This window comes from Desertivirga xinjiangensis (genome assembly GCF_024436435.1).
Classification (GTDB): Bacteria; Bacteroidota; Bacteroidia; order Sphingobacteriales; family Sphingobacteriaceae; genus Desertivirga; species Desertivirga xinjiangensis.
Genome location: NZ_JAFMZP010000009.1, coordinates 1 through 186,652, shown reverse-complemented (window position 1 = coordinate 186,652; position 186,652 = coordinate 1). Strand labels below are relative to the sequence as shown.

170 protein-coding genes, 1 tRNA gene and 1 pseudogene are annotated in these 186,652 nt (G+C 41.5%); 71 read left to right on the top strand and 101 right to left on the bottom strand.

All coding sequences use genetic code 11. The features are described from left to right. The first annotated feature begins 351 nt into the window (after positions 1 to 351). The 6 genes from J3P37_RS19265 to J3P37_RS19240 all read left to right on the top strand — a co-directional run bounded on the left by J3P37_RS19265 (position 352) and on the right by J3P37_RS19240 (position 6,370). Positions 352 to 1,251, top strand: coding sequence for an outer membrane protein assembly factor BamD (locus J3P37_RS19265; RefSeq protein WP_256012992.1), 900 nt, complete (start codon positions 352 to 354; stop codon positions 1,249 to 1,251). Continuing rightward, a complete protein-coding gene (locus tag J3P37_RS19260) occupies positions 1,244 to 1,579 on the top strand; it encodes a DNA-directed RNA polymerase subunit omega (RefSeq protein WP_256012991.1) in 336 nt (111 codons plus the stop codon). The genes J3P37_RS19265 and J3P37_RS19260 overlap by 8 nt, the downstream gene beginning before the upstream one ends. Positions 1,580 to 1,680: 101 nt before the next feature. Then, positions 1,681 to 2,880, top strand: coding sequence for a bifunctional phosphopantothenoylcysteine decarboxylase/phosphopantothenate--cysteine ligase CoaBC (gene coaBC / locus J3P37_RS19255; protein WP_256012990.1), 1,200 nt, complete (start codon positions 1,681 to 1,683; stop codon positions 2,878 to 2,880). Next, entirely contained in the window at positions 2,877 to 3,773 is an 897-nt protein-coding gene (porD, locus tag J3P37_RS19250) for a type IX secretion system protein PorD (RefSeq protein WP_256012989.1), read from the top strand. Before coaBC ends, porD begins: the two co-directional genes overlap by 4 nt. Before the next feature lie 23 nt (positions 3,774 to 3,796). Continuing rightward, positions 3,797 to 5,464, top strand: coding sequence for a DNA repair protein RecN (recN, locus tag J3P37_RS19245; protein ID WP_256012988.1), 1,668 nt, complete (start codon positions 3,797 to 3,799; stop codon positions 5,462 to 5,464). Between the two features lie 87 nt (positions 5,465 to 5,551). After that, complete coding sequence (locus J3P37_RS19240; protein WP_256012987.1) at positions 5,552 to 6,370, top strand: enoyl-ACP reductase FabI; 819 nt, start codon at positions 5,552 to 5,554, stop codon at positions 6,368 to 6,370. A 140-nt stretch (positions 6,371 to 6,510) separates the two neighbouring features. On the opposite strand, the gene J3P37_RS19235 is transcribed toward J3P37_RS19240, so the two are convergent. The 7 genes from J3P37_RS19235 to J3P37_RS19205 form a co-directional block, all read right to left on the bottom strand. Continuing rightward, the gene (locus J3P37_RS19235; RefSeq protein WP_256012986.1) at positions 6,511 to 6,897 is read right to left on the bottom strand and encodes a hypothetical protein; all 387 of its coding nucleotides are present in this window, start codon (positions 6,895 to 6,897) and stop codon (positions 6,511 to 6,513) included. Between the two features lie 68 nt (positions 6,898 to 6,965). After that, complete coding sequence (locus tag J3P37_RS19230; protein ID WP_256012985.1) at positions 6,966 to 7,667, bottom strand: SDR family NAD(P)-dependent oxidoreductase; 702 nt, start codon at positions 7,665 to 7,667, stop codon at positions 6,966 to 6,968. 126 nt (positions 7,668 to 7,793) lie between these two features. Beyond that, complete coding sequence (locus J3P37_RS19225) at positions 7,794 to 8,714, bottom strand: lysylphosphatidylglycerol synthase transmembrane domain-containing protein (protein WP_256012984.1); 921 nt, start codon at positions 8,712 to 8,714, stop codon at positions 7,794 to 7,796. Further along, a complete protein-coding gene (locus tag J3P37_RS19220; protein ID WP_256012983.1) occupies positions 8,692 to 9,639 on the bottom strand; it encodes a glycosyltransferase family 2 protein in 948 nt (315 codons plus the stop codon). Before J3P37_RS19220 ends, J3P37_RS19225 begins: the two co-directional genes overlap by 23 nt. Next, positions 9,636 to 11,234, bottom strand: coding sequence for an ArnT family glycosyltransferase (locus J3P37_RS19215; RefSeq protein ID WP_256012982.1), 1,599 nt, complete (start codon positions 11,232 to 11,234; stop codon positions 9,636 to 9,638). The genes J3P37_RS19220 and J3P37_RS19215 overlap by 4 nt, the downstream gene beginning before the upstream one ends. A gap of 36 nt (positions 11,235 to 11,270) precedes the next feature. Beyond that, the gene (locus J3P37_RS19210; protein ID WP_256012981.1) at positions 11,271 to 13,547 is read right to left on the bottom strand and encodes a PAS domain-containing sensor histidine kinase; all 2,277 of its coding nucleotides are present in this window, start codon (positions 13,545 to 13,547) and stop codon (positions 11,271 to 11,273) included. A 122-nt stretch (positions 13,548 to 13,669) separates the two neighbouring features. After that, positions 13,670 to 15,778 carry a TonB-dependent receptor gene (locus tag J3P37_RS19205; protein WP_256012980.1) on the bottom strand — a complete coding sequence of 703 codons (2,109 nt, stop codon included), beginning with the start codon at positions 15,776 to 15,778 and terminating at the stop codon, positions 13,670 to 13,672. Positions 15,779 to 15,828: 50 nt separating this feature from the next. Here J3P37_RS19205 and J3P37_RS19200 point away from each other — a divergent pair, with 50 nt between their 5' ends. After that, positions 15,829 to 16,566 (top strand): SRPBCC family protein, encoded by a 738-nt coding sequence (locus J3P37_RS19200; protein WP_256012979.1) that lies wholly within the window; start codon positions 15,829 to 15,831, stop codon positions 16,564 to 16,566. Positions 16,567 to 16,801: 235 nt separating this feature from the next. Here J3P37_RS19200 and J3P37_RS19195 read toward each other — a convergent pair whose 3' ends face one another. Next, a complete protein-coding gene (locus tag J3P37_RS19195) occupies positions 16,802 to 17,362 on the bottom strand; it encodes a type 1 glutamine amidotransferase domain-containing protein (RefSeq protein ID WP_256012978.1) in 561 nt (186 codons plus the stop codon). Positions 17,363 to 17,501: 139 nt separating this feature from the next. Here J3P37_RS19195 and purN point away from each other — a divergent pair, with 139 nt between their 5' ends. From purN to rodA, 7 genes are all read left to right on the top strand, one after another. Further along, on the top strand, positions 17,502 to 18,089 hold the full coding sequence (purN, locus tag J3P37_RS19190) for a phosphoribosylglycinamide formyltransferase (protein WP_256012977.1): 588 nt from the start codon (positions 17,502 to 17,504) through the stop codon (positions 18,087 to 18,089). 374 nt (positions 18,090 to 18,463) lie between these two features. After that, the gene (purH, locus tag J3P37_RS19185) at positions 18,464 to 19,990 is read left to right on the top strand and encodes a bifunctional phosphoribosylaminoimidazolecarboxamide formyltransferase/IMP cyclohydrolase (RefSeq protein ID WP_256012976.1); all 1,527 of its coding nucleotides are present in this window, start codon (positions 18,464 to 18,466) and stop codon (positions 19,988 to 19,990) included. Between the two features lie 253 nt (positions 19,991 to 20,243). After that, the gene (locus J3P37_RS19180) at positions 20,244 to 21,266 is read left to right on the top strand and encodes a rod shape-determining protein (protein WP_256012975.1); all 1,023 of its coding nucleotides are present in this window, start codon (positions 20,244 to 20,246) and stop codon (positions 21,264 to 21,266) included. Between the two features lie 68 nt (positions 21,267 to 21,334). Next, a complete protein-coding gene (gene mreC / locus J3P37_RS19175; RefSeq protein ID WP_256012974.1) occupies positions 21,335 to 22,171 on the top strand; it encodes a rod shape-determining protein MreC in 837 nt (278 codons plus the stop codon). Next, positions 22,168 to 22,683 (top strand): rod shape-determining protein MreD, encoded by a 516-nt coding sequence (locus J3P37_RS19170; RefSeq protein ID WP_256012973.1) that lies wholly within the window; start codon positions 22,168 to 22,170, stop codon positions 22,681 to 22,683. Before mreC ends, J3P37_RS19170 begins: the two co-directional genes overlap by 4 nt. Further along, positions 22,683 to 24,629, top strand: coding sequence for a penicillin-binding protein 2 (mrdA, locus tag J3P37_RS19165; protein ID WP_256012972.1), 1,947 nt, complete (start codon positions 22,683 to 22,685; stop codon positions 24,627 to 24,629). The genes J3P37_RS19170 and mrdA overlap by 1 nt, the downstream gene beginning before the upstream one ends. Next, positions 24,622 to 25,881, top strand: coding sequence for a rod shape-determining protein RodA (gene rodA, locus J3P37_RS19160; protein ID WP_256012971.1), 1,260 nt, complete (start codon positions 24,622 to 24,624; stop codon positions 25,879 to 25,881). Before mrdA ends, rodA begins: the two co-directional genes overlap by 8 nt. Here rodA and J3P37_RS19155 read toward each other — a convergent pair. Then, on the bottom strand, positions 25,874 to 26,842 hold the full coding sequence (locus tag J3P37_RS19155) for a DUF8457 domain-containing protein (RefSeq protein ID WP_256012970.1): 969 nt from the start codon (positions 26,840 to 26,842) through the stop codon (positions 25,874 to 25,876). The genes rodA and J3P37_RS19155 overlap by 8 nt on opposite strands. Positions 26,843 to 26,968: 126 nt before the next feature. On the opposite strand from J3P37_RS19155, the gene J3P37_RS19150 reads away from it, so the two are divergent. Continuing rightward, entirely contained in the window at positions 26,969 to 27,550 is a 582-nt protein-coding gene (locus J3P37_RS19150) for a thymidine kinase (RefSeq protein WP_256012969.1), read from the top strand. 44 nt (positions 27,551 to 27,594) lie between these two features. Here J3P37_RS19150 and J3P37_RS19145 read toward each other — a convergent pair whose 3' ends face one another. From J3P37_RS19145 to J3P37_RS19135, 3 genes are all read right to left on the bottom strand, one after another. Next, entirely contained in the window at positions 27,595 to 30,438 is a 2,844-nt protein-coding gene (locus J3P37_RS19145) for a S8 family peptidase (protein ID WP_256012968.1), read from the bottom strand. A 20-nt stretch (positions 30,439 to 30,458) separates the two neighbouring features. Further along, entirely contained in the window at positions 30,459 to 31,868 is a 1,410-nt protein-coding gene (dacB, locus tag J3P37_RS19140) for a D-alanyl-D-alanine carboxypeptidase/D-alanyl-D-alanine endopeptidase (protein WP_256012967.1), read from the bottom strand. A gap of 172 nt (positions 31,869 to 32,040) precedes the next feature. Next, positions 32,041 to 33,033, bottom strand: coding sequence for an aspartate-semialdehyde dehydrogenase (locus J3P37_RS19135; RefSeq protein ID WP_256012966.1), 993 nt, complete (start codon positions 33,031 to 33,033; stop codon positions 32,041 to 32,043). Positions 33,034 to 33,082: 49 nt separating this feature from the next. Between J3P37_RS19135 and J3P37_RS19130 the strand changes: the two genes are divergently transcribed. The 5 genes from J3P37_RS19130 (at position 33,083) to J3P37_RS19110 (ending at position 39,581) form a co-directional block, all read left to right on the top strand. Beyond that, entirely contained in the window at positions 33,083 to 35,698 is a 2,616-nt protein-coding gene (locus J3P37_RS19130) for a lamin tail domain-containing protein (protein WP_256012965.1), read from the top strand. Positions 35,699 to 35,884: 186 nt separating this feature from the next. Further along, positions 35,885 to 36,793 carry a lysophospholipid acyltransferase family protein gene (locus J3P37_RS19125; protein WP_256012964.1) on the top strand — a complete coding sequence of 303 codons (909 nt, stop codon included), beginning with the start codon at positions 35,885 to 35,887 and terminating at the stop codon, positions 36,791 to 36,793. Between the two features lie 56 nt (positions 36,794 to 36,849). Next, positions 36,850 to 37,794, top strand: coding sequence for an NAD-dependent epimerase/dehydratase family protein (locus J3P37_RS19120; RefSeq protein WP_256012963.1), 945 nt, complete (start codon positions 36,850 to 36,852; stop codon positions 37,792 to 37,794). A gap of 94 nt (positions 37,795 to 37,888) precedes the next feature. Continuing rightward, the gene (locus J3P37_RS19115; RefSeq protein WP_256012962.1) at positions 37,889 to 38,614 is read left to right on the top strand and encodes a YebC/PmpR family DNA-binding transcriptional regulator; all 726 of its coding nucleotides are present in this window, start codon (positions 37,889 to 37,891) and stop codon (positions 38,612 to 38,614) included. Between the two features lie 19 nt (positions 38,615 to 38,633). Then, a complete protein-coding gene (locus tag J3P37_RS19110; protein WP_256012961.1) occupies positions 38,634 to 39,581 on the top strand; it encodes a hypothetical protein in 948 nt (315 codons plus the stop codon). Between the two features lie 4 nt (positions 39,582 to 39,585). On the opposite strand, the gene bglX is transcribed toward J3P37_RS19110, so the two are convergent. The 7 genes from bglX to J3P37_RS19075 all read right to left on the bottom strand — a co-directional run bounded on the left by bglX (position 39,586) and on the right by J3P37_RS19075 (position 52,332). Beyond that, positions 39,586 to 41,868 carry a beta-glucosidase BglX gene (bglX, locus tag J3P37_RS19105; RefSeq protein ID WP_256012960.1) on the bottom strand — a complete coding sequence of 761 codons (2,283 nt, stop codon included), beginning with the start codon at positions 41,866 to 41,868 and terminating at the stop codon, positions 39,586 to 39,588. 12 nt (positions 41,869 to 41,880) lie between these two features. Continuing rightward, positions 41,881 to 43,209 (bottom strand): glucoamylase family protein, encoded by a 1,329-nt coding sequence (locus J3P37_RS19100; RefSeq protein ID WP_256012959.1) that lies wholly within the window; start codon positions 43,207 to 43,209, stop codon positions 41,881 to 41,883. Between the two features lie 13 nt (positions 43,210 to 43,222). After that, a complete protein-coding gene (locus J3P37_RS19095) occupies positions 43,223 to 44,797 on the bottom strand; it encodes a RagB/SusD family nutrient uptake outer membrane protein (RefSeq protein ID WP_256012958.1) in 1,575 nt (524 codons plus the stop codon). Between the two features lie 12 nt (positions 44,798 to 44,809). Next, positions 44,810 to 47,809, bottom strand: a complete 3,000-nt coding sequence (locus J3P37_RS19090) for a SusC/RagA family TonB-linked outer membrane protein (protein WP_256012957.1) — start codon at positions 47,807 to 47,809, stop codon at positions 44,810 to 44,812. Between the two features lie 166 nt (positions 47,810 to 47,975). Beyond that, complete coding sequence (locus tag J3P37_RS19085; RefSeq protein WP_256012956.1) at positions 47,976 to 48,677, bottom strand: helix-turn-helix transcriptional regulator; 702 nt, start codon at positions 48,675 to 48,677, stop codon at positions 47,976 to 47,978. A 194-nt stretch (positions 48,678 to 48,871) separates the two neighbouring features. After that, positions 48,872 to 49,852: an oxygen-dependent tRNA uridine(34) hydroxylase TrhO gene (gene trhO, locus J3P37_RS19080; RefSeq protein ID WP_256012994.1), complete on the bottom strand. Its 981-nt coding sequence runs from the start codon at positions 49,850 to 49,852 to the stop codon at positions 48,872 to 48,874. Positions 49,853 to 49,920: 68 nt separating this feature from the next. After that, the gene (locus J3P37_RS19075) at positions 49,921 to 52,332 is read right to left on the bottom strand and encodes a DUF5686 and carboxypeptidase regulatory-like domain-containing protein (protein WP_256012955.1); all 2,412 of its coding nucleotides are present in this window, start codon (positions 52,330 to 52,332) and stop codon (positions 49,921 to 49,923) included. A 106-nt stretch (positions 52,333 to 52,438) separates the two neighbouring features. On the opposite strand from J3P37_RS19075, the gene kbl reads away from it, so the two are divergent. The 7 genes from kbl to J3P37_RS19040 all read left to right on the top strand — a co-directional run bounded on the left by kbl (position 52,439) and on the right by J3P37_RS19040 (position 58,430). Then, the gene (gene kbl / locus J3P37_RS19070) at positions 52,439 to 53,626 is read left to right on the top strand and encodes a glycine C-acetyltransferase (RefSeq protein WP_256012954.1); all 1,188 of its coding nucleotides are present in this window, start codon (positions 52,439 to 52,441) and stop codon (positions 53,624 to 53,626) included. A 44-nt stretch (positions 53,627 to 53,670) separates the two neighbouring features. Continuing rightward, positions 53,671 to 54,705, top strand: a complete 1,035-nt coding sequence (gene pheS, locus J3P37_RS19065) for a phenylalanine--tRNA ligase subunit alpha (protein ID WP_256012953.1) — start codon at positions 53,671 to 53,673, stop codon at positions 54,703 to 54,705. Positions 54,706 to 54,707: 2 nt separating this feature from the next. Next, positions 54,708 to 55,118, top strand: coding sequence for a Rieske (2Fe-2S) protein (locus tag J3P37_RS19060; protein WP_256012952.1), 411 nt, complete (start codon positions 54,708 to 54,710; stop codon positions 55,116 to 55,118). A gap of 1 nt (position 55,119) precedes the next feature. After that, complete coding sequence (locus tag J3P37_RS19055) at positions 55,120 to 55,695, top strand: TetR/AcrR family transcriptional regulator (protein ID WP_256012951.1); 576 nt, start codon at positions 55,120 to 55,122, stop codon at positions 55,693 to 55,695. A gap of 83 nt (positions 55,696 to 55,778) precedes the next feature. Beyond that, positions 55,779 to 57,188, top strand: coding sequence for a 23S rRNA (uracil(1939)-C(5))-methyltransferase RlmD (gene rlmD, locus J3P37_RS19050; protein ID WP_256012950.1), 1,410 nt, complete (start codon positions 55,779 to 55,781; stop codon positions 57,186 to 57,188). A gap of 274 nt (positions 57,189 to 57,462) precedes the next feature. Then, positions 57,463 to 57,864 carry a hypothetical protein gene (locus J3P37_RS19045; protein WP_256012949.1) on the top strand — a complete coding sequence of 134 codons (402 nt, stop codon included), beginning with the start codon at positions 57,463 to 57,465 and terminating at the stop codon, positions 57,862 to 57,864. Between the two features lie 56 nt (positions 57,865 to 57,920). Next, positions 57,921 to 58,430 (top strand): phosphoribosyltransferase family protein, encoded by a 510-nt coding sequence (locus J3P37_RS19040; RefSeq protein WP_256012948.1) that lies wholly within the window; start codon positions 57,921 to 57,923, stop codon positions 58,428 to 58,430. On the opposite strand, the gene J3P37_RS19035 is transcribed toward J3P37_RS19040, so the two are convergent. The 4 genes from J3P37_RS19035 to J3P37_RS19020 are packed head-to-tail and all read right to left on the bottom strand — an operon-like array spanning position 58,418 to position 61,124. Beyond that, on the bottom strand, positions 58,418 to 58,930 hold the full coding sequence (locus J3P37_RS19035) for a shikimate kinase (protein WP_256012947.1): 513 nt from the start codon (positions 58,928 to 58,930) through the stop codon (positions 58,418 to 58,420). The genes J3P37_RS19040 and J3P37_RS19035 overlap by 13 nt on opposite strands. Further along, on the bottom strand, positions 58,927 to 59,385 hold the full coding sequence (locus J3P37_RS19030; protein ID WP_256012946.1) for a DinB family protein: 459 nt from the start codon (positions 59,383 to 59,385) through the stop codon (positions 58,927 to 58,929). The genes J3P37_RS19035 and J3P37_RS19030 overlap by 4 nt, the downstream gene beginning before the upstream one ends. Beyond that, positions 59,372 to 60,565 (bottom strand): BT_3928 family protein, encoded by a 1,194-nt coding sequence (locus tag J3P37_RS19025; RefSeq protein ID WP_256012945.1) that lies wholly within the window; start codon positions 60,563 to 60,565, stop codon positions 59,372 to 59,374. The genes J3P37_RS19030 and J3P37_RS19025 overlap by 14 nt, the downstream gene beginning before the upstream one ends. A gap of 13 nt (positions 60,566 to 60,578) precedes the next feature. Further along, entirely contained in the window at positions 60,579 to 61,124 is a 546-nt protein-coding gene (locus tag J3P37_RS19020; RefSeq protein WP_256012944.1) for a DUF1599 domain-containing protein, read from the bottom strand. A 52-nt stretch (positions 61,125 to 61,176) separates the two neighbouring features. Between J3P37_RS19020 and folP the strand changes: the two genes are divergently transcribed. Both folP and cdaA read left to right on the top strand, forming a co-directional pair. Beyond that, on the top strand, positions 61,177 to 62,037 hold the full coding sequence (gene folP / locus J3P37_RS19015; protein WP_256012943.1) for a dihydropteroate synthase: 861 nt from the start codon (positions 61,177 to 61,179) through the stop codon (positions 62,035 to 62,037). 42 nt (positions 62,038 to 62,079) lie between these two features. Next, complete coding sequence (cdaA, locus tag J3P37_RS19010) at positions 62,080 to 62,871, top strand: diadenylate cyclase CdaA (protein ID WP_256012942.1); 792 nt, start codon at positions 62,080 to 62,082, stop codon at positions 62,869 to 62,871. 51 nt (positions 62,872 to 62,922) lie between these two features. Here the strand turns inward: cdaA and J3P37_RS19005 are convergent, their stop codons facing one another. Further along, complete coding sequence (locus J3P37_RS19005; RefSeq protein WP_256012941.1) at positions 62,923 to 63,333, bottom strand: BrxA/BrxB family bacilliredoxin; 411 nt, start codon at positions 63,331 to 63,333, stop codon at positions 62,923 to 62,925. Between the two features lie 179 nt (positions 63,334 to 63,512). Here J3P37_RS19005 and ahcY point away from each other — a divergent pair, with 179 nt between their 5' ends. From ahcY to gcvP, 3 genes are all read left to right on the top strand, one after another. Beyond that, on the top strand, positions 63,513 to 64,829 hold the full coding sequence (gene ahcY, locus J3P37_RS19000; RefSeq protein ID WP_256012940.1) for an adenosylhomocysteinase: 1,317 nt from the start codon (positions 63,513 to 63,515) through the stop codon (positions 64,827 to 64,829). A 49-nt stretch (positions 64,830 to 64,878) separates the two neighbouring features. Beyond that, a complete protein-coding gene (locus tag J3P37_RS18995; RefSeq protein ID WP_256012939.1) occupies positions 64,879 to 65,601 on the top strand; it encodes a pyridoxine 5'-phosphate synthase in 723 nt (240 codons plus the stop codon). Positions 65,602 to 65,703: 102 nt separating this feature from the next. Then, positions 65,704 to 68,580, top strand: coding sequence for an aminomethyl-transferring glycine dehydrogenase (gcvP, locus tag J3P37_RS18990; RefSeq protein WP_256012938.1), 2,877 nt, complete (start codon positions 65,704 to 65,706; stop codon positions 68,578 to 68,580). Between the two features lie 56 nt (positions 68,581 to 68,636). Here the strand turns inward: gcvP and J3P37_RS18985 are convergent, their stop codons facing one another. From J3P37_RS18985 to J3P37_RS18975, 3 genes are all read right to left on the bottom strand, one after another. Then, a complete protein-coding gene (locus tag J3P37_RS18985) occupies positions 68,637 to 69,305 on the bottom strand; it encodes a carbonic anhydrase (protein ID WP_256012937.1) in 669 nt (222 codons plus the stop codon). A 19-nt stretch (positions 69,306 to 69,324) separates the two neighbouring features. Beyond that, the gene (locus tag J3P37_RS18980) at positions 69,325 to 70,941 is read right to left on the bottom strand and encodes a SulP family inorganic anion transporter (protein ID WP_256012936.1); all 1,617 of its coding nucleotides are present in this window, start codon (positions 70,939 to 70,941) and stop codon (positions 69,325 to 69,327) included. A gap of 87 nt (positions 70,942 to 71,028) precedes the next feature. Further along, a complete protein-coding gene (locus J3P37_RS18975) occupies positions 71,029 to 71,358 on the bottom strand; it encodes a hypothetical protein (protein WP_256012935.1) in 330 nt (109 codons plus the stop codon). Between the two features lie 218 nt (positions 71,359 to 71,576). Here J3P37_RS18975 and J3P37_RS18970 point away from each other — a divergent pair, with 218 nt between their 5' ends. Together J3P37_RS18970 and sucD are read left to right on the top strand one after the other, a co-directional pair. Beyond that, entirely contained in the window at positions 71,577 to 73,349 is a 1,773-nt protein-coding gene (locus J3P37_RS18970) for an ABC transporter ATP-binding protein (RefSeq protein ID WP_256012934.1), read from the top strand. Positions 73,350 to 73,500: 151 nt separating this feature from the next. After that, positions 73,501 to 74,382: a succinate--CoA ligase subunit alpha gene (sucD, locus tag J3P37_RS18965; protein WP_256012933.1), complete on the top strand. Its 882-nt coding sequence runs from the start codon at positions 73,501 to 73,503 to the stop codon at positions 74,380 to 74,382. 118 nt (positions 74,383 to 74,500) lie between these two features. Here sucD and J3P37_RS18960 read toward each other — a convergent pair whose 3' ends face one another. Beyond that, positions 74,501 to 76,768, bottom strand: coding sequence for an aconitate hydratase (locus tag J3P37_RS18960; protein ID WP_256012932.1), 2,268 nt, complete (start codon positions 76,766 to 76,768; stop codon positions 74,501 to 74,503). Positions 76,769 to 76,895: 127 nt separating this feature from the next. Beyond that, positions 76,896 to 77,513 (bottom strand): polysaccharide deacetylase family protein, encoded by a 618-nt coding sequence (locus J3P37_RS18955; protein ID WP_256012931.1) that lies wholly within the window; start codon positions 77,511 to 77,513, stop codon positions 76,896 to 76,898. 137 nt (positions 77,514 to 77,650) lie between these two features. Here J3P37_RS18955 and J3P37_RS18950 point away from each other — a divergent pair, with 137 nt between their 5' ends. From J3P37_RS18950 to J3P37_RS18940, 3 genes are all read left to right on the top strand, one after another. Continuing rightward, positions 77,651 to 78,655, top strand: a complete 1,005-nt coding sequence (locus J3P37_RS18950) for an NAD(P)H-dependent glycerol-3-phosphate dehydrogenase (protein WP_256012930.1) — start codon at positions 77,651 to 77,653, stop codon at positions 78,653 to 78,655. Between the two features lie 73 nt (positions 78,656 to 78,728). After that, on the top strand, positions 78,729 to 79,013 hold the full coding sequence (locus tag J3P37_RS18945; protein WP_256012929.1) for a hypothetical protein: 285 nt from the start codon (positions 78,729 to 78,731) through the stop codon (positions 79,011 to 79,013). A 12-nt stretch (positions 79,014 to 79,025) separates the two neighbouring features. Further along, positions 79,026 to 79,331: a hypothetical protein gene (locus J3P37_RS18940; protein WP_256012928.1), complete on the top strand. Its 306-nt coding sequence runs from the start codon at positions 79,026 to 79,028 to the stop codon at positions 79,329 to 79,331. 39 nt (positions 79,332 to 79,370) lie between these two features. Here J3P37_RS18940 and J3P37_RS18935 read toward each other — a convergent pair whose 3' ends face one another. The 3 genes from J3P37_RS18935 to J3P37_RS18925 form a co-directional block, all read right to left on the bottom strand. Then, positions 79,371 to 81,149, bottom strand: a complete 1,779-nt coding sequence (locus J3P37_RS18935; protein ID WP_256012927.1) for a DEAD/DEAH box helicase — start codon at positions 81,147 to 81,149, stop codon at positions 79,371 to 79,373. 126 nt (positions 81,150 to 81,275) lie between these two features. Next, entirely contained in the window at positions 81,276 to 82,385 is a 1,110-nt protein-coding gene (locus J3P37_RS18930; protein ID WP_256012926.1) for a hypothetical protein, read from the bottom strand. A 62-nt stretch (positions 82,386 to 82,447) separates the two neighbouring features. Further along, positions 82,448 to 82,915: a DUF4293 domain-containing protein gene (locus J3P37_RS18925; protein ID WP_256012925.1), complete on the bottom strand. Its 468-nt coding sequence runs from the start codon at positions 82,913 to 82,915 to the stop codon at positions 82,448 to 82,450. An 81-nt stretch (positions 82,916 to 82,996) separates the two neighbouring features. Here J3P37_RS18925 and truA point away from each other — a divergent pair, with 81 nt between their 5' ends. The 4 genes from truA to J3P37_RS18905 all read left to right on the top strand — a co-directional run bounded on the left by truA (position 82,997) and on the right by J3P37_RS18905 (position 86,435). Beyond that, a complete protein-coding gene (gene truA / locus J3P37_RS18920; protein ID WP_256012924.1) occupies positions 82,997 to 83,755 on the top strand; it encodes a tRNA pseudouridine(38-40) synthase TruA in 759 nt (252 codons plus the stop codon). A 2-nt stretch (positions 83,756 to 83,757) separates the two neighbouring features. Further along, positions 83,758 to 84,171: a GNAT family N-acetyltransferase gene (locus J3P37_RS18915; RefSeq protein WP_256012923.1), complete on the top strand. Its 414-nt coding sequence runs from the start codon at positions 83,758 to 83,760 to the stop codon at positions 84,169 to 84,171. Between the two features lie 79 nt (positions 84,172 to 84,250). Beyond that, positions 84,251 to 85,357, top strand: coding sequence for a M42 family metallopeptidase (locus J3P37_RS18910; protein ID WP_256012922.1), 1,107 nt, complete (start codon positions 84,251 to 84,253; stop codon positions 85,355 to 85,357). 178 nt (positions 85,358 to 85,535) lie between these two features. Next, positions 85,536 to 86,435, top strand: a complete 900-nt coding sequence (locus J3P37_RS18905; protein WP_256012921.1) for a nucleotidyltransferase family protein — start codon at positions 85,536 to 85,538, stop codon at positions 86,433 to 86,435. A 65-nt stretch (positions 86,436 to 86,500) separates the two neighbouring features. On the opposite strand, the gene rplQ is transcribed toward J3P37_RS18905, so the two are convergent. The 29 genes from rplQ to rplC form a co-directional block, all read right to left on the bottom strand. Continuing rightward, the gene (rplQ, locus tag J3P37_RS18900) at positions 86,501 to 87,037 is read right to left on the bottom strand and encodes a 50S ribosomal protein L17 (RefSeq protein ID WP_256012920.1); all 537 of its coding nucleotides are present in this window, start codon (positions 87,035 to 87,037) and stop codon (positions 86,501 to 86,503) included. Positions 87,038 to 87,141: 104 nt separating this feature from the next. Then, positions 87,142 to 88,134 carry a DNA-directed RNA polymerase subunit alpha gene (locus tag J3P37_RS18895; protein WP_256012919.1) on the bottom strand — a complete coding sequence of 331 codons (993 nt, stop codon included), beginning with the start codon at positions 88,132 to 88,134 and terminating at the stop codon, positions 87,142 to 87,144. A 61-nt stretch (positions 88,135 to 88,195) separates the two neighbouring features. Then, positions 88,196 to 88,804 carry a 30S ribosomal protein S4 gene (gene rpsD, locus J3P37_RS18890; protein ID WP_256012918.1) on the bottom strand — a complete coding sequence of 203 codons (609 nt, stop codon included), beginning with the start codon at positions 88,802 to 88,804 and terminating at the stop codon, positions 88,196 to 88,198. 90 nt (positions 88,805 to 88,894) lie between these two features. After that, the gene (rpsK, locus tag J3P37_RS18885; protein ID WP_256012917.1) at positions 88,895 to 89,284 is read right to left on the bottom strand and encodes a 30S ribosomal protein S11; all 390 of its coding nucleotides are present in this window, start codon (positions 89,282 to 89,284) and stop codon (positions 88,895 to 88,897) included. 13 nt (positions 89,285 to 89,297) lie between these two features. Next, positions 89,298 to 89,675, bottom strand: coding sequence for a 30S ribosomal protein S13 (gene rpsM / locus J3P37_RS18880; protein ID WP_256012916.1), 378 nt, complete (start codon positions 89,673 to 89,675; stop codon positions 89,298 to 89,300). A 15-nt stretch (positions 89,676 to 89,690) separates the two neighbouring features. After that, on the bottom strand, positions 89,691 to 89,807 hold the full coding sequence (gene rpmJ, locus J3P37_RS18875; RefSeq protein ID WP_008506259.1) for a 50S ribosomal protein L36: 117 nt from the start codon (positions 89,805 to 89,807) through the stop codon (positions 89,691 to 89,693). Positions 89,808 to 89,889: 82 nt separating this feature from the next. Next, positions 89,890 to 90,108, bottom strand: coding sequence for a translation initiation factor IF-1 (infA, locus tag J3P37_RS18870; protein ID WP_021071231.1), 219 nt, complete (start codon positions 90,106 to 90,108; stop codon positions 89,890 to 89,892). A gap of 70 nt (positions 90,109 to 90,178) precedes the next feature. After that, positions 90,179 to 90,964, bottom strand: coding sequence for a type I methionyl aminopeptidase (gene map, locus J3P37_RS18865; RefSeq protein WP_256012915.1), 786 nt, complete (start codon positions 90,962 to 90,964; stop codon positions 90,179 to 90,181). A 4-nt stretch (positions 90,965 to 90,968) separates the two neighbouring features. Beyond that, entirely contained in the window at positions 90,969 to 92,300 is a 1,332-nt protein-coding gene (gene secY, locus J3P37_RS18860) for a preprotein translocase subunit SecY (RefSeq protein WP_256012914.1), read from the bottom strand. A 3-nt stretch (positions 92,301 to 92,303) separates the two neighbouring features. Beyond that, the gene (gene rplO / locus J3P37_RS18855; protein ID WP_256012913.1) at positions 92,304 to 92,750 is read right to left on the bottom strand and encodes a 50S ribosomal protein L15; all 447 of its coding nucleotides are present in this window, start codon (positions 92,748 to 92,750) and stop codon (positions 92,304 to 92,306) included. 2 nt (positions 92,751 to 92,752) lie between these two features. Further along, entirely contained in the window at positions 92,753 to 92,932 is a 180-nt protein-coding gene (gene rpmD / locus J3P37_RS18850; RefSeq protein WP_256012912.1) for a 50S ribosomal protein L30, read from the bottom strand. A gap of 5 nt (positions 92,933 to 92,937) precedes the next feature. Next, complete coding sequence (gene rpsE, locus J3P37_RS18845) at positions 92,938 to 93,456, bottom strand: 30S ribosomal protein S5 (RefSeq protein WP_256012911.1); 519 nt, start codon at positions 93,454 to 93,456, stop codon at positions 92,938 to 92,940. Between the two features lie 15 nt (positions 93,457 to 93,471). Continuing rightward, positions 93,472 to 93,825 carry a 50S ribosomal protein L18 gene (rplR, locus tag J3P37_RS18840; protein ID WP_256012910.1) on the bottom strand — a complete coding sequence of 118 codons (354 nt, stop codon included), beginning with the start codon at positions 93,823 to 93,825 and terminating at the stop codon, positions 93,472 to 93,474. Between the two features lie 5 nt (positions 93,826 to 93,830). After that, positions 93,831 to 94,388 (bottom strand): 50S ribosomal protein L6, encoded by a 558-nt coding sequence (gene rplF, locus J3P37_RS18835; RefSeq protein WP_256012909.1) that lies wholly within the window; start codon positions 94,386 to 94,388, stop codon positions 93,831 to 93,833. Positions 94,389 to 94,402: 14 nt separating this feature from the next. Then, on the bottom strand, positions 94,403 to 94,801 hold the full coding sequence (gene rpsH, locus J3P37_RS18830) for a 30S ribosomal protein S8 (RefSeq protein ID WP_305121192.1): 399 nt from the start codon (positions 94,799 to 94,801) through the stop codon (positions 94,403 to 94,405). Positions 94,802 to 94,996: 195 nt separating this feature from the next. Next, positions 94,997 to 95,266: a 30S ribosomal protein S14 gene (gene rpsN / locus J3P37_RS18825; RefSeq protein WP_256012908.1), complete on the bottom strand. Its 270-nt coding sequence runs from the start codon at positions 95,264 to 95,266 to the stop codon at positions 94,997 to 94,999. Beyond that, a complete protein-coding gene (gene rplE, locus J3P37_RS18820; RefSeq protein WP_256012907.1) occupies positions 95,259 to 95,825 on the bottom strand; it encodes a 50S ribosomal protein L5 in 567 nt (188 codons plus the stop codon). The genes rpsN and rplE overlap by 8 nt, the downstream gene beginning before the upstream one ends. After that, positions 95,825 to 96,166: a 50S ribosomal protein L24 gene (gene rplX / locus J3P37_RS18815; RefSeq protein WP_256012906.1), complete on the bottom strand. Its 342-nt coding sequence runs from the start codon at positions 96,164 to 96,166 to the stop codon at positions 95,825 to 95,827. Before rplX ends, rplE begins: the two co-directional genes overlap by 1 nt. Before the next feature lies 1 nt (position 96,167). Then, a complete protein-coding gene (rplN, locus tag J3P37_RS18810) occupies positions 96,168 to 96,536 on the bottom strand; it encodes a 50S ribosomal protein L14 (protein WP_158825046.1) in 369 nt (122 codons plus the stop codon). Between the two features lies 1 nt (position 96,537). After that, entirely contained in the window at positions 96,538 to 96,792 is a 255-nt protein-coding gene (gene rpsQ / locus J3P37_RS18805) for a 30S ribosomal protein S17 (RefSeq protein ID WP_256012905.1), read from the bottom strand. An 8-nt stretch (positions 96,793 to 96,800) separates the two neighbouring features. Next, positions 96,801 to 97,028, bottom strand: a complete 228-nt coding sequence (gene rpmC, locus J3P37_RS18800) for a 50S ribosomal protein L29 (protein ID WP_256012904.1) — start codon at positions 97,026 to 97,028, stop codon at positions 96,801 to 96,803. A gap of 92 nt (positions 97,029 to 97,120) precedes the next feature. Further along, complete coding sequence (gene rplP / locus J3P37_RS18795; protein WP_256012903.1) at positions 97,121 to 97,543, bottom strand: 50S ribosomal protein L16; 423 nt, start codon at positions 97,541 to 97,543, stop codon at positions 97,121 to 97,123. A gap of 41 nt (positions 97,544 to 97,584) precedes the next feature. Continuing rightward, positions 97,585 to 98,460, bottom strand: coding sequence for a 30S ribosomal protein S3 (rpsC, locus tag J3P37_RS18790; protein ID WP_256012902.1), 876 nt, complete (start codon positions 98,458 to 98,460; stop codon positions 97,585 to 97,587). A gap of 8 nt (positions 98,461 to 98,468) precedes the next feature. Beyond that, positions 98,469 to 98,822 carry a 50S ribosomal protein L22 gene (gene rplV, locus J3P37_RS18785; protein ID WP_256012901.1) on the bottom strand — a complete coding sequence of 118 codons (354 nt, stop codon included), beginning with the start codon at positions 98,820 to 98,822 and terminating at the stop codon, positions 98,469 to 98,471. Positions 98,823 to 98,825: 3 nt separating this feature from the next. Beyond that, the gene (gene rpsS, locus J3P37_RS18780) at positions 98,826 to 99,092 is read right to left on the bottom strand and encodes a 30S ribosomal protein S19 (protein WP_256012900.1); all 267 of its coding nucleotides are present in this window, start codon (positions 99,090 to 99,092) and stop codon (positions 98,826 to 98,828) included. Further along, complete coding sequence (gene rplB / locus J3P37_RS18775) at positions 99,092 to 99,916, bottom strand: 50S ribosomal protein L2 (protein WP_256012899.1); 825 nt, start codon at positions 99,914 to 99,916, stop codon at positions 99,092 to 99,094. The genes rpsS and rplB overlap by 1 nt, the downstream gene beginning before the upstream one ends. A gap of 6 nt (positions 99,917 to 99,922) precedes the next feature. Further along, entirely contained in the window at positions 99,923 to 100,213 is a 291-nt protein-coding gene (gene rplW / locus J3P37_RS18770; protein WP_256012898.1) for a 50S ribosomal protein L23, read from the bottom strand. Position 100,214: 1 nt separating this feature from the next. Then, positions 100,215 to 100,844 (bottom strand): 50S ribosomal protein L4, encoded by a 630-nt coding sequence (gene rplD, locus J3P37_RS18765; protein ID WP_256012897.1) that lies wholly within the window; start codon positions 100,842 to 100,844, stop codon positions 100,215 to 100,217. A 1-nt stretch (position 100,845) separates the two neighbouring features. Continuing rightward, positions 100,846 to 101,463 (bottom strand): 50S ribosomal protein L3, encoded by a 618-nt coding sequence (gene rplC, locus J3P37_RS18760; protein ID WP_256012896.1) that lies wholly within the window; start codon positions 101,461 to 101,463, stop codon positions 100,846 to 100,848. A gap of 455 nt (positions 101,464 to 101,918) precedes the next feature. Between rplC and J3P37_RS18755 the strand changes: the two genes are divergently transcribed. Further along, positions 101,919 to 102,452 carry a hypothetical protein gene (locus J3P37_RS18755; protein ID WP_256012895.1) on the top strand — a complete coding sequence of 178 codons (534 nt, stop codon included), beginning with the start codon at positions 101,919 to 101,921 and terminating at the stop codon, positions 102,450 to 102,452. Positions 102,453 to 102,521: 69 nt separating this feature from the next. On the opposite strand, the gene J3P37_RS18750 is transcribed toward J3P37_RS18755, so the two are convergent. The 11 genes from J3P37_RS18750 to J3P37_RS18700 all read right to left on the bottom strand — a co-directional run bounded on the left by J3P37_RS18750 (position 102,522) and on the right by J3P37_RS18700 (position 121,820). Beyond that, positions 102,522 to 103,928 (bottom strand): dicarboxylate/amino acid:cation symporter, encoded by a 1,407-nt coding sequence (locus tag J3P37_RS18750; RefSeq protein ID WP_256012894.1) that lies wholly within the window; start codon positions 103,926 to 103,928, stop codon positions 102,522 to 102,524. A 27-nt stretch (positions 103,929 to 103,955) separates the two neighbouring features. Further along, entirely contained in the window at positions 103,956 to 105,641 is a 1,686-nt protein-coding gene (gene ggt, locus J3P37_RS18745) for a gamma-glutamyltransferase (protein WP_256012893.1), read from the bottom strand. A gap of 53 nt (positions 105,642 to 105,694) precedes the next feature. Then, the gene (locus J3P37_RS18740; RefSeq protein ID WP_256012892.1) at positions 105,695 to 107,212 is read right to left on the bottom strand and encodes a M28 family metallopeptidase; all 1,518 of its coding nucleotides are present in this window, start codon (positions 107,210 to 107,212) and stop codon (positions 105,695 to 105,697) included. Positions 107,213 to 107,229: 17 nt separating this feature from the next. Then, positions 107,230 to 108,237, bottom strand: coding sequence for an N-formylglutamate amidohydrolase (locus J3P37_RS18735; RefSeq protein ID WP_256012891.1), 1,008 nt, complete (start codon positions 108,235 to 108,237; stop codon positions 107,230 to 107,232). Positions 108,238 to 108,293: 56 nt separating this feature from the next. Beyond that, entirely contained in the window at positions 108,294 to 109,799 is a 1,506-nt protein-coding gene (locus tag J3P37_RS18730) for a RagB/SusD family nutrient uptake outer membrane protein (RefSeq protein ID WP_256012890.1), read from the bottom strand. A gap of 4 nt (positions 109,800 to 109,803) precedes the next feature. Continuing rightward, positions 109,804 to 113,175, bottom strand: coding sequence for a SusC/RagA family TonB-linked outer membrane protein (locus tag J3P37_RS18725; protein ID WP_256012889.1), 3,372 nt, complete (start codon positions 113,173 to 113,175; stop codon positions 109,804 to 109,806). A gap of 242 nt (positions 113,176 to 113,417) precedes the next feature. Further along, the gene (locus J3P37_RS18720) at positions 113,418 to 114,602 is read right to left on the bottom strand and encodes a FecR family protein (protein WP_256012888.1); all 1,185 of its coding nucleotides are present in this window, start codon (positions 114,600 to 114,602) and stop codon (positions 113,418 to 113,420) included. 188 nt (positions 114,603 to 114,790) lie between these two features. Continuing rightward, positions 114,791 to 116,791 (bottom strand): T9SS type A sorting domain-containing protein, encoded by a 2,001-nt coding sequence (locus tag J3P37_RS18715; protein ID WP_256012887.1) that lies wholly within the window; start codon positions 116,789 to 116,791, stop codon positions 114,791 to 114,793. Positions 116,792 to 116,921: 130 nt separating this feature from the next. After that, a complete protein-coding gene (locus tag J3P37_RS18710; protein ID WP_256012886.1) occupies positions 116,922 to 117,515 on the bottom strand; it encodes an RNA polymerase sigma factor in 594 nt (197 codons plus the stop codon). Positions 117,516 to 117,826: 311 nt separating this feature from the next. After that, positions 117,827 to 118,750: a PorP/SprF family type IX secretion system membrane protein gene (locus tag J3P37_RS18705; protein WP_256012885.1), complete on the bottom strand. Its 924-nt coding sequence runs from the start codon at positions 118,748 to 118,750 to the stop codon at positions 117,827 to 117,829. Position 118,751: 1 nt separating this feature from the next. Next, a complete protein-coding gene (locus tag J3P37_RS18700; protein WP_256012884.1) occupies positions 118,752 to 121,820 on the bottom strand; it encodes a T9SS type B sorting domain-containing protein in 3,069 nt (1,022 codons plus the stop codon). A gap of 233 nt (positions 121,821 to 122,053) precedes the next feature. Here J3P37_RS18700 and J3P37_RS18695 point away from each other — a divergent pair, with 233 nt between their 5' ends. After that, positions 122,054 to 122,959: a hypothetical protein gene (locus J3P37_RS18695; protein ID WP_256012883.1), complete on the top strand. Its 906-nt coding sequence runs from the start codon at positions 122,054 to 122,056 to the stop codon at positions 122,957 to 122,959. Between the two features lie 101 nt (positions 122,960 to 123,060). Continuing rightward, complete coding sequence (pckA, locus tag J3P37_RS18690; RefSeq protein WP_256012882.1) at positions 123,061 to 124,659, top strand: phosphoenolpyruvate carboxykinase (ATP); 1,599 nt, start codon at positions 123,061 to 123,063, stop codon at positions 124,657 to 124,659. Between the two features lie 301 nt (positions 124,660 to 124,960). Here the strand turns inward: pckA and J3P37_RS18685 are convergent, their stop codons facing one another. Further along, entirely contained in the window at positions 124,961 to 126,217 is a 1,257-nt protein-coding gene (locus J3P37_RS18685) for a prephenate dehydrogenase (RefSeq protein WP_256012881.1), read from the bottom strand. A gap of 75 nt (positions 126,218 to 126,292) precedes the next feature. Next, the gene (locus J3P37_RS18680) at positions 126,293 to 127,384 is read right to left on the bottom strand and encodes an alkaline phosphatase family protein (protein WP_256012880.1); all 1,092 of its coding nucleotides are present in this window, start codon (positions 127,382 to 127,384) and stop codon (positions 126,293 to 126,295) included. Positions 127,385 to 127,493: 109 nt separating this feature from the next. On the opposite strand from J3P37_RS18680, the gene J3P37_RS18675 reads away from it, so the two are divergent. The 3 genes from J3P37_RS18675 to mgrA are packed head-to-tail and all read left to right on the top strand — an operon-like array spanning position 127,494 to position 130,814. Next, positions 127,494 to 128,111, top strand: a complete 618-nt coding sequence (locus tag J3P37_RS18675) for a hypothetical protein (RefSeq protein WP_256012879.1) — start codon at positions 127,494 to 127,496, stop codon at positions 128,109 to 128,111. 60 nt (positions 128,112 to 128,171) lie between these two features. Next, the gene (lnt, locus tag J3P37_RS18670; RefSeq protein WP_256012878.1) at positions 128,172 to 129,806 is read left to right on the top strand and encodes an apolipoprotein N-acyltransferase; all 1,635 of its coding nucleotides are present in this window, start codon (positions 128,172 to 128,174) and stop codon (positions 129,804 to 129,806) included. Between the two features lie 9 nt (positions 129,807 to 129,815). Next, the gene (gene mgrA / locus J3P37_RS18665; RefSeq protein WP_256012877.1) at positions 129,816 to 130,814 is read left to right on the top strand and encodes an L-glyceraldehyde 3-phosphate reductase; all 999 of its coding nucleotides are present in this window, start codon (positions 129,816 to 129,818) and stop codon (positions 130,812 to 130,814) included. Between the two features lie 42 nt (positions 130,815 to 130,856). On the opposite strand, the gene J3P37_RS18660 is transcribed toward mgrA, so the two are convergent. The 3 genes from J3P37_RS18660 to J3P37_RS18650 are packed head-to-tail and all read right to left on the bottom strand — an operon-like array spanning position 130,857 to position 135,033. Beyond that, positions 130,857 to 131,348 (bottom strand): RrF2 family transcriptional regulator, encoded by a 492-nt coding sequence (locus J3P37_RS18660; RefSeq protein ID WP_256012876.1) that lies wholly within the window; start codon positions 131,346 to 131,348, stop codon positions 130,857 to 130,859. A 44-nt stretch (positions 131,349 to 131,392) separates the two neighbouring features. Beyond that, positions 131,393 to 132,913: a TSUP family transporter gene (locus tag J3P37_RS18655; protein ID WP_256012875.1), complete on the bottom strand. Its 1,521-nt coding sequence runs from the start codon at positions 132,911 to 132,913 to the stop codon at positions 131,393 to 131,395. A gap of 8 nt (positions 132,914 to 132,921) precedes the next feature. After that, positions 132,922 to 135,033, bottom strand: coding sequence for a ferredoxin-like domain-containing protein (locus J3P37_RS18650; protein ID WP_256012874.1), 2,112 nt, complete (start codon positions 135,031 to 135,033; stop codon positions 132,922 to 132,924). Positions 135,034 to 135,291: 258 nt separating this feature from the next. Between J3P37_RS18650 and J3P37_RS18645 the strand changes: the two genes are divergently transcribed. Then, positions 135,292 to 136,254, top strand: a complete 963-nt coding sequence (locus J3P37_RS18645; protein ID WP_256012873.1) for an isopenicillin N synthase family dioxygenase — start codon at positions 135,292 to 135,294, stop codon at positions 136,252 to 136,254. A gap of 77 nt (positions 136,255 to 136,331) precedes the next feature. Here J3P37_RS18645 and J3P37_RS18640 read toward each other — a convergent pair whose 3' ends face one another. Together J3P37_RS18640 and J3P37_RS18635 are read right to left on the bottom strand one after the other, a co-directional pair. Continuing rightward, entirely contained in the window at positions 136,332 to 136,730 is a 399-nt protein-coding gene (locus tag J3P37_RS18640) for a DoxX family protein (RefSeq protein ID WP_256012872.1), read from the bottom strand. Between the two features lie 110 nt (positions 136,731 to 136,840). After that, positions 136,841 to 138,994 carry an HRDC domain-containing protein gene (locus J3P37_RS18635; RefSeq protein ID WP_256012871.1) on the bottom strand — a complete coding sequence of 718 codons (2,154 nt, stop codon included), beginning with the start codon at positions 138,992 to 138,994 and terminating at the stop codon, positions 136,841 to 136,843. Positions 138,995 to 139,149: 155 nt separating this feature from the next. Here J3P37_RS18635 and pelA point away from each other — a divergent pair, with 155 nt between their 5' ends. The 6 genes from pelA (at position 139,150) to rpsJ (ending at position 144,375) form a co-directional block, all read left to right on the top strand. Continuing rightward, positions 139,150 to 140,196: a pectate lyase gene (pelA, locus tag J3P37_RS18630; RefSeq protein ID WP_256012870.1), complete on the top strand. Its 1,047-nt coding sequence runs from the start codon at positions 139,150 to 139,152 to the stop codon at positions 140,194 to 140,196. 34 nt (positions 140,197 to 140,230) lie between these two features. Beyond that, on the top strand, positions 140,231 to 140,698 hold the full coding sequence (locus J3P37_RS18625; RefSeq protein ID WP_256012869.1) for a hypothetical protein: 468 nt from the start codon (positions 140,231 to 140,233) through the stop codon (positions 140,696 to 140,698). Positions 140,699 to 140,857: 159 nt separating this feature from the next. After that, positions 140,858 to 141,271: a 30S ribosomal protein S12 gene (rpsL, locus tag J3P37_RS18620; protein WP_079717716.1), complete on the top strand. Its 414-nt coding sequence runs from the start codon at positions 140,858 to 140,860 to the stop codon at positions 141,269 to 141,271. Positions 141,272 to 141,284: 13 nt separating this feature from the next. Then, positions 141,285 to 141,752, top strand: coding sequence for a 30S ribosomal protein S7 (gene rpsG, locus J3P37_RS18615; RefSeq protein WP_256012868.1), 468 nt, complete (start codon positions 141,285 to 141,287; stop codon positions 141,750 to 141,752). A gap of 96 nt (positions 141,753 to 141,848) precedes the next feature. Next, complete coding sequence (gene fusA, locus J3P37_RS18610; RefSeq protein WP_256012867.1) at positions 141,849 to 143,957, top strand: elongation factor G; 2,109 nt, start codon at positions 141,849 to 141,851, stop codon at positions 143,955 to 143,957. A gap of 112 nt (positions 143,958 to 144,069) precedes the next feature. Continuing rightward, positions 144,070 to 144,375 carry a 30S ribosomal protein S10 gene (gene rpsJ / locus J3P37_RS18605; RefSeq protein WP_040627320.1) on the top strand — a complete coding sequence of 102 codons (306 nt, stop codon included), beginning with the start codon at positions 144,070 to 144,072 and terminating at the stop codon, positions 144,373 to 144,375. A gap of 59 nt (positions 144,376 to 144,434) precedes the next feature. On the opposite strand, the gene rsmI is transcribed toward rpsJ, so the two are convergent. Next, a complete protein-coding gene (rsmI, locus tag J3P37_RS18600; protein ID WP_256012866.1) occupies positions 144,435 to 145,109 on the bottom strand; it encodes a 16S rRNA (cytidine(1402)-2'-O)-methyltransferase in 675 nt (224 codons plus the stop codon). A gap of 111 nt (positions 145,110 to 145,220) precedes the next feature. Here rsmI and serS point away from each other — a divergent pair, with 111 nt between their 5' ends. From serS to murA, 3 genes are all read left to right on the top strand, one after another. Then, a complete protein-coding gene (gene serS, locus J3P37_RS18595) occupies positions 145,221 to 146,489 on the top strand; it encodes a serine--tRNA ligase (protein ID WP_256012865.1) in 1,269 nt (422 codons plus the stop codon). A gap of 292 nt (positions 146,490 to 146,781) precedes the next feature. Next, the gene (locus J3P37_RS18590; RefSeq protein WP_256012864.1) at positions 146,782 to 147,465 is read left to right on the top strand and encodes a DUF4290 domain-containing protein; all 684 of its coding nucleotides are present in this window, start codon (positions 146,782 to 146,784) and stop codon (positions 147,463 to 147,465) included. Between the two features lie 31 nt (positions 147,466 to 147,496). Then, entirely contained in the window at positions 147,497 to 148,822 is a 1,326-nt protein-coding gene (gene murA, locus J3P37_RS18585) for a UDP-N-acetylglucosamine 1-carboxyvinyltransferase (RefSeq protein WP_256012863.1), read from the top strand. A gap of 94 nt (positions 148,823 to 148,916) precedes the next feature. Here the strand turns inward: murA and J3P37_RS18580 are convergent. The 10 genes and pseudogenes from J3P37_RS18580 to J3P37_RS18535 form a co-directional block, all read right to left on the bottom strand. Beyond that, positions 148,917 to 149,888: pseudogene (locus J3P37_RS18580) on the bottom strand (PLP-dependent cysteine synthase family protein); the annotation flags it as partial. 17 nt (positions 149,889 to 149,905) lie between these two features. Further along, complete coding sequence (locus J3P37_RS18575; RefSeq protein WP_256012862.1) at positions 149,906 to 150,769, bottom strand: AMP nucleosidase; 864 nt, start codon at positions 150,767 to 150,769, stop codon at positions 149,906 to 149,908. 51 nt (positions 150,770 to 150,820) lie between these two features. Next, positions 150,821 to 152,062, bottom strand: coding sequence for an ATP-dependent Clp protease ATP-binding subunit ClpX (gene clpX / locus J3P37_RS18570; protein WP_256012861.1), 1,242 nt, complete (start codon positions 152,060 to 152,062; stop codon positions 150,821 to 150,823). Next, entirely contained in the window at positions 152,055 to 152,762 is a 708-nt protein-coding gene (clpP, locus tag J3P37_RS18565) for an ATP-dependent Clp endopeptidase proteolytic subunit ClpP (RefSeq protein WP_256012860.1), read from the bottom strand. The genes clpX and clpP overlap by 8 nt, the downstream gene beginning before the upstream one ends. Before the next feature lie 101 nt (positions 152,763 to 152,863). Further along, positions 152,864 to 154,210, bottom strand: coding sequence for a trigger factor (gene tig / locus J3P37_RS18560; RefSeq protein WP_256012859.1), 1,347 nt, complete (start codon positions 154,208 to 154,210; stop codon positions 152,864 to 152,866). Between the two features lie 65 nt (positions 154,211 to 154,275). Continuing rightward, positions 154,276 to 154,360, bottom strand: a tRNA-Leu gene (locus J3P37_RS18555). A gap of 159 nt (positions 154,361 to 154,519) precedes the next feature. Beyond that, positions 154,520 to 156,127 carry a hybrid sensor histidine kinase/response regulator gene (locus tag J3P37_RS18550; RefSeq protein WP_256012858.1) on the bottom strand — a complete coding sequence of 536 codons (1,608 nt, stop codon included), beginning with the start codon at positions 156,125 to 156,127 and terminating at the stop codon, positions 154,520 to 154,522. 10 nt (positions 156,128 to 156,137) lie between these two features. Further along, positions 156,138 to 156,746, bottom strand: coding sequence for a chemotaxis protein CheB (locus J3P37_RS18545; protein ID WP_256012857.1), 609 nt, complete (start codon positions 156,744 to 156,746; stop codon positions 156,138 to 156,140). Beyond that, positions 156,739 to 157,584: a CheR family methyltransferase gene (locus tag J3P37_RS18540; RefSeq protein WP_256012856.1), complete on the bottom strand. Its 846-nt coding sequence runs from the start codon at positions 157,582 to 157,584 to the stop codon at positions 156,739 to 156,741. Before J3P37_RS18540 ends, J3P37_RS18545 begins: the two co-directional genes overlap by 8 nt. A gap of 5 nt (positions 157,585 to 157,589) precedes the next feature. After that, entirely contained in the window at positions 157,590 to 161,099 is a 3,510-nt protein-coding gene (locus J3P37_RS18535) for a response regulator (protein ID WP_256012855.1), read from the bottom strand. 195 nt (positions 161,100 to 161,294) lie between these two features. On the opposite strand from J3P37_RS18535, the gene J3P37_RS18530 reads away from it, so the two are divergent. Together J3P37_RS18530 and J3P37_RS18525 are read left to right on the top strand one after the other, a co-directional pair. Continuing rightward, a complete protein-coding gene (locus J3P37_RS18530) occupies positions 161,295 to 161,840 on the top strand; it encodes a YciE/YciF ferroxidase family protein (RefSeq protein WP_256012854.1) in 546 nt (181 codons plus the stop codon). Positions 161,841 to 161,851: 11 nt separating this feature from the next. Further along, entirely contained in the window at positions 161,852 to 162,310 is a 459-nt protein-coding gene (locus J3P37_RS18525; protein ID WP_256012853.1) for a ferritin-like domain-containing protein, read from the top strand. A gap of 140 nt (positions 162,311 to 162,450) precedes the next feature. Here the strand turns inward: J3P37_RS18525 and J3P37_RS18520 are convergent, their stop codons facing one another. After that, positions 162,451 to 162,804, bottom strand: coding sequence for a 4Fe-4S dicluster domain-containing protein (locus J3P37_RS18520; protein ID WP_256012852.1), 354 nt, complete (start codon positions 162,802 to 162,804; stop codon positions 162,451 to 162,453). A 93-nt stretch (positions 162,805 to 162,897) separates the two neighbouring features. On the opposite strand from J3P37_RS18520, the gene J3P37_RS18515 reads away from it, so the two are divergent. The 6 genes from J3P37_RS18515 (at position 162,898) to J3P37_RS18490 (ending at position 167,284) form a co-directional block, all read left to right on the top strand. Further along, positions 162,898 to 163,929, top strand: coding sequence for an acyl-CoA reductase (locus tag J3P37_RS18515; protein ID WP_256012851.1), 1,032 nt, complete (start codon positions 162,898 to 162,900; stop codon positions 163,927 to 163,929). A 28-nt stretch (positions 163,930 to 163,957) separates the two neighbouring features. Further along, positions 163,958 to 164,161, top strand: a complete 204-nt coding sequence (locus J3P37_RS18510; RefSeq protein WP_256012850.1) for a fructose-6-phosphate aldolase — start codon at positions 163,958 to 163,960, stop codon at positions 164,159 to 164,161. A gap of 1 nt (position 164,162) precedes the next feature. Next, positions 164,163 to 164,846 (top strand): cell division ATP-binding protein FtsE, encoded by a 684-nt coding sequence (locus tag J3P37_RS18505; RefSeq protein WP_256012849.1) that lies wholly within the window; start codon positions 164,163 to 164,165, stop codon positions 164,844 to 164,846. A 96-nt stretch (positions 164,847 to 164,942) separates the two neighbouring features. Beyond that, on the top strand, positions 164,943 to 165,548 hold the full coding sequence (locus J3P37_RS18500) for a nucleotide exchange factor GrpE (protein ID WP_256012848.1): 606 nt from the start codon (positions 164,943 to 164,945) through the stop codon (positions 165,546 to 165,548). A 4-nt stretch (positions 165,549 to 165,552) separates the two neighbouring features. Further along, entirely contained in the window at positions 165,553 to 166,713 is a 1,161-nt protein-coding gene (gene dnaJ / locus J3P37_RS18495) for a molecular chaperone DnaJ (protein WP_256012847.1), read from the top strand. Positions 166,714 to 166,906: 193 nt separating this feature from the next. Further along, positions 166,907 to 167,284, top strand: coding sequence for a response regulator (locus J3P37_RS18490; protein ID WP_256012846.1), 378 nt, complete (start codon positions 166,907 to 166,909; stop codon positions 167,282 to 167,284). Here J3P37_RS18490 and recO read toward each other — a convergent pair. Genes recO through J3P37_RS18475 form a run of 3 tightly spaced genes read right to left on the bottom strand, consistent with a single transcriptional unit; the run spans position 167,281 to position 168,687 of the window. After that, positions 167,281 to 168,006 carry a DNA repair protein RecO gene (gene recO / locus J3P37_RS18485; RefSeq protein ID WP_256012845.1) on the bottom strand — a complete coding sequence of 242 codons (726 nt, stop codon included), beginning with the start codon at positions 168,004 to 168,006 and terminating at the stop codon, positions 167,281 to 167,283. The genes J3P37_RS18490 and recO overlap by 4 nt on opposite strands. Positions 168,007 to 168,028: 22 nt before the next feature. Further along, positions 168,029 to 168,400 (bottom strand): diacylglycerol kinase family protein, encoded by a 372-nt coding sequence (locus J3P37_RS18480; RefSeq protein ID WP_256012844.1) that lies wholly within the window; start codon positions 168,398 to 168,400, stop codon positions 168,029 to 168,031. Positions 168,401 to 168,408: 8 nt separating this feature from the next. Next, positions 168,409 to 168,687 carry a signal peptidase gene (locus J3P37_RS18475; protein ID WP_256012843.1) on the bottom strand — a complete coding sequence of 93 codons (279 nt, stop codon included), beginning with the start codon at positions 168,685 to 168,687 and terminating at the stop codon, positions 168,409 to 168,411. A 233-nt stretch (positions 168,688 to 168,920) separates the two neighbouring features. On the opposite strand from J3P37_RS18475, the gene ileS reads away from it, so the two are divergent. The 4 genes from ileS to J3P37_RS18455 all read left to right on the top strand — a co-directional run bounded on the left by ileS (position 168,921) and on the right by J3P37_RS18455 (position 174,699). After that, positions 168,921 to 172,313: an isoleucine--tRNA ligase gene (ileS, locus tag J3P37_RS18470; RefSeq protein ID WP_256012842.1), complete on the top strand. Its 3,393-nt coding sequence runs from the start codon at positions 168,921 to 168,923 to the stop codon at positions 172,311 to 172,313. A 1-nt stretch (position 172,314) separates the two neighbouring features. Beyond that, positions 172,315 to 172,698, top strand: a complete 384-nt coding sequence (locus J3P37_RS18465) for a TraR/DksA family transcriptional regulator (protein ID WP_256012841.1) — start codon at positions 172,315 to 172,317, stop codon at positions 172,696 to 172,698. Next, positions 172,698 to 173,348: a lipoprotein signal peptidase gene (locus tag J3P37_RS18460; protein ID WP_256012840.1), complete on the top strand. Its 651-nt coding sequence runs from the start codon at positions 172,698 to 172,700 to the stop codon at positions 173,346 to 173,348. Before J3P37_RS18465 ends, J3P37_RS18460 begins: the two co-directional genes overlap by 1 nt. 139 nt (positions 173,349 to 173,487) lie before the next feature. Beyond that, on the top strand, positions 173,488 to 174,699 hold the full coding sequence (locus tag J3P37_RS18455; RefSeq protein ID WP_256012839.1) for a hypothetical protein: 1,212 nt from the start codon (positions 173,488 to 173,490) through the stop codon (positions 174,697 to 174,699). 25 nt (positions 174,700 to 174,724) lie between these two features. On the opposite strand, the gene J3P37_RS18450 is transcribed toward J3P37_RS18455, so the two are convergent. Further along, entirely contained in the window at positions 174,725 to 175,837 is a 1,113-nt protein-coding gene (locus J3P37_RS18450; RefSeq protein ID WP_256012838.1) for a Gfo/Idh/MocA family protein, read from the bottom strand. Between the two features lie 97 nt (positions 175,838 to 175,934). Here J3P37_RS18450 and J3P37_RS18445 point away from each other — a divergent pair, with 97 nt between their 5' ends. After that, entirely contained in the window at positions 175,935 to 176,636 is a 702-nt protein-coding gene (locus tag J3P37_RS18445) for an SIMPL domain-containing protein (protein WP_256012837.1), read from the top strand. 56 nt (positions 176,637 to 176,692) lie between these two features. On the opposite strand, the gene J3P37_RS18440 is transcribed toward J3P37_RS18445, so the two are convergent. The 3 genes from J3P37_RS18440 to J3P37_RS18430 form a co-directional block, all read right to left on the bottom strand. Then, positions 176,693 to 177,043: a response regulator gene (locus J3P37_RS18440; protein ID WP_256012836.1), complete on the bottom strand. Its 351-nt coding sequence runs from the start codon at positions 177,041 to 177,043 to the stop codon at positions 176,693 to 176,695. A 57-nt stretch (positions 177,044 to 177,100) separates the two neighbouring features. Continuing rightward, the gene (locus tag J3P37_RS18435; protein ID WP_256012835.1) at positions 177,101 to 182,713 is read right to left on the bottom strand and encodes a PAS domain S-box protein; all 5,613 of its coding nucleotides are present in this window, start codon (positions 182,711 to 182,713) and stop codon (positions 177,101 to 177,103) included. A gap of 349 nt (positions 182,714 to 183,062) precedes the next feature. Beyond that, complete coding sequence (locus J3P37_RS18430) at positions 183,063 to 183,290, bottom strand: hypothetical protein (RefSeq protein WP_256012834.1); 228 nt, start codon at positions 183,288 to 183,290, stop codon at positions 183,063 to 183,065. A 262-nt stretch (positions 183,291 to 183,552) separates the two neighbouring features. Here J3P37_RS18430 and J3P37_RS18425 point away from each other — a divergent pair, with 262 nt between their 5' ends. Continuing rightward, the gene (locus J3P37_RS18425; protein WP_256012833.1) at positions 183,553 to 184,338 is read left to right on the top strand and encodes a Rieske (2Fe-2S) protein; all 786 of its coding nucleotides are present in this window, start codon (positions 183,553 to 183,555) and stop codon (positions 184,336 to 184,338) included. Here J3P37_RS18425 and J3P37_RS18420 read toward each other — a convergent pair whose 3' ends face one another. The 3 genes from J3P37_RS18420 to J3P37_RS18410 all read right to left on the bottom strand — a co-directional run bounded on the left by J3P37_RS18420 (position 184,339) and on the right by J3P37_RS18410 (position 186,344). Further along, positions 184,339 to 184,821 (bottom strand): DUF4112 domain-containing protein, encoded by a 483-nt coding sequence (locus J3P37_RS18420; protein ID WP_256012832.1) that lies wholly within the window; start codon positions 184,819 to 184,821, stop codon positions 184,339 to 184,341. It abuts the gene before it with no gap. Between the two features lie 15 nt (positions 184,822 to 184,836). Continuing rightward, positions 184,837 to 185,781 carry a CvpA family protein gene (locus tag J3P37_RS18415; protein WP_256012831.1) on the bottom strand — a complete coding sequence of 315 codons (945 nt, stop codon included), beginning with the start codon at positions 185,779 to 185,781 and terminating at the stop codon, positions 184,837 to 184,839. 62 nt (positions 185,782 to 185,843) lie between these two features. Continuing rightward, positions 185,844 to 186,344 carry a 3'-5' exonuclease gene (locus tag J3P37_RS18410; protein WP_256012830.1) on the bottom strand — a complete coding sequence of 167 codons (501 nt, stop codon included), beginning with the start codon at positions 186,342 to 186,344 and terminating at the stop codon, positions 185,844 to 185,846. Positions 186,345 to 186,652 lie beyond the last annotated feature (308 nt).

Genomic DNA, 186,652 nt, shown 5'->3' with positions numbered 1-186,652 from the left:
GCCTAACCAGTAGCTTAAGATCTCATATAAACTCCAGAGCGTGGTCAGGAGATGGTATGAAGAAGATTAGAAGGTGGTAGGGCGAGTTTGGTTCAGGCGGTTCAGTGTTAAGCTTTTTCCGTATAAGGCCTCTAGGGGTGATCGCAGAAAGATCAGAGAGAGCTCTAAGGGAATGCGAACGCAGTCTGGGAGCGGGTAGGAAAATGGCGCTGGCCAAAGGGGCGGTACAGGCCTCACATGTTAAAGTTTGTTAAACACACGTTATGTATACATAAAATATCTCCTGAAACACCTTACATTCACGGTGAATTAATAGATTGACTAATAAACAGAATTACTTATCTTTGCAGAATGTTTAAAAACAAGCGTTTAATTACGTGGTGCCTATTTATAATAATAGCAGTAGCTGCTGGCTGTAAAAGCAAATTTGAAAAATTGCAGCAGAGCAATGATACTGCCAAAAAATACCAGGAAGCAATTCGTCTCTATAACAATAAAAGCTATAGCAAGGCATTGATCCTGTTTGATGATCTGATCCAACGTTATCGTGGCCGTGCCGAAGCCGAAGATCTTTCGTACTATTTCGCTTATACGAATTATAAACTGAGAGACTATACAACCGCAAGATACCAGTTCAAGGTATTTGCCGATACTTATCCAAACAGCCAGAAAGCGGAGGAGTGCCGATTTATGTCGGCTTATTGTTATTACCTGGAATCACCTAATTTTACATTAGACCAGGAAAATACTATCAGAGCGATAGAGTCTATGCAGTTGTTTATCAATTTATATCCAAAAAGCGAACGTGTTGCCGAGGCTAGTAAATTGATCCAGAATCTGCGTGATAAATTGGAGAGTAAAGCATTTGCCAATGCTAAGCTATACCTTACCACTGGTCCTTATGATGCACAAAACTACAGGGCAGCAGTAATAGCGTTTAGAAATGTGCTTCGGGATTACCCAGACACGAAGTACGCTGAGGAAATTGGGTATCTTACCATAAAAGCACAAAACCTTTTTTCAATAAATAGTCTTGAGACGAAACAGGAAGAGCGTTATAATGAGTCAATAGTTATGGCGAATGAATTCCTGGAAGATTTTCCGGCAAGCAAATACGTTAAGGATGTGCAAAACTTAAAAGAAGAAGCAGAACAAGGTATTGCCCGGGCACAAAAGGCGCTGGCACTTGCACAGCCTAAAGCTAAAACAACTGATACCAAACAAGAAGATAAAAAAACTGAAAATGAATAATACTAAAAATACACCTCAAACTATTCCATCGAGTACAGTAACAAGAGATGTTCGCCAATTGGATAAATCAACGGATAATCTTTATGAGTCGCTGGTTATTATAGCAAAGAGAGCTAATCAAATCTCCAACAACTTAAAAGAAGAGTTGCATAATAAACTTTCTGAGTTTGCCTCTTCTAATGACAATTTAGAGGAAGTATTTGAAAACCGGGAGCAGATCGAGATCTCCAAACATTATGAGCGTATGCCAAAACCAACGCTTATTGCTATTGATGAATTCCTGAACGATAAAGTATATCACAGAAACCCGTCTAAGGAGCAAGGTTAATACTACAATCAACCAAAAATTTATAAAAATTACGGGAGCAGCATGAACATGTTGCTCCCGTAATTTTTATGGCAGAATTTTTATGTAAGTTTGAGCATATTATGCTTCAAGGAAAAAACATTTTACTTGGTGTTTGTGGTAGTATAGCAAGTTACAAATCAGCCACCCTGGTACGATTGCTGGTAAAGGCTGGTGCCCACGTGAAAGTGGTAATGACCAAAGATGCTACACATTTTATTACACCTTTAACTCTTTCTACCTTATCTAAAAATCAGGTCTTATCCGAGTATTTTACCGCAAGCACCGGAGAATGGAACAACCACGTAGAACTGGGCCTATGGGCCGACTTGTTCATCATCGCTCCGGCAAGCGCTAACACCATCAGCAAAATGGCAAATGGACTTTGCGACAATCTGCTAACTGCCGTTTATCTTTCTGCCAGGTGTCCGGTATACTTTGCTCCTGCAATGGACTTAGATATGTGGAAGCATCCCTCCACTCAAAACAACATTCAGAAACTGATTTCCTTTGGTAACTTATTAATTAAACCGGCTTACGGCGAGCTAGCCAGCGGCCTGACGGGCGAAGGACGGATGGCAGAACCAGAGGAAATCCTGGAATATCTGGATTCTGAGCAGACACCTGCCCTGCCACTCCATGGTAAGAAAGCGCTGGTAACTGCGGGACCTACTTTTGAAGCAATTGACCCTGTCAGGTTTATCGGCAATCATTCTTCCGGAAAAATGGGCTTCGCTATCGCAGAGCAATTATTTAGCCTAGGGGCTGAAGTTACTTTAATAAGCGGTCCGTCTGCCTTGCAATTAAAAACTGCCCAAATTAAGCGTATTGATATTACCTCCGCACAGGAAATGCTTGACGCCATACATGAGCACTTTTCTGACACGGATATCACCGTCATGAGTGCGGCTGTGGCAGATTACAGGCCGAAAGAGGTGGCTTCTGAAAAAATCAAAAAAGACTCGTCAGAATTTGCTATTGAACTGGTAAAAACAACCGACATTTTATCAGAACTTGGCCGTCTTAAAAGAGATGGGCAGATCCTGGTTGGCTTCGCCCTCGAAACCAATAATGAGGAAGAAAATGCTGTTAAGAAATTAAAAAAGAAAAACCTCGATTTCATTGTTTTAAATTCATTAAAAGACGAAGGTGCAGGTTTTAAGAGCGATACCAACAAAATAACTATCATAGACAGGCATCTTCAAAAAGAAAGCTTCCTTTTGAAGAACAAAGATGAAGTTGCAAAAGATATATGTATAAAAATTATAGATTTGGTGAGATGAGATTTATAGCAGTAATTCTATTGTCTTTAATTTGTTTTTCTCTTAAAGCACAGGATCTGAATGCCAGGGTCCAGCTTTTGTCGCCACAGGTGCAGAACACAAACAAAAGAGCCCTCGATATCCTGGAAACCGCAATTCGCGATTTTCTTAACGGAAGAAAATGGTCGACGGACAACTTTCTTTCCCAGGAAAGGATCGATTGTAACTTTGTTTTAAACATTACAGAATGGGACGGCTCTTCCAATTTCAAAGCCGAAGCTCAGATCCAATCGAGCAGGCCGGTTTTTGGAACCGGCTACAACACCACACTCTTAAATATCAGCGACAAAGATTTTAACTTCACTTATACTGAGGGACAGGCACTTGATTATTCTGACCAGAATTACATCAACAACCTTAGTTCCCTCCTTGCTTACTATGCGTATATTATAATTGGAATAGATTACGATACCTTCTCTAAGATGGCAGGAGCTCCCTATTTCGCCAGGGCGCAAAACGTAGTGAACAACGCTCAAAATGCCGCTTTTGTTGGATGGAAAGCCTTTGAATCTATGAGAAACCGGTATTGGCTAGCCGAAAATCTTACCAACAAAGCGTATCTTCCAATTCGGGAGGTGTTGTATGAATATCACAGAAATGGCCTGGATGTGATGGCAGAAAACCAGTCTAAAGGCAGAAAGTATATATTCAACCTTCTACCACAGCTACAAAAGCTCGATAAACAAAAGCAAGGCTCTATGTTAAACCAGGTATTCTTCACAGCGAAAGCAGATGAGCTGGTTAACCTGATGAGTCAGATATCTCCACAGGAAAGGATACGTTCTTATAACATCCTGAGTGAGGTAGATCCTTCTAATATTACCAAATATGAGCAATTGAAAAAAACCAATTGATACCGTATTGCTTTAAATAAAAAATGCTGAGTCGATTAACAATTCGCAATTATGCCTTAATAGAGAACCTGGATATAAGTTTCTCTGACAATATGAATATTATTACCGGGGAGACTGGTGCTGGTAAATCTATTATACTTGGTGCTTTGTCGCTTATTCTTGGGCAGAGAATTGAAGGCAAGTACTTCTACAACCAACAGAAAAAATGTATCATTGAAGGACATTTTGAAATAGGGAGCTATGGACTGGAGGCAAAATTCCAGGAAAAGGATCTCGATTATGAGGCCGGCACCGTGCTTCGGAGGGAGATTTCTGCTGATGGAAAATCGCGTGCCTTTATTAATGATACACCGGTAAATTTAAGTACACTTAAGGAGCTTGGCGAGTTGCTTATTGATATTCACTCGCAGCATGCCACCCTGGAGATTAACGACGAGCGGTTTCAGCTTCTGGTTGTTGATACACTGGCCGCTAATGAGATATTGCTTAAAAATTACCAGTCCAATTTTCTTGCATACCGCAAAGCGGTATCCCGCCACAAGAAACTTGAAGAGGAATCACAGCAAGCCAGGGCCGACCAGGACTACTTCCAGTTCCAGTTTGAAGAACTGGAGCAAGCATCCTTAATTGCCGATGAGCAGGAGGTACTTGAACATGAGTTAAACAGCCTTACTCATGCTGAAGAAATCAAGAAAAACTTATTGTCTGCTTCTTTTTTATTGAATGAGGACGAGCGTTCGGCTATTCCTCAACTGAAGGAATCATTAAATCAGCTTCAACAGGTTGAGCGTTATTTTCCGGACATTCAATCCCTATCTGAAAGGCTCCAAAGCTGCCTGATAGAAGTTAAAGATATAGCAGCTGAAATTGAAGCTATTGAACAAGACACCAATGTCAATGAAGCCAGGTCGGCCGAAATCAGCGAAAGACTTGACCTTATTTATAAGCTGCAGAAGAAACATCGCGTAAGCTCGAATCAGGAATTACTGGCTATAAGGGAGAGTTTATCTGAGAAATTACATTCAATATCATCGTCAGATGAAGAGTTAAAAACGCTGGAATCTGAGATTGAAAGGCTTAGAGCTGAATTAATCGACCTCTCCGACACCCTGTCGGCAAGCAGGAATGAGATTATTCCGACGGTTGAAAATAAAGTAAAAGAACTTTTAGCCGATATGGAGATGCCGAACTCTGTGCTGAAGATCGAAAACGTTCTGTTAGACGAAGGATCACTAAACAGCTCCGGACGGAACCGCATTCAATTTCTCTTTTCAGCAAATAAGGGACAAGAGCCTGCTCCTATGAATAAGGTAGCGTCTGGCGGGGAGCTTTCGCGGCTCATGCTTGCTATCAAATCACTTATTTCGCGTCACATTTCCATGCCAACCATCATTTTTGATGAGATTGACACCGGTATCTCGGGCGAGGTTGCGTTAAAAGTGGGACGTATGATGGATAAGCTTTCGGAGAGCATGCAGGTTATTACCATCACTCACCTGCCACAGATTGCCAGTAAGGGTCAGTCGCATTATTGGGTTTATAAAGACGATCAAGAGGATACAACCCATACAAATATCCGGGAACTTAATTCTGATGAACGGATCACGGAGATCGCAAAGATGCTGAGCGGCGAAAATCCTGGTGAATTTGCATTACAGCATGCCCGGGAGCTGCTTTCTGGTAAAGATTAGTCTAAAAAGAACGGAAAGAATAGCTGTCAGAAATCTATCCCCCAAATCAATTAGTTTACTTATTTTAGCCGACCAAAATATTTGATAATGGCTTATAACTTATTAAAAGGAAAACGCGGCATCATTACAGGAGCCCTGGATGAAAACTCGATTGCCTGGAAAGTAGCTGAGAAAGCGCATGAAGAAGGCGCAACGTTTGTTCTTACAAATGCACCTATCGCTATGCGTATGGGTGAGATAAAGAAGCTTGCTGAAAAAACAAATTCGGAAATTATTCCGGCAGATGCTACCAATGTAGACGACCTGACAAACTTATTTACTCAGTCTCAGGAAGTGTTAGGTGGAAAGATCGACTTTGTGTTGCATTCCATTGGTATGAGTGTTAATATCCGGAAAAATATTCCATATACAGAGTCTAACTATGAGTACTTCCAGAAAGGAATAGATGTCTCTGCCTTATCTTTTCATAAGATGCTGAGCGTAGCTAAAAAGCTGGATGCTATTAATGAATGGGGAAGCGTTGTGGCGCTTACTTATATGGCTGCACAACGTACTTATCCTTTCTATACTGATATGGCTGACATTAAGGCGATGCTGGAGTCTATTGCCCGCAGCTTCGGTTACCATTACGGTCTGGACAAAAAGGTTCGTATAAATACGGTTTCACAATCGCCAACTAAAACAACGGCAGGAACAGGGATCAAAGGATTTGGCGATTTCTATGACTTTGCCAATTCAATAGCTCCTCTTGGAAATGCAGATGCGGAATCTTGTGCTGATTATTGCATTACCCTGTTCTCTGACCTGACCCGCATGGTTACTATGCAGAATTTATTCCATGATGGAGGATACTCTTCAACGGGAGTAAGTAATGAGGTAATGACTCGTTTGGGGCTGGAAGGATAATTTCTGTGCCTTGAGGGCTCTTGTTAGCACACGCGGCACGCGTGCGCTAACAAGAGCCGCGCGCTAGCGCGTTTGGGGCTGGAAGAATAAATTTAATAACATAAAACAAAAGGCGCTTTTTTTAGCGCCTTTCCTGTTATTTAGTAATCTGATTCTACCAGTATTATTTTTGCAGTTATCATTGCACTGGGTGGTATAACCGTTCCAAGGCCGTCCGAGTTTTCGATCTCAATGACTATCTCACCAGGGCGGCTGATCCAGGTGTAAGAAATACCGTTGTAGACTTGCGGTAATTGCTCATACGTTCGTGGTTCAAATGCAAGATAGGTCAATATACCGCCCCTCGCATTAAAGGTGTCCGAAATCTCGGGCATATCAATTATGGTATAGAGAGATTGACTGCCGTTGCTTGATCTCCAGCTACTGGGAGCGATATCGACAATGATGGTCTGGTTTGGATATATAATTTCCTGGCATCCTGATATGACAAACAGGATAGGTAATAATAGTATAGCTAGTCGTCTCATAATTGTGATAAATAAGTGTGTGTCATTAACAACTATATGACGACTAAAATCTTAAAAGGTTTAATCTCTCAGGGTGTGGTTACCGCAACGGGAATAACTTTTCCATTAAAGAACTTATGCCCTGTCAAAGCAAAATCTGCTATATATTTACCCATTTCAAAAGCAAGCACCGGTGATTCGTATCCGGGAAAGGCATGTTCAAGCATTTCCGTTTGTGCCGATCCCAAGGCCAGGCAGTTAAAACGGATCTTTTGCTCTGCATATTCGAAGGCAAGGCATTCTGTTAAGGTGTGTAGCGCAGCCTTACTGGCCGAATAAGCTGCCAGTCCGGGGAACTTCACACTTCCCTGAAAACCACCCATACTTCCGATATTCACCACATGCGCGTTTTCGTTTAACAATGGCAGCATATGATGGATCATTTTCGCATGCCCTAAAAGATTGCTTTGCAGCATTTCCGCAAAATCAAGCTGGGTAGTTTCTGCAAAAGGTTTATTAATTAACTGACCAGCATTATTGATCAGGATGTCTACATGTCCGATACGGTCCTTTACGAAGTTCAATAGTGAAGAATAGTCATCGTGGACAATATCGAATTTCGCAGGAAAAAGCCTCGCATCGGGATTTAAGCTGGTCCCTATCTCATACAGCTTTTTCAATTTGTCTTCTGAGCGGGCAAGTGCAACCACCTCATGCTCGCCGCTTAAAATAAGTTCAAGTGCAGCTTCAAAACCGACGCCGCTACTGGCACCTGTTATAATAATCTTCATATTAAACGCATTAAATATCCAGGTTTAGGATGGGCGAAAATATTAATAAATCCTATTCTATAACCTACCAGATCACTGAAAGTTTAAATAAGCTTTTTAAAGTGACGAATGCTTTTGTAGGTGCTGTCAGTCTATGGTGCTGTCAGCTTCCCTTTCGAAGGCCGCTGCCTCTTCTTCTTTAGGTGCATCGCCAAATTCTTTTGACTTGTACACAAACCACATACCGGGTAGGGCAGCTATTGTTGAGATAAACAAGAATGTTAACGTTACGAATACCGCCAGGTCTTCTTTCATATCGAAAACATCTGACGCGTGCGTCATTACATACTCGCGTAAGCCGAAGCCCCCGAAACTGATAGGAATAACTGTCGCTAATGAGGACACCAAGAAACTAAATAAGTAAGGAGAAAACTTCCCTTGAAAATCCTGCGAAAGCAATATACATATTACACTAACCAGCTGCATCGACTGAGCAACAGACGATTTAATGTGCGCAGGGATGAAGCATTTAGCGTAGTCGGGGAAAAACTTCTTTAGTACAATGTAATAAATAGCCGTGCCAAAAAACAGTGCTACAACAGGAAGCACCCAGTTGATCTCAATCTTAGGGATTAAGATAATTAAGGTTACGCAAAGCACACCAATAGCCCAGAGTCCGCTGACCCGGTCCAATAACATAGCTAAAAAAATCCGCTTGGTGGGTAGTTGAAATCTCTTACGGAGAATATAAAGCTTAAAGCCATCGCCACCAATGCCGCCTGGAAGAAATACATTATAAAAGAGCCCCAGCATGTAAAGCCTTAGATTATAACCATACGTTACATTTAGACCTATTGAATGCAAGAAGCTAAGCAGTCTCCAGGACGAGGCCAGTTGAGAGGTACAATAGGCAAGAAAGGCAAGGAAAATATAAAACGGATCGCTTTTTAAAAAAACATTCTTGACTTCCTGAAGGTCTATCTTCAGGGAAATTAGATAGACCAGCAGGATGGTGAATCCTATCTTAAGAAAAATTTTAAAGAGATTAATTAGTTTCTTCTTGTCCATTAAAAATGCGTCTTACCTGGTATGTTTTTCGGTTTGTACCTTCGAAATATGTCCTTATACTTATTTCTGCCAAAATTCCTATCGTTATTAATTGAATGCCGCCAAACAGGAATATAAGTCCCAGAATCAATATGGGCTTGCCCCAAATATCCTGACCAAGGATCTTAAGAACCAGCAAATAGAAATTAATCAAAATTCCAAAAGCCAGGGATATAAAACCCAGGGTTCCAAACAAATGCATAGGCTTCTGAATATACTTCCTGAAGAACACCATGGTGATCAGATCGGCCATAACTTTAAAGGTTCGGCTTAAGCCATATTTTGACTTCCCGAACATCCGCGCATGGTGTTTTACATCCACCTGAGTGATATTGGCGCCCTGCAGCTTTGCCAGTACGGGGATAAAGCGGTGTAATTCGCCATAGATCCCTAAATCTTCGGCTATTTCTCTTTTGAATACCTTTAACGTACAACCATAATCTTTAATATAAACTCCAGTCATGCGGCGAATCAAAGCGTTGGCAATTTTGGAAGGAACCTTTCTTAGAAACACCCCATCCTGCCGGTTCTTCCTGTTACCCGCAACTACATCCCAGTCTTCATCCTTTAGTTTCTGCAGCATAAAGGGGATATCGGAAGGATCATTTTGCAGGTCGCCATCCAGCAGTGCCAGGTAGGTGCCGCTCGTGTGATCGATCCCTGCAGTCATAGCTGTACTTTGACCATAGTTTTTCCTTAGCTCCACAAGAATGATACGCTCATCCGCATATTTACAAATCTCCTTTTGGGTACCATCGCCGGATCCGTCATCAACAAACACTACTTCAAAGTCAATTCCCACCAGGGCTTCACGAATTGCCGTTATCAGCGGTGCGATATTCTCGCGTTCGTTCAAAACCGTGATTACTACTGAAAGCTCTCTCATTCTACTTTAAATAATTTAAGATTTCCCTCGTATGCTTTTAACAAAACTGCTTTAGGGTTTTTAAGATCACGATCAAACGTTAAATAATATCCCGGGCTGACATCCTCCTCCACAAATTCCACTTTGCTCATCCTGGAACGTTCTATATAAAAAATGAGCCTGTCGTGAAAAGGAATAGAAGGTATTTCCGGATGGTATTGATAAAAATAGAAAGGCTGTCCGGCAGACTTCTCTCCCATCTCAATACTTATATTCTTAAACAACACCGACTCTGCCCGCTGGTAACGGTGCGGCAGCACGAACCAACTGAAACCTAAACGCACAGTTAACAATAGAACTATAAAGGGAATGAACTTATGCTCTTCTAACTTATATATACACCATGCAGCTAGTGCGCATAAGCAGAACACGAGTAAAACCTTAAAAGGAATAGCCGGCACAACCTGCCCCAGACCTGCAAATAATGCCAGCGGCACCGAAACGGTTATCAGTAAAGCTATGATGAGCAAAATTGCATGAAATATCCTGTTCACTTTCGGAAAATCATTCCTGTAGGCATAATACGCATGTACTAATACTATGATCAGCAAAGGATAAAGCATTAACAAATAACGGGGACGCGTTTCAGGTGAAAGCCAATAGATCCAGATATTTGCCAGAAAAGTAAGGCTCAGAAACTTCAGGAATTCATTCTGCCGGATTCCTTTTAGAAACCTCTTGTGGAAGCAGAAAAGGATGAACAAGGTAGCAGGAAAAATATGTCCAAGGTGTTCAAACGGAAATGCAGCGAGATGCCTGATGGTTTTTGCAAGGCTGGTATTTGCCGCAGTTCTCTGGCTGCTTTGATCCCATATTGTATTAAAATATCCTTCAAGGTTATTATTGTATAAGGAATAATTATAAAAATATGCCCCAATAATAGAAAGACAAAAGAGCCCGGACAAGATGTGCTGCCAGCTAAACAACCTTTTTATATTGCCAGAATAGATCAGTAGAGTGATAATTGTGAAGCCCTGGAAGACTATTGAAGGCATTCCCTTACACAGAAATGTGATAGCAGTGATCAGATATGACGTAAAGAATAGCATAAACCACTCCTGTTTCTTATAGAAGTAGAAGATGCTCATAAAAGAAATAAAGGTTAGCCAGGAATAAAATATATCAATATGCCCCAGCATAGAGTCATACAATAACATCCGGCCATTAATCATGAAGAACATTCCACTAACCAAAGCCACCCGCCTATCTTTTAAAAAATGGCTGACGGCATAATATATGGTGATTGCAAAGAGAAACATGGGTATTACTGCCGGCAGCCTGGTAATAAATTCGCTGTAGCTTCCTGAGAGCGAATACAGGCCTGCCAGTATCCAATTATAGAAAGGTGGCTTGTTATAATAATATTCGCCGCCAATGGTTGGTACCCAAAAGTTCTTGCTCAAAATCATCTCCAGGGCAACATTAGCCCTGGTGGACTCATCTGCAAACAGCGGTAAAAGTCCAAGATTTAGAAAAAACGCTGGAACTGCTGCTATTAAGAGAAAGAAAAATACTTTGCCGGGATTGTTCTGTATATAGGTATCAAGTTTTCGCATCTGCGGAGCAAAGATATAAAAGGGATTAGCTGCTTGCTAATTGCTTAGCATGATTTTAAAAGTTGTTCCTTTTCCCACTTCACTCTCTACTGTTATATTGCCACCGAGTGATTCCACCTGGGCTTTCGTCATGTGCAAACCCAGTCCTTTTCCTTCACTTTGATCAGAAAACCGCTTATATAAACCAAATATCTGGTCTTTATATACATTCAGATCAATGCCTATTCCATTATCTGAAAACTCTATCAATACACCTTCAGATCTTCTGACTGCCTTAATAGCTATTTTTAGCGGTCGCGTGTGATCTTTAAATTTAATTGCGTTTGAAAGCAAACTGTGTATGATACTTTGTATATAACTTTTTATACTGGTGAACTGATCTGCTTCTGAACTGATCTCTGTGGAGATCACCGCGTTTGAATTTTTAATCTGCTGTTCCAGATCGTAACAGACTATCTTGATCATATCAGACAATGTCAGATCTTCTTTAATCTCATTCAAGGGTGAGCGTGCTGAAAGCACATTGTTCAAATCCCTTATTAATTTGTCGATAGATTCTGCCGACTCCTTCAGATAAGAATACATGTTATTGGTTTCTTCTTCAGGCAGTCCCATGTTCAATAGATAGGTTGCTCCTAATATGTTAGCCACCGGCGCCCTCAAATTGTGCGACACCACATAGTTGAACTGCATAAGTTCATTATACCTGTGATTAATTTCTTTGATGAGCTTTTCGCGGAGTTCCTCATTTTGCTTCTTTTCGGTAATATTCTGGGATAAAAGCACCACCGATTGAACATTTCCATTATGGCTTCTAACCGGTCCCATGTTCACATCATACCATTCCCACCCTGCTACGCCTTTCCCTTGTATCTCTAATCGCTGCACATGACCCAGGTTAAAACAGTCTTCCAGTCTACTATTGAAAACATCCTGGTACTTATCAGCAACCAGATCTAACACCGATGCTCCTATGACGTCTTCACGCTTTCGCACCTTAAGAAAATTGATATAAGTGATCATTCTATCCCTGTCGACCTCCGTAATGAGCACAGGTGAACTTTCGGCAATAGCTTTAAAATGATTTTCGCGATTGGCCAGTGCTTCTTCGGATAATTTAAGGTCTGTAATATCCTGAACCACGCCAAAGATATATTCCTCCTCATTCGCCTGAGCGGCTGACGATTGTTCTTTTATGTACTTTATAGTCCCTTCGCTGGTAATAATCCGGTATTCAATGGAATAGGAAGACCGACTACGCTTCCCTTCTTCTAATATCTTCGACGCATATTCTCTGTCGGCAGGATGGATATATTTTCGATAATTATCATATGATAGAGGAGTGTCCGTTCTATTTATGCCCAGGATTTCAAATATTACATCGCTCCAGTCGAGCTTATCCACCTTAAAATACCATACCCAGTATCCTACCTTGGCCAGCTTATGACTAACGGACAGAAGATTCTCGCGCCGGAGAAGTTCGTTCTGCACGAGCTTCAGGGCGGTGATATTTAAGCCGTATACTATCTTATATCCTACTTCTTCAGTCGCCAGGGGTGATTTGAAAGGCTTAACTGTACGTACGTAGAAACGCTTATTTCCTTCTGTATCAACTAACTCCTCGATCCATTCAACCGGCTTCTTTAGCGTGTCAACAAGTTTGTACATGTTGTACCGTGCTGCAGCTATTTCTGATGAAACATTTTTTTTAATGCAATAGTCGTAATCATCTTTACCTATGATCCATTGCCGCAACTTCTCATCTTTAATTGCAGATTCGTTTACCAAACGGTACTTATTCTCCTGATCAAAAACGGCAATATCTACATTTACGTTATTAATAATATTTTCATAAAACCCTCTGGTTTCCCTGATATCATTTTCGTTTGATTCAGGCCATGGTGCTTGTTTATGGTGCTTCCTGGCTGATATGCCCGAGGATATATCAGTAATATGTCCATCAATGAATAGCAGGTTACCGTTGTCATCAAAAACGCCCTTCGCATTTTCGCTTACCCATTTCAGTTTGCCATTTTTATCTGTAATCCGGTATTCGTAATACCAAGGGGTATTCTGTGACAGATGAAAGGATATATGCTCCCAAACCGCCTGGCGGTCTTCGGGATGAGTGATTGAAGAAAGTGTTGCAATCTCTCCCCGGAAATCATGCTGAGTAAAACCGGTAAGATCGAGGCATCCGGGATTTACATAAAGTACTGCGCGCAGCTGATCAAACTTGCACCGGTATAGCATACCAGGAAGGTTGTCGAGCAGGTTTCGAAAATCAGAACTATCAAAAGCAACCTTATCCATACTTTAGGCCTGGCGGAGGCACGCAAACATCATTAATCCCCCTAATATAAAGTATAAACTCCTATGTAGTAAATAATCGGTTTAATTTTTCAAGATAGTTGTGATTGTGGCGTGTACGCTACTCAAAACTTGACGTTGATACCAGCAAAAAAGCTCCTTGTAGAAGCAGGATTGAAATACCGACCACCAAATGCATTGAGATCGTTGCCCAAGCTATATCTTTCGTTCAACACATTATCCACTCCTGCGAAAAGCACTGCCTTGTCGGCAGTTACTTTCAATTTCCATGATGCCCTGGCACTTACCAGGTGATATTCATCTGCATAAACAGCGTTGGCATCATTAAGTGGTAAGCGGGAAGTAAAGCTATGCTGAACAAATAAATTGAGCCTGTCGAGAGTCAAAGCCTCTAAGGACGTCACCACACTGCTTTTGGGAACGCCGGTTAAGTTGTTTCCTGAAAAGTCTGCGCCTCCGCTGGTATATTTTGAAAATTTAAAGGAGCTTAAAGTAAGGCTGTTTCGGAAAAGAAGGGTTTTTATAAAGCGTTTTTCTGAAGCTCTGATCAACCAGGCAATAAGCTCTGATTCAAACCCATGCTGATCTGTACCTCCGGCATTTATATAATAGTCGCGATCGTCAGTTGCGACACCGCGCACAATTGCATCCTTTAAATGGTAATAAAAGTAAACAGCATCCCAGTACACCCTGTTGTTGAAGGCGTTCAGCCTCAGGCCAATCTCGTGATTCCATCCTTTCTCAGCCTCTATACCGGTGTTGATCTCCATATTGGAAGGATTTACTTCTTCAAGAGTTGGCGGAGAATATCCCCGGCTAAGTGACGCTCTGACTGCAATAGATGGCTTTAGCAAATAGGATGCTGCGAACCTCGGCATTACCTGGTTTTTAAACTGTCTTTTATTTAAAGGTGCCACTGACGGATAAAAGCTTTCGTAGTTGTAGCTGAAAAAATTTACGCTAACAGCCGATTCTAGGTTTAATTTCGGTATCGGATTTACCGATAAATGGGCAAAACCAAAACCCTGGCTCGCCTTAAACTTATCTGAGGTTTGCATTAAGCCCATCTCTCCGGATTCGTTATCATATCTATCAACCTCTAATGAGGTTTGCTGTCCCTCAAAACCGGTTTGCAAATACCAATTCCGCTTTCCCCCTGTTGTTTCCAGATAAGTTCTCAGACCTGCAGAATTCTCATTTCTGAATTCATAGTTATTTATCGTTGGGTTCTTAAAATCCGTATGCGAAGCAGTTAAGGAAACCACATGTTTCAGGTTACTGCTTAATTGGATTTCGTGAGATAAACCTGCCAAAATCGTTTCATTAAATATTTCAGCTTGCTGGGCCAAAGATTGTGGCCGTGCAGCTCTCCGGTTTGCGTTCAACTGTTCGAGGGTTAATCCTCCCGGAGTTTCATATTGCAAATCAGAGAATAGAATTATAGCGTTTAGCTTCCCCGACTCAGAATAATTCCATCGTGGAAGTATGTGAACATACTTTCTCTCCAGGCTGCTATTCTCCCGGTAACCATCAGAGCGCTGATAGGCTTCGTTAACGTTGAGCTGGAAATCTTTCCACTTGTGTTTCAGGCTTAGGTTCTGATGAAGAAGCCCATATGAGCCTCCGGTAACACTGGCAGAAGCGTAGGAGCTATCCGATTGAATGTCGCCCGGATGAATTGCTAGAACGCCACCGGAATTTGCTCCGTAAATGCTCCCTTCAGGGCCCTTCAAAACTTCTATCTCATTTGTACTACCCGCATCAAGAATATTGAGATAAGTATTCCCCCCGGCATCAGTAAGCATAAAATCATCCATATAGATCTTCACATTCCTAATACCAAAAGGCGATCGCAATAAACTTCCGCGAATAGATAGACGATAACTGCCCGGAGAACGCTCTTCCATTCTTATCCCAGGGATCGAATTCAGTGCAGGCAGTAGTGAATAAGGGGGATGATTCTTAAATATCGAGGAATCTACGATACTGACACTGGCTGGCAGCGTTAACAGTGGCCTGTTGGAAAAATAAGACCTAACCACCACTTCCTTGAGCTGGGCAGAGTCTTTTAACTGCCTTGCTTTAACGCAATAGCACGAGAAAAATAAAACAATAATAATAAGGTACTTCTTCATGTATGCTTCCGTGGTGTAAGTATATAAAAATATCTGATGCTTTAACAGGCGATCACGCTTATTAGATTTAACCTGCATTTTTTAAAACTCAAGTACTTTTGAGACGTTGATATATTAAACTAAAAAATATGGCTATAGTTTATCCTGACATGTACAAGAATACGGAAGACATTGACCCTATTGTTAATGATTCTCATATAAACGTAAATACAACAGAACGCGTCATTTCGGTTCTTGCCGGATCCTTTCTGTTTTTCAGTGGCCTAAAAAACCTAAGGAACAGTCCTGTTACTGGCCTCGCCCGACTCGTTGCAGGAGGTGCTCTCTTTGCCCGTGGTGCCAGCGGTCACTGCCCTGTCTACGAAAGGCTGGGCACCGACAGCACCAAACCTGAAGCAATTAATATCAAACATTACTTTACCATCGATCGCCCCCGTGAAGAAGTCTATCAATTCTGGCGAAATCTTGAAAACTTGCCTTTGTTTATGCGGCATCTGGAGTCGGTAGAAAAAATAGATCATAAACATTCAAAATGGAAGGCTAGTTTTGGCCGTTACCTGCCATCTGTCAGCTGGACGGCGGAAATTGTGAAAGAACGCGAAAATGAGTTTATCGGATGGTCATCTATTAAAGATTCGGCGATTGTTAATATAGGTAAAGTCGAGTTCTATGATCTGCCGGACAGCACAGGTACAGAAGTAAGAGTTATATTCAGCTATCATGCGCCTGTTGGAGGTGTTGGTACTGGCCTGGCAAGGTTGTTTACTCCGGGGATAGAAAAGATCATACATGATGACATCAGTAACTTCAAACGTTATGTTGAAGGAGAAGATCTTTCTATGATAGATATACTTACGAAAGAATAGGATGTCCAAAAAGGTGCAGCTGTTGATTCATAGTCACCTCTGTTGGTTATGTCCGCGCTCTTAGTTAAGCACACGCGGCACAGGTACGCCGGCACTAGCAGCCATCCGTGTTTACCGGTCTTTTTAGGCACAGGCGGCACACGTGCTCCAGCGAAAGCAGCCATCCATTTATGCACTTGCTAACGCACGCGTGCCGCCTGTGCTAAATACAGACTTGTTAAAAAGCTCTATCTGACTATGAATGCTGTCCTGAATGCACACCCTCAGCAAATTCTTCGATCATTTTTTTGTTAAATGCAGGCAGATCGTCTGGCTTGCGGCTGGTGACCAGTCCTTGGTCTACAACAACTTCTGCGTCCGTCCATTGCGCGCCGGCATTGATGAGATCGATTGCAATAGAGGGATAAGAAGTAACGCGCCTTCCATCTATAACGCCTGCAGTGATCAATGTTTGTGGTCCATGACAAATAGCTGCAACTGGCTTCCCGGCGTCAAAGAAAGCTTTTACGAAATTAACCGCCGCCTCGTTAGTGCGAAGTTTATCTGGGTTAAACACCCCACCGGGCAATAGCAGTCCGTCATAGTCATTAGCATTTGCTTCGGCAATATGTTTATCCACCGACATTTCAATAGACCAATGGTCCTTATCCCAGGCCTTAACCTGGTCTTTCTGGGGAGATATGATGTGCACGCTGGCACCCTCCGCTTTTAACGCCTCCAGGGGGCTTGTCAATTCAACTTCTTCAAAGCCATTCTCCGTTAAAATAGCAATGTTTCGATTACTTAAGCTTGGCATAATTCTAATTTTAGTTCTTAGATAGACAGATCATTTCAAATGATATTATAATTACAGCCTTAAAATCTATTTGTTTAGATAGTTTTTAAATCACATATTAGTCTGCTTTAATAAAAAATCAGGGTTTAACCAGAAATATATGCACTTAAAAAAACGCATTGCCATTTTTGCATCGGGCTCCGGCTCAAATGCTCAAAAAATAATGGAGCATTTTAAAAATCATAACGAAGCGGAAGTTGCTATTGTACTTACTAATAATCCGGATGCGTATGTGCTCCAACGGGCTGATAATTTCGAGATCCCCAGCCATATCTTCGATAAATACGAGTTTACGAAAACCGACTCAGTGGTAAGTCTTTTAAAAAGTCTGGAGATTGATATTATCGTATTAGCAGGATTTCTATGGCTGATACCAGAAAACCTATTAAAAGCATTTCCTAATAAAATAATCAACATACATCCGGCACTTCTTCCTAAATATGGAGGGAAAGGTATGTATGGTGACCACGTTCATAAAGCGGTTATCGCTAACGGTGACGAGGAATCGGGCATAACGATTCATTTTGTAAATGAGAATTTCGACGAGGGTGAAGTGATACATCAATCACGTTTCAAGATTGAGAAAGGCGATGACCTGGAAATGATAAAATTCAAAGGACAACAGCTGGAGCACCTGCACTTTCCCAAAGTAGTAGAGAACCTGCTAAAAAAAATGAAGAGTATTTGAGGAGCACAGGTTGTTTAATGAGGTAGAAAGCTTGATCGCTGGTACACGCGGCATACGTGCACCAGCGATCAAGCGGGTTGTTGTTCTTTACAAACACGGAAAGTGAAATGACATTTAGAAGTCGTTTCTTCATCATCCTGAACTTGTTTCAGGACCTCTTGCTTAAGTGGGTTTGCTAAGTATAGCTCAAGAGGTGCCGAAATAAATTCGGCATGACGACCGACCTAGCACCAGCAAGCTAATGATGCTGGCGCACGCATGCCCCGTGTGCCGAGTGCTTGATATAACCTAAAAATCAACCCGACTTTCATGAAAAAATCCTCTTCCAAATCTGCGCCGAAACGCCTATCTTCGCACCTTCAAATTTTCACTCAATGAGCCAACCTGTTAAAATAAAAAACGCTTTAATTTCAGTCTATTACAAAGACAATCTGGAACCCTTAATCAAGAAACTAAATGAGCTGGGAGTTATTTTTTACTCCACAGGTGGCACTGAAAAGTTCATAAGGGATTTAGGATGTGATGTAATACCCGTTGAAGATTTAACAGGATATCCTTCGATATTGGGAGGCAGGGTTAAAACCCTCCATCCAAAAGTATTCGGAGGCATTCTTTCAAGAAGAGACCTGCGACAAGACATTGACCAGGCAAAGCAATATGAAATCCCTGAAATTGATCTGGTGATCGTAGATCTTTACCCATTTGAAGAGACGGTTAAAGCCGGGCTTCCTGAAGAAGACATTATTGAAAAAATTGATATCGGCGGAATTTCACTGATCAGAGCAGCTGCTAAGAATTTTAAAGATGTAGTTATCATCGCATCAAAAAGCGACTATGGAACTCTTCTGGACATGATAAGTGAAAACGAAGGAAATACTACTCTTGAACAACGCAAGGAGTTTGCTAAAAAAGCATTCAACACTTCATCCCATTACGATACAGCTATATTTAACTACTTCAACCAGGAGAATCCTATTACTGTATTTAAAAATAGTGAACAGCAGTCGAGTGTTCTTCGTTATGGAGAGAATCCACACCAAAAGGGATATTTCTACGGGGATTTAGATGCGATGTTTACCAAACTGAATGGCAAAGAGCTTTCTTATAACAACCTTGTGGATGTCGATGCAGCCGTTGCCCTGATCGATGAATTTGAAGAGCCTACGTTTGCTATCTTGAAACACACCAATGCATGTGGCGTTGCCAGCCGCAGCAACCTCACAGAAGCATGGAAAGTTGCACTGGCTTGCGACCCTGTGTCGGCATTTGGCGGCGTGATCATCACCAACGGAGAAGTAGATGCGGATACCGCAAAAGAAATAAACTCCCTGTTTTTTGAAGTATTAATTGCGCCTTCGTTCAGCGAGGATGCACTTAAAGTTCTTACGGAGAAGAAAAACCGGATTCTTTTACAAAGAAAAGAGGTTGAGCTGCCATCCAAACTGTTCAAAACACTTTTGAATGGCGTGATTGAGCAAGACAAGGACGCTACCATCGAAGGTCCGGAATTAATGAAGCCTGTAACAGAAAAACATCCGACAGATCAGCAGCTGAAAGATCTGTATTTCGCGAACAAGCTGGTTAAACATACTAAATCGAACACCATCGTACTGGCTAAAGATGGCCAGCTACTGGCAAGTGGCGTTGGACAGACGTCAAGGGTAGATGCGTTGCGTCAAGCACTTGAAAAGGCGAAGTCATTTGGATTTGATGTAACCGGAGCTGCCATGGCTTCTGATGCCTTCTTCCCTTTCCCTGACTGTGTAGAAATAGCAGCAGACGCAGGGATAAGTGCGGTTCTTCAACCCGGGGGTTCCATTAAAGACCAGCTTTCTATCGACAAAGCAAACGAAAAAGGGCTGGTAATGGTAACAACTGGTGTACGACACTTCAAACATTAATCGCAAATAACACTAACCCTCTTAAGTAAAAATCGTAAGAGGGTTAATTGTTTCATTCCATTCACAGGCTGGAGGGCTGTAAAATATGGAATTTGTAATAGGATTAAAAAAAAGACGTTTAATTTCAGTTACAACGACAAATTTTTAGGGACAATTGAAACAATCACATATTTTTATTTGCTGATTGTACAAAAATCAAAGGCAAAAAAAAATATGTAAGTTTGCATACTTTTAAAAATACATTTAACATCTAATGGGTTTATTTAACTGGTTTACACAGGAAATTGCTATCGACCTTGGTACTGCAAATACCCTCATCATACATAACGACAAAGTAGTAGTAGATGAACCATCTATTGTAGCTTTTGACCGGACTACTAATAAGGTCATCGCTATCGGCCGTCAGGCTATGCAAATGGAAGGTAAAACACACGAGAACATTCGCACTGTCCGTCCTTTGAAAGACGGAGTAATAGCTGACTTCAATGCCGCCGAACATATGATCCGTGGCATGATCAAAATGATTAACAATGGCAAGGGTTGGTTCTTTCCCTCTCTGCGTATGGTCATTTGTATTCCGTCTGGTATCACAGAAGTGGAAAAACGTGCCGTTCGGGATTCCGCAGAAATTGCAGGAGCAAAAGAGGTGTACCTTATCCACGAGCCAATGGCTGCTGCGGTAGGTATTGGCATTGACGTAGAAGAACCCATGGGGAATATGATCATTGATATTGGCGGAGGTACTACAGAGATCGCGGTTATCGCCTTATCAGGTATTGTGTGCGACCAGTCAATCAGGGTGGCCGGTGATAATTTTGACAGCGACATTGTTCAATATATTCGTCGTCAGCATAACATTATGATTGGCGAGCGTACAGCCGAAAAAATTAAAATTGAAGTTGGGGCAGCCTTGCCTGAGCTTTCTGATCCACCAGCAGATTTTGCGGTACAAGGTAGGGACCTGATGACGGGTGTACCAAAACAGATCACCGTTTCTTACACTGAGATTGCTCATTGTCTTGACAAGTCTATCTCTAAGATTGAAGAAGCTATTTTAAAAGCATTAGAGATCACTCCTCCTGAATTATCTGCCGACATTTATCAAACCGGTATTTATTTAACCGGAGGCGGAGCTCTCCTCCGGGGTCTGGACAAACGGGTTGCTGCCAAAACTAAGTTACCTGTTCACGTAGCTGAAGATCCGCTGCGTGCCGTAGTACGAGGGACAGGCACGGCTCTTAAAAACATTGGTGGTTTTAAATTTTTAATGCAATAAAGACGTTTTAAGCTGTAAGTCTGCTTGTAGCCGGCTTACAACTTAAAATTTACAACCTACAAACAATCATGCGTAATCTCTGGATCTTTATCAGTAAGTATAACGCATTTTTTTTCTTTATCATCTTTTTCACCTGCTCCTTAATTTTGTTTGTCAAAAACAACTCCTTTCAGCGGGCAAGTTTTATTAACTCTTCGAACCATGTTATTGGGCAGGCTTACGAAACCATGAGCTATGTAAAACGCTATCTCCGGCTTGCTGATGTTAATGACAGCCTTGCTTTGGAAAATGCAAGGTTAAGGAACCAGTTAAAAAGCTCGTTTTATAACGATTCCATTGAGGAAAAGACTATAAAGGACACCCTATTGAACCAACAATACTCTTTCGTAGTGGCTGAAGTGGTTAATAATTCAATACACCATAAAGATAATACCATCACAATAAACAGGGGTAAACGTCATGGTATAGAGAAAAGCATGGGCGTAATATGCCCTTCGGGCGTAGTGGGAATAGTCCTTAACGTCAGCGATAATTATGCTACTGTGCAGTCTTTATTACATAGCGACACCCGTATAAGTGCCAGTATTAAGGAAAATCATGCTTTTGGATCGCTTATGTGGGGCGATGAGAATTATGATCCCCGCATTGCCATTTTAAAGGATATTCCGAACCATATCGAAGTAAGACGCGGACAACACGTCGTTACTACCGGATTCTCGACCCGCTTCCCCACCGGGTTGCCCATTGGAAGAGTTACCAGGACAGGAGTAAAAGGCGGCGAGAGTTTTTTAAATATTGAAGTGCAGTTAAGTACCGATTTCTCAACTTTGCAATACGTTTATGTTATTAAAAACGTGTTAGCGACAGAAAAGGAACAGTTAGAAGCTATACAGCCGGCAAAATGATAAGAATCTTAATCAGCAACCTGATACGCTTTGCGGTACTAGTTTTCATACAGGTATTCCTGCTTAAAAACATTGGATACTATAACCTGGCGACCCCATTTCTATATATCCTGTTTATATTGTTGTTACCATTCGAAACGCCCAACTTTTTACTCTTTATACTCTCCTTCTTTCTAGGATTAACTGTGGACGCATTTTACGACACCTTAGGTATAAATGCAGCAGCATGTTCTGTACTTGCCCTGGTACGCATAATATTTATCAACCTGACAGTGCAAAGACAAGGGCTGGAGACTGAACCTGAGCCAAAACTTGGAATCATGGGCTTCCGGTGGTTCTTTTTTTATGCTACCATCCTGACGGTCTTCCACCATCTTACTATCTTTTTCTTAGAAACTTTCAGCTTTTCAGATATTAAGTACACACTAATTCGCATAGTTTTAAGTTCTGTATTTACAGTATTTTTAATTTTATTATCAGAGTTTATCTTTTTCCGTAAGAAAGAGCGCTAATGAATAGTTTTTTTCAGCGAAGGTTTGTTATTCAGGGGATTTTTATCGCAGTAGGTCTGGTGTTGCTCATGCGCCTTTTCTACATCCAGGTAATCGACAAAAGTTACTTCTTATCTGCCAATAATAACGTTTTAAGAAAGAAGATCATTTACCCTGCAAGAGGGGTTATCCTTGACAGGAATGGTCAGATCCTGGTACAAAATGAACCAGTGTACGATTTGATGGTCATTCCTCATGAAGTCAAGCCCTTCGATACCCTTGAATTTTGCCGGCTAATTGGCATTGATAAAGCTGGCTTTGACAAACGTTTTTTGAAAGCCAAAAACTATTCTCCGTACCGGGCTTCCGTGTTTGAAAAACAACTTTCTGCGATGACTTACGCCACCTTTCAGGAAACTCTTTTCCAATATCCGGGCTTTTATGTGCAGAACCGTTCGGTGAGACGATATCCGGATACTATAGCCGCCCAGTTTCTAGGTTATATATCCGAAGTCAACGATAAGGATATTGAAAACTCAAACGGATTTTATAAGCCTGGCGACTATATAGGCCGCTCAGGTGTAGAACGGTCTTATGAGGAGCTGTTAAGAGGTCAGCGTGGGGTTGAAAACCTAATGGTTGATGCCTTTAACCGACCTAAAGGGCATTTCTCAGATGGCCGCTATGATACACTGGCAGTTGCCGGGGATAAACTGATATCCTCGCTCGACAAAGACCTTCAAAAATTTGGAGAGCAACTGATGAAGAACAAATTGGGTAGTATTGTAGCTATCGAGCCGTCGACTGGTGAGATTCTGGCATTTGTAAGCAGTCCTACTTATGATCCCAATATGATGGTAGGAAGGCAGCGTTCCAAAAATTCGGTTGCACTTTATAAAGACCCTAACAAGCCTATGTTTATCAGGCCAATTCAGGCAGAGTACCCTCCGGGCTCGATTTTTAAAGTGATCAATGCACTGGTTTCGCAGCAATTCGGTCAGGCAAAGCCCGATACACGCTATTTCTGCGCGGGAGGGTATCGGTTTGGAAGGCGCGGATTAATGCGTTGCACACACGTTCACGGCTCGGTGGATCTGGCCCAGTCTATACAATATTCCTGTAACACCTATTATGGTTATGTTTACAACCGGATGATTGATCATTCTGGACTAAGACCAGTCAACGCATTTAAGAAATGGCGGGAAGCTGTCGCTAAGTTCAATATTGGCTCTAAATTAGACATTGATTTTCCCAATGAACGAAAGGGGCATTTACCTACCGATGAACTGTACACTAAACGGTGGAAAAGTGACAGATGGGGCTCCAGCTTCAACATCTCTCTCTCAATCGGACAAGGTGAGCTAGGGATAACACCCCTGCAAATGGCTAATGTTGCCGCATCTGTGGCCAACCGGGGATATTTTTATAAACCGCATTTAATCAAAGCTATTGGCGAGAAGCAGGTTATCAAACCAGAGTTTACCAAGAAAAACTATACCGGAATTGATGCTAAATATTACGACGTGGTTATCGAAGGGATGAGCCGGGTGATAAATCAACCTGGAGGAACAGCCTATAATTCGGTTACTATCATAAATGGCATCGAATTTTGCGGAAAAACCGGAACAGTGCAGAACCCTCATGGCAAGGACCACGCTGTATTCTTCGGTTTCGCTCCCCGAAACAACCCTAAGATCGCTATCGCCATAGTTGTTGAAAACGTAGGTTTCGGTGCCACCTGGGCTGCTCCAATAGCCAGTTTCATGGTCGAAAAATATTTGAAAGATTCGGTTGATAAACCTAAGGCAATAATAGATTATTATCTGCATAAAAACCTAATGCCCGGCCATGATAAACCGAAGGTAAAAGTCAAGCCGGCAACCAGTGACTCTACAGATAAAAAATCTGAGCCGGAGACTCCACCAATTTCAGAAGCCAACACAAAAGCAAAACTTCCAAATGAATAATCAGCGAGGCCTGTTCTTTAACGTCGACTGGATAATGATATTGATATATCTGGCTCTCTGCATTATAGGGTGGTTTAACATTCACGCGGCTGTATATGATGTTAATCACCCCAGTATTCTGGACCTGGAAACTAACTATGGCAAGCAGTTCCTTTTTATCATCGGGGCGCTCATTATTGGGGGATTGATCATGGTAATGGACGCTAAGTTTTTTAATTCCATAGCACCTGTGTTTTATGGAATTACCCTTATCCTCCTCATAATAGTATTGATTGTAGGCCGCAATGTTGGCGGTAATCAGGCCTGGATTCCCCTGGGCAGTTTCAGGTTGCAACCCTCGGAGTTTGCTAAGTTCTCTACTTGCTTGCTTCTTGCAAGATACCTAAGCGCTACCAACCTGAAATTGAACGACATCAAAACGCTGATCACAAGTGGCATTATTTTATTAATCCCTATGGGACTGATCATGCTTCAGCCTGATACCGGTTCAGCTTTAACCTTCACTTCTATCGTGTTTGTTCTATATAGAGAGGGGCTTTCAGGTTACGTCCTTGTAATTGGCGCTATTTGCATCGCCCTGTTTGTCCTGGCCCTTCTTTTTAATAAGTTCTTTTTGATCGGCGTATTGATTGCCATAACAATTGCCACTATATATCTGAATAAAAAGAACAGGAAACTTGTAACCGTTGTCTTTGCGGGTGCTATCATTTCCATCGCATTTATTTTTTGCGTCGATTTTGCTTACGAGAATGTCCTTCAATCTCACCAACGGAACCGCATCGACGTTATTCTGGGCAAGATAGACGACCCGCGTGGCCAGGGATATAACCTCAACCAATCTAAGATCGCCATCGGCTCGGGGGGGTTATGGGGAAAAGGATATCTTCAGGGCACACAAACCAAATACGATTTCGTACCAGAACAAAGCACCGACTTTATATTCTGTACCGTTGGGGAAGAGTGGGGATTCGTAGGCAGCCTGGTGGTCATAACTTTATACCTTACCTTACTTATCCGTATAGTTAATCTTGCGGAAAGGCAGCGATCCAGCTTTTCCAGGATATATGGCTATGGCGTAGCCTCCATACTTTTTTTCCATTTCTTCATTAATATCGGAATGACCATCGGACTGGTACCTGTAATTGGTATTCCGCTTCCGTTTCTAAGCTATGGAGGGTCTTCGCTATGGAGCTTTACTATCCTTTTATTCATCCTGCTAAAGTTAGACTCTAACAGGATGGGATTTATTTAGAATACCGGCGATTTAAAATATCGTAGAATTTGTCTACTGTACTTTGCTTGGAGGCCCAGTTGTTTTTAACCGCATAGTTTGCTTTGAGGAAAGTTTCTGCGACGCTGAAAGAGTCAAAGCGGTTCAGTAGCTCTATCGCTTCGCTATATGCCAGGCTGTAACCATTAAAAAGGTCTTTTATGAATAACAATTTATCATTAAGATTTATTGCTGATTTCAGATCGGTTATCGGTTGCTTGTTGTACTGAGGTTCAGGTGTGTTACCCTGCATTCTTTGTGCAAAAATAATATCGTTCAGTGTTGGTGCAGCTTGCTGAGCAGGCTCTGACTGAACAGGAACTTCTACACTGGCTACTTTCTCAGGAATGACCACCTCTCTGACCACGGGCTCAGGAGTTTCAATAACAGGATTTACAGGAGCTTCTGCATTGGCTGGCTTATTTTCAGAGATGGAATGAACTTCAGGCTGAGGTTTCTCCAGGGGACGAGTCGGTTGTTGCTGTTCTGACACAGGCTCTTCCTGAACAGGCTCCCGATGAACCGGATCTTGCACGACAGGACTTTCCTCGGCTGGTTGTTGCTGGGCAGGTTGCTGCTGAATAGACTGTTGCTGAACCGGCTCCGGAATACTTGCAGCTGAAAGTATCTCCGCTGGCTCCTCATTTACGTGCACACTGAGAGGCTCAGTTTGCTCAGCCAGACGCGAAACAGGTGCTGTCTTCGGCTGTTCAGCAATAGCTGGCGTAGGCTTCGGTTGATTATCTTCCTGTTTTGGTGCTGCACTTAAATTTATTTTCTTGAGCACCTTAACATGTTCAGCAAGAAAATCAGAATTAGCTGCAAATAATTCAAGCTCCAGATCATTAAGCTGATCGGGATTTTCAGACAGATATTGATATTGCTCAGTGAGCTCGGCAATTATAGCGCCGATCTTTTTAAAAATCTCTTTTTGATGCATCATTGAAATATAACAGCGTACTAGAGTGTATGTTGGTAAAGCTATTCAAACTTAGATAAAATTTTGCCTTTACCCTAAATAAACGGCTTATAAATTTTAGCGATATTCGCGCTGGAAGAAAAAGGGATTATGCTATTTAGCGAACTGCAATTCAGGTCAAAGACAGGGCCAAGAGGAAGTATTGAAGTAATCTGCGGATCTATGTTCTCTGGAAAAACAGAAGAACTGATCCGTCGTCTGCGCAGAGCTCAGATCGCAAAGCTGAATGTAGAAATATTTAAACCGAAAACAGACAAACGGTATGATGAAACCGCCGTTGTCTCGCATGACCTGAACTCTATTCATTCCACCCCCCTTGAAAATTCTTCTGCAATTCTGCTTCTTGGGGCAAACACCCAGGTTGTGGGTATTGATGAAGCTCAATTTTTTGATGATGAGCTTCCGAATGTATGCATCAAACTGGCAAACAAAGGGATAAGGGTTATCATAGCAGGTTTGGATATGGATTTCAAAGGAAAGCCTTTTGGCCCAATGCCCGCCCTGATGGCTATTGCCGAAGAAGTAACAAAGGTACATGCCATCTGTGTGCAGTGCGGCGCTCCTGCTAATTTCTCATATCGTACCGTTGCCAGTGAATCTAAGATATTACTAGGCGAAAAAGAAAGTTATGAACCTAGATGTAGAATATGCTTTTATCTGGACACGTGGTGAGGGGTAAGTTTTAAGTTTCAAGGTTTAAGTTCGGGTAGCTGACACTATTCAAGTTTTACTATTTTGAAGCTTTTGATATCACCATCAACGTTAAGGCGGTAGATATATACTCCGCTGCCAACATCAGAAAGGTCACACACCGAAGTATATTCCCCCTGCTGATATATTGAGCTTTTAATAAAGGTCTTTACTTTTTGGCCCATGGTATTATAAAGATCAAGAGAGATCCGTTTTGTTTCGGGCAGCGTAAAGCTCAATCTTTGGGAAGCACTACCTCCGGTCAAAGGGTTTGGATAAGCTTTGATAGTTACGGCGGCAACCTTCGAGGCCTCATAAATTACACTATACTTTTTCTGTGCTTTCCCTCCGGCGGCCTCTAACTCATCCTCGTTTTCTGCACCAATCAAGGCAAAAGCCACCTTGACAGAACCATTTGCAGGTATTATATACGGGCCATAGCCGGTAACAAAAGACACGTCCAGCCCATTGGCCACATTTAGTCCGAGACTTTGAGATCTTATGCCATTTGAAAGCGTCTTAAACTTCTCCTCTATGGTAAAGTCGTTGTTGGCCAGGATGTCGTTCGACAAGCTGTTGCTTAGCGGATAATAACAAGGACTTGCTTCACTTAATAGTTTTACCCCCGCCAGAGGCTGAGAACCGCCGCTCTTATCAAATACCCTGGCTGTCTTAGTTGCCGGATCATAGGCAGTAGCGTTAGTAGATCCGCCATCAATATCCCAATCCATAAACAATCCGACAAACACGTTTCTTAATTCTGTATTGCCGGGATTATGCACCTCATATTCCGCTATTAAAACATCACCAGTGTCGACATCTTTATAGATCCAGGACCTTTGCTTTACATAAACATTTAAGGGCGAAGGGCTTCCCTTATCATCAAACTCCGCACGGGCTGAAATAGCATCCGCAGTATTCGAGCTTTGAATTTTGACTCTTTTGACGAAGTGGTTATCCGATTCTTCTGCCGATGAACGGGCGTTATTGGAAACCTTCGATTCTGAGTTACCGATCATCAGGGCCGCTTCATACAAGAGCTGGTTTCCTTTATATTGAAAACCTAAAGTACCCGCATCGGTGCCTGCTTCCAAAAAGCCAATCTGCCCGGTACTTGTAAGCGTGGTTGCGATAATGTCATTGCTAATATTGAGATAGTCGCGGGCTACGGTAACTACAAATCCCTCAAAATCCTGATAAGTACCATTAGCGCTGTATTGCAATCTGAATTCAACCTGACTGTTATCAGGAGTTCCCGGCTTAATAAATATCTTAAATGGACCAACATTATTTTGAGTCATAAGGGTACCTATGGACGCGACCGTGTGCAGTCCTTCGGTGATCACAACATTGGGGTCGTCAGACAACAGGTTCACCTGTAAATTATTTACCGGAGAAAGAAAATTCTTCAGATCAATGGTTATTGTAAGGGTGTCCGCGGCCGGTATAATACCATTCGCTTTGTCGGACAAGGTGATATTCTGTATTTTGATGGAAGGAGGGCTTTCGGTTAATGCTCTGTAAACGTTTAACCTCCCACTACCTAATCGCTTACCGAACCCTGGATTAAATGCATCTATATTGTCGGCAGTTGCCCTCAGCTGTGCACCTATTTGCTGCATTGAAAAATGTGGTAAATAGGCACTTAGCAAAGCTGCTGCGCTTGCAACTACGGGCGATGCCATTGATGTCCCTGTTTTTGAACCGTAAGTATTATCAAAGGTGGTACTATAAATGTTAGCGCCCGGCGCTGCAAGCGACACATAGTATCCATAATTTGAGGTCGAATTCCTTACGTCGTCAACACCCACATTAGCTACTGCTAACACACCGTCAAATCCAGCAGGGTACTGAGGAATATCGTCAGAGCTGTTTCCTGCCGCGGCTACAATGAGACATCCTTTTTCAATAGCATAGTTAACCACATCCTGACCATAAAAGCTGGCTCCTACTCCGCCCCAGGAGCAGTTGATTATCTTAGCGCCATGGTCTGCGGCATATTTGATACCTTCGTACCCCCTTAAGATTTTCGTACCATTATCATCTGCCGCAGCCTTGATGATGAGCAACTGAGCAGTATTAAAAGCAATACTTGCTACACCTGTAGAATTATCGGTAACTGCGGATGCAATTCCGCTGACATGCACACCATGGTCACCACCCTGCTGAGTGATATTTGGATCATTATCCTCCGCCATGTTGGAAGCGGTTGCTCCTACAAAATCCCAGCCTCTGTAATTATCTATATAACCATCTCCATCATCATCCACACCGTTTACCGGGTCGTTTACATTATAGGAGATATTTCCTGCCAGATCGGGATGCTCCAGATCTGAACCTGAATCGACAATTGCAATAATCGTTTTCCGGATATTCCGTATCAGATCCCAGGCTTGAGGAGCCTTAACTTTCTCGAGATATGACTGGTTTATCAGAGCGGGGTCTGCAGGGATATAACTGGCCTGGTATATGTAAAGAGGTTCAGCATATTCCACCTCCTCACTTTGAAGTAATTCGTCAATCGCACTACTAATATCCTCCGAGTCTGGAATTGTAAGTTCGTAAATACGATCTAAACCGAAGTTTTCAGCCCTGTTAAACACTTTGTTTCTTTCCTTTTCACCGGTTGCAGCTTCGTGAAACTTCTTTTCTATTTTCATCACGGTTACCGATTGAAGATATACTACATTTTCGCTGAAAGTCCTTTTATTACTTTTTTGAGGGCTTTCTTTTAGTTTGAAAACTACTTTTCCTGGCACATAGTCAGGGCTGGTATGAGCAGCCGGGAAAGTAAATCCCTTTTTCTTTTCCTGGGCAAAGGAGGAAAGAGCACTAAAAGCAATAAAATAAGGAAGTAGAAGTCTCTTCATTTGAAAGGGTTACTGTCCGACTATTTAAGAGAATCAAGCACTTTAAACATCTTTTGTTTTATATCTGAGGTGCTACCGTTATAATTATTGGTAATAAATGTGAACACTAGAGGAGTGCCTTGTTTACTTTCCTCATAGCCTGTATAACACAATACGTTCCGAATGCTACCGCTTTTCATTTTCATATTATTATACAGGGGCAAACTTTCGTAAAAACTCCCAAACCATGGTTCAGATTTAACAAGTTGAAGGATTTTGGCCATCGTTTTTGTAGTGATCCTGTTTTCCGGGGACAATCCACTTCCATCCAAAACGTTTAGACTGTTATGATCAATTCCTTTTGACGCCCAATATTCTTTGATCACCTGAACCCCCTCTTCAAATCCTGCATCTTTACCCTGATTTAAAGCCAGCGTTTTCAGGAGGTTCTCAGCATACAGATTGAGGCTTTTCTGATTAAGCCAGTATACAACTTGCGACAAGGAAGGCGATTGATACAGACTGATGATCTTTAAGGCCTGCGGGCTCTTTTGTCCCTGGGCGTTTATCTGCCTTGCAGTTGAGGCCTTATTCTGTGATGGGATGCCTGACATTTGCAGGTAGCCTTGCAATTCTGATGCAAGCACCAAAGCAGGATCAGGAATGGATGCCTTAATGGTTTTTTGCAGGTCAAGACCGTAAGTCCCGCGAAGGTATACGATATCAGAATAGGGGGAAGAATAAGCATAAACATTATCTCCGCTACCGGCTTTACCTGTGGTCACCTCATTAATTATGGTAAGGTTAGCAATCGCTGGTTCAGTTCGGATGAGCTGTGTTTTGTCTCCCGGCTCGTTGCCTGCTTTAAAAACCAGTCCGAACTCATTCTCGCGCCAACTTGCAGATGTGGCCCCCGCCCCGTAATAGTTCCCTATATCCTGCCAGATCCAGCCTAAAGGAACAGTTTGAGTACCAAACAAGGAATCGTCGACGATCACCCTGCCGTCTATTTTTTTTATACCAGCAGTCTTCAGTGCATTTACCCACTTCGCTAGCAATACGTCCGGCTTTGACTGGCTGTACCGGTTACTACCGAGGGTAGGGTCTCCGCTTCCTTTTAATATCAGGTCTCCTCTGAGCACCCCGTTTGTAATGGAACCAGTGTATCCAAGTGCCGTTTCCCACCGGAACTCTTTCCCTAAAATTTGATATGCTGTAGCGGAAGTAATGGTCTTTAGCGTTGAAGCCGGTGCCAGCCCCATATCAGCGTTCTTTGAAAAAAGCACTTCTCCTGTTTTAGAATTTAAAACTGTCAGAGAACTGAGTCCGTACCGGAGCTGAGCGTCTTGTTCAAACACAGCGTAAGCCTTAGTTATTTTTTGAGTAAGAGACTGACTGAACAGCCCCGATGTTGATGCAAAAAAGAAGATATAGAGAAGATGAAATTTCATTATCCCAATTATAACTATAACATATCAATCAGCCAATTAATTCTTTGTATGCCAAAAATATAGCAGGGCGCACGCGTGGTGCCGCGTGTGCCAAAGTTAAACTTCGTCAAAGTACGGCACAAAAAAAAGCGGCTAACCTGAGGCCGCCGCTTTCAATTTATTTATGATAAGCTTACGCTAGTACTCCGTTTTTCTGCAGATATTCAGCAATCTGAACAGCATTGGTAGCAGCACCTTTACGAAGGTTATCTGCAACAACCCATAGATTCAGAGTTTTATCCTGAGATTCGTCACGGCGGATACGCCCAACAAATACCTCGTCTCTTTCGTGAGCATCTTTAGGCATAGGATATTTCGCGTTAGCAGGATCATCCACTACAATCACACCTTCCTGAGCTTCCAATAGGCTGCGAACTTCAGCCAGATCAAATTCGTTTTCAAATTCAATGTTTATAGCCTCAGAATGACCACCCATTACCGGGATACGAACTGTTGTTGCTGTAACACGGATTGAATCGTCTCCCATAATCTTTTTAGTCTCCAGGATCATTTTCATTTCCTCTTTGGTGTAACCATTATCCTGGAATACATCAATTTGTGGAATTACGTTAAGATCAATTGGATAAGCATAAGCCATTGGTCCTTCGATACCATTACGCTCGTTCATCAACTGATCCACAGCTTTTACGCCAGTACCTGTTACTGATTGATAAGTAGAAACTACTACGCGTTTGATCTTATACTTTTCATGAAGAGGTTTCAATACTACTACCATCTGTATTGTGGAACAATTTGGATTGGCAATAATTTTATCTTCAGCAGTTAAAACATGAGCATTTACCTCAGGTACAACCAATTTCTTGGTTGGATCCATACGCCATGCAGAAGAGTTATCAATAACTGTAATTCCTGCTTCCGCAAAACGCGGAGCATATTCAAGAGAGGTACCACCACCTGCAGAAAACAACGCTACATCTGGTTTCAGTGCAATTGCTTCGTCCACGGTAACCACCTTGTACTTCTTTCCCTTGAATTCAACTTCCTTACCAGCACTTTTTGCGGATGCTACCGGAATCAATTCACTAACAGGGAAATTGCGCTCTGCTAAAACTTTTAACATCACCGAACCTACAAGGCCCGTAGCGCCTACAACTGCGACTCTCATTTTTTTGTTTCTTAAATATTTGTAATTTAATTTTTTAAATCCCGCAAAGATGAATAAATGTTTAGTTTTTTTCTTTATATTTTTTGTAAAAATCGCGTTTTCACAAGTAAATGACAATTTTGATGACGGTGACTTCGCTAATGCACCCAAATGGACTGGTAGTAATTCAGGGGAGCACTTTATTGTTGACGGGAATCAACTTCGATCAAACTCCGAGTCGGCAAACAGCAACTTTTATTTAAGTACTCCCAGCTCTCTGGCGAATAACTGCGCCTGGGAATTTTATTGCAATCTTAAATTCGCAACCTCCAGTGCTAATTATACTGATATATACCTTATCTCGGACCAGGCCAACTTGCAAGCGGCTAATATCAATGGTTATTTTGTGAGGATCGGGAATACCAATGACGAAATCAGCCTGTATAAGAGAAGCGGGAGCATTTCGGTTAAATTAATAGATGGTGCTGATCTTTCTGTAAGCAGCTCGACGAACAATCGCATCAAGGTCAAAGTTACCCGTACATCCGGCAATCTCTTCAACCTGGAAAGAGACCTGACAGGAACAGGTGCCTCCTATGTTTCAGAAGGAGTGATTATGGATGGTAGTTTTAACAGCAGCGCCTACTTTGGGATCTACATTCAGCAATCAACTTCCAGCTTTTTTAAGAAACACTTTTTTGATAATATCAGTATTCGTCAACTATCCTTCGACCAGGATCCGCCAAAACTATTATCAGTCACAGTGCTTGACGAAAAACGGCTTACTGTTTCCTTTGACGAAGCAATCACCGGGGTTTCTGCCACAAATGTGCTGAACTATTCACTGAGTAACGGTTATGGCAATCCTCAGACCGTTGTTAGCACAGCGGAGCCAAATCGCTATATCCTCGGCTTTGCCAATAACTTTACACCAGGTTCTTACACTTTGACAGCCATGCATATTTTCGATGAAAGTGGCAACCAGATCTCGGGACATAATTCCGGGACTTTTTCTTACATTCCGCAATATATTCCAAGGGCCAAAGATGTGGTGATCAATGAAATCTTTGCCGATCCAACTCCGGTATTAGGTTTGCCAGGGGCCGAATTTATAGAGCTCTGGAACACTACTAGCCAGGTTATTTCTCTTGAAAACTGGAAATACAGTGATGCTGCATCTGCAGCAAGTCTGCCTGCATATGTTTTAGATCCCGGAGAACACCTCTTACTCTGCGCTAAAGCTGATACTTCAGAATTTAAGAAATATGGAGAGGTACTGGGAATATCGCCATGGCCATCCCTAAACAATTCTAATGACAGACTTAAACTTTTCAGTTCCCAAAATGTACTGATCGATTCTGTCTCGTACACAGATACCTGGTATAAAGACCCGGAAAAGCAGGCCGGTGGCTGGTCTATTGAACTGATTGATAAGCGTGAGACTTGCACCGGTATGCAGAACTGGACAGCAAGCATCGATGTGACAGGGGGAACTCCTGGCCGTCAAAATTCCGTTTTCCGGTCAGATGCCTCTACCCTGCCATTGTCGTTAACGGGAGCTTTCGTTAAAGATAGTATAACGATACAGCTAAGCTTCAATCGCCCGGTTGACAGCCTTTCAGCCGCCAGTTCAACTAATTATCAGGTTAACAACGGCCTGGGCTCTCCAGCATCAGTGAAGGTCTTATCTCCGGAACTTACTAAAGTAGAAATGACATATCACCAAGTCATAAGCAGAGGAAAACTGTACAGCGTCCTGGTATCGGGGCTCACAGACTGCTCCGGCATTCTGATCTCAGCGAACAACAATTCCGCACAATTTGACTACTCCAATGCAATCTCCCAAAATGACATCTTAATCAGTGAGATCTTATTTAATCCGAGGCCTGAATGTGCCGACTTTGTGGAGATCTATAATAATGGCGACGTGCCTTTCGATTTAAGAGAGCTTTCAATTGCTACTATCAAAGAGCAGGATAGTTTGGTTAGCATAAAAAAGGTCAGCAGTGCTCAACTGATGCTTCAGCCTAAACATTACCTGGTTTTAAGTTCAGACCCTGATAATATAAAAATGCAGTATCGTACAGATAATCCGGATGCTTTTCTAAAAATGGCCTCTATGCCAGCCCTAAATGACGATGCCGGAACGCTTGTATTACTTGCCGGGGAAAATAGAATCGACCAGTTCTCGTACACCGCCAAAATGCATTTTGCCCTGATCAAAGACCCGGAAGGGATTTCGCTTGAAAGGGTCAGCTACAAGCGACCATCAGATGAGCCTGGGAACTTCAGGTCGGCAGCTTCATCGGTTGGCTTCGCGACCCCGGGTTATAAAAATTCTCAAAGTGTGGAGCCCTTTCCCTCCGAAGATGCCGTCTTTTTGCTTTCTAAAACATTCTCACCAGATAATGACGGATTCGAAGATGCTTTACTGATCAACTACAAATTTCCAGAAGCGGGACTAGTAGCCAATGCAACAATCTATAATGATAAGGGCGTACTTATACGAAAGCTGGCGAAGAATACTACTCTGGCAAACGAGGGATCTATAACATGGGATGGACTCGACGAAAAAAGCAGATGCGCGGATATGGGGATCTATGTTCTCTGTTTCGACGTATTTGACTTAAAGGGGAATATTCGAAAATATCGTAAAAGCTGTGTTCTGGCAACAAAGCTCAACTAAAAAAACAGTATCAAGCTCTCTGGTCCGGAATTCCTTCCGGACCTCATTCACTGGCATCCGGCTCAAATATGTATCTATCAAAATAGTGTAAAACTTGAGACATTTAGTAATTAAAGGGGAACAATTCTAATTACTTAGAAGCTGTATTCAGCTAAAATCCGTTATTTTGTTGATTTTGGCGACAGCATGAAACAGCCTGTATTTTATATAGTCAAGGCCCTCTTTTATCTGATATCGTTTCTTCCGTTCCGAATCATATATGCGATCTCAGACTGCCTGTTTTTTCTCATTTATTACATCATAAGATACAGGAAGGACGTCGTATTCAAAAATCTTCGCTCCTCTTTCCCTGAAAAAAACGACCGGGAGATACAAAAGATAGCAAGAGAGTTTTATCATTTTTTATCTGACCAACTGCTGGAGTCGATCAAAATGCTCACCATTACAAGAGAATCGGTGAAGGCAAGATTCAGAATAAATAATCTTCAGGAGGTTACCAGGCATTTCGATAATAATAAAGCAGTAATTGCGATTACAGGACATTATGGGAATTGGGAATGGGGAGGTCTAATCATTTCTATCTTACTTGAGCAACCCGTGATAATTGTTTATAAACCGCTAACCGACAAGAAATTTGAACAACTGATCAATCGAATGCGAAGCAGGTTCAATGCCATTCTTGCTCCTATGAAGAATATTCTTCGGAAAGTGACTGAGTACAAAAACAAGTCCTATCTCGCTATATTGGTGGGAGATCAAACGCCAGCCCGAAGTGAGATCAGTTACTTTACACAGTTCATGAATCAACCGACAGCTGTTTTTACCGGTGCTGAAAAGCTAGCTAAGATGACAAGAAACCCGGTTGTATATTGTCACATCAACAGGTACAAGCGAGGATTTTACGAATGCACATTTCATACCCTTGCAGACATACCAGAATCTACCGCTGAGAAAGAAATTACAAACTTTTACCTTCAGAAATTAGAAGAAATAATCCGGGAAAAACCGGAACTATGGCTTTGGTCGCACCGACGGTGGAAATATAGTGCTAATGAAACCGTTCAGCCCAGGGAAGATGCCCCGCATCTGGTATAGACGGCCCCTTTAATTAAACAAGTATAGCCTTTTGCAGGTTACGTAATTACTTTAATATGCAAGAGAACATACTCGTATTCGGAGCAAACGGACAAATAGGCACAGAGCTGGTAGAACAGTTGCGGTCTGTATACCTTCCGCAAAACGTTATTGCCTGTGACATCAAACTTCCTGATTTCGAACACCGGAAAGACGGCCCTTTTGAAGAGTGTGATGTCCTTCAGAAACGATCACTTTCATCTGTTTTTAAGAAATACAAACCTAAGCAAGTATATCACCTTGCTGCCATACTATCGGCCACTGGTGAACTCCAGCCTGAACATGCCTGGCGCCTGAATATGGACGGCTTGCTTCATGTTTTGGAGCTGTCGGTAGGCTTCAATGTTAAAAAGCTGTTTTGGCCGAGTTCTATCGCTGTGTTTGGCCCACATTCTCCAAAACATCATACTCCGCAGTCCTGCGTGATGGACCCAACAACCATTTATGGCATCAGCAAACTTGCAGGAGAGAGGTGGTGTGAGTATTATAATATCAAACATAGATTAGATGTGAGATGCATCCGTTACCCCGGATTGATGGGATGGAAAGCAGAACCAGGTGGCGGCACTACAGATTTTGCCGTTCATATCTTTCACAGTGCTTTGGAAAGTGGATTGTATGAGTGTTTTTTACAGGCAGATACCGAAATACCAATGATGTATATGCCTGATGCTATACGGGCTGCTCTGGAACTAATGAATAGCCCGGCAGAAAACTTAAGCACACGTTCGGGATATAATATTTCAGGAATCAGTTTTACTCCGGCCATGCTGGCCAAAGAAATCAAAAAGCATGTTCCGCAATTCGAGGTCAGCTATACTAGTTCCGACCCGAGGCAAGCTATTGCCGATAGCTGGCCAAAATCAATCGATGACTCCCTTGCCCGCAAAGACTGGAATTGGGAGCCGCACTACGACTTGATAAGTATCACGGAAGATATGCTCCTAAATCTGAAGAAATAAATTATAATCCCTAAGTTTGGGCAAATTTTGGGAATAGGATACCGGGTATTCTTACCTATTATTTCTAATTTTGAATTTATATTTGACTTTATATATGGGAAGAGCATTCGAGTTCCGTAAAGAGAGAAAATTTAAGCGCTGGGCCAAAATGGCCGTTCAGTTCACCCGTCTGGGAAAAGAAATTGCCATGGCTGTAAAAGCCGGCGGACCAAACGTGGAATCGAACTCCAGACTCAGAACTGCAGTACAAAATGCTAAGGCAGTAAATATGCCTAAAGACCGCGTGGAAGCGGCAATAAAAAGAGCTTCGAATAAAGATGAATCTGGCTATGAAGAAATTGTTTATGAAGGCTATGCAGCGCATGGTGTAGCAATACTTATTGAAACGGCTACAGATAATACCAACAGAACCGTTGCCAATGTAAGAAGCTACTTCAATAAAACAGGGGGTACTTTGGGCAAAACGGGGTCGCTTGACTTTATCTTCAATAGAAAGTCAATCTTCCGCTTTGAACCTGGTGATATGGATCTTGAAGAAATGGAACTTGATTTTATTGATGCAGGCTTGGAAGAACTATACGTAGAAACCGATGAAGAGGGAAAAGAACTCGCTGTAATACAGACATCCTTTGAGGATTTTGGTAAAATGCAAAAGGCTTTAGAAGAAAAAGGGATTGAAGTGAAGAGCGCCAAACTTGAACGCATCGCCCTGTCACACACTGAGGTTACAGAAGAACAAGCTGCGGATGTTTTCAAGCTGATTGACAAACTTGAGGAAGATGACGATGTACAGGCAGTGTATCACAACATGGCTGAATAATTGATTGAATTGAAAGCGCATGACATTTGAAGAGTTTTTCGCAAAAAAGAAAATAGATCTGGGACAGCTGGAAAAAGCTGAACCCGGCCTATTCAGCGAGTTCAAAAGTCATTTTCACCTTATGGGTGAAAAAAGCTTCGATCATTCTAAGAAATTCTGGTTCAATAAGCTGCGCCGCTTGTATCATTTAGCGGCCCAGGAGAAAGAAGCTAAGCCGGTTCAAACAGCTATTGCTGCTCAGGCGGAGCCTTTAAGTTCCCCGACCATGGAACAGGTACCGTCCGCTCCATCGGAAATAAAAGAAACTTCAGCGGCATCTCCGATAGGCAAACCGGCCTTCAAACCAAGAAACATACCTGTCAAAAACACGGAAGAAGTTAAGCCGGATATGCCGGCAGAAGAAACTGTTCCGGTTAAAAAACCGGGGTTTAGACCGAGGAATCTACCTTCGGCAGATGCTCAGTCAGTCGATAGCAGGCCAGGTCAATCGGAAGTTTCAGAAAAACCTTCAGCGGAGGCTGCTTCTACAAGCGAGGTTAAACAGCCTTATAGGCCAAAGTTCAACGTCAGAAATCTTCCGAAAAATCCCTCGGGTGTGGAAGAGCAAACCGGTAGCAGTACAGAAGAAACAGCTTCGCCGGAACCTGAAAATAAATCGCCTGAAATACCTGGAGAACCTAAACCGGCCTACAAACCAAGGTTTAACCCAAAGAATGTTCCGGTTCAGAAACCTGCTGAAGAAGAAACTGACGCAGCTGAGAATGCCGCTGAGGAACCTTCTCCTGAAGCGCCTAAACCAGCTTACAAGCCAAGGTTCAATGCAAAGAACATTCCGGCTCATAAACCTGCTGAAGATGCACCTGCCGCAGCTGAGAATGCCGCTGAGGATCCTTCTCCTGAAGCGCCTAAACCAGCTTACAAGCCAAGGTTCAATGCAAAGAACATCAAACCAAAACCAGAAGAATAAGCTTCTATTTGGTTAAAGTAAACATAGCAGTCTTCACATCCCTCGAGTTCGATCCAATATCTACATTAAAGTCTCCCGGCTCTGCCCAATATTTCATTGCAGCATCGTAAAATTTGAGATCGTCTTCTGAAATGGTAAAAGTGATATTCTGCGTTTCTCCAGCTTTCAAAAACACCTTTTTAAAGTTGCGAAGTTCCTTTACCGGCCTTGTCACCGAGCCTACTTTATCCTGGATATATAGCTGAACAACCTCTTCCCCATCAAAGGTACTCACGTTACTTATGCTGACCGAAACATCGATACTGCCGCCAGGCTTCATGCTATTGCCGCTTATTTTTACATCACCGTAAGAGAAGGTGGAATAACTCAAACCATAGCCGAAGGGATACAATGGCTCATTCGTAACATCGAGGTAACGCGACCGATATTTATCAAGTACCCCCCCCAGAAACGGTCTGCCGGTTTTTTTGTAATTGTAGTAAATAGGAATTTGTCCGACAGATTGTGGAAAGGTGACGCTCAATTTGCCAGACGGGTTATAAATCCCAAAGAGCACATCCGCTATGGCATTTCCCGCTTCTGTGCCGGCATACCAGGTCTCCAGGATAGCATCTGCTTTCTCGTTCTCCCATTTTAAGGTGAGAGGACGACCATTCATTAGAACCAGGACCAAAGGCTTGCCAGTTTCCCGGAGAGCTTTCAGTAAGTCCAGTTGTCGTCCAGGGAGACCTATATCAGCCCTGCTTGCGGCTTCACCGCTCATTCCCTGAGACTCTCCAACAACAGCCACAATAACATCCGATCTGCGAGCTACCTGAACCGCTTCCCTGATCATCTCATCTGGACTACGGGAATCAATTGCAAGCTCTCCCCCATGTGCATTGAGGCGTTTTATCAGAAGAGTATCATCGGTGATATTTGCTCCTTTGGCATAATTCACGACAAGAGCATTACCAATCAGGTCTTTAATTCCCTGTTCCACACTAATTGCCTTCTTCCAGTCTCCTGCGCCGCTCCAGTTTCCTATCAGGTCGCGCTGGTTATTGGCTAAAGGCCCAATTAAGGCAATAGAGCCCGTTCTTTTCAATGGAAGCGTTTGCTTATGATTCTTTAATAATACCATACTTCTCCGGGCGATGTCGCGTGCAGCATCCCTAAACTCTTTCTTCATCATTACCTGCGGAGCCAACGATTCGGATACATACAAATAAGGGTCAGTAAATAAGCCCAGTTTGTACTTTGCTTCCAGTATCCGCCGACAGGCTGCGTTGATCAAAGCTACAGTAACCTTACCGTCCTTTACCAGTTTCTCGAGTTGACTTAAGTATACCTCTCCCACCATATCCATGTCCACACCCGCCTGCAAAGCGAGAGCTCCCGCCTCATGGAGATCCTTAGCGACACCATGTGCAACCATTTCGTTAATAGCCGTATAATCTGTTACAACAAAGCCATTAAAGCCCCATTGCTTTCTAAGCAGATCTGTCATCAGCCATTTGTTACCTGTTGCAGGAATACCGTCGATTTCATTAAAAGAGGTCATTACGCTGCCTGCACCCGCATCCAAAGCAGCCTTGTATGGAGGCATATACTCTTCGAACATTCTCCGGCGGCTCATATCAACGGTATTATAATCGCGGCCTGCTTCGGCCGCTCCATACAAGGCGAAATGCTTTACACATGCCATTACCGTGTTTTTTTGTCCAAGACCACTTCCCTGGTAGCCCTTTACCATAGCCTTTGCAATCTGGGATCCAAGCCAGGTATCTTCCCCGGAACTCTCCGAGATCCTTCCCCACCGCGGATCCCTGGCGATATCGACCATTGGTGAGTACACCCAGTTTAGTCCATCGGCTGCCGCCTCTTCCGCAGCAATGCGTGCACTTTTCCCGATACTAACCAGATCCCAGGAGGATGACAAGCCCAAGGGGATTGGGAAGATGGTGCGATGCCCATGTATTACATCGTAGCCGAACAGCAAAGGAATTTTTAATCGTGTTTGAGTTACAGCCATTTCCTGAAGTTTGCGAACAGCAACTGGAGTAAAGGTATTGAAAACGGCACCTACATTACCCTTTCGTATATTCTCATCCACATTTTTGCTAACCACCGGTCCTGTTACATCAAAACCGACAGATACCAGGTTTAACTGCCCTATTTTTTCCTGCAAGGTCATTTTTTTCATTAGAGTACTAATGAACGTATCCATTTTTTTATCAGGTTTTGTTTGTGAAAGCAGATTATTAAATGATGCAAGCACAATAAGAGCAACTAAACAAAGTTTCATAGCAGTTATCTTCTATTTGATTTGCGGACTTTCAAACCCCAGCTTTTTCAGCCCTTTCTGAAGGTCGGGGATTGTCATGAATAACTTCCATAAGAGCCCTGTCCGGTAGTTTTCAATCATAATAATAATTGGGCCCTGATCTATGGCCAAATGGGATTTTGCATACCAGTTATGATGTTCGCTAAAGGCATCTACAAACCCGTACTCACTCCATATTTTTTCGCCCAGATGATTATAAAAGTATTTCAATGCTCGCATGGACTCATCAGGAGTATAGGGAAATGCTGACAACGCCGCCGTAGGTGTGATCACACCAAGATCTTCAGTAGGAGAATGTGCTGCGTATCCCTTATGGTTATCACTGGCCGTAAGTCCCCAGCTTTTAGTGCCATAACCTTTATAATTCTTAGGATTGTCTACACAGTAAGCCCGGTTAATTAAGGTGTGGTTTCTGTTTTGCATCCAATAATCGGCGTAGCGATCTTTTAAGCCCCGCGGATCAAGACCAAGGAAGGAATAATGCGAAAAGAACAGCGGGCCGCCATACTCGCCTCCCAAAGGTAGTGTTGTATTATAATATTCCTTGCCATTTTTGAAGTTATAACCGTTTATCCAGCCCTGATGATATACCTCCGGACTGATCGGGTATTTTGGTGAAGCTGCCGCAAGGACGTAAGTAAGTAAACATTCGTTCCAGCCATGGATCTGATGATTCATACTCCATCCATTATTTGGACTCCAGTGCCAGTACAGAACATTCTGCCCCTGAGTATACCAGTTCCATTCTACGCCCTCCCACATCCATAAGATCTTATTCCTTATTTGTGATTCGGTGGGATTATCCGCATTAAAATATTGTCTTGCGGTTAATAAGCCCTGAAAGAGGAAAGATGTTTCGACTATGTCGCCTCCGTCGTCTTTGGGGCTAAAACGAATCACCTTACCTGTTTCTCCATTGATCCAATGAGGAAAGGCGCCATGAAAGATGTCTGCTTTCCATAAAAAATCAACGATTTTAAGTGTACGGACCGCAGCCTGCTGACGGGTGACCCATCCTCTCTCGGCAGCCACAATGATCGCCATCAATCCGAAACCGGTCCCACCGGTAGTGACGACTTCGCTGCCGTATTCAAAGGCGATATTGCTTCTCTCCCTCGCCATTCCGCTAATCGGGTGAGCGAAATCCCAGAAGTAGCGAAATGTTTGCTTCTGTACTGCCTCTAACAATTCATCGTCAGAAAGCCCCCTTTTTAAGGGTTCTGCTTTGATTTCCTGAGCAGGAAGAACCTGGTAGCACAGGTAGCAAAAGCTGAATATTGCTGCAAAGCGAAGTAGTCTCATTTTCAAAACCTGTTTATTGTGGATAGTTAGGGTTCTGTTCCAATCTTCCTCCACTCAAATCCCGTTGGGTTTGCGGGATTGGGAAAACCTCATGCTTGCCATCCACAAAGTTCTTTCCATGGGCTCGTAACACGGTTCCAGCCCTGCCCTGCCGCACCAGATCAAAGAACCGGTCCTGCTCCATTGCCAGTTCAAGACGGCGTTCATTCCAGATATTTTGGAGGGTTCCAGGCAGCGTTGATGAACTTAAATTAGCACGGTCTCTGACTAATTTTAACTTCGCTGTCGCTTCCGCTGGATTATTCAAATTAGCCGCTGCTTCGGCGTACATCAGCAATACTTCTGCATAACGCATCAACCGGATATTTTTAGGTTTATTGTCTTTATTTCCACTTAGCGGTGCAGACTCAGCTATGGAACTATGGTATGCTTTATAGTTATATCGCTCGTTCACCACCGAGTCCTGGGTAGGGATCCTGAACCCATCCCATAATATTGTGCCGCGGTTTAAGGGACTGCCTTCCGCTACAGTGGGCTGCACAAAAATAATGGATGCGTTTCTTCGCGTATCATTGAGCTCATAGGCTCTCGCCAAACTTTGGCTTGGCGTATTTAAACCAAATCCAAGATCGTTCCAGCCTCCGCTTGAACGGGGACCCTGACCATTGCTGTATAGCGGACTCACAGCATTCTCTCCAACATTAATACCTGTCTGTACTTCAAAGATGGATTCTATGTTGTTATTTCCGCCGTCATCATCCGTTCTGGTATTGCCATTGGGTCCGGGATTTTGCCGGAATATATGGTTATAATTTTCAACCAGGTCGTACCTCTGGGACATAATCACATCATTGGTTAATTCGAAAACCTTTGTCCAGTTATTCTGATACATGTAAACTTTAGCCAGGAAGCTTTGAGCGGCACCTTTTGTTGCTCTGCCTGCGGGAGTTTCGCCCTTTAAAGGAAGATTATCCACACCAAATTGAAAATCCTCAATTATCACCTGGTAAATTTCATCTCTGGTTGCGCGGGTTTGGAACTCGGCATTATTCGCTTCAGAGGGGTCGGGAACACGTATCAGCTTTGGAACTCCCCCAAAGTACCTTACCAGGTTAAAATAGTACAATCCCCTTAAAAAACGGGTTTCTGCCAGCAACCTGTTTTTCGTTCCTTCGTCAAAAGTACTTTCGTTTAAAATATCAATAGCCCTGTTAGCAGCAGTAATGCCTGAATAATATCCATTCCAGATGTTATCAAAGATGAAGTTGTTTGGAGTATGGGTAAAATTGTCTATTTCGCCAAGCTGGGCAAAGTCAGTGGGAGTGCTTCCTTTGTCTGTGTCATCTGAAGCTACATCAAGTGATAAGGCATATAAAAACCCGACAGTGGTTTTTCCAAAGCCACCATAATACAAGGAATTATAAACGCCTGCCACCAGATTTGTAGCAGCGTTAGGGTCGGACAAGGCCTCATCTTCCGTTAGTTTGCCCTGTGGCTCAACCTCTAAAAATTTATTACAGCCGGCTATTGTAAATAGAAAAACTATAAAGATCAGTAGGGTAGCGAAGTTCATATGTTTCTGTTTCATGACTGTAATCATTTAAAGTCCCACATTAATACCAAAAGAAAATGTACGCGTGGTAGGGTAAATATTGAGATCAACCCCGGAATTTAATGCATTTGAGGTTTGAAATTCGGGACCAAATCCGCTATAGCCGGTAATTGTTGCCAGGTTTTGAGCGCTTGCATAGATACGGACGCGCTCTAATTTCGCCCGTGTAAGTATGGAATTTGGCAATGTGTAGCCAATGGTCAGGTTATTAATACGCCAGAAACTTCCGTTTTCAAGGAAATAAGTTGAGGCTCGCATTTGTCCTAGTGTCGCCCTCGGCTCGGAATTACTGCGGTTCTCCGGCGTCCAGCGGTTTTCAACGACCTCAGCTTCCCGGTTATCTCTTGCTTCAGAACGACCGGCCTTTTTGCCATTGTAGATCATACCTCCGCCTGTACCATAGGTAGTCACACTAAGGTCGAAGTTTTTATAATTAGCAGACCCGTTGATGCCGTAGGTAACTTTAGGTATATAGGCACCTACGAACACCCTGTCAAGGTCGGTGATCTCTCCATCATTATTCTGATCCTTGTATCGCAGATCTCCCGGTCTGGCATCTTTTTGAGCAGATGCGGCCACTTCTTCTGCTGTTTGAAACACACCATCCGTTTCTACAAGATAAAAGCTCCCTATGGGTTGTCCGTTATCCGAAAAGGTGGTAAAACCCTGATTTCCACCGGGATTCCCATCCCTTAGTGCCTGCCCTCCATTAAGGTTAATGATTTCGTTTTTATTAGTCGCAATATTACCACCAATAGAATAAGTTAAATCATCACTGAGCCTGTGATTCCAGGCTATTGAAAACTCAAAGCCTTTATTTGTAAAACTGGCAGCATTAGTGGTGTATTCACTATTCGTATCGCCAAGAATGCCCGGAATTCTGATATTAATCAAAGCATCCTCGGTTGTTTTATTATAGTAATCTACTTCTCCTGTAAGCCTCCCATCGAAAAAACCATAGTCAAGTCCTAGATCAAACTCTTCTGTAGTTTCCCATTTAACATTCTTGTCAGGAAGCTGATCAAACCGTATCCCCTGTAATTCTGTTCCACCGAAGAAATACGGGATATTAGTAGCTGCAATAGGAAAATAAACGTCTGTAGAGATTTGATCGTTACCAACTTTGCCCCAGCTTCCCCGCAGCTTTAAAGTAGAAAAGATATTCTGCGATTTCATAAAGCTTTCGTTAACAATATTCCAACCTAGACCAATAGACGGAAAGTATCCCCAGCGGTTCTGCCTTGGAAAACGAGAGGTTCCATCGGCCCTGATGGTAGCAGTTAACAGGTAGCGATTATCATATGCATAGTTTAAGCGACTAAGAAAAGATGACCGGGTCCATTTATCTCCCGTGTTGTCATTTGTTGATCCGGCTGGTGTTCCAGCCCCTAAAAACCATTGATCTTTATCTGCCGGAACGTTAAAGCGACTACCTTTTAACTCATTTAAGTTATACTGCTCGGCAGTAAAACCCGCAAGAAAGGTAAAATCATGCAGGTCAAACTTTCTCGAAATGGTAGCTGTATTGTCCCATACCCATTTGTTAGCTTCCAGGTTGTTCACATTCAAGGTGCTTGTAGGCCGAACTTGAGCGCCTCCGGCTGTGTTGAACACATTATTCGGACCTTCATTGTCAAATTGGTAATTATAGGCAACGGTCTTGAAAAAATTTAAATCCACACCAAAACTTGAACGCAGGCTTAACCATTCAATTGGCCTGACGTCTGCAGCAAAGGTTCCCTGCAACCTCGTACCCCTTCCGGTATCATTTGTTTTATCAAGGCTTAACAAAGGGTTACTCACATTATTGGATAAAGAAGTATTACCGTATTTTCCATCGACCATTGCAGGAACATGTGGTGCAGCTCTGTAGGCCAGGTTAAATATGTCAAGATTTACATTTCTTACCCTGGAACGACTAAAAGATAAAAGATTTGAAAGCTTAAGCCAGCTTGCCAGATTGTAATCATTGTTAGAACGAATGGTAAAACGGTCAAGACCATTTGTTTGGATAATTCCGCGGTCAGTGATTGCGCCTGCGCTTAAAAAATAAGTCGCCTTCTCACTTCCTCCGGAAACGGAGACATTTTGATTTTGTCGGAAACCGCTCTTCAGCACCACGTCATACCAATCAGTATTACCTCCTGCCTGCAGTTGTTCGTCAGTAATAAGCGGATTTCCACCGTTACTGGTGCTTGCCTCGTTTAAATAAGAAGCGTATTGCTGGGCATCAGCCAAATCCACCAGATTCGCAGCTTGACGGACACCAAAATTCCCATCATAAGCGATGACCATTTTGCCTGCCTGACCTTTCTTGGTAGTTATTAACATTACACCATTTGCGGCTCTCATCCCGTAGATCGCTGTAGCTGAAGCGTCCTTCAGGATATCCATAGATACTATGTCGGCGTTGTTAATATTCCTGATATCATCAGTAATAACCCCATCCACTACAAATAAAGGGCTGGCCCCTCCCAGCATAGTACCAACACCGCGTATTCTTACTGTGGGGTTTGCATTGGGATCTCCCGAGCTGATCACCTGAACACCGGCCACTTTTCCCTGCACAGCCTGCGTCGGTGTAAGCACTTGTTCCCTGGCAAGATCCTCACCTTTAACCCTTGCTACTGAACCGGTAACATCCGATTTCCGCTGCGTACCGTAACCAACCACTACAACTTGTTCTAGTTCTTGTGATGAGGTTTGCAGTTGTATAGTTAATGAAGTTTGATTATTAACGGCTACTTCGCGTGTTTGGAATCCGATGTACGTAAAAACTAAGGTTGCGTTTGGAGAAGAATTAATCACGAAATTACCCGTCGCATCTGTTTGAGTACCCGTTTCTCCTCCTTTTACGCGCACGCTCACACCGGGGAGGGTCTCACCTTGTCCGTCGGTCACCGTTCCTCTTATTGTAATGTTTTGAGCTGAAAGCCTGCCTTCATACAAGCAGAAAAGGACCGCAAGAATAATATAGAGTTTTTTCATGGCGGTTAGTTTTTGTTGGTTCTTTATTGAATATAAACTCAATAAAGAAGGCTATTGTTAGCTCTAACAACTCTACATTACTACATCATAGTGAGTGTTTTATGTAGCTTTCAAAACCGGCTTTTGTGTAGAAAGAAATCTGTGAGAACGAGAGGTAATGATGTATTCAAAGTTCGAGTAAAAACTCTGTAAGGTTCTTATCGTGAAGTATCTTAAGTTTCTTTCGTAAGCGGTATCTTCTGATTTCTACTCCTCTTAAGGAGATACTAAGAAGGGAGGCGATTTCCTTACTGTTCATATTCATCCTAAGGAACGCGCATAACTTCAGATCATTAGGGGCAAGCCCATTATGCAGTCCTTTTAATTTTTTGAAGAAATTTTCATGAGCATCATTAAAGCTTTTTTCAAACAGGTTCCAATCGCCCTCACTATTAATGGCTTCACTTATCATTTTGTCGATCTTCCTCAACTGATCATAGCCCAGCTTATTCCCATTACTGTCTTTTAATTCAAAAACTTCTGTTCGAACCTTTTGAAAAAGCTCGTTTTTGAAAACAACACTCATAGCCGAGTTCGCCACTTCCCGACTTTTGTTTTGCAACTGCAAATGTAGAGCAGCAGTTTGCAACAATTGTGATCGCTGCTGTTCAACTAGCTGTTTTAATTTCGAGATCTCCTCGTTTTGATTGTGAAGCATTAAAGAGTTGTCAGCATTGCGGTTTTTTAATTTCAGAAGACGCCATAGAATAACAAAAATCGCAACTATCAGAAGTAAAGAGAGTGATAGCCAAAAGCTGCCTTTTTCAAAAAAAGCAATATTCACCAACAAGGGAAAAAAGAAGTTAACATACGTCCTTTTATTTTCCATTATTGACGGCTTGAAGTGTAATGCTGTAACAATAACATTAGCGTTGAAAGCAATGTTTTGTAAACAGGAGGGGCTGTAATAAAAATGGTAAGCCGGCATGTTAACCGGCTTACCATTTTATTACGATGTGATTGAAGGATTACAATACCTTCTCAATAGTTTCACCTCTGCTTGGCATCTGCTGGGCGCTCTGACTAACAGCTAACCGGTCTAAGCTCTTCAAGAAACTCTACCTTAGCTTTTTTATTAAGATTTACCTGCTGAGGAACCTTCACGTAATATCCCGTACCATCGTAGGGGCGTTTACGTGGATGTTCTTTACAAGCATCAGAACAACAGCCATCCATTACATCTCCGCAATCATCACACTGGGTAAAGTGCTCATTACATTCCGGGTTTGCACAGTTTATCATTTTCGCGGTTGTTTTACCGCAGTTGTAACATTTTGAGATAATAACGGGGTTCACAGAGTTGACCTCGACGGCAACCCGGTTATCAAAAACATAACATTGACCTTCGAAATCTTTTCCACCAGCTTCCTTGCCGTATTTTATAATGCCGCCATGCAGTTGATACACCTCAGGAAACCCTTCATGTAATAGCAAGGCCGATGCCTTTTCGCACTTAATTCCTCCGGTACAATAAGTTAAGATCTTCTTGTCTTTATACTGGGCAAGCTGATTGATCATTGCAGGGAAGTCTCGAAAGTTCTCAATGTCCAGTGTTATCGCGTTTTTAAACTTACCAAGAGAATGTTCGTAATTTGAGCGAACATCCAGGATGACAACGTCTTCCCTATCCTTCATTTCCATGAACTCTTTTGGTTCAAGATGAATTCCCGTTCTTTTTTTAGGATCTATAATATTAGGATCGCGCAAGCCCGAATGGACTATCTCGGATTTATACCGGCAATGCATCTTTATAAAGGATGGTTCGTCCACATCATCGATCTTGAATTCTGTGGAATTAAAACGACCGTCAGCATAAATAGCATCCATATACGCCTTGCATGCTTCCGCAGTACCCGAAACGGTGCCGTTTAAACCTTCGTCAGCAACAATGATCCGCCCCACAAGATTTAATGATTTACAAAATTTTAGATGATCTGCGGCAAATTGCTCCGCATTTGCTATAGTAGCATAGCAGTAATAAAGTAGTGTTTGATATTTAGCCATATTCATTAATACTGTTGCAAACAGCGTGAAACGTGCTGCAAAGATACGACTTTAGAAGGATCTGGCAATCAGAATCCGTAGAACAAACGGTAGGTATGATATACTTTCCGTCCTGGAACCCAGGAAAATCCGTAATCAAACCTAAAAATAAGCCTTTGTATGCCAATGTAGACCTCCTTGTAGTCGATCAATGGCTGGGTTAAGTAGGCTCCTCCAATAATCTCTTCCAGGTTAAGCTTTTGGATGAGTGGTATTTTTTTAAAAAATATCCCGGAGAAATTATGTTCATAATGCGCCTCATAATAGCGGTCATTAGTAGCATACGCATAATAGTCAAGGAAATGGAAGTTCGGAAATAAAGGATTGTAAACAGAGGTTTGATTACCGGTAAAATGTCTTAGATCCGGATAATAGAGCGACCTGGTGTTTAAAAATTTACCAGCGGACAAATAAAAAGAACTATACCCCCACAGACCTAACCTGACCTTTTCCTGGAATATATCGGCTGACACGAAATCGTAATTTACAGCCGAATTTAAAACACCCCGGATACCTTTTCTGTATGTAAGCTTTAGTGTAGGATACCGGGCTGACTCATAAATTTTCCCATCAGGACGTCTGGCATAGTGTTGCCCATAGGTATATGACAGCATTGTTTCAACGCTGAGCGCGTTATTTATTGGAAACAGGTTTTCGCCATCAAAATTAGCCCGGTTAACAAGTGAAAACGTTGAGTCATTTGAAGCATTTCTAACTGGATATCTTCTGGCCATTTCCACTCCGCCGCTCACCATCAATCCATCTGTCATTTCCCGCTGAGCACTGAACGACATGAAATTAGCCTTATACAATTTAAGGTAGTTTTTGCCTTCAAACAAGGAGGTCAAAGTGTTATAAAACAAATTTATAGTCCCACGATTGTTGAGATCGAGAAAATCACTTCCTCCTCTTAAAGTAAAGCTTTCATGCCTGAGGCTATCGGTACGGTAAGTTAGTGCCGCATTAAGGTTTAAAGACTTATTAGCGGAACTGTACCGGGCGTTAGGCTCAAATTCTATTGATCGTTTATAGTTCAATAGCCTATTGTACCGGACTGTTACATCGGCCCCCCAGCCTTCGACGTCGTTATAGAATATAGTATTTGTCAAAGGTTTAAGATGAATTGAACTATTATTTGAAAAATTGCTAAATGTATACCCTCTGTAGACGAATCTGATTGGTTTAAACTTATTCCGGACCCTTTGAACCGAATCGACGTATTCCGGTGAAGACTGAACAGTTTCAAGGCTATCCTTCTGAAAATAATTCCAGTCCTCCTCGTCAGAAAGTGGGACCGGCCGGTTATATTGCCACCAGAGATGATCTTTTTTATTTACATCGGCAGGCATACTTAGAATCTCATTGTCAAAAAAATCTCTGGGAAAGACCGGGTTTGTTTTATAGTTACTATATAAGCCCGTAAAATATCCGGCGAAAGCAAAGCCCAAAACTTTTCCCTGAAACTTAAAGGTAATATCAGATGGTAACCAGTATTCATCGTCCACTAAATTGAATTGCTGACTGATCTGCAGTGTGTCTACAAAGTTAATCTGTGCATCCTGTGTCAACATCAGGTCGACACTGTAGATCCTCCAGCTACCGCCCACCAAATAAATATAGCCCCTAAAAGCCGGCGAATATCTGTGTTTTGGTTCAATCTTTATTTTATGAATATCACGGCCATTTTCCTTGAGTGTACCCAGGAGCTGATACTTGTAATACCTGAAGGCATTATCCGCCACGGGAGACACAAAGCTTTGCGTACCCCAGGCTTTCCACTGGATAAGGTTTTCATATAGGTTCACCTGCATGTCCAAAGCCCTGTTGAAACTAAAGCTCGCTCTTGCGCCGGCAACTTTCGACGCTAACATCTCTTCTTTTACTTTTGGGTATTCAAAATGGAATTTAGATTTCGTTTCGGACTGGTATATTATTCCTCTTCTGTTGGAATCGAGGTTTAGCGCCTTTTCAACATTTTGTCCCAAAATTCTTTTGGGTGCCTTTATAAGTTTTTGCACTCCTTTGGTGTATACATCACAACTATAGGAAGGCGTTTGCATCAGGTACTTCCGGTTCAACATAACTTTCCTGATCATTGGGTATGCCGGGTCTTCCTTCTTTCCTATGGTAACTTCGCTTAACAGGTATATATCCGGATCCAATTTAATATCAAGGCTAGTTGCCTTTTGCAAATGCAGCTCCGTTCTTTTTTGCTTGAAGCCCACATACCGAAATACCAACATGTATTTTCCGGTGTCGAGCTTTAGCTTATACATCCCGGCATCATTGGCCATGGTACTTATACTGGTTCCCTCAACATAAATTGACGCAAAAGGCACGGCATTGCCCTTAGAGTCGGTGATCAGTCCGGAAACTTCCAGGTTTTCCTGTGAATAAGCGAATGAAATAGTCAATAAAAAAACAAACAGGTATTTTATCATTTACCCCCTAAATAATAGCCTTGAAACAAGTATCCCATCAAATATGCTTCGATTAATAGAACTATAATGCGATATACACAGTTTTGTTATAAAAAGCATAAAATTTATGTATAAAACGCTTCTACCTCAATTAAAATTACAGCTCGCCGAAATTGAAGAAGCGGGTTTGTATAAACGTGAAAGGATAATCACTTCAACCCAGGGCGTTGAGCTTGAGCTTTCGTCGGGACAAAAAGTATTGAATTTTTGTGCCAACAACTATCTTGGGCTTTCGTCTGATCCGGAAGTGATTGAAGCTGCCAAAAAAACTTTAGATAAGCGGGGGTACGGAATGTCCTCTGTACGCTTTATTTGCGGAACTCAGGACCTTCATAAAGAGCTGGAGAATAAATTATCGCAGTTCCTGGGAATGGAAGAGACCATACTGTACGCGGCGGCCTTTGATGCCAACGGTGGAATTTTTGAGCCACTTTTTGATGAAAGAGATGCCATCATTTCTGACGAACTGAATCATGCTTCAATTATTGATGGCATTCGCTTAAGTAAGGCGCAGCGACAAAGATTTAAGCACAACGACATGGATGATCTTCAAAACAAGCTTGAAGAATGCCAGAACCTGAGGCATAGGATTATTGTCACCGACGGGGTATTTTCCATGGATGGAACCCTCGCACAGCTCGACAAAATCTGTGATCTGGCTGACCGGTATGAAGCGCTGGTAATGATTGATGACAGCCATTGTTCAGGCTTTGTTGGTAGGACAGGCAGGGGTACACATGAATTTTACGACGTAATTGACCGCGTCGACATTATAACAGGAACCTTAGGTAAAGCGCTTGGTGGTGCTTCGGGCGGTTTTACTTCTGGCCGTAAGGAAATCATTGAACTGTTACGTCAGCGCTCCAGGCCATATTTGTTCTCGAACACACTTGCTCCAGTGATAGCGGGAGCTTCTATTGCTGTGCTGGACATTTTGAGCGAAACAAGCACTCTAAGAGACATGCTGGAAACAAACACAAAATACTTCCGGCAAAAGATGACGGAGGCCGGTTTTGACATTCCCGATGGCATTCACCCTATTGTGCCGGTAATGCTTTATGACGCTAAACTTTCACAGATATTTGCTGAAAAAATGCTCGAAGAAGGGATCTATGTAATTGGTTTTTATTTCCCTGTGGTTCCTGAGGGAAAAGCCAGGATCAGAGTGCAGCTATCAGCAGCCCATAACCAGGAACATTTGGATAAAGCCATAGCTGCATTTACTAAAATTGGCAGAGAATTAGCTGTAATTTAAATGCTTCTTCTTCATTGAATTTTTATAATTTATCTTTGCAGCGTATGCAGGACAAAATCAATCAATATATTTCAGAAATAAATGCATTTACACCCGCTAGTTCGGAAGAACTAGAAACTTACAGGATAAAGTTTTTGGGGACCAAAGGAATCATCAAAGACTTATTTGATGAATTCAAAACTGTGTCGGCCGAAGAGAAGCGTGTTTTAGGCAAGGTTTTAAACGAATTTAAAAAACTGGCTGAAGAAAAACATCAGTCATATAAGGAGCAGTTTGAATCAGGAGCAGAGCTCACGAGTTCCACATTTGATTTAACCTTGCCCGGTGAAGGATTTGAAATTGGTTCGCGCCATCCTCTGTCCCTGGTGCGGAAAGAAATTATTGAGATTTTTAAAAAGCTTGGCTTTAATGTTGCTGAAGGTCCGGAAATTGAAGATGACTGGCATAACTTTTCTGCACTTAATTTTCCGGAGGAACATCCTGCGAGAGATATGCAGGATACTTTTTTCATTAAAAAAGACGCTGAGAACGGCGATATCGCACTGCGTACGCACACCTCATCGGTTCAGGTACGTATGATGGAAAATGGCAAACCGCCTTTCCGCGCGATCATGCCCGGACGTGTTTACAGGAACGAAGCAATTTCTGCAAGGGCTCATTGCTTTTTTCATCAGGTTGAAGGCTTGTATGTTGATGAGAACGTATCTTTCGCTGATTTAAAGCAAACACTGTTCTACTTTGTTCAGGAATTATATGGAGAAGGCACCAAAGTCAGGTTCCGTCCGTCATACTTTCCATTTACTGAACCTTCGGCTGAAATGGACATTTCCTGCAGTATTTGTAAGGGTTCCGGATGCCAGATGTGTAAAGGAAGCGGCTGGGTAGAGATCCTGGGATGCGGAATGGTAGATCCAAACGTTTTAGAAAACTGCGGAATTGATAGCTCCAAATATACCGGCTTTGCTTTTGGTATGGGAATTGAACGTATTACCAATCTGAAATATCAGATTAAGGATTTACGTTTATTCTCTGAAAACGACATTCGCTTTTTGAAGCAATTTCAGAGTGAAATATTATAACAATGAGATTCGCAGCTGTCATTTTTACATTAGTGCTTTTTTATTCTTGTGGTAAAGACTCGTCAGATATACCTTATGTGCCAGTAGATTACAGGATCACGGTACAGGAATTTGGAATAAGAACTTCGGGTACAAACGGATTACTAACTGTGCAGGGTAAAGGAGTCGCAGGCTTATTAATTTACAAAAATGCAGGAACTTATGTTGCGTACGACCGATGCAGCACTGTTAATCCCGAAAAGAGATGTGCGGTTATTCAGGATCCCAAAAGTATATTTGAATTAGTTGATACATGTAGTGGAGCGAAGTTTTTGCTTTTAGACGGCAGCCCAGTAAAAGCGCCTGCAAAAAGGAGTCTGAGACAATACTCGGTTAGCGTAAGCAATAACTCATTAATACAGGTGAGCAATTAATATGGAAGTCGACAAGATAAAAGAAGGAATTATCAGGTCTGCCCAAGAGCTTTTCCGAAAATATGGCTACCATAAAACCAGCGTTAACGAAATTGCAAAAAAAGCAAAAATAGCTAAAGCAACCATCTATAAGTACTTTGACAGTAAGGAGGTACTACTTCGCACCATATTAATGGATTACCTGCGAATCAGTGTCAATGAGATCATAGAAAACACGAACGAAGAAACTGACCGGCAAGTTTACGTAAGCAATCTTATCCTCAAAACGAGCCGTTTATCCTACGCTGTTTGTAATGAGTTTATTGGCTGGGATTTCATCCGTGAAAACACAAACTCCCAGGAATTCCTTAAACTCCTTTCCGACGATCTTGAGCAGTTGTTAATTTCCTCCTTCCTTGAAACCCACATGTTTAAGCATGAGGAGAATAGCCTCGAGAAACTTAACTTCTTAATTAAAGCAAGTAAGAGCATCGTATTTTCGTTTGCCTTTACATCGGTAAGCGATGCAGACGTACGCAAAAATTTCGTCAGTTTTCACAAAGAAATACTTCCCTACCTGGTGAAAGCAGCTATATAATCCGTCCAGGCAACAACCTCTGGTAAGCCAATCAGCATGCCTGCTATGGCAAAACCTAAAACTTTAGACTAATTTTGCAGCAGATGAAAAGAGTTCAGGCAGAAAAAAGACAAATACAGAATATCAGTGTAACAGATATCGCTGAAGAAGGCAAGGGTGTAGGAAAAGCAGAAGAATTGGTTTTATTTATTGAGAAGGCGGTACCTGGCGACTTAATAGATGCAGAGATCATACGCAAAAAGAAGAACTTCGCTGAAGCCAGAATTGTCCAGTTAATCAGGCCATCAGAACACCGTACCGAGCCATTTTGCCCGCACTTTGGCGTTTGCGGAGGTTGTAAATGGCAGCATATGTCGTACGACGCTCAGCTCATCTATAAACAAAAGAGTGTTACAAACGCATTGGAACGTTTAGGAAAAGTCGACACCTCAATCACCGAGCCAATCCTTCCCTCATTTGAAACACGTTATTACCGGAATAAACTTGAGTTTACTTTTTCAAATAAACGCTGGCTGACCAACGAGGATATGCAAGCGGGCGAGAGCCAGGAGATGAATGCTTTAGGCTTTCATGTTCCTTTAAGGTTTGATAAAATCCTTGATATTGAAACCTGCTATCTGCAGAGTAATCCTTCAAACGAGATCAGAAACCGCATCCGCGAATTTGCTTTAGCAAACAATATTTCTTTCTATGATCTGAGAAACCATGAAGGGGCACTTCGCAATCTTATCATCAGATCGAGCAGCACCGGTGAATTGATGGTGATTGTTGTTTTCGCCTATGCCAGCGATGAAGAAGTGCAGAAGCTAATGAACTTTGTTCAGGAGCGGTTTCCTCAAATAACATCCTTGCTTTACATCCTGAATCAGAAAAAGAACGACACCATTTTTGACCAGGAAATAAAAACATTTGCCGGCAGGGATCACATCTTTGAAGAGATGGAAGGTTTGACCTTTAAGATCGGGGCGAAATCTTTTTATCAAACTAATTCAATGCAGGCACATGAGCTATATATGATCACCCGCCAATTCGCCGGATTTAGTGGAGATGAACTGGTTTATGATTTATATACCGGAGCAGGTACTATTGCAAATTTCATAGCCAAGGGTGTTAAGAAAGTTATTGGAATTGAATATGTGCCAACCGCAATTGAAGATGCAAAGATCAACTCCGATATTAATAACATAAACAATACCACTTTCTATGCCGGCGATATGAAAGATATTCTAACTGCCTCTTTTGTGGAGCTGCATGGCAAGCCAGATGTGATTATCACTGACCCTCCAAGAGCTGGGATGCACGCTGATGTGGTAGAAAGATTGCTTGAAATTGAATCTCCCAAAATTGTATACGTAAGTTGTAATGCGGCTACTCAGGCAAGGGATATCGCTTTGTTGAATCAAAAGTATTCAGTTACAAAGATTCGTCCGGTAGATATGTTTCCACACACACAACACGTAGAAAATGTTGTTTTGCTAGAGTTGAATAGCTAAAGCTATCATAGGTTTAGTAGAAAATGTTGTTGTATAAATAGCTAAAGCTATCATGGGTTTGTAGAAAATCTTGTTGTATTAAATAGCTAAGCTATCTTAGGTTTAGTAGAAAATGTTGTTGTTTAATAGCTAAAGCTATCATGGGTTTGTAGAAAATCTTGTTGTATTAAATAGCTAAGCTATCATAGGTTTAGTAGAAAATGTTGTTGTTTAATAGCTAAAGCTATCATGGACTTAGTTGAGAATGTCTTATTAGAAATATTTTAAGCAAAAGATGGAATTACAGGATCTTCTTAATCAGCCGGAGGAAGGCGGCGGAGAATCACAAAGAAAAGAAAGCCCTCTTAAGAGCCTTGAACAGGATCTAAAACTATATAAAGAATCTCTGAAAGAAGTGTCTACCGAAATAATGGTAGAAGGTCTCTCGGCCTTTCCAATCTTTGTAGCTCACCAGCACGAGGTGAGTCTTGGTGAACCGATTTTAAACAGAGAAGATCTTGGAACCGGCTGGTCTATCCATGCCTCCACTCTGGAAGAGTTCGTAGAGAAAGGAATTATTCACAGAGACAAAAAAGACAGGTTTATTAAACAGTTTAAAAATCCGGATGATTTTATGTGTCTGTTTGTGGTTGTTCCGGAAGGAGCAAATTTTGTGTTTTATCCCTATCAAAATTAAAAACTCCATTTCGTAATTCAGTTCATTTCTCTATTTTCAGAAAAAATTAGCAAAGGATGGCAGACAAAAAAATTCTTGTTCTTGATAATACCCAGATTGAGCAAAAGACTACCAGGATGGCCTACCAGATCTGGGAAGATAATCTGGAGGAAAGCAGTTTAGTTATTGCCGGCATTGCAGATTACGGATATATTCTTGCTGAGCGTTTGCAGAAAGAGCTTCAGCAGATCTCTGGCATCGAGGTTCAGCTGATGAAGATCGAGCTGGATAAAAGTAGTTCCCATCTGAAGGCGATAACAGACATGAAAATAGAACAGTGTGCCAATAAAGTTGTAATCCTTGTTGACGACGTTTTAAACAGCGGGCGCACCTTAGCGTATGGCCTGGGAGTATTTCTCGATATCCCCCTGAAGAAGCTGCGTACTGCCGTACTGGTAAACCGGAGTCACAGGATCTTCCCGGTAACACCAGATTTTACCGGCCTTGAGTTAGCAACGGTAACTAAAGAACATGTGGACGTATTCCTGACAAGTAATAAAGAGGAGGATACCGTTTATCTACGCTGATAATCTTCAAAGATTGGCATGAAACTTTCCGGGCTGATGTTTATACCCTCTACAATTAGAGCAGCTTTGCTATAGTAGGGGTCACGCTCGCTCAGTTTTGAAGCAATAAATTCCTCCAGTTGCAGACCTTTCAAGCCTCTCAGCACCGGGCGTTCTTCTGAAGCAGTTTCTAACCGTCTGGCAAGCCCTTTGGCACTTAGAGAAATATAAACTGTGAGTCCCTTGTTATTCATCCAGTCCATATTATCAAAGAAACAGGGAGCACCTCCACCCGTGGCAACAACTGCGTTGTCAGAGAATCTTGTATTTTTAAGTATTTCGCTTTCCTTGATCCGGAAAGATTCTTCTCCAAATTCTGCAAAGTACTGTGGGATGCTCATTCCAACCTCAGCTTCGATTACTTTGTCAAGATCCACAAATGCATAAGACAATTTATTTGCTAATCTTTTGCCAAAGGTTGTTTTTCCACAACCCATAAAACCTACTAAAAATATGATCAAAACAATCCCTCTCTCTTTAAAAAAACATAATCTGTAACCGGCGGTGTGATGCCACTTTGTTTGAACTGAGCTGCGATCTGAGCTCTATGATAAGTAGAGTGGTTAACTACATGCAACAAAATATCGGAGATCACACTCTTAAAAGGCTCCCCCGCAAAACTGCGGTATTCTATCTCCTGACTAAGATCTAAGGATTCTAGCAATTGGAGGAGAGCTGAAATATTTTGTTCCTGGAGCTGTTTAAACGAACTTTGATTTTGCAGTGTCCAACTTTCAAATTCCGGCTTTATACCCTTTATACGACTAACCCACACATGCTGGGCATTTAAAACATGTCCAAAAAGTCTTTCCGCTTCAGGTAAGGGCTTATCTGCTTCAATGAATGTATTGACGACCCTTTTATCTGCCAGGTCGGTATATATTAATAAATCCCGGATCATACTATTTGTTGTCATTGCTGAAATAAACGTCTTCAAGATGCTGATAGGACGGCAGAGTATGAAAATGCCATTTATTTATCACTACGCCATCCTTTAATAAAATAAGGCCAGGGTTTGAACGCACCATACTTTTAAGCGGAACTGCATCGGCATAAAAAACTTCCATTGCCAGTTTGTTTTGTTGTTGAAACGCGGTAGCACTTTCCACCGAATTTGAAGTCAGCAAAACCGTCCTTATGTTAAAAGCTTCACCGGCGTTCATTGCAATCGCATTAAGATCTCCCAAGGCCCTGAGATTAGATTTTTCAAGATCATAAGCCACGATAACTAAATTATAGTATGGATTTTCTATCAACTCTAACGTGTAGTCGGTTCCCTGACTATCGCTGATCTTCAAATCCTTTATCTTTGGCTCAAATCCTTTGCTTACCAATTTTTTCTCCGGTTCACCTTTAATCTCCCAATTGGAATCTTTCCAGATCTCCGTTTTCATATACTCTTTATCGGTCATTGTTTTTGATTCCCCAGTTCTCTTATTTTTAAGAGAATAGGTAATTTCGTAAACATCTGCAGGCGCACCTTCGGGTACTTTCATATTCTCCGGCAAATTGGCACCAATATGATACGGCAAAAAGTCCTTTATCGGGAGATAATTATACGTATAAAGTCCGTATCCAAAGGCAAGAACACAAATACCATAAAGCGCTGCCTTTTGAGTTTTTTCTGATTTAAAAAGGGGCTGTATTTTAATACGGTTAACATAAATAAAAATGATCAGCACCAGTAATATCACATCTTTGGAAAACGATTGCCAGGGAGTAAGCGGAATGGCATCACCAAAGCAGCCACAACTTCTAACTACATCGAAAGCCGCTGAATAGAAAGTAAGAAATGTAAAAAAAACGATGGTAAGAAGCAGGCCTAAAGCCACCTTCGATGATCTTATTCCAAGAATCAATGCGGCACCCAGAATAATTTCAAGGGCACACAGAACAATAGATATCGCGACAGCGAAATTATTAAGAAAGCTAATATGGAACACCTCAAAATACTCCTGAAGTTTATATCCAAAACCCAGTGGGTCATTAGCTTTTATTAATCCTGAAAAAATGAACAATAAGCCGACCAGCACTCTAACTAAGCTTAAAGCGATGTTACGATCTCTGTTATTTATATTTCCATAGTTGTCTGTCATACCCATTCGTTTGTTAACCAGCCAAAGGGCGTTTTATTAAGGCAAAAACCGCGTAATTGATCATATCCTGATAGTTTGCTTTGATGCCTTCGGAAACCAATGTCGCTCCATCGTTATCTTCAATTTGTTTTACACGAAGCACTTTCATTAAAATAAGATCAGTTAAAGAACTTATTCTCATATCACGCCAGGCTTCACCGTAATCGTGATTCTTTGCAAACATCAGTTCTTTGGTCTCCCGTATTCTTTCATCGTACCATACTTCCACTTGTTCTGCAGGAATTTCGAAAGGACTGTTCCCGTCTAACTCCAATTGTATCATCGCAATCACACAGTAATTGATGATACCAATATATTCAGAAGTGATACTCTCCCCTACTTTGGACACTTTCTTTTCTTCGAGCGTACGAATACGTTGCGCTTTAATAAATATCTGATCAGTAATGGAACTTGGACGAAGGATACGCCATGCTGTTCCGTAATCTTTTGTTTTTCTGATAAAAAGATCTCTGCAGACTTTTATCACTGCGTCGTATTCTTCTGAAGTATTATTTGTCAAAACGTATTAATTATTTGATTAAGCTCCAAATAAACCAGTATTTTGTTGGTTTATGAGCGATAAAAATACAGTTTTTAATCAAAAGAAAACTATCAATGCTGGTGGCAGGCTAATAGATTTTTCCGTACCGAAAGTAATGGGAATCATAAATATCACTCCGGATTCATTTTATTCAGGGAACAGGTTCGGCTCGGCTGAACTGGCAATGAAGGCGGCAGAGGAAATGCTGAATGAAGGCGCTGATTTTCTTGATCTGGGTGCATATTCTTCCAGGCCGGGAGCTGATGATATTACTGAACAAGAAGAAAAAACAAGATTGATACCTGCTATAACCTCAATCAGAAAAGAATTTCCCGACGCTGTTCTCTCGATTGATACTTTCAGGTCGGGGGTTGCGGCAGCTGCCATAAATGAAGGTGCAGATATTATCAACGACATTTCAGGCGGTGAATTGGATTCAAAGATGGCCAAGACCGCAGCACACTTTGATGTTCCTTACATTTTAATGCATATGAAGGGAACTCCGCAGAGCATGAATAAAATGGCCGTTTATGAGGATATCTTTGGAGAAATGATGCAGTATTTTTCATTAAAGATCAAACTTCTGACAGAAGCCGGTGTAAAAGATATCATTATTGACCCGGGTTTCGGTTTCGCCAAGACAATAGAGCAAAATTTCGAACTGTTAAAAAAGTTCGAGCTATTTCAAATGACAGGGCTACCCTTGCTGGCAGGATTATCGAGAAAGTCAACGATCTGGAAAACCTTGAACATAAAAAGTGAAGATGCATTAAATGGAACAACGGTATTAAACACTATTGCTTTAATGAAAGGAGTCGATATTTTAAGGGTGCATGATGTAAGAGCCGCCGTCGAGGCGGTGAAACTGGTAGAACGAGTAGCTAATAATTGAGCATTTAATTAGCTTTTTCAAAAAAATTCCTAAATTCAGCTCATGAAGGGATTTGACCTGAGTTTCCTGCACCTGCGTTTCTTGGATTTTGTAGATATCATTCTGGTAGCATTTATAATATACTATGTCTACAATCTCATCAGGGGAACGATTGCCCTTAATATCCTGCTCGGCCTTATCATCATTTATCTGGTATTTCTTGTAACTAAACAATTGGAGATGCACTTGCTGAGTCAGCTTCTTGGCGGCTTTGTCAGTGTAGGCGTCCTAGCTCTAATAATAGTTTTTCAGCAGGAGATCCGGCGATTTTTACTGCTGATAGGGAAAAATGCCTCACTGCATAGAAACCGGCTTTGGAAAACATTTTTTGCCAGCAAAAAGGAAGTGGAGCAAAATAGTGCAATATCGTTGAAGCCTATTATTGATGCATGTAAATACATGCAAGTTACCCGTACAGGCGCCTTGATAGTATTCGCAAAATATTTTGATGAACAATATTATCAAAACAGCGGCGAACCAATGGATGCCTTAATCTCAAAAAGACTTATTGAAAGTATTTTTCAGAAGAACAGCCCCCTTCATGATGGCGCTGTGGTTATTTCTGACGGTAAAATAAGGTGCGCCAGTTGTATCCTGCCTCTGACAGATAATGAAAAGCTTCCGCCGCATTTTGGACTGAGACACCGTGCAGGCATTGGAATTTCTGAAATGAGTGATGCAGTTGCAGTAATTGTTTCTGAAGAAACAGGGACCATTTCCTATGCCAAGCAAGGCAGGGTAAAGATGAATTTGAATGCAGAAGATCTGGAAAAGCTACTCATGGCTGACATCTAAGCCCGATGCAAAAAAAATCCGGCAGAAGCCGGATTTTTCGTGTATATCTTATTAGCAATACTGCTCAAAGGCACCAATTAAATTATCGGCAATCATCTGAGCCGGACGACCTTCGATCTGGTGACGTTCAATCATATGAACCAGTTTTCCATCTTTAAACAAAGCCATTGAAGGTGAAGATGGAGGGTAAGGAAGCATAAAATTCCTGGCTGCATCAACAGCAGGTTTTTCAACACCAGCAAAAACAGTTATAAATCTGTCAGGATGCTTATCATTTTGAACTGCTGCTTTTGCCGCAGGACGCGCATTAGCTGCCGCACAACCACATACCGAATTTACCACCACAAACACGGTGCCTTCAGCTTTTATCGCTGCTTCCACTTCTTCAGGAGTTTTTAAATCCTGAAAACCAACTTTTGTCAGCTCCTCCCTCATTGGGGCTACTAAATATTCTGGGTACATATCCTTTTAAAATTTTTTTCGTATAAACCGTCTTGCAAAATTAACGCTCTGTAAGCAAAGCTAAAAATATAGGGCATCAATGATTTGTCACATTTCAATTGTTACGTCATTCGTAAAGATAAGATATTGATATTCATCCGGCAATCCGGTACTTTTGTAAACATTAAAAAAAAACAACTATGTCATCAGTAGAGACAACTTACATTCCTTACAAAGTGAAAGACATTTCCCTTGCAGAGTGGGGACGCAAAGAAATTGAACTAGCAGAGGCTGAAATGCCTGGCTTAATGGCCTTACGGGCTGAATTTGGAGCGTCGAAACCTTTACAGGGAGCCCGCATTGCAGGATGCTTACATATGACCATCCAAACAGCGGTATTGATAGAAACATTAACTGCGCTTGGCGCCGAAGTTACATGGTCATCCTGTAATATCTTTTCTACGCAAGACCATGCAGCTGCAGCAATTGCCGCCGCTGGCATTTCGGTTTATGCATGGAAAGGCATGAATGAGCAGGAGTTTGACTGGTGTATTGAACAGACTTTACATTTTGGTGAAGAGCGTCAGCCACTAAATATGATCTTGGACGATGGAGGTGACCTAACCAATATGGTTTTTGATATATACCCTGAATTGATTGCAGGGATCAGAGGCTTATCGGAAGAAACTACCACCGGAGTTCACCGTCTGTACGAGCGCATGAAGAATGGAACTCTCCATCTCCCTGCAATTAATGTAAACGATTCGGTTACCAAATCGAAATTTGACAACAAATATGGCTGCCGCGAATCATTGGTAGACGCTATACGCCGTGCAACAGATGTCATGATGGCTGGTAAAGTAGCTGTGGTAGCAGGATTTGGCGATGTGGGAAAAGGATCTGCAGATTCGCTTCGTAATGCCGGTGTCCGCGTAATTGTTACGGAAATAGATCCGATCTGTGCACTACAGGCTGCTATGGAAGGATTCGAAGTGAAGAAATTTTCAAACGCGGTGAAGGAGGCAGATATTATCGTTACAGCTACAGGAAACTGCGACATCGTTCGCGGCGAACACTTCAGGTCGCTTAAAGATAAAGCCATTGTTTGTAACATTGGCCACTTCGACAATGAAATTGACATGGCCTGGTTAAACCAAAATTATGGCAATACCAAGATTGAGATCAAGCCACAAGTCGACAAATACACCATTGACGGCAAAGATGTAATCATTTTAGCTGAAGGCCGTTTGGTAAACTTAGGTTGCGCTACAGGACATCCTTCATTTGTAATGTCTAACTCGTTTACAAACCAAACGCTTGCGCAGCTGGAGCTTTGGACAAACACAGACAAATACGAGAATAAGGTTTACACCCTACCTAAACATCTGGATGAAAAAGTTGCCCGTCTGCACCTTGCTAAAATAGGTGTGGAATTAGACGTATTAGACGAGCACCAGGCAGAATATATCGGTGTTGCTGTTGAAGGGCCGTTTAAATCGGATAGCTACAGATACTAAATAATTCAGGCAAAACCCCGGCAAAAACGGGGTTTTCTTATTTTTGAACATGACTAAACTATCTGTAAACATAAATAAGATTGCAACCCTTAGGAATTCCCGGGGAGGAAACAATCCCGATTTGATTAAAGCAGCTTTATCTTGTGAACATTTCGGAGCCGAGGGAATAACGGTGCACCCGCGCCCGGATGAACGTCATATCCGATACCAGGATGTTTATGAGCTTAAAGCGGCAATTACTACAGAATTTAATATAGAAGGAAATTGTCAGGAGCATAAATTCGTAGACTTGGTTCTGGCAAATAAGCCAGCTCAGGTAACATTGGTTCCGGATGCTCTCGGACAGTTAACCTCGAATCATGGTTGGGACACTATAAAATACCAGGACTATTTGAAAGATGTTATTCCTCAATTCAAAGACGCCGGGATACGGGTATCTATTTTTGTCGATCCAGATCCCAAAATGGTAGAAGCTGCTGCTACAACAGGGACAGACCGTGTGGAGTTATACACAGAGGCCTATGCTCATCAATACTTACATAACAAAGAACTGGCTATCGCGCCTTATATTGAAGCTGCTGAAGTTGCACGCCAGGCAGGACTTGGTTTGAATGCCGGGCATGATCTGGATTTACATAACTTAAAATACTTTGCTGATAATATTCCGGGACTGCTGGAAGTCAGTATAGGGCATGCCCTTATTAGCGATGCATTATATAGTGGTTTAGCCAATACTATTCAGATGTATTTAAGACGGTTAGGAAATCTATAGACCTGTCTGAACTTTACATAAAATCTACCAATCGACTTCTATTTGAATTGATAATAGGCCGCAAAATCAGTACTTTTGCGGCTTCTTTTTATACTCATTTCAATGAACTTAAATATTGATTTCCAGGAGAAGTTTGAGTTAAGGCATATAGCGCCCGACCATCAAGAAACGGCGGCTATGCTTAAGACGATTGGTGTAAGCTCGTTGCAGCAATTAGTGGAGCAAACTATCCCGGAAAAAATTCGCCTGCAGAAGCCACTTAACCTCCCAAAACCTGAGAGTGAATATGATTACTTAAAGAGACTTAAACAAGTTTCACTTAAAAACAAAGTATTCAAGTCTCACATAGGAAAGGGATATTACGATACCATCACTCCTCCTGTTATTCTCAGGAATATTTTTGAGAATCCGGGATGGTATACTCAGTACACACCATATCAGGCTGAAATTTCCCAGGGCAGATTGCAGGCCTTGCTTAATTTCCAGACAATGGTAATTGACCTTACCGGGATGGAAATAGCTAATGCATCATTACTTGACGAAGGTACAGCCGCAGCAGAAGCCATGTTTATGCAGTTCAGCCTGCGAAAAAACCAGCAGGCCAGAACTTTTTTCGTTTCGGAAGAACTGTTCCCCCAAACCATTGATATCTTAAAGACCCGGTCGGCGCCTTATGGAATTCACCTGGAGATTGGGAATCATCAAACGGCTGTTCTTACAGAAGACATGTTCGGCGCAATTGTTCAATACCCTGCCGGAGATGGTGCTGTTTACGATTATAAAGAGTTTGCTGAGAAAGCACACGCAAAAGGGATAAAGCTTACTGTCGTTGCTGATATCTTGAGTCTTGCCATTCTTACTCCTCCGGGAGAATGGGGTGCAGATGTAGTTGTAGGCAATACGCAGCGATTCGGAATTCCAATGGGTTTCGGTGGGCCTCATGCTGCGTTCTTCGCCACCAAGGAAGAATATAAGCGCTCTATTCCCGGTAGGATCATAGGCGTTACAATAGATGCTGCCGGAAACTATGCCTTGCGGATGGCCTTGCAAACCCGTGAACAACATATACGCAGGGACAAAGCAACATCAAATATTTGCACGGCGCAGGCACTCCTGGCCATCATGGCCGGCATGTACGCTGCTTATCACGGACAGGAAGGATTAATTAAGATTGCTCAACGTGTACATGGATTGGCAGTTCTATTGTCCGACTCTTTGAAATCACTTGGATACAAACAGGAGAACGAGGCGTTCTTTGACACCTTAAAATTTGAGCTCGGTGACTTAGCAAAACCGCTGAATGGGCTGGCTATAAATGAAGAAATCAACCTATACTATAAGGGTTCAAGTGTTAGCATAGCGATCGATGAGACAACTAACCTTGAAGACATCAAAACTATCATCAGAGTTTTCGCCCGGCTTAAGGCTAAAACCTTAAATGATCTAAACATCGATGAGCTAAAGGCATCCATAAAAACAAGTATTCCCACAGAACTTATCCGTACTACAGATTTCTTAACACACCCCGTCTTTAACACACATCATTCAGAACATGAGATGCTGCGTTATATTAAATCACTGGAGGCAAAGGACTTGTCGCTTTGCCATTCTATGATTCCATTAGGGTCGTGTACGATGAAACTAAATGCGACTACTGAAATGATTCCGGTTACCTGGAACCATTACAGTAAGATCCATCCATTTGCTCCCTCCGATCAGGTTGGCGGCTATATGCAGGTGATTGATGAGTTAAATAAGTGGTTAAGCGAGATAACCGGCTTTTCAACAATGAGCTTCCAGCCTAATTCAGGCGCTCAGGGAGAGTATGCCGGATTGATGGTGATCAGAGCGTTTCACATGGACAGGAACGAGGGACACAGAAATATTGCGCTTATCCCCGCTTCCGCTCATGGCACTAACCCTGCTTCTGCAGCTATGGCGGGAATGAAAATTGTGGTAGTAAAATGTGACGAAAATGGAAACATTGACGTTGAGGACCTGAGAAACAAAGCTCAGGAGCATAAACATGACCTATCCTGCCTGATGGTTACTTACCCTTCTACACATGGAGTGTTTGAAGAATCCATCATTGAAATATGTCAGATCATTCACGAGAATGGCGGGCAGGTTTACATGGACGGGGCCAATATGAACGCTCAGGTTGGCTTAACCAGTCCGGCGTCTATCGGTGCTGATGTATGCCATTTGAACCTCCATAAAACATTCTGTATCCCACACGGTGGTGGAGGACCAGGTATGGGCCCTATTGGTGTAGCTAAGCATTTGGCACCATACCTCCCAGGACATCCGCTTGTAGATATTGAAAATGGCAAGTCTATCCATGCGGTTTCTTCAGCACCCTGGGGTTCTGCCTCTATATTGCTGATCTCTCATGCCTATATCGCAATGATGGGCAGCGAAGGTTTAACCAATGCTACCCGGTACGCTATTTTAAACGCAAACTATATAAAGTCACGCCTGGAGACTCATTATCCTGTACTTTATACTGGAAGTAATGGTCGCTGTGCTCATGAGATGATCCTTGATTGCCGTTCTTTCAAGAGTTCAGGTATAGAAGTTACAGACATTGCAAAACGTTTAATGGACTATGGTTTTCATGCGCCGACCGTATCATTCCCTGTTGCAGGGACATTAATGGTTGAGCCTACTGAATCAGAACCTAAACATGAATTAGACCGGTTTTGCGATGCCCTGATCGCTATACGTAAAGAAATTGCAGCGATCGAAAGCGGAGCTTCAGACAGAAATAATAATCCGCTGAAAAATGCGCCTCACACTGCTGCTGTAGTAACTGGATCAGAGTGGAATAAGCCTTATGGCAGAGAACAGGCTGCATTCCCGCTTACTTATGTTGCCGAAAATAAGTTCTGGCCATCTGTTGGCCGCGTGAACGACACTTATGGTGACCGAACATTTATATGCTCATGTCCTCCTATTGAGGACTACCAGGAGGCATAAAAGCAAAAAGCTCCGGAACAATATTCCGGAGCTTTTTTGTAACAGCTGTCTTTCAATTACTTTACTGAAGTATCTAAGGCAAACACTTTTCCCAGATTATCGGAATTGCTGCAGCTAACTTTAAGATCCTTTAACAGGCCTGTCCGGATATCAATAACCCATCCATGCACCTGAAGATCATCTCTCTCTTTCCATGCATTTTGTATGATAGTTGTTTTACACAAATTAAACACCTGTTCGATGGTGTTAAGCTCAACCAGCCTGTCAGTTCTCTTTTGATCATCTGTTATCAGATCCAGTTCGTGTGCATGTAAGCGATAAACGTCTTTTATGTGACGCAGCCAGTTGTCAATTAATCCATACTGTTTATTGCTCATAGCGGCAGCAACTCCTCCACAACCATAATGCCCTGCAACGATTACATGTTTCACCTTCAGAACATTCACAGAATAATCAAGCACGCTTAGCATATTCATGTCTGAATGCACACATACATTAGCGATATTACGATGCACAAATACCTCTCCGGGCTTAGTGTTGGTAACCTGGTTAGCCGGCACACGGCTATCAGAGCAACCGATCCATAATACTTCAGGCTTTTGTCCGGAAGCTAGCGTGGTAAAATAGTCAGGATCAGTTGACAACTGCTCTGCAACAAAGGTTCTGTTTCCTTCTAGTAATTGCTGGTATGTATGGTTAGTTTCGTTTTTTATATCTTCAGTCATTTGAGTCTACATTTTATTGTTAAGAAGTAACTTGTTCAACCTTTTCAGGTTTTAAAATCAGGTCCTTTAATTGGGGCACATCATATCTGTGCTTCACATTTACTAACTGAACGATTATGCCCTTACTATAGGCATTGTGTTTGAAATTATGGATAATTTCCAGAACATCCGAATCAATGTATCTTGAGTTTGTTCCGTCAATCACAATATTTGTTTCGTTTGGCAAATGGTTTAAGGTATACTGAATTGCGGCTTTATTAAGAAAAGAAACTTCCTCAGCAAGTTTAATTGTAATGAGCTTCTTATCGCCATTCCTCTCAATAGTGTAAAAGTATGGATTACGGAGATTATTTCTTAGTATATAGAATACACCGATCATCATACCGATAGCGACACCTTTTAACAAATCGGTAAACACCACCGCTAATATAGTGGCGGCAAATGGAATAAACTGACCTTTACCTTCTTTCCACATTTTTTTGAAAAGATCGATTTTAGCTAGTTTATATCCCGTCATTAAGAGGATTGCTGCCAGACAGGACAATGGAATACTATTGAGCAGTCCGGGAATCAGTAACAGAGAAAGCAATAACCAAAGACCGTGAAATATCGCACTTACTTTAGTCTTTCCACCTGAGTTCACATTCGCAGATGAACGTACAATCACAGCTGTCATTGGCAAGCCACCTAAAAGACCACTTGTCATATTTCCGACGCCTTGAGCTACCAATTCCCTGTTGGTAGGTGAAACCCTTTTATAAGGATCGATCTTATCTACAGCCTCAACACTCAATAAGGTTTCAAGACTGGCTACTACAGCTATAGTACCAGCTACCACCCATACGTCCGGATTGGCAATCTGTGAAAAGTCAGGAGAGATAAACAGATCTTTGAATTCAGAAAAAGAATTCACTACGGGAATCTGTACCAGATGTTCAGCCTTTATTTCGAAGCCAGTGCCTTTAAATACAAAAGCAAAAAGTATACCTATCGCAACCACGAGCAGGGGCGCAGGTACGGCACTCAGTTTTTTAAACTTTGGCCAGTAAATCAATACTAACAAAGATACAGAGCTAATAATTACAGCACCGTAACTAATCTTGCTTAAAGCAGTAGTGATCGCTGAAAAAGTATTCTCAGAGCCGCCAGAACTGAAGCTTTCGTCTCCCTCATAAGAGGCATCATAGCCTACTGCATGCGGTATCTGTTTTAGAATCAAAATGATACCAATTGCCGCCAGCATGCCCTCGATAACCGAAGACGGGAAATAACTAGCTATTGTTCCAGCTTTGATAATTCCAAGTAAGATCTGAAGCACCCCGGCCAATAATATTGCCAATAGAAACGTCTCGTACGCGCCTAATTTGGCTATAGCTCCAAAAACTATCACCGTAAGACCAGCTGCCGGCCCACTTACACTTAACTGCGAGCCACTTATTGATGCAGTTACTATGCCACCCAATATTCCGGTAAGAAGTCCAGCAAAAAGTGGAGCTCCGGATGCTAATGCGATACCCAAACACAGGGGTAAAGCCACAAGAAAAACCACAATACTAGATGGTAAATCTTTTTTTAAATTGGCTGGCGAAAAATATTTTTTGAAATCAGTTGATGCAGACACATTTTTAGCTGCCATATACAATACGTTTATTTTTGTCAATTACTCATAAAAATCCTCGTCCAGTCTAATATTTAGACGGATATAAGAGAAAAGGGAAATTGATTAAACGTTCGGAGGCGGAGTGGGGACAGAGGGATAGAAGGCTTGTATGTGTTTCGCGTGATCGTCATTACCAGCAGTAGTCTCTAAAAGAATCTCCGGACCTTGAATTGCCAGGGAATAGCTGGTAATGGTTAAATACTCTTTGACCGAGATCTCCTTCACATCGGTAGGCTTTGAATTATGCTCGATCTCCAGTTGCATGATCGCCGCATTAACAGACTCCGAGTTAAAATGGGCTACAATCAACGGGGCAATAGTAATAGCCATCTTGCCAAAGAAGACTATTAAAAATACAACGCTGAAGAGTTTATTAGCAACTGCCCTACTCATAATTTTTTTTTCTGCAAACAAAGATAACTGGCCTATGTAAAAATATACAAATCCTTTTACAAAAAAACCCTAGCCAGCTTTTTCTGCGACAAAGTTTAAAACGCTGAAGTTAAGTGAAAGTTGTTCTACCTGCAAAAAAAATTGTCGGCGAACCGTCAAAGAGTTACAAGGGTAGCTAGATAATAATATGTAATTTCGCAGTGCATTAAACTATCAGGATGGCTAAGGTTGCAGGCAAAGCGTATGATATAAACTTGTTAAAAAGAATCTTTCAGTATGTTAAACCGTACAGGCGGGTCTTTTTCTGGTCTCTTGTTCTGACTATCACTATTGCACCTCTGGCTCCTCTCAGGCCTTTTCTAATAGAATATGCTCTGGACAATTACATCCTGGGTGAAGATAAGAGCGGACTGATCATGATGACAGCTATCATGCTGGCGCTACTGTTTATCCAAACAGGGATGCAGTACTATCTCACCTTTTTCACAAATGTACTCGGCCAATCAACTATCAGGGATCTGCGGATCAACGTTTTTAACCATATTAGTAAATTAAAGCTCAAATATTTCGACAAAACGCCTATCGGACAACTAATTACACGCACAGTTTCTGACCTTGAAACAATTGCTGATATATTTTCGGAAGGCTTGATCGTGATAGTTGGAGATATTCTTCAACTCATTGCTATTATGGCTTTCATGTTTTATACGGACTGGCGGCTTTCGCTTGTTGTTCTAATACCTATGCCTCTTTTGATAGCTGCTACCTATATCTTCAAAGAATCAATTAAAGCTGCCTTCCAGGAAGTGAGAACCCAGGTTTCACAATTAAACACATTTCTGCAGGAACACATTACAGGCATGAATATCATCCAGTATTTTGCACGGGAGGACCAGGAAATGGAGAAGTTTACTAAAATAAATGCGCAGCACCGGGATGCACATATACGCTCCAATTGGTATTATTCTATCTTCTTTCCGGTGGTAGAGATAATTTCTGCTCTTTCCATCGGCTTACTTGTATGGTATGGATCGAAATCAGTCATCGAACATCATACTTCTCCCGGCGTAGTGGTTGCATTCATTATGTATATCAACATGATGTTTCGTCCAATCCGGGAGCTTGCCGATAAATTCAATACACTTCAGATGGGAATGGTTGGAGCAGACAGAATTTTCACAGTGCTTGACACGCCGGAAGTAGAGGAAGATCATGGAACATTAAGCTGTGACAAGGTTCACGGAAGAATCGAATTTGAGAATGTATGGTTTGCATACAATGAAGAAGACTGGGTGTTGAAAGGGATCAGCTTTAATGTAAATCCCGGGGAAACTCTCGCCTTGGTTGGCGCCACGGGAGCAGGAAAATCATCGGTCATAAATCTCCTAAATAGATTTTATCAGATCAATAAGGGCAGTATAAAGATTGACGGAAAAGATATCCGGGAGTACAAACTCGATTTTCTACGTTCCCAAATTGGGACGGTGATTCAGGATGTGTTTCTCTTTTCAGACTCCATCGCGAATAATATCAGCTTAAATAACCCGGCTATCAGTCTGGAAGCTATTAAGGCTGCCGCAAGAGATGCAGGCGCAGAAGATTTTATCAAAAGACTCCCTGGAGGGTATGATTATGATGTCATGGAACGTGGAGCAACGTTATCCTCCGGACAAGCCCAATTACTCTCATTTGTGCGGGCACTGGTTTACGATCCTAAAATACTGGTTTTAGACGAGGCAACGTCGTCAGTTGATACAGAAACAGAGCATTTAATTCAGCTGGCAATACAAAAGCTTATGCATGGCCGCACCTCTATTGTCATTGCCCACAGGCTGTCGACCATACAAAATGCAGATAAGATCATTGTTTTGGATCATGGTGAAATCAAAGAGTCGGGAAGCCATCAGGATCTGCTAAAACTTAATGGTTATTATAAACGACTATACGACCTGCAGTTTAATTCCTCAGGAATTGAAAAAAGTAATATCTGATACCTGTCAACTATCAAGGGTACCGGATTTCATTTGAATGTAAATTGTTCTCATTCGCTATTGAAACACTGATATTTTTTTCTTTTTCTCGGATTTCCTAAAATTGATTTGTAAAAATTATCTAAGTTTGCACAACTTTAAAAACCGATCAATGAGTGTATTAGTAAATAAAGATTCAAAAGTAATCGTTCAAGGTTTTACCGGCAACGAAGGTACTTATCATGCGTCGCAAATGATTGAGTACGGAACGCAAGTAGTGGGTGGGGTAACACCAGGAAAAGGTGGTCAATCTCACTTAGACAGACCTGTATTCAACACTGTGAAAGACGCTGTTGAACAAACCGGCGCTGATGTTTCTATCATTTTCGTACCTCCTGCATTCGCTGCAGATGCAATCCTGGAAGCAGCCGAAGCTGGCATCAAAGTTATTGTTTGTATTACTGAAGGTATCCCGACAAAGGATATGATCCTGGTTAAAGAATACATTAAAGACAGAGATTGCCGTTTAATTGGCCCTAACTGCCCTGGTATTATCACTGCAGACGAAGCGAAAATCGGCATCATGCCAGGCTTCATTTTCAAAAAAGGAAATGTTGGTGTTGTATCCAAATCAGGAACTTTAACATATGAAGCGGTTGATCAGGTAGTTAAAGCCGGCTTGGGTATTACTACAGCTATTGGAATTGGTGGTGACCCTATCATCGGAACACCAACTGTTGAAGCTGTTAAATTGCTAATGAACGATCCGGAGACCAAAGGTATCATTATGATTGGTGAAATCGGCGGAGGAATGGAAGCTGAAGCAGCTCATTGGATCAAAGAAAACGGAACAAAGCCAGTAGTTGGTTTCATCGCGGGTCAGACAGCTCCTCCCGGACGCCGTATGGGACACGCCGGAGCAATCGTGGGCGGAGCAGATGATACTGCTGCAGCTAAAATGCGGATCATGGCAGAATGCGGAATCCGCGTGGTTGAATCACCGGCTGAAATCGGTGCTGCAATGGCCGAAGAGCTCAGCAAAGTATTAGCATAAATCAAAAGATCTATATATGAAAAACCTGGCTTTGCGGTCAGGTTTTTTTTGCCCTAAAAAGAAAGGGCTCCGTTTCTTTAGAACAGAGCCCTTTCTTTTATTAGCGAAGCGACAAGCGTTACGCCTGTTGTTTCAATTTGATGATGTTTAAAGCAGCACCAGCTTTAAACCACTCAATTTGTTGCTCATTATAAGTGTGGTTCACAGGGAATGAATCCTGAGTACCATCCGCATGATGTAAAACAACTGTTAGTTGTTTACCAGGAGCGAATTCAGTCAGACCCAATACATCGATCACGTCATCTTCCTGAACCTTGTTATAATCGTTAACATCAGCAAAGGTAATTCCCAACATACCTTGCTTCTTAAGGTTTGTTTCATGGATACGGGCGAAAGATTTCACTAATATTACCCTAACACCTAAATGCCGCGGCTCCATAGCTGCATGTTCGCGGGATGAACCTTCACCGTAATTTTCGTCACCGACCACTATAGTTCCGATACCAGCTGCTTTATAGGCACGTTGAGTCGCAGGAACTGGTCCGTACTCCCCATTTAGCTGGTTTTTTACTGAGTCCGCAGTATCATTAAAGTAATTGATAGCACCAATCAACATGTTGTTGGAAATATTGTCAATGTGTCCGCGGAATTTCAACCATGGGCCAGCCATTGAAATATGGTCAGTTGTACACTTACCCTTAGCTTTGATAAGGAGACGAAGACCATGGAGATCTGTGCCTTCCCAAACAGGGAAAGACTCTAGCAACTGTAAACGGCTTGATTTTTCATCAACAATTACTTCAACTTTGCTCCCGTCGACAGCTGGTGCCTGATAACCTGCATCTTCCACAGCATATCCTTTTACTGGCATTTCGAGACCTTGTGGTTCGTCTAATTTCACGGCCTGACCACTTTCATTAATTAAAGTGTCAGTCATAGGGTTAAAGGTTAAATCTCCGGCAATAGCAAGTGCTGTTACGATTTCCGGAGAAGCAACGAAGGCGTGAGTATTAGGGTTTCCATCCTGACGCTTAGCGAAGTTTCTGTTAAAAGAAGTGATAATGGAGTTTTTACGGGTTGGATCGTCGGTATGACGAGCCCACTGACCGATACATGGACCACAGGCATTTGCCAAAACCACTCCACCGATCTGATCAAAAGTGTTCAAATAACCATCGCGCTCAACAGTGTAACGAACCAGTTCAGACCCTGGAGTTACGGTGTATTCCGATTTTGCTTTTAAGTTTTTATCAACAGCTTGCTGTGCAAGAGAAGCTGCACGTGTAATATCTTCATAAGAAGAGTTAGTACAAGAACCGATCAAGCCAACATCTAATTTCGCAGGCCAGTTGTTTTCTCTGACAGCAGCAGCGAATTTAGAAAGCGGCCATGCCAAGTCGGGTGTAAATGGACCGTTTATATGTGGTTCAAGTTCTGAAAGGTTAATTTCAATAACCTGGTCAAAATATTGCTCAGGATTTGCATACACTTCATCATCGCCAGTTAAATGCTGTTTAACCTGATTAGCGAGATCAGCAATATCAGCTCTTTCTGTACCACGCAAATAAGTTTCTGCTTTCTCATCATAACCGAATACTGAGGTAGTAGCTCCAATTTCAGCACCCATGTTACAGATGGTTGCCTTTCCTGTAGCTGAAAGAGAGCGGGCTCCTTCACCAAAGTACTCAACGATAGCTCCTGTACCACCTTTTACGGTTAAGATACCAGCCACCTTAAGGATAACATCCTTCGCAGATGCCCAACCTGAAAGCTTGCCGGTTAGTTTAACACCAATCAATTTTGGAAATTTAAGCTCCCAGGCAAAACCAGCCATTACATCACAAGCGTCAGCTCCACCCACACCAATGGCGATCATTCCTAACCCCCCGGCATTTGGAGTATGAGAATCCGTCCCAATCATCATACCTCCAGGAAATGCATAGTTCTCAAGAACAACCTGGTGGATGATACCTGCACCCGGTTTCCAGAATCCTATTCCATACTTATTAGAAACAGATGAAAGGAAGTCGTAAACTTCTTTATTTGTTGAGTTTGCTACACTTAAATCTTCAACCGCCCCAACTTTTGCCTGAATTAGGTGGTCACAGTGTACTGTTGAAGGTACAGCAACCTGAGGGCGACCCGCCTGCATAAATTGCAATAAAGCCATCTGCGCTGTTGCATCCTGCATGGCAACGCGGTCTGGGGCGAAATCTACATAAGAAGCGCCTCTTTGATAAGCTTCAGTAGCTTCTCCCGCCCATAAATGGGAATAAAGGATCTTCTCTGTTAAAGTTAAAGGTTTGCCTACAGTTTTTCTTGCAGCTTCTACGCGACCAGCCAGATTACTGTAGACCTTTTGGATCATTTCTATATCAAATGCCATTGGTAATTGATTTTTATTTGTTAAAACTTAGAAACCAACCTAATAAGGCTGATTCCCGCGAAATTACGAAAAATGACGAATAGATATTGCCTAAATCATGTCAATTTTTATTTAGAAAAGTTCTAATCTATAGTAACTCAAATTCATAACCTTCGAGATTCCATTTCTCCAGAGCACGGGGCAACACATATTCCAACCGATCGAAAGCTTTTAAACTATCATGAAACACAATTATTGAGCCGGGACGTGTATATTTTAAAACGTTACTAAGACATTTCTCAGGCGATAGATTGGGGTCAAAATCACCGCTTAACACATCCCACATAATGATTTGCAAGTCAGGACTCAACTCTTTCAGCTTTGAGATCTGATTCCTTTTAATTCGACCGTAAGGCGGCCGAAAGAGGTGTGAGTGCATTAACTTATCGCACTTAAGATAATTATCTATATAATGTGCGGTATCTGTTTTCCAACCTTTTAAATGATTGAAGGTATGATTACCTATTGCATGTCCCTCCGTCTTTATTTCCTCAAATATTCCGGGATGCTTCCTGATATTGTCTCCAATGCAGAAAAATGTCGCCTTAGCATTGTACCTTTTTAAGGTCTCCAGTACAAATGGCGTTACATGAGGTATAGGTCCATCATCAAAAGTGATATAAATATGCCAGGAGCGTTTATTCTTTCGCCAGGTAAGTGACGGATAAAGCCAGCGCAGAAAAAAAGGTGTTCTAACTAGATACATCAAATGCGGGATGAATTGCAATTTTACGCAAAAAGAACAGTATGTGACATTGCGAAAAGGAAATTGACATTTATTGTATTAAGAAGCTGTAATCACTTAATAAATTAGTAAACTTGCCTCCAAATAGTTTTTTCTGCATGGATAGAGTGGCTAAAATAGCAGTTATTGGAGGAGGAAGCTGGGCTACAGCAAATATTAAAATGCTGGCGGATAACCGCACCCCCAAAGAGATATACTGGTGGATGCGAAATACAGAAGCAATAGATCACATCCGAAAATATCGCCATAATCCGAACTACTTGAGCTCAGTTGAAATCAGTGTCTTGCCGCAGAATATTAGCCATGACCTCGCGGAAATTGTTTCCAAGGCTGAAATAATTTTATTGAACATTCCCGCTGCATTTTTGAAAGATGCTCTCGGGACTATTCATCCTGATGCTCTTAAAGGAAAAAAAATAATATCGGCCATCAAAGGTTTTGTTCCCGATGAAAACCTGATCATAGGGGAATTTATGCATTACAAGTATCATATTCCACTGGAAGATATCGTTGTAATGAGCGGGCCTTGCCATGCAGAAGAAGTGGCGCTTGAAAAACTTTCTTATCTTACTATTGCATCTCCGAGCAACGAGCTTGCATCTTGTTTCGCCGGACTTCTGAACACAAGATATATTAAGACCAATATATCAGATGATATCTATGGAACTGAATATGCTGCAGTACTTAAAAATATTTATGCGGTTGCGAGCGGCATATGCCATGGTGTTGGTTATGGAGACAACTTCCAATCAGTACTTATTTCGAATGCCATAAGAGAAATAAAACGTTTTGTTGACGCTGTTCATCCTATAGACAGAGATATAAAAGAATCTGCATATCTGGGCGATCTACTGGTTACGGCCTATTCGCAGTTCAGCAGAAACAGAATGTTTGGCAACATGATCGGCAAAGGCTATACTGTAAAATCAGCACAACTGGAAATGAACATGATCGCTGAGGGTTATTATGCAGCGAATGGCCTGCATCAGATTAATAAGACCTACAAAGTGAACATGCCTATTTGCAGGGCAGTATATGCAGTGTTATATGAAAAGCATTCTCCCCATATAGAGATGAAACTGCTTTCAGAACAATTATCTTAACCGTTCGTTAAACTTATTCGGCTTTCTTTTTTGGCACATTAATCGCTTGTCTATAATTGACAATAAATCAACTATGGAAATGAAAAATATGGCCATTTTAGGCATTGTTGCCGGAGCAGCTGCGGCAACAGCCATAATAACTACTTATAAAAGAAAAGACGGATCAAGATTAACTGATGGCGTCACAAACTCTGCAAGGAGACTTGGAAACCGCATAATGGATTATAGCCACCGGTTAAAAGCGCGAATTATGCACCATGTTGAGGGCCCCCATGGCGAGCCTGTCTATCTCGACATGTACGATCGTCAGTTTTATGAAAACGAAACAGGTAAAAGAGTTTATCTTGAAACAGTATAACATCTATCGTCGATGAGAAAAATAATAGGCACATTAATTGTTACTTTGCTGCTGGGAGTGGCAAACGAATCATATAGCCAGGAAAAGAAGGATACCACCACCTTTGGACAAGAGGTTAAACAAGCTGGCAAGGCTACAGGTAAAGCTGTAAAAAAAGCCGGTAAAAAGACTGGAGAAGTGGGTGCAAAAGCCGCGGCTAAGGTTAAAGATAAATCACTTAAAGATGTTAAGGGCCCGAACGGAGAAACGGTTTACATCGATAAACACCAACGCAAATATTACATTAACAAAGATGCTCGAAGGGTTTATCTTGATTAACAAAAAATGCCCGGAATTCCGGGCATTTTTTGTTAAATATTAGAAACGTCTTCTGCGTTCACCGCTTCTTTCGCCACTACGATCTTCTCTTTTTTTACCTGAGTAATCACGAAATCCGCCACCGCTACGACCGCCGCCATAGCCGCCTTCGCGTCTGCCGCCGCTTCTTTCCCGACCGCCGCGGCTTCCACCGCTATCACGATCACCAGCAACTTCAATGCGTACACTACGACCATTATATTCAGCGCCTTTAAAGTTTTGCTGTACAGTTTCGGCAACTGCATTTTCAACTTCAAAGAAGGTATAAACACCTTTTAAATCTATCTTCCCAATGGACTTTCCGCTGATTTTAGCTGTGTTACAGATAAATCCAAGCATATCTCCTCTTGTGAACTCATCAACAGATCCAAGATTTACAAACAAGCGAGTATAGTCACCTCTGCTTCCTCCCCGTCCAAAGCGATCTGAACGTTCGCCGCGATCTTCGTGTGCAGGAGCATTTAGGTCTGGTGCATTTTTGTAATACTCCAGGAAGCGGTTAAATTCAAGTGAAGCGAAGCGCTTGATTATATCTTCTTTGCTAAGATCTTTGAATTCGTCCATAATACGCGGAATATACTGCTCGATCTGTTCCTCGTTTACTTCAACGTTATGCACTTTATGAACCAGCGCAAATAACTGCTTCTCACATACATCAAACCCATTAGGGATTTCCGTTTTTACAAATTGCTTTCCGATTACACGTTCAATCTGCCTGATCTTTCCAAGTTCTTTTGAATTGATGATGGAAATGGAAACCCCGGTCTTGCCCGCACGAGCTGTACGACCACTCCGGTGCGTATAGTTCTCAATTTCGTCAGGCAATGAGTAGTTAATTACATGAGTAACATCATTAACATCGATACCCCTGGCTGCAACATCAGTAGCAATAAGTAGTTGCAAACTTCGCTCACGGTAACGTTTCATTACCTTGTCACGTTGCTGCTGAGAAAGGTCACCATGCAAAGAATCAGCATTGTACCCGTCCTTAATTAAGGACTCAGCAATTTCCTGAGTTTCTATTTTGGTCCGACAGAATACAATACCAAAAATTTCAGGGTTAAAATCAACAATACGTTTAAACGCAGCATACTTGTCCCGGGCACGAACTACGTAATACTCGTGATCGATGTTGGCGTTTCCCGTATTTTTGGAGCCCATGGTAAGTTCATGGGGATTGTCCATGTACTTTTTCGCAATTCTGCGCACCTCTGCAGGCATTGTTGCAGAAAACAACCATGTTTTTTTATCATCCGGCGTTGTTGATAAAATCTGGTCGATGTCTTCCTGAAAGCCCATATTAAGCATTTCATCCGCTTCATCTAAAACCACGTACTGTACCTGAGAAAAATCAATTGCTTTACGATTGATAATATCAAGCATACGTCCTGGAGTTGCCACTACAATCTGGACACCACGTTTTATCTGACGCAACTGGTCAGAAATACTGGCGCCTCCATAAACGGCAACTACATTTACATTTTTAACATTTTTTGAATAATTGTTCAGATCGTTAGTAATCTGTAAACAAAGTTCACGGGTTGGGCACAAAACCAGTGCCTGTGGATAATTTTCTTCAAAGTCCAGTAATTCTAATAAAGGCAGGCCAAATGCTGCCGTCTTACCGGTTCCTGTTTGAGCTAATCCGACAAAATCGTTGCTGCCTGAAAGTAATACCGGGATTGCTTGTTCCTGGATTGGCGTGGGATTGGAAAATCCCAGATCAGATATGGCATTAACAATATCATGACGGATACCCAGTTCACTAAATGGGTTCATGATAATAATAAATCACCCGGCTTTATTGCCGGGTCGGCGCAAAGATACAGTTTATTTCCGAAATTATGTCTTACCAGGAATTTCGGTAAATTTAAAACGCTAAGGTGACAAAAGTCAAGATTCAAATTAATTCTTGATGAACTTTTTACTAATCACACCTTCGGGACTTTCAAAACGTGCGATCAATAGCATTTTATTAGCTTTTAATGGCAACATTACCCGGTTACTGCCATTGAGTAATGACAGGGTGGCGCTCGCCAATTGACGTCCGTGTACGTCCGCAATTGTTAGTTCACCCCGTGATGCCGAATTTGATCTAATAAGAATCTCAACAGCATCTTGAGTCGATGAGACTAAACTCAAGGATGGGGAAAACTTAATTTTGGCAGCAATTATGCCGAAGTCATAGTTCTCGCCATTTTGATCGACCTCAACAAGCTTATAATAGTTAATTCCCGAAGCTGGGTCATAATCATTAAATGTATACTTTCTGGCAGAAGTTGAAGAGCCTGCAGCGTCTATCCGCCCTTTGAAAGCGAACGATCTTCCGTCGGCGGATTTGTAGATATTAAAATGGCTGGAGTTATGTTCCGATTCCGTTATCCAGTTTAGCTGAATATGTTCACTGAAAACATCAGAATGGAAAGATGAGATAACGACAGGAAGTGTACCCGAAGCACCGTTCACTATCAGATGATCACCTTCAGCAGCACCAAGTCCCCACGTACCACTTGCCCTCCCAGCTCGGTACCCATAGATCCTGAATGTAATTGCTGCTGATCGGTTTTGAAGACTGCTTTCAGCAGACAGATCGATCACGGTTGTTTGAACATTTTCGTTGTTTTCCGCCATGAAACTAGAAATATCCTTGCTATACGAGTCGACATTGGATCTAACAGAAAACGCGAGCGGGCCGCCTTCCGAACGCTGGTGCTTACAGGTTATTTCTGTAACAGTGACTTTTTTGCCAGCCAGAGGACTGACTGTAAACTCGATGTATCTACCGAGATCGGGAGTTATTTGCTCCGCCCATGCACTAGAATTAAAACTGTTGACACCAGGCTTTCTCATCATACTCGCGCTGCGCGTAATTTGGGAGGGGCTGAGGTTGGGGTCGTTCAGTCTTGAACTATAGGTTTTTTCATTTCCTGCAGCCCCTGTGAAATTAAATGAAATAAGCTGAGACTTTGCTGTAGACCAGGTAAACAGCAAAAGAATTAAAATTATTTTTTTCATTTTGCGATATATTTAATCGCAATTTGGAAAATACTTATTCCCTATTAAATGATCTTCGTCGTTTAACGCAATCTATCTGCAGATTTTACTAGTTTTTCGTCGCGACGAATACCCCGGATAGCCAACACCACGAATAAAATTGCTACTGACGGTAACATTACGCCAATTCCATAATTCTGAAACTCTAGCTGAATATCTTCGATTACCGACTTCGCAGTTTGTACCAGCCAAAAAGTATACACAAGAATAACCACGATTGTGAGATAGGAAAAAGTAAGTTGTTTTTTTCTATTCGCATAAAAAAAGACAATGATCAACGGCAATAACGCCACAAGCACTGTTGCGATCGTCAAAACAGTAAAAGAATCGTCAAGAACAACATCAGTACCTGTATAATGGTAAAGACCGGTAATTTTAATCGCCTTAGCGACACCAGTGGCATCCGTAAACTGGATGTAAGGAAATAAGAAAAGGGCTAATAATGCAGTAGTTGCAAGAAATAACCAGAGAGTTTGTATGCGCTGAATCATAGTTGTGATTTAAACACTGCAAATATAGAAAAGTGTTTGAGCCATGCTAAAATTACCGGGGTATAAGTATTTTTGCGCGTGATGCACAGACAACGTTATTTTCTTGAACTAGCTTACAAAGGGACAGTATATCATGGATGGCAAATTCAGCCCAATGCCGTTTCAGTACAGGAAATATTGGAAAAAGCCCTGTCTACACTGTTCAGGCAAAAGATAGAAACTGTCGGTTGCGGTCGGACCGATACAGGTGTCCATGCCAGTCAATTTTTTGCACATTTTGATTGTGTTGGACCTGATGTAGGTCGCGACAGTCTTGAAGCCCGGTATCTAACAAGCCTGAATGCACTTCTGCCTTACGACATTGCAGTAAAACGTATTATCAGAGTAAACGATGATGCACATGCACGCTTTGATGCTACCCAGCGATCGTATCAATACTTTATTCATCACCATAAAGACCCTTTCAAGCATAACTTTTCCTGGCTGGTAAAAGAATCATTAGATGTTGCGGAAATGACCAAGGCCGCATCATATTTATTAGATTATACTGATTTTAGCTGTTTTAGCAAGTCGAACACCCAGGTATTCACTAACAATTGTAAGATAGAAAATGCAGAATGGCAAAAAAACGAAGATGGATTAATTTTTGTTATTTCTGCGGACCGCTTTTTGCGAAATATGGTAAGAGCTATTGTTGGAACATTGGTAGAGATCGGCAGACATAAACTTCGGGCAGAGGCTATACATCAAATCATCCAAAGCAAAGATCGCTCAAACGCAGGAACCTCTGTTCCAGCTTGCGGACTATATTTAACTAAAATACAATATCCCTATATCTAACAATGGCGGTAATAGAGCAAATTCCTCCTTATATCGTATGGCCAATACGCCACCAGGTAATGTACCCCGAAATGGATTTCGATGCTATCAAGTTACCGGATGATGAAAACGGCATGCACCTTGGCTTGTACGAAAACGGAAAATTGATAAGCGTGGTTTCTTTATTTTCTGAAGGGGAAAATCTACAGTTCCGGAAATTTGCTACTCTGGATGAGTTTCAGGGAAAAGGGTACGGAAGCCAGTTGTTGAGGTTTGTTATTGATGAGGCGAAGCAACAAGGTTTCACAAGAGTATGGTGCAATGCAAGAACAAATGCTTCAAGCTTTTATCAAAAGTTTGGGTTTAATGAGACCTCAGTGCGTTTTTTTAAGGATGGGTATGATTTTGTAATCATGGAACTTCTATTTAAAGATTAGCATCCCTATCCAAACTTTTTTCATTTTTTATATTTATTGATACAAGATTTCTTACATTTCGCTAGAAACATAAATAATAATGGCAGAAAATACAGAGAATAAGCACGTGCAAGTAGTAACGGAAGAATCACTTAAATTCCTCGAAACGTACATCAACAACCCTTCCCCTACGGGGTTCGAGTGGGAGGGTCAGCGTTTATGGCTGGATTATATTAAACCATATATTGATGAACACTATGTAGATAATTATGGGACAGCTGTTGGAGTGATCAACCCGAAAGCAGAGTATAAAGTTGTAATTGAAGCACATTCCGACGAAATATCCTGGTTTGTAAATTACATCACGAAAGACGGACTAATTTACGTTATCCGGAATGGCGGCTCAGATCATCAGATTGCTCCATCCAAAAGAGTAAATATACATACCGATAAAGGAATTGTAAAAGCAGTGTTTGGCTGGCCGGCAATCCATACCAGAAATGGAGAAAAAGAAGAAGCACCAACACTTAAAAATATTTTCCTTGATTGCGGATGTAATACGAAAGAAGAAGTTGAGGCATTAGGTGTCCATGTAGGCTGTGTTATTACCTACGAAGACGAGTTTATGGTACTCAACGACCGCTACTATGTAGGGCGAGCCCTTGATAATCGTGTGGGTGGTTTTATGATTGCAGAAGTCGCTCGCTTATTAAAGGAAAATAACAAAACTCTTCCTTTCGGATTATATATCGTTAATGCTGTTCAGGAAGAGGTAGGCTTACGAGGCGCTGAGATGATTGCCAACCGAATTAAACCGAATGTAGCCATTATCACCGATGTGACCCACGACACCCAAACGCCAATGATCAATAAGATTGTACAGGGCGATCTGACGGCCGGTAAAGGGCCTGTTGTTTCGTATGCTCCGTCGGTGCATACTAATCTCAATAAACTCCTTATTAAAGCGGCAGAGGATGCTACAATACCTTTTCAACGCCAGGCTTCATCTCGTTGGACAGGAACAGACACTGACGCATTTGCCTATTCGAACGATGGAGTAGTTTCGGCACTAATCTCATTACCTCTTCGCTATATGCACACCACGGTTGAAATGGTTCACAAAGAGGATGTAGATAATGTTATAAGGCTTATTTATGAATCGCTTTTAAAACTTGAAACAGGTCAGGATTTCAGATATATAAAATAATAAATCAAAATAGGAGTCGTTGATATAACATAGGACTCTTAAAAATAAAAAGGCAGCATGAATCCCCTCGGCTGCCTTTTTATTTTGTCTATCTCAAAACAATATCGCTGTAAATTAATTATAACAAAGTTTATTCTTGATAATTATTAATTAACAATCCATTTTTTATTTTTACTGCATGAAACCCACCCTATTAATATTAGCTGCAGGTATGGCTAGCCGATACGGCAGCATGAAACAAGTTGACGGCTTCGGCCCAAATGGTGAAACCATAATTGATTATTCAATCTATGACGCCATACGTGCCGGATTTGGCAAGGTAACTTTTATCATCAGAGAAGAATTCTTAGATAGCTTCAAAGCGATATTCGCTCCTAAACTAGAAGGAAAAATTGAAATCGATTTTGTATTTCAAAGTTATGACCTTAGCAAATATGGTATAGATAAAACCATTGAACGTCAAAAGCCCTGGGGAACCGGCCATGCTGTTTTGGAAGCAGGTAATCAGATCAATGAGCCGTTTTGCGTTATTAATGCAGATGATTTCTATGGTTATGAGGCATTCCAGAAAATGGCTGAATTCCTTACGTCCGAGGTGAGAGATGACTACTATTCATTAATGGGATACCAGGTAGACAAAACATTATCGGAATATGGTTCAGTTTCGCGTGGTATCTGTAAAGTGTCTGCAGACGGAAATCTGGAAGAAATTAACGAGCGCACAAAAGTTTACGAAAAAGATGGAGTTATCGTTTATGAAGACGAGAATGGCACAACCACTCCTTTACACGATGATGCCCGCGCTTCAATGAATTTCTGGGGCTTTACACCAGCGATCTTCAAACAAGCAGAACCGATGTTCAAACGCTTTGTAGAAGCTAATGAAAACAATCCAAAAGCTGAATTCTTTATTCCATTAATGGCGGAGGAACTGGTAAAAACAGGCGAAGCTCAATTTAAAGTTATCCCGACTGCCTCTAAATGGTTTGGAGTAACCTATAAGGAAGATAAACCTATCGTTCAGGAGAGTCTATCTGCATTAGTTGAGAATGGAACTTACCCCGCAAAACTTTGGTAATCAAAATTCAGATTACAACAAAAAAGCCCCGCAAATTGCAGGGCTTTTTTGTTGTAATCTGAAAATTATTCAGCTTTATCGTCAGCAGGAGCATCTGTAGACGCCTCTTCCGCAGGAGCTGCGGCTTCTTCAGCCACTGGAGCTGCCACAGCAGCAGCCTCAGCACTTTTACCTTTACCCGATCCACGACGACGAGTCGCTTTCTTTTCAGGTTGAGCAGCAACTTCCTTAGTATTGTAAGTAGTGTTATAATCCACAAGCTCGATCAAAGCCATTTCAGCATTATCACCAGGACGATTAGGTAACTTGATGATACGAGTATAACCACCTGGACGATTAGCGACCTTCTCAGCTACATCGCGGAATAACTCAGTAATAACTTCTTTATTCTGAAGATAACTAAATACCACACGACGAGAGTGAGTAGTATCACTTTTCGACTTTGTAATAAGAGGCTCAACATACGTTCTTAAAGCTTTAGCTTTAGCCAATGTTGTAGTAATACGCTTGTGTTGAATAAGCGAAGAAGCCATATTAGCCAGCATTGCTTTGCGGTGGCTATCAGTACGGCTTAAATGGTTAACTTTTTTTCCGTGTCTCATTTTATTTTGTTTTACATGCTTATACCGTCTCCACTTCTAGCAGGAGGGAATTACAAACATGTCGCTTATAATTATGATAACCGGGGCCTAAGCACCGGGAACAATTATTCTTCTTCTAATTTGTATTTAGAAAGGTTCATACCAAAAGATAAGCCTTTTGATTTAACCAGATCCTGAATCTCAGTCAGTGACTTCTTACCAAAGTTTCTGAATTTAAGCATATCAGCAACATCGTAAGATACCAAATCAGCCAAAGTGCGGATATCTGCAGCCTTAAGACAGTTTAGTGCACGAACAGAAAGGTCAAGATCAACCAATTCAGTTTTAAGGATCTTACGCATATGCAGGATCTCCTCGTCGACTTCCTTAGTTTCTTCTTTAGCCTGAGCCTCTAACATGATATTCTCATCAGAGAATAACAGGAAGTGGTGGATAAGAATCTTTGCTGCTTCTTTCAAAGCATCTTCCGGGTGGATTGATCCATCAGTAGTGATGTCAAGAACTAACTTTTCATAGTCAGTTTTTTGTTCTACACGATAGTTCTCAATTGTATATTTAACGTTCTTGATTGGAGTATAGATCGAATCGATCGCAATTACACCAACAGGAGCATCAGCATTCTTATTCTCATCAGCAGCAATATACCCACGTCCTTTATTAACAGTTAACTCTACTTCTAAAGTAACTGAAGATTCCATGTTGCAAAGAACCAAATCAGGATTCAGAACAGTAAAATTGTTGGAGAATTTAGTGATATCTCCGGCTTTAAACTGCTCCTGACCATTAATGATTACAAAAATCTTTTCAGAATCACCTGATTCGCCAGTTTTTTGAAAACGAACTTGTTTTAAGTTCAGGATGATCTCTGTAACATCTTCAGCTACCCCTTTGATAGTAGAAAATTCATGAGAAACACCTGAAAGACGTACAGACGTGATTGCAAAGCCTTCTAATGAAGACAATAAAATACGACGTAAAGCATTACCTATGGTAACACCGAAACCTGGCTCCAACGGACGAAATTCAAACGTACCGTCGAAATCCGTAGATTTCTGCATGATAACTTTATCAGGTTTTTGAAATGCTAATATTGCCATTTATGTTCAGTTATTGTTTTTAAACTGTAATAGCTGCCCCTTAAGGAGCAGCTTTAATATGTTACTTAGAGTATAACTCGACGATAAGGTTTTCCTTAATATTTTCAGGAATCTCATCGCGGTTAGGATAATTCAGGAATTTACCTGTAAAATTATTTGGATCCCACTCTAACCATGTATGTTTGTTTATTCTTCTGGCAGAAACCGAGTTAGTAACGGCCTCAAGCGTTTGAGAGCGTTCTCTTACAGCGATAACATCTCCTGCACGTAAAGAATAAGAAGGAATATTTACAACTTCGCCGTTTACAGTGATATGCTTGTGACTAACCAGCTGACGAGCTCCTGAACGTGTAGGAGCGATGCCTAAGCGGTAAACAGCATTATCTAAACGTGCTTCTAACAACTTCAAAAGGTTCTCACCAGTGATACCTTCCTTTGAAGAAGCAGTATGGAATAAGTTTTCGAACTGACGCTCCAAAACTCCGTAAGTATATTTTACTTTTTGTTTTTCCATCAACTGGATAGCGTACTCAGACTGCTTTCCACGACGCTTAGATGCCCCGTGCATTCCAGGAGGATAATTTTTTCTTTCTAAAGCCTTATCAGGACCGAAAATTGGTTCTCTGAATTTACGGGCTATTTTCGATTTTGGGCCAGTATATCTTGCCATTTTTGTCTGTTTAAAGTATCTGATAGCCTATAGCTATCGAATCTTATCTTTAATTAATTAATTCCTTATCGTTTAATTGATACGACACAATTAAACTCTTCTTCTTTTTGGAGGACGGCAGCCGTTGTGAGGAAGCGGAGTAATATCTTTAATAGTAGTTACTTCGATACCTGCTGTTTGTAGTGTACGAATTGCAGACTCACGTCCTGCACCCGGACCTTTAACAAACACCTCTACTTTACGCAATCCAAGATCAAAAGCTACTTTTCCGCAATCGGAAGCCGCCTGACCTGCTGCATATGGAGTATTCTTTTTTGAACCTTTGAAACCCATTTTACCGGCAGAAGACCAGGAAATTGCTTGTCCCTGAGAATTTGTTAAGGTAATAATGATGTTATTGAAAGTAGCGTTAATGTGCGCCTGACCAACAGGTTCAATTACAACAATACGCTTTTTCGTTACTTTTTTAGTCTTAGCCATTACTTATTTGGTATTATTTAGTAGCCTTCTTCTTGTTAGCAACTGTTTTACGCTTACCCTTACGAGTACGAGTGTTATTCTTAGTTCTTTGTCCGCGTACAGGTAAACCTTTACGGTGACGAAGACCACGGTAACATCCGATATCCATTAAACGTTTAATGTTTAATTGAATTTCAGAACGCAAAGCGCCTTCAACCTTAACATCATCATTGATGATAGTACGGATGGCTGCCAATTGATCATCGGTCCAGTCTTGTACTTTTATATTCCGGTCGATTCCAGCCTGGTCTAAAATGCTCTGAGCTGTAGCCCTGCCGATACCGAAAATGTAAGTAAGTCCGATCTCTCCTCTTTTGTTTCTTGGTAAATCAATACCTGATATCCTTGCCATATTTCTATTTAATGATTATCCCTGACGTTGTTTGTACTTAGGATTTTTCTTGTTAATTACGTAAAGCTTGCCTTTACGGCGGATTATTTTGCAATCAGCGCTACGCTTTTTTATGGATGCTCTAACTTTCATCTGTAAGTAATTTATTTTTAAAATTCCAGATGGAGCTCGCATGAAAATATCAAATGATATTTGGGATCATGCGCGGTTCATCTTATTTATATCTATAAGTTATTCTGCCTTTTGTAAGATCATAAGGGGACATTTCCAACTTCACCTTATCACCAGGTAAAATCTTAATGTAATGCATTCGCATTTTCCCGGAAATATGAGCAATTATTTCATGCCCGTTCTCCAATTCTACACGAAACATCGCGTTTGACAATGCTTCCTTTATGATTCCGTCTTGTTCAATAGAGGCTTGTTTAGCCATATTTTATTGATTTCTATTTAATTACGCCCGACAATTCGGGGATGCAAAATTAAATAAAAAATTTTAATATTTAATTTTTTTGTTTTAAAACTTCTTCAATAAGATCGAAAGTTGATAAAACGTCTGCCTTCCCTTTTTTTACAGCAACAGTATGTTCAAAGTGCGCGGAAGGTTTTCCGTCTATAGTACTTACTGTCCAGCCATCTTTCCAGAACTTCACACCTGCGCGTCCCTGGTTGATCATGGGCTCAATTGCCAGCACCATTCCTTCTTCTAATTTCATCCCAGCTCCACGTTTACCGTAGTTAGGCACCTCCGGCTTTTCATGGAGCTTAACACCTACTCCATGCCCAACAAGCTCACGAACAACACCAAATCCGTTCGTTTCCGCGTGGTCCTGAACAGCAAAACTAATGTCACCAATCCTCAACCCTGCAACAGCCTTTTCAACAGCTTTGTCAAGGCATTGCCGGGTCACATCGAGTAATTTCTGAGTTTCAGTATCGATCTCTCCTACAGCAAACGTAAATGCTGAATCACCGAAGAACTTATTTAGGATTACACCGCAATCAACTGAGATGATGTCGCCCTCCTTCAGCTCCTGCGAGCCGGGAAAACCGTGAACGACCTGATCATTAGGAGAAATACACAAAGAATAAGGAAATCCGTTGTAGTTCAGAAATGCTGGTACTCCGCCGTTGTCTCTGATAAAAGTTTCTGCTAGTTTATCAAGCTCGATTGTTTTCACACCGGGCTTGATAATCTTAGCAACTTCAGCTAAAGTTTTAGAAACTAATAAGGAGCTTTTCCTTATTAGCTCAATATCTTCAGAGGTCTTATAATAGACTTTAGGCATAATCTTAGATAACCGGGCCTGCAGCTCCAGATGAAACAGCAGTACGGCCCTTCAATCTTCCGGTTTTCATCAAACCATCGTAATGACGCATTAACAGGTGACTCTCAATTTGCTGCAAAGTATCAAGTACAACACCCACCAGGATCAGCAGAGAAGTACCACCATAAAAATGTGCAAAATTCGTATTGACGCCCAGAATGCTCGCCAGCGAAGGAAGAATAGCAATGATAGCCAGGAATACCGAACCTGGTAAAGTTATTTTCGATATTACAGCATCAATATATTCGCCAGTAGTTGCACCAGGCTTAACGCCAGGGATAAAGCCACCGTTCTTCTTCATATCATCCGACATCTGCACCGGGTTAACTGTAATCGCCGTATAAAAGAATGTAAATGCAATAATTAAAAGCGCAAAAATCAAGTTATACTGCCATGAAGTGTAGTTGCTTAAAGCAGTTAAAAATGAGCCCTGTGCATTAGGAAAAAATTGGCCAACAGAAAGCGGAATGAACATAATTGCCTGAGCAAAAATGATAGGCATAACACCGGCAGCATTAACCTTCAAAGGAATATACTGACGGACCCCGCCATATTGTTTGTTCCCTACAATCTTCTTTGCATATTGAACAGGGATCTTCCGAACGCCCTGAACGATAAGGATAGTAAAAACTACTACAAAGAAAAGAGCTATTAATTCAACAGTGAAAGCAATAATACCACCGTTACCGCCGATACGTGACTGAAATTCAGACATCAGACCAGAGGGCAGCTGTGCAATAATACCGGCCATGATAATAAGAGAAATACCATTACCAATTCCCTTATCAGTGATCTTTTCACCAAGCCACATTACAAATAAAGTGCCTGCTGTAAGTATCACCATCGAAGAAATAGTAAACCAGGGATCAGGCATAAACCTTGCATCTGGTTCTATCTGCGTACGGGCATACGCCGTAGCCTGTACCAAAGTGATGATCACTGTCAGGTATCTTGTTAACTGGCTTAGTTTTTTCCTGCCGCTTTCACCTTCTTTCTGCATCTTCTGGAAATACGGAATAGCTATCCCCAATAACTGAACCACGATGGATGCAGAAATATAAGGCATAACTCCTAACGCGAAAATCGATGCACGGGAGAATGAACCTCCTGCAAACATATTTAATAAGCCTAGCAATCCTTCTTTCTCCTGGTTTTGAAGAGCTACGGGACTAACACCAGGCAAGACGATAAATGAGCCTATACGGTAAATTAAAAGAAATAAGAGTGTGTTTAAAATACGCACTCTTAAATCCTCTATCTTCCAGATATTTGAAAGAGTAGTGAACAGCTTCTTCATTAATTATAATTTTACAATTGCACCACCGGCAGCCTCAATTGCTTTTTGCGCAGTTGCAGTAAAAGCATGAGCTGTAACCTCTACCTTAGCTTTTAATTCGCCCCTGCCTAAAATTTTAACAAGGTCGTTCTTAGAAACTAAGCCGTGCTCTTTTAAAGTATCAAAGTTCACAGTAGTTAAGTTAAACTTTTCTACCAGACCCTGTAATACATCAAGATTAACACCTACGTATTCTACACGGTTGATGCTTTTGAAACCAACTTTAGGAATACGGCGTTGCAAAGGCATCTGACCGCCTTCGAATCCTATCTTAGTAGAGTTACCAGACCTGGATCCGGCACCTTTGTGACCGCGCGTTGAAGTACCACCACGGCCAGAACCTGTACCGCGTCCAATACGCTTTTTATTTTTGGTTGAACCCTCTGCAGGTTTTAAATTACTTAAGTTCATGATTAAATACTTTCTACTGCTACTAAATGATTAACTTTTCTCACCATCCCGATGATAGCCGGGGTAGCTTCCACCTCTACAGTATGGTTTATTTTTTTTAAACCTAATGCCTGTACAGTTCTCTTCTGGCGCTCGCTTCTGTCGATAACGCTTTTTATCTGAGTTATTCTGATCTTCGCCATCGTACTTATCCGTTAAAAACTTTATTAAGATCTACACCACGGTGCTGAGCTACAGTGTAAGCATCACGCATTTGCGACAATGCAGAAACTGTTGCTTTAACCACGTTGTGTGGGTTAGATGAACCTTTTGATTTAGCCAATACGTTATGTACACCGGCACTTTCCAATACTGCACGCATCGCACCACCGGCGATAACACCAGTACCATTTGCAGCAGGTTTAATGAAAACGAAACCACCGGAGAATTTTCCGTATTGTTCGTGAGGTACAGTACCGTTAATTACCGGAACTTTTACCAGGTTTTTTTTGGCATCGTCGATACCTTTAGCGATTGCCTCAGTTACTTCTTTTGCTTTCCCTAAGCCATAACCTACAACTCCGTTTTCATCACCCACCACAACGATAGCTGAGAAACTGAAGGTACGTCCGCCTTTGGTAACTTTGGCAACACGCTGGATGCTAACTAAGCGATCTTTTAATTCAATCTCGCTTGATTTTACTCTTTTTATATTGATTGTTGACATCTTCTGTTTCTAGTGTTAAAAGTTAAGACCGCCTTCACGTGCACCTTCAGCCAGAGATTTAATACGTCCATGGTATAAGTAACCATTTCTGTCAAATACTACTGAGCTAATTCCTGCAGCGACAGCTTTTTCAGCTACCGCTTTACCGACAGCTTTTGACTGATCCGATTTGGTTCCACTTGCTTCAAAATCTTTAGATAGAGATGAAGATGAAACTAAAGTTTTACCGGTTGTATCATCGATGATTTGAGCATAGATACCCTTGTTACTTCTGTAAACAGATAAACGTGGACGCTCAGCAGAACCGGTTAATCTTTTTCTGATTCCTTTTTTAATTCGCTCTCTGCGAGATAATTTTACTCCTGCCATGATGATTATTTTTTAGATGCCGATTTACCAGCTTTTCTTCTTAACACTTCACCGACAAACTTGATACCTTTACCTTTGTAAGGCTCTGGAGCACGTAACGAACGAATTTTCGCTGCTACCTGTCCTAATAATTGTTTGTCGATACTTTCTAATATAATAGTTGGGTTCTTACCTTTTTCTGCTGTTGTAGCAACCTTAATTTCTTTAGGTAACTCAAATACATAATGGTGAGAATAACCAAGAACAAGGTCTAATGTATTTCCTGTATTAGTAGCACGGTAACCCACACCAACTAATTCCTGCTCTACTTTATAACCTTCTGTAACGCCTTTAACCATATTATTGATCAAAGCACGGTATAAACCATGTAATGCTTTGTGACGTTTTTGCTCTGATGGACGTTGTACAGTAACGTTTCCGTCTTCCTGGGCAATAGTAATATCAGAATCAACTAGCTGAGTCAATTCTCCTTTTGGTCCCTTAACTGTTACCACGTTATCAGCAGAAACTGAAACTGTAACTCCAGCGGGGATTGCGATTGGTGCTTTTCCTACTCTTGACATTGTTTAATCTTCGATTAATAAACGTAACATAAAACTTCGCCACCAATGTTCAAGTTCTTAGCTTCTTTGTCGGTCATTACACCTTTAGAAGTAGAAAGGATAGCGATCCCTAAACCATTTAATACACGTGGCATTTTTTCAACACCTGCATACTTTCTCAAACCGGGTTTACTCACACGTGTAATGGTGCGAATAGCAGGAACTCTGGTTATCGGATGATATTTCAAAGCAATCTTGATTGTGCCTTGAACATTGTTATCGTCAAACTTGTAGTTCGCGATGTAACCTTTATCAAAAAGAACTTTTGTGATTTCCTTTTTGAGGTTTGATGCAGGAATTTCGACAACCCTATGGTTGGCCTTGATGGCATTCCTTACTCTTGTAAGATAATCTGCTATTGGATCTGTATTCATTATTGTTTGTTATGATGGTGGTTTCCTTCCCTGAGCACAGGGACGACCTTCCATCGGTTAATTTTTATAGTAATAAGTTGCAAGTATTAAGCTTTAAGTAATAGAATATCACTTAAAACAAAAACTTACAACTTAATAGTTTTCCGTTAAAGAGGCACAAACGTACGACTTACAACTTAAAACTCATAACTTTTTTTACCAGCTTGCTTTCTTCACTCCCGGAATCTTACCAGCAAGAGCCATCTCACGGAAAGTTACACGTGAAATACCAAACTGACGCATATATCCACGAGGACGACCAGTTAATTTGCAACGGTTGTGCAAACGAACCGGAGAAGCATTCTTAGGCAGTTTATCTAAAGCTTCGAAATCACCGGCAGCTTTCAAAGCAGCTCTTTTCTCAGCGTATTTAGCAACTAATTTCGCACGTTTAACTTCACGTGCTTTTACACCTTCCTTAGCCATTATTTACTGTTTGATTTTTAAATGGTAAACCAAATTGCTTTAACAATTCAAGCGCTTCAACATCGTTTGTTGCTGAAGTTACAAATGTGATATCCATACCCATGATCTTATTGATCTTGTCAATATTGATCTCAGGGAAAATGATTTGCTCGGAGATACCTAAAGTATAGTTTCCGTGGCCATCAAAACCCTTATCATTGATACCTTTGAAATCACGGATACGAGGTAAAGCAACAGCGATCAAACGGTCAAGAAACTCATACATTTGGTTGTCACGTAAAGTTACACGAACACCAATAGGCATTCCTTTACGTAATTTAAAGTTAGAGATATCTTTTTTAGATTTCGAAGCAACAGCTTGCTGACCAGTAATAGTGGTTAACTCGTTAATTGCAGTTTCAATCTGTTTTTTATCAGTAGTTGCAGAACCAACACCCTGGTTGATAGCAATTTTCTCCAATTTAGGAACCTGCATTACGCTTTTATACTGAAACTTATCTTTCAGAGCAGTACGGATTTCCTCCTTATATTTCGATTTTAATCTTGGTACGTAAGTCATTACTTAATTTCCTCCCCAGATTTTTTTGCCACGCGAACTAATTTACCTTCGCTATTCAATTTCCTGCCAACACGAGTAGGTTTACCTGATTTAGGATCTACAAATGCTAAATTAGAAATATGGATAGGCGCCTCTTTTTTAATGATGCCACCATTAGGGTTAGCAGCATTCGGTTTTGTATGACGGGATACAAGATTTGCACCTTCAACTACAACTCTGTTAGTTTTTAGAACTACTTCTAAAACCTTACCTTGTTTACCTTTAGAATCACCTGCAATTACCTGCACTAAATCACCTTTACGGATCTTAAGTTTGGCTTGTGTATTTTTAATATTTCCCATTTTACAATACCTCCGGTGCTAATGATACAATTTTCATGAATTGTTTCTCACGCAACTCACGAGCTACCGGGCCAAAGATACGTGTACCACGTGGCTCGTCCTGGTTGTTTAACAATACGGCTGCGTTATCGTCAAAGCGGATATAGGATCCGTCTTTACGTCTTACTTCTTTTTTAGTTCTAACAACTACTGCTTTAGAAACAGTACCTTTTTTAACGTTACCAGAAGGGATAGCACTTTTAACGGTAACAACGATCTTGTCACCTACAGATGCATATCTTTTAGCAGTACCGCCCAGAACACGGATCACTAAAACTTCTTTAGCTCCGCTGTTGTCAGCAACATTCAGTCTTGATTCCTGTTGTACCATGTTACTTAGCCCTCTCTAAAATTTGAACTAATCTCCAGTTTTTAGTTTTACTCAGCGGACGAGTTTCCATGATCAACACTGTATCTCCGATACCGCAAGTGTTAGTCTCGTCATGAGCCATAAATTTGGTAGTTTTCTTCACGAATTTTCCATAGATAGGGTGCTTTACTTTCCTTTCTACAGCAACTACGACAGACTTATCCATCTTGTTGCTTACTACCAACCCAATACGGGTTTTTCTTAATTGTCTTTCCATTTCTACAATTATTCAGTTTCAGAAGCGGACTCTGACTCTGCAGCAGATGCCGCTTTGCGCTTAGTCAATTCTGTGTTTAAACGAGCAATATCTTTTCTGATCTTGTTGATGCGGGAAGGATTTTCAATTGCAGAAACTGCATGCGCAAATTTAAGTTTAGTTAAGCTTGCTTTTTCCTCGTTAACCCTTGCAACGATCTCTTCTGTGGATAGCTCTAAAATTTCTGAGTTTTTCATCTTTCTTTTAAGTTCTACGTTGTTGTAGGTTTTAAGTTGTACGTCCCAGGCATTTCTACTTAAAACTTACAACTTAAAACTTATAACTCAAATTATGCTTCTACGTAATCTCTACGTATAACGAATTTAGTTTGAACCGGCAACTTCTGAGCGGCTAAACGTAATGCCTCTTTAGCAACTTCTAAAGGCACACCTTCAGCTTCAAAAATCATTCTTCCAGGGCGCACAACAGCTACCCAGTATTCAGGAGCACCTTTACCTTTACCCATACGTACTTCGGCTGGTTTTTTGGTAACTGGTTTGTCCGGGAATATACGAATCCACACCTGACCTTCACGTTTCATGAAACGTGTAACGGCGATACGTGCAGCTTCAATCTGGCGGCTGGTAATCCATGCTGGTTCCAGTGATTTTATACCGAAAGATCCGAATGAAAGTTCAGCACCACGAGTGGCTAAACCTTTCATCTTTCCTTTCTGCATCTTTCTGAACTTCGTTCTTTTTGGCTGTAACATTTTAGTATCTTTTTATCGTAAAACGATGTCTAAAAATTAAATTATTTCTTTCCTCTGAAGCCACCGCCTGCGTTACCGCCGCGATTCTGGCCACCACCCTGACCGCCACGGTTCTGACCGCCCTGACCTCCGCGGTTCTGACCTCCACGGTTTCCACCGCGATTGTCACCACCTCTTCTGTCGCCGCCACCGCGTCTGTCATTTCCACCTCTTTCGCCACCGAATCCGGCAGCGCCTTCGTTTCTACCTCTTGTATTAGAAGTTTGGCCGATGTTAGGGGAAAGATCACGTTTACCATAAACCTCGCCTTTGCAGATCCACACTTTAACACCTATTTTTCCATAAGTAGTCAATGCTTCACCTAGAGCGTAGTCGATATCTGCACGGAAAGTATGCAAAGGAATTCTTCCTTCTTTGTACTGTTCAGTACGAGCCATTTCAGCTCCACCTAATCGACCAGAACACATTACTTTGATACCTTCAGCACCCATACGCATAGTAGAGGCGATAGTAGTTTTCATGGCACGACGGAAAGAAATACGAGCTTCTAACTGTTTTGCAATGCTTTCAGCTACAAGCTGTGCATCAAGTTCCGGACGTTTGATCTCGAAGATGTTAATTTGAACATCCTTTTTAGTCAATTTCTTTAACTCTTCTTTGATCTTATCAACTTCCTGACCACCTTTACCGATAACGATACCCGGACGGGCAGTATGGATTGTTACAGTAATACGTTTTAATGTACGTTCGATAACTAATTTAGCGATACCACCTTTAGAAATACGAACTGACAAGTATTTACGGATTTTTTCGTCTTCAACTAATTTATCGGAGTAGTTGTTGCCACCGAACCAGTTAGAATCCCAACCTTTGATGATTCCTAAACGGTTACCTATTGGATGTGCTTTTTGTCCCATTTCCTTAATTAGTTTTGAAGAGTCTTACTATCAACTACCAATGTTACGTGGTTTGAACGCTTACGAATTCTGTATCCACGACCCTGAGGAGCTGGTCTTAACCTTTTTAACTGACGACCTCCGTCAACCATAACTGTTTTCACAAACAGTTCGCTTTCTTCGGGGCGTTGTCCTTCGTTTTTAGACTCCCAGTTTTTAATTGCTGACAACAATAGTTTCTCAACTCTTTGTGCAGCTTCTTTATTTGTATACTTTAAAATGTATAACGCTTTCTCTACACGCTCACCACGGATCAGGTCAACAACCAGTCTCATTTTACGAGGTGAGGTAGGGCAATTATTTAATTTTGCTACTGCTTCCATGGCTTATTTTTTCTTTTCAGCGTGACCTCTAAATGTTCTGGTCGGAGCAAATTCTCCCAATTTGTGACCAACCATATTCTCAGTTACATAAACTGGAATAAATTTATTTCCGTTATGAACGGCAAATGTATGTCCTACGAAATCAGGAGAAATCATTGATCTGCGAGACCAAGTTTTGATAACAGATTTCTTGCTGGTTTCATTTAAAGCAACCACTTTCTTCTCTAAGTTGTGGTCGATATAAGGGCCTTTTTTAATCGAACGTGCCATTATTTTTTCCTCCCTTCAATGATGTAACGATTTGAGGTTTTTTTCTTGTTACGGGTTTTGTACCCTTTAGCAAGTAAACCTTTTCTTGAACGAGGGTGACCTCCAGAAGATCTACCTTCACCACCACCCATAGGGTGATCTACCGGGTTCATGGCAACACCACGAACTCGTGGACGGCGTCCTAACCAGCGTTTTCTACCAGCTTTACCTAACACTTCATTAGCTTTCTCTGCATTAGAAACAGAACCAATGGTAGCAAGGCAAGTAGCCAGGATCATACGGGTCTCGCCTGAAGGCAATTTAATAATAGCGTATTTACCGTCGCGAGCTGAAAGCTGAGCGTAAGTACCTGCACTACGTGCGATAGAAGCACCTTGTCCAGGATTTAATTCAATGTTATGGATGATAGAACCCAGTGGAATGCTCTTTAATGGAAGAGTGTTTCCTACTTCAGGAGCTACAGCATCACCTGAAACTACAGTTTGTCCAACTTGTAATCCTTCAGGAGCAATAATGTAACGTTTCTCACCGTCAGCATAGTTTAGCAATGCTATACGAGCTGTACGGTTTGGATCGTATTCAATTGTGGCAACTGTTGCGGGGATATCTTTTTTATCGCGTTTAAAATCAATCAATCGGTATGACTTTTTATGTCCCCCACCGAGATAACGCATAGTCATTTTACCAGTGTTATTTCTACCACCAGATTTCTTAATAGAAACTACTAACGATTTTTCAGGAACGTTTGTAGTAACATCAGAATAGTCGCCTCCAACACGGAAACGCGTACCTGGGGTAACTGGTTTAAATCTTCTAACTGCCATGTCTATTTATATAGTGCTGTAAAAGTCTATAATTTCACCATCTTTAAGCGTAACAATAGCTTTCTTGTATTTAGCTGTACGGCCAGATACAAAACCTGCTTTAGTGTGACGGCTTTTTGCTTTACCATTTACCACTATGGTGTTTACAGCTTGAATGCTTACACCATACATTTGTTCAATTGCAGATTTGATCTGTAATTTATTGGCTCTTGGATCTACTTGGAACGCATATCTGTTTAACTTTTCAGTAAGCAGGGATGCCTTTTCTGTTAAAATAGGTTTCTTTAAAATTTCCATATTACTTGGCAAACGCCTCCTCCAATGTTTTAACAGAACCTGCAGTTAACAAAAGCTTGCCAGCGTTCAATACATCATAAGTATTTAACTGATCGGCAGTGATCACTTTCGCTTTCTTAAGATTTCTGCTTGATAAATAAACATTATTATTAGCAGCCGGTAACACCAATAAAGTCTTCTCGTTAGCAACGTTTAAGTCTGCAACAAGCTTAGCGTAGTTTTTAGTTTTTACCGCATCGAATGTGAAGTCTTCTAAAACTACAATGTTGTTATCTTTTGCCTTGTAAGATAAAGCTGACTTACGAGCCAGTTGCTTTAACTTTTTATTTAGCTTAAAACTATAGTCACGAGGCTGAGGACCGAAAACACGACCACCACCATTGAATAAAGGCGATTTAATGTTACCAGCACGTGCTCCGCCTGTTCCTTTTTGTTTGTATAATTTGCGGGTGGATCCGGCAATCTCGTTACGTTGCTTAGACTTGTGTGTACCCTGACGTTGATTGGCAAGGTATTGTTTAACGTCTAAGTAGATTGCGTGATCGTTTGGTTCTAAACCGAAAATCGTTTCAGGAAGTTGCACCTTGGCACCTGTTTCTTTACCTGAAATACTTACTACATTAACTTCCATCTTATTTATCAACGATTACGTAAGAACCTTTAGCTCCCGGGATTGAACCGCTAACTACTAATAAATTTTGCTCAGCATAAACTTTCAGGATCTGAAGATTCTGAACTTTAACACGAGCACCACCTGTACGACCCGCCATACGCATTCCTTTGAATACTTTTGAAGGCCATGAAGATGCACCTAATGAACCCGGAGCACGCATTCTGTTGTGCTGACCGTGAGTTTGACCACCCACACCGCCGAATCCGTGACGTTTAACAACACCCTGGAAACCTTTACCTTTAGAAGTACCAACAACATCAACGAAGTCGCCTTCTGCAAACAGGTCTACAGTAACTGTGTCGCCCAAACTTTTCTCGTCTTCAAACGTTTTAAACTCTACTAACTTGCGTTTTGGAGTTGTGTTCGCTTTAGCGAAATGGCCTTTTAATTGTTCAGTAGTGTTTTTCTCTTTCTTTTCGTCGAAAGCTAACTGAACTGCTTCGTACCCATCCTTCTCAGTGGTACGAACCTGCGTTACAACGCAAGGGCCAGCTTCGATTACCGTACATGGGATATTACGTCCCTCGGCATCGAAAATGCTGGTCATTCCTACTTTTTTTCCAATAATTCCTGACATTTTCTTTTTAATCGTTTTTGCCCATCGAAGCAGTAGGGCTCCGCTCAAGGCATAGTTATCCCCTCGAAAGGGACGGCAAAGATAAAAACAATACATTAAATATCAAATAGTGAGCGAGTTATTTTTTTTAGAATTATTTTCTCTGGATTTTTCCCTTCGATTTATTTTCCCAGTATCTGAATATCAAACAGTCGCAGTGCGAGTTTTTACCGGGATACTGAGACAAACAAGCCAATCATGTTCAGAAAGAGCAATTTTAGAATAGCTTTTTAATTCGTCTACCCGTTGTTGAAGGTTAGATTGGGCTTGTGCCTGGTATTTTTTATTAGTTTTCTATATCATTATTACCAGTGAGAAAATCCTCTGGCAGCCCCCGCTCCTGCTGTGAGAATCTGCTGGTTAAAACTTTCACAGCTTTATAACTGTTAATCATCTCAACCAAAAAAAATTTAAATATGAAAGTTTACCACAGATTTTTACTCTTGGCGGCCTTGCCCGCTTTCTTTGCATGTAACAGTACCAGTAATGAGAATGCAGGTTCTGACACAGCCGGTACCGATGCTACAGATGCCTCAACAGTGTCGAACACTTCCTATGTAAAACTCAGTACAGGTGAGGCAGCATCCATAGTTAAGGATACTGAAACCAATTCATATATCTATTCAGACACCAGACAGCCTATCGAATCAGATCTATTATTTGTTGATGCAAGTACCAGCGATACCCTTTATGGCCCTACAGGTCTATTGGTGAATAATGCCCTTGTGCAAACCGAAGGAACATGGAAGCTGGACGAAACGAAAATAAAGCGCGATGGCGACGAGATCAAAATCAAATCTGGTGATGAAAAGATCAAGATTGACGGCGAAGATATGAAAGTGAAGGATGGCGATTCGAAACTAAAAGTTGACGACGATGAGTCCAAAATGAAAACTCCGGACACCAAAGAAAAAACTGATGACGGAGAAACTGAAGTTAAACCAAGATAAAATTTTAATATAATATAAAGCCATCCTGCGTTTATTACACAGGATGGCTGATGTAAAGAGAATTATAAACTATTCGGCAATAGCTTCATCGAGCATCCGGTATTCCTCAGGCTGCAAGCCTTCATCTTCAGGCTTAAATTCACCTTCCCACTTAGCAATAACTACTGTAGCCAGACAATTACCTATTACATTTACTGTCGTGCGGGCCATGTCCATGAGTTCATCAATACCAAGAATTATGAATATAGGCCATGATGGTAAACCGAATGAAGCAGCGGTACCCAAAAGAATTACCAAAGAAGCTCTGGGTACTCCCGCAACTCCTTTACTGGTTAACATCAGTGTGAAGACTATAAGTAGCTGCTGACCGAAAGACAATGGGACACCCGCAGCCTGAGCCACAAACACTGCAGCCATGGAAAGATACAGAGTTGTCCCATCCAGATTGAAACTGTAACCAGTCGGCATTACAAAAGCTACTATCTTACGGGGTACACCCAGTTTTTCCAATGCTTCCATTGCTCCCGGCAAAGCAGCTTCCGAGCTGGTGGTTGCAAAAGCTATTGAAATAGGTTCAGCTATGGCCTTCATAAATTTCCTTACCGGAACACCTACAATCAATGCGATAGGCAGTAACACAACCAGGATAAACACGATGAGTCCGAGATACAAAGTGGCTAGTAACTGAACCAGGTTCATAAGGATACCCAAACCCATATGTCCAACGGTATAAGCAATAGCAGCCCCCACTCCAATTGGAGCAAAATACATTACCAGGTTAGTGAACTTAAACATCACCTCAGATAAGCTTTCGGTGAACTTTAGCATCGGCGCTCTCTTATCCTGTTTAACCATGGCTAGGCCTATTCCGAAAATAATGCTGAAAATAACCACCTGAAGAACCTGCCCTTCCGCAACAGACTTAGCAATGTTTTCAGGGAAGATATGAAGTATTATATCGTTAAGCGTTTGAGCCGGCACATCAGGCAACTCTTCATGAAAACCCTGTGGCTGCACGATACCTTTACCAGCCTGGGAAATATTGATGGCAGCTAATCCTATAAACAAAGCAATTGTCGTCACTACCTCAAAGTACAGCAATGACTTCCATCCCATACGGCCTACCTGTTTCAAATCAGAATGTCCTGCTATTCCATAAACCAGTGTTCCGAATAATAAAGGAGCGACAATGGTCTTTATCATTTTTAGGAAGACCTTACTTAAAACCTGAAGATGCATGGCAACGCCTGGAAAGTCGTGACCAATCTCCGTCCCCACAACCATGGAGATCAGGATCCAGGAAGTTAAAGTTCGTTTCTTCAGCCCAAACAAGATCAGCGAAGCAATAGCCAGCCATCGCGAAAAGAACAGGTACTGCTCTGGCACCGGAATTATAGCATAGCTATTTAAGATAAAAACGATAGCGGCCAGCAGAGTTGTTGCCAGACAAAGATACCCGGTGTTCTTTACATTCATATCTATCAATTTGTAACGCTTATCCAATTACCATCCCATTGCTGTATCATCTCCGCGTGGATCTGCGCCACCCTGATAACCTTTGCTTGTGTTTAAAATAGCATCTACCCGGCCGATAGAGGTGCGGGGAGCTAGTTTGTATCCTTTTTCTGTAAGTTTCTGCTGAATAGCATCACTAAACGCACCAGTTTCAGGATTTACTTCATCAGGCAGCCACTGGTGATGAAAACGTTTTGATGTTACGGCTTCCTGCATTGACTGCCCAAATTCGATCACGTTAAGTATAGTCTGAAATACAGAAGTAATGATAGTTGAGCCGCCGGGAGTACCAACCACCATAAATAATTTTCCCTTATCTTCTATAATTGTCGGAGTCATTGAACTCAACATACGTTTTCCTGGAGCAATAGAGTTTGCTTCACCACCTACTAATCCATACTTATTAGGACTTCCTGGCTTCACTGAAAAATCGTCCATTTCATTATTCAAAATGAAACCTGCACCCTGAACAACAACCATAGCTCCATAAGCACTATTTAAGGTGGTAGTTATAGAAACAGCATTACCGTCTTTATCTACTATAGAGTAATGAGTAGTTTCTTCGCTTTCTTTCGGAGCCAGCTTACCTGCAGAAATTTCAGAGCTAGGAGTTGCACGGTTCCAGTCAAGGTCGCTCATTCTTTGCCGCTGGTATTGCGGATCAAGAAGCTGCTTCTGAGGAACCTTATAAAAGTCCGGATCCCCCAAATGCGTTGCCCGATCGGCATACACCCTGCGTTCTGCTTCAACGATCAAACGAATGGTAGAATCCTGGTTGTGTCCCCATTTTTTCATAGGAAAGGGTTCAACAGAATGTAATAACTGTACTAGAGCGATACCGCCGCTGGACGATGGCGGCATGGTGATTATTTTGTAGTTCTTGTAATTACCCGTGATTGGTGTTCTCCATTTTGAATCATAATCTGCCAGGTCTTTTTTGCTGATTATCCCCTCTCCGCGGTTCATTTCTTTGACCATATAATCTGCAACCTCTCCATCGTAGAAGCCTGCGCGACCTTTATCACGAATGAGCTCGAAAGTATGTGCCAGTTCCTTTTGAATTAACAGGTCGCCTTCTTTCCATTGTCCATCTTGTTTAACAAATGCCACGCCCGCCGGGTTGTATCTAAGGAAAGTCGCCTTAATTCGGTTAAGCTCCCCGGATTGCTTTTTTGTAATAGGAAATCCTTTTGCTGCAAGATCAACGGAAGGCTGAACAACTTCTTTCCAGTTAAGCTTTCCGTATTTTTTGTGAGCCTTTACCATACCGTCCACAGTACCCGGTACACCTGCAGCCATGTGACCTAACAGACTTTTTTTGATGATAGGATTACCTGTAGAATCGAGGTACATATCTCTGCTGGCCAAACCTGGAGCCTTTTCACGGTAATCCAAAGAAGCGATTTCTCCCTTGGCACTACGATAGACCATAAAGCCGCCACCGCCTATATTGCCAGCGTTGGGATAGACCACGGCTAACGCAAACTGAACAGCTACTGCAGCATCAATAGCGTTGCCTCCCTTTTTCAATATTTCGAGTCCAACCTTCGACGCTTCCGGATGAGCCGAAACGACCATCCCCTTCTTATAATATTCCTGTTGATTAACTTGCTGTGCCGATGTCAACTGAACGAACAGAAAAATCGAAGCAATAGAAGTATAGATATATTTCATTGATTGGTATTGTGTTGGTTAATGGATTGTGTTATGTGTTTATTATTAAATTCTTATTGAGCACCTGCCAATGGCTTACGAGGAAGCTTTTGATCCAACTGAGCTGTGTTATACACAAAAGCTGCTATGACCGTAGCTGCTTGTTTCAGGTCAGCCTCATTCAACCTTTCGTAATTATCCTGGTTGCTATGATGGGTCCTGGTGAAATACTCCAATTTGTCTTGTATAAATTGGAATCCAGGAATTCCAACCGCGTCGAAAGAAATATGGTCCGTTGAGCCGGTATTTCTATTCGGAACCGCTGTGGCTCCAAGGTCATGAAACGGTTTAAGCCATTCCTGAAAAATAGGTTTTACTGCCAGGTTGTTCTGCAGGTATATTCCTCTCACTTTACCAGCCCCATTGTCGAGGTTGTAATAAGCTGAAATATTTTTCTGTTCAGGTTTTAGCTTCATTGTGGCTGCATCTCCGTAGTGCTTAGCCACATAACCTTTCGAGCCCCACAGTCCCTGCTCTTCGGAAGTCCACAAAGCAAGCCGTATAGTCCGGCGGGGGTTCAAATTAAGCGCCTTGATGATACGAATTGCTTCCATCATCACCGCACAGCCAGAAGCATTGTCTGTTGCGCCGGTGGCGCCATGCCACGAATCAAGATGGGCACCCAACATAACCACTTCATTTTTGAACTTTTTATCTGTTCCTGGAATTTCGGCTATAACATTATATCCTTTAGGATCTTCTTTGTAGAACGTTGTTCTAATGTCTGCTTCCAGTTCGACTTTAGTTTGCGCCTTTAGCAGGCGAACGATACGAAGGTAATTTTCAGCAGACATTTCCAATTCTGCAACCGTAGGTTTTGCATCCATTTCATACGATGCACTGGCGGCATTAAACACCGTACCATGCTTACCACGTGCTAAAGTTAATATGAGCGCTGCATTCTGCTCAAAAAGCAGCTCACCTACGCGGGCCCGAAGGGCTTTAATACGAGCCGTAACAGCCGGACTGATTTTTTTTAATACAGGTAAGGATTCAATGCCAGCCAACTCCTCATCGGTAAAGCGTGTAGCATCCGATTTAAATGTAGTGGCAATGGTATCTTTCGTATCGAAGATCACTATTTTGCCGGTTAATTTGCCGGCCAGACGTTTAATTTCGGTAGTGTCGTATTTTACCAGGACTACTTCTGAACAGATCTCCCCTTTTGTACTGCCAGTCCAGGCTCTTGGGGTTGCAATGAGAGGCTGGTAATAAGGAGCCTTCATCGCTACATAGCATCTCTGAATATCCCAGCCTTGTCCGAACTCTCCCCATAGCTCGAGGTTGACGTTTTGTAGTCCCCAGCTTTTTAAGGTGTTTACTGCCCATTGTTCTGAGCGCCTTGCACCTGGAGAATTAGCTAAACGGGGGCCGTTAACATCGGTAAGATAGAAGGCGTGTTCCATTACCTTTGAGCGCTCCAATCCTTCCTGACGGATTTTAGCGATAATGGCGGGGTCAGGTGTTTGCTGAGCAAATGCGCCGGTAAAGGTGATGGCTGAGATGGAAAGCCGTAAAAATATCTTTTTCATGTGTGTTTGTGGATTTATTACTTCTGCAGATTCATTCCATAATGGAGTTTGAAATAGTTGATAGTTGCACGGGCGATTGCACCACCAGCTGTTGCATGTTTAACTGGATCTCTTTCATTTTTATAAGAAGTTTCCAACTGAATTGCAGAGACATTACCGCCACGTAAAGAGCCATAAGCGAGCGTACAATACCCACCATTGAAGTAATCATCACTGCCAGGCCATTGATTCCCAGGTTGATCGCTAGGTACAGCCGGATGTTTTTCATCCCATAACAAAGCGCCGAATGAAGATGCGCCACGTATGAGTTCCGAAAACTTGACAAGAGATCCTTTTCCAACAGCAAATATACTGGACTTTCCAGCCTTCAAATCCAGGTAAAAATTTGATAGCGAATCATTTAAGTCAGCTGGAGTTAAGAGATAGCCAACCTCGATTCTATCTTTTGGATGCCCATGTCCATGAATATCGAGATATAAGCCTTTGCCAACATTGTCTGTCACAATCTGACGGGCAATTTTCAAAAAATTCTGATAACCATCCCATGCATCTAGCGCGTCAGGGTGCTTAACAAAGGCTTCATCACGCGACCTGTTTGGGTCCATTTTTTTTCTTGATAACACATTGACAATAATATGTGGCCTCATTCCTGTCCTTGCTTCCAGAGTATCCGCAATTCTTTCAACCAAAGGAGTTGTATGAGTATCCCTAGCGTCTTCTGCAGTTGGATGATCCCTACCTCCAATGGAATCTGGAGCAAGAGTACCATCATGTGGAGACGATAGGATAATAGGTGAATTCAAATCGCCCACCCGAAACTCAACATAATTCACCGGTAGATTCTGCTCTGGAAAATCTAGGGGAAAATGAATGGTGCTGCCTTTCTTATAGATGGATTTGTCATATTCTATGATTTCCAACTCTGGGTCCCGGATATCAAATTCGTTTCCTATATTCTTTTTGCAGGAATAGGCGACGACGGCAAGCAAAACGAGACTAAAGAAGAAGTTATACTTTCTAACCATTGTATTTATTTTCGATATTTTATCTTCGGTTTAATATTCAATTTTCACTGGAATTCTTAATCCGTATTCTGTATGATCAAAGGATTTGCATTAATCTCTCTTCTCGGAATCCGCCAGGTCCACATCGGACTAGCCGCAGCAACCCCACGCCAATTTACCAAATCAGGTATAGCGCCTGATGCTGCGTACCTCGACAGATCACTATAAGTACGCTTCAAATCAAGAAAACGGAAACCTTCTCCCCAGAGTTCAATCCTCCTCTGAAGCATAATTGCAGCCAGGGTTGTAGATTTGACGCTCTGCCCATATTCTGGATCCCGGTTTGCAGCCAGAGGCAATAAAGCCTGATAGGCGTCCCTAAGAGATCCTCCACGAGCCTTTGCTTCTGCCTCAATTAGATACATCTCTGCAACCCTCATGTACGGAATATCTCCAACACTTACAGCCGGGTCCTTAACCAAGAACTTACGATGCATTTTGGGTACTCTTAATTGTGAGTCGTCAGGCAAGCCAGTCGCCACATTGATAACTCCAGGAAAATCTTTAGCAGTAGCTTCTTCGCCGTCCCACCATAGCTTCCGACGAATATCAGATTGAGAGATCCCGTCATACAATGCATAATTTATAAATTTAGGATTAGAACGGGTATGAACGGAGTTATAGTTAGCCGACATATAGGCATAAAAAGAACCATAAGTCGGTAGCTGATCTGCAAGCTGGTTGGCGCCCCACATCCATTCTATATTATCTATATCGTTAAAACCCTTGAGATAGTCTGCATTTGACATCAAAGACAAACCTTCTCTGGCCTCCTTTGCATATTTCGCCGCAGTAGCCCAATCCCACATGGTTAACGCTACCCTCGCCTTGATACCTTTGGCAACATTGATGTTGATATGTGTTTTATTTATAGGCGCCGGAGCGTCCGCTAAGTTCTCTATAGCAGCATCGATGTCTTTATTAACCTGGGCATATACCTGGTCGACCGTTGCACGTGGTTGAGGTGTTAGGGTAAACTCCGTTTGAATCGGCACGCCCCATTGAGGATTTAAACCAGGATAATAACGGGCCGAGTATAATTGTACCAACATAAAGTGAGAGAAAGCCCGAATGGCCAGGCATTCACCAATAACCATCTTCTTCTGGTCGTCGGTCGCGTCTACTTTATCAACCGCAGCTAGTATCATATTGGCATTGGCGATAAGTCTGTAGTAAAATCTCCAGACAAAATAGGTAAGGTCAGTTGCTTCGCTCCGGTGATCAATCCAACGGTAAGCACCCCGGAAGTATGTAGTCCCGATTGCGGAATGAACCACATCGTCACCCATAAAATCCATGTTTATCATAACTGCCGGATGCCCATCCTGCTCCTGATCAGAATATTGCATATACATACCCCTGTAAATACCGTTAAGAGCAGTGTTTATACCCTTAATTGTACTTAACTGCTCATCTATCGATGTAGCATTAGAAGGAGCGGTATCTAAATAGTCTTTCTTGCATGATGAAAAGATCACCAACACAAATGAAAAAGCACAAATAATATATTTATAACTATTCATAATATTAAAGCGTAAAGTTGATACCAAGGCTGATTACTCTGGCAGGTGCATAAGTGTAGGAAGAAGTACCTGTATAAGTCTGAGTCGGGTCTAGTCCTTTCCTTTTGGAGGTAATGAATAAGTTTTCCCCACTTACATAGGCCTTAGCCGTAGGAATACTATACCGTTTTAAGAACTTCTTGGGTAGATTGTAAGTTAATGAAGCTGTCCTGAAATTCAAATACGATGCATCAATCAGGAACCGGTCGCTATCAAAAACACTGCTTCCTTGTTCCAGTCTTGGTACATCTGTAATATCACCAGGCTGTTGCCATCGAGTTAACACGTCCCTGTGCATAGCTCTTCCAAGAGTTCCCCGGGTCATCAGGGTCTGGTAATCATCATCATAAACCAGACCACCAACCTGGTAAATAAACATCAGTTGCAATGACAAATTTTTATAACTGAATGTATTATTTACACTTCCGAAGAAATCAGGAATAGCACTACCTGCATAACGAAAACGGGCATTTGAAGAGCTCGATGTAAGAACTTCTCCTGTAGAAGATATTACCGGACTCACCCATTGGTCTGTAGTAGTAAACAGATCTGCTCCTGTTTGGGAATCAACTCCTCTCCAGTCACGTAACCAAAATTCATATATTGAACGGCCCTCGGCATATCGCCTTTTACCGCTTATATACCCTTTATAGGAATCAGGCAGAGAAACGATTCTATTTGCGGTGCTTGTCCAGTTGATAGAAGATGTCCATCCAAGATTCTTTTTCTTTATGATTTGACCTGTTAATTGTATTTCCAGCCCTTCGTTAAGCATGCTACCGAAGTTATCATTACGGGTAGTAAGCCCTGTGCTTAATGGAAGAGCTATATCAAATAAGAGATTTTGTGACTGCCGACGGAAATACTCTACAGACCCACTGATCCTGCTTTTGAGTATCCCAAAATCAAGGGCTACATCCATGTTCACATTTGTCTCCCACTGTAAGGAATCCACCTGTACAGAAGTAAGTAAAGCACCTGGCTCAGTACCATTATTATAGCCCAGAGTATATAAACCCTGGTACGCAAAATAATCACCAACGTTATCGTTTCCGACCTCACCATATGAAGCCCGTAATTTAAGCAAATCCACAACCGGTAACTTAAAGAACGACTCTTTATCAATATTCCAGGCACCGCTCACAGACCAGAAATTCCCCCAACGGTTCTCTTTCGCAAATTTGGAGGAACCGTCTCTTCTAAAAGAGGCGGATGCAACATACTTGCCCATGTATGAATAATCTATTTTTGATAAATAACCTTCTGTCCTGTAATCCCTGTCATTCCCCCCGTATCCGGTTCCAATTGCATAGGTTGACAAAGCATTTGTTCCACTGGTTGCTTCTGACGTGGCAGAAGCACGCAAATCTTCAAAATAGTTCATGTAGCTTTCATGCCCTAAAAGTGCTTTAAAACTATGATCTCCGATTTTTTTAGAGTAGTTCAAAAGTTGATTGAAATTTAGAAAAGCATACAATCTATTAGTCAAAGACGCTCTGCCCCGCCCAAGAGCATCACCAATAAAACTATTATCAATAACGTCCGATCGATAATTACTTAGCGTTGTGCTAAAGTTTGTACTGAACTTAAAATCTTTTAAAAACTTAACATCCACATTTGAATTTGCGATCATCACATTACGGCGGATATTGTTGATATTATATGTTGTTTCCGCCAGAATATTTCTACCTGTCATTAATGGCCGGTAATCTCCGGCATCATACTGCCTCATTCCGTTCTCGTCTAGTAAATAAGCACCGGTAAAAGGATCATGGCGATAGACAGGATAAATAGGTGCCATTAAAAGATCAACATAGAAGGGATTCTCGTTTATTCCACTGTTTTCATTTGCCCGGCCAGACTCTGAGAATGTACCCGTAATACTTAAGCCTGTTGATAACCAAGGTCTGGGTTGAGAATTTAACTTAACGCGGCCTGAATATCTTTTAAAGTCGGACCCTATGGAAAAACCTTGCTCATCAAGATAAGATAGCGAGAAGTAGTAATCGTTCTTTACATTTCCACCGCTAAAACTCAAAGACAGATCTGATCTTAGACCCGTACGCTGCATCGCATCTCTAAGACTCAGATCATTAGGGTAAAGCAAACGAGCGTCAGGGTTAATCGTACCATTAGGTAATACAATTTCATTATCTGCAACATTGAAAGGATTCCACCCTAGTAAGCCTTTAACATTATTGCTAGCTGCAAGATTAATTGAATCGATTTTCGCAGCATACCCTGAGCCATAATCGCTAATATATCCATTCCTAATACTTTCCCAGATCAGGGGGTAATATTCGTAGGCGTTAACCCTTTCATAGTTTGGCAGGGAGCGCTCTGATACGGCCTGAGTTAATTTCGCTGAAATAGTGTTCTTATCTTTTCTTCCTTTTTTAGTGGTGATCATCACCACACCATTTGCAGCTCTTGCTCCGTATAGAGCAGTAGATGCGGCATCCTTTAACAGGTTTATGCTTTCTATATCCTCAGGATTAATATCACTAATATCACCTTCATAAGGTGCGCCATCTAAGATGTATAAGGGATCATTACTATTAGTGATAGAGCTAAACCCTCTGATTCTAATAGCAGGTCCCTCTCCCGGTTGACCACTTCCGGCTGAAGTTTGTACCCCGGGGGCTGCTCCAACAATTGCGGAGTTTAGGTTACTGATAGGCCTTTGTTCAATATCTTTAGCAGTGATCTCCGTAACTGCACCTGTAAGCTCACGTTTCGTGGAAGTTCCAAAGGCAATTACCACTTCTTTCAGCTGTTTACTTTCAACGGATAAGCGAATCGTATACTTACTATCAGAAGTAATGGAAACTTCCTTTGCAGCATATCCGATATAATTTAACTGCAGCACAAGATCTGTCGACTTGATAACAAGTGAAAAGTTACCCTGTACATTAGTTACGGCACCAACAGCATTACCCTTAACCCTCACCGATACTCCTGGTAAAGGTGTTCCATCTTCTGCATCCAATACTGTTCCGGTTATTGTACGATTTTGAACTTCTGATGATACCGGATACTGGCTCTCTTTTGCTTTAACGATAATAATCTTATCCTTAACCGTATAAGTGAAGGGCTGTGCTTTAAATAACTCCTGCAGGGCCTTTTCAAGATTGACATTTTTAAGGTCGATCTGCACAGGTTTCGCATTTGACACAAGTTCATCGTTATAGATAAAAAAGTAACCTGTTTGAGCCCTCAGCTCCACAAAAGCCTGTTTTAAACTCATGCTTCGACCTGAGATGCTTACATTCTGACCGAGCGAAATTGCGCTTACATGCAAATTAACAACTAAAAGAATAATGGTAACGAGCTTCATTATCAAAAAGACTTTTTTCGCAGTTTTACTATTAAAAACTTTGAGGGGTTGTGATATTGAAAGAATTCCACAATGTATTTTATCTTTCATACATTTGTATAATGAGGTTTTAGACAATGACTTAAATTAATTGAATCCTGAAGCCTATTTTTACCTTTCCCGGCCGCAATCCGGGAAAGGCTTTTTTTGAGCTTTCTATAATATTGAGCGTGTTCTCCTGATGAGGCCCTTTGTTTATTCGACTATTTCCCTGAACATATGATTGTTTTCCCCTGAATTTTGAACTGAACACCTCCTGTAGATTCCAAAACATTTAAAACTTTTGAAATTGATACATCCCTTGGAATTACCCCAGTAAAAGATAGCGAAGGCTTGGATCCCTGATAAATCACATCAACATCATACCATCGCTGAACATTCCTCATAATATCCTCTATACCGGTATTATTGAAAACGAACAACCCGTTATGCCATGAAAGAACATGCTCAGTATCTGCTTTCACCAATTCAAAACCCTCAGTTTGCTGTGAATATCTGGCCTGCTGGCCCGGTTTAAGAACATTATTAGAGCCATCTCTCGAAAAACTCACCGAACCTTCTATCAAGGTGGTTTCTGCATACTTTTCGTCCGGATACATCATAACATTGAAATGAGTACCCAATACTTTGATCTCCGCATCTCCAGCCTGGACAATGAAAGGCTTTTGCTTATTCTTCGCAATTTCAAAGTAAGCTTCACCCGTTAACATCACACGTCTTTCCTTTCCAATGAAAGCAGTGGGAAACTTCAATGATGAGGATGAGTTTAACCAGATATTACTGCCATCCGGCAAGGCTACCTGATATTTACCGCCCCTAGGTGTTCTGATTGAATTATATACAAGGTCTTTATCTGATCCTGTTTCATTGCTGTCAGAATTCTCTACGTTGTAGACAATCTGGCCATCGGCAGTTTTTGTTACTGCTATCCCTGATTGGCGGGCTATTTCTCCGGTATGTGCGTCATCTAATGCAATTTTGGAGCCGTCAGCCAGAATAAGTTCAGCTTTGTTTCCTCCCGGTGCAACATCTTGTTGTTCAGTTACTTTAGCCATTTCGCGAACCTTCAGGGAATTCATTAGAAAAAAGGCACCAAACGAGGCGAATAAGAGAACCGCAGCTGCGATGCTGATCCAAAAACCAAGGCCTTTTTTTCGCTCTTTGTTCGAAGACTCTTTTATGGCGTCAAACATCGAATCCCAGTCAACTTCTCTCTTAGCTTTCTCCTGATGACTCAGAATAAACTTCTCATCCATGAATCTATAGAGATCTGTTTTATTTTCATCTAAGTCAATCAAACTGAAGAGTTCCTGTTGTTCCTCCCAGCTACACGTCCTGTCTGTATATTTTTGTAAAAGGTATCTTAGCCTTTCCTGTTCTGCTGACATATCCTGCGTTTTCGTTAAGGTATATAATATAGACTTTCCAATACGCAATGAGGACCGTAATAAATGAATTTTTTTTTTGCAATTACAACTAGCAGGATGAGCTATGATATGCATGAATGTAAAAAGCGGCATGCAAAGCGAGCTTGAACGCCTTTTGCATGCCGCCTAATCGATAGAGAGTTCTCAAATTAGTTCCTGATGATCTTCTTTGTTATCCTTCCGGAAGGACCAGTTAGCTCAACAAAATAAATACCATTAGCATATGTGGTCAAATTGAAGTCTACATTTGAGTGCTGGATTGTTTTTGAAGTCAATACCCGACCATTAGAATCAAATATTACAGCTTTATCGTATTTAGAATCACCCAGAGCTATAACTATTTTGTCTGAAGTTGGATTAGGATATGCATTAATTTCTGCCGTAAACAACGCAAAATTGATGACCTCAACGCCTTTAACAGTAGCGGTTCCATTTTTATCTATCTGGGTTAAACGATAGTAATTATCACCATTAACAGGAGAATAATCGATATAGCTATAATTTTTAACACCCGTGACCTCTGGTTTCGCTGCTATTTCTGTAACGTAGGTAAATAGGGTTCCGTTGCCACTACGCTCCAGCAAAAAGCGATCATTGTTAGTTTCAGATGCTGTACTCCAGGAAAGTAATGCAGAGGTTGATTGTTTTTTTGACGTAAAGCTGATAAGATCAACAGGCATAGTGGTGGGCAAAGGATCTTGATTCTCATAAGCACCCATATCCACGGGAGCGGAACCATGCTTTCTTGGATTACCAGCAAGATCAGTCGTAATTCCTGTAATATAACTGTCACTCCCTTTATCGATCGCAGGACTCACTGCCCCTTCTGCAACGCTAAGGCGTAAAAAGTTGCTATTTGAAGGGTCAGTACTTATAAAACTGGGGTTCTGCCCAACAATATTGCCATCTGATCCAGAAACACCAGTTTGTTGGGTGAGAGAATTGTTTAAAGTGAGATTAGATGGACTTGCGGCATGAATATCATGATTATCTACTCCACTAACATTCGAGTAAAATATACTGTTGTTAACTTGAACATACGATGATGAATAGCCTAACACAATCGCACCGCCCTGCAACGCTGACGTATTTCCATAAAATGTGGTATTTGTAAATATGGCATTAACCCGGGAAGAAGAGTAAACAGCCCCGCCACCCACTGGATCATCTCCTGCTGTTGTGTTTAAAGATTTATTATTATAAAACACGGCATTTTGTATTACAGGAGTGGATACGTTAGTAGCACTAGACCCGTATATAAAGATTGCACCCCCGTTTGTGACTGCTTCATTATTAGCAAAAATTGCCTTGGTTATTAAAGGACTAGAATTATAAATATACATTCCGCCTGCAGAAGAACCTGATCTATTATTTTCAAAGCTGACATTATTCAGCACCGCTGCAGAACTAGTAGTAAGATATAAACCTCCACCGCTGTTTCCAGCCGAATTGTTAGATACCATAATATTTGTCAGTACAGAAGAACTATTGTACATATAAAGTCCTCCTCCATTTGATAACGAGGGAGAATTAAGACACCTGTTACCCACAACAATCAAATTGCTTATCGTTGGATCGCTATTTCTAATGTATATCCCGCCTCCTGCATATTTGGGAAAAACATTGCCATTATATGTAATGGTATTGGGCGTTATGGTAGAACTAGCATTTCCCCCCGTTATTGTAAAGCCGTCTAACCTTGCTGAGCCCACATCTCCTGAAGATAAAACTACATGATAAGAATCACTTGTAGTAAAAGTTCCAGATTTGTCAAGGTCGCCACTCAACTTTGTAATGTTGGTGACAAAATTCCGTTCTGATAACAAAGCCTCTGATCCGGCAAACCCCCCATAAATTTCAACTCCTTTTTTTAACATAAATGCTTTGTCTCGCGCCCCTGTCCCATCTCCAGCCATGACGGTAGGATAATAGGTTCCAGCAGCAACCCAAACCTGATCTCCTTCAGCAGAAATATTGATCATCGCTTGCAAATCCGCAGAAGCATTTCCCCAATCAAGTCCAGTACCTGCGCCGGAGGCGACCTCCTTAACGTAACGAATTGTTCCTGCTGGAACTGAATAGGAAATTGCTGTGTTCACACAGGCTAAAATAATAAAAGTGAAAATTGATAAAGTAAAGCGTTTTCTCATATTAATCCGTTTTTGTTTTTAATACCTGCAATACTCTATAGACTGCATTATCAAAAACATGGACCGAATTAATTTTTCTTTTACTTAAGGGTAGAAGAACCTTAACATGGACTAGTAAAATTTACTCAAATTATCTAAATAAGGTAAAGAGGCAATATAAAACCGATAGAACTGAGGCTTGTTTTAGACGCACCTTCAAATGCTTTAATACTTCAACAATGATATTTTTGACCCTGCTTCTGGAAAGTCCGGTTGCTAATGCGATTTCCTCATGACTCATATCATCATATCGACTCATGCGAAAAACAGATTGTTTTTGAGCTGAAAGCTTAAGCAACGCATGATTAATTAGCATAATACTTTCTTTTGAATTAAGCAAAAGCTCAGTTTCATTTAAGGCCTCCTGCGAATTCTCCCAGGCGTGCCTCATAGCTTTTTGATTACGAGCCATTTTTGCCAGGTAATCATAACATTTGTTTCGGGCAATTGTGTATATATAATTTCGCGGGTGTTCAATACCGGTTAAGGACTGACGGTTATTCCATAAGATCAGAAAAGTTTCCTGAACAATTTCCTCTGCATCTTCACTGGAATGGATGAAATTATCGACGAAAGTTAATATCGTTTTTTTATAGAGCTCAAATACTCTGCGAAAAGCCACTTCATCCCCTCCTGAAATTTGCTCCAATAATACCTTTTCCTCAAATAAATTATAAATCGCCATCCTTTTCTAAACTAAAATTGCAAGGCTAAACTTGCTATAATCAAAACCCTGAAGCGTTATGAATATCCTCATCTTAATATTCATTTCTTAAAAGTATAGAAAAAACGAAACAAAACAAAAACAATTTAAAAAAAGAAGCGAAATTTTGAAAAAGACAAATAAATTCACACTAATTCGATCAAAAAAATCAAAAAAATAGCCAAATTAATAATAAATCCTCAAAAACCACAAACTAATTTACCCACAAACCCGCCCTTTAACGAAAAAAATCCCACTAATGGGATTTTTTTTTGCAACAATAAAAAAACTGATTATTTATTTAAAAAATTAAGTTTTACTCCCAATTCAATATTTCCATCTGAATACTTTCTTAGACTGGATGAAAAAGGAGATGTATAAGCAATCTGTATTTGATATGCCTTATCATGTGTAAATCCAAGACCAAGAGTGGCATTTCTGGAGCTATGGTACATTCCAAGGAAGTTAAATTTATCCTTTAAAACGGCATTAAGTCCCACGTCTAAGATGTTATCATAGTTTTGAACTCCTCTGTAAATTACCTTAGGTTCAAATTCTGCTACAGAACTTTTCAACTTGTAACTTATCGCTGTAAAAAACTTCGAGGGTGAATATACATTGCCTTCTACTTCGTCATAGTAAAACTGCCTAAGATTTGGTAGAACACCCTGCACTGTGAGATTAGTAAATCTATATGCTATTCCGAAATCACCATCTGCATATGCTTTTTGTTCGTTATATAAAGCCACTTCATTATCGCCTTCGTCACCTATTATATGAGATGAATTTACACCTTCTGTTGTAAGGCCAAATGACACTCCAAAACTAACATGATGCTTATCATTAACGTTTAGATGATAGGCGTAAGTTCCTGCATATCTGTAAATGTCAATTAATCCGTCGCGATCTCCGTTAATAACTAAACCTAACCCCACTTTTCCAGTTCTGTAATCTGCAGAAAGGTTTTTTGAAGCAGGAGTTCCTTCAACCTTCGTTTGTTGCTGCTTATATGCCAGGTTTATATTCAATCCTTTTCCATAGCCTGCATAAGCCGGGTTAGAAAGATATTGATTTTGGTAATACATAGATATCATCGGGCTAACCTGTGCATCCGCATGATGGGCTACCAATGCAGAAATGGTTAACACCAGGGTTTTGAAAATCGATTTTTTATTATACTTCATCGTATCCTTCAAGGGTTGAGATCTAAACATCATCTTAGTTATTTCTTATAATAGTTAAGTAGCCTTTCAAAGGCTTGAGATCAGGACCAAGATTTATCTCATAGTAGTAGGTGCCTGCATTTAAAAGTTGTCCGTTAAATGTTCCATCCCAATCCTGCTGATAAGATTTTTGATTATAAACCACTTTTCCTAACTTATCAAAAATGACCACTTCGTTAATCGGGTATAAGTCCAGATTTTTAACTATCCACTTATCATTTTTTCCGTCACCATTCGGAGTAAGAATATTATGTGGTATGATGTCTGCTGTCTGGAAGCCCATTGTGACACTTGTCGTTTCACTTGTAAGAACTGCTGCGTTTGTTGTTAACGTGTCTACAGCAGTAAAGTAAAAGGTATGCATACCCGGAGCCATAGGAGTAAGAACCCTGTAAGTCCAGGCTGCATTCAATGAATCGGGTATAATATTATCGTCAACAAGTACATCGTCAATGTATAAAGCTACCCTACTGTTGAACTCGGCTCTACCAGTAATCTCGGGTCTGAAGCCATTCAATCGTCCAGCGACTGCCCCAACTATTACAGGAGCCACAGGTATTTCAACAACGTTTTCTATCTCCACAGTTACCTGAGCTCTGTTTGACCGGATAGTCCCATTATAGACTTCGAGCGCTAGATAGTAAACAGGGCGTGTTTCAAAATCGGGCAATGCACTTCCTGAGACAGTAATAACACCGGTAGATTTATCAATGCTAAACATATTATTGGTATTCCCATATAATATTGTCCAGTTTGAAAAAGTACCCGCAACCTGCATTCCTGCTAGAACTTCACCGACCTCAGTACCGGCCACACTGTTTTCCGGAACAGAGAAGATCTGGCCCGACTTGATAACAGGTTGATTTGGAATTACTGGCCTCAAGGATGTGATGTAATCTGCGTTGGTGCCTGGATGACCATTTCCCCAAACCGGAGCGGTAGTTGTACTGTTTCCAACGAAATTAGCTCCAATGCCATTAAAGTCAGCAACACTTTGTGTTGGGCTCAAAGCATACTGGTAACCTGTAGAAGTAGTGTTTCCGTTAAGAATAGAGGATGAGGCAAGTTTTGGCGAAGGCAGAGCATTAAATGCATTAATCCAATCAGTAGATGAGATTCCGTTAGCAAAAAGGTGAATAGCTCCCGAATAGCCATCCACTACCGAAGTAGCTGGCTTAAGAACAACCAGATCGCGATTTTGAAGATTAAACTCTCCAGATAAATAAGTTAAATACTTTGACGAAGTCTTATATAGTAAATTAACATCCAGGCGAAAATCTGAAGGATCATCGTCATAAGCAGGTTCTGTAACTGAAGACGCTACACCCCTCAATACTATTGTTGTACCAGTACGCAGATCGCTCCACAGGTCGTCTTCTGAAAATTTATATTTACCTCCGCCATCATTGAAACTGTACGATGTAGTCGTACCACCGCTTATATCCTTAAAAAAAGCGCCTCGGAGGTCAGTATGATCCTTAATCACCAGCAACTCCACTACATCCTCTTCACCCGAAGCTAAACCACTATTAAAAATCCTGTTAATAGCAACAATAGGTTTTACATCATCTTCTGGTACAACCGGGGGCACAGGCCTTAGCGATGCAATAAACTCAGCATTTTTACCAGTCTGTCCATTGCCCCATTGAGGAGCAGCACTAATTTGATCAGCTACATAGTCAGTTCCGAAGCCAATAAAGTCAAGATAAGTTTCTGAATTATTTACAGGGTATTGATAACCTTGAGTACTGCTAAGCGCCGCCGAAGTCCCAATTTTAGGCTCAGGCAAGGCATCATAGGCATTGCGGTAGCCTGGCAGAACACCAAAGGCAAAAATATGGATACTACCTTCGAACCCATCAGCGCCGCCATTTGAACCTGTCTTCTTTAAAGTTACAAAATCATAGTTCTGGAGATTAAAGGAGCCGGAAATATATGTCAAATACGGTGAAGAGCTTTGATTTAAGATATTGAGATCAAGTTTACGACCTGCGGTGTCAAGATCCGCACCGGCCTGCGTTACCCCGGCTGCGACGGTTCTTAATACAATAGTAGTTCCCTTACGGATATCCTTCCATAAATCGGAATCAGAAAACTGGTACTTGCCACCTGTATCATTGTAAGTCGTCCCCGAAATAGTTCCGCCTGAAATGTCTTTAATATACATCCCGCGCATATCCATATGATCTCTCAGAACCAATAGTTCTACCACATCATTTAATGCAGTCCCACTATTATAAACACGGTTAACAACAACTTCCGGCGTACGCGGAGCAGCCCTCAGCTTTTCTATAAAAGCCCGGTTGTTTCCAGGTTCTCCTAGTCCCCAGGCAGGCCTCCTTGTCTCTGAAGAGCTGTTTACGAATGATCCAATTATATCGTTAGAGGTGTCATCTATACCCATATAATCTAATGGACTGACAGTGGGGCTATTTGCGTATGCAAAGCCACTGTATGAAGTTGTCCCCGTTAGAAGGGTATTTGTTAGCATTTTCGGAAACGTAAATTCGTCAATCGTTGATTTTAACGAAGCATTACTACCATAGCCTGTGAAGAAAAAGTGAATTACGTTGTCGAAACCATTTGGGCTATCACCTCGTTTCAACACCACACCATCTGTACCCTGAAGGTTAAAGTTCCAGGTATTGTTTGTAGTAATTTTCACTAAGTAATCCTCATTTGTTAATGATGTTTGTATTGTGAAATCGCTAGCATCCACATCAAGAGCGGGGGGCGGTGCTGGATCTATAGCCGGGCGAATCAAAACAATTGTAGTTCCGGCTTTCAGATTGCTCCACAAAGCGTTCTGAGAAAATTGATACTGTGCTCCCTCAACGAATGCAGAAGAGCCTGAGCCCATATTATAAAAGTCTTTGATAAAAGCGCCTCTGAGGTCAGTAAAATCTTCAAGCACTAGCAGCTCTACTCCATCACCCTGACCATTAATGCTCCCATTATCTGCAGTACTGGTGTTATTGTAAAGCTTATTAATCACTACTGATTGAGCGCTTAAACCTGAAGCCAATAGAACTGCTCCAACAATTAATAATAACTTTTTCTTCATATTATCATCATTTCAAACCGTACAACTGCTCATTTAAGCTGGATTTGGCCGGATTCAGTAATTAAGACTGATCAAAAAGAATATAGGACCGGATTATTATGAAATTTTGTAAGAAACTCGTGTTATTCACATTCAAATAAATAATACAAGATTTTTCGGTCCGCTGCTCCATATTCCATGTCTATCCTCTAAATCCACAAAGGATTATAATTTATCTCTTAATGTTAAAAAACATGAAGAATCTAAAACTCTCAATTCTATTATTAGTCTTTTTTGTCACCAAAAGCTTCTCCCAGACCTTTGAAACAGGCAAGTCTTACTTCGACGAAGAAAAATGGACCGAGTTCATCGCTGGTGATATCCCACTTGTTCTTAGCGTGCCGCATGGAGGCACCAATCTTCTGCCAGACGTTCCTTTAAGAAGCTGCAAAGGCGCTGTTACGGTAACAGACACACGCACTATCGAACTTGCACGTGAAATACAAAAAGCATTCAAATCCAAATACGGCTTAAGTCCATACATTGTAATTTGCCACTTATCCAGGAAAAATATTGATCAGAACCGCGAGATGGAAACAGCGACCTGCGGCAACATGCTGATGGAAAAGCCCTGGAAGCAATTCCACGACTATATCGACACCGCTCTCGCACAGTCAGTAAAAAAGTATGGTAGTGCTATGTATATTGATCTGCACGGTCATGGACATCCCAATCAAAGACTGGAGCTTGGATACGGCATAAATGGAAATGAACTGCCTGATTTGAGTAGCGACAAAGACCTGTCAGAGCTGGCTAAGAGATCATCTGTAAACAACCTTCTAAGGCTAAATCCGAAGACTGATTTTAAAGACCTAATGATCGGCAAAAATGCATTCGGCACTTTGATCAGCAAAGAAGGCACCCCTGCCATTCCAAGCAAACAAACACCTGAACTTGAAGATGGAGAGAAGTACTTTAACGGTGGCTATAACACCCGAAGATATACTTCTGAGCAGTACCCTGATGTTTTTGGATGGCAAATTGAAAGCAATTACAAGGGCGTGCGCGATCCTGCCGGAAGACCTGTATTTGCCGCAGCCTTCGCTGATGTAATTATGAAGTATTTTAAAGAGAATACAACAATAAAGATTTCCCAGTAAAATAAAGCACTGGATCTCCGTGATCCGGTTTTCCCCATTATTTATTAAAAAACTAAGGCAAAATTGTCATTGGAAGACTATTGCCTATAAAGCCCAAAATCATGACTAATTCTATCATCTGCAATATCCCGGATCTTAGTTATCTGAATATCGAATCTGAAAGCGAAATCCATTATCAGTTAAGCCCGGAAAGCCTTATTCAGCAAAGCCTTGAATTAAACCAGGCTCAACTCAATGATACCGGCGCCCTTGTGGTCAACACCGGAAGATTTACCGGGCGCTCTCCTAAGGATAAATTTATAGTGAATGATATGCTTACAAATGCATCTGTTCACTGGAATGATTTTAATATCCCTATCGAAGCGAAGTATTTTGACTCGCTTTATACAAAGATCACTAAACATCTCAAAGACAAACAGATCTGGGTGAGGGATGCATCGGTATGTGCCGGGCAAAAGAACAAAGTTAATGTAAGAGTAATAAACGACACTCCCTGGGCCAACTTATTCTGCTTCAATATGTTCATACGACCAAAAGAAGAGGAGTTGACCGACTTCAAACCCGAATGGACAATAATACAGGCGCCGTCCTTTAAAGCAGATCCGGAAACGGATGACACCCGGTCTGAAAACTTCTCCATCATTAACTTTTCTAAAAAGATCATCTTGATTGGCGGTACAGCATATACGGGTGAAATGAAGAAAGGCATGTTTACTGTTCTCAACTTTACTCTGCCTTTCGAGAAAAAGATCCTGAGTATGCATTGCAGCGCCAATATGGGAGAAGACGGAACTACCGCACTTTTCTTTGGTCTAAGTGGAACCGGAAAGACTACTTTAAGTGCGGATCCCGATCGTAAATTAATTGGCGATGATGAACATGGCTGGAGCGACGAGAATATTTTCAATTTTGAAGGCGGATGTTATGCCAAATGCATTGACCTAAGCAAAGAAAAGGAACCGCAGATCTTTAATGCTATCAGAAGTGGAGCTCTCGTTGAAAATACCGTCTTTGTAAAAGACAGTGATGAAATTAACTTCGCAAGCAAAGAAATCACAGAAAACACCCGGGTAAGTTATCCCCTGGATTATATTTCTAATGCAATAGAACCATCCATTGGTAATAACCCAAAAAACATTTTCTTCCTTACCTGCGATGCATATGGAGTACTTCCGCCAATTTCAAGATTATCAGCCAGGCAGGCAATGTATCATTTCCTCAGCGGATATACGGCTAAGATCGCCGGAACAGAAGCAGGCATAACAGAACCTGTATCTACCTTCAGCACTTGCTTTGGTGCGCCTTTTTTACCGCTCCACCCTGTAACCTATGCTGAAATGCTTGGTGAAAAAATAGAGAAAAATAAGGTGAAGGTTTGGTTGATCAACACTGGCTGGACTGGTGGAGCCTATGGTACAGGAGAAAGGATAAAGCTAACTTATACCCGGTCTATGATAAAAGCAGTGCTGGAAAACAAGCTTGACAATATTAACTTTTATCCACATCCCATCTTCAAGACGGAGATTCCGGAAGCTTGTCCTGAAGTGCCTGCAATCTTGTTGAACCCTATCAATACCTGGAAGGATAAGGTGGCTTATACAGAAAAAGCCCAAAGCCTGGCGGCTAAATTCATCGCAAACTTTGTCAAATATCAAAGTGTAGGTTATGATGATCTGAGTAAGGATGGACCCGTGGTATAGGGCTAGCTTTACACTATCAGCCGTAATAAGGATTGGCTATTGGATGAATGTTTATGCACACGCGTCGCACGTGCGCCAGCAGAATTGACTGCAGGCGGATGCGTGACGCGTGCTTGAAAGCACCATCAGAGATAATAAAGCCTAGCCGAAGCGGCCCGCAATTAGGCCTAAATTAGAGGCAAGCAAAGCGCAGTTAAAACGCAGTTTAATCCAAAACGAGCGGTCAAGGTGCGGTTAAAGTGGGCTTGAGGTGCGGCTGGACTGGGCTTAGTTTACAGATTCTTTAACAGGGTGTCTCATCCTACTTCGTTAGCTTTTCGATTAACCGTGAACTCTGGCGGGCGCCTTCCTGCAGGCGGTCGGCAAAAAAGTCTTTTACCTGGTTAAAGTGGGCTAAGTAGCCGTCCATATCGCCATACTCGATAATAGAGGCCCACTCCCTCACGGCCGAATGGAATTCCAGATCATCGGCCCTTATGCTTTTGTCATATAACGCGGTTTGTATAGTTTGTTCCAGTAAGTCCTCATTTTTATAAAGGTATTCTGCGATACCCAACCGAAGGCGAAAAGGAGGTGTTTGGCAGATCATGTTTTCATAAGGATTAACCTTCATCTGAAACCACGCATCCACCATGGCAAGAAGGCTGAGGTGAGAATTCGGGCGATCGGGATCAGTCTCTGTGGCCATTTTAAAGTCACCCATCACCTCTTTATCAAGGGTGATGAACTCACGTTCCCCGTGGAAAACAAACTCTTTTGCAGCATGTATCCGCTTTCTGAAAAGATCTTCCTGCTCACAGATCATCATCTTAAACAACTCGGATTCAGACTTTGCATATTGACGAACCTGCTTACGCGCAAAGGGATTAAGGATAGCGAGGCCCGCATAAACGTGCGCCTTATAACTGAATATCCGCAAGGTGGTCAGAATCTTCACATTATCGATACCGGTTGAATAAGCGCCATGGTCCCATGGATAAAATCCGGCGTTCTTCCATGCTGTGCCCATACTTTCAAATCCCATATGCGTCACAGCCTGGGTATCGGCCATAATCTGATCGTGCTGCTGATAGCTATCCACTTCAATTATCTCAGACTCGAGATCCTGGTACAACTTCAGGGTCTTTTCATAATGAGCCTGATCAATTCGGTGCGGAACAATCACGAGCTTCTGACCTTCGGTACCGAAGGCCGGTCCGTGCAGAGAATGGCAGGTAAAAATGTGTACATCTGCCGGCAGAAAGGTTTCAAATGCTTCTATTTCCGGGGTCTTCACCGAAGTTTGACCAGATATTATGGCGCCATATTTCACAGAATCGGCCGTAGCAGCTACCACCTCGCTGATCTTTGCAGCTTCAACGGCATATAATAAAAAATCGGCCTGACGGGCAACAGATTTAGCATTTTCCAGAATAGTAACAGAAGTTCCCTGAAATGCATTTCTTAAAAGGTCAAAACGTTCCGGCAAATCGCATCCAATCACAGAATACCCTTTGCTGGACCATTTACGGGCGTAAATTGAGCCCATATCGCCGAGTCCTATAATTCCAATTTTCATTGCCGTAAACTTATATAATTTTTCGCAGGCTTTAAATGCACCGGCACGAATTGAATCAGCAGGAATTATGTTTACTTATTTAATAAAGGCTGTAGCTATAATGGAACCCTGGGTTTCATCGTCGGGATAATCCAGTTGTAGAAATGCTGCAATCGTTTTGGCTAACTGACTACTATAATAATGTTTTTTTTCCTGCACTTCTCCAAGTGGGGAGGTGTCAGGCCCCATGATCATAAACCATGTATAATTAGAGCCGGCTCTCCCGGGTCCATGGCCTTTCCAGGAGTTCCGGCCTGCGCCGCGACCATGGTCAGTAGTTATGATTAAGGTGGTTTTGTCCTGATAACGCGGATCTGATTGTATCCACTCCCATAGATCCTTAATATAGGCGTCCGTTTTTTTGGCAGAATGTAAATACGAATCGTAATGACCATGATGGGCAAACTCATCGGTTTCTCCGTAAGCGATCAACAGCAATTTTGGACCATTCTTCCTGATGTATTCCTTAGCGTATTGATGAGTGAACTCATCAAAACGGGTACTACCCCAGGGGCTGGGTGTATTTTGCTGAAGGTGATTGAGATATTTTTCGCGCGCAGAAAGGCGGGTGGCCCTTGCGGTATCATTTCCAGCATTTATATGAATCCCCGAACGCTTTTCATTGATGATATAGTGAAACACATCCCATGAAGCAAAGGCGGCCACCTTATTTTTGAAATTGGTCTGCTGATTTACAAACTCCAGGATGGTTTCATTTGGATTATTTCTTTTTGCGTTATTCTTAATCCTTTTATCGGGGGCCCCGGTTAAGAGCTCATTATACCCGGGATAAGATACCCGGTACCGGTTTATAACATTTACTTTATTGCCCAAGGTTCTATTTCCATAGATCTGGCCATGTGTGGCTATCGTACTCCAAATAAATGGTAACAGCTTCATTCGTCTGAGAAAGGGGTCATTATCCCAATAAGCATGCTCAAGAGATTCAATATCATTTACATATTTTTTATTTCGAATGATATCCGGGTCGGCACCTTGAAAAACTTCTTTCCAGCGCATCCCATCAAGGGTAACCAAAACAACATTTTCGGTCTTCAACTGGGCCGTAGCCGTGGAAAATCCGGCTAGTCCTAAAATTAAGAGGCTTAATAAAATTTTAAGCGGCATAATACAAACGGTGTTTCACAGTTATAACAATTAGTATTGAAAACTGGCTTTAACTTTTTATTATTAGTTATAAATCTTATTTTGACCGTGAATACATCATAAAACCGCTATGAATATCAACATCCGCAAACTAATCTGTTATACAATTGCAGTATATTTCTTATTCGTCAATATATGTGTCGCACAGGATACTACAAAAGTTATCGATCGCAGTCTGAATGGCCAGTACACCGAACTGCTTAAAAAGTCATGGTCACAACAGGGGTATAAGGTAGTTAATCAGGCCCGTTTGGCTAATCTTTGGAAAAATGTACAAGATAGCTTAAAGGCCGAGCGCGCCAGGTATGCTCCTCTTCAGGCTCGTATAAGCAGCCAGGAAAAAACAATCAGTGATCTGAGAGCAGAAGCTGACGCAAATGAGAAGAACCTCGAACAATCCCAGGCTTCAGTAAACGAAATCAGTTTTCTGGGAATGGCGATGGATAAATCAGCTTACAATACAATAATGTGGGGAGCAGTGATACTATTGGCTGCTGCTCTGGCAATTGTTATCTTCACCGCCGGAAAAAGTATCCGCGAGGCAAAATACCGCAGGCAATTATTTGATGAAGTTTCTGCCGAATACCAGTCGTTTAAAGTTAAGGCAAATGAAAAGGAGAAAAAGCTTGCCCGTGAACTTCAGACAGAGAGAAACCGCATCGAGGAACTGCTGGATAAAAACAGGTAGAAGTGAATTTTATGTTTAACTTTAACCTCTAGAAAAGCAGATCTTATATCACAATTTAAAGTGCAAAAAATCTATTTTAGAGCATTAGCCAGTTCTTTTTTGTTATGGCTGGCATGGCCACCAATGTCATTTACCGCTCCGCTGCTGCTGATGGCATTTGTTCCATTGCTATTGAGCACCGAAAGCATCATCGAATCTGATACTCCTAAAAAGGGGAAAAAGGTATTCTGGCTAGCCTTTCTGGTGTTCTTCGTGTGGAATACCAGTTGTATCTATTGGGTATTTAATTCATTGAACGCCGTGATGCCGGCGGGAGTGGCTATACTTATATCGCTTATTCCTTTCGGGCTTGCTGCCTTGCTGATGGCGATAGCTTTCTGGCTATATTACCAGTTACGGAAAATCACCACTAAGACCTGGAGTTATGCCGGCCTCGTTGTATTCTGGATCGGCTATGAATACCTCCACCAGAGCTGGGAACTTGCCTTTCCCTGGATGACACTGGGAAATGGTTTCGCCGGATCACATCAGTTGGTTCAATGGTATGAATATACCGGTGTTTATGGCGGAACACTCTGGATTTGGGTTGCGAATCTGCTGGCATTCGAATTAACCTTGTCCAGGGCTGAAAGCTCAGATGCAGCTATGAAGGCGCAGAAGCGGTATCTGCAAGTGCTTTTCGGTTGGGTAATGCTTCCGATCCTTATATCGTATACCATGTATACCAGGTATAAAGAAGCTGAAAATCCTTCCAATGTAGTTGTAGTACAGCCGAACATTGATCCTTATGAGAAGTTTAATTCCTTGCCCGCAAATGAACAGGTAAAACGGCTTATTTATTTGTCCGACTCATTGGGGCAGCCGAATACCGAATATTTTATCTGGCCGGAAACAGCGATTTCAGAAAGCGCAGATGAAGAAAGAATAAGATTTGATTCCAACTATGTCTCCATCAAATCTTTTTTGCAGAAATATAAAAACGGTAACGTGTTGTCGGGTATTGAAAGCTATCTGTTATACGACACAGCAAAAACTCCAACAGCGAGGTATAATGAACAGAACGGTATCTTTTATGATGCTTTTAACGCCGCTATACAAATAGAAAATACTGCGAGAGTACAGTTCTATCATAAATCGAAGTTGGTTCCCGGTGTGGAACAAACTCCTTTTTCCTCAGCACTTTCGTTTTTGAAACCTGTATTTGCTGCCTTTGGCGGTTCAACTGGTGGTTATGGATTCCAGGACGAGCCGTCGGTTTTCTATTCACAAACTGGAATCGGTGCAGCCCCTGTGATTTGCTACGAATCAATCTGGGGAGAATACGTTGGTGACTGTGTAAAAAAAGGTGCGCAATTTATCGCTATTATTACCAATGATGCCTGGTGGGGAGATACTTCAGGGAAAGACCAGCATCTTGCTTATGCTAAGTTGCGTGCAATTGAGACCCGCCGGTGGGTTGCGCGTTCGGCAAATACCGGAATTTCAGGATTTATAAATCAAAGGGGCGATGTTGTAGTGCAAAGCAAGTGGTGGGAAGCAACGGCGCTAAAAGCAGATATCAACCTGAACGATGAACTGACTTTTTATGTGAAACATGGTGACTATATTGCCGTTTTTGCCTCTATATTGGCCGTATGCTTCCTGATATTTATCTTAGTAAGCTTTCGCACCAGGAAACGCAGTGCACAGATATAAACTTATAAAATGACTTATCTTCCCCCTAAAGAACGTTACCAGTCCATGGAGTACCGCCGGTGCGGAAACTCGGGTCTAAAGCTATCTGCAATATCTCTTGGACTTTGGCACAACTTCGGATATGTAAACAATCTGGAGAATAGTCGAAACCTGATCAGAACTGCCTTTGACCATGGAATAACTCATTTTGATCTGGCCAATAACTACGGACCTCCTCCCGGTTCAGCAGAAGAAAATTTCGGAAAGATACTAAAGCTTGATTTCAAAGACTACCGCGATGAAATGGTGATCTCCTCAAAGGCCGGATATACCATGTGGGATGGACCTTACGGAGATTGGGGCTCGAAGAAATATCTTGTTTCCAGCATTGATCAAAGTTTAAAACGGATGGGCCTGGCCTATGTTGATATCTTCTATCATCACAGGCCTGACCCCGAGACTCCATTGGAAGAAACGATGGCTACCCTGGATCTGATCGTCCGCCAGGGTAAGGCACTTTATGCCGGTATATCCAATTACCGTCCTGAAGAGGCGGAAAGAGCTATTAGCATTCTGAAACGGCTGGGTACCCCCTGCCTGATCCATCAACCCAAGTATTCTATGTTTGAACGGTGGGTGGAAGGAGGTCTGTTAGACCTGCTTGAGCGGGAAGGAGTTGGGTGTATACCCTTTTCGCCTTTGGCGCAAGGACTGCTAACCGATAAATACTTGCATGGCATTCCGGCTGACTCGAGAGTTGCTACCAGCGGTATATTTCTCCAGGAGAGTCACATCACGACTGAAAAGATTGAAACAGTTAAAAAACTTGACGAACTAGCGAAAAAAAGGGAACAAAAGCTTGCTCAAATGGCTCTTTCCTGGCTATTAAAGGATAGTCGGATTACGTCAGTATTAATTGGGGCAAGCAAGCCTGATCAGATAACAGATGCCTTGAAAGCGCTGGAAAATACCAGTTTCAGCGAAGAAGAGCTAAAGTTGATAGACGAGATATTAAATATGGATATATGAAGAGAAAGCCATTAAATATGGCCTTCTCTTTATTAAAATGTTCTAGTGAAAATCGCCTTTAAAATCCTCTTCAGAGAGGCTTTCAGCTTTTTCGGACTCAAGCTTTTGCTGCATGGTATCCTCACGTAGAATCATATCTGCAATACTTGCCTCGGTAAGGATCTTCAAGGTAGCATCGCGCACATCTTTCATGACGTCGCGAATACCGCAATAAAGTTCGCTGGTGCATTCGTCACATCGCTCATAAAAATTAAGACTAACGCATGGAAGCAAGGCTATAGGACCATCTATAACTCTGATGATTGCCGCCAGCTTAATGTCTTCGGCTTTCTTCATCATGTAATAACCACCACCAGCACCCTTTTTACTGCCTAAAAAACCACTCCTCTTTAACTCGAGCAATATGGCCTCAAGAAATTTCTTTGGCAGTTGTTCCTTCTGAGCTATTTCGGAAATAAGCATCGGCTTATTGTCTTTATTTCGACCTAAAGCCATCAGAGCCTTTACTGCATATTTAGTTTTTTTGGTTAACACTGCTATTTGTATATAGGATTACTAGCAAAGATAGTATTATTTAATCAGATAGAATCCCACACTAACATTAATATCGTCCTTAGTGAGACCAGGATCACCACTATTCCAACTACCAGCATTATTGTTTTAACCGGAAGCTTACTCGACAGGCGCGCTGCTATTGGCGCTGCTAATGAGCCTCCAAGGATTAATCCGAGAATGATCTGGAAATGATTCATCCCAAGGAAAAGGATGAAAGTTACAGAGCTTGAAAAAGCGACAAAAAATTCTGTAAGGTTTACGGAACCAATAGTATAACGTGCATTTCGTCCACCTGCCAGCAGTGTGGAAGTAACGATAGGCCCCCATCCGCCACCTCCGATTGAATCCATAAAGCCGCCGAAAATAGCTAGTATACCTATATTCTTTGTTTTTTTCTTTTTGATCTTGGGAAGTAGCGCTTTGCGGATAATGATCACTCCCAGTACAAGGGTATACGAACTTACAATTGGCCTAAGAATGTAGCTATATTCCTCTAAGGAAGACAATATATATGCTCCCATAATAGCGCCAATAACGCCCGGAATCAAAAGGTTTTTGAAAAGCTTATTATTAACGTTACCGAAACGCAGGTGCATTAGACCCGATACTCCGGATGTGAAGATTTCAGAGGTATGAACACTGGCACTGGCAGCAGCAGGAGTTATTCCGAACGACAACAGGAAGGTTGTAGCACTTACTCCGTAAGCCATACCCAGGGCACCATCGATCATTTGAGCAATAAATCCGCCGAGCATGTAGATCAGCAGGTCTGAGGTGAATTGGTTACTCACCCAGGTTGTAGCAGTACTCACATGATCGTAAGTGATGTAAGAAAACAATAAATGGCCAAGAACCATAAGGCAAAGGGCAGCACCAATATACAGCACCACCTGCACTGTTTTCTTACGTTTGGGCGTTTCGGGTTCTGTGTCTATTGCTAGTACACTAGTTATATCGTTTAACTGCTTTACTTTGTCAGAAAAATCACCGGCTAATGAGCTACGAATTTTTTCCATGTTATCTAAAACATCGTTAATCTCGTAAGGGAAAGCCTCGTTCAATACATCTTTAACGCGTTTAGCGATGGTTGGCGATTTCCCATTTGTGGAAATAGCAATTTTAAGATTACCTTTCTGCACCACAGAGCTCAGGTAAAAGTCGCAATAATCCGGGGTATCGGCTACGTTACATAACACACCTTTTGCTTTACATTGCACTTGTATCTCGGCACTGATCGCTTTTTCATTGATGGCAATGATTGCCAGGTCGACACCTTCAAGATCACTTTCAATGAATTGACGTTCTTCAAACGGTACATGATGTTCGCTTAAAAACACCTTAACAGAAGGCATTATCTCGCGTGCAATTAGCCTGACCTTAGCTTCAGGGCTATTGCTGAATATAGCACGAAGTTTTTCTAGGGCAACATTTCCGCCACCTACAAGCAGTATGCTTAACTTTTCAAGCTTCAAAAAAACCGGAAAGAGTGTATTATGCTCTTTCCGGATCGGTAACGTTTCTTCTACGACAATTGTTGCAGACATGGTAGGTCCTAAAGATTTATCTCGGTATTGACCAAATTAGCATTGCGGTACTCTGCAAGCTGCTTATTGAATAACTTCGACTGATTCAAATAATATTCAGCAAACTCTCTTGAAGGCTCGTTCTGATTAAGCTGGTATACCAGATCATTGAAAGTGGAAGGTAGTTCAACTTTTCCTGAAGCAACAAACTTCTCGTCAAAATCTTTCACAATGCCCGATTGGGTGTTCGTTTTTACACTCTCAGACACAAGTAAGGCTTTAGCCGAATTGATGAAACCGGTGTAAGCATGATAAATAGAATCAGCATAATCGCCTTTTTCAAATGCTTGTGAACTCCAATCAAGTCTTTCTTCCGCCTCGTACAATAGGGTAGCTACAAGGTCGATTAGTACACTGGCACATTCCCCTACTCCAATCTCAGGCTTATAGGCTTCCGTTTGTTCCCAATCGATAAAATCGTCAGGCGTAATATTTTCCTGACTCGCAATTGGGTTTAAAAGGTCGTAAAAATAGATCTTTCCCTGACGGTTGTAATATTGGTTATAAAGCTCTCCTTCTGTCGAGTTCTTAAAGTAGTCTTCAAGTAATGTACGAAGAACCTGGGGACCACGTTTGCTGGGAACTTTGATAATCTTTTCTGAGGCTACTCCTGTTCCGTCACCAGTTGGGCCGCCTCCAAGGAGCACCTGAAGGGCTGGAGCTACCATCTTGCCGATCTTCATACTGGATCCATGAAAACCGATGGCACACATTGCATGCTGGCCACAGGCATTGATACAGCCACTGATCTTGATCGTGATGTCTTTGTTATAGATTAAATCAGGGTATTCTTCAAGAAGTACCCTTTCCAGTTCGCGGGTTATACCTGTGCTATTTGATATACCAAGGTTACAGGTATCGGTACCAGGGCAAGAAGTAATATCAATTACGCTTTCAAAGCCGGGGTTAGCCAAACCAAGTTCGTTTAGTCTTTCGAATAGGTAAGGAAGATTCTCCTCCTTAACATACCGAAGCATAATACCCTGCGAGTTCGTAAGACGTATATCATCAGCAGCAACTTCAGCTACAAGGGCTGCAAATTTCCGGGCTACCGGAGTCTTAATATCACCATTTTGCACCCGTATACCTACAGCCACATACCCTTCCTGTTTTTGAGGATAAATATTTGACTTTAACCATTGCTCATATTTGAGGGGGTTAATTATTTCTACAGGAGCCACCTCTCCTTCTGAAAATACCGGCGATGCAACGTCACGGTTAATTTTATAAGTTTTCACCTTAAGGGCCAAACGTTCTTTTTCGGCAAGTTCGAGAAATGCATCTTTCCCGATATCCTGGATAAGATATTTCAACCTTGCCTTATGTCTTTTTGCGCGTTCGCCATAACGGTCAAAAATTCTGATAACAGATTCGGCAAAAGGAATAATTAAATCCTCATGCATAAAGTCTGTAACCTCTTCAGCAATATGAGGCTGAGAACCCAGGCCGCCGCCTAATACGATCTTAAATCCTCTGACTTCCTGTCCGTTCTCAAATCTTACCTTAGGAATAAAACCGAGGTCGTGCATGAATGCAAATGCGGTATCTTTTTCAGACGATGAAAACGCGATTTTGAATTTGCGACCCATATCCTGGCAAATAGGATTTCTTAACAGGTACTCAAAAAATGCGTGTGCATAGGGAGTGATGTCAAACGGTTCTTCAGGATCAACACCTGCTAAAGGAGAACCTGTAACATTCCTTACGGTATTGCCACACGCTTCGCGAAGGGTAATGGAATCTTTTTCGAGTTCCGCCCACAGCTCAGGCGTCCTGTCCAGGCTGACAAAGTGGATTTGAATATCCTGCCTGGTAGTTATATGAAGATTACCTGTTGCATAATTATCTGACACATCTGAGATCCTAAGGAGCTGCTGAATAGTCAGCCTTCCGTAAGGAAGCTTGATGCGTACCATCTGAACGCCTTGCTGACGCTGCCCATAAACACCGCGAGCCAATCTCAGGCTTCTGAATTTCTCTTCGTGTATTTTCCCCTCTCTGAATAGTCTGATCTTCTTCTCAAGCTCAATGATATCCTTTTGTACAATCGGATTTTCCAGTTCAGTCCTAAAACCTTGCATTACCTATAGAATTAATGGTTTGAGTTGCGAAAATAAGGATAATAAAATTTTTGCTGAAATTTAAGTTTAAATACACCCGCTTCGAGGTCTTATTATGACACTCAAAAAACGGAAATGGTATTCATAAAAGATTATAACAGGCAGACGCGATCAGACTGATGTGCTGCTGCATAATGGGTGGTTATACAATACCTGAAAAACTTAAATCTTATTACGAGGTTTTCACAATAGGGTTTATATTAGATCAAGCAGACTGACATGACACAAATAAACATACCACGTTTAGATTTAAACGATTACCTTAATGGAACTGGAGAGCAGAAAAAAAAATTCTCTGAAGATATTGGTAAAGCATTTACTGAGACCGGCTTTGTCACCATTGCTAATCATGGTATGACCACGGCACTGATGAATGAGCTTTATGCCGAAGTGAAGAAATTTTTCAGCCTACCTGATGAAGTTAAGGTAAAATATGAGAAGCCCGAACTGGCGGGACAGCGGGGATATACAAGCAAGGGAAAGGAAAAAGCAAAAGACTCGAAAACACCTGACTTGAAAGAGTTTTGGCAAAGAGGGCAAACAATAAAGGATGCCGATGTTCCTAAAAAGGAGTACCCTGACAATATTCTAGTAGAAGAATTACCAAGATTCAATGAGGTTACTAAAGAAGTGTATGAGCGCCTGGAATATGCCGGAAAGTTCTTACTGCAAGCAATTGCAGTTTACCTGGGACTCGACGAAAACTATTTTTCAGAAAAGATACAGGATGGCAACTCTATTTTGAGGGCGATACATTATTTTCCTATTGAAAATCCCGACGCTCTGCCTCCGGATGCAGTAAGAGCCGGGGCACATGAAGATATTAACCTCATAACCTTATTGATTGGTGCCAGCGCTGACGGACTGGAAGTTCTGACACGCAACGGCGACTGGTACCCTGTTAAAGCCAATGCAGAAGATATTGTTGTGAATGTTGGTGATATGCTGCAACGTCTTACTAATAACAAACTGAAGTCGACAACGCATCGAGTAGTTAACCCACCGAGAGAGCATATGAAATCGTCGCGTTTTTCGGTTCCTTTTTTTCTGCATCCCAAAGCTGATATGGATCTTACCTGCCTGGATATTTGCATTGATGAGCAACATCCGAAGGCTTACAGTGATTGTACAGCCGGCGAATACCTGGACGAAAGGTTAAGAGAAATTGGTTTGAAAATGTAGAATGCTACCGTTTAACTGTAGCAAAATATTCTGTTTGAATGCGTTCAGACAGAATATTTATAATTGACTCGATTGAATTAACGCTTTCTATCGATCGAATATTTCCCGGATCCGGTAAAGAATAAGCCCGCAAAAACAGCTAGATAAACAAGCGATAGCTCTTTTACTTGTAAAGGATCGGCACTGTGAACAATGAAGAAAGCCACAGCCATTGTAATTATAAGAGGGATAACAGCCACACGGGTAAACAATCCTAATATCACCAAAATTGAACAAACAAACTCTGCAAAAACTGCCAGTACCAAAGATATTTCCTGTCCAACGCCCAATGGATCCCCGAACTGTAAGTTTCCTGCTACCAGTTTTTGGAGTTTCGGAAACCCATGTGTTAACATTAAACCTCCGGTAAACAATCTTATAATTAATAATCCAAGATCATAGGAAATAGCCGAACCAGATAAAAACTTTGACTTCATTTTTCTTAAACTTTTAAATATATAATTAAAGAGAGCTTTGTAAATATAGCAACTTGAACGGTTTTTTATCAATTATGTTTGAGGAAGCCTGAGCTGCCTTAATCGCTTAATTATTTCACTGTCAACTGGACTGCTTCCTGTTTAATACTGTTCTTCTCACAATAGTCAGCTATAATTTCCAAAATTTCTTTTCCAAATTGCCTTACTTTTTGCTTTCCAATACCTTTAATTTTCTCCAGACCGGCATTGTTGGATGGTAATTCCTGCACCAGTTGAGTGAGTACTTTGGAAGGCAATACGAGGTAGACAGGAACGTTGTTTTGTATGGCAAGGTCATCCCGCCAGTGTTTGAGACTTACGTACAACTCATGGTGGGCTACTCCGCGAGGAGTTTTAGGTTTAGGCGCCATCTCTTCTTTGACCAAGACATTACTATAATCTAGTTCCGCATTAGCCTTGTTTTTCAGATAAGACATCGTCTTAAATCCACTGGCACAAAGTTTCAGTCCTGAGAGCTTTATAAACGTCTCTTTCTTTAAATTGTCCAGGGCATCTGTAATACTTTTCCTCACCGTTTTATTGTCGGTCTCCACAACAATCTTCACAGATGTACTATATATAGCTTCAACTTTATCTGCGAAATAAACTGAGGCTTTCTTAAGCCTATCCTGCAATTCGTGGTTCTCTTCCGGCATTTCGGATGATCCCAACAGCCGGTGCAGTTCCCTGTTAAAGGTATCTGCAACAGTATAAACATTCTTTTCTGCAGTTTCTTTTATCCCTGTCAGCTCGTTCTTTACGGAAGCAGCGAGAATATGGTCGTTTTCTTCAACTAATCTGTTGCAATAGAAAAAGCGGCTTTTAATTAACGTGAAATCGAAGAGTTCAAAAAGCAGGGAACGCTGAAATTCAAATTTTGATTGGAGAAGCTGCTTTTCCCCGGGTGCATTTTCATCCGCCTTTTGCGAGAATGCGAAAACGGTTCCGTCTGTTTTTATGCTGTTTAAGGCCAGGGGAGAACGTAACACCATTCCTTCAAAGCTTTTGCAACGGCTCAGTGCCACATAAACTTGCCCATGAGCAAAAGAGGAGCTCGCGTCAATTATAGCCTTCTCGAAGGTGAGGCCCTGACTCTTATGTATGGTTATTGCCCATGCAAGTTTGAGCGGGTACTGAATGAAAGTACCTGCAACTTTTTCTTCGACTTCTTTCGTTTCAGCATTCAGTTCGTACTTAATATTTTCCCATTCCGCTGGTGTCACTTCTATTTCCCAGAATTCGCCAGGGCATTTCACGAAAATTATGTCGTTCTCTATTTTGGTGACCTTCCCGATTTTGCCGTTATAAAACTGCTTTTCGCGGGATGGATCGTTTTTAACGAACATTACCTGCGCGCCAACCTTTAGGTCAAGATTCACTACAGTGGGATAATTATATTCAGGAAACTCCTTATGAATTACCGCCGTGAATCGCTGTGTGGAAGCTTTAATCCCCGACAATCTTATTTCATTGATCTGCTGGGCAGTATTGTTATGACTGGTTAATGTTATATAGCCTTCTTCATCAGAAGGATTAAAATCAGGAATATACCGCTGATTGAGATGCTGTAAGACCTGGGCGTCTATCTGATTTTGACGAACCCGGTTCAAAAGATCAATAAAATGCGTATCAGACTGGCGATAAATGTGTTTTAATTCGATGCATACCGGCTGCGCCTTTTGCAATGCCTTGCTGCTAAAGAAATAAAGATTTGGATAATAGTCCTTTAACAGCTTCCAATCATCCTCCTTGATCACTGGCGATAGTTGGTGTAAGTCGCCGATCATTAAAAGCTGCACTCCTCCAAAGGGCTTGCTGTGGTTCTTGTATCGCCTCAGCACCTCATCAATTCCGTCCAAAAGATCTGCCCTCACCATACTGATCTCGTCAATCACCAATAAATCAAGACTTTGAATTACATTTATTTTATCACGATTAAATTTCCTGTTCCGCTGAGCATTATTCCCTTCCCTTTTACTGCCATCCAGCTCCTGCGCGATAAAAGGACCAAACGGCAACTGAAAAAAAGAGTGGATGGTTACACCACCTGCATTAATAGCTGCAACCCCGGTGGGAGCGACAATTACCATCCTTTTCAAAGAGTCCTTTTTTAGGTTATGCAAAAAAGTCGTCTTGCCAGTGCCCGCCTTACCGGTCAAAAAGATATTTTTGTCTGTAAATTGTACAAAGTTGTAAGCCAGTACCAGCTGATCATTCTTTTGCATATTATGAACGTACAGGTAAGATTGTGCTCAACATCATCGAGTTTTGCATTATTAAGCGGAATCTTTCAAATATCATATGATGATATCAATGAGTTTTCTAATCTACACATATAATTATTTAAGATTAAAGGCGTTGGTTATACGCAGACAAATTTATGGCGAGTTTTAAACTAAAATCATTACTACTGTTTCTCCTGATCTATTTCATAGGAGCAAGAGACTCTTTTGCTCAGGTGAAAACAGATCAGATTGCTGAAAAAATGCTTGTTTATCAGCGATCGTATGGCGGCTGGCCAAAAGCCTTTGCAGGCAAAAAGATTGTTTATGAGCAGGACCTGAGCGACGACCAGATCCGTTTCATAAAGCGCGATATAGACGCCGAAGACGCCACCATTGATAATAAGGCTACAAGCCGTGAAATCAGGTATCTGGCTAAAGCATATAAGCAAACCTCCAATGTTAAGTACTTGCAAGCGGTCCAAAAAGGGCTCGACTACCTTCTTGTAGCCCAATATGACAACGGAGGCTGGCCTCAATATTACCCTGCAAAAAATCTATATCGCGGGCAAGTGACTTACAACGACGATGCCATGGTTAATGTGCTCAACATCTTGCAAGATATTGTCGAAAAAACAAACGACTTTGATGTTTTGGATGCTAGTTACACCAGCAAATCTATACGGGCGATTGACAAAGCAACTCAATGTATCTTGAATACGCAGGTAAAGGTTAATGGCGGATTAACTGCATGGGCGGCACAATACGATGAAAAAAGCTTGATGCCAGCAAAAGCGAGGGCGTTTGAGCCAGCCTCATTGAGCAGTTCAGAATCTGTTGGAATTGTAAGGTTTCTTATGCGTTTACCCAACCCTTCTGCAGAAATTAAAACAGCGATTTTTTCGGCCATGGATTGGTTCGAAAAGGTGAAGATCGCAGGTTTTGCAACAAAGAACATAACGAGTGCAGATCAGCCGACAGGGAAAGACCGCATACTCGTAAGCGATGAGACTTCAACCATCTGGGCAAGGTTCTATGATATACAGACTTTTGAACCAATATTCATTGGCAGAGATGCCGTGATTAGAAAAAGATTATCAGAAATAGACAACGAACGTCGTGTAGGTTATGCCTGGTATGGTACCTGGCCTCAGAAACTTAAAGATCACGACTTTGCTAAATGGAAAAAAAACAACGGACTATAAAGTTCTCTTAAAGTAATCTGAAACATAACTTTCAATGAAATCACTTTTTGCCTTAGTATTTATCATTTTTTCTTGTTCAACTTTTGCACAAACAATAGAAAATCCGCGTGTTCAGAGCAGCGAGGACCCGACTACGCAGATCATCAAGGTGGAGCGTAATGCTAAGTATACCATTTTAACATTTGAGCATGCGCAAACAGAGGAAGCAGGCTGGATTACGCTGAATAAAGGGATATACTTGCAGGATTACGACGGCCATGAAATGTACAAATTCATTAAATGCGAAGGAATTCCACTGATGCCTGAAAAAAAAGAACTGGCTGCTGGTGCCCCTAAATTTACCTTTAAGGTTTATTTTGAAAAAGTCCCCGCTTCAGTAAAACGCATTAATGTTATCGAAAGAGCAACGCCAAAAACTGAAAGAGGCAGCTACTTCAACTACTTCGGTCTTAGCCTAAGTGAATCAGACAAAGGTGAGAATGGCCCTAAATACCAGATTTAACAGATTAATTTCGAGCAAACGTTAGGCCTTGAAGCTCAGGCCCTAGGCTTTAAGAAATACTTTAATCAAGCCCTTGATAAACAAATTTAAATTCATACTTTTGCGTTCCCATTTTGGGAATAGAATATTAAAAGCAAATTTTTAACTTAAAAACAGTAAATGCCTACTATTCAACAATTAGTTAGGAAAGGTAGAGTAGCTCTGGAGGACAAGAGTAAATCCCCAGCGTTGGACAGCTGTCCACAGCGAAGAGGCGTGTGTACCCGTGTATACACCACTACCCCTAAAAAACCAAACTCAGCAATGCGTAAAGTTGCCCGTGTTCGTTTAACGAACGGTAAAGAGGTGAACGCTTACATTCCGGGAGAAGGACACAACTTACAGGAGCACTCTATCGTATTGATCCGTGGCGGTCGTGTTAAAGATTTACCGGGTGTACGTTATCACATCATCCGTGGTGCTTTAGATACTTCTGGTGTTGCCGGAAGAAATCAACGTCGTTCAAAATATGGTACAAAACGCCCTAAACCAGGACAAGCAGCTGCAGCTCCTGCAAAAGGTAAAAAGAAATAAGGAGGATTAAGAAATGAGAAAGTCAAAACCAAAGAAAAGAATCCTTCTGCCTGATCCAAAATTCAATGAGGTAATGGTAACCCGTTTCGTAAATAACATGATGTACGACGGGAAAAAATCAATTGCTTATTCAATATTCTATGATGCCGTAGAATTGGTTGAGAAAAAAACCAGTGAAAGCGGACTAGAAGCATGGAAAAAAGCACTAAATAACGTTATGCCTGCGGTAGAGGTTAAATCTCGTCGTGTGGGTGGTGCTAACTTCCAGGTTCCAACTGAAGTTCGTCCTGAGCGTAAAATCGCTTTGGGAATGAAGTGGTTGATTCTTTACGCACGTCGTCGCGGAGAGAAAACAATGATGGAAAAATTAGCCGCTGAAATAATCTCTGCTTCTAAAGGTGAAGGTGCCGCAGTAAAGAAGAAAGAAGATACTCACAAAATGGCTGAAGCTAACAAAGCGTTTTCACACTTCAGATTCTAAAAACACCGGTTACACCGATTGGAGCGACAATATCGTCTATACGGTATTATCGTTCTTATCGGTGAAATCATTTATAATCAGTGTAATCATAATATAATGGCAAGAGATTTAAAATTCACAAGAAATATCGGTATCGCAGCTCACATCGATGCCGGTAAAACCACCACAACAGAGCGTATTCTTTATTACGCTGGTGTCAGCCATAAAATTGGCGAGGTGCACGAAGGTGCGGCTACCATGGACTGGATGGCACAGGAGCAGGAGCGTGGTATTACCATCACTTCCGCTGCTACAACTGTAAACTGGAAATACAGAAACAACACTTACCACATCAACATTATTGATACTCCTGGACACGTGGATTTTACGGTTGAGGTAAACCGGTCATTACGTGTATTGGATGGTTTAGTATTCTTATTTTCTGCAGTTGACGGTGTTGAGCCTCAATCTGAAACAAACTGGCGCTTAGCAAATAACTACAACGTTGCCCGTATAGGTTTCGTTAATAAAATGGACCGTTCAGGTGCTGACTTCTTAAAAGTTGTTAAGCAGGTTAAAGACATGCTTGGAAGCAATGCAGTGCCTTTGCAATTACCAATCGGTTCAGAAGATTCGTTCAAAGGTGTGGTTGATTTAATTAACAACCGCGGTATTGTATGGAACGAGCATGATAAAGGTATGACCTTTACTGAAGTGCCAATCCCTGAAGATATGCTTGATGAGGTTGCTGAGTGGAGAGAGAAATTATTGGAATCTGTAGCAGAATATGATGAGAGCTTAATGGAGAAATTCTTCGAAGCTCCGGATACTATCACCGAGCGTGAAGTTCTAGACGCTTTACGTCAGGCTGTTTTAGATGCTAAGATCGTTCCTATGGTTTGCGGTTCATCTTTCAAAAACAAAGGTGTACAAACTATGCTTGACTATGTAATGGAGTTATTGCCATCCCCTCTTGATTCAGAAGGAGTACATGGTACTAACCCGGATACAGGTGCAGAAGTTTTGTTAAAACCAGATGTTAAGGAGCCTTTTGCAGCATTGGCATTTAAGATTGCAACCGATCCGTTCGTTGGTCGTTTATGCTTCATCCGTGTTTATTCAGGAAATCTTGAAGCAGGATCGTATGTATATAACACCCGTTCAGAAAATAAAGAGCGTATTTCCCGTATCTTCCAGATGCACGCTAATAAGCAGAACCCTATTCCTAACGTAGGAGCAGGTGATATTGCCGCGGTAGTTGGATTTAAGGATATCAAAACCGGAGATACTCTTTGTGACGAGAAGAACCCTATTGTTCTTGAATCAATGAACTTCCCTGAGCCTGTAATTGGTTTAGCTATCGAGCCTAAAACTCAGGCTGACGTAGATAAATTAGGTATGGCTTTAGGTAAGCTTGCTGAAGAAGATCCAACTTTCCGTGTACAAACTGATGAGGAAACTGGCCAGACTGTAATTTCCGGAATGGGTGAGCTTCACTTAGATATCCTAATTGACCGTCTAAAACGTGAGTTTAAGGTGGAAGTTAATCAGGGAGCACCACAGGTTGCTTATAAAGAGGCTATCACCGGTACAGTTCAGCACCGTGAAACTTACAAAAAACAAACTGGTGGTCGTGGTAAATTCGCGGATATACAGGTTATTATTTCTCCTATCGATCCTGACTTTGAAAAAGGAGGATTGCAGTTTGTGAATGAGATCGTTGGTGGTGCTATTCCTCGTGAATTTATCCCTTCAGTTGAAAAAGGCTTTGCAGCTGCTATGAGCAATGGTGTACTAGCAGGCTTCCCTCTTCCTGACATGAAAGTTCGCTTAATTGACGGATCTTTCCACGCAGTCGATTCAGATGCTTTGTCATTCGAAATTGCCGCCCGTTCTGCTTTCCGTGAGGCTTTACCGAAAGCTAAACCAGTGTTGATGGAGCCAATCATGAAAATTGAAGTTCTTACACCTGAAGAAAACATGGGGGATGTAATGGGTGACTTAAACCGTCGTCGTGGACAGCTTCAAGGTATGGATACACGTGCGGGATCACAGGTTATCAAAGCCCTTGTTCCACTTTCTGAAATGTTTGGTTATGTAACTCAGTTACGTACTATCACTTCAGGTCGTGCAACTTCTACAATGGAGTTTGATCACTATGAGCCGGCACCTAAAAACGTTCAGGACGAAGTGATTGCAAAATCAAAGGGTAAAGTTAACGCTTAATAAGTTCGGAGTATAAGTTGTGAGTTTTAAGCACACAGCTTATTAATCTCTTAGTTAAAATAAACGCCCTGCTTAATTAATAGCTCTTAAGCAGGGTTTAATTTAAATTAAAATGAGCCAAAGAATCAGAATCAAATTAAAATCTTACGATTACAACCTGGTTGACAAATCAGCTGAGAAGATCGTAAAAACTGTAAAACCTACAGGTGCAGTTGTTAGCGGACCTATTCCACTTCCTACTGAGAAAAAAATCTTTACAGTATTACGTTCACCGCACGTAAACAAAAAAGCGCGTGAGCAGTTCCAACTATGCTCTTACAAGAGATTATTGGATATCTACAGCTCTAACTCAAAAACTGTAGATGCGCTTATGAAGCTTGAATTGCCAAGTGGTGTTGAAGTTGAGATCAAAGTTTAAGTATCTGCGATTTTAAGAGACAAAAGCCTGTTCAGACATCTGAACAGGCTTTTTTAATGTTAACTTTTGCCAGCTAAACAAATCACAAATTCGCCCTTAAGTACATTGGTTTCAAAATGTTGCTTGACGTCTGTTATTGTTCCTCTCACCGTTTCTTCAAAAACTTTAGTTAGCTCTCTGGAAACAGATATATGTCTGTCTTCCCCAAAAACATTGATGAATTCTTCTAATGTTTTTAACAAGCGGTGCGGAGACTCGTAAAATATCATCGTCCTCTCCTCTTCAGATAGCTCCCTCAAGCGTGTTTGTCGCCCTTTCTTCACAGGCAGGAATCCCTCGAAAGTAAACCTGTCGGACGGCAAGCCGGAATTAACCAGGGCAGGAACAAATGCTGTGGCTCCAGGCAGACATTCAATTTCCAGTCCGTTTTTGAGTGCCTCTCTAACCAGGAAAAAACCTGGATCTGATATTGCAGGTGTTCCTGCATCAGATATTAACGCTATCTTTTTCCCTTCCTTCAAAAAACGAACAATTTCGCTGCTTGCTTTATGTTCGTTATGCTGATGGTGTGCAAACACCTTCTTATCAATACCAAAATGCTTTAATAAGGGAGCACTTGTACGGGTATCTTCCGCCAGAATAACATCGGCTTCTTTCAAAATTCGTACAGCCCGAAAAGTAATGTCTTCCAGATTGCCAATTGGTGTAGGTACAAGAAATAGTTTTCCGCTCATATATACGATATCGAAAAAATCACAAGTTATTCCAGCTGAGTGTTAAAAAACTCCCTGCTTATCGTTCATAACTCATAACTCATATTATCTTTGTCAAAATTTTTCAAAAAGATGCTGCAAGTTAGTTATATCAGAGAAAACAAAGAGAAGGTTTTAGAACGTTTAGCCGTTAAAAATTTCAAACAGCCGGAACTAGTTGAGGAAATTATTTCGCTGGATGAGGAACGACGCCAAACTCAGTCGCAACTTGACTCTGTCTCTGCTGAGGCGAACAGCATAGCGAAACAAATCGGCGACTTGATGAGGCAAGGTAAAAAAGCCGAAGCTGAAGTTCTCAAGGCCAAAACGCCTGTGCTAAAAGAGCAGGTAAAGACTTTAAGCGACAAACTTACCGCCTTAGAAGAAGAGCAGTTAAATAAAACTATCCAGCTTCCTAACCTGCCGCATTCGTCTGTTCCGGAAGGAAAAACTCCTGAGGAAAATGAAACAATTTTTGAACACGGGGAAAAGCCGTCGCTAACGCAAAAGCTACCTCATTGGGAGCTCGCTGCGAAATATGACATCATTGATTTTGAACTCGGAAATAAAATAGCTGGCGCCGGTTTTCCTGTCTATAAGGGAAAAGGAGCTAAACTGCAACGGGCTCTGATCAATTTCTTTCTGGATCACGCCGAAGCTGCCGGATACCGGGAAATGCAGCCTCCTGTTGTAGTAAACGAAGCTTCGGGATTTGGAACAGGACAACTACCCGACAAAGAGGGACAGATGTACCATGTTGGAATAGACAACCTCTATCTTATACCAACCGCAGAAGTACCGGTTACAAACCTCTACAGGGATGTGATTGTGAAGGAAGATGAATTGCCCATAAAGAATTGCGCTTATACCCCTTGCTTTCGACGGGAAGCAGGTTCATATGGAGCACATGTGCGGGGTTTAAACCGGCTGCATCAGTTCGATAAAGTAGAGATAGTACAGATTGCACATCCGGACAGCTCTTATGCGGTTCTGGAAGAGATGAGCGCTTATGTGCAATCACTACTACAGAAACTTGAACTACCTTACCGGGTACTTCGTCTGTGTGGAGGTGATATGAGCTTCACTTCTTCCCTGACCTACGACATGGAAGTGTGGTGTGCCGCTCAGGAGAGATGGCTCGAAGTCTCTTCTGTTTCAAATTTCGAAACATTCCAAAGCAACAGATTAAAATTACGTTTTAAGGGCAAAGAGGGTAAACCTCAGCTGCCTCACACCTTGAATGGAAGTGCCCTGGCGTTGCCAAGGATTGTGGCGACTCTGTTAGAGAATAACCAAACTGAAAAGGGAATCAAAATTCCATCTGCTTTAGTGCCTTACACTAAGTTTGAGTGGATTGATTAAATCCCCAGGTAAAGCGCTCTAGTTTAACCACAGCGCGCACAATGTGATTAAACTAGAGCGCTTAAAAAAAAATTCTTGCTATTTTCAATTTAATATTATATTTACAAACTGAAACAGAGCAAGCCGGGCTAAATCACTCTCTGATCTATCTGCCGCCTTTTCTATAAGTTGGCTGTCACTCTGCATTCACTCGCAATTAAAAACAAGTTTCAAACATACTTGTAGGTATAATAACTCCAAAGAAAAGAGCAATTGGCGGGAAAATCTCTTAGCAGCTTAAAACAAAACAAAAATGACATTTGATTATAATACGACAAGGAAAAAATTAATCCTTGCTGAGTACGGCAGAAATGTACAGAACATGGTAGCCTATATTTGCACTCTTCCTACGCGTGAGGAAAGAAACCGGCATGCACAGGTAGTAATAGATTTAATGGGCTTTCTGAACCCACACCTCCGTGATGTAACAGATTTCAAACACAAGCTTTGGGATCATTTACACATCATTTCAGATTTTAAAATTGATGTGGATTCACCATACCCCAAGCCATCTGAAGATGCTATTCATTTCAAACCCGAGCCCCTTGCCTATCCACAACAACGGATTAAGTTTAAACACTACGGCAAAACGGTTGAAATAATGATTCAAAAGGCTAAGAAGATCGAGGATGAGCAGCGCAAGCAGTTGATGATTCAGTCTATAGCCAATTTCATGAAAATGGCCTACGTCACCTGGAATAAAGACACCGTAGCCGACGAAACAATCATCAACGATCTGAGGGAGTTGTCAAACGGAGAACTGATCCTGCAGGAGAACATTAATCTTAACAGGGTAGAGGTACGCAACAATGCACCTGGTGTTCGCCAGAAGAGCAGCCAATCGAATGCTTACAGCAGTAATAAAGGTCGTCAAAACAATAACAGTAACCGTAGCAATCAGGGAAATCGCCCGAAGAGCAACGGAAAACGTTACTAACATTCAGGAACCTTAAAAAACATTAATCTTAATGAATGCATTTGAAATTCATGGCGGGAAACCGCTTAAAGGCGAAATCATTCCGCAGGGCGCAAAAAATGAGGCCTTACAGGTAATTTCCGCCGTACTATTGACAGATCAGAAAGTAACCATAAGCAATATTCCCGACATTAAGGATGTTAATAAGCTTATTGAATTGTTAGGCGACCTTGGCGTTCGTGTCGAACGATTGAGTAAAGACACTTATACTTTTCAGGCAGACAATATAAATCTTGAGTTCTTCCAATCAAAAGAATTTAAATCTAAGGGCGGAAGCTTAAGAGGGTCTATAATGATTGTTGGGCCGCTATTGGCCCGGTTTGGAAAAGCTTCTATTCCAAAGCCAGGCGGAGATAAAATCGGCAGGCGCCGGTTGGATACACACTTCCTGGGGTTTGAGAAGCTTGGAGCGCGGTTTAGTTACGATGCTGAGAACAGCTTTTTTAATGTTGATGCAACCGACCTCAAAGGCACCTACATTCTTCTGGATGAAGCATCGGTAACTGGAACAGCGAACGTAGTTATGGCTGCGGTTTTGGCTAAGGGTACAACAACCATTTATAACGCGGCCTGCGAGCCTTATCTTCAGCAGTTATGCAAAATGCTTAACCGCATGGGAGCCCGGATCTCCGGCATCAGTTCTAACTTGCTCACCATTGAAGGAGTTGAAGAACTTGGCGGCACCGAACACAGGCTTTTACCAGACATGATCGAAATCGGGTCTTTTATCGGTCTTGCCGCTATGACAGGTTCGGAGATCACAATTAAAGATGTGCAGTACGACGAGCTGGGAATTATTCCAAATGTCTTCAGGAGATTAGGAATTCAGCTGGAACGCCGCGGCGACGACATCTATATTCCGGCTCAAAGCAATTACGAAATAGAAACGTTTATTGACGGCTCTATCTTGACTGTTGCAGACGCACCATGGCCGGGATTTACTCCTGACCTGTTAAGCATTGTACTTGTAGTGGCTACTCAAGCAAAAGGGAACGTTATGATCCATCAAAAAATGTTTGAAAGCCGCTTATTCTTTGTTGATAAGCTTATTGATATGGGTGCACAGATCATTCTTTGTGATCCACATAGAGCAACTATCATGGGGCTGGATAAGCAGGTGAATTTACGGGGAATCGAGATGACTTCTCCTGACATTCGCGCAGGCGTTTCATTGCTGATAGCTGCGCTATCAGCGAGCGGACGTTCCATCATACATAACATCGAACAAATAGAAAGAGGTTACCAGGATATAGATATACGTCTCCGTGCTCTTGGAGCAGATATCAGAAGGATAAATGTGATACCAAAATCGCATTAGCGATATCGCACGTTTATCTGAACCGTTGCTTCCTAAGCACACGCGTGCCGCGTGTGCTTAGGAACTGTTTCACTTCCTGCAATTAATCTTGATTCAAAAATCCCTGCGCCTTAAGCCAATCATCGTTATACATTTTGCCGAGATATCGAGTGCCATGATCATTAAAGACCACCACCACTACATCCTGCTCTGAAAGCCGGTCTTTTAATTGCAGCAGACCTGCTATAGCGGCTCCGGCTGAATTCCCGGCGAATATTCCTTCCTTGCGGGCAATCTCTCTGGTTAACAGGGCTGCATCCTTATCCGAAACTTTCTCAAAAAGATCTATAACGTCAAAATCCACATTTTTAGGCAGGAAATCTTCCCCGATGCCTTCCGTTATATATGGATAGATCTCACTTTTATCGAAAACACCGGTTTCCTTGTACTTTTTAAAGACCGAGCCATAAGTGTCAATTCCCCAAACCTGAATATTTGCATTCTTTTCTTTAAGGTATCGGCCAGCTCCTGAAATGGTGCCACCGGTGCCTACACCTACCACCAGATGAGTTATCTTACCCTGAGTCTGCTTCCATATCTCAGGACCTGTTTGCTCATAATTAGCCTGAGAATTCGAAAGATTGTTATACTGATCTGCTTTCCATGAATTTGGAATCTCTTTTTCTAGACGCGATGCTACGGAATAATAAGAGCGGGGATCTTCCGGCTCCACATTGGTAGGACAAACAATCACTTCGGCACCAAAAGCTCTTAACGCATCCAGCTTTTCCTTTGACTGCTTGTCGGTTGTTGTAAAAATACACTTATACCCTTTGACTATTGCCGCGATAGCTAAGCCCATGCCGGTATTTCCAGAGGTTCCTTCAATAATAGTTCCGCCAGCCTGAAGTTTTCCTTCCCGCTCGGCATCCTCGATCATTCGAAGAGCCATCCGGTCTTTGATTGAATTACCAGGATTAGTTGTTTCGATCTTTGCCAAAACGGTTGCCTTTACGCCTTTGGCAACCCGGTTTAATCTCACCAAAGGAGTATTTCCAATAGTCTCAAGGATGTTATTATACCACATAAGCAAACGTGCTTAACTTAAAACTTTAGGTGCTTCACGGTCAGTCCATTGTTTATAAGTTGCTTTAAAGATTCTATACCGACCTTCAAATGAGTCTCCACGTATGTCTCAGTCACCTTCGAATCGCTCTCTGCAGTTTTGACCCCTTCTGGAATCATAGGCTGGTCCGAAATTAACAGCAAGGCCCCCGTTGGAATCTTATTTGCGAAGCCCGCGGTGAAAATGGTAGCTGTTTCCATATCGATGGCCATAGCTCTCAAGGACTTTAAGTATTTCTTGAAATTCTTATCGTGTTCCCACACACGCCGGTTAGTAGTATAACAAGTACCAGTCCAGTAATCCCGTGAATGGTCCCGAATCGTTGTCGAAATAGCTTTTTGAAGCGCAAACGAGGGCAATGCAGGAACCTCAGCCGGAAAATAGTCGTTAGATGTTCCCTCTCCGCGGATAGCAGCAATAGGCAAAATAAGGTCGCCTATATTATTTTTCTTTTTTAGGCCGCCACATTTTCCCAGGAACAAAGCGGCTTTAGGCTTTATTGCACTTAACAAATCCATCATCGTAGCCGCAAGCGGACTTCCCATTCCGAAATTAATAATTGTAATACCTTCGGCAGCTACGCTCTGCATTGGCTTATCCAGGCCCATGATAGGGACATTCCCGTGCCATTCGGAGAACAGTTGCAAATATTTGGAGAAATTAGTCAGCAATATAAAATCTGTGAATTGGTCAAGGGGGCGTCCGGTATATCTTGGCAGCCAGTTCCTCACTATCTCCTCTTTGGTTTTTAACCCCTTTTTTATCGGAGATTCAACCTCGTTGATCTTCTCAGCTTGTTCAACTATCTGGGGATCTTTCTTTACCTCTTTTTCTTCGTTCATATGTTGATCCTTTTAAACAAAAAATCCCCCGTTTTGTGCGGGGGATTCTTGTTAAGCAACTTTAAGTTTTTTGAGATCTGACTTAGCAAACTTTTCGAGAGCATAATCCAGAGTAATGAAGAGCTCCTTATTCTGTTGTTTATCGGATGGGACCTCAAACATGGCATCTATCATTATGGCTTCACAAATAGACCGCAACCCTCTCGCGCCTAGCTTGAACTCCAACGCCTTATCGACAATAAATTCAAGCACCTCCTTGCTAAATTCAAGCTTTATGCCTTCGTATTCAAATAGCTTTTTGTACTGTCTGATTAAAGAATTCTTTGGCTCGGTAAGAATATTCAGCAAAGCCTGCCTGTCTAAAGGATTTAAATGGGTGATAACAGGTAAACGTCCTATCAGTTCGGGTATCAATCCAAAAGAACGGAGATCCTGAGGAGTGATATATTTATACAGGTTTTTAAGATCCACGTTTGCTTCGTCTTTTTTAACCCTGTAACCAACTGTTTGAGTCCGTAACCGGTTTGCTATTTTCTTTTCAATACCATCGAATGCTCCACCACAAATAAACAGTATATTATTCGTGTTAACAGCTATCATTTTTTGATCTGGATGCTTACGTCCGCCCTGAGGTGGCACATTCACCATTGTTCCCTCTAGTATTTTCAGAAGTGCCTGCTGAACACCCTCTCCTGACACATCACGTGTGATGGATGGATTGTCGCTCTTGCGTGCAATCTTGTCTACCTCATCTATGTATACAATTCCGCGCTCTGCGGCAGCGACGTCATAATCGGCAGCCTGTAGCAAACGAGTTAGAATGCTCTCCACATCTTCACCTACATAACCGGCCTCCGTAAGTACTGTCGCATCGCAAATACAGAAAGGAACATGCAATACCTTAGCTATTGTTTTAGCTAAAAGTGTTTTACCTGTTCCCGTTTCTGCCACCATAATGATGTTAGATTTTTCGATCTCAACTTCGTCTTTCTCAATTTTTTGATTGAGGCGTTTATAGTGGTTATAAACAGCTACCGAAAGCACTTTTTTAGCTTCATCCTGACCAATGACATACTGATCCAGATGTAACTTTATCTCAGTCGGCTTCATCAACGTTAAAGCAGACTGAGATGTTTTACTTTTGCGGGTGGAGAGCTCTTCAGATAAGATCTGATTGGCCTGTGCAACACATTTATCGCAGATATGGGCATCCAGCCCTGCGATCAGCATTAACGTGTCCTGCTTCCCCGAACCACAAAAGGAACATTTGATATCTTTTGAACTTTTACTCATTAGTAGTTACCTTGTTTGCGCCAAGAACTTCATCGATCATTCCAAACTCTTTAGCTTCACTCGCAATCATCCAATAATCTCTGTCTGAAGCATCGTGAACCTTCTGATAGTCCTGACCAGAATGGCTGGCTATTATGTCATAAAGTTCGCGTTTCAATTTTAAAATTTCACGGGCTGTAATTTCAATATCAGAAGCCTGACCTTGAACTCCTCCGAGAGGCTGATGAATCATTACCCTTGAATGAGACAAAGCAGCCCTTTTACCCGCAGCCCCTGCACACAATAATACTGCCCCCATTGAAGCCGCCATCCCTGTACAGATTGTGGCAACATCCGGAGCGATGTATTGCATGGTATCATATATACCTAAACCAGCGTAAACAGAGCCTCCAGGCGAATTTATGTAAATTTGGATATCTCTTTTAGCATCGGTCGACTGCAGAAACAACAATTGAGCCTGGATGATGTTCGCAATATTATCATAAATCGCATCGCCAAGAAAGATAATACGATCCATCATTAATCTGGAGAAAACATCCATTTGAGCTACATTTAAAGACCGCTCTTCAATAATGTAGGGAGTCATCGACATAGGGACTGCGTTTTTTTCAACCCTGCCGATAAAGCTGTCGACATGCTGACTACCTATACGATGATGCTTTACTGCGTATTTCCGAAATTCGTTTTTGTCAATTTCCATGAGAATCAAAAAGTTTGGTTAAAAATAGTTTTAATAAGTGTGCGATGAATCAATTTATTGTAAAAGATAATTGGTCCGGGCACACTTATAACCAATATCTTTTAATTCAGTTCAAGAAATTTACTATATTCTATTTCCTTTGTGTCTAAAGTAATAACACTTTTCAGGTATTCAAATACTTTTTGCGCTTTTACTTCTTCGAAAATACGGTTTGCATTTTCTTTGTTCTGAAGAAATTGTACTGCGTATTGACTTAACTGATCTTCAGGAAGAGGCTGAGGACTATACATCTTAAATTGTGCATCAAGTCGAGATTTCGCAGCATCCAGCACGTCTTCATACTTGATCTCAATATTGTTTTCTTTAATGATCTTATTTTCAATCAAAGTCCATTTAAGATTACGTGCAAAATCGTCATATCCTTTTTCAAGCTCCTCATCAGAAAGGTTTTCGTTAGTTGCTTTTAGCCAACGTCTCAAAAATTCATCTGGCAACTGAAGTTCAAACTTACCCAGACCAAAAGACACAAGATCGTTTTGAAGTTTTTGATCAGCATTTTGAACCATCATTGACTCAAGCTCTGCAGTAATTTTTTCTTTAAACTGCTCTTCTGTTGTTACATCTCCCGCAGGAAATATTTTCTCAAAGAACTCCTGATTTAAATCCGCTTCCTCTAATCTGTTCACATTTTTAACAGTTAGCTGAAAGTTTGATTTCAAATCTTTTGCATCTTCTTCCGAAATGCCGGTTAGCTTTGATATCTGAAAAGCGTCGTTGTCAAAAGCTTTTTGAATATCTACAGTTACGACATCTCCAATTTTTAGACCTATCAAAGACTTTTTAATTTCATCATCTTTCACGAGGTCTAAACGAAGTGAAGCTGTATTTGAAATACCCCCTTCAAAAACAGAACCATCCGGTGAAAGTTGAACTAATTCAGAATAAAGAACGTCATCCTCTGCCGAAACTTCAGGATTTGTCATTTTGCCATAGCTTTTACGCAAATTTTTCGTTCTTGACTCAAGCGTGTCAGCATCTACTTTGATTTGATAGTAAGGCAGTTTATCTTTAGAAGAAAAGTCCAGTTGAAACTCAGGAGCAAGGCCTAATTCATAGTCAAATTCAAATTCGTCTGTATAGTCCCAGTTGAACTCTTTTGCGTCATCAACTTTTGGAAGAGGTTGCCCTAAAACCTCTAGTTTATTTTCACTGATATAGTTGTTAAGAGTATCGGTCAATAGATTATTTATTTCATCAACAAGAATACTTTTTCCGTACATTCTTTTGATGTGAGAAGAAGGAACCATGCCCTTACGAAAACCTGGAAGGTTCGCTTTCTTAGCCTGAGTTTTGATTGCTTTCTCTACACGATCAAGGTAGTCTTCAGGTTTAATACTTACTTTAACCACTGAATTTAGGTTATCGATTTTCTCTTGTGTGATATTCATGATATGATATTTAATCGTTACGTTAGTATCTATACAAAAATTCCCCCCGATACTATCGGAGGGAATGGTGCGGAAGAAGGGACTCGAACCCCCACGCCTCGCGGCGCCAGATCCTAAGTCTGGTGCGGCTACCAATTACGCCACTTCCGCATTAGGATGTTATTATTTAGAGCTGCAAAGGTAGCACTTAAATACAAAAGTCCAAATCGTAGAGCCATTTTTTTTCTAAAAAAACGTACGTTTAACCTTGCTCGCAGAAACGCTGAATGTTAAGAAACTGAATATCAACAAACTTAACGTCGCTTACAATTATTCAGCACATCGCGACTTTTTCACAAGTTCCTCAATATTTTGATGGAGGACCGTAAGATCGAAGGGCTTTGTTACAACGGCATTCACTCCAGCCTGAAAAGCCAGGCGCATATCTTCTTCGAGTACTGCAGCAGACAGGGAGATAATCGGAATATTTCTGACATCCCCGGGCAGTTCGCTTCTGATCTTCCTGGTTGCTTCAAACCCTCCCATCACAGGCATATGGGTGTCCATTAATATTACATCGAAATGCTTTTTCTTTAAAATGTCAACTGCTTTCTGACCGTTTTCAACTATATCAACTTTCAACCCCCAATTGTCAAGAACTTTCCTGATCATAAATTGATTGATGGTATTGTCTTCGGCAACCAAAACGGAAACATTTTCAAACTTACTCAACCTGTTCAGGTCGGGTTTTACTTCGGGCAACACGGTTTCGGCGTCAATAACTTGGTACCAGTTGGTAAAAGAGAAAGTGCTTCCTTTGCCTTCAACACTGGAAACGCTGAGATCCCCACCTTTAAGCTCTACTAGTTTCTTTACTATCGATAAGCCCAGACCAGTACCTCCATACCTATGAGTGGTGTCGTCTGTAGCCTGCTCAAACGAATCAAAAATAAGTTCAATCCGCTCCTTAGAAATCCCTATACCCGAATCGGTTACTGCAAATTCAAGCTGCACTTTACCATTTTTATTATCCAACACACTAACAGTAAGATCAACAGAGCCTGTATCTGTAAACTTGATGCCATTGCTTAAAAGGTTCATCAATATCTGATTGAGCCGAAGAGCATCTGCCAATATGGTCTTGGGAATCGCACCAGCGAAACTTACAGTCAATCCAATCCCCTTCTCATCAGTTCTAAACTTCATAAGATCGACAACTGATCTGGCGAGATGCATAATATTGGTTTCAGATCTTACAATTTTGAACTTGCCAGCCTCCATTTTTGAGATATCAAGTACATCATTAATTATACCTAGTAAGGCTTCGGAAGAATGTTTAAGCAACTCAACACATTTACTTTGCTCTTCATCCAGGCTGGTATTTTGTAAAAGATGCGAGATACCCAAAATGCCATTAATAGGAGTACGGAGCTCATGACTCATATTTGCAAGGAAACGCTCTTTAACGTGTTTGGCCTGTTCCGCTAGTTCTTTTGCCTTTATAAGCTCCGCCTGATAATTTTCAAGCTCCGCATTTTTCCGTTTTATCTCTCTTTGAGTACGGACGATTTGAATAAACGAGTCGACTTTTGCTGTGGTGATGGTCGGTTCCAGGGGTTTATATAAATAATCGACTGCACCTGCAGCAAGGCCCTTCACAGCATACTTAAGTTCTGTGGAAATCGCAGTCACAAAGATCACGAGAATTTCACGCGTACGGGGGTTACTTTTTAATATTTCCACAAATTCGAACCCGTCCATCTCCGGCATTTGCACATCAACAAGGGCTATAGGGATGTCCTGATCCCAACACATTTTTAAAGCTTTATTTGGTGAAGTTGTGGTCAGAAGATTTACATCGTTTCGCTGCAATAACGCTTCCAACGCCACTATGTTTTCTGGCTTATCATCAACTATCAGCAAATTAACTTTATCCATTGGAAAAAAATTACTTATAACAAGATGTTATACTAGTGAAAAAAGCATGGATCGCAACATTGTCAAGAACCAGCCCTCCCCTGCATTTATTCAAAGCAGCTTCAGGCATCCTTCTAACCTCAGCACTTTTAGGATCCTGAATAACAATAAGCCCGCCACGGTCGCGAATATAACACAAGCCTTCAGCACCGTCTTCATTTGCACCGGAAAAAAGCATAGCAATTACATTTTGCTTATATACATCAGACACACTTTTAAAGGTGACATCTATTGACGGCCGGGAAAATAAAACCGGCTCCGAGCTATCCAATGAAAAACAGCCTTCCGGCTCTAAAAGTAAATGGTAGTCGGGAGGAGCAAAATATACAATTCCTTTTTTCAGAACCTCTTTATCCTCTGCGAGTTTCACACAAGCCTGAGACTTAGTATCCAGTAATTCTTCAATTGAAGATTTGTATCTTCTACTTCTGTGAATAATGACTACTACAGGTAACGGAAACTCCGCCGGGAGGGCTGAAACTAACTCATATACTAAATTAAATCCGCCAGCAGAACAACCAATCAACAAGGCTTCAGCGGACAGGATTTTATCTAAAATATTTGAAGTAAGATTAAGCAATTTTTTGATATATATTTTCCGTTTTATCTACTATTTTAAAATATTTCGACAGCTCGGGATCACGCATTGTCTCTTTCGATCCCAGACATAAGAAACCGAGGGGACATAGGCTTTTATAAAACAAATTAAGAACTTGTTTCTGAAGTTCGACATTAAAATAAATCAAAACGTTCCGACATGAAATAAGTTGGAATTCATTAAACACACCGTCTGAAACGAGATTATGAACAGAAAAAAGTATGTTCTTTTTCAATGAATGGTTAATACTAGCGGCTCCATACTCTACTGTATAGTAGTCCGCAAGAGTTCCTGAGGCTCCGCTTGTAACATAATTCTCAATATAATGCTTCATTTGCTTCAAGTCATAGATACCACGCTTTGCTATTTCAAGAACATGAGTATTTATATCTGTCCCATATAGGAACGCCCTGTTATACAATTTTTCCTGAGCAAACAAAATAGCGAATGAATACAGTTCCTCACCGGTAGAGCATCCGGCATTCCACACTTTTATTCTCTGAAAAGAAGCCAGATAAGGGAGTACTTTTTCTCTTAAGGCCCGGTAAAAGGACGGATCACGAAACATTTCAGTCACGTTCACTGTAATTTCAATAATAAACTCCTCAAGGAAATTAAAGTCGTTTATCAAAAGGGACTTCAAGTCAAATAGAGTCAGGTTCCGAAGTTCCATAATACGAGTAACACGCCTTTTCAATGAAGCTTTGGAATAATCCCGGAAATCCAGTCCATGCAACTTGTTGATCCATAAAACCAGTTCGTCAAGTTCTTCAAACGAAATAGTATCTGCACCACTACCTGTATGTAAAAATTCCTCCATTAACCTTAACTTAACCAGACACGCATCATTGAAACAAGTTTACCTACTTCAACAGGTTTTGAAATATAGTCATTTGCACCAGCTTCTATACACTTATCCCGATCATTTTTCATTGCTTTTGCGGTTAAAGCAATTATCGGAAGCTTGGTAAACCTGCTTTGTTTTCTAATCTCTAAAATAGCTTCATAACCATCCATTTCAGGCATCATTATATCCATCAAAACAATATCCGTGTCAGGATTTGCGTCGAGTTTTCGTAATGCTTCGTGACCGTTATTGGCTATTTCTATTCGAAAATCATATTCTTCTAAAGCGCTAGATAATGCAAAGATGTTCCTCATATCGTCATCCACGATCAATACAGACTTGTTTTTCAATGCTCTTTCAATAGTAACTGTATTGGCATTTTTGAGGCTGGATACAAGTGTGCCGCCGGCAGATGTATTCGAATGACTCGTACGAATCTTATTCATAAACAGATTGACCTCATCAAGCAACCGGTCATTGGATTTGTTACTTTTCAAAACCATTGCATGAGTATATTTCATCACCCGTGCCATACTGTCTTTATCAAGCTCCATGGCCGTATTTATAACTACCGGAATACCTGTCAGGTTTTGGCGGCTTTTAATTCGCTCCAGCAAGTCAAGCCCAGAGATGTCCGGTAAGTTGAGGTCAAGAATAATGCAATCGAAATTTTCATCTTCATCGAGAATGCGTATCGTTTCTTCACCATCAAAAGCCTGTTTTACCTCAACCTTCTTTGCCAGCAACTGATTAGTAAGTGCATCACTCTGAACTCGCTGATCTTCCACAAGCAATACCCTGTTTATTTTGTTTTTACCACTATCCTCGATTAGAATATCGAAGGCATGATCCAGTTCATCTTTATCTACAGGTTTCTTCAGAAATCCGATAGCGCCCTCTATTTTTGCTTTAGAGCTGGCTTCATCTTTTGCCGACATGAGGTGAACCGGGATCCTGTATGTTGAGGGATCTTCTTTCAAATGCTTAAGGACTGTCCAACCGTCCAGTACTGGCAGCATAATATCGAGCACAATGGCATCAGGAAGAACATCTTTAGCCATCTTCAAAGCAGCATCTCCATCAAATGCCAACAGGGGCTTAAATCCACGCTCTATAGCATAGTCTTTAAGGATCTCAGCAAAATTTGGATCGTCTTCAACTATCAATAAAGTATATTCTTTTTTAGCATCGGGAAGTTTTAATTTTCCGGCCAATGGGTCAGGTCGTCTTTCTTTAGGTGGTTCAACATTTGGACTATTCCATGCCTCAATTACCACATCGTTCTGTTTTGCGTTCGCCTTAGCAGCAGGGGTAACAGGCAGGTACAAGGAAAACGTACTTCCCTGTCCCTGTGCACTTTTCAAGTGTATTTCCCCATCCAGCAAAGCAGCTAATTCCTTACTTATGGAAAGCCCCAGGCCCGTTCCGCCATACTTACGGCTAGTGGATCCATCAGCTTGCTGAAATGCTTCAAAAATCGCCTTTTGTTTGTCTGATGAAATTCCAATTCCAGTATCCTTCACATGAAATCCTATTACTTCGCCAGTGTTTTGAAGAGCCGGATGTGTAAAATTCACTCCATCAGCTAATTCAACATCAACGGTGACCATGCCTCCACTGGGTGTAAATTTAAACGCGTTAGAAAGAAGATTCTTAATTATCTGTTCGACTCTCTGTCTGTCTGACGTGATTTTTGAAGGAACTGAATGGGCAATATTAAAATGGAAATTCAGTTTTCTGTTTCTTGCTACTTCATTAAAGAGTAGTTCAGTATCCTCTTTGATTTCCTGAACATCGATACTTTCCTGAGTAAGTTCTACTTTACCCGATTCGATTTTTGAGAGATCAAGAATATCGTTAATCAGATTAAGAAGATCGCTGCCGGCTGTATGGATGACACCTGCATACTTAATCTGGTCGGGCGTCAAAGTTTCCTGTTTATTCTCCTGCAAAATCTTTGCAAGAATGAGGATACTGTTTAGAGGCGTACGTAACTCATGGCTCATATTAGCCAAAAATTCAGACTTATATTTACTTGTCTGCTCAATTTCTTCGGCTTTCATCTGGATAGCCAGATTAGCCTGTTCAATTGTCCGATTACGTTCTTCAAGCAGTTCTGCTTTTTCCTCCAGTTCTGAATTTGTTTGGCGCAATTCTTCCTGTTGGACCATTAACTCCTCTTCTGACGCCTGCAGCTGACTTGTTTTGCGAGTTAGCTCTTCATTAGTCGTTCTAAGCTCTTCGTGCTGGCTTTCCAATTCCTCTGCCTGCTGCTGGGTTTGTTCAAATAAATGCTGCATTTCTACCCGAGCTTCAGCAGCCTGGATAGCGACCGCTATGCTATAAACCACTTTATTGAAAAACTCGGCTATGTAGGGGTTTTCTGCGTCGATAAAAGCCAGCTCTATCACTCCTTTAAGCTGATCTTGCAAGAAGATCGGTTGAATAAAAATTGAACGTGGTGAGGTACTGCCCAAACCTGAACCAACTTTTATATAGTCATCGGGAACTGATGTAATTGAAATTCCATGTTTCTGAGAAACTGCCTGGCCTATCATCCCATCCACAGAATAGATTATTTTAGTCGCATCCTCCATAGGAAAAGCATAAGACGCCTTTACACTCAAAGTTTTACCCGACTGATCAGCTATATAAATCACCCCCAGATCGGCTTTGAGATGCTTTGCTACCGCATGGATGATATTTTCTGCTCTTATATCCAGGTTTTGTGCTCCCCGCATAGCAGCATCCACAATAACGGCCCCCTCCAGCAACCAGTTCTGCCGGTCGTTCTCCCGCGAAACAGTCTCCAACTTAATATTGCTGTCCCGTAATCTCTTTTCGGTTCGCTTTTGCAAATTGAATGTTTTCCTTATATAGTTAAGGAGGGTGAGCACCAGACAAAGTATCAGGAAAGAACCAGCCATAATGATCGCTAAAGTTCTGTAAACGCTTTTGGCGTTCTCTGCTTTTCGTTCCTGAAGCAGTTCATTCTCGATCTGCTCCAACCGTGCAAGGCTTTCATTCACTTCAGTCATATAACTTATTCCCCTGCCAGCCTGTATCTCAGTTCTGACTGCTTCATAACCGTGGGTTTCATACAGTGCCAGGAGACTTTTCATATATGCGACCTTTAAGGCTCCGTATTTCGATAGCGAATCTATATTAGCTGCCTGATTCGGGTTGTCTGCAGTCATGTCTCGCAAAGTGGCAATGGTATTGTGGATATAGTCAACCGAGCGGGTGTAGCCATCCAAAAATCTTGGCATTCCGGAGATCAAATATCCACGCTCACTGGTCTCGGCTTCAAGAAGCTTTTCTCGTACCATATCGGCTGTCTTTAAAACTTCATGAGTATGATTTACCATCATATCGGCTTTTTGAAGAGCATTGATACTTATGTAAGAAGCAAAAGCGACAATAAATACGACCACCAGGGTAAGCATAAAACCGCCTAGTACCTGTTGTTTGAAAGAGAATTTCTGCATCAATTTATGATTACCACATCCAAGTATAGCACTTTTTCCAGCTAAATAAAAAATATAGCCACAAGATAGGTCATGGATAGTAAACCAAGGCAATTTCAGGATAAATTATTGGTTTAGTTGGCTTTTTATAAAACTCTTTTAACCCGGGCGATGTTAAAAATGCAATCAACCGATATTAACTTAAAAATATACTTTATGAAAAAACAAGATTCAAACGGCACTCAAGCAGCAATGATATCTGAAGAGACCGGCTTAAAAACCCTTTTTAAAGACGAGCTTAAAGACATTTATTGGGCGGAGAAACACCTGGCAAAAGCATTACCCAAAATGGCAAAAGGTGCCACGTCGAACGAGCTCAAAACTGCAATAGAACAACACCTGCAGGAAACAGAAAATCAGATCTCAAGACTTGAACAAGTTTTTGAAATTATTGGTGTAAAGGCTGCCGGAAAAAAATGCGAAGCAATGGAAGGCCTGGTTGAAGAAGGCAAAGAAATGATGGAAGACACAGAAGACGGAAGTTTGACAAGAGACGCCGCGATTATATCTTCCGCCCAAAAAATTGAGCATTACGAGATAGCCTCATACGGCACCTTACGTACACTTGCAAACACCCTTGGTTTGACAGAGGCAGCCTCCCTGCTTGAAGAAACGCTAAACGAAGAAAAAAATACAGATGTGAAGCTTACTCAGATTGCCGAAGGCTTTGTGAATGAATCCGCGAAGTCGGAAAAAGCTTAAAAGGAGGTAACATGGAAACAAACAAAAAAATAGTTCAGCATCTGAGACATCTTTTAGCGATTGCAAATGATGGCAAAGAAGGTTATAAAAATGCGGCAGAAAATGCTGATGCTCCAGAACTTAAGGCACTTTTCACAACATATTCTATACAAAGAGCTGAATTTGAAATGGAGCTTAAAAGCTGCATCCATCAACTTGGTGGTGAAGCAGATAATGAACATGGCGGCCCGCTCGGCGCCTTGCACCGCACCTGGATCGATATTAAAACGGCATTAACACCTAATGATAACTCAGCGGTATTAGGTGCAGCCATAACCGGTGAAAAAGCGGCTCTAAATTCATATGATGATGTTTTGGTAGAATCAGATATCAGCTACGATATCCGCCAAACTCTTTTAAACCACAGGGAAGACATCAACGAATGTCTTCGAAATATTGAGAAGCTGGAGCACCAATATGCCCACAGCTAAACCAAAAACATGCATGAGCGACTTGCAATCGTGTAGATTGAAGCCTTGAGCACGTTCTTTGTAATCTCAACTAAGAAATCACTTTCACAAAAAAAGGCAGCTACTCTAATGAGGCTGCCTTTTCCTTTTGCGTTAATATTTTAGCCTTCCATGTGAAGCCAGGCCTTTTTAGCAAGTAATTCTTCATCCGTTTCACGTACATCTTCATCATCTACACAGCAGTCTACCGGACAAACCGCAGCACACTGAGGTTCATCATGAAAACCTTTACATTCAGTACATTTATCTGAAACTATATAATAAAATTCATCTGAAATCGCGCCCTGAGCTTCTTCTGCATCTAAAGTAGTTCCATCGCCAAAATCAATAACGCCCTTTAAAGCTGTTCCGTCAGAAAAGCGCCAGGCCACCCCTGCGTCGTAGATAGCATTATTTGGGCATTCCGGCTCACAAGCTCCGCAGTTAATGCATTCGTCTGTTATTTTTATCGCCATGTTGTAAAAAGTCTTTTTCTTAACTTAGTTTTGCAATCGCTTACCTATCGCAAAAACAATGCAAATATAATATAATCTGTCGACTTTATTTTAATGAGCTCCATTTTGACATTACAGCAACGAAAAAATGCATTATTACACCTGGGGGAGTATTTATTATCTGCTGACGAAGAATTGAATGACATTATCCAATCCTCACGTCACTACAACGCCTGGTTTACACCTGATGAAGTTTCTAAAGCGGTAAAAGCCTTTGGAGCACTACTCACTAAAACAAATCTGGACCTTTGGCTGAATTTTGAATCACAAACGGTTCCTGGTAAGAAAATCGGACTGGTACTAGCGGGCAATATTCCTTTAGTAGGCTTTCACGATATTCTTGCGGTGCTTTGTACGGGTCATACCGCACTTATCAAACTTTCTTCACAGGACCCAAAACTAATTCCCCATATTCTTAACAAACTGGTCGCGTATGAACCTTTATTTGGAGAGAAGATCATATACCGGGATAAACTTGAAGGGTACGACGCTGTGATAGCTACCGGAAGCAATAATACCAGCCGGTATTTCGAGTATTACTTTGGAAGTGTCCCTCATATAATACGTAAAAACAGGAACAGTGTAGCAGTATTAAGCGGAGATGAAACTTCCGAGGAACTGAAATTGCTGGGGCATGATATATTCGACTATTTTGGCATGGGTTGTAGAAATGTTTCGAAAGTTTTTGTGCCGGAAGAGTACGATTTTAAAAAGTTTTTTGAATCAATAGAATCGTTTGGACAAGTTATTAATCACCATAAGTATAACAATAACTACGATTACAATAAATCTATCTATCTTGTTAACAGAGAGGCTCATCTTGATAATGGATTTATCCTGGTTAAAGAAGAAACACGATTAGCTTCACCCCTTGCGGTGCTATATTATGAGCCGTATAAAAGTTTGAAAACCGTTGAGAGCAAGCTGAATGAAATTTCTCAAAATATTCAATGCCTGGTAAGTAGTATAAACTTAAACACTCCCATACAACAGGTATACTTCGGGCAAAGTCAACAGCCGAAGTTATGGGATTACGCCGACGGTATCAATACTATAGAGTTTTTACTTAGTTTATATCACCCCTGATTAATTGGAAAATCCTAACTTTGCCGGAATGTATATTATCAAAGTAAAAGGAGTGGCAAAGATCCCGGACTATGTACAGCTGCGCGATGATAAATTTACATTACTTGCTTATTTCAGAGTAGACCGACCTGATAAATCATTGGAGAAGATTGGGCTTGGCGAAAAATCAGAATATATAATGAATTTGGTTAAAGACCTGCCTTTCGGCAAAATAGTGAAATTAGAACTTTAATATGATCGGAAACACTGTTATACAACTACAAAACGTTGATATTTATCAGCAAAAGAACCTGGTATTATCAAATGTTAACCTGCACATCGACAAAGGAGAGTTTGTATATCTCATAGGCCAAACCGGGTCAGGAAAAAGTAGTTTGTTAAAAGTTATCTATGGCGATCTGCATATTTCTTCTGGCGAAGGGCACGCCGGAGGGTATGACCTGAAAAAACTGGCAGAGAAAGATGTGCCTTTTTTAAGACGCAAGCTAGGAATTGTCTTTCAGGATTTCCAGTTGCTAACTGATCGCTCAATTGAAGACAATATGCGTTTTGTAATGAAGGCAACTGGGTGGAAGGATAAAAACCTCATAGCCGAGCGTATTCGTGATGTTCTTGAAAAAGTTGGGCTTCGCTCCAAGATCAAAAAAATGCCGCACGAGTTGTCGGGCGGAGAACAACAACGTGTAGTTGTAGCACGCGCCCTGCTTAACGACCCGGAAATTATTCTGGCTGACGAGCCCACTGGTAACCTTGATCCGGAAACGTCAGAAGAAATTATGTTGCTGCTTAAAGAGATCAGCCGTTCGGGAACAGCAGTCCTGATGGCCACACACGATTATCATATCATACGTACTTTTCCTTCTCGCATAATCAAATGTGAAAACGGGAGAGTTCTGGAAGACGCAAAAATAGTCTGATGGTCAAGGCCAGCCATGAGTCCCACTGACAGTGTGACTGATTTTTACAACTGGCAAAGCTTTTGCCGGAAAGCAAATATTATGAAATTTTCAGATATGTTGAAAAACAAGAAAAAAGCTCAGGAAGAGAGCCAGGAAAACCCTGAAAATAAAACAGATACAAAAATGAATCAAGAACAGGAAGAGGTTAGAGATGCTGTAACGGATAGCACCGAAACAGAGATAAAGACAGAAGAACCAGCAAACCAACCATCTGAGGAAGAAAAGCTACGTGCTGAATTGTCAGAAGCAAATGATAAATATTTGCGCTTGTATGCCGAGTTCGATAATTATAAAAGAAGAACAACCAGAGAGCGCGTAGAATTATTGCAAACTGCCGGAAAAGAGGTGATCGTTAGTTTATTACCGACAATTGACGACTTTGAAAGAGCGTTGAAGTCAATGGAAACTACCACTGATGTAGCTGCTGTCAAAGAAGGGGTTAATCTTGTTCATAATAAATTAAAAAACACCCTGATTCAAAAAGGCCTGAAGGAGATGGAAGCAAAAGGCAGTGTATTTGATGCCGAGATACATGAAGCTATTACAAATATTCCTGCACCATCAGAAGACCTTAAGGGAAAGGTTATAGACGAAGTCGAGAAGGGCTATTACCTGAATGATAAGGTGATTCGCTTTGCGAAAGTAATAGTAGGAAGCTAAAAACATGGCAAAAAGAGATTTTTACGATATTTTAGGGGTAACCAGGAGCTCAAGTGCTGATGAAATAAAAAAAGCATATCGAAAGCTGGCTATCAAATATCACCCTGATAAAAATCCGGGAGACAAGGAAGCTGAAGAAAAGTTCAAAGAAGCTGCTGAAGCTTACGAAATACTAAGCAACCCTGAAAAGAAGCAGCGCTATGACCAGTTTGGCCATGCGGGGACATCTGCATCCGGAGGTGGATATGGCGGGCACATGAATATGGATGACATATTCAGCCAGTTTGGCGATATCTTCGGCGGGGGCGGTGGAAGTCCTTTCGAAAGTTTCTTTGGAGGCGGAGGAGGCCAGTCACGCGGCGGCAGACGTGTAGCACGAGGCACCAACTTGAGAATTAAAGTCAAGCTCACACTGGAGGAGATAGCAAGAGGTGTAGAGAAGAAAATAAAAGTTAATAAACAGGTCGTTTGCAATACATGTGACGGTACTGGTGCTAAAGACCGGTCCTCCTTTCATACCTGCAATACTTGCGGAGGATCTGGAAGTGTGCGCCGGGTGACTAATACCATATTGGGGCAAATGCAAACCACAAGCACTTGTCCAACATGTAACGGAGAAGGAACACAAATAACTTCTAAATGTAATTCTTGCCACGGCGACGGCGTAGTAAGAGGAGAGGAAACAATATCCATCAATATCCCGGCGGGTGTTAGCGAAGGTATGCAGTTGTCCATGAGTGGTAAGGGTAACGCGGCTCCCCGGGGAGGAATGCCTGGCGATCTTATTATACTTATTGAAGAAATTCCGCATGAAACATTACAGCGTGAGGGGAACAACGTAGTATACGATCTTCATATCAGCTTCATTGACGCTACCCTAGGGTCAAGTATTGAAGTACCTACGATTGATGGCAAAGCAAAAATAAAAATCGACCCGGGCACACAAGGAGGTAAAATTCTGAGGTTGAAAGGCAAAGGCGTTCCTGAGGTTAATTCCTATCACCGGGGCGACCAGCTCGTTTACGTGAATATTTGGACACCAAAGGCTTTATCAAGAGACGAACGCGATCTTCTTGAAAAACTTCAAAATTCGCCGAATTTTAAGCCACAGCCAGGGAAGAATGAGAAAAGTTTCTTTGAAAGAATGAAAGAATACTTTGAATGATGAATTATTCATTAAAAAAAGCTGCATTTTATGCAGCTTTTTTTAATCCTTTATATTCTCTTCTTCAAAACAACTTACCTGCACTGGTGTTATAACTCATAATAGTTTTCGGACTACTAGAATCACTACCTTAATGGGATAAGCGCTGTATTTGATGCAGCAAGTTAATTTTTAAATATTATAAGGTTTGAGCATGTCTAAACGGGTACTAATTTTTGATGACGATATTGATATTTTATCGATTTGCACTTACATTTTGGAAGAGCAGGGCTGGGAAGTGCAAACTTCCTCACATTGCAATAATATCATTGAAACCGTTCGGGGATTCATGCCGAATGTCATTCTAATGGACAATTGGATTCCAGACACAGGAGGTGTTATTGCCACCCAGACTATTAAAAAAGACGAGACCCTAAAAGATATTCCGGTAATTTATTTTTCTGCTAACAATGATATTCAGACGCTTGCACGCCAGGCAGGCGCAGACACATATCTTGAAAAGCCCTTCGATTTGAATGAGCTGGAGGCGGTAATAGAAGGCGTTGCGAATGGGAAAGCAAGGGCTGTTTAGCCTAGGACCACTTCAAGTACGTGATGGGATTTGACATTGGAAAAGTTCTCAATATGAAGTTCATAATACTTGAGGATATTTTCAAGCAACAATCTCCTGTCTTGTGTTGATAAATGCATTTCTTCAAGTCCGGTAAATCGAGCACGAAGCAGATCTTTGAAATACTTCAGTTCAGATTCACGAATTGTTAAAGCGTGGTCGGGAAGTTTAAGGGTAAAGCATCCATTCACCAGATCGAAATACAGGGCATCTGCTTCATTCGTTCTATCGGGATAAAATCCGATATACCTGCTCAATTGAAGTAAGAATGAAAGATGAAAGTTTGCCAGTCCCTTTTCAGTGCGGTCAAGCAGTTGGATAGAGTTAAACAAAAAATGGAATAAAGGTTCATCTTCAAAATGCTGTTTGATACTCTTATATAACACTTCATTCAAAAATAGCACCAGAGAACTTTTCAGGACATTGTATGGAATGGTTTGAAACACCGGAACATTACGCAACTCCGAAACTCTTTGTATTCCGCCATTGGGCTTATGGTAAACAACCAGTTCCACGAGATGAAGCGGCTGAAGCATATTAAGCCTGATTTTCGCTCTCGGTTTCTTTACCCCATTAATTAAATACGGTTGCAGCCCGAATTTCTCAGTAAAAATTTGCACAACCACACTTGTCTCCAAGTAGCTGGTTACCTTAAATACTATTCCGCGAGTCTTGTGCAGCATGTAAAAAATTCAATAGCAGGTACTAAATTCCGAGAAAGAAAAACAGCTTGGGTGTAAAAATAATCAGACCGGTAATAAAAGCAAAAACTGCGGTCAGCAAAACTGCTGCAGAAGCCAGGTCTTTAATACGACCGGCTTTGGAATGATAATCAGGCGAAACGAGGTCCACTAAAACCTCGAGCGCAGTATTAAAAAGCTCAGCTACGATCACTAAACATATTGCGCATAGAATCCACAACCACTCAGACTGGGATAAATTTAAAAAAAAACCCAGAAGCACCACTAACACCGATAGTGCAGAATGGACCTTGAAATTTATTTGAGTTGAAAAAGCATATCTGACACCCTGAGATGCGTACTTGAAGCCCTTAAGAAATTTTTTCAATTTGTGCATACCTGCATCTAGGTGTGCAGCACGTGTTTGCGCTTTTTGCTTTCTATTTTGAATTTGGCTTTCTTTTCCTTTTCTTCGGCTCTATCTTCAATAATCCCTTGAGCCTCTACTTTTCTGAAGAAACTATAGAATATTGAAACAAAGCCTATTCCGAACATGATCACACCTGCAATCATTAACCAACCATAATAATCCATTTTATGGTCTTTCATTATATAACCGACCACATTAAAAGCTATCCCGGCTATTAACAGCAATAGCCCACGGCGTATAAAACGGTTTTTCATATCTATCTATTTAAGGGGATGAGAATAATTAGCTATAAACGTACCAAAATCAAGCCAATAACACAATATTGCATTCGTGGAGGCTTACAGATTCCAAGTGTCTACTAAAGCGGACACAAAGTCGTCAATTTTTCTGAACTTATAGCAGTAATTTAAACAAGGTTTGGAATTTGAAGCTTTATTAAATAGCAAATAGTTAACTTTGCAACCTTTAAAATTTGGTTAAAACACTGATGTACAAAGAATATAAGCAGCTAAATTTGTCAGACACGGGAAAAGAAGTGCTGGAATACTGGAAGGAACATAAGATATTCGAAAAAAGTATTTCAAATCGCCCTGAATCCAAACCCTACACTTTTTACGAAGGACCGCCTTCGGCCAACGGGATGCCCGGAATCCACCACGTAATGGCCCGAAGTATTAAAGACATATTTTGCCGGTATAAAACTCAAAAAGGCTTTCGTGTTGAACGTAAGGGGGGCTGGGATACGCATGGCTTGCCTATTGAATTAGCTGTGGAAAAAACTTTAGGCATCACCAAGGAAGACATTGGAAAAAAAATCTCCGTAGAAGAATACAATGCCGCATGCCGCCGGGAGGTCATGAAATACACTGATGTGTGGAACGATCTGACGGAAAAAATGGGCTATTGGGTAGACCTCGAAACCCCATATGTAACTTACGAAAATGACTACATTGAAAGTCTATGGTGGATATTAAAAGAGCTTTATAAAAAAGGCTTCTTATATAAAGGATATACTATACAACCATTTTCACCAGCGGCAGGCACAGGCTTGAGCTCGCATGAATTAAATCAGCCAGGTACCTACAGAAATGTAAAAGACACTTCCATTGTTGCTCAATTCAGGATCAGAAAGGATCAGGTCCATCCGCTGATAAACACGCTGTTCGAAGATGAACATGAAGATGTAGCCATCCTGGCATGGACTACTACGCCCTGGACGCTCCCTTCAAATAGCGCGCTGGCAGTCGGAAATAATATATCCTACGTCAAAATAAGAACGTTCAACCAATACACTTTTGCGCCTGTTAGCGTAGTGTTAGCTAAGGAACTTTTAGGAAAACACTTCAAAGCTGAAGCTCAAAACGCCTCTTTTCAGGAGTACAGAGAGGGAGACAAGCTGATCCCGTGGGAAATTGCAGCGGAGTTTAAAGGCGCTGAATTAACTGGATTACGCTACGAGCAGTTGTTGCCTTATGTAAGTAACGAAGAACTTCAGGCTAATGCGTTCAGAGTCATCCCCGGCGACTTTGTAACCACTGAGGATGGAACTGGTATCGTACATATTGCTCCAACTTTCGGAGCAGACGATTTTAGAGCAGCTAAGAATGCTGGTGTTCCGGCTGTCCTGGTGACTGATAGTGAAGGAAAGCAGCAACCTTTGGTTAACCGTCAGGGAAAATTTGTAGATGAGGTAAGTGATTTCGCAGGCCGCTTTGTTAAGGAAGAATATTTTGGTGCCGACGAACTAGCTTCACCGGACTTTAAACCGACTGATGTCCTTATTGCGATTAAGCTTAAGGAAGATAATAAAGCGTTTGATGTAAAAAAATACGAGCACAGCTATCCACATTGCTGGAGGACAGATAAGCCAGTTCTATACTATCCATTAGACAGCTGGTTTATCAAAACAACTGCAGTGAAAGATCGTCTGGTTGAGCTGAACAAAACTATCAACTGGAAACCAGAAGCGACGGGAAGCGGGCGGTTTGGAAACTGGCTTGAGAACCTGGTCGACTGGAACCTGTCACGCTCCAGGTATTGGGGAACACCGCTTCCCATTTGGAAAACGGAAGATGGCTTGGAAGAAATCTGCATCGGCTCAATTTCTGAATTAAAAGAAAAGCTTATTGACGCAGTAAACAGCGGGCTGCTTGATGATGAAGAGTTCGATAAAGCACAGGCCCAAATCCTCGAACTTGCAGAAGGTCGTTTTGACATGCACCGGCCATATGTAGACGATATCATTCTTATTTCTTCTACAGGAAAAAAAATGCTGCGCGAACCCGATTTGATTGACGTTTGGTTTGATTCCGGGGCGATGCCTTATGCTCAATGGCACTTCCCATTTGAAAATAACGATAAGTTCGAAAAAGCTTACCCCGCCGATTTTATTGCTGAAGGGGTAGATCAAACAAGGGGCTGGTTCTTCACGTTGCATGCTATTGCTGTGATGCTAAATGACTCAGTTGCCTTCAAAAACGTTGTTTCAAATGGGCTGGTACTAGACAAGAACGGCAATAAAATGTCAAAACGTTTAGGAAATGCCATCGACCCATTTGACACTATCGAAAAGTATAGTGCTGATGCCACCCGCTGGTATATGATCAGTAACGCTTCGCCATGGGACAACTTGAAATTTAACCTGGATGGCCTGGATGAAGTACGTCGTAAGTTCTTTGGAACGCTTTATAACACCTACGCATTCTTTGCACTTTATGCAAATATTGACGGATTTAAGTATCAAGAAGCTGAGATTGAACAAAATGAGCGTCCTGAGATAGACAGATGGATCATATCGTTGCTAAACACGCTTTCTCGCGAAGTAGACAACTTCTATGCAGACTTTGAACCTACACGTGCCACACGTGCTATTCAGGAGTTCGTTGATGAACATTTGAGTAACTGGTACGTAAGGTTATGCCGCCGGCGCTTCTGGAAAGGCGACTACACCAGCGACAAAATCTCAGCATACCAAACTTTGTACACCTGTCTGTCAACTATTGCGAAGTTGATGTCACCGGTAGCCCCCTTCTTCAGCGAACGCCTGTTCCTCGACCTGAATTCTGTTACCGGGAAAGAGGATGTTGAATCTGTACATCTGGCTGATTTCCCTGCGTACCATGAAAACCTGGTTGACAAACAACTGGAAGAGCAAATGAAACTAGCTCAGGACATTTCCTCGATGATACTTTCGCTTCGCAAGAAAGTTGGCATAAATGTTCGGCAGCCATTAAATAAGATTCTGCTTCCTGTATTGGACAGCAGCTTCCAGGAAAAGGTAGAAAAAGTAAAAGAATTAATACTTTCTGAGACCAATATTAAAAACATTGAGTATATTAACGACACTTCAGGAATTATAAAGAAGAAGGTTAGGCCTAATTTTAAAGCCCTGGGCTCAAAAGCAGGAAAGTACATGAAAGACGTTGCAGGGTTTATTAACTCCCTGTCACAACAACAACTTGCTGATTTTGAAAAAGAAGGGACAGTAACCTTTAATAAAGATGAGTTCAGCCTGGCCATTTCAGTGGATGATGTAGAGATCATAGCAGAGGACGTCCCAGGATGGCAGGTTACAAATATTGGAAAACTAACTGTTGCATTAGATGTTACGGTAACAAACGAATTAAAACAGGAAGGAATTTCACGGGAAATTGTGAACCGGATACAAAATTTACGGAAAGAAAAAGATTTTGAGGTGACTGATAAAATTAATGTGAGGGTGTTAAACCATCACTACTTCGCAGAACCTATAAAAGCTAATTTATCATATATTTGCGCGGAAATTCTGGCAGAATCTTTTGAGCTTGACAATCAGCTCACTAAAGGTGACACTGTTGAAATCGACGAACAGGAATTATTAATATCTCTTACAAAAGCTTAACATGGAAAATAACGAGAAAACAAGGTACTCTGACGCTGAACTACAGGAATTTAAGGATCTTATCTTAGAAAAGATCCGCATTGCCAAAGAAGAATTAGCTTCGTTAACGCAGTCACTAAGTAATCCGAACCTGAATGGGACTGATGACACTGCGGGAACATATAAGACACTTGAAGATGGCTCTGCAACTTTAGAAAAAGAACAGATCAATCAACTTGCAGCAAGGCAGAAAAAATTTATTGAAAACCTCGAAGCCGCTTTGGTACGCATTGAAAATAAAACGTACGGTGTTTGCCGGGAAACAGGCAAGCTGATACCAAAAGAACGTTTACGTATAGTACCACATACCACTTTAAGTATGGAGGCAAAACTTAAACAAAATTAATGAAAGCCTATACCAAGCCTGTACTGGCTATAATATTGATTTTGATTGCTGACCAGGCGCTCAAATTCTGGATTAAGCTAAACATGAGTTTAGGTCAGGAATTTAAGATCCTCGGCAACTGGTTCATCATCCATTTCACAGAGAACAATGGTATGGCGTTCGGAATGGAGTTTGGAGGAGAAGCCGGAAAGCTTGCCTTAACCCTTTTCAGGATAGCGGCTGTGGCAGTGATTGGTTACGGCGTTGTTTATCTTGTTAAAAAGAAGTACCACAGAGGTCTGATATTGAACGTTGCCCTGATATTTGCAGGCGCATTGGGTAACATCATTGACTCGACATTCTATGGGCTTATATTCAATGAAAGTACATATTTCGAACCTGCAAAGCTATTTCCACCCGAAGGCGGCTATTCCAGCCTTTTTCATGGAAAAGTTGTCGACATGTTTTATTTCCCTATAGTTCAGGGTACACTTCCTCATTGGCTACCATTATGGGGGGGAGAAGAGTTCATCTTCTTCAGGCCTGTTTTCAACATAGCGGATGCGGCTATTTCAATAGGTGTTATCGCCATACTAATTTTTCAAAAAAGATATTTCAAAGAGGAAACTGTAGAAGAAAGTTATCCGCATAGTGAAATCATAGAGGAATAAACAAAGCCCCGAAAGGGGCTTTGTTGTTTGAAGTGAATTGTGTTTTCAGCTTTATTCTTAATTTTATTCTTTAAACCGAAACAAAGTCTTCTGAATGTACGTTCAAAACTATAAAGAGTAGCGCCTAAATAACAATACTATGAACTGGCAATCAAAACTATGTGGCACACTTGTTTTGCTCCTTTGCCAAACGCTTTTGTTTGGGCAGGTGAAAAGTCAGAATTACTCTTTTGAATTTTATGGAGGCACCTTCAACTTTGAAATAGAAACCAGCCTTTTACCCCAGGTGGATGCAATACCTTCCGAGGAGTCTGTTTCATTCTTTTATTCAACCTTAAATACTGGCAATTATCATCCCGTAGTGGATGCCCTCATTGCATACAGGGAAAAACACCAGCTTAGCGACTGGCTCTACTACCAATTAATCAGAAGCACTGCTCAGCAGTTAAGCCCAAAAGCCATTAATTATTTCAGATATACTTTATATAAGTGGTTCCTGCTTTCAAAGACCGGCTACGATGCGAGGCTGGCACTTGCAGGGAATAAAATAGTGTTTTATGTCAGAAGCGATGAAGATGTTTCAGATATCCCTTTCTTCGTTGTAGAAGGTAAAAAATATATTTGCCTCAACTACCACGACTACAGCAAAATTGATTTCAGGCAAAACGTTCCATTACCTGTAGACATCAAGATCCCCGAGGCAAGAAAGGCATTTTCATACAAAGTAATCCGAATGCCTGAATTTAAGCCGGAAGACTATGTAGAAAAAGACCTGCAGTTCAGTTTTAAGCAAAAGATGTATCACTTTAAAATCAAAACGAATCCGCAGATACAGTCAATTTTTCTGAATTACCCGGTTGTTGACTTTGCCTCCTATTTTAATATTCCGCTCAGCAAGGAAACATACGGATCATTAATCCCGATACTTAGAGAAAACGTAAAGGGGATGAAACAAAAAAAGGGTGTCGACTATCTCATGCGATTTACGCGATATGCGTTTCTATACCAGGATGACGAACAAATATTCGGTAAAGAAAAACGCCTTTCTCCCGAGCAAACCTTATTTTCTGAATTTAGCGATTGTGATGACCGGGCAGCTCTCTTTTTCTATCTGGTAAAAGAGATCTACAATCTTCCAATGATAGCGTTGCTTTACCCTACTCACATTACCATGGCTGTCCAGTTTGATAAACCCGTAGGAGATCCGATCGTTTATATGGGCCGGAAATACTCTATATGCGAGCCGACGCCACAGAACAGAGATCTGAAGTTGGGGCAACTAGACAACAAGTGGTCAAACTCTTCGTACACTGTCGTATATCAATATGATCCGGAGATCCGGACAGAGTAGTGTTGAGATTAGCAAAGTGCCAGGGCTATATTATTTGTTCCCGCTTTCCAGAGCTGAGGCTTCTATAAATGGCATCGATCACCTTCATGTCCATCAATCCTTCCTCTCCTGACACACGGCTTTGCTTATTATTCTTCACGCACAACGCGAAATCATCCATTTGTAATGCCTGCTGATTCACCTGGCTAAAAGCCATATCACCCCCCTTACTTGACCGACCTTCAATTCCGCTATAACGGTAAGCCGATGTCAGCTCAAAGCTTCCGCCTGTGGCTTGAGCTTTTAGATAGTTAAAATTAGCATTATAACTAGATTGCCCACTAGACCGGGCGCCAGAAGGAAACTCCAGTTCCCAAAACACCGTTTCATCCACTTCCTTAAATAATTCGTGATTCGTTTTCTGCTCTCTTGCAGTAACAAAAGTAGGTTCTTCGCCCAAGGTATACCTCGCACCTTGAATAGCATATATACCCATGTCCATCAACCCGCCACCGCCTGACAAGCTTTTGTTCAACCGCCATGCTTTTGGATCACCCCGGTAAACAAATCCATTGGCAGCGTCAACGCTTAAAACCTTACCGAAAATTTGCTTTTGACCTAACCGCATCATTTCCTGATTATGAGGTTCAAAATGCAGTCTATAACCAATTGAAAGCAGCCGGTCGTTTTCCTTACAAACAGCAATCATCTCTTCACACTCTCTGGCATTTAATGCCATCGGCTTTTCGCAAATCACATGTTTACCCGCACGGGCAGCTCTTATAATAAAATCGTGATGCATAGAAACCGGTAGAACCACATAGACTATATCGATGTCAGAATTATTGTTTATTGCATCAAAATTTTCGTAGTTATATATGTTCCTCTCGACAATATCATACTTCGAAGCCCAGATCTTTTCTTTTTCAGGAGTTCCGGTTACAATACCTGCGAGGTAGCAGTGCTTTGTTTCCTGCAACGCCGGAGCAAGCTGACCCGAACTATAATTACCAAGCCCTACAAGCGCTATCCCAAGTTTCTTTTTCCCGGCTTCAGATGCATTGACTGGAAAAGTAAAAAAATCACTTATTGCCAGTCCGCCAATTCCATAAGACAAATTCCTAAGGAAATTACGTCTTGAAGTGTTACACTCTTTCATTCCACAGCGTATTATGTACATGGAACTTTAACTACCTAAAATTGTTTATGGAATTCGTTAAAGTGTAGCATCCATATTTTACACTTAGATAAAATTTATGAAAAGACTATTCATCTTTGCTTTATTGAGCACTATTACACTAAGCTCCATTGCTCAAACAGTTGACCTTCGGAGGAAGATAGAAGTTTCCGGCTCGGCTGAGACGGAGATAACCCCCGACATCATTTACATTGCAATTTCCTTAAAGGAATACTTTAAAGATAACAACAACAAGAACAAGGTAGAAATAGATGAACTTGAAAGACAGCTGCAGTCTGCAGTCTTAAAAGCGGGAATTCCACAGGCGAATTTCACTATAAACAATATATCCAGCTACAATTATACTCTGGAAAAGAAAAAAAACCCAGGTTTTCTGGCCCGCAAGCAATACCGGCTTAAGGTTACTGATCTCACAAAATTCAATCAGATCTTAGCGGCTGTTGATCCTCGTGGAATCGAGTATACAAACATTGAGTCGTACGACCATTCCAAAATCGAATCATTAAAAAAAGAGCTTAAAATAAAGGCTTTACAGGCAGCAAAAGAAAAAGCCGATTACCTGGCAGCAGCAGTAAACGACAAAGTGTATGATGCTCTCGAAATTCAGGAAATCAACAATGAGGTTTATCCTCAACCAATATATAGGGCCAACGCCATGTATAAAACGGAATCAATGGCTGCTGATGCCCCGATGCCTGAAATTGACTTTAAGAAGATCAAATTAAGCTATCAAATGAGGGCAATATTTGAAATCCGTTAGGAATTTAGTTTCTGATAACAAAAAAGCCCCTGAATGATGAAAGGGCTTTTTTGTTATCAGAACTGATTAATTATCCGTTCCAACTCGTCAAGATCAAAAGGTTTAGCCAAAAACGCATCAGAACCGGCTTCAGCAGCTAATTTTTCAATATCATTATTGGCAGAAAAGTAGATCACCGGAACTCTTGCAAATTCAGGGTGGTTTTTAAGTGTTTGAGTGGCTTTTATTCCTCCGGTATCAGGAATCCAATTATCCATTAGTATAATATCTGGATTATTCTCCGAAACTACTTTAATTATGTTATTACAGGTAGTACGCGTATGTACCTCCCAACCCTTTTCTTTCAGCAGATATGTCAAAATCTCAAGAATATCTACGTCATCATCAAAAATCATTATACGCTTCATCCGCCTATAAAGCTATGATTAATATATTAGTTGTGCAATATATTAATTATTAATTTATTAAATCGATTTAACATTTGCCAGAGGTAAGCTGAACCAGAAAACAGAGCCCTTTCCTTCTTCACTCAGCACACCAACTTTTCCATTATGACGTTTTATTATCTCAGATGATATAAATAGGCCCAGGCCAAGTCCCGAAAACTTCTGGGATGACTCCTGAACTCTGAAGAACCTGTCGAAAACAAAGTTGATCTTATTCTCGGGAATACCTATTCCGAAGTCGGAGATTGACACTTTCACCATGTCTTCCACTTTTCGAATGTCTAATAACACCTTATCAGAGCCTGGCGAATATTTTATGGCGTTAGAAAGAAAGTTTATAATGACCTGCTCAAGCCGGTGCTTATCGCCCAATACCATCACGTTTTTTTCGCCGGTAATTTCAATAGTATGCGTTGATGAATAGCTGTGAACCTGATCGACACAATCGTTTACGGCATCATCAATATTGAACACTGATATATCAAATTGAAGCTTACCTGCCTGTATCTTGGTTACATCCAGCAGATCTTCAACCAGAGAAGTCAATTTATTCACCTGCTTATTAGCCTTTTCTATGAACGCTCTGATCTTCCCTGCCTCTGCATTTTGGCCGCTTAAGCGTTCAGCGATCTGCAAAGAAGCTTTCATGCTGGTAATAGGAGTTTTCAGTTCATGGCTAGCAATACTCATAAACTCATCCTTTTTCTGCATCAGTAAACGTGTAGCTTGCTGAGCTAATTCTTGCTCTGTGATATCGGTTAAACTTCCGATGTATCCGTCGAATAATACGCCGTTAAGCGGATTTGCTTGAGCCAGCACCCAGTGGTACTCCCCCTTTGCCTTTTTGATCCTGAACTTTGAATGATAAATATCCCGATTGGTAAAGGCCGCCAGGAACTTCTTCTGTTCTCTTTCAGAATCTTCTGGATGGAAAGCAAGTTGCCAGCCCAATCCTCCACTCGCCTCATAAGACAAGCCTGTGAAATCAATCCATTGCTTGTTAACGTAGTTGCACATTCCCTGCTTATCTACCTTCCAGATCATAAATGGCGACTGGTCTGCCAACTGCCTGAAGTAATCTTCGCTTATCTTTAACGCTTCTGTTACTGTCTTTTGCTCATGTATATCTGTACTGGTGCCTACCCATAAGGTAATATTGCCGTTCTCGTCTCGTTGAGGCGTACTTCTGCTCAGATGCCAGCTAAATTCTCCGTCAGCTTTCAACAACCTGCGTTCCATTACAAAATTTGTCCCCGTAGCAACCGAGTTCAGCCAAAGCTTTTTGTTTTCAACCCTATCATCAGGATGTATCACATCCATCCAGCCCCAGCCTCTTAATTCATCCGCAGTCTTTCCGGTAAATTCTGTCCAAACATTGTTAAAATAGTCGCCTCTTCCATCCGGCAAGGCGGTCCAAATTTTTTGAGGTATCGCATCAGCAAGAAAACGAAATCGGCTTTCGCTCTTTTTGATTTTCTCGTTGGCCTTGATCATATCCGAAACATCGAACGCAAATGTTGCAACTCCGTCAACCTTACCATCAATATCGAACACAGGCTGATACACAAAATCGAACCATACATCCTCAACGGAACCGTTACCTTCTAAATCAACTTTTATATGAAAAGCTTTCGCGATAAAGGGTTGGCCAGTGCTATACACCTTTCGCAAGATATTATTTAGCTCTTGACTATCGGTATGAAGTTCCTCCAGGCTACCAGTTGGCAAATCCTTCATTACTTCACGTCCCCTGGAATAATCCATCACTGCTTTATTCACGAATTCCAGTTTCAAATCATCTCCCCGCCGTATTGTTATAAGAGCCGGAGCATTCATAAATATTCGCTTGAATTCGTCCTGCTGTTTTTTGATAATTTTTTGAAGCTCCAGCTCTTTTCTCTCTGCTTCTTTCTTTTCTGTAATGTCAATTATATAACTTACCGCTACAGCATCCGCTTCGTTAAGAGCGGCTGCACCCAGCAATACATTAATTACCCGTCCATCTTTTGTCAGGTATTCACTCTCATACGGAGGGCATAAACCTGTTTCCCTTAACTGATCGGACGCAAGCTTATTTTTATACAAAAGCTCTGGAGGAGTAATTTTATCCCAGGTTAAGCTTCCTGACTCGATATCTGCCCTTGTATAACCCACCATATCAAGAAATGCCTGATTAGCGTTGACTATAACCGCATTCTTATTCGTAAACAGCATGCCGATCATATTCGAATCAAACACCTTTCTGAACCTGCTTTCACTTAAAAGAAGAGATTGTTCTGCTTCCTTCAACTGAGTGATATCCAGTTTTGACCCGAGCATTCTGTAAGGTGTTCCATATTCATCATGCAGCACATATCCCCGATCCAGAATATACGCAAAACTACCATCTGATCTTCGAAACCGGTATTCTTCTGACCATTGATTTTTGGCGCTATTAATTACATCATAAATACTATTGCGTACTCTATCCCTATCGCCGTCATAAATATTGTCGAACCAGAAACTGCTTTGCTCATTGTCAACACTATGCGCATAACCGAAAAGAGTATAGAAGCTGTCACTCCACCAAAGCTTATTATTTACCAAATTCCAATCCCAGATTGCATCGTTGGTTGCCCTGGCTACCAAACGGAACCGCTCCTCACTTTGTGACAATTCTTTAGTCCGCTCTGCTACATTATCTTCTAATTTTACATTTAATCTTTTAAGGCTTTCCCTTGCGGTTATCAGCTCATTATAATTGGACCGGAGTTTTAATTCTGCTAATCTTTTTTCTGAAATATCAGAAAAGGTGGCAACAAAGCCATCCATCATCTTTACTGCAACAATCTCAAACCACTTTTCGCTACCGGGCAACTGAACTTCTGTATGGAGGGCCTTATCATTCTCAACTACCTCAATATAATTAGCAAGGAAGTTGTTGGCAGCAATACGCTTTATCTCGCTAAAGCGCCTGCCGGGAAAAATATCGTCAGGATCATCTAAAAGTATTGTAGAAGCGTGGTTATTGGTGAGCAATACAAAATCTGTTATTTTATTGTCGGCGCCCCTAATTGCCTTAAATGCCAGTATTGCACTCAGACTGGAATTGAATACCCCATTGATGATATTATTCAAATCAGTTATCGCCGTGATATCTACGAAGTTTATTATAGTACCCTCAGGCTTTTTAGACTGTCGCATGTAAGGCATGATTCTTACCAGGCAGCGGCTCTCATTATTTAAAAGAATCTCTCGCTCGACAACCTGGTTGGACTCCACCACATGATTGATATCACCGGATAAATTACCGTAACGGATATTGGTAGAAATGTGACTTATCGGTCGTCCTATGTCAGAATCGATCAAATTAACCAATTTGACTGCAGCTGAATTGAACTTACGGATCCTTTGATCTGAATCGAGGAAGATCTGACCAATGTCTGTACTCCTGAAATAGTTATCAAGGTCGTCATTGAGCTCAATCAGCTCTTTAATTTTAAGCTGATGCTCTGTATTAAGCGTATGGAGTTCTTCATTCAACGACTGCAGTTCTTCATTACTTGACTGCAATTCTTCGTTCGCAGATAATAATTCCTCATTACTCGACTGCAGCTCTTCGTTAGTTGTTTCAAGGCTCTCCACAGCCATCTGTAAATTAGAGCGAACCTCATCAAGCTCGGCTTCAAGCTCAGATAAATAATGGTTACGGTCATCGGTGTTCTTATCCGGTAATTCTTCCTTTACATGGATCTGACTATGAGTATTTTCTCCCAGTATAAGTAACGTATATGGCTTACCCTCCGACGGGGCAGGTGGATTTACGGATACACTCAGAAAAAGATCTAAGTCAGCCTGTCTGACACGAACACTCTTCAAAAATACTTTTTGTCCCTGTTTCCAGCACTTTCTTATGGCAGTATTCAGTGCAACAGATAGTTCCTTCGGAACCATTTTTAATATATTGAGGTTCAATTGCTTTTCAGGCAACGAGAGAAAACGATTGAAATTACCAATAGATTCCTTGATTTCGTAATTTTTGTCTATGTAGAAACACACATATCCAAAGTCATCTACCATCGATCTGGTAAAATCATCAGTCAACTGCTGGTTCTTTTTAGCGCTTTCCCTTAGAATAGGCAACTCAGACCGTTGGGCGTTAGGGCTTTTATCTGCTTGACGATAGATTTCGTGGACTCCTATTTTGTTTGTACCAATCTTCCTGTAAATCTTCCATTTGCTGTTAATCTCATCTACGGCATCCCTGATCGGCGACGCTGTTTCGCTAGTTCCCAAAAACATGTAGCCCCCGAGGTTTACTGAATAAAGAAGGGCAGACATCACTTTTTGCTGTAATACGCTATTCATATAAATGAGCATGTTACGGCAGCTTACCAGATCATTATTAACGAAAGGAGGATCTTTAATGACATTATGCTTCGCAAATACAATTTGCTTTCTGATTCGCGGAATGACAGAGTAATATTTGTCATTCTTTATAAAATACGTCTCCAGAACACTGTGACTCAGATATTTCTCAATGGATAACGAGTACTGATTACGTGAGGCAAGATTGATACTGTTCTCGTCCAGATCAGTGGCAAAAATTTTAACATCTATGTAGCGCTTGTGCTTTCGCAGATACTGATCAATTAATATAGCGATTGAGTAGGCCTCTTCGCCGGTACTGCATGCGCATATCCATACTTTCAAAAACTCCCCATCTTGTTTTTCATTTATAAGAGATGGCAGTACTTGTTGATTGATACAATCAAAAGCTTGTGGATCTCTAAAAAACCGGGTCACACCGATCAGGAAATCCTTACCCAGGCTCTTAACCTCTTGCGGGTTATTTTTTAAAACATCAACATAGTCGCTAAGAGTATGGACACTTCTTTGTCCCATTCTTTTACTGATCCGCCTGATGATGGTAGGCGTCTTATAATATTGAAAATCATACCCCTGAGCTTTGTATATCATCGAAAATATCTCATCTAACAGGGAATCTTCGATCTTACCTTTATTCAGCACCTGTATTGGCTTCTCTTTGATATAATTGTATATTTCCTCCGGCATCATCTCAGGTGGCAGAATCAAATCTGCATTACCAGACCCTATTGCACTATTAGGCATGCCATCAAACTTTGCAGTGACCGGATCCTGCACAATCACCATTCCACCCGCAGCTTTTACAGCTTCAATACCCCGGGTTCCATCCGTACCTGTACCCGACAATATTACCGCTATTGCTTCTTCCCTTTTATCCTGAGCTAATGAATTTAAAAAGTGATCAATAGCTGTGTTAGGCAACCTGTCAGGAACTTTTTCAACAAGGTGAAGCTTGCCCTTATAAATTGTGATCAGCTTTTTATTGGGAATAACATAAATACATTCCTTTTGAACAGGCATTTTATCACCAGCTTCGAAAACCTTCATGTGGGTATGCTTCGAAACGAGCTCTACCAGCAAACTTTTGTAATCAGGTGATAGATGCTGAATGATAATAAAAGCCACACTTGAACTCTGAGGCATATTATCAAAAAACTCATGAATAGCTTCAAGGCCACCGGCAGAAGCGCCGATAGCTACAATAAAATGCCTGGACATGACACTTTCTTTGTTTAATACACTCTCGTTCAAGATCTTCCCCATATTAAACAAGGTCTTGTTAATTATATCTTTCTAGTAGAATATTCAAAGATAGAACTTCTGAGACTTTCCGCAATTTCAAGTTCCACCTCTGAATTAAATTGATATGGTGTAGTGGAAGACTTCCGCAAAAGTCTGAATCATAATTTGCCTTATTCATTGTTAACCTTACTTAAACACTTTAACCTGTTAAGCCTTAGCCTGAACTTAAAGGGAGCGTTTGTTTCGATTTAGAGTAGAACCGCCTACCCCGAACGGATCCAGATGATCCGTAAATATAACCATTTGGTCTTTTTTGTATAAAAAAAGCACCAACTTTTGGCCGGTGCTCCACTACAAACAAGAGTATCCTTTAGATTCGGTACCTTAACGATATTGAATTTCCTATTGCCTGCACCAGTTCCTTAACGATCGGAACGGTATTTTCTTTTTGTGTCCAGCCCTTCTCGTCTTTACACAAGGTCACAGTTGTGCCCTGTAAAAGTATCTGTGATTCAACTATTCGATTGATCTGATTTAATTTAATCAATTGATAGTGAAAAGCCGATCCTGATAAGTTAATTGTAAAAACCTGTCCCATATTTATCCCTTTAATTTAATAGCAATACTCATATAAGCTTGTTTCCAGCCATTTAAACCACTGTAAAATAACCCTTCAATTTTGAAGGGCTACTTTTACCTCAAAAATTTAACAGCGTATCACTTTACCCTGTTTATCAATTACTGGCCATGTAAAGAACCAGGATACAGAGTATAGTTGGTTAGTCAGAAAACATATGTATCAACAATGAAACAGCGAAGTTGTTTGTCTGTTAAGCAATTTATCACACAAAGCTATACACATGAAAAGCAAATCTCATCTAAAAGGTCACCCGATCCATCCCATCTTAATACCATTTCCTATTGCCTTCGTAACTTCAACACTTGTAGCAGATGCAGCATCATTGTTTGGCTTTCTAAACAATCTGGAGACCACAGCGAGATATCTTCAAATTGCCGGAATTTTTAGCGCAATTGCAGCCGCAATACCAGGCCTGATCGATTACCGGTATACGGTGCCGCCAAACAGCAGCGCAAAAAAAAGAGCAACTAAGCATGGCCTCTTGAACACCACTATGCTAAGCATTTTTTTGCTTGCCTTTTTTTTGAGGGACGAAGTATCCTTAATTTATATAGTAGCTCTTGAGTCATTAGCTTGCATCTTATTATTTGTAGCCGGATGGATGGGAGGCACTCTGGTCCACAGGAACATGATAGGTCTGGACTTAAGATACGCACAAGCCGGAAAGTGGAAAGAACAATATTACCAGCAAAATGAGGGGATGATCGAAATTGCCGAAGCAACTGAATTGAAACCCGATCAGATGAAACTGCTACATATAGGAAAAAAAAGAATTGTCCTTGCACGAACAGAAGCTACTTATGTTGCATTTGACGATCGTTGCCCGCACCGCGGCGGTTCGCTGGCCGCGGGAGTAATGATCTGCGGAACAGTACAATGCCCCTGGCATGGATCACAATTTGATGTGTGCAGTGGAAATCTTAAAGCAGGGCCTGCAAAAAATGGGATTGAAACATATTCCCTGGTTGAAAAAGAGGACAAGATATATCTTAATTTGACTCCGTAATCAAAATAGCCCGATTATCCATTCAGAGAATTTCCACATAATATAAATGGCCAGGGCAAGTAAAAGAAGTAACACAACAGCAACTATAGCTAGTACCCCTTTGCCGCTGCCCCGATGTTTTCCTTCCTGATAATGTTCCTTCAGTAATCTAATATTTCTGGAATTGGCTTTGTAAAAGAAATCGAAGATCTGCCCAATTATCGGAATTGCTCCGATGGTAGCATCCAATATGATATTTATCGACATTAAGGTCACGATCTTACTGCTTGCCCCATTTTTAGCCATGGTAAAAACCAATGCCGCCGAAATTAAAAAGCCGCTGATGTCTCCAAGAAAAGGAATAAGGTTCATGACCGGATCCAGGCCGAACCTGAATCTCGTACCAGGCACTCTGAATTGTTCATCTAATAAATAAGATAGTTTTTCGACCCACCTTAAACGTCCATCAGAAGCTCTTTGCGGTTTGTTATAAATCTCTGTCATATTAAATAAACAATTTTAATTACGAAAGTTCTGGGTGACCATTAATCCATGAACTCCGCCATCGAGAATACCAATCCCCACCCGACCAAAAGATGGATGTAAAATGTTCGCCCGGTGGCCCGGCGAGTTCATCAGTCCTGTATGCGCAAGAGCCAGAGTTTGAGCCAGGGCGAGATTCTCTCCTGCAGTAAGAAAGCTTACCTTGGCAGCCTTAATTCGATCGAAAGGATCTTTTTTCTCCGGACTGAAATGCGAAAAGTATCCCCTCCTAAACATATCTTCAGAATGTTTGCGGGCTACTTCCGCCAACTCGGGATCCGCCTGCAAGGGACCCAGGTTTTTCTTAGCACGTTCTTTATTTATCAGAATGAGCATCTGAGCTTCCAGATCTCTGCGAACATCGGCGTTCTCGACTTCGAAACCAAGCTTTATAAACTTTGAGGATCCTGGCGTAACCGTTATCATACCTTCTTTAATTTCGTCTAGTATCGGCGCCATATAAACCTGGATCTCATGAAGATAATACGAGAACTGCCTGGCAAGAAGGCTTTGCCGTGTAGCATTTTGGATTTTCCGACCAAATGGAAGGATAAGGAAACAAGCGGTTATTATTAGGGCGTATAAGAACCCGTTAATCATTCCTGGTATAACGCCCATAATTCGGTTCAGCCTATGTGAGTGGTATCCTGCCGGTATCTTATTGGTTAAATTATCAATTATAAACCCCAAAACCAACTTGATAATGATTATGCTAATAAGCATGGAACTTATCATTATCATGGCATATGAACTTATGTACTTGCCAATAAACGATGATATTAAGGGATATATGAGAATGCAGAGGAATATACTTCCGAGTGTGCTGGAAAGTTCTATCATACCGAATATAAATCGTTTATGAACTCCGTACCACACGGATAACAAAATTATGATAAAAAGTACCGCATCAACATAATTCATACCTATGCATTCGAATTGCTTAACAGATGCTCACAGATAAGGTTTAAATTACCTTCTATCAATTAAGAAACAATAGGATCCATGCGCGTTTGGTTATGACGTATAAACAATTCAGCGCAGGCCAATGCGTCTGATAATGCATTATGATGCTGAAGTTTTATCCCATGAGCGTCGCACAACACATTTAGCTTTTGCTTATAAATTTTATAAGTACAATGCGATTGAAATTCAGGAACGGCAACACGGTAATGAGATAAAGTTTGCTGAAGACAGCTCACATCAAACGAACTATTATGAGCAACAATATTCTGATTACAAATATATGGTTCAATAAGCGGCCACACCTTGTCGAAAGTTGGAGCATTACGGGTCGTCATTGGCCCGATGCCATGCACCAGGGTGTTATAGTACGAATAGGAATTGTCCGGTGGCCTTACCAGCAGCGATAGCTTCTTTGTAATGACTCCCAGCTCTACCCTGACCAGTCCGATCTGGCAGATACTATTCCTTTTTCCCTGTGCTGTTTCAAAATCAAGGGCTGTGAATGTATGTAAAAAACTCATTGTGCGCACTAGGGCTGGTGATCCCAAATGTAGTGAAACTTGATGATCTTTGGCGATTCAAAAAGCTTTATGGCACGCGTACGCCAACCCTGCTGGCGTAGCGTGCCGCGTGTGCCCTACATTTGCTTAGTCCACAGGTTAGGGATCAAGTGGAAAAGTTGGGGGCGGCGAAGCGCATTAGTGCCAAACTTTTTAAAACGGTCGTCATGCCGAATTCAATTCACTGTTGTCCGGTAAAATTTTAAGTAGCATTTAAAAACCCTTATTCTGGCCTCCAATGAGGCCTTTTTTGTTCATACTAGATTCCA

Excerpts from the sequence above, each read along its gene's own strand:
- J3P37_RS19030 (WP_256012946.1), bottom strand. The coding sequence starts at position 59,385 with ATGACAACAAATAGTATGATCCGGGATTTATTAATATATACCGACCTG.
- J3P37_RS18910 (WP_256012922.1), top strand. The coding sequence starts at position 84,251 with ATGGCAGAAAATACAGAGAATAAGCACGTGCAAGTAGTAACGGAAGAA.
- rplD (WP_256012897.1), bottom strand. The coding sequence starts at position 100,844 with ATGGAAGTTAATGTAGTAAGTATTTCAGGTAAAGAAACAGGTGCCAAG.
- clpX (WP_256012861.1), bottom strand. The coding sequence starts at position 152,062 with ATGAGTAAAAGTTCAAAAGATATCAAATGTTCCTTTTGTGGTTCGGGG.
- gcvP (WP_256012938.1), top strand. The coding sequence starts at position 65,704 with ATGAACTTAAATATTGATTTCCAGGAGAAGTTTGAGTTAAGGCATATA.
- J3P37_RS18970 (WP_256012934.1), top strand. The coding sequence starts at position 71,577 with ATGGCTAAGGTTGCAGGCAAAGCGTATGATATAAACTTGTTAAAAAGA.
- J3P37_RS18500 (WP_256012848.1), top strand. The coding sequence starts at position 164,943 with ATGTTGAAAAACAAGAAAAAAGCTCAGGAAGAGAGCCAGGAAAACCCT.
- J3P37_RS18740 (WP_256012892.1), bottom strand. The coding sequence starts at position 107,212 with ATGAAAAAGATATTTTTACGGCTTTCCATCTCAGCCATCACCTTTACC.
- J3P37_RS18980 (WP_256012936.1), bottom strand. The coding sequence starts at position 70,941 with ATGGCAGCTAAAAATGTGTCTGCATCAACTGATTTCAAAAAATATTTT.
- folP (WP_256012943.1), top strand. The coding sequence starts at position 61,177 with ATGAGCGATAAAAATACAGTTTTTAATCAAAAGAAAACTATCAATGCT.
- J3P37_RS18510 (WP_256012850.1), top strand. The coding sequence starts at position 163,958 with ATGTATATTATCAAAGTAAAAGGAGTGGCAAAGATCCCGGACTATGTA.
- J3P37_RS18930 (WP_256012926.1), bottom strand. The coding sequence starts at position 82,385 with ATGAAAAAAATAATTTTAATTCTTTTGCTGTTTACCTGGTCTACAGCA.
- J3P37_RS19005 (WP_256012941.1), bottom strand. The coding sequence starts at position 63,333 with ATGTACCCAGAATATTTAGTAGCCCCAATGAGGGAGGAGCTGACAAAA.
- J3P37_RS19260 (WP_256012991.1), top strand. The coding sequence starts at position 1,244 with ATGAATAATACTAAAAATACACCTCAAACTATTCCATCGAGTACAGTA.
- J3P37_RS19025 (WP_256012945.1), bottom strand. The coding sequence starts at position 60,565 with ATGACAGACAACTATGGAAATATAAATAACAGAGATCGTAACATCGCT.
- J3P37_RS18575 (WP_256012862.1), bottom strand. The coding sequence starts at position 150,769 with ATGAACGAAGAAAAAGAGGTAAAGAAAGATCCCCAGATAGTTGAACAA.
- rplN (WP_158825046.1), bottom strand. The coding sequence starts at position 96,536 with ATGGTACAACAGGAATCAAGACTGAATGTTGCTGACAACAGCGGAGCT.
- dacB (WP_256012967.1), bottom strand. The coding sequence starts at position 31,868 with ATGAAATTTCATCTTCTCTATATCTTCTTTTTTGCATCAACATCGGGG.
- J3P37_RS18490 (WP_256012846.1), top strand. The coding sequence starts at position 166,907 with ATGTCTAAACGGGTACTAATTTTTGATGACGATATTGATATTTTATCG.
- J3P37_RS19040 (WP_256012948.1), top strand. The coding sequence starts at position 57,921 with ATGGCAGACAAAAAAATTCTTGTTCTTGATAATACCCAGATTGAGCAA.
- J3P37_RS19110 (WP_256012961.1), top strand. The coding sequence starts at position 38,634 with ATGACATTTGAAGAGTTTTTCGCAAAAAAGAAAATAGATCTGGGACAG.
- J3P37_RS19125 (WP_256012964.1), top strand. The coding sequence starts at position 35,885 with ATGAAACAGCCTGTATTTTATATAGTCAAGGCCCTCTTTTATCTGATA.
- J3P37_RS18425 (WP_256012833.1), top strand. The coding sequence starts at position 183,553 with ATGAAAAGCAAATCTCATCTAAAAGGTCACCCGATCCATCCCATCTTA.
- rpsM (WP_256012916.1), bottom strand. The coding sequence starts at position 89,675 with ATGGCAAGGATATCAGGTATTGATTTACCAAGAAACAAAAGAGGAGAG.
- J3P37_RS18945 (WP_256012929.1), top strand. The coding sequence starts at position 78,729 with ATGGAAATGAAAAATATGGCCATTTTAGGCATTGTTGCCGGAGCAGCT.
- rpsC (WP_256012902.1), bottom strand. The coding sequence starts at position 98,460 with ATGGGACAAAAAGCACATCCAATAGGTAACCGTTTAGGAATCATCAAA.
- J3P37_RS19170 (WP_256012973.1), top strand. The coding sequence starts at position 22,168 with ATGATAAGAATCTTAATCAGCAACCTGATACGCTTTGCGGTACTAGTT.
- J3P37_RS18675 (WP_256012879.1), top strand. The coding sequence starts at position 127,494 with ATGAATATCAACATCCGCAAACTAATCTGTTATACAATTGCAGTATAT.
- J3P37_RS19205 (WP_256012980.1), bottom strand. The coding sequence starts at position 15,778 with ATGCAGGTTAAATCTAATAAGCGTGATCGCCTGTTAAAGCATCAGATA.
- secY (WP_256012914.1), bottom strand. The coding sequence starts at position 92,300 with ATGAAGAAGCTGTTCACTACTCTTTCAAATATCTGGAAGATAGAGGAT.
- J3P37_RS18460 (WP_256012840.1), top strand. The coding sequence starts at position 172,698 with ATGAAAGCCTATACCAAGCCTGTACTGGCTATAATATTGATTTTGATT.
- J3P37_RS18975 (WP_256012935.1), bottom strand. The coding sequence starts at position 71,358 with ATGAGTAGGGCAGTTGCTAATAAACTCTTCAGCGTTGTATTTTTAATA.
- ahcY (WP_256012940.1), top strand. The coding sequence starts at position 63,513 with ATGTCATCAGTAGAGACAACTTACATTCCTTACAAAGTGAAAGACATT.
- J3P37_RS18655 (WP_256012875.1), bottom strand. The coding sequence starts at position 132,913 with ATGTCTGCAACAATTGTCGTAGAAGAAACGTTACCGATCCGGAAAGAG.
- J3P37_RS18430 (WP_256012834.1), bottom strand. The coding sequence starts at position 183,290 with ATGGGACAGGTTTTTACAATTAACTTATCAGGATCGGCTTTTCACTAT.
- clpP (WP_256012860.1), bottom strand. The coding sequence starts at position 152,762 with ATGGAAATTGACAAAAACGAATTTCGGAAATACGCAGTAAAGCATCAT.
- rplF (WP_256012909.1), bottom strand. The coding sequence starts at position 94,388 with ATGTCAAGAGTAGGAAAAGCACCAATCGCAATCCCCGCTGGAGTTACA.
- J3P37_RS18420 (WP_256012832.1), bottom strand. The coding sequence starts at position 184,821 with ATGACAGAGATTTATAACAAACCGCAAAGAGCTTCTGATGGACGTTTA.
- purH (WP_256012976.1), top strand. The coding sequence starts at position 18,464 with ATGAGCCAACCTGTTAAAATAAAAAACGCTTTAATTTCAGTCTATTAC.
- rplP (WP_256012903.1), bottom strand. The coding sequence starts at position 97,543 with ATGTTACAGCCAAAAAGAACGAAGTTCAGAAAGATGCAGAAAGGAAAG.
- J3P37_RS19155 (WP_256012970.1), bottom strand. The coding sequence starts at position 26,842 with ATGATGCATCAAAAAGAGATTTTTAAAAAGATCGGCGCTATAATTGCC.
- J3P37_RS19095 (WP_256012958.1), bottom strand. The coding sequence starts at position 44,797 with ATGAAACAGAAACATATGAACTTCGCTACCCTACTGATCTTTATAGTT.
- J3P37_RS18750 (WP_256012894.1), bottom strand. The coding sequence starts at position 103,928 with ATGAATGTAAAGAACACCGGGTATCTTTGTCTGGCAACAACTCTGCTG.
- J3P37_RS18680 (WP_256012880.1), bottom strand. The coding sequence starts at position 127,384 with ATGCCGCTTAAAATTTTATTAAGCCTCTTAATTTTAGGACTAGCCGGA.
- ggt (WP_256012893.1), bottom strand. The coding sequence starts at position 105,641 with ATGAAATATATCTATACTTCTATTGCTTCGATTTTTCTGTTCGTTCAG.
- rpsS (WP_256012900.1), bottom strand. The coding sequence starts at position 99,092 with ATGGCACGTTCGATTAAAAAAGGCCCTTATATCGACCACAACTTAGAG.
- rlmD (WP_256012950.1), top strand. The coding sequence starts at position 55,779 with ATGAAAAGAGTTCAGGCAGAAAAAAGACAAATACAGAATATCAGTGTA.
- J3P37_RS18415 (WP_256012831.1), bottom strand. The coding sequence starts at position 185,781 with ATGAATTATGTTGATGCGGTACTTTTTATCATAATTTTGTTATCCGTG.
- J3P37_RS19225 (WP_256012984.1), bottom strand. The coding sequence starts at position 8,714 with ATGGACAAGAAGAAACTAATTAATCTCTTTAAAATTTTTCTTAAGATA.
- murA (WP_256012863.1), top strand. The coding sequence starts at position 147,497 with ATGAATGCATTTGAAATTCATGGCGGGAAACCGCTTAAAGGCGAAATC.
- kbl (WP_256012954.1), top strand. The coding sequence starts at position 52,439 with ATGTATAAAACGCTTCTACCTCAATTAAAATTACAGCTCGCCGAAATT.
- J3P37_RS18905 (WP_256012921.1), top strand. The coding sequence starts at position 85,536 with ATGAAACCCACCCTATTAATATTAGCTGCAGGTATGGCTAGCCGATAC.
- J3P37_RS18895 (WP_256012919.1), bottom strand. The coding sequence starts at position 88,134 with ATGGCAATATTAGCATTTCAAAAACCTGATAAAGTTATCATGCAGAAA.
- J3P37_RS18995 (WP_256012939.1), top strand. The coding sequence starts at position 64,879 with ATGACTAAACTATCTGTAAACATAAATAAGATTGCAACCCTTAGGAAT.
- J3P37_RS18445 (WP_256012837.1), top strand. The coding sequence starts at position 175,935 with ATGAAAAGACTATTCATCTTTGCTTTATTGAGCACTATTACACTAAGC.
- J3P37_RS18755 (WP_256012895.1), top strand. The coding sequence starts at position 101,919 with ATGAAAGTTTACCACAGATTTTTACTCTTGGCGGCCTTGCCCGCTTTC.
- rpsG (WP_256012868.1), top strand. The coding sequence starts at position 141,285 with ATGAGAAAGTCAAAACCAAAGAAAAGAATCCTTCTGCCTGATCCAAAA.
- J3P37_RS19195 (WP_256012978.1), bottom strand. The coding sequence starts at position 17,362 with ATGCCAAGCTTAAGTAATCGAAACATTGCTATTTTAACGGAGAATGGC.
- J3P37_RS18480 (WP_256012844.1), bottom strand. The coding sequence starts at position 168,400 with ATGCACAAATTGAAAAAATTTCTTAAGGGCTTCAAGTACGCATCTCAG.
- J3P37_RS18540 (WP_256012856.1), bottom strand. The coding sequence starts at position 157,584 with ATGGAGGAATTTTTACATACAGGTAGTGGTGCAGATACTATTTCGTTT.
- J3P37_RS18650 (WP_256012874.1), bottom strand. The coding sequence starts at position 135,033 with ATGCAAGGTTTTAGGACTGAACTGGAAAATCCGATTGTACAAAAGGAT.
- rpsE (WP_256012911.1), bottom strand. The coding sequence starts at position 93,456 with ATGTCAACAATCAATATAAAAAGAGTAAAATCAAGCGAGATTGAATTA.
- J3P37_RS19180 (WP_256012975.1), top strand. The coding sequence starts at position 20,244 with ATGGGTTTATTTAACTGGTTTACACAGGAAATTGCTATCGACCTTGGT.
- J3P37_RS18730 (WP_256012890.1), bottom strand. The coding sequence starts at position 109,799 with ATGAATAGTTATAAATATATTATTTGTGCTTTTTCATTTGTGTTGGTG.
- rpsH (WP_305121192.1), bottom strand. The coding sequence starts at position 94,801 with ATGAATACAGATCCAATAGCAGATTATCTTACAAGAGTAAGGAATGCC.
- J3P37_RS18410 (WP_256012830.1), bottom strand. The coding sequence starts at position 186,344 with ATGAGTTTTTTACATACATTCACAGCCCTTGATTTTGAAACAGCACAG.
- J3P37_RS19060 (WP_256012952.1), top strand. The coding sequence starts at position 54,708 with ATGAGATTCGCAGCTGTCATTTTTACATTAGTGCTTTTTTATTCTTGT.
- map (WP_256012915.1), bottom strand. The coding sequence starts at position 90,964 with ATGCCTAAAGTCTATTATAAGACCTCTGAAGATATTGAGCTAATAAGG.
- rplC (WP_256012896.1), bottom strand. The coding sequence starts at position 101,463 with ATGTCAGGAATTATTGGAAAAAAAGTAGGAATGACCAGCATTTTCGAT.
- rplR (WP_256012910.1), bottom strand. The coding sequence starts at position 93,825 with ATGGCAGGAGTAAAATTATCTCGCAGAGAGCGAATTAAAAAAGGAATC.
- J3P37_RS19210 (WP_256012981.1), bottom strand. The coding sequence starts at position 13,547 with ATGGATAAGGTTGCTTTTGATAGTTCTGATTTTCGAAACCTGCTCGAC.
- rsmI (WP_256012866.1), bottom strand. The coding sequence starts at position 145,109 with ATGAGCGGAAAACTATTTCTTGTACCTACACCAATTGGCAATCTGGAA.
- purN (WP_256012977.1), top strand. The coding sequence starts at position 17,502 with ATGCACTTAAAAAAACGCATTGCCATTTTTGCATCGGGCTCCGGCTCA.
- J3P37_RS19150 (WP_256012969.1), top strand. The coding sequence starts at position 26,969 with ATGCTATTTAGCGAACTGCAATTCAGGTCAAAGACAGGGCCAAGAGGA.
- truA (WP_256012924.1), top strand. The coding sequence starts at position 82,997 with ATGCACAGACAACGTTATTTTCTTGAACTAGCTTACAAAGGGACAGTA.
- J3P37_RS19115 (WP_256012962.1), top strand. The coding sequence starts at position 37,889 with ATGGGAAGAGCATTCGAGTTCCGTAAAGAGAGAAAATTTAAGCGCTGG.
- rpsN (WP_256012908.1), bottom strand. The coding sequence starts at position 95,266 with ATGGCTAAGGAAGGTGTAAAAGCACGTGAAGTTAAACGTGCGAAATTA.
- J3P37_RS18520 (WP_256012852.1), bottom strand. The coding sequence starts at position 162,804 with ATGGCGATAAAAATAACAGACGAATGCATTAACTGCGGAGCTTGTGAG.
- rplO (WP_256012913.1), bottom strand. The coding sequence starts at position 92,750 with ATGAACTTAAGTAATTTAAAACCTGCAGAGGGTTCAACCAAAAATAAA.
- J3P37_RS18685 (WP_256012881.1), bottom strand. The coding sequence starts at position 126,217 with ATGAAAATTGGAATTATAGGACTCGGCGATATGGGCTCAATTTACGCC.
- pheS (WP_256012953.1), top strand. The coding sequence starts at position 53,671 with ATGCAGGACAAAATCAATCAATATATTTCAGAAATAAATGCATTTACA.
- J3P37_RS19235 (WP_256012986.1), bottom strand. The coding sequence starts at position 6,897 with ATGAGACGACTAGCTATACTATTATTACCTATCCTGTTTGTCATATCA.
- J3P37_RS18635 (WP_256012871.1), bottom strand. The coding sequence starts at position 138,994 with ATGCAAAAGAATGATCAGCTGGTACTGGCTTACAACTTTGTACAATTT.
- J3P37_RS19240 (WP_256012987.1), top strand. The coding sequence starts at position 5,552 with ATGGCTTATAACTTATTAAAAGGAAAACGCGGCATCATTACAGGAGCC.
- J3P37_RS18720 (WP_256012888.1), bottom strand. The coding sequence starts at position 114,602 with ATGTCAGCAGAACAGGAAAGGCTAAGATACCTTTTACAAAAATATACA.
- J3P37_RS18700 (WP_256012884.1), bottom strand. The coding sequence starts at position 121,820 with ATGAAGAAAAAGTTATTATTAATTGTTGGAGCAGTTCTATTGGCTTCA.
- J3P37_RS19230 (WP_256012985.1), bottom strand. The coding sequence starts at position 7,667 with ATGAAGATTATTATAACAGGTGCCAGTAGCGGCGTCGGTTTTGAAGCT.
- coaBC (WP_256012990.1), top strand. The coding sequence starts at position 1,681 with ATGCTTCAAGGAAAAAACATTTTACTTGGTGTTTGTGGTAGTATAGCA.
- mgrA (WP_256012877.1), top strand. The coding sequence starts at position 129,816 with ATGACTTATCTTCCCCCTAAAGAACGTTACCAGTCCATGGAGTACCGC.
- rpmC (WP_256012904.1), bottom strand. The coding sequence starts at position 97,028 with ATGAAAAACTCAGAAATTTTAGAGCTATCCACAGAAGAGATCGTTGCA.
- J3P37_RS19090 (WP_256012957.1), bottom strand. The coding sequence starts at position 47,809 with ATGAAAAAACTCTATATTATTCTTGCGGTCCTTTTCTGCTTGTATGAA.
- J3P37_RS18450 (WP_256012838.1), bottom strand. The coding sequence starts at position 175,837 with ATGAAAGAGTGTAACACTTCAAGACGTAATTTCCTTAGGAATTTGTCT.
- J3P37_RS18475 (WP_256012843.1), bottom strand. The coding sequence starts at position 168,687 with ATGAAAAACCGTTTTATACGCCGTGGGCTATTGCTGTTAATAGCCGGG.
- rpmJ (WP_008506259.1), bottom strand. The coding sequence starts at position 89,807 with ATGAAAGTTAGAGCATCCATAAAAAAGCGTAGCGCTGATTGCAAAATA.
- J3P37_RS19075 (WP_256012955.1), bottom strand. The coding sequence starts at position 52,332 with ATGATAAAATACCTGTTTGTTTTTTTATTGACTATTTCATTCGCTTAT.
- J3P37_RS18695 (WP_256012883.1), top strand. The coding sequence starts at position 122,054 with ATGAAGAATCTAAAACTCTCAATTCTATTATTAGTCTTTTTTGTCACC.
- J3P37_RS19120 (WP_256012963.1), top strand. The coding sequence starts at position 36,850 with ATGCAAGAGAACATACTCGTATTCGGAGCAAACGGACAAATAGGCACA.
- J3P37_RS18530 (WP_256012854.1), top strand. The coding sequence starts at position 161,295 with ATGAAAAAACAAGATTCAAACGGCACTCAAGCAGCAATGATATCTGAA.
- J3P37_RS18515 (WP_256012851.1), top strand. The coding sequence starts at position 162,898 with ATGAGCTCCATTTTGACATTACAGCAACGAAAAAATGCATTATTACAC.
- rpsD (WP_256012918.1), bottom strand. The coding sequence starts at position 88,804 with ATGGCAAGATATACTGGCCCAAAATCGAAAATAGCCCGTAAATTCAGA.
- J3P37_RS19085 (WP_256012956.1), bottom strand. The coding sequence starts at position 48,677 with ATGGAAAATAAAAGGACGTATGTTAACTTCTTTTTTCCCTTGTTGGTG.
- J3P37_RS19215 (WP_256012982.1), bottom strand. The coding sequence starts at position 11,234 with ATGCGAAAACTTGATACCTATATACAGAACAATCCCGGCAAAGTATTT.
- recN (WP_256012988.1), top strand. The coding sequence starts at position 3,797 with ATGCTGAGTCGATTAACAATTCGCAATTATGCCTTAATAGAGAACCTG.
- J3P37_RS19200 (WP_256012979.1), top strand. The coding sequence starts at position 15,829 with ATGGCTATAGTTTATCCTGACATGTACAAGAATACGGAAGACATTGAC.
- rpsQ (WP_256012905.1), bottom strand. The coding sequence starts at position 96,792 with ATGGAAAGACAATTAAGAAAAACCCGTATTGGGTTGGTAGTAAGCAAC.
- J3P37_RS19145 (WP_256012968.1), bottom strand. The coding sequence starts at position 30,438 with ATGAAGAGACTTCTACTTCCTTATTTTATTGCTTTTAGTGCTCTTTCC.
- J3P37_RS18925 (WP_256012925.1), bottom strand. The coding sequence starts at position 82,915 with ATGATTCAGCGCATACAAACTCTCTGGTTATTTCTTGCAACTACTGCA.
- rpsK (WP_256012917.1), bottom strand. The coding sequence starts at position 89,284 with ATGGCTAAGACTAAAAAAGTAACGAAAAAGCGTATTGTTGTAATTGAA.
- serS (WP_256012865.1), top strand. The coding sequence starts at position 145,221 with ATGCTGCAAGTTAGTTATATCAGAGAAAACAAAGAGAAGGTTTTAGAA.
- J3P37_RS18455 (WP_256012839.1), top strand. The coding sequence starts at position 173,488 with ATGAACTGGCAATCAAAACTATGTGGCACACTTGTTTTGCTCCTTTGC.
- dnaJ (WP_256012847.1), top strand. The coding sequence starts at position 165,553 with ATGGCAAAAAGAGATTTTTACGATATTTTAGGGGTAACCAGGAGCTCA.
- J3P37_RS18465 (WP_256012841.1), top strand. The coding sequence starts at position 172,315 with ATGGAAAATAACGAGAAAACAAGGTACTCTGACGCTGAACTACAGGAA.
- J3P37_RS18915 (WP_256012923.1), top strand. The coding sequence starts at position 83,758 with ATGGCGGTAATAGAGCAAATTCCTCCTTATATCGTATGGCCAATACGC.
- trhO (WP_256012994.1), bottom strand. The coding sequence starts at position 49,852 with ATGGCTAAATATCAAACACTACTTTATTACTGCTATGCTACTATAGCA.
- mreC (WP_256012974.1), top strand. The coding sequence starts at position 21,335 with ATGCGTAATCTCTGGATCTTTATCAGTAAGTATAACGCATTTTTTTTC.
- J3P37_RS18440 (WP_256012836.1), bottom strand. The coding sequence starts at position 177,043 with ATGAAGCGTATAATGATTTTTGATGATGACGTAGATATTCTTGAGATT.
- J3P37_RS18715 (WP_256012887.1), bottom strand. The coding sequence starts at position 116,791 with ATGAGAAAACGCTTTACTTTATCAATTTTCACTTTTATTATTTTAGCC.
- J3P37_RS19220 (WP_256012983.1), bottom strand. The coding sequence starts at position 9,639 with ATGAGAGAGCTTTCAGTAGTAATCACGGTTTTGAACGAACGCGAGAAT.
- J3P37_RS18640 (WP_256012872.1), bottom strand. The coding sequence starts at position 136,730 with ATGAAGTCAAAGTTTTTATCTGGTTCGGCTATTTCCTATGATCTTGGA.
- J3P37_RS18725 (WP_256012889.1), bottom strand. The coding sequence starts at position 113,175 with ATGAAGCTCGTTACCATTATTCTTTTAGTTGTTAATTTGCATGTAAGC.
- J3P37_RS18935 (WP_256012927.1), bottom strand. The coding sequence starts at position 81,149 with ATGAACCCATTTAGTGAACTGGGTATCCGTCATGATATTGTTAATGCC.
- rplV (WP_256012901.1), bottom strand. The coding sequence starts at position 98,822 with ATGGAAGCAGTAGCAAAATTAAATAATTGCCCTACCTCACCTCGTAAA.
- J3P37_RS19135 (WP_256012966.1), bottom strand. The coding sequence starts at position 33,033 with ATGAGAGTCGCAGTTGTAGGCGCTACGGGCCTTGTAGGTTCGGTGATG.
- rplX (WP_256012906.1), bottom strand. The coding sequence starts at position 96,166 with ATGGGAAATATTAAAAATACACAAGCCAAACTTAAGATCCGTAAAGGT.
- infA (WP_021071231.1), bottom strand. The coding sequence starts at position 90,108 with ATGGCTAAACAAGCCTCTATTGAACAAGACGGAATCATAAAGGAAGCA.
- J3P37_RS18710 (WP_256012886.1), bottom strand. The coding sequence starts at position 117,515 with ATGGCGATTTATAATTTATTTGAGGAAAAGGTATTATTGGAGCAAATT.
- rpmD (WP_256012912.1), bottom strand. The coding sequence starts at position 92,932 with ATGGCGAAGATCAGAATAACTCAGATAAAAAGCGTTATCGACAGAAGC.
- fusA (WP_256012867.1), top strand. The coding sequence starts at position 141,849 with ATGGCAAGAGATTTAAAATTCACAAGAAATATCGGTATCGCAGCTCAC.
- pelA (WP_256012870.1), top strand. The coding sequence starts at position 139,150 with ATGGCGAGTTTTAAACTAAAATCATTACTACTGTTTCTCCTGATCTAT.
- J3P37_RS19100 (WP_256012959.1), bottom strand. The coding sequence starts at position 43,209 with ATGAGACTACTTCGCTTTGCAGCAATATTCAGCTTTTGCTACCTGTGC.
- rplW (WP_256012898.1), bottom strand. The coding sequence starts at position 100,213 with ATGGAAATTTTAAAGAAACCTATTTTAACAGAAAAGGCATCCCTGCTT.
- J3P37_RS18950 (WP_256012930.1), top strand. The coding sequence starts at position 77,651 with ATGGATAGAGTGGCTAAAATAGCAGTTATTGGAGGAGGAAGCTGGGCT.
- J3P37_RS19130 (WP_256012965.1), top strand. The coding sequence starts at position 33,083 with ATGAATAAATGTTTAGTTTTTTTCTTTATATTTTTTGTAAAAATCGCG.
- J3P37_RS18940 (WP_256012928.1), top strand. The coding sequence starts at position 79,026 with ATGAGAAAAATAATAGGCACATTAATTGTTACTTTGCTGCTGGGAGTG.
- porD (WP_256012989.1), top strand. The coding sequence starts at position 2,877 with ATGAGATTTATAGCAGTAATTCTATTGTCTTTAATTTGTTTTTCTCTT.
- J3P37_RS19045 (WP_256012949.1), top strand. The coding sequence starts at position 57,463 with ATGGAATTACAGGATCTTCTTAATCAGCCGGAGGAAGGCGGCGGAGAA.
- rplQ (WP_256012920.1), bottom strand. The coding sequence starts at position 87,037 with ATGAGACACGGAAAAAAAGTTAACCATTTAAGCCGTACTGATAGCCAC.
- J3P37_RS19055 (WP_256012951.1), top strand. The coding sequence starts at position 55,120 with ATGGAAGTCGACAAGATAAAAGAAGGAATTATCAGGTCTGCCCAAGAG.
- tig (WP_256012859.1), bottom strand. The coding sequence starts at position 154,210 with ATGAATATCACACAAGAGAAAATCGATAACCTAAATTCAGTGGTTAAA.
- pckA (WP_256012882.1), top strand. The coding sequence starts at position 123,061 with ATGACTAATTCTATCATCTGCAATATCCCGGATCTTAGTTATCTGAAT.
- J3P37_RS18435 (WP_256012835.1), bottom strand. The coding sequence starts at position 182,713 with ATGGGGAAGATCTTGAACGAGAGTGTATTAAACAAAGAAAGTGTCATG.
- J3P37_RS18735 (WP_256012891.1), bottom strand. The coding sequence starts at position 108,237 with ATGGTTAGAAAGTATAACTTCTTCTTTAGTCTCGTTTTGCTTGCCGTC.
- J3P37_RS18985 (WP_256012937.1), bottom strand. The coding sequence starts at position 69,305 with ATGACTGAAGATATAAAAAACGAAACTAACCATACATACCAGCAATTA.
- J3P37_RS19265 (WP_256012992.1), top strand. The coding sequence starts at position 352 with ATGTTTAAAAACAAGCGTTTAATTACGTGGTGCCTATTTATAATAATA.
- J3P37_RS18960 (WP_256012932.1), bottom strand. The coding sequence starts at position 76,768 with ATGGCATTTGATATAGAAATGATCCAAAAGGTCTACAGTAATCTGGCT.
- ileS (WP_256012842.1), top strand. The coding sequence starts at position 168,921 with ATGTACAAAGAATATAAGCAGCTAAATTTGTCAGACACGGGAAAAGAA.
- J3P37_RS18505 (WP_256012849.1), top strand. The coding sequence starts at position 164,163 with ATGATCGGAAACACTGTTATACAACTACAAAACGTTGATATTTATCAG.
- cdaA (WP_256012942.1), top strand. The coding sequence starts at position 62,080 with ATGAAGGGATTTGACCTGAGTTTCCTGCACCTGCGTTTCTTGGATTTT.
- J3P37_RS18590 (WP_256012864.1), top strand. The coding sequence starts at position 146,782 with ATGACATTTGATTATAATACGACAAGGAAAAAATTAATCCTTGCTGAG.
- sucD (WP_256012933.1), top strand. The coding sequence starts at position 73,501 with ATGAGTGTATTAGTAAATAAAGATTCAAAAGTAATCGTTCAAGGTTTT.
- recO (WP_256012845.1), bottom strand. The coding sequence starts at position 168,006 with ATGCTGCACAAGACTCGCGGAATAGTATTTAAGGTAACCAGCTACTTG.
- rpsJ (WP_040627320.1), top strand. The coding sequence starts at position 144,070 with ATGAGCCAAAGAATCAGAATCAAATTAAAATCTTACGATTACAACCTG.
- J3P37_RS18705 (WP_256012885.1), bottom strand. The coding sequence starts at position 118,750 with ATGATGTTTAGATCTCAACCCTTGAAGGATACGATGAAGTATAATAAA.
- rpsL (WP_079717716.1), top strand. The coding sequence starts at position 140,858 with ATGCCTACTATTCAACAATTAGTTAGGAAAGGTAGAGTAGCTCTGGAG.
- rplB (WP_256012899.1), bottom strand. The coding sequence starts at position 99,916 with ATGGCAGTTAGAAGATTTAAACCAGTTACCCCAGGTACGCGTTTCCGT.
- J3P37_RS18535 (WP_256012855.1), bottom strand. The coding sequence starts at position 161,099 with ATGCAGAAATTCTCTTTCAAACAACAGGTACTAGGCGGTTTTATGCTT.
- J3P37_RS18625 (WP_256012869.1), top strand. The coding sequence starts at position 140,231 with ATGAAATCACTTTTTGCCTTAGTATTTATCATTTTTTCTTGTTCAACT.
- J3P37_RS18525 (WP_256012853.1), top strand. The coding sequence starts at position 161,852 with ATGGAAACAAACAAAAAAATAGTTCAGCATCTGAGACATCTTTTAGCG.
- mrdA (WP_256012972.1), top strand. The coding sequence starts at position 22,683 with ATGAATAGTTTTTTTCAGCGAAGGTTTGTTATTCAGGGGATTTTTATC.
- rplE (WP_256012907.1), bottom strand. The coding sequence starts at position 95,825 with ATGACTTACGTACCAAGATTAAAATCGAAATATAAGGAGGAAATCCGT.
- J3P37_RS18645 (WP_256012873.1), top strand. The coding sequence starts at position 135,292 with ATGACACAAATAAACATACCACGTTTAGATTTAAACGATTACCTTAAT.
- J3P37_RS18550 (WP_256012858.1), bottom strand. The coding sequence starts at position 156,127 with ATGGATAAAGTTAATTTGCTGATAGTTGATGATAAGCCAGAAAACATA.
- bglX (WP_256012960.1), bottom strand. The coding sequence starts at position 41,868 with ATGAAACTTTGTTTAGTTGCTCTTATTGTGCTTGCATCATTTAATAAT.
- rodA (WP_256012971.1), top strand. The coding sequence starts at position 24,622 with ATGAATAATCAGCGAGGCCTGTTCTTTAACGTCGACTGGATAATGATA.
- J3P37_RS18955 (WP_256012931.1), bottom strand. The coding sequence starts at position 77,513 with ATGTATCTAGTTAGAACACCTTTTTTTCTGCGCTGGCTTTATCCGTCA.